This is a genomic window from Acinetobacter albensis (genome assembly GCF_900095025.1).
GTDB classification, from domain to species: Bacteria; Pseudomonadota; Gammaproteobacteria; order Pseudomonadales; family Moraxellaceae; genus Acinetobacter; species Acinetobacter albensis.
On record NZ_FMBK01000003.1, the window covers coordinates 57672 to 244839 of the forward strand.

General features: G+C 39.3%; 175 protein-coding genes, 3 tRNA genes and 3 pseudogenes (1 of these 181 running past the window's edge). 84 read left to right on the forward strand and 97 right to left on the reverse strand.

What is annotated here, in order from left to right:
• On the reverse strand, positions 1-1187 hold the 5' portion of the coding sequence (locus GA0116959_RS02775; RefSeq protein WP_092718179.1) for a hypothetical protein. It extends 145 nt beyond the left edge of the window; 1187 of the gene's 1332 nt are visible here — the first part of the coding sequence; it begins with the start codon at positions 1185-1187; its stop codon lies off the left edge, out of view.
• Positions 1188-1273: 86 nt separating this feature from the next.
• On the opposite strand from GA0116959_RS02775, the gene GA0116959_RS02780 reads away from it, so the two are divergent.
• The 3 genes from GA0116959_RS02780 (at position 1274) to GA0116959_RS02790 (ending at position 3953) form a co-directional block, all read left to right on the forward strand.
• On the forward strand, positions 1274-1501 hold the full coding sequence (locus GA0116959_RS02780) for a helix-turn-helix transcriptional regulator (RefSeq protein WP_005129700.1): 228 nt from the start codon (positions 1274-1276) through the stop codon (positions 1499-1501).
• A gap of 285 nt (positions 1502-1786) precedes the next feature.
• A complete protein-coding gene (locus GA0116959_RS02785; RefSeq protein ID WP_092718183.1) occupies positions 1787-2875 on the forward strand; it encodes a YagK/YfjJ domain-containing protein in 1089 nt (362 codons plus the stop codon).
• Positions 2876-2960: 85 nt separating this feature from the next.
• On the forward strand, positions 2961-3953 hold the full coding sequence (locus tag GA0116959_RS02790; protein ID WP_092718510.1) for a hypothetical protein: 993 nt from the start codon (positions 2961-2963) through the stop codon (positions 3951-3953).
• 141 nt (positions 3954-4094) lie between these two features.
• On the opposite strand, the gene GA0116959_RS02795 is transcribed toward GA0116959_RS02790, so the two are convergent.
• A complete protein-coding gene (locus tag GA0116959_RS02795; RefSeq protein WP_092718186.1) occupies positions 4095-4985 on the reverse strand; it encodes a hypothetical protein in 891 nt (296 codons plus the stop codon).
• 214 nt (positions 4986-5199) lie between these two features.
• On the opposite strand from GA0116959_RS02795, the gene GA0116959_RS02800 reads away from it, so the two are divergent.
• Positions 5200-5421 (forward strand): hypothetical protein, encoded by a 222-nt coding sequence (locus GA0116959_RS02800; protein ID WP_005232189.1) that lies wholly within the window; start codon positions 5200-5202, stop codon positions 5419-5421.
• Here the strand turns inward: GA0116959_RS02800 and GA0116959_RS02805 are convergent.
• The 4 genes and pseudogenes from GA0116959_RS02805 to GA0116959_RS02815 form a co-directional block, all read right to left on the reverse strand.
• On the reverse strand, positions 5414-6613 hold the full coding sequence (locus GA0116959_RS02805) for a tyrosine-type recombinase/integrase (RefSeq protein ID WP_092718189.1): 1200 nt from the start codon (positions 6611-6613) through the stop codon (positions 5414-5416). The two genes, GA0116959_RS02800 and GA0116959_RS02805, sit on opposite strands and share 8 nt — an antisense overlap.
• A gap of 219 nt (positions 6614-6832) precedes the next feature.
• A pseudogene (locus tag GA0116959_RS14490) lies at positions 6833-6904 on the reverse strand (hypothetical protein); the annotation flags it as partial.
• A gap of 124 nt (positions 6905-7028) precedes the next feature.
• Positions 7029-9095, reverse strand: a complete 2067-nt coding sequence (locus tag GA0116959_RS02810) for a putative bifunctional diguanylate cyclase/phosphodiesterase (protein WP_092718192.1) — start codon at positions 9093-9095, stop codon at positions 7029-7031.
• 451 nt (positions 9096-9546) lie between these two features.
• A complete protein-coding gene (locus GA0116959_RS02815; RefSeq protein WP_092718196.1) occupies positions 9547-11748 on the reverse strand; it encodes a carboxy terminal-processing peptidase in 2202 nt (733 codons plus the stop codon).
• A 201-nt stretch (positions 11749-11949) separates the two neighbouring features.
• Here GA0116959_RS02815 and nagZ point away from each other — a divergent pair, with 201 nt between their 5' ends.
• Positions 11950-12972, forward strand: coding sequence for a beta-N-acetylhexosaminidase (gene nagZ, locus GA0116959_RS02820; protein ID WP_092718199.1), 1023 nt, complete (start codon positions 11950-11952; stop codon positions 12970-12972).
• Positions 12973-13152: 180 nt separating this feature from the next.
• Positions 13153-14007, forward strand: a complete 855-nt coding sequence (locus GA0116959_RS02825; protein ID WP_092718202.1) for a class I SAM-dependent methyltransferase — start codon at positions 13153-13155, stop codon at positions 14005-14007.
• A gap of 31 nt (positions 14008-14038) precedes the next feature.
• Here GA0116959_RS02825 and GA0116959_RS02830 read toward each other — a convergent pair whose 3' ends face one another.
• The gene (locus tag GA0116959_RS02830; RefSeq protein WP_092718205.1) at positions 14039-15373 is read right to left on the reverse strand and encodes an alpha/beta fold hydrolase; all 1335 of its coding nucleotides are present in this window, start codon (positions 15371-15373) and stop codon (positions 14039-14041) included.
• A gap of 304 nt (positions 15374-15677) precedes the next feature.
• Between GA0116959_RS02830 and GA0116959_RS02835 the strand changes: the two genes are divergently transcribed.
• From GA0116959_RS02835 to pta, 4 genes are all read left to right on the forward strand, one after another.
• Complete coding sequence (locus GA0116959_RS02835; RefSeq protein ID WP_092718208.1) at positions 15678-16943, forward strand: glutamate-5-semialdehyde dehydrogenase; 1266 nt, start codon at positions 15678-15680, stop codon at positions 16941-16943.
• A gap of 119 nt (positions 16944-17062) precedes the next feature.
• The gene (locus tag GA0116959_RS02840; protein ID WP_053578732.1) at positions 17063-17467 is read left to right on the forward strand and encodes a hypothetical protein; all 405 of its coding nucleotides are present in this window, start codon (positions 17063-17065) and stop codon (positions 17465-17467) included.
• A gap of 303 nt (positions 17468-17770) precedes the next feature.
• Positions 17771-18991 (forward strand): acetate/propionate family kinase, encoded by a 1221-nt coding sequence (locus GA0116959_RS02845; RefSeq protein ID WP_092718211.1) that lies wholly within the window; start codon positions 17771-17773, stop codon positions 18989-18991.
• Between the two features lie 59 nt (positions 18992-19050).
• Positions 19051-21192 carry a phosphate acetyltransferase gene (gene pta / locus GA0116959_RS02850; protein WP_092718214.1) on the forward strand — a complete coding sequence of 714 codons (2142 nt, stop codon included), beginning with the start codon at positions 19051-19053 and terminating at the stop codon, positions 21190-21192.
• A 157-nt stretch (positions 21193-21349) separates the two neighbouring features.
• On the opposite strand, the gene GA0116959_RS02855 is transcribed toward pta, so the two are convergent.
• A complete protein-coding gene (locus tag GA0116959_RS02855; protein WP_092718216.1) occupies positions 21350-21967 on the reverse strand; it encodes a class I SAM-dependent methyltransferase in 618 nt (205 codons plus the stop codon).
• A gap of 670 nt (positions 21968-22637) precedes the next feature.
• On the opposite strand from GA0116959_RS02855, the gene GA0116959_RS02860 reads away from it, so the two are divergent.
• Positions 22638-24164: a fumarate hydratase gene (locus GA0116959_RS02860; protein ID WP_092718219.1), complete on the forward strand. Its 1527-nt coding sequence runs from the start codon at positions 22638-22640 to the stop codon at positions 24162-24164.
• A gap of 69 nt (positions 24165-24233) precedes the next feature.
• Here the strand turns inward: GA0116959_RS02860 and GA0116959_RS02865 are convergent, their stop codons facing one another.
• The 4 genes from GA0116959_RS02865 to tig form a co-directional block, all read right to left on the reverse strand.
• Positions 24234-24947, reverse strand: coding sequence for a DUF2846 domain-containing protein (locus GA0116959_RS02865; RefSeq protein WP_092718222.1), 714 nt, complete (start codon positions 24945-24947; stop codon positions 24234-24236).
• Positions 24948-25137: 190 nt separating this feature from the next.
• Positions 25138-26448, reverse strand: coding sequence for an ATP-dependent protease ATP-binding subunit ClpX (clpX, locus tag GA0116959_RS02870; protein ID WP_092718225.1), 1311 nt, complete (start codon positions 26446-26448; stop codon positions 25138-25140).
• Positions 26449-26475: 27 nt separating this feature from the next.
• A complete protein-coding gene (clpP, locus tag GA0116959_RS02875) occupies positions 26476-27081 on the reverse strand; it encodes an ATP-dependent Clp endopeptidase proteolytic subunit ClpP (protein WP_053578741.1) in 606 nt (201 codons plus the stop codon).
• A gap of 190 nt (positions 27082-27271) precedes the next feature.
• Positions 27272-28606 (reverse strand): trigger factor, encoded by a 1335-nt coding sequence (gene tig, locus GA0116959_RS02880; RefSeq protein WP_092718227.1) that lies wholly within the window; start codon positions 28604-28606, stop codon positions 27272-27274.
• A 283-nt stretch (positions 28607-28889) separates the two neighbouring features.
• Here tig and GA0116959_RS02885 point away from each other — a divergent pair, with 283 nt between their 5' ends.
• The 11 genes from GA0116959_RS02885 (at position 28890) to rdgB (ending at position 43968) form a co-directional block, all read left to right on the forward strand.
• The gene (locus GA0116959_RS02885; protein ID WP_092718230.1) at positions 28890-31031 is read left to right on the forward strand and encodes a TonB-dependent receptor domain-containing protein; all 2142 of its coding nucleotides are present in this window, start codon (positions 28890-28892) and stop codon (positions 31029-31031) included.
• A gap of 213 nt (positions 31032-31244) precedes the next feature.
• On the forward strand, positions 31245-33545 hold the full coding sequence (locus GA0116959_RS02890) for a TonB-dependent receptor (RefSeq protein ID WP_092718232.1): 2301 nt from the start codon (positions 31245-31247) through the stop codon (positions 33543-33545).
• A 106-nt stretch (positions 33546-33651) separates the two neighbouring features.
• Positions 33652-34335, forward strand: coding sequence for a Fe2+-dependent dioxygenase (locus GA0116959_RS02895; protein WP_092718235.1), 684 nt, complete (start codon positions 33652-33654; stop codon positions 34333-34335).
• Between the two features lie 370 nt (positions 34336-34705).
• Positions 34706-36931 carry a catecholate siderophore receptor Fiu gene (locus tag GA0116959_RS02900; protein ID WP_092718512.1) on the forward strand — a complete coding sequence of 742 codons (2226 nt, stop codon included), beginning with the start codon at positions 34706-34708 and terminating at the stop codon, positions 36929-36931.
• Positions 36932-37045: 114 nt separating this feature from the next.
• Positions 37046-37729: a Fe2+-dependent dioxygenase gene (locus GA0116959_RS02905; RefSeq protein WP_092718238.1), complete on the forward strand. Its 684-nt coding sequence runs from the start codon at positions 37046-37048 to the stop codon at positions 37727-37729.
• Complete coding sequence (locus GA0116959_RS02910; RefSeq protein ID WP_092718241.1) at positions 37726-38835, forward strand: alpha-hydroxy acid oxidase; 1110 nt, start codon at positions 37726-37728, stop codon at positions 38833-38835. The genes GA0116959_RS02905 and GA0116959_RS02910 overlap by 4 nt, the downstream gene beginning before the upstream one ends.
• A 268-nt stretch (positions 38836-39103) precedes the next feature.
• The gene (gene leuA, locus GA0116959_RS02915; RefSeq protein ID WP_053578748.1) at positions 39104-40801 is read left to right on the forward strand and encodes a 2-isopropylmalate synthase; all 1698 of its coding nucleotides are present in this window, start codon (positions 39104-39106) and stop codon (positions 40799-40801) included.
• Positions 40802-40897: 96 nt separating this feature from the next.
• Positions 40898-42058: a homoserine O-succinyltransferase MetX gene (metX, locus tag GA0116959_RS02920; RefSeq protein ID WP_092718244.1), complete on the forward strand. Its 1161-nt coding sequence runs from the start codon at positions 40898-40900 to the stop codon at positions 42056-42058.
• Positions 42058-42651, forward strand: coding sequence for a methionine biosynthesis protein MetW (metW, locus tag GA0116959_RS02925; protein WP_053578750.1), 594 nt, complete (start codon positions 42058-42060; stop codon positions 42649-42651). Before metX ends, metW begins: the two co-directional genes overlap by 1 nt.
• Positions 42648-43235, forward strand: coding sequence for a tetratricopeptide repeat protein (locus tag GA0116959_RS02930; protein ID WP_053578751.1), 588 nt, complete (start codon positions 42648-42650; stop codon positions 43233-43235). The genes metW and GA0116959_RS02930 overlap by 4 nt, the downstream gene beginning before the upstream one ends.
• A 106-nt stretch (positions 43236-43341) precedes the next feature.
• Positions 43342-43968, forward strand: a complete 627-nt coding sequence (gene rdgB / locus GA0116959_RS02935) for an RdgB/HAM1 family non-canonical purine NTP pyrophosphatase (RefSeq protein WP_092718245.1) — start codon at positions 43342-43344, stop codon at positions 43966-43968.
• A gap of 45 nt (positions 43969-44013) precedes the next feature.
• Here rdgB and GA0116959_RS02940 read toward each other — a convergent pair whose 3' ends face one another.
• Entirely contained in the window at positions 44014-44889 is an 876-nt protein-coding gene (locus GA0116959_RS02940; RefSeq protein WP_092718248.1) for an AEC family transporter, read from the reverse strand.
• 156 nt (positions 44890-45045) lie between these two features.
• Here GA0116959_RS02940 and tatA point away from each other — a divergent pair, with 156 nt between their 5' ends.
• The 4 genes from tatA to GA0116959_RS02960 all read left to right on the forward strand — a co-directional run bounded on the left by tatA (position 45046) and on the right by GA0116959_RS02960 (position 48985).
• Entirely contained in the window at positions 45046-45279 is a 234-nt protein-coding gene (tatA, locus tag GA0116959_RS02945) for a twin-arginine translocase TatA/TatE family subunit (RefSeq protein ID WP_092718251.1), read from the forward strand.
• 6 nt (positions 45280-45285) lie between these two features.
• Positions 45286-45783 (forward strand): Sec-independent protein translocase protein TatB, encoded by a 498-nt coding sequence (tatB, locus tag GA0116959_RS14475; RefSeq protein ID WP_092718254.1) that lies wholly within the window; start codon positions 45286-45288, stop codon positions 45781-45783.
• Between the two features lie 8 nt (positions 45784-45791).
• Positions 45792-46565: a twin-arginine translocase subunit TatC gene (gene tatC, locus GA0116959_RS02955; protein WP_171256857.1), complete on the forward strand. Its 774-nt coding sequence runs from the start codon at positions 45792-45794 to the stop codon at positions 46563-46565.
• A 170-nt stretch (positions 46566-46735) separates the two neighbouring features.
• Positions 46736-48985 carry a PhoX family protein gene (locus GA0116959_RS02960; RefSeq protein ID WP_092718260.1) on the forward strand — a complete coding sequence of 750 codons (2250 nt, stop codon included), beginning with the start codon at positions 46736-46738 and terminating at the stop codon, positions 48983-48985.
• A 38-nt stretch (positions 48986-49023) separates the two neighbouring features.
• On the opposite strand, the gene GA0116959_RS02965 is transcribed toward GA0116959_RS02960, so the two are convergent.
• Positions 49024-49806 carry an NRDE family protein gene (locus GA0116959_RS02965; RefSeq protein ID WP_092718263.1) on the reverse strand — a complete coding sequence of 261 codons (783 nt, stop codon included), beginning with the start codon at positions 49804-49806 and terminating at the stop codon, positions 49024-49026.
• A 93-nt stretch (positions 49807-49899) separates the two neighbouring features.
• On the opposite strand from GA0116959_RS02965, the gene lgt reads away from it, so the two are divergent.
• The 3 genes from lgt to GA0116959_RS02980 all read left to right on the forward strand — a co-directional run bounded on the left by lgt (position 49900) and on the right by GA0116959_RS02980 (position 51545).
• Positions 49900-50712: a prolipoprotein diacylglyceryl transferase gene (lgt, locus tag GA0116959_RS02970; RefSeq protein ID WP_092718266.1), complete on the forward strand. Its 813-nt coding sequence runs from the start codon at positions 49900-49902 to the stop codon at positions 50710-50712.
• 81 nt (positions 50713-50793) lie between these two features.
• Complete coding sequence (locus GA0116959_RS02975; RefSeq protein ID WP_092718514.1) at positions 50794-51180, forward strand: hypothetical protein; 387 nt, start codon at positions 50794-50796, stop codon at positions 51178-51180.
• Complete coding sequence (locus GA0116959_RS02980) at positions 51180-51545, forward strand: hypothetical protein (protein WP_092718517.1); 366 nt, start codon at positions 51180-51182, stop codon at positions 51543-51545. Before GA0116959_RS02975 ends, GA0116959_RS02980 begins: the two co-directional genes overlap by 1 nt.
• Before the next feature lie 99 nt (positions 51546-51644).
• Here GA0116959_RS02980 and rplT read toward each other — a convergent pair whose 3' ends face one another.
• Both rplT and rpmI read right to left on the reverse strand, forming a co-directional pair.
• On the reverse strand, positions 51645-52004 hold the full coding sequence (rplT, locus tag GA0116959_RS02985) for a 50S ribosomal protein L20 (protein ID WP_053578758.1): 360 nt from the start codon (positions 52002-52004) through the stop codon (positions 51645-51647).
• 11 nt (positions 52005-52015) lie between these two features.
• Positions 52016-52210, reverse strand: coding sequence for a 50S ribosomal protein L35 (gene rpmI, locus GA0116959_RS02990; RefSeq protein ID WP_004672526.1), 195 nt, complete (start codon positions 52208-52210; stop codon positions 52016-52018).
• Positions 52211-52752: 542 nt separating this feature from the next.
• Here rpmI and GA0116959_RS02995 point away from each other — a divergent pair.
• A complete protein-coding gene (locus tag GA0116959_RS02995; protein ID WP_092718268.1) occupies positions 52753-53487 on the forward strand; it encodes an energy transducer TonB in 735 nt (244 codons plus the stop codon).
• A gap of 242 nt (positions 53488-53729) precedes the next feature.
• Here GA0116959_RS02995 and GA0116959_RS03000 read toward each other — a convergent pair whose 3' ends face one another.
• The 3 genes from GA0116959_RS03000 to GA0116959_RS03010 form a co-directional block, all read right to left on the reverse strand.
• Complete coding sequence (locus GA0116959_RS03000; protein WP_053578760.1) at positions 53730-54152, reverse strand: YqaA family protein; 423 nt, start codon at positions 54150-54152, stop codon at positions 53730-53732.
• A gap of 2 nt (positions 54153-54154) precedes the next feature.
• The gene (locus tag GA0116959_RS03005) at positions 54155-54439 is read right to left on the reverse strand and encodes a hypothetical protein (RefSeq protein WP_053578761.1); all 285 of its coding nucleotides are present in this window, start codon (positions 54437-54439) and stop codon (positions 54155-54157) included.
• Positions 54440-54526: 87 nt separating this feature from the next.
• Entirely contained in the window at positions 54527-55150 is a 624-nt protein-coding gene (locus GA0116959_RS03010) for a glutathione S-transferase N-terminal domain-containing protein (protein ID WP_092718270.1), read from the reverse strand.
• Between the two features lie 330 nt (positions 55151-55480).
• On the opposite strand from GA0116959_RS03010, the gene GA0116959_RS03015 reads away from it, so the two are divergent.
• Both GA0116959_RS03015 and GA0116959_RS03020 read left to right on the forward strand, forming a co-directional pair.
• A complete protein-coding gene (locus GA0116959_RS03015) occupies positions 55481-55939 on the forward strand; it encodes an Hsp20 family protein (RefSeq protein ID WP_092718273.1) in 459 nt (152 codons plus the stop codon).
• Positions 55940-56131: 192 nt separating this feature from the next.
• The gene (locus tag GA0116959_RS03020) at positions 56132-56509 is read left to right on the forward strand and encodes an SPFH domain-containing protein (RefSeq protein WP_092718520.1); all 378 of its coding nucleotides are present in this window, start codon (positions 56132-56134) and stop codon (positions 56507-56509) included.
• A 60-nt stretch (positions 56510-56569) separates the two neighbouring features.
• Here GA0116959_RS03020 and infC read toward each other — a convergent pair whose 3' ends face one another.
• Positions 56570-57121, reverse strand: coding sequence for a translation initiation factor IF-3 (gene infC, locus GA0116959_RS03025; protein WP_081405741.1), 552 nt, complete (start codon positions 57119-57121; stop codon positions 56570-56572).
• 5 nt (positions 57122-57126) lie between these two features.
• Positions 57127-59049: a threonine--tRNA ligase gene (thrS, locus tag GA0116959_RS03030; protein ID WP_092718276.1), complete on the reverse strand. Its 1923-nt coding sequence runs from the start codon at positions 59047-59049 to the stop codon at positions 57127-57129.
• A gap of 552 nt (positions 59050-59601) precedes the next feature.
• On the opposite strand from thrS, the gene GA0116959_RS03035 reads away from it, so the two are divergent.
• Positions 59602-61242: an acyl-CoA synthetase gene (locus GA0116959_RS03035; RefSeq protein ID WP_092718278.1), complete on the forward strand. Its 1641-nt coding sequence runs from the start codon at positions 59602-59604 to the stop codon at positions 61240-61242.
• Positions 61243-61374: 132 nt separating this feature from the next.
• On the opposite strand, the gene yjgA is transcribed toward GA0116959_RS03035, so the two are convergent.
• The 30 genes from yjgA to GA0116959_RS03185 all read right to left on the reverse strand — a co-directional run bounded on the left by yjgA (position 61375) and on the right by GA0116959_RS03185 (position 89442).
• Entirely contained in the window at positions 61375-61911 is a 537-nt protein-coding gene (gene yjgA, locus GA0116959_RS03040; RefSeq protein WP_053578768.1) for a ribosome biogenesis factor YjgA, read from the reverse strand.
• A 2-nt stretch (positions 61912-61913) separates the two neighbouring features.
• On the reverse strand, positions 61914-62183 hold the full coding sequence (locus tag GA0116959_RS03045; protein ID WP_053578769.1) for an HPr family phosphocarrier protein: 270 nt from the start codon (positions 62181-62183) through the stop codon (positions 61914-61916).
• Entirely contained in the window at positions 62180-63031 is an 852-nt protein-coding gene (rapZ, locus tag GA0116959_RS03050; protein WP_053578770.1) for an RNase adapter RapZ, read from the reverse strand. The genes GA0116959_RS03045 and rapZ overlap by 4 nt, the downstream gene beginning before the upstream one ends.
• Before the next feature lie 25 nt (positions 63032-63056).
• Positions 63057-63902, reverse strand: coding sequence for a pantoate--beta-alanine ligase (panC, locus tag GA0116959_RS03055; RefSeq protein ID WP_092718281.1), 846 nt, complete (start codon positions 63900-63902; stop codon positions 63057-63059).
• 1 nt (position 63903) lies between these two features.
• Complete coding sequence (gene panB, locus GA0116959_RS03060) at positions 63904-64713, reverse strand: 3-methyl-2-oxobutanoate hydroxymethyltransferase (RefSeq protein WP_053578772.1); 810 nt, start codon at positions 64711-64713, stop codon at positions 63904-63906.
• 39 nt (positions 64714-64752) lie between these two features.
• Positions 64753-65238 carry a 2-amino-4-hydroxy-6-hydroxymethyldihydropteridine diphosphokinase gene (gene folK / locus GA0116959_RS03065; protein WP_092718284.1) on the reverse strand — a complete coding sequence of 162 codons (486 nt, stop codon included), beginning with the start codon at positions 65236-65238 and terminating at the stop codon, positions 64753-64755.
• Entirely contained in the window at positions 65235-66698 is a 1464-nt protein-coding gene (gene pcnB, locus GA0116959_RS03070; RefSeq protein WP_092718287.1) for a polynucleotide adenylyltransferase PcnB, read from the reverse strand. Before pcnB ends, folK begins: the two co-directional genes overlap by 4 nt.
• A gap of 161 nt (positions 66699-66859) precedes the next feature.
• On the reverse strand, positions 66860-67267 hold the full coding sequence (locus GA0116959_RS03075) for a ComEA family DNA-binding protein (RefSeq protein WP_053578775.1): 408 nt from the start codon (positions 67265-67267) through the stop codon (positions 66860-66862).
• 12 nt (positions 67268-67279) lie between these two features.
• Positions 67280-68044, reverse strand: a complete 765-nt coding sequence (gene mazG, locus GA0116959_RS03080; protein ID WP_092718290.1) for a nucleoside triphosphate pyrophosphohydrolase — start codon at positions 68042-68044, stop codon at positions 67280-67282.
• 38 nt (positions 68045-68082) lie between these two features.
• The gene (locus GA0116959_RS03085; protein WP_092718292.1) at positions 68083-68724 is read right to left on the reverse strand and encodes a 4'-phosphopantetheinyl transferase family protein; all 642 of its coding nucleotides are present in this window, start codon (positions 68722-68724) and stop codon (positions 68083-68085) included.
• 89 nt (positions 68725-68813) lie between these two features.
• Positions 68814-70223 (reverse strand): ribosome biogenesis GTPase Der, encoded by a 1410-nt coding sequence (gene der, locus GA0116959_RS03090; protein WP_092718295.1) that lies wholly within the window; start codon positions 70221-70223, stop codon positions 68814-68816.
• A gap of 168 nt (positions 70224-70391) precedes the next feature.
• Positions 70392-71540, reverse strand: coding sequence for an outer membrane protein assembly factor BamB (gene bamB, locus GA0116959_RS03095; protein ID WP_053578779.1), 1149 nt, complete (start codon positions 71538-71540; stop codon positions 70392-70394).
• On the reverse strand, positions 71540-72241 hold the full coding sequence (locus GA0116959_RS03100; protein ID WP_053578780.1) for a YfgM family protein: 702 nt from the start codon (positions 72239-72241) through the stop codon (positions 71540-71542). The genes bamB and GA0116959_RS03100 overlap by 1 nt, the downstream gene beginning before the upstream one ends.
• A 28-nt stretch (positions 72242-72269) precedes the next feature.
• Positions 72270-73565: a histidine--tRNA ligase gene (hisS, locus tag GA0116959_RS03105; protein ID WP_092718297.1), complete on the reverse strand. Its 1296-nt coding sequence runs from the start codon at positions 73563-73565 to the stop codon at positions 72270-72272.
• A gap of 7 nt (positions 73566-73572) precedes the next feature.
• Positions 73573-74688: a flavodoxin-dependent (E)-4-hydroxy-3-methylbut-2-enyl-diphosphate synthase gene (gene ispG / locus GA0116959_RS03110; RefSeq protein WP_053578782.1), complete on the reverse strand. Its 1116-nt coding sequence runs from the start codon at positions 74686-74688 to the stop codon at positions 73573-73575.
• Between the two features lie 24 nt (positions 74689-74712).
• Complete coding sequence (locus GA0116959_RS03115; RefSeq protein WP_092718299.1) at positions 74713-75498, reverse strand: helix-turn-helix domain-containing protein; 786 nt, start codon at positions 75496-75498, stop codon at positions 74713-74715.
• A complete protein-coding gene (pilW, locus tag GA0116959_RS03120; RefSeq protein WP_228137553.1) occupies positions 75489-76235 on the reverse strand; it encodes a type IV pilus biogenesis/stability protein PilW in 747 nt (248 codons plus the stop codon). Before pilW ends, GA0116959_RS03115 begins: the two co-directional genes overlap by 10 nt.
• A 76-nt stretch (positions 76236-76311) precedes the next feature.
• The gene (rlmN, locus tag GA0116959_RS03125; protein ID WP_053578785.1) at positions 76312-77547 is read right to left on the reverse strand and encodes a dual-specificity RNA methyltransferase RlmN; all 1236 of its coding nucleotides are present in this window, start codon (positions 77545-77547) and stop codon (positions 76312-76314) included.
• 122 nt (positions 77548-77669) lie between these two features.
• Positions 77670-78101 (reverse strand): nucleoside-diphosphate kinase, encoded by a 432-nt coding sequence (gene ndk / locus GA0116959_RS03130; RefSeq protein ID WP_053578786.1) that lies wholly within the window; start codon positions 78099-78101, stop codon positions 77670-77672.
• Between the two features lie 109 nt (positions 78102-78210).
• Positions 78211-78411: a Fe-S cluster assembly protein IscX gene (gene iscX, locus GA0116959_RS03135; protein WP_092718302.1), complete on the reverse strand. Its 201-nt coding sequence runs from the start codon at positions 78409-78411 to the stop codon at positions 78211-78213.
• Positions 78412-78500: 89 nt separating this feature from the next.
• A complete protein-coding gene (locus GA0116959_RS03140; protein ID WP_092718305.1) occupies positions 78501-79052 on the reverse strand; it encodes a phosphatase PAP2 family protein in 552 nt (183 codons plus the stop codon).
• Between the two features lie 30 nt (positions 79053-79082).
• On the reverse strand, positions 79083-80366 hold the full coding sequence (locus tag GA0116959_RS03145; RefSeq protein ID WP_092718307.1) for a glycosyltransferase family 4 protein: 1284 nt from the start codon (positions 80364-80366) through the stop codon (positions 79083-79085).
• A 190-nt stretch (positions 80367-80556) separates the two neighbouring features.
• On the reverse strand, positions 80557-80973 hold the full coding sequence (locus GA0116959_RS03150) for a hypothetical protein (protein ID WP_053578790.1): 417 nt from the start codon (positions 80971-80973) through the stop codon (positions 80557-80559).
• 13 nt (positions 80974-80986) lie between these two features.
• The gene (locus GA0116959_RS03155; RefSeq protein WP_092718310.1) at positions 80987-83290 is read right to left on the reverse strand and encodes a fimbria/pilus outer membrane usher protein; all 2304 of its coding nucleotides are present in this window, start codon (positions 83288-83290) and stop codon (positions 80987-80989) included.
• A 20-nt stretch (positions 83291-83310) separates the two neighbouring features.
• The gene (locus GA0116959_RS03160) at positions 83311-84015 is read right to left on the reverse strand and encodes a fimbrial biogenesis chaperone (protein WP_092718313.1); all 705 of its coding nucleotides are present in this window, start codon (positions 84013-84015) and stop codon (positions 83311-83313) included.
• A gap of 88 nt (positions 84016-84103) precedes the next feature.
• Positions 84104-84616 (reverse strand): hypothetical protein, encoded by a 513-nt coding sequence (locus GA0116959_RS03165; protein WP_092718315.1) that lies wholly within the window; start codon positions 84614-84616, stop codon positions 84104-84106.
• A 574-nt stretch (positions 84617-85190) separates the two neighbouring features.
• A complete protein-coding gene (locus GA0116959_RS03170) occupies positions 85191-86006 on the reverse strand; it encodes an XAC2610-related protein (RefSeq protein WP_092718318.1) in 816 nt (271 codons plus the stop codon).
• A 99-nt stretch (positions 86007-86105) separates the two neighbouring features.
• Positions 86106-87122 carry a ketol-acid reductoisomerase gene (gene ilvC, locus GA0116959_RS03175; RefSeq protein WP_053578795.1) on the reverse strand — a complete coding sequence of 339 codons (1017 nt, stop codon included), beginning with the start codon at positions 87120-87122 and terminating at the stop codon, positions 86106-86108.
• Between the two features lie 104 nt (positions 87123-87226).
• On the reverse strand, positions 87227-87718 hold the full coding sequence (gene ilvN / locus GA0116959_RS03180) for an acetolactate synthase small subunit (RefSeq protein WP_053578796.1): 492 nt from the start codon (positions 87716-87718) through the stop codon (positions 87227-87229).
• The gene (locus GA0116959_RS03185; RefSeq protein ID WP_053578797.1) at positions 87715-89442 is read right to left on the reverse strand and encodes an acetolactate synthase 3 large subunit; all 1728 of its coding nucleotides are present in this window, start codon (positions 89440-89442) and stop codon (positions 87715-87717) included. The genes ilvN and GA0116959_RS03185 overlap by 4 nt, the downstream gene beginning before the upstream one ends.
• Positions 89443-90208: 766 nt before the next feature.
• Here GA0116959_RS03185 and GA0116959_RS03190 point away from each other — a divergent pair.
• From GA0116959_RS03190 to GA0116959_RS03220, 8 genes and pseudogenes are all read left to right on the forward strand, one after another.
• Entirely contained in the window at positions 90209-90592 is a 384-nt protein-coding gene (locus GA0116959_RS03190) for a DUF4124 domain-containing protein (protein ID WP_092718321.1), read from the forward strand.
• A gap of 156 nt (positions 90593-90748) precedes the next feature.
• On the forward strand, positions 90749-93388 hold the full coding sequence (leuS, locus tag GA0116959_RS03195) for a leucine--tRNA ligase (RefSeq protein WP_092718522.1): 2640 nt from the start codon (positions 90749-90751) through the stop codon (positions 93386-93388).
• A gap of 265 nt (positions 93389-93653) precedes the next feature.
• Positions 93654-94193: an LPS-assembly lipoprotein LptE gene (locus tag GA0116959_RS03200; RefSeq protein ID WP_092718324.1), complete on the forward strand. Its 540-nt coding sequence runs from the start codon at positions 93654-93656 to the stop codon at positions 94191-94193.
• Positions 94194-94202: 9 nt separating this feature from the next.
• A complete protein-coding gene (gene holA, locus GA0116959_RS03205; RefSeq protein ID WP_092718326.1) occupies positions 94203-95192 on the forward strand; it encodes a DNA polymerase III subunit delta in 990 nt (329 codons plus the stop codon).
• A 191-nt stretch (positions 95193-95383) separates the two neighbouring features.
• Positions 95384-96379, forward strand: a pseudogene (locus GA0116959_RS03210) (efflux RND transporter periplasmic adaptor subunit); the annotation flags it as partial.
• An 84-nt stretch (positions 96380-96463) separates the two neighbouring features.
• Positions 96464-96730, forward strand: a pseudogene (locus GA0116959_RS14525) (permuted SH3 domain-containing protein); the annotation flags it as partial.
• Between the two features lie 2 nt (positions 96731-96732).
• Positions 96733-98712, forward strand: coding sequence for a MacB family efflux pump subunit (locus GA0116959_RS03215; RefSeq protein ID WP_092718329.1), 1980 nt, complete (start codon positions 96733-96735; stop codon positions 98710-98712).
• Between the two features lie 12 nt (positions 98713-98724).
• Positions 98725-100128, forward strand: a complete 1404-nt coding sequence (locus GA0116959_RS03220) for an efflux transporter outer membrane subunit (protein WP_092718331.1) — start codon at positions 98725-98727, stop codon at positions 100126-100128.
• A 102-nt stretch (positions 100129-100230) separates the two neighbouring features.
• Here the strand turns inward: GA0116959_RS03220 and GA0116959_RS03225 are convergent, their stop codons facing one another.
• On the reverse strand, positions 100231-100764 hold the full coding sequence (locus tag GA0116959_RS03225; RefSeq protein WP_092718334.1) for a CHAP domain-containing protein: 534 nt from the start codon (positions 100762-100764) through the stop codon (positions 100231-100233).
• A 465-nt stretch (positions 100765-101229) separates the two neighbouring features.
• On the opposite strand from GA0116959_RS03225, the gene thyA reads away from it, so the two are divergent.
• From thyA to msrA, 5 genes are all read left to right on the forward strand, one after another.
• A complete protein-coding gene (gene thyA / locus GA0116959_RS03230) occupies positions 101230-102072 on the forward strand; it encodes a thymidylate synthase (protein ID WP_092718337.1) in 843 nt (280 codons plus the stop codon).
• Between the two features lie 116 nt (positions 102073-102188).
• Positions 102189-102701: a dihydrofolate reductase gene (locus tag GA0116959_RS03235; protein ID WP_092718340.1), complete on the forward strand. Its 513-nt coding sequence runs from the start codon at positions 102189-102191 to the stop codon at positions 102699-102701.
• Positions 102702-102729: 28 nt separating this feature from the next.
• The gene (locus GA0116959_RS03240; protein WP_092718343.1) at positions 102730-103803 is read left to right on the forward strand and encodes an Lnb N-terminal periplasmic domain-containing protein; all 1074 of its coding nucleotides are present in this window, start codon (positions 102730-102732) and stop codon (positions 103801-103803) included.
• Positions 103804-103882: 79 nt separating this feature from the next.
• The gene (locus GA0116959_RS03245; protein WP_092718346.1) at positions 103883-104335 is read left to right on the forward strand and encodes an META domain-containing protein; all 453 of its coding nucleotides are present in this window, start codon (positions 103883-103885) and stop codon (positions 104333-104335) included.
• A gap of 97 nt (positions 104336-104432) precedes the next feature.
• Complete coding sequence (gene msrA, locus GA0116959_RS03250) at positions 104433-104957, forward strand: peptide-methionine (S)-S-oxide reductase MsrA (protein ID WP_092718349.1); 525 nt, start codon at positions 104433-104435, stop codon at positions 104955-104957.
• 121 nt (positions 104958-105078) lie between these two features.
• Here msrA and GA0116959_RS03255 read toward each other — a convergent pair whose 3' ends face one another.
• From GA0116959_RS03255 to GA0116959_RS03275, 5 genes are all read right to left on the reverse strand, one after another.
• Positions 105079-105483: an ExbD/TolR family protein gene (locus tag GA0116959_RS03255; RefSeq protein ID WP_092718352.1), complete on the reverse strand. Its 405-nt coding sequence runs from the start codon at positions 105481-105483 to the stop codon at positions 105079-105081.
• Positions 105483-106106, reverse strand: coding sequence for a MotA/TolQ/ExbB proton channel family protein (locus GA0116959_RS03260; protein ID WP_092718355.1), 624 nt, complete (start codon positions 106104-106106; stop codon positions 105483-105485). Before GA0116959_RS03260 ends, GA0116959_RS03255 begins: the two co-directional genes overlap by 1 nt.
• Positions 106107-106126: 20 nt before the next feature.
• Positions 106127-106900, reverse strand: coding sequence for a TonB family protein (locus GA0116959_RS03265; RefSeq protein WP_053580262.1), 774 nt, complete (start codon positions 106898-106900; stop codon positions 106127-106129).
• 210 nt (positions 106901-107110) lie between these two features.
• The gene (gene purU / locus GA0116959_RS03270; RefSeq protein ID WP_053578811.1) at positions 107111-107977 is read right to left on the reverse strand and encodes a formyltetrahydrofolate deformylase; all 867 of its coding nucleotides are present in this window, start codon (positions 107975-107977) and stop codon (positions 107111-107113) included.
• A 78-nt stretch (positions 107978-108055) separates the two neighbouring features.
• Positions 108056-108757 carry a TetR/AcrR family transcriptional regulator gene (locus GA0116959_RS03275; RefSeq protein ID WP_053578812.1) on the reverse strand — a complete coding sequence of 234 codons (702 nt, stop codon included), beginning with the start codon at positions 108755-108757 and terminating at the stop codon, positions 108056-108058.
• A 117-nt stretch (positions 108758-108874) separates the two neighbouring features.
• On the opposite strand from GA0116959_RS03275, the gene GA0116959_RS03280 reads away from it, so the two are divergent.
• The 4 genes from GA0116959_RS03280 to GA0116959_RS03295 all read left to right on the forward strand — a co-directional run bounded on the left by GA0116959_RS03280 (position 108875) and on the right by GA0116959_RS03295 (position 112747).
• Positions 108875-110323: a coniferyl aldehyde dehydrogenase gene (locus GA0116959_RS03280; RefSeq protein ID WP_092718358.1), complete on the forward strand. Its 1449-nt coding sequence runs from the start codon at positions 108875-108877 to the stop codon at positions 110321-110323.
• Between the two features lie 161 nt (positions 110324-110484).
• On the forward strand, positions 110485-110721 hold the full coding sequence (rpmB, locus tag GA0116959_RS03285) for a 50S ribosomal protein L28 (RefSeq protein ID WP_053578814.1): 237 nt from the start codon (positions 110485-110487) through the stop codon (positions 110719-110721).
• Between the two features lie 12 nt (positions 110722-110733).
• Positions 110734-110889 (forward strand): 50S ribosomal protein L33, encoded by a 156-nt coding sequence (gene rpmG / locus GA0116959_RS03290; RefSeq protein ID WP_001205031.1) that lies wholly within the window; start codon positions 110734-110736, stop codon positions 110887-110889.
• A gap of 139 nt (positions 110890-111028) precedes the next feature.
• Positions 111029-112747, forward strand: coding sequence for a cation:proton antiporter (locus GA0116959_RS03295; RefSeq protein WP_092718364.1), 1719 nt, complete (start codon positions 111029-111031; stop codon positions 112745-112747).
• 47 nt (positions 112748-112794) lie between these two features.
• Here the strand turns inward: GA0116959_RS03295 and GA0116959_RS03300 are convergent, their stop codons facing one another.
• The 12 genes from GA0116959_RS03300 to GA0116959_RS03355 form a co-directional block, all read right to left on the reverse strand.
• On the reverse strand, positions 112795-113073 hold the full coding sequence (locus tag GA0116959_RS03300) for a hypothetical protein (RefSeq protein WP_053578816.1): 279 nt from the start codon (positions 113071-113073) through the stop codon (positions 112795-112797).
• 103 nt (positions 113074-113176) lie between these two features.
• A complete protein-coding gene (locus tag GA0116959_RS03305) occupies positions 113177-113680 on the reverse strand; it encodes a DUF6586 family protein (protein WP_053578817.1) in 504 nt (167 codons plus the stop codon).
• 114 nt (positions 113681-113794) lie between these two features.
• Positions 113795-114136: an ASCH domain-containing protein gene (locus GA0116959_RS03310; RefSeq protein ID WP_092718367.1), complete on the reverse strand. Its 342-nt coding sequence runs from the start codon at positions 114134-114136 to the stop codon at positions 113795-113797.
• A gap of 44 nt (positions 114137-114180) precedes the next feature.
• On the reverse strand, positions 114181-114459 hold the full coding sequence (locus GA0116959_RS03315) for an RNA recognition motif domain-containing protein (RefSeq protein ID WP_053578819.1): 279 nt from the start codon (positions 114457-114459) through the stop codon (positions 114181-114183).
• 96 nt (positions 114460-114555) lie between these two features.
• On the reverse strand, positions 114556-116547 hold the full coding sequence (locus tag GA0116959_RS03320; RefSeq protein ID WP_092718370.1) for an ATP-dependent helicase: 1992 nt from the start codon (positions 116545-116547) through the stop codon (positions 114556-114558).
• 335 nt (positions 116548-116882) lie between these two features.
• A complete protein-coding gene (locus GA0116959_RS03325) occupies positions 116883-118040 on the reverse strand; it encodes a glycerate kinase family protein (protein WP_092718373.1) in 1158 nt (385 codons plus the stop codon).
• Between the two features lie 65 nt (positions 118041-118105).
• A complete protein-coding gene (locus tag GA0116959_RS03330) occupies positions 118106-118861 on the reverse strand; it encodes a hypothetical protein (protein WP_092718376.1) in 756 nt (251 codons plus the stop codon).
• Between the two features lie 6 nt (positions 118862-118867).
• Complete coding sequence (locus GA0116959_RS03335) at positions 118868-119668, reverse strand: NYN domain-containing protein (RefSeq protein ID WP_092718379.1); 801 nt, start codon at positions 119666-119668, stop codon at positions 118868-118870.
• 94 nt (positions 119669-119762) lie between these two features.
• Positions 119763-122402, reverse strand: a complete 2640-nt coding sequence (gene topA / locus GA0116959_RS03340) for a type I DNA topoisomerase (protein ID WP_053578824.1) — start codon at positions 122400-122402, stop codon at positions 119763-119765.
• Positions 122403-122441: 39 nt separating this feature from the next.
• A complete protein-coding gene (locus tag GA0116959_RS03345) occupies positions 122442-122891 on the reverse strand; it encodes an ammonium transporter (protein ID WP_053578825.1) in 450 nt (149 codons plus the stop codon).
• Positions 122892-122961: 70 nt separating this feature from the next.
• Positions 122962-123957 (reverse strand): hypothetical protein, encoded by a 996-nt coding sequence (locus GA0116959_RS03350; RefSeq protein ID WP_092718382.1) that lies wholly within the window; start codon positions 123955-123957, stop codon positions 122962-122964.
• Between the two features lie 99 nt (positions 123958-124056).
• Complete coding sequence (locus GA0116959_RS03355) at positions 124057-124302, reverse strand: SlyX family protein (RefSeq protein ID WP_053578827.1); 246 nt, start codon at positions 124300-124302, stop codon at positions 124057-124059.
• Positions 124303-124335: 33 nt separating this feature from the next.
• Here GA0116959_RS03355 and GA0116959_RS03360 point away from each other — a divergent pair, with 33 nt between their 5' ends.
• From GA0116959_RS03360 to GA0116959_RS03370, 3 genes are all read left to right on the forward strand, one after another.
• The gene (locus GA0116959_RS03360) at positions 124336-126243 is read left to right on the forward strand and encodes an ATP-binding cassette domain-containing protein (protein ID WP_053578828.1); all 1908 of its coding nucleotides are present in this window, start codon (positions 124336-124338) and stop codon (positions 126241-126243) included.
• Between the two features lie 111 nt (positions 126244-126354).
• Positions 126355-127293: an LpxL/LpxP family acyltransferase gene (locus GA0116959_RS03365; RefSeq protein WP_092718384.1), complete on the forward strand. Its 939-nt coding sequence runs from the start codon at positions 126355-126357 to the stop codon at positions 127291-127293.
• 33 nt (positions 127294-127326) lie between these two features.
• Positions 127327-128433, forward strand: coding sequence for a glycosyltransferase family 4 protein (locus tag GA0116959_RS03370; protein WP_092718386.1), 1107 nt, complete (start codon positions 127327-127329; stop codon positions 128431-128433).
• A 476-nt stretch (positions 128434-128909) separates the two neighbouring features.
• Here the strand turns inward: GA0116959_RS03370 and GA0116959_RS03375 are convergent, their stop codons facing one another.
• Complete coding sequence (locus GA0116959_RS03375; protein ID WP_092718389.1) at positions 128910-130037, reverse strand: endonuclease/exonuclease/phosphatase family protein; 1128 nt, start codon at positions 130035-130037, stop codon at positions 128910-128912.
• 186 nt (positions 130038-130223) lie between these two features.
• Between GA0116959_RS03375 and asd the strand changes: the two genes are divergently transcribed.
• The 5 genes from asd to truA all read left to right on the forward strand — a co-directional run bounded on the left by asd (position 130224) and on the right by truA (position 136150).
• Entirely contained in the window at positions 130224-131342 is a 1119-nt protein-coding gene (gene asd, locus GA0116959_RS03380) for an aspartate-semialdehyde dehydrogenase (RefSeq protein WP_092718391.1), read from the forward strand.
• Positions 131343-131484: 142 nt separating this feature from the next.
• Positions 131485-132951, forward strand: coding sequence for a type IV pilus assembly protein FimV (locus GA0116959_RS03385; RefSeq protein WP_092718394.1), 1467 nt, complete (start codon positions 131485-131487; stop codon positions 132949-132951).
• Between the two features lie 66 nt (positions 132952-133017).
• Positions 133018-134325, forward strand: a complete 1308-nt coding sequence (locus GA0116959_RS03390; RefSeq protein ID WP_092718397.1) for a hypothetical protein — start codon at positions 133018-133020, stop codon at positions 134323-134325.
• Between the two features lie 45 nt (positions 134326-134370).
• Positions 134371-135339: an asparaginase domain-containing protein gene (locus tag GA0116959_RS03395; RefSeq protein ID WP_092718399.1), complete on the forward strand. Its 969-nt coding sequence runs from the start codon at positions 134371-134373 to the stop codon at positions 135337-135339.
• Positions 135340-135352: 13 nt separating this feature from the next.
• Positions 135353-136150 (forward strand): tRNA pseudouridine(38-40) synthase TruA, encoded by a 798-nt coding sequence (gene truA, locus GA0116959_RS03400; RefSeq protein WP_092718402.1) that lies wholly within the window; start codon positions 135353-135355, stop codon positions 136148-136150.
• Positions 136151-136271: 121 nt separating this feature from the next.
• Here truA and GA0116959_RS03405 read toward each other — a convergent pair whose 3' ends face one another.
• A complete protein-coding gene (locus GA0116959_RS03405; protein WP_092718404.1) occupies positions 136272-137285 on the reverse strand; it encodes an AraC family transcriptional regulator in 1014 nt (337 codons plus the stop codon).
• Positions 137286-137514: 229 nt separating this feature from the next.
• Here GA0116959_RS03405 and infA point away from each other — a divergent pair, with 229 nt between their 5' ends.
• From infA to GA0116959_RS03420, 3 genes are all read left to right on the forward strand, one after another.
• Positions 137515-137736 (forward strand): translation initiation factor IF-1, encoded by a 222-nt coding sequence (gene infA / locus GA0116959_RS03410; protein ID WP_001284370.1) that lies wholly within the window; start codon positions 137515-137517, stop codon positions 137734-137736.
• Positions 137737-137877: 141 nt separating this feature from the next.
• On the forward strand, positions 137878-138261 hold the full coding sequence (locus tag GA0116959_RS03415; RefSeq protein WP_227552596.1) for a hypothetical protein: 384 nt from the start codon (positions 137878-137880) through the stop codon (positions 138259-138261).
• 142 nt (positions 138262-138403) lie between these two features.
• Positions 138404-138808 (forward strand): hypothetical protein, encoded by a 405-nt coding sequence (locus GA0116959_RS03420; protein WP_092718407.1) that lies wholly within the window; start codon positions 138404-138406, stop codon positions 138806-138808.
• Between the two features lie 72 nt (positions 138809-138880).
• Here GA0116959_RS03420 and leuB read toward each other — a convergent pair whose 3' ends face one another.
• From leuB to GA0116959_RS03445, 5 genes are all read right to left on the reverse strand, one after another.
• Positions 138881-139960 (reverse strand): 3-isopropylmalate dehydrogenase, encoded by a 1080-nt coding sequence (gene leuB, locus GA0116959_RS03425; RefSeq protein ID WP_053578840.1) that lies wholly within the window; start codon positions 139958-139960, stop codon positions 138881-138883.
• A gap of 43 nt (positions 139961-140003) precedes the next feature.
• Positions 140004-140567 (reverse strand): hypothetical protein, encoded by a 564-nt coding sequence (locus GA0116959_RS03430; RefSeq protein ID WP_053578841.1) that lies wholly within the window; start codon positions 140565-140567, stop codon positions 140004-140006.
• Positions 140568-140673: 106 nt separating this feature from the next.
• The gene (gene leuD, locus GA0116959_RS03435) at positions 140674-141324 is read right to left on the reverse strand and encodes a 3-isopropylmalate dehydratase small subunit (protein ID WP_092718410.1); all 651 of its coding nucleotides are present in this window, start codon (positions 141322-141324) and stop codon (positions 140674-140676) included.
• Positions 141325-141343: 19 nt separating this feature from the next.
• The gene (gene leuC / locus GA0116959_RS03440; protein WP_092718414.1) at positions 141344-142777 is read right to left on the reverse strand and encodes a 3-isopropylmalate dehydratase large subunit; all 1434 of its coding nucleotides are present in this window, start codon (positions 142775-142777) and stop codon (positions 141344-141346) included.
• A gap of 301 nt (positions 142778-143078) precedes the next feature.
• Positions 143079-143270: a hypothetical protein gene (locus GA0116959_RS03445; protein ID WP_053578844.1), complete on the reverse strand. Its 192-nt coding sequence runs from the start codon at positions 143268-143270 to the stop codon at positions 143079-143081.
• 169 nt (positions 143271-143439) lie between these two features.
• Here GA0116959_RS03445 and GA0116959_RS03450 point away from each other — a divergent pair, with 169 nt between their 5' ends.
• The gene (locus GA0116959_RS03450) at positions 143440-143691 is read left to right on the forward strand and encodes a DUF2061 domain-containing protein (RefSeq protein ID WP_092718419.1); all 252 of its coding nucleotides are present in this window, start codon (positions 143440-143442) and stop codon (positions 143689-143691) included.
• Positions 143692-143872: 181 nt separating this feature from the next.
• Positions 143873-144739, forward strand: a complete 867-nt coding sequence (locus GA0116959_RS03455) for a LysR family transcriptional regulator (RefSeq protein WP_053578846.1) — start codon at positions 143873-143875, stop codon at positions 144737-144739.
• Between the two features lie 55 nt (positions 144740-144794).
• Here GA0116959_RS03455 and GA0116959_RS03460 read toward each other — a convergent pair whose 3' ends face one another.
• The gene (locus tag GA0116959_RS03460; protein ID WP_053578847.1) at positions 144795-145040 is read right to left on the reverse strand and encodes a DUF2789 family protein; all 246 of its coding nucleotides are present in this window, start codon (positions 145038-145040) and stop codon (positions 144795-144797) included.
• 152 nt (positions 145041-145192) lie between these two features.
• On the reverse strand, positions 145193-145843 hold the full coding sequence (locus tag GA0116959_RS03465; RefSeq protein ID WP_092718422.1) for an HAD family hydrolase: 651 nt from the start codon (positions 145841-145843) through the stop codon (positions 145193-145195).
• A gap of 182 nt (positions 145844-146025) precedes the next feature.
• On the opposite strand from GA0116959_RS03465, the gene GA0116959_RS03470 reads away from it, so the two are divergent.
• Positions 146026-146502 (forward strand): RNA pyrophosphohydrolase, encoded by a 477-nt coding sequence (locus GA0116959_RS03470; protein ID WP_053578858.1) that lies wholly within the window; start codon positions 146026-146028, stop codon positions 146500-146502.
• Between the two features lie 89 nt (positions 146503-146591).
• The gene (gene ptsP / locus GA0116959_RS03475; protein ID WP_053578859.1) at positions 146592-148889 is read left to right on the forward strand and encodes a phosphoenolpyruvate--protein phosphotransferase; all 2298 of its coding nucleotides are present in this window, start codon (positions 146592-146594) and stop codon (positions 148887-148889) included.
• Here ptsP and GA0116959_RS03480 read toward each other — a convergent pair.
• Both GA0116959_RS03480 and GA0116959_RS03485 read right to left on the reverse strand, forming a co-directional pair.
• Positions 148886-149089 carry a DUF7230 family protein gene (locus GA0116959_RS03480; RefSeq protein WP_053578860.1) on the reverse strand — a complete coding sequence of 68 codons (204 nt, stop codon included), beginning with the start codon at positions 149087-149089 and terminating at the stop codon, positions 148886-148888. The genes ptsP and GA0116959_RS03480 overlap by 4 nt on opposite strands.
• 204 nt (positions 149090-149293) lie before the next feature.
• On the reverse strand, positions 149294-150943 hold the full coding sequence (locus GA0116959_RS03485) for an acyl-CoA dehydrogenase family protein (RefSeq protein WP_092718424.1): 1650 nt from the start codon (positions 150941-150943) through the stop codon (positions 149294-149296).
• Between the two features lie 80 nt (positions 150944-151023).
• On the opposite strand from GA0116959_RS03485, the gene GA0116959_RS03490 reads away from it, so the two are divergent.
• Both GA0116959_RS03490 and GA0116959_RS03495 read left to right on the forward strand, forming a co-directional pair.
• Positions 151024-151668, forward strand: coding sequence for a TetR/AcrR family transcriptional regulator (locus GA0116959_RS03490; RefSeq protein WP_092718427.1), 645 nt, complete (start codon positions 151024-151026; stop codon positions 151666-151668).
• A 276-nt stretch (positions 151669-151944) separates the two neighbouring features.
• Positions 151945-153465, forward strand: a complete 1521-nt coding sequence (locus GA0116959_RS03495) for a catalase (RefSeq protein WP_092718430.1) — start codon at positions 151945-151947, stop codon at positions 153463-153465.
• A gap of 240 nt (positions 153466-153705) precedes the next feature.
• On the opposite strand, the gene GA0116959_RS03500 is transcribed toward GA0116959_RS03495, so the two are convergent.
• Complete coding sequence (locus GA0116959_RS03500; RefSeq protein ID WP_053578864.1) at positions 153706-154761, reverse strand: MBL fold metallo-hydrolase; 1056 nt, start codon at positions 154759-154761, stop codon at positions 153706-153708.
• Positions 154762-154837: 76 nt separating this feature from the next.
• Positions 154838-155776 (reverse strand): cation diffusion facilitator family transporter, encoded by a 939-nt coding sequence (locus GA0116959_RS03505; protein WP_092718432.1) that lies wholly within the window; start codon positions 155774-155776, stop codon positions 154838-154840.
• A 523-nt stretch (positions 155777-156299) separates the two neighbouring features.
• On the opposite strand from GA0116959_RS03505, the gene hcaR reads away from it, so the two are divergent.
• Positions 156300-157199 carry a DNA-binding transcriptional regulator HcaR gene (gene hcaR / locus GA0116959_RS03510; RefSeq protein ID WP_092718435.1) on the forward strand — a complete coding sequence of 300 codons (900 nt, stop codon included), beginning with the start codon at positions 156300-156302 and terminating at the stop codon, positions 157197-157199.
• A gap of 1 nt (position 157200) precedes the next feature.
• Here hcaR and GA0116959_RS03515 read toward each other — a convergent pair whose 3' ends face one another.
• Both GA0116959_RS03515 and GA0116959_RS03520 read right to left on the reverse strand, forming a co-directional pair.
• Positions 157201-157869, reverse strand: a complete 669-nt coding sequence (locus GA0116959_RS03515) for an HAD-IA family hydrolase (protein WP_092718437.1) — start codon at positions 157867-157869, stop codon at positions 157201-157203.
• Positions 157870-158204: 335 nt separating this feature from the next.
• On the reverse strand, positions 158205-159143 hold the full coding sequence (locus tag GA0116959_RS03520; RefSeq protein ID WP_053578868.1) for an RluA family pseudouridine synthase: 939 nt from the start codon (positions 159141-159143) through the stop codon (positions 158205-158207).
• A 759-nt stretch (positions 159144-159902) separates the two neighbouring features.
• Here GA0116959_RS03520 and GA0116959_RS03530 point away from each other — a divergent pair.
• The 5 genes from GA0116959_RS03530 (at position 159903) to GA0116959_RS03550 (ending at position 165802) form a co-directional block, all read left to right on the forward strand.
• The gene (locus tag GA0116959_RS03530; RefSeq protein WP_092718440.1) at positions 159903-163295 is read left to right on the forward strand and encodes an Rne/Rng family ribonuclease; all 3393 of its coding nucleotides are present in this window, start codon (positions 159903-159905) and stop codon (positions 163293-163295) included.
• Between the two features lie 173 nt (positions 163296-163468).
• Positions 163469-165310 carry a long-chain-acyl-CoA synthetase gene (locus tag GA0116959_RS03535; protein ID WP_092718443.1) on the forward strand — a complete coding sequence of 614 codons (1842 nt, stop codon included), beginning with the start codon at positions 163469-163471 and terminating at the stop codon, positions 165308-165310.
• A 189-nt stretch (positions 165311-165499) separates the two neighbouring features.
• Positions 165500-165575 (forward strand) — tRNA-Lys (locus tag GA0116959_RS03540).
• 22 nt (positions 165576-165597) lie between these two features.
• A tRNA-Lys gene (locus GA0116959_RS03545) sits at positions 165598-165673 on the forward strand.
• A 53-nt stretch (positions 165674-165726) separates the two neighbouring features.
• Positions 165727-165802, forward strand: a tRNA-Lys gene (locus GA0116959_RS03550).
• 246 nt (positions 165803-166048) lie between these two features.
• Here the strand turns inward: GA0116959_RS03550 and GA0116959_RS03555 are convergent.
• On the reverse strand, positions 166049-166666 hold the full coding sequence (locus GA0116959_RS03555) for a hypothetical protein (protein ID WP_092718446.1): 618 nt from the start codon (positions 166664-166666) through the stop codon (positions 166049-166051).
• Between the two features lie 291 nt (positions 166667-166957).
• On the opposite strand from GA0116959_RS03555, the gene GA0116959_RS03560 reads away from it, so the two are divergent.
• Positions 166958-167218: a PspC domain-containing protein gene (locus GA0116959_RS03560; protein ID WP_053578872.1), complete on the forward strand. Its 261-nt coding sequence runs from the start codon at positions 166958-166960 to the stop codon at positions 167216-167218.
• Between the two features lie 78 nt (positions 167219-167296).
• Here the strand turns inward: GA0116959_RS03560 and GA0116959_RS03565 are convergent, their stop codons facing one another.
• Positions 167297-168406: an HPP family protein gene (locus GA0116959_RS03565; protein ID WP_092718448.1), complete on the reverse strand. Its 1110-nt coding sequence runs from the start codon at positions 168404-168406 to the stop codon at positions 167297-167299.
• 341 nt (positions 168407-168747) lie between these two features.
• On the opposite strand from GA0116959_RS03565, the gene glyQ reads away from it, so the two are divergent.
• The 6 genes from glyQ to GA0116959_RS03600 all read left to right on the forward strand — a co-directional run bounded on the left by glyQ (position 168748) and on the right by GA0116959_RS03600 (position 175420).
• On the forward strand, positions 168748-169731 hold the full coding sequence (gene glyQ, locus GA0116959_RS03570) for a glycine--tRNA ligase subunit alpha (RefSeq protein WP_004649954.1): 984 nt from the start codon (positions 168748-168750) through the stop codon (positions 169729-169731).
• On the forward strand, positions 169731-171800 hold the full coding sequence (glyS, locus tag GA0116959_RS03575; RefSeq protein ID WP_092718451.1) for a glycine--tRNA ligase subunit beta: 2070 nt from the start codon (positions 169731-169733) through the stop codon (positions 171798-171800). Before glyQ ends, glyS begins: the two co-directional genes overlap by 1 nt.
• Before the next feature lie 210 nt (positions 171801-172010).
• A complete protein-coding gene (locus GA0116959_RS03580; protein WP_092718453.1) occupies positions 172011-172844 on the forward strand; it encodes a hypothetical protein in 834 nt (277 codons plus the stop codon).
• A 612-nt stretch (positions 172845-173456) separates the two neighbouring features.
• On the forward strand, positions 173457-173846 hold the full coding sequence (locus tag GA0116959_RS03590; RefSeq protein WP_053578877.1) for a hypothetical protein: 390 nt from the start codon (positions 173457-173459) through the stop codon (positions 173844-173846).
• A 341-nt stretch (positions 173847-174187) separates the two neighbouring features.
• Positions 174188-174694: a hypothetical protein gene (locus tag GA0116959_RS03595; RefSeq protein ID WP_092718459.1), complete on the forward strand. Its 507-nt coding sequence runs from the start codon at positions 174188-174190 to the stop codon at positions 174692-174694.
• 219 nt (positions 174695-174913) lie between these two features.
• Positions 174914-175420 (forward strand): hypothetical protein, encoded by a 507-nt coding sequence (locus GA0116959_RS03600; RefSeq protein ID WP_092718461.1) that lies wholly within the window; start codon positions 174914-174916, stop codon positions 175418-175420.
• Between the two features lie 53 nt (positions 175421-175473).
• Here the strand turns inward: GA0116959_RS03600 and GA0116959_RS03605 are convergent, their stop codons facing one another.
• From GA0116959_RS03605 to GA0116959_RS03615, 3 genes are all read right to left on the reverse strand, one after another.
• On the reverse strand, positions 175474-176427 hold the full coding sequence (locus tag GA0116959_RS03605) for a 2-hydroxyacid dehydrogenase (protein WP_092718464.1): 954 nt from the start codon (positions 176425-176427) through the stop codon (positions 175474-175476).
• A gap of 101 nt (positions 176428-176528) precedes the next feature.
• Positions 176529-176726: a hypothetical protein gene (locus GA0116959_RS03610; protein ID WP_092718467.1), complete on the reverse strand. Its 198-nt coding sequence runs from the start codon at positions 176724-176726 to the stop codon at positions 176529-176531.
• 131 nt (positions 176727-176857) lie between these two features.
• Complete coding sequence (locus GA0116959_RS03615) at positions 176858-178147, reverse strand: hypothetical protein (protein WP_092718470.1); 1290 nt, start codon at positions 178145-178147, stop codon at positions 176858-176860.
• 122 nt (positions 178148-178269) lie between these two features.
• Here GA0116959_RS03615 and GA0116959_RS03620 point away from each other — a divergent pair, with 122 nt between their 5' ends.
• Together GA0116959_RS03620 and GA0116959_RS03625 are read left to right on the forward strand one after the other, a co-directional pair.
• A complete protein-coding gene (locus GA0116959_RS03620; RefSeq protein ID WP_092718475.1) occupies positions 178270-179052 on the forward strand; it encodes a class I SAM-dependent methyltransferase in 783 nt (260 codons plus the stop codon).
• Between the two features lie 10 nt (positions 179053-179062).
• Positions 179063-179647, forward strand: a complete 585-nt coding sequence (locus GA0116959_RS03625) for a hypothetical protein (protein WP_092718477.1) — start codon at positions 179063-179065, stop codon at positions 179645-179647.
• A 44-nt stretch (positions 179648-179691) separates the two neighbouring features.
• Here the strand turns inward: GA0116959_RS03625 and GA0116959_RS03630 are convergent, their stop codons facing one another.
• The 3 genes from GA0116959_RS03630 to GA0116959_RS03640 all read right to left on the reverse strand — a co-directional run bounded on the left by GA0116959_RS03630 (position 179692) and on the right by GA0116959_RS03640 (position 182081).
• Positions 179692-180102: a GFA family protein gene (locus tag GA0116959_RS03630; protein ID WP_092718480.1), complete on the reverse strand. Its 411-nt coding sequence runs from the start codon at positions 180100-180102 to the stop codon at positions 179692-179694.
• Positions 180103-180181: 79 nt separating this feature from the next.
• Positions 180182-181399, reverse strand: a complete 1218-nt coding sequence (locus GA0116959_RS03635) for a TIGR03862 family flavoprotein (RefSeq protein WP_092718483.1) — start codon at positions 181397-181399, stop codon at positions 180182-180184.
• A 7-nt stretch (positions 181400-181406) separates the two neighbouring features.
• Positions 181407-182081 carry a class I SAM-dependent methyltransferase gene (locus tag GA0116959_RS03640; protein WP_171256858.1) on the reverse strand — a complete coding sequence of 225 codons (675 nt, stop codon included), beginning with the start codon at positions 182079-182081 and terminating at the stop codon, positions 181407-181409.
• 84 nt (positions 182082-182165) lie between these two features.
• Here GA0116959_RS03640 and GA0116959_RS03645 point away from each other — a divergent pair, with 84 nt between their 5' ends.
• Positions 182166-182351: a DNA gyrase inhibitor YacG gene (locus GA0116959_RS03645; RefSeq protein WP_092718489.1), complete on the forward strand. Its 186-nt coding sequence runs from the start codon at positions 182166-182168 to the stop codon at positions 182349-182351.
• Positions 182352-182418: 67 nt separating this feature from the next.
• Here GA0116959_RS03645 and GA0116959_RS03650 read toward each other — a convergent pair whose 3' ends face one another.
• From GA0116959_RS03650 to GA0116959_RS03670, 5 genes are all read right to left on the reverse strand, one after another.
• Complete coding sequence (locus GA0116959_RS03650) at positions 182419-183063, reverse strand: MBL fold metallo-hydrolase (RefSeq protein ID WP_092718492.1); 645 nt, start codon at positions 183061-183063, stop codon at positions 182419-182421.
• A 21-nt stretch (positions 183064-183084) separates the two neighbouring features.
• Positions 183085-184098: a ferrochelatase gene (gene hemH, locus GA0116959_RS03655; RefSeq protein ID WP_092718496.1), complete on the reverse strand. Its 1014-nt coding sequence runs from the start codon at positions 184096-184098 to the stop codon at positions 183085-183087.
• A gap of 64 nt (positions 184099-184162) precedes the next feature.
• On the reverse strand, positions 184163-185191 hold the full coding sequence (locus GA0116959_RS03660; protein ID WP_092718499.1) for a DUF4062 domain-containing protein: 1029 nt from the start codon (positions 185189-185191) through the stop codon (positions 184163-184165).
• A gap of 129 nt (positions 185192-185320) precedes the next feature.
• A complete protein-coding gene (gene murI / locus GA0116959_RS03665; protein WP_092718502.1) occupies positions 185321-186193 on the reverse strand; it encodes a glutamate racemase in 873 nt (290 codons plus the stop codon).
• A 48-nt stretch (positions 186194-186241) separates the two neighbouring features.
• A complete protein-coding gene (locus GA0116959_RS03670; protein ID WP_092718505.1) occupies positions 186242-186868 on the reverse strand; it encodes a DUF1285 domain-containing protein in 627 nt (208 codons plus the stop codon).
• Between the two features lie 187 nt (positions 186869-187055).
• On the opposite strand from GA0116959_RS03670, the gene GA0116959_RS03675 reads away from it, so the two are divergent.
• The coding region (locus GA0116959_RS03675; protein WP_141684224.1) for an FAD-dependent oxidoreductase at positions 187056-187168 on the forward strand (113 nt) is incomplete at its 3' end.

Consider the following 187168-nt stretch of genomic DNA (forward strand, 5'->3'; position numbering starts at 1 on the left):
TATGAAAAAGATAATTTATTGATATCAGCAACATATATAACATCTATCACTTTTATAACATCTATCACTTTTATAACATCATTCTCTTTATACAGACTCAATTTATATTCATAGCAATTTTTTTGCACTTTCACATCAAGTAAATCATATAAAAATTGATGAAAGCCTTTAGGTAATGTAGTTGATCTATTAGTACGAAATTCGGCTTCTTTAAATGTTTTAAAGTAATGAAGAATCAAACTTTGAAAACTGACCGTTAATGATTTTTCTTTTGGATGTCGTGTTTTTACATCAGCAATTTTTTTTGATAAAAATTTGATCGTTTCACTAAGTTGTTCTAATTGAATCGGAATATCTTCCAAATCATCATGACTTAGTTGGCGTCCCAAGATACTTTGTACGTCAAGTAAAGAGAAATACATTGCATCATAAAAAGAAAGTTCTTTATCCAAAACAACCTGAAAATTTAATTTCATCTCTGGAATACCAATGAGAGTACCATCAATAGTCTCACCCTTCAGAACTCGTTGTGACAGTGAGTTTTTAGGTATCGCCCATACAGTATTTGGATCTCTTCTCAATGTATCTAAAGGCGTTAAAAAGTTAATTAATGCATGATAATCAATTAAAGATTTTTGCTGTAAAGGTGAGCGAAAAAAAGCTGTATGAAACTCCAAGCACAGTGGCACTAAAAATTTGAGCGGATCAAACTGCATTCTAAAGTTTAAAGCAGCTAAGTCATAAATATTTCTAAGTGGGTACACTCTTTTAAACAATTTCTTATATTTTCGATGCTTTCTAACAAAACTCAATGTTTGAAACGCTTTGTATTTAAATTCCTGAGTTAAAACAATTTGAAAAAAATTAAAGATTGGAGTTTTAAAATCAGATCCATATTGGGTAACTCCCCAAAAACCAGCCAATAATTCAAATTCAAAAAACTTCTCAGATTTGAGTTTCATAAAGTTTGCAGCAAACTTTAATTCAGGATGGTGATCCAAAATTGCACTATCTGACCTGAACACTTCTGAAAATTTTTTTAAGATCACTTGATTCAGCTTATTCATATCTTTTAATCGTTTTTGATAACGATGCATAAATACATAACGCTCAAATTCCTGATCGATAAATTGTTTGGTTCGGATTAAACAGGCTGTTTGAAAAAATTCTATTGAATGTTTTTTCATATTTCCCCGTTTGGAATTACATTCGCTGTTTTTTTTCCAAAAACACGCTGTTAATTTTGGCTTATTCAATCACGGAGTCAAACACCATGCAATCAAATATATATCCTAGACCAACTATCCTTCGGCTCAAAGAAGTAATTGGCTTTACGGGTGTAAGTCGTTCAGTCATATATGAAAAATTAAATGAGAAATCGAAAAGTTACGATCCGTGTTTTCCCAAACCCATCAAGCTCAGTTCCAATGCTGTGGGATGGTTTGAGCATGAACTTATTCAGTGGCTTGAACTTAAATCTGAGCAGCGTTTTACCTGCTAACTTTCCAAATCGACTTTCGCAGTCAAAAGTCGATATTACTGAAGAGTAGATGGAATGGATTATTGGAATCATGGTTTCTATTTTTTTCAATAATTTAGGATTTTATATTTAATTAATAAGTACTAATAATCAATATATCCTATTGATAAATATTACATTAATTAGATTCATTGTTCATCGTACAACTCTTCTAAAACCTATATCAAACTTATCACGACTCATACCAAGGCTACCAATGCCTTGGTAGGGATTCACTTACTTAAAATTTACCTAAAAGAGAATTATATGAACACAGATCTAAATGACTATCATGATGATTATTATGAAAAATATTCTATATGTGAAATAGATGAAGAGAATATTGTAATTATTGATGATGATGAAGCAATACACAAAAATACTGTCATTCAACTCATTAAAAAGATGTCAACGTATGGAAATAACGATGTATATAGATCTCATCCAAAAAGAAAACAATCTTATCTAATAGATCATTCGGCAATACATAATACGTTTAAAAGAATTGACCCAAGATTTATATATGATGTCACGTACACAAGTGCTGAGACAGATCTATTTCGTAAGATCTGCGTGGAATACCTGCCTTCACATATTGTAAATGATACTTCTACAAACTTTTGGCAACTTGCTCACAACGAACCAATAGCGATCAGTACAGCTCATTACAAGCTCAAAGCTCAAATTTTAAACGAGTTCTACCAACATCTCTTTGAGGCATTATCGACTGATGCAGACTATAAAAAAGCAGTGCAACTACGCAAAGAAAAAAGCCTAAATCAGAACAAGAAAGCCAAACGGCTTATCAATAAATTAATTAGTAAATTCAGTAAATTACTAGTACTCAGGATTGATTTTTCAATTGATCGAAAATTTAACATCACACTTGAACTAATGAAAACCTACATGAGCATTTTCTTAAAAAAACTCCATACACTAAATGACAATGTACCTGCCATTGTCGGCTATATTTGGAAATTAGAATACGGAATAAAAAAAGGCTATCACTATCATTTTATCTTTTTCATGGATGGCAATATCCATAAAAAAGAGACTTTTTTTATAGATCAACTCGCTAAATTATGGAATGACATTACTCTAAATAAGGGTACTTACCATAGTTGTAACCACAACAAGAGTTCTTACAGAAAACTCGCAATTGGCACACTTATTCATGATGACCAAGAAAAAATCAACGCACTGTATATGGTCGTGGATTACATAACCAAAGTTGACCAATTCATCATTGAGAAAACGCTTAAGAACCATCGTACTTTTGGCTATAGCACTCGCAAGCTTGAAAAAAGCAAAGCTGGAAGGCCTCGTAATATCAACGCAGGATCAATATCAGTCTAATTCAAAATTTTCAAATCCTGCTCTCTAAGGCAGAGAGCATCAACACCCTTATTTAAAAAAATGCGAAACCACTATGAACATGCTAATGCAACCTACGAATACTACAGAAAGCACCAATCTACCTTATTTTTGTATGGGTGAGTTGAACCTATCCATCATGCAAAAAGTTTCAGAAATCATAACCAATCCCAACTACCAGCCTTTCAAAAGAAAGACCAAAAAAAATGCTCAAACCGTTATCCAATACTATGTTAGTAATAGCCCACATACGGATCATGCTTTTTATTATTTGCAATCTATTCACCCCATCAGTACTCCGTTATTACAACATACTGCTTTCAACATCAGTCAGAGTGTCAAGGCTATAAATCAGGCATATACAAACTTGGGTTACGTTTCAGATGGACCTATTAATCCAATGCTATTACACAATGAACATTATGTTGAGCAGATAAAATCAGTTGTAGATGCATTCGTATATGAATTGAAAAATCATTCAACCAGTAAAAGTGCAATCGCTGATCGTGATAATCGTATTGCATTAATCAAAGAAATACGTACAGCCAATGTACCTGTAATGAAAAAGCTGTTTAAAACTCAGCAACGATTTAATCTTAATCACTTTATCTATACATTTAATATGGAGAAATGTGAGTTGCATGATAAAGCATTTTTGGAACGAGAACTTGCAAAACAAATTTCAAATATGATTGAACAATTTCATGAAAATCATCAATCTGAAATTTTAGCTTTATTTTTTTGCGTACAACGTAATTTATCAAACAATTATGTTTTAAACGTATATTGTGCGACAGATCTTGAATATGAAAAGCTTTCTATGAAAGATTGCATTCAATTACGAAATGGCAATTATATGATTGTTGCACCAACTTCCAATATTTCGTTAAGTACTGAGGAATTCAACTACCCAATGGATCTTCAAGGCGCAGACGGCATAAATGAAAAGACATGGAAAGCAATCTTCGGAGAAATACTTTTTAAATACAACTATTTTTATTACGAAACTGAATACGTATCACCCAAATTTATTTACAGAAAATGTGACTCCAACCACTGAATTATATAAAGCTTAATTGACCATTATTTGAATCTGCATATTAGACTTCTTGCGTTAGTCAAAATTTAAACAGCCTAAAGCTACATTTTATAAGGTTTTAGCCAGTTCAAAAATTAGGTAAACGATACTTTCGCAAGAGGTCTAATCTTTATTAAATAAAATTTCCTTTAATATTTCAGGCTGATTTCTTAACTCATGGATGATTGTTTCAGCAATGTATCCACCACTGTAAGGCATCTTATACCCAAACTTCTCCATCTCTTTAGAGGGATATTTTGCCTTCAATATCTGTTTAAGATTGTTAAGTTGCAGCTGTAATTTTTCTATTTTTTTCGCAATTGATGCTGGCTTTCTTCGCAGGCCATCAGACTGAGCTTTAGCGTACAACCGCTTACTCTCCTGCTCTAATTCACTGAGCATTTTTTGCTTAAGCACAAGTTCAGACTGAAGCCATTCAATATCGTAAACCTCAAAAGCTTTGACTAGATCATCAAGCACAAAATTAACTGCTTGATTCAAATTATCCCATTTGCCACGACGCACCATCTGCTCTCTTAAAGTGCGATATAAAATTTCCCGTCTTGGATATAAATGCTTGTCGTAACGAGCTTTGACTGCAATGATTGCCTTTGCACTTTTGGCAAGTGTACGGTTCTGAATAAACTCCACCCCACCAAGCATTTGCACATAAGCAATTAAAATATCTGAATATTGCCTTTGGAAAATTTTGGCAGGCAAGTTATTCACCTCAGGTCTTAATGTATTTATCTGCATTAAAAGCTGTGCAATCTGGAATGGCTTGAAAGGGATTGAAACCACATCCCCCATCATTTCTAAATGAAAAGCTGACTGCTCACTCAATGGAAAATCATTCTGCTGCATTCTTTTTATGATTTTTTCTTTTTGATCAATATATGATTGATTCTCCGTTTCTATTAATTCATTATTCAATTCACACTGATAGTAGTAACAAAAGTTTAACCATATATCCTGCTCAAGCTGCTCTAACCTTGATAATTTTTTATCAATCATAATTCATTAAAATACAGATAATTACATAGCATAATACTACTATATTTTTAAAAGCTAGTACCAATCTACTTTTACAATTTTTTAAATTTTATAGTTACCCCATCAATGAACTGATCTAATATTTTTAACATTATAGGTTGATCTCCAGCCAATATTTAAGGTTAAAAAATTAGTTCTTTTATCTAATTGCGATAATCACAAAAGGATCAAAGATATGGGCTACTTAACATCTAAAGAAATTCGCCACAAACTCAAAAATTGCTCTGCATCGACTTTATGGCGTTACCAACAACCTAATCAAAAAATGTTCGAGCAACCAATGCCTCAACCTATTAAGAAATGCGCTGGCTCTACTAGCCTTTGGGATGAAGAAACGTTTAACGAATGGCTAATCAAATATTTCAATAACAACCAAATGAGTAATCTGTCTATCTAGACAGATTACTTAATTTTTTCCACCATTTTTTATAAGCCTTCGACATCTCTTTTTGATAATCATAATAGTCATATGTCCCCTGTTCCCCAGGCATCACATGACCAACCATCAGTTCCGCAACATCCCTACTTGTAAACGCACTGAAATTTGTCCTTGCTGTACGCCGTAAATCATGCATAGACCAATGATCCATTTCAATTTTATAATTCTTCCTTGCAAATTGCATGAAGTTATAAGGGGTATCTGTTGGCCCACTACGCCCCATTGGCTCTTTGCCATTTTCATGTGGGAAAATGTATTCAGAATTATTCAAATCCATTGCAGACTGAAGCCACGGTTTGATCTCATCAATAATAGGTCGAACAATGTCCCCTTTACTTTCTCCTGTCTTATGATTTTCATACGGTACTGTCCATGTATTTTTACTAAAATCAAAATCTGATTTCCGTGCAAGCCTCAACTCACTATATCGATTACCATAAAACAAACATAACTTGAGAAATAAAACATTCCTTAATGATGTTCTAGACTCATCACAAATTTTAAAAATTAAAGACAACTCATCATCTTGTAATACTCGAACAGTTTTATTTTTCTTAATATTTAAGTCACGCTTTCCAGTGATATGTCTTATGGGATTTTGCTCAATTAATTTTCGATTAATCCCCCAATCCAAACACTGCTTTGTATTCGTAAGAATGCGATCAGTTATCGATGGCGACTGTTTAAATTGCTCTTCTAGTAAATCTAACCACATATGTAATGTGATTTGCTCAGCAGGTATGCTACCTAACTTTGGGAAAACATAAAGTTCAAATGATCTCAAATATTGATCTGCATTCTTTTTATTAGGAATACTATATTTCGCATGCCACTCACGAAATAGCGCTTCAAAAGTTATAGCCTCTGTGATCTTGTGAAGCTCTACTTTTTTATGAATACGCGGGTCATGTCCCTTTTCTAAAATTGCTTTCATTTTCTGCAATTCAATACGAGCTTCTTTAAGACTCATATTTGGATAGGTTCCCAAGTCTAAACGAGCTTGCTTAGCGTTATATCGAAAACGCATCTGGAAAGTGAGCTTTCCTTTTTGAGAAACACGAACGCTCAATCCATCTTGATCAGGCTCCGTATGTATTGCTGAACGTTCACGATCTAGATTCTTCTTAAGCCACGTATCTGTTAAAGGCATTTTACTCCACCTGTGTACATATTTTTTTCAAATAGAAAATCCTAGAAATTATGTACACACATATGTACACAAACATACTGACTAGACTTGAAATCTATTGAACGGGGTTGAAAGACATATCGGATAAAGAATAACAATATTTTTTTATTTTTACAGTACTTACAACGATTTCATTATTATAATTGAAATAGGTTGAATAGGCTTGAAATGGTATCAAATATTTGGGTGGGAAATAATGGCGAACGTCCGTCGCTGTGCGACCTGTGCCGCTAATTCGTCTTTGAAACTCATGAAAGATACCTACTGCAGAAGAGCAGTGTAAAAGATCAAAACTGATCAATATAAAAATTTGGCGATATTGTAGCAGATCATCAAACTTTTGAAATGAACTAAACTTGATCAATAAAGACCAATCTTAAGCCGACCCGTTATATTTCATCTCGTTTAAACGCTGTGCATCCATAGGCATGCCTAAAAGAAAGCCTTGCATTTGTTGGCAACCTAAACGCTTGAGAATTTCTGCCTGCAAAGGTGTCTCTACCCCTTCTGCTGTTACGACCAAACCTAATTTTATCGCCAGATGAATAATACTTTCTAAAATCATTTCATCTTTGGAAGCTACAGTAAGATTATTAATAAATGCACGGTCAATTTTAAGCTCATCGACAGGTAAATCTTTTAAATATAAGAAACTAGAATGGCCAGTACCAAAGTCATCAATCGCCAGTTGAATTCCCATCTGGCGGAGTTGCTCAAGACAGTGAATACTGGCAGCAATATCTTTCATTGCAGTAGATTCAGTAATTTCTATCGCCAAATGATGAGGATTAATGGAATATTTTTTAAATAAATTTTCTAATATTGAAAAGAGATGTTTATGTTCAAATTGAATGGCTGATAAATTAACCGCAACGGGAAAATAATTCAGATGACTCTGTTCCCAAATTTTAATTTGTTTACATGCTTGTTCAAGTGCCCAATATCCCAGCTCAATAATTAATCCAGTTTTCTCTGCCTCAGCGATAAATAGACTTGGAGTCAACTGCCCCAAATGTGGATGATTCCAACGAATCAGTGCTTCCACACCACACACTTGCTGAGTTTGAGTTGTAAATTTAGGCTGATAAAATAAAATAAATTGTTGTTCTTCTACAGCTTTATATAAATCATTTAAAAGTTTAATTTGGCTTTTGGTGTGTTGCTGATCGGCCGTATAGCTGAAAACTGAGTAATTATTTCTGCCCTGAGATTTGGAAATGGTCAGTGCGGCATCAGCATTACTCAGTAAATCTTGTAAATTATTCCCATGATCGGGATATATGGCTATTCCAATACTGCTTGAAACATGGATTATTTTATCGGCGATTGCAAAATTTTGCTGCACCAATTGTAAAACTTGCTCTGCTTTTTGAATCGCATTTTCAAGCTTTGATTGTTCCAAAACCATTAAAAATTCATCGTTTCCAATGCGAAATAACTGTTCATTTTGGTTCAGTTTTGATTTTAACCGCGAAGCAAATTGAACCAATAACTGATCACCGACCTCATGTCCAAATGCTACATTGACTGCCTTAAAACGATCTAAGTCTATATATAAAAATGCAGTTTTGCTTTGCTGCTGAACTTGCCCAGAAAATAAATACTCTAAATATTGCGATAAAAATAATCGATTGGGTAACTTGGTCAAATGATCTTGCAGGATCAAATCTGCTAAGTCAGGATGTGCTTTAAACAGCTGTTTATTACGTAACTTCAAGCGCTGTTCTAAAAGCATCAGATTTAACCCAGCCAGTAATATTAAAGCTAGAATGCTAAATACAACGAATAAGATGGTTTTATTTCCGATCGAATAAGAAGCAATGAGGGAATAATTTACAGCATCAAAAGAGATTGCTTGCATATTTGTATAATGTATACCCATGATGATCAAAACCATCAGCATTACGATAAAAATTCTGATGTACAAAAGCTTATTGATCATTTTTTTAGAATAACGTATCAACCAAAGCACGATGACAGAACCAATAATCGCAATTGAAAGTGCGAAAACCGTTAGTAATCCATTCACTTGAATTTGCTCTGGGACTAGCACTAAACTGCGTATTTCAAAGTAATGCATGGTAAAAATACTGCATCCTAAGAGTACAGCGCCTAGAATTAAATCGAAAATACTTAATTTCGGTCGATTGCTTAGCCCAATTGCAAGTATCGAAGCCATAAATGCCATAAGGTAAGAAAAAACTTTAAATTCATTGTTAACTGATTGATCTATACGAAAATGCTCGCTGAGCATACCAATAAAATGTAAGCACCAAATGACCGTTGCCAATATTAGCGCATTAATCACGAGGCTTATTTTTTTGTATTTACAGACTAAGCTATTGAATTTTAATGGTTCAAAAGATACTGCTAAACAGCAAATGAAAAAAACGACCACGATTAATCCGATTGCTAGGTCGAAATCATAATGCGTATGAAACATCTTAAACTTCCGTACAAATCATTTTTGTTTTCATTCATATTCCTCGTCGGGCTTTAATTAAAAACCTGAGCGATTATATTTAAAGAGTACGTATAAAAATAATTAATTAAAAACAAGAATCCGATACTATTGGATTTTGGTCAAGCAAAAATTACACTATTCAGATTTATTTATAATATCTTCATTTTGTTAAGTAAAATAGAGTTCATACTTTTTTCAATTAGCTCCAAATGGTTCATATTTTCTAAATTTAAACGACTTTTTTATTATTATAATTTGCCTGTTAAGCCAAGACTGATTCCCATTAAACTTAGTCTGTCTTTTTTCTGTTGTTTTGGCTCCCTTTTCACAAAAAAATAAAATTCCCTCATACGGGTCAGATTAAAAATAAAAAACCAGCCGAATAATTCGACTGGTTTTTTTAATACACTTTAAAACATTTAGCTCAGAACTACTTTCCTGAGGCTTTATTACCTGTTTGTAATGTCGCATAATCCAATAAAATATTGGCAGACTCTGTGACAAATGTTTCATCTTCAGGAAGTGCCGGACGTTGAGCGGCTTTCATTTTAGAACGCGCTTCAATCAAAGCATCAATAGAAGCTTGATAACTTTCCCAATTTGGATATGGTTTTTGACCAGTGACTGCACGGCGTTGATTCTCAGCCTGTAAAGTTTTCTGCTCTAGCTCCATCAACTCAGCTTTACGTTGATCAATATCCAAAACAACACGTTTTTGCTCTTCAGTTTTTTGGGTAATTGCTTTTCGTTGTTCCAAGTATTTAAATTGTGGATCTGCCACAACACGCTGCTGAGACATTTGACTCAGATTTTGCACATAAGGCTGAACCGAGCCCTCACGTTTAAAAGGTGCTGTTGGAATCGTATCCCATTTTAAGGCATTTTTTGCTTTACGTTCACCAAACTCTTCGTTGTAAATATCAATCAATTTAATGTCAGGAACTACACCTTTATTTTGGGTACTTCCACCAGTCACACGATAGAATTTACGTTGTGTCAATGTCGCTTGACCATGTGCCAAAGTATCCAATTGAACTTGAGCTGTTCCTTTACCCGTAGTCGTACTACCAATTACAATACCACGCTCATAATCCTGAATAGCCGCAGAATAAATTTCACTGGCAGAGGCAGAAGCCAAATTAATCATCACTGCAAGTGGACCTGCGTAGGTTTGGGCACCGCCATCTTCATCTTCAAACACACTAACGTTACCATTACCATCACGTATTTGTACCACTGGGCCTGACTTAATCACTTGACCCAACATACGTGCGACTTCTTCGAGTGAACCACCTGGGTTATTACGCAAATCAATAATGATCCCTTCGACATTTTTAGCTGCCAAAGCTTTTAAAGCATTGTTGGTGTCTTCAGAAACTGAACGATAGTCCGTTCCTGCACGACGCGCGCGGTAATTTAAATAGAACGATGGGATTTCAATCACACCAAAGGTATGATTTTTACCCTCACGTTTAATCTCAACTGTACGTGAACGAACCCCAGCATCTTCTTCTTGAATAATGTCACGTACCAAGCTCACAGTACGTGCCTGACTCATCGATGCACCTGGTCCAAGCAAACGTAAACTGACTTTCGTACCACGTTTACCACGAATCAAACCCACTACTTCGCTACTTGACCACCCCACAACGTCGACCATTTTGTCGCCATCTTGGGCTACACCAATGATACGATCACCCGATTTTATTTGACCTGATTTACTGGCAGGTCCACCTTCAACAATGGTTTCAACCTTGGTGTAGTCTTCATTACCACGTTCAGGTCGAATTGAAACGCCGATCCCTTCCAACTGTAAAGTGGTTTGACGGTTGAGCTCCATCGCATCGACAGGTGGGAAATAGTTACTGTGTGGATCATAGGTCAGCATCATGGCATTCAAAGTTTTGTCTAAGACATCATCACTTTTTACACGGCTGATTCGCTCAAGTTGTCGAGTATAACGCTTGGTCAAGGTTTGTACTGGTGTCAAATCTTCAGGACTGGTTAAATCTTGCCCATTGGCCAAAGTCGGATCATCTTTCAAGGCTTTTTGTTTGGCTGCTTCCTCTTCTTTACTAATGGTCAAGTTAATCAGTTGAGAGACCAACATTTTTTGCCAATGCTGACGCTGTGCTTCAGCAGATGCAAAATGAGGCGCCTTTTCACGATCAGTCTCAATATAGACATTGGCTTGTTTTAGATTTTGTGGCTTTTTCAGCTCAGCCAACATGTATTCATAAAATGCTTTTAAACGTTCGCGGTATTGAGCATGAATCAGATAAGGCCCTGACAAATCGCCTGCTTTTAATGCAGCACCAAAGTTTGCACCATATTTTTTCTTATATTGTTCAACTTCAGGCGCTAAAAACAACGAATGGTCTGCATCTAGACTGTCTAAGTAGAAATCTAAAATTCGATTAGAAGTCGCGGCATCTAAACGCATATTCAAATAATGTTGACGATCAACTAAAGTCGCCAATTGACGCGATACAAGCGCTTGCTCTTGGGTGGGTTGAATCACTTGAGAAACTGCAACAGTATTATTTGCCGCAATTGCATCATTCATGACATGCGAAAAGAAAAATCCTCCAGTCGCAATCGCAACTGCACAAGCTATAGTTTGAAGTTTCATAAATAATTCGTTTTTCCTTGGTGCGATCCCAAAATTACAATGTCATTTTTTCAATATGAATGCAGTATATTCAAAATCTTAAACAACTTAATATATTTGTGTGGTGTAGTTTTATCACATTCTATACTGTCAAAATGTAGCAAATCATTGCAAAATGCGCGTATTGTTTTTTCTTTATAAAATTCTAATACGGATACCAATATGATTGGCGCATTGATGCTAGACATCGCTGGCACAGAACTTACACAAGAAGATATTCAACTCTTACAAGCACCGCAAGTAGGTGGCATGATTTTATTTTCTCGAAATATAGAATCCCCTCCACAAGTTCGTGCCTTAACCGATCATATGCGTCGTATTCGACCTGATATTTTAATTGCCGTTGATCAGGAAGGAGGTCGCGTACAACGCTTAAAACAAGGCTTTAGCTTACTTCCTGCTATGGGGCGTTTAGGTGATTTATATAACACGCAACCTCAACAAGCCGTGGCCCTAGCAGAGCAATGCGGTTGGCTCATGGCAATTGAAGTACTTGCAGTAGGTATCGATTTCAGCTTTGCACCAGTTTTGGATTTAAATGATGTGAGCGATGTCATTGGCGATCGCAGTTTTGCTCAAAATATTCAAGATATTGTTCCCCTTGCCAGTGCCTTTATGCAAGGAATGAAACGCGCCGGCATGGCCAATACAGGAAAGCATTTTCCTGGACATGGTTCAGTTAAAGCCGATTCACATGTAGCCGCCCCTGTTGACTCACGTAGCTTTGAAGACATTTATGCTAAAGATATGCAAACTTTTATTCAACTCATGCCCCAACTCGACGCCTTAATGCCCGCACATGTCATTTATGATCAAATTGACCCGAATCCTGCGGGCTTTTCACCCTACTGGATTCAAACTATTCTGCGTCAAAAGCTTAAATTTGATGGTGTGCTTTTCTCAGATGACTTAACCATGCAAGCTGCTTGTGTTGTGGGCGGGGCAGATGCACGTATTCAAGCCGCACTTAAAGCCGGTTGTGATATGGGTTTAGTCTGTAATGACCGTTCAGCCGCATGTACAGCTTTAGAAGGTATAAATGACTTAGCGCTACCTAATCAAGAACGCTTAGAACGTATGCGAGGAAAAATTCCACAGCTTCAGCACAGCACAATACTTGAGTTAGGGGATGAATGGAAAAAAGTGCGTGATACTGTTGAAGAATTTAAACAATCCTTCCATTAATACGACGAAAGGAACACGACAAGGTGTTCCTTTTTCTTTATGATGATTAAAGTTGATGCCTCACTTACAAAGTCGATTTTATTTTTTATAAAAATTTGAATAAAGACCACTTAACAGGCAACACCTTCCTCAGCCATTATCGCTACAGATAAAATTAAAAAAACACAAGGTCAGGATGACATGACACAACCACTTTCAGAACACCGACATATTTCATTTACCGCCCATTACACTGGTTATATTTGGTATAGCATGGGGATATCACATCCAGTTTTCGCCACCTCGAAAGGAAAAATACTGACCAAACTGGTACATCCTTTAGAAAGCTGGGCAGAAAAATTTGTGGGTGGCAGCATGCGAACGACACTCAAACAACGTCATCGCATGATTGATGAACAACTTACTCGACTTATTGAGCAATATCCAGATTTACAAGTATTAGAAATAGCCAGTGGGCTTTCACCGCGAGGTTGGAATTTTCGCCAAAAATTTCCACATATTAATTATCGTGAACTTGATTTACCCGACATGGCCAAAGTAAAAACTCAGGCGCTCAAGCAAATCGACATGAATAGTCCTGAAGTTTTGTCAGTCGACTTATTCACCACTGACTTTGAACAAGTATTTCAGGTATTTGACCCTGCCCGCCCTTTGGTTGTGATTAGCGAAGGCTTAATTAACTATTTTAGCAAAGAAATGTTATTACAGTTGCTACAAGCAATTACAGGTTATGGTCAGAACTTTAAAGAATTACATTACCTGACCGACATTTATCCAGAACCCGTCAAAAATAAGCTAGCTAACTTTATTTGGGCCAGTAGTAAGCTACTGAAATGGATGTCTAAAAGTGCATTTAGTTTTCATTTTATTCAACCTCAACAGATTCAAGATTTTTTTCAGCAAGGCGGTTTTGAGCAAGTCAGCATTACGCAACCTGAGCAATATTTTCACAATCAAAATAGATCTGCATCTAGTGATGAACATTTAGGTGATTTGGTCTGGATGATTCATGCTCATAAAAAAAACAGCGTTTAATGACGCTGTTTTTAATTCTCAATTTTTTATTTTAAATAAATGTTTGATTTTGAACTAAGTTCAATTCTTTTTGGAGTTGAATATAACGTAGTAAACGTTCTGCAAGTTCAAAACTTCCATGTTTAAACAAGGCCCGAATTTGGGTAGACGATACTTCAAAAATTAAACACTCGATTTTAAATGGACCTTCTTCATCTTCTAAGTGCAGGGCCAAGTCACGTGGGTATTGTTCAGCTTTTGCAGTTAGACCTTCAGTAAAACTCAGTAAGACACCGAAAAAGTTTAAATCCACAATCTGAGTCGCTATTTGTAAATCTGAATGTCGATGGGTTAACTGCGTTTGCGGATTTTTTACCTGAATCCTTTCCTCTCCACGGCGTTCCATAGTCAGTAATTGTGCACGGGTCATGGGAATAATTCCTTCCACATCTTGGATCGACTCACCTTGTAAAAAGGTTGCAAACAAAGTCATGGTTTCTTTACGACGTTGTAACTGAGGCACGTGATCTGCATTCGCAATCATGGCAAATTGCATTTCGGGGCATTGCAAAGCAAAGTTGGCATTTTCATGTGGTAAAGTAAAACTGTCATATTGCCCGCAAGCGACCAGTACTTTACATTGCGGAATAGGCACATTGGTTAAGCGTAATAAACGATTGCAGTTAATTTCATAACGATCTTGTTCAGTCGCAGTAAATTCGGCCATCTGTTTAAAAAACAAACGTTTCGCTGTCGGTGACATACGGGTTTTATCAAACTTAGCATGATTGACCAAATACAAAATAACGGCTTGACCAAACTCATCCATGCGTTGTTCTTTCATCAAGTGCAATGACTCTTCAAGTAACATTCGCCAACTTTTGCGCGTTTTTTGCATGACGCCCATCAAAATCATACGTTCAACTAAATCGGGACGTTGTACTGCAAAACTTGAAGCAACCACAGAACCTAACGACATTCCCATAACGGATACTTTATCCAGACTTTCGATATCAAGCCATTCGCCTAGCATACGTGCCAAGTCAGGTAACTCTAAAGTCCCAGCAGAAATATCCGTATCGCGATTGGTAATTTGCTGATTAGCTCCCATAGACGGGAGGTCAATTAAAATCACAGGTCCCGCACTGAGTAACTGTTCCACACAATATTTATAAGAATTAAAATTTTGAAATGCACCACCCACAATTAAAATAGGTGTCTTGTGCATAGTTTCAGGCTGAGCAATCGCCATATATTCGACTTTCCAACCCTTAATCCACGTGGTACGTGCAGGTTGTTTAAAACTATTTCTATGATAAAGATCAAAAAAACTAAAATTCATATTTACGTCTTGTATTTCCGAGTCCATTTGGATCATGGAATTCATTTCCCTTCCTCCACTCTTGCCTTATTTTTATTCTGCAAGAAAATAAATATAGAATTTCTATAGCATATAGCAATTCTTCTTGGCTTTGATTATCAGACATCAATGTCTTTAATATTTTATTTTATACAGAGGATGATTTCAGGTGCAACATATTCTGTAACCACTCATCTAAATTTACAAACAAAAAGCTTTTCAAAATATTAACAATTTGAAAAATTTCAAAAAAATTTTCTATTCAGATGCTTCAATGTAGGGTTGCAGACTGTTACTATCAAAGATGTAATTTCTAAGTGATCAAACCGCTATGCAAGATTCCATTGAACAGTATATGCAAACGGTAGGACAACAAGCACGCCAAGCTTCTCGCGTGTTGGCAAGCGCGTCTACCCAAAGCAAAAACAATGCTTTGTCTGCCATTTATACGGCATTACAACACAGCGAAGCCGCTATTTTAGCTGCCAACCACATTGATATGACTCAAGGTCGTAACAATCATTTGGACAGCGCTTTACTCGATCGCTTAGAACTTACACCCACACGCTTTAAAAGCATGCTACACGGCCTTAAAGACGTCATGAACCTGACAGACCCGATTGGTGAAATCACGGACTTAGCTTATCGTCCTTCTGGTATCCAACTGGGAAAAATGCGCGTACCTTTAGGTGTAGTCGGCATGATTTATGAATCACGCCCGAATGTAACGCTTGAAGCTGCATCGCTTGCACTTAAATCTGGCAATGCCATTATTCTGCGAGGCGGTTCAGAAGCATTGCAATCCAACACTGCGATTGCCGAAGCGATTCAACATGGCTTAAAAGCATCAGGTTTGCCAGAAAACTCTGTTCAGGTCATCAATACCATCGACCGTGCTGCAGTCGGCCATTTGATTACTATGTCTGAATATGTGGATGTGATTGTTCCACGCGGTGGCAAAAGTCTGATTGAACGAATCAGCAATGAAGCGCGTATTCCTGTGATTAAGCACCTAGATGGCAACTGTCATGTTTTTGTGGAAGCGCAAGCCGATTTACAAAAAGCGTTACCGATTGCCTTAAATGCAAAAACACATCGTTATGGTGTCTGTAATGCGATGGAAACTTTACTGGTAGATGAAAAAGTCGCTGAAGATTTTCTACCGCGCATTGCTGAATTATATGCCGAAAAACAAGTTGAACTGCGCGGCTGCCGCGAAACACAGCGTCTTCTCGGTTCAGTCGTTCACCCAGCGAATGAAGAAGACTGGTATACCGAATATTTAGGCCCTATTTTGGCGATCAAAATAGTGAGCGGGATAGATGAAGCGATTGAGCACATTAATAAATATGGTTCACATCATACCGATGCCATCATTACTGAAAATTTTAGCCTTGCACGTCAATTTTTAGCACAAGTCGATTCAAGTTCGGTCATCATTAATGCATCGACACGTTTTGCCGACGGTTTTGAATATGGTTTAGGCGCTGAAATTGGTATTTCAACTGATAAAATTCATGCTCGTGGTCCAGTCGGTCTAGAGGGTTTAACCTCTCAAAAATGGGTGGTCTTCGGTGATGGCCAAATTCGCCAATAAATAAGATCTCTCATCATCATTTTAGTGTTCAGTTTCAATAGGAGGCTGAACACAGTCACTACAATATCCCCTTGCTGAATTTCGTAACATAATAAAAATAAAGAAACAGGGAAAATAGAATGTTTTATTACTTAATGATTTGCACTTTTTTATTGGCACTTGTGGTTTCATTTGTAGTCATGAAAATTTTTTCAAATTCGATCAATCAGATTTTGGCTCGTATTATTCATGACCCAATTCATAGTGCGTGGGCAAAATATACCAAATTTGCAGGTATGGTTGTCGGTACCTCTTCTGGCATTCGCATTTATGATATGGAAAAATATATCACGCCACTGACTTATACAGACAATGACAAAAAAATAGTGATTGAGTTGACGCAAGAGCGATGGGTACTGGAAATTTATCGAACCATTATTGAGACCTTACAAGGTTTGGCTTGGATGATGTTGGTGTTTTTTATGGTATCGCTGATAGCTTATGTGATTGTACGTTGGTCTGAAGTGAAATATCAAAAACACTAAGCACCGCTCAAAATCACATCTTTCTGTAGCAAAAATCATCTATATTCAGCAGAGTCACTCTTATAAATCGATTAATTATTGATGACTATTTCACAAAGAAATGAACTTCATAAATAGATAAATTTTAATGATTATCTTTTTATTGGTCGATAGTGCTTAAGTCTAATCTGCTAAAGTCTAGCTTGGACAAAAAAAAATCACATGTTAAAACGCTTATACAGATCCAGATTGCATTAAAATCGCATTGCATGAAGATCACTAACGGATGACTTACTTTAACAATTAGAATTCGGGTATTAAATCGTGTCTACATCAGTATTAGTAATTAACTGCGGATCTTCATCAATCAAATATGCATTGGTTTCCGAGCACCGTGAAAATCGTATTTTTGGTTTAGCAGAAAACTTAGGTTCTGCTGAAGCACGTATTAAAGGCATTACCACAGGTGGTGCAGCGCTAGAACTCTCCATCCCCGATGCCAATCATGAAAAAGCGCTAGAAACTATCTTAGAACGTTTGTCACATCATCACCCACAAGCAATCGGACATCGCGTTGTACATGGTGGAACACTCACCAAAGCTGAACGACTTACACCTGAAATTATTGAACGTATTCGTGCAGCAACGCCATTAGCGCCACTTCATAATCCAGCCCATTTGGTGGGCATAGATGCGACGATGCGATTATTCCCTGAATTACCTCAAGTGGCTGTCTTTGACACGGCTTTCCATCAAACTATGCCAGCCCATGCATATCGCTATGCCTTACCTAAATTTTTATATACCGAGCACAATGTACGTCGCTACGGCTTCCATGGAACCAGTCATGCGTATGTATCTGAACGTGGTTCAGCATTGGCAGGCAGCCTAAAACAAGGCGGATGGCTTACTGCCCATTTAGGCAATGGTAGTTCGACTTGCGCCATCTGGAATGGACAAAGTGTAGATACATCTATGGGCTTAACCCCATTGGAAGGTGTGGTTATGGGAACCCGGAGCGGAGATGTCGATCCTAGTATTCATAGCTTCTTAGCGAGCAATTTAGGCTGGGATCTTTATAAAATTGACAAAATGCTGAACAACCAAAGTGGTTTATTGGGACTATCAGACCTCTCCAATGATATGCGCACATTAATTGAAGCCTCTGAACAAGGCAATGAAGATGCTGCAATTGCGATTGAAGTATTCTGTTATCGATTAGCGAAATCTCTTGCAGCTTTAAGCTGTGGGTTACCACGAATTGATGGTTTATTCTTTACAGGTGGTATTGGTGAAAATTCCGCTTATATTCGCGAAAAAACGTTGTCTTATCTGCCTCATTTCGGCTTTCATTTAAGCCAAGAGCAAAACAATCAGCTTGAACGCGGCACAGAAGGCCGAATTGATACAGGCCTAGGACCACAAATTTGGGTCATTCCAACTGATGAAGAAGGTCGTATCGCCAAAGAAACGGTAAGTGTTGTAGAAAGTGAGGTGAAGCAAGCAGCCATAAAAAAGTCTGATTTTGAAAGTGCCATGGTTTAAACCCTTGCATTCATAAGTGCTGCAAATACCCGAATCCTTTTTATCTTTAGAATGAAATTATGAAAACAATTTTACTCGTACCTACAGGCGAAGGGGTTGGATTAACCTCAGCATGTTTAGGCTTAGTGTATGCTTTAGAATGCCAAGGCGTAAAAGCAGGCTTTTTCAAACCTTTTTCACAAGAACAGCATCAGGATTTAGATCGTTCAACAGCGTTATATCGGCATTTGTCGAATAGTAAAACAGTAGAACCGATTCCTTACACCACAGTCGTTCAGCAACTAAACTTAGGTGAAAGTGATGAGTTACTTGAAGAGGCCGTTCGTTTACAGCGTCAAATTGCTAAACATCATGATTTAATTATTGTTGAAGGTTTGGTTCCAAATAGTCGTGATGCCTTTGCCTCAGAATTAAATGCTTCACTCGCACAAGCATTAGATGCCAAAGTTATTGTCGTGAGCAATGCTGATATTCAGCAAGCGACCACTACAGCTGAAAAAGTTGAACGTCAATTACGCTATTTTGGTGGTGCGACCTCTACACGGATGGCAGGCGTATTATTTATGCGTACAAAGGGCCTACCTGAAGGTTCTGCCCAAATTCCGGTCACTCTTGATCCAAATTTACGTTTAGCGGGTGATACCGAGCGTTTTACAGCCAATATTCAAAAAACACATCCACATATCGGTTCTGACACATTACCCATCATTGGTCTGGTTCCATTTAGCAATATTTTAAGTGTGCCACGGGTTTCAGATTTGGCGAGTCATATTTCAGCAGAATGGATCAATAAAGGAGAAGCCATACAACGCCGTGTATTACACAGCAGCCTAATTGCATCTAATATTGAACATGAGCTAAACAAATTTGTCGCAGGTGAACTGATTATCAGTGCCTCTGATCGTATTGATGTATTACTGGCAAGTAGTTTAGCAAGCAGTAATGGAATTCCTTTAGCAGGTCTAGTTTTGACCGAACATCATGAGCCAAATGCCTCTGTTCTAGCCTTCTGTCAATCTGCCATTAAGCATGGTTTACCCATTTTACACACCTCACTCACCAGTTTTGAGACCGCTCAAAATCTTTCAAATTTAAGCAATGAAATTCCAATTGACGATACTGAGCGAGCAGAACAAGTCACTCGTTTTGTATCAAGTCATATCAATGAAGTTTGGGTCGGACAGCTTTTAAATGGTTCATATCAGCCTCGCCTATCTCCTTCGGCATTCCGTCATGAACTGGTTCAAAAGTCGATAGCCGCAAAAAAACGTATTGTCCTGCCTGAAGGAGATGAACCCCGTACTATTCAAGCCGCTGCGATTTGCCAATCACGTGGAATTGCACAGTGTATTTTGTTAGCAAAACCTGAGGCCGTTGTAGAAGTGGCAAAAGCACGTGGGGTTGAATTACCTCACGATTTAGAAATCATTGATCCTGATCTGATTCGCGAAAACTATGTAGCAAGCATGGTGGAGCTACGTAAAGGGAAAATCAATGAACTTCAGGCACGTGAACAGTTACAAGATACTGTGGTATTGGGTACGATGATGCTGGCCCTAAATCAAGTAGATGGTTTGGTTTCAGGTGCAGTGCATACTACAGCCAATACGGTTCGTCCTGCTTTTCAGCTGATTAAAACTGCGCCAGATTATTCACTCGTGTCTTCAGTATTTTTTATGTTGCTGCCTGATGAAGTTTACGTCTATGGTGACTGTGCTATCAATCCTGATCCAAATGCTGAAGAATTAGCTGAAATTGCCATCCAATCTGCCGATTCCGCGAAGGCTTTCGGGATTGATCCGCGTATTGCGATGATCTCATATTCAACAGGTACATCTGGTACAGGTGCAGATGTCGAAAAAGTCGCAAAAGCAACTGAAATTGCCAAACAACGTCGCCCCGACCTACTTATTGATGGCCCATTACAATACGATGCCGCTTCGGTTGAAAGTGTTGGACGTTCAAAAGCGCCAAACTCCCAAGTTGCTGGTCGTGCCAATGTGTTTATTTTCCCAGATTTAAATACTGGCAACACCACATATAAAGCCGTTCAACGTTCGGCAAATGTTGTGAGTGTAGGACCCATGTTGCAAGGTTTAAATAAGCCAGTGAATGACTTGTCTCGAGGTGCTTTGGTCGATGATATTGTGTTCACCATTGCGTTGACTGCAATTCAGGCAGAACAACAAATGGATAAATAAGTATTAGAATTTTCAAACCATCCAATTAAAAAAGTTGGGTGGTTTATCTTCGCGCTTTACTCTTCAACTTTCCGGATCGGATTTTTATCCAAATTCCTATTATTCTCAATCATCATTTAATTATTTCTTCTGTTTTTAGTTCATCTTTCTTAAAATATCAAATTAAAGTTTTCTGCGCTAACCACACCGTATGTCCTGTACATTCAACATCTTCAGCGACCATTTTTATTACTTTAAAGCCAGACTGTTTTAATAATGCTTGATATTCTTCAGGGGCAAGACTGGCATGATACAAAGCATCACCAAACAGATCACCTACCGCTTCACCATGGCTTGGCCCACTGCTAAACATTAAAACTGTACCTGATTCAGCAAACTTAGAAAACTGTGTAAACATTTGCCGCTGATCATCAGGTGTGAGATGAAAAAAACTATCCCAAGCCAAAATCGCATTAAATTTTTGATCTAACTCAACGGTTCGCATATCTGCTTGAAGCCAGTATTGTTCAGGAAAATTTTGCCTAGCCATTTCAATCATCACATCTGAACTGTCTACGCCCGTGACGGTATGATTATGCTCGATAAAATAGGCTGCAATTGGTCGAGCAGATCCACAGCCCAAATCTAATATCTTAGCGTTTTTAGGAATCAACGAAAGAAAGTGATCTAGCCATAATTTTTCATACAAAAAACTTCCACGCAATTCCGTCCATGCACGACCATGTTTTTTATAAATTTCAATAATATTTTGAGCAAATTTATTTTGTTCAGTCATGATGCCTTTCAATCTATTTTTCAAATAGTATAAACCGATTAATTTGAAGATTTGAAGATTTGAAGATTTGAAGATTTGAAGATTTGAAGATTTGAAGATTTGAAGATTTGAAGATTTGAAGATTTGAAGATTTGAAGATTTGAAGATTTGAAGATTTGAAGATTTGAAGATAAAGAGTCCAATATATTTGAATGATTTTAAACAAAAAAAGAAGATAAAGCTTAAGCCTGATCTTCTTTTTGGCCATAAAACCATGTTGCTGCAATATATAAAGAGAAACCAATAATTGAAGCTGTCGCAGTAATCATAGACTGAATACTCTTAAGATTTGATGGGGGTATTATGTAAAAGTTTTATGACATATTTATGACAAAATTGTCATATTTAATACAATTTAAGCCATCCAAATTAATATTTTAATTTTCAACAACTTAAAAAATAAAAAATAAATTTTTAATCTTTAAATTTTGACTAATTCATTCTGTTTTTATTGAAATATGACATTTTCCAAACTTTTTTAAAATCAATCATTGATAAACAATAAATTGAAACTTACTTACCCAATTCTTCCTTAAACTTTCACTTAAAAATCGGGCAAAACACCCACAAAACTTGCTTTTTATCTTATAATTTAGCCCGCTAGCTAACAGCCCGCTCAAGAGATATTTGTATGACAACTATTATCAAGCAAGATGACCTAATCATATCGGTAAAAGATGCGCTTCAGTTCATTTCTTATTATCATCCACAAGACTTCATCCAAGCGATGAGCCGTGCTTATGATCGTGAAGAGAACCAAGCTGCGAAAGACGCGATTGCACAAATTCTGATTAACTCCCGTATGTGTGCAGAAGGCCATCGTCCAATCTGCCAAGATACAGGCATTGTGAACGTATTTCTTGAAGTGGGCTTAGATGTTAAATTTGATTTAACCATGAGCCTAGATGATGCGATTAATGAAGGTGTACGTCAGGGTTATCTTGAAAACTCAAACATTCTTCGTGCATCAGTTTTAGCTGATCCTGCTTTTGGTCGTAAGAATACCAAAGACAATACCCCTGCTGTCATTCACTACAAACTCGTTCCGGGTAACAAAGTTGATATTACTGTGGCCGCAAAAGGTGGCGGTTCAGAAAATAAATCTAAACTGGCGATGTTAAATCCATCTGACTCAATTGTGGATTGGGTACTTAAAACTGTTCCGACGATGGGTGCAGGCTGGTGTCCACCAGGTATGTTGGGTATTGGTATTGGTGGTACTGCTGAAAAAGCCATGATGCTTGCAAAAGAGTCACTCATGGAAGAAATTAACATGGACGAACTGCTTCGTCGTGGGCCTGAAAATAAAATCGAAGAACTTCGTATGGAGATTTTTGAGAAAGTTAATGCCTTAGGTATTGGTGCACAAGGTCTTGGCGGTTTAACCACAGTTCTAGATATTAAAATTAAAGATTATCCGTGTCATGCTGCGGGTAAACCTGTCGGTATGATTCCGAACTGTGCTGCAACTCGTCATGCGCACTTCCAGTTAGATGGCTCAGGTATTGCACATATTCAAGCACCTAAACTCTCTGACTATCCTGCGGTGACTTGGGATTCATCCACTTCTAAACGTGTTGATTTAGACAACATCACTCAAGAAGAAATGAATGCTTGGCAACCAGGCGATACATTACTGCTTAACGGAACAATCTACACAGGTCGTGACGCTGCACATAAACGTATGTGTGAAATGCTCGACAAAGGTGAAGAATTACCCGTTGATTTGAAAGGTAAATTCATTTACTACGTTGGTCCAGTCGATCCTGTGGGCGATGAAGTGGTTGGTCCTGCTGGCCCAACAACGGCTACACGTATGGACAAATTTACCCGCCAAGTGCTTGAAGCAACTGGCTTATACGGCATGATCGGTAAAGCAGACCGTGGTCCAACAGCTATTGAAGCCATTAAAGACAATAAAGCGACTTATTTAATGGCCGTTGGCGGTGCAGCTTATCTTGTGTCTAAAGCGGTACGTCAAGCTGAAGTGGTTGCTTTTGCTGATTTAGGGATGGAAGCCATTTACAAGTTTGTGGTTGAAGATATGCCTGTATCTGTCGCCGTAGATGTGAACGGAACCTCTATTCATGCAACAGCACCGAAAATCTGGCAAGCGAAAATTGGTAAAATTCCAGTAGTAGATGCTGCTGCAGTTTAATTAATCTAAGCACAAAAAAAGCACTCTACATTTAGGGTGCTTTTTTATTTCTATTGCTTAAACCTTATTTTACCAAGTCAACGGATTCCACAGTTTGAATGGTTTAATTAATTGCACATCATCTGCAGGATCATATTTTTCTCGCTTAATTTTTTGCGCTTTTTTACGCACTTTCCCTGTATTTTGATCTTGAGCGACAAAGTTAAAGCTTTCTGATTTCAACTGGGTAAATGCAATTTCATTCAAACCTGTTTTTTCAGGAACCAGCATCAAAGGACCAGAAAGTTCTCGACGAGTATTTAAGTTTTCCTCATCATATTTAATAAAATAGGATTTTCCACCTTCAACAGTAAAGTCGAGATATTTAGGTTTTTGAAAATGCTGCACCCCTAAAGGACGACTACTGGATAAACGATACGTTCCAGCAGGTAGTTCAATCCAATAATAATGATTATTGAGTAAACTCGGAATACGCTCACTATTAATAAAAAGACTCGATGCCACTATCTCTTGACGATTCCATTTCGTATCAGGACGATACATATACACAATCGCAGCTTGAGTATTTTGTGCTTGAACTGATTGAAAATGCCGTCCTACGTTTTGATTGACCCACCCGCCAATGGTAAACATACCAAAGCGGTATTGTTCTATCATTCCTGGTGCATGTTCAGTATCGATAGGTTTTAAAGTAGATGTGACTTGAGCTTGTTCAATAGTCGTCTTACCATGACAACCCCATAAAATAACACTTGCACAGACCGCAATACAGACTCCACGCATGATTTTCCCTCACCGCGTATTTTTATTTTTGTACTAAATTGAGCACTTGATTTTGCAATATTAAATTGCGACATTTAAACCGCATATAGACGTCCACGTCTCGTGGTTCAGATTACCATCCAGTTTTATTTTTTCAAATAAAAAAACGTGGGAAAACACGAGTTTTCCCACGTTTCAGACGAATAGCGTGTTAAGCAGATTTAGAGTTTACAACCTTCAAATCTACTTTAGCAGCAACTTCCGTCTCTACTTTTGGCTGACGCTCAGTTTTAAGTTCTGGTTTTGCTTCGCCATTAATGACAGCGTCACTCACAATCACTGTACCGACATCTGTACGACTTGGTAAATCATACATCGTATCTAACAATGAATTTTCTAAAATTGAACGTAGACCACGTGCACCAGTGTTGTGTTCTAAGGCTTTTTTCGCCACTGCACGCAATGCAGAATCTTCAAAAACCAGATCTACATTTTCCATATCAAATAAATATTGATATTGACGTGTTAAAGCATTTTTGGGTTCTGTTAGAATTTGCATTAATGCGCCTTCATCTAACTCTTCCAAAGTAGCAATGACAGGCAAACGACCAATAAACTCTGGAATTAAACCAAATTTCACCAAATCATTCGCCTCAACCTGACGGAATAAATCAGACAATTTCTTGCCTTCATCTTTTTTCTTCACATCAGCTGTAAAGCCAATTCCGCCTTTTTCTTGACGTTGTTGCACAATTTTTTCAAGACCAGAAAATGCACCACCACAAATAAACAGGATATTTGAAGTGTCAATTTGGATGAACTCTTGTTGCGGATGTTTTCGACCACCTTGTGGTGGAATCGAAGCAACCGTTCCTTCGATCATTTTCAATAATGCTTGTTGAACGCCTTCACCTGATACATCACGGGTAATGGATGGATTTTCAGACTTACGGGTAATTTTGTCGATTTCATCGATATAGATGATCCCTTTTTGCGCTTTTTCTACATCATAATCTGCTTTTTGAAGAAGCTTTTGTACAATGTTTTCAACATCTTCACCCACATAACCTGCTTCGGTTAAGGTGGTTGCATCAGCCATTGCAAAAGGCACATCTAACAAACGTGCTAAAGTTTGTGCAAGTAAAGTTTTACCTGAACCTGTTGGTCCAACAAGCAAAATATTACTTTTTGCAAGCTCTACTGCGTCATCAGGTTTGTGACCTGTATTGGTCACTTTTAAACGCTTGTAATGATTATACACTGCAACTGAAAGCGTTTTTTTCGCAACATCTTGACCAATTACATATTGATCGAGCGCAGCACGAATTTCATGTGGCTTAGGTAAAGGCTTAGTTGCCCAATCATTCGATTCAACTTGTTGACTGGTTTGGACCAAATCTAAGCATACGTCCACACATTCATTACAGATGTACGCGTCCTCACCTGCAATCAGTTTCCCGACTTCAGACTGCGTTTTACCGCAAAATGAACAATGCTTTTGTCCTTGAGGATGTTCGGACATATTCACTCCAATATCAATATCTAAAAATTATGGACGTTTGCTTAACACTTCATCCACGAGACCATATTCTTTGGCAGCCTGTGCTGTCATAAAGTTGTCACGGTCAGTATCTCTGGCAACACGTTCATAGTCTTGACCACTATGCTCTGCCATTAAACGGTTTAAACGTTCTTTAATAAACAGAATTTCACGTGCATGAATCTCAATATCCGAAGCTTGACCACGGAAACCACCAAGAGGTTGGTGAATCATAACACGCGCATTTTCCAAGCAGTAACGTTTACCCTTTGCACCTGCATTGAGTAAAAATGCACCCATAGAGGCTGCTTGACCCATACAATATGTCACCACATCGGGTTTAATAAATTGCATTGTGTCATAAATCGCCATGCCCGCTGTTACCGAGCCACCTGGTGAATTAATATAAAGGTGTATATCTTTATCTGGGTTCTCTGCTTCTAAAAACAACATCTGAGCAACAATTAAGTTGGCCATGTTATCTTCCACTTCACCACTTAAAAAGATGACACGCTCACGTAAAAGACGTGAAAAAATGTCAAAAGAACGCTCGCCACGAGACGATTGTTCTACGACCATTGGTACTAAAGCGTTATCAATTGTTGGAACATACATATGCTATTTATTCCTAAGTTTTTGTTACTTAACTCATAGGCACAATATGAGGGATAATGATCGAAATTGCAAAATATTCCCCATTAAATAACAGATATTTTTATATCCACTTTGTGATGTCAGGTCAATTCAAATGCAAATTCACACATTAAAAAAGGCGCATGATGCGCCTTTTTTAAATCAGCAGAACTTAGCCTTGTTGACGAGCTTGTTGCTCTTTCAACAATTCTTCATAACTTACTGCAGTATCAGTTACTTTAGCAGAAGCTAAAATATGATCAACAATTTGGTCTTCTAAAACAACTGCTTCAATTTGAGCACGTTGTTGTTTGTCATTTTTGAAGTATTCAATCACTTCAGTTGGATCTTCATAAGAAGAAGCCATGTCATTGATGTACGCTTCTACACGTGTAGGATCAACTTCAATTTTTGAATCAGCTAAAACTTTGCTGACCAATACACCAAGTTTAACGGCTTTCTCAGCTTGTTCTTTGAACAAGTCATCTGGAAGCATGCTGCTGTCAAATGCTTGCGCACCTTGAGCACCAAATTGCTGAGTAAATTGTTGAATCATTTGTTGACGTTGACGATCAATTTCTTGAGCCAACATTGATTCAGGTACTTCAACTTCATTTGCAGCAACAAGAGCATCAAAAGTTGCAGATTTCACTTGGTTACGAAGACCATTTTTCACTTCGCGATCCATGTTTTTACGTACGTCAGCTTTTAACTTCTCAACGCCTTCTTCTTCAGTTAGACCAAAGATTTTTAGGAATTCAGCATCAATTTCTGGAAGCTTTTGTTTTTCAACAAGCTTAACCGTAATTTTGAACTGTGCAGCTTTACCCGCAAGGTTTTCAGCTTGATAGTCTTCAGGGAAAGTAACATCAATCACTTTCTCTTCGCCTTTCTTCATGCCTACGATGCCATCTTCAAAGCCAGGAATCATACGACCTGAACCTAACACAAGTTTAAAATCTTCAGCAGTTCCGCCTTCAAATTTCTCGCCGTCTACAGTTCCTTCAAAATCAAAAGTTACTTGCATGTCTTTTTTAGCCATGCCTTTTGTTTCAGCCCAAGCTGCACGTTGCTTTTGAAGGTTTTCAATCATTTGATCAACATCTTTATCGTTGACTTCAGATGATTTACGTTCCACTTCCAATGCATCAAATGCGCTAACTTCAACTTCTGGATAAACTTCTACCGTTGCTTCATAAACAAGAGCATCGTCTTTGTTTTCAACTTTGTCGATATTTGGCATGCCAACAGCATTAATTTTTTCTTGCTGAATAGCTTCAAACACTGTGTCACGAATAACATCGTTCACAACTTCTTGATAAATGCCTGCGCCATATTCACGACGTACCACATTTAAAGGCACTTTACCTGGACGGAAGCCGTTGATCTTCGCAGTTTTAGCAGTGCGTTTTAAACGGGCTTCAAATTGCTCGTTCACACGGCTCGTCGGTACAGATACATTTAAACGACGGGCAACGCCCGAAACCGCTTCAGAAGTTACTTGCATGGCTTCCTCGATATAGAAATAGTAATTGCAATTTTTAAAGTGCCACATTATATGACAACAATGAAAGATATACAAAGCTGGATGATTTAACCCCTATTTTTGCTTTGTTCCTCAATAAAGTCCACTTTTTATTTATATAAAAAATTTTCCTTCTTTTAATTGTTCTTTAGCACTTTTGTACATGTTTTATTGCAAATGATAAAGTTTATCATTAGTATTATGATGTTTTTTGTATTTTATTTGTTTTCAATTATTTATCTCGTCCACTACGGAATTCTATTTTATGAGTAAGTTCAACCTTCGCCCGCTTAGCCTCGCTATTCTAGGAATGACCTCGACTTCTATTTTTGCAAATACTGAAGCAGAGTCCTCTACGCATCAGCTTTCAACGATTGTGGTATCCGCTGCGGGGTTTGAACAAGACATTAAGAATGCTCCTGCAAGTATAAGTGTCGTGACAAAAGAAGATATTGAAAAGAAAAATGCAACCAGTATTGCTGATTTGCTTTCAGACGTTCCTGGCATTGATATTCGTTCTGGCGTTGGCAAAACATCTGGACTCAATATTAAAATGCGCGGTTTGGGTAATGACTATAGCTTAATTCTAATTGATGGGCGTCGCCAAACAACATCCTCTGATGTGACACCAAATGGGTTTGGTGAAACCTCAAATAATTTCCTCCCTCCTCTTGCTGCAATTGAACGTATTGAAGTGATCCGTGGTCCAATGGCAACACGCTATGGTTCTGAAGCAATGGGAGGTGTGATTAATATTATTACCAAAAAAATCAGCAATGAATGGAATGGGAATGTCACTCTTAGTGGAAATGTGATGGAAAGTAATGCAGAAGCTGATTCTTGGAAAACCAGTTTTTTATTAAATGGCCCACTAGTTCATGAACGCTTAGGACTACAGCTCAGAGGAAGTTATCTTGATCGTCAACGATCAGAGCGAGTTGTAAAGGACTCAACTTCACGTGACCCTCGACCAAATGCTGCTGAAAATTACGATATTGGTGGTAAATTACACTTTTCATTTAATGATGAAAACTCATTCTGGGCAGATGCCTTTCATTCTAATCAAACTTATAGCAATCAAAATGACCGTTTAGGTACACAAGATACACCTAGTCGTGCACGTGGTTATCAGGATGAGTTAGAATTCAATAGAGAGCAATATTCTTTGGGCCATGATGGTAATTATGACTTTGGAATTTGGAAAACATATGTAAGCCAAACCAAAACTGAAACCATTGGTCGCACCATTCCTAGCAATACTTTTCCAAATAATGCGGATGCAGGTCGCGATCGAAAATTAGAAAATACTGATTTTGTCGCAGATAGTCATTTAATTACCACACTAGATAATCATAAGCTCACTTTAGGTGCAGAATATAAAAAAGCAGAGAATGCAGATGATATTGCAGGAATTGGAGCAAAATTCGATAAAGATTCTTTCTCTTTTTACGCCGAAGATGAATGGAGTTTGTTAGATAACTTACATTTCACCTTTGGTGGCCGTTACGAAGATCATTCAGGTTTTGGTGGACATTTTAGCCCACGTGCTTATTTAGTCTGGAATACAACGGATGTATTGACGCTTAAAGGCGGTGTTAGCACGGGCTACAAAGCACCCTCAGCAAAATCATTACATAACGGTATCATTAATTTCAGCGGTCAAGGGACAACACCGTCTTTAGGTAATCCTAACTTGAAACCTGAGACATCCATTAATTATGAACTTGGATTGAATTATCAACATTCTGATAGTTTAGATTTTAATACAACTGCTTTTTTCAATATTGTAGAAGATAAAATCGTTTCTGAAGAATTTGTCTGTAATACCAATGATTGCTCAAATTTAGGCAATACAGTGACCTCTTATACTAAAAACTTTAATGCAGATGAAGCAGAAATTTATGGTCTAGAAACATCTCTTAGGTATCAAATTATTCCTGAATGGGATGTCAAAGCAGCTTATACTTTTACAGAGTCTGAAATTACGAAAGGTGCCAATAAAGGCTATGCGTTAGAGTCAACAGCTAAACATTTATTTAGTCTGACATCGACATGGCATATTAATGAAGCACTTGATATTTGGTTACAACACGAATATCAATCAGGACGTCCACGCTATTTAGAAACACCAACTGGCGGCGCACTTGATATCAAACAACAAACAGATAATAAATTTTCAGGATACAACTTGTTTAATTTAGGAACGAGTTATCAGCTCAATGACAAGGTTCGTATTAATGCCGCAGTAAATAACCTGTTAGATAAAGATTTTACTGAATATTTAGATTATTACGATTTAAATGGTGATTTACAACAAGCCTATAAATACCTATCGATTGGTTCTGGTATGTCAGGTACATATTTAGCAGGTCGTAATTATTGGCTTTCTCTATCTTACGACTTCTAAATCCAAAATCCCCATAAAAAACTCTGCTTATGCGGGGTTTTCCTATATAAGAATATAATCAATGACTTAATTACAAATAGTTACATTGTTTCATTCAATCCCCCATTTAAGTACTTATTCAGAATCGTCAATTTCAATTCAATTCAATAGGGATAAAAAACAAGAATCATTATTATTTTCATACATTTTCACAGTACACTTTTTGAGTTAGAAATGGCCTTCATTAAAACGCGCAAAAAAATCGTATCATCTGCAATTATGTCATCACTTTCTGTGATGGCGGGAAATGCTTTCGCACAACAAGAAGTCACGCAACTTGATACTATTCAAACTCAAGCCATCGCTGAACAAGGTTTAAAAGTAGACCAATCTGCCAATTCTAAATTTGTGGCTCCCCTTTTAGATACACCTAAATCAGTTTCAATTATTTCTAAACAATTAATTGCCGATACTCAAGTTACCACTTTAAGCGATGCATTACGCACAGTTCCAGGCATTACTTTGGGTGCGGGCGAAGGTGGTAATCCTAATGGTGATCGTCCATTTATTCGGGGTTATAACTCTGAAAGTTCTATGTATGTAGATGGCGTACGGAATGCCACTTCACAAAATCGTGAAATGTTTGCTGTAGAACAAGTGGAAGTGACCAAAGGTTCGGCATCAGCCATGGGTGGTGCAGGATCGACTGGTGGTAGCATCAACATGATTTCTAAAGTTGCTAAAAAAGGTGACGCCTTAGAAGGCTCAGTTGGTGCGGGTACAGACAATTATCAACGCATTACTTTAGATGGCAATAAAGATTTTGGAAATGGTATTGCAGCTCGTGTTGCAGTATTAGGTCACCAGAATGAAAAAGCTGGGCAAACTGATGGTGCTGAATATAAACGTGCTGGTATTGCACCCAGTATTACTTTTGGTTTGGACACAGCGACTCGTGCAACTTTAAGTTATTACTATTTAAAATCGGACGATACACCTGACTCAGGTGTGCCATATTGGAATTCAGCAGATAATACCGCTACAGGAAAACCTTTAAATGCCAAACAAGGTATTTACTACGGGTGGTTAGATCGTGATTTTCAAAAACAAGAAAATCAAAGCGGAACGATTAAACTAGAGCACGATATCACTGAAAATATTACGTTGCGTAATATGGCCGTATATAACAAGTCAGATAACAATTATCTTTGGACTCAACCAGATGATAGCCAAAAAAATATCGCAAATGGTGAAGTTTGGCGTCGTGTGAATACTAATCTAACAAGTACAGATAGTTTCACAGATCAACTTTCTTTAGCAGGTAAATTAAATACTGGTTCACTTAAGCACAGTTTCAATGTGGGTGCTGAATACAGCAAACAAGAATCTGATCGTGGCACGAATATTGTTACTGATCCAAATACATCGAGCATCGGCGGTAGTGGAGCAACAAATTCTTGTTCTTTAGCGAATTCAAATGGTTGGTGTACAGATGCATATAATCCTAACGCTAAAGACGCTTGGTTAGGGAATGTCAGCGCCAATCCAAACGTAACCAATATTTCATCTAAAACACAATCTATCTATGCATTAAATAATATTGAAATCACACCACAATGGTTATTAGATCTAGGCGTTCGTTGGGATAAGTTTGACACTGATATCACATATAATAAAGATTCAGGTTCAGGTGCAAATTTGATCAAAGCAGGTACAGTTTATGAATCAAGCAATGATTTCTTTAACTATCAAGCAGGTTTAACATTTAAACCTACTGAAAATAGTAGTATTTATGCGAGCTATGCGACTTCTGCAAATCCTGTAGGTGTCGATGCGGGTGATGGCTCAGAAGGTGTAAGTGTTCCGGGGCGAAATACAACGGACGCGCAATCTAGAGCTATTAATAATTTAAAACCTGAAGAAGTTAAAACGTATGAAATTGGCACAAAATGGGATGTGCTGAATGCTAAGTTGAATTTAACAGCAGCTATTTTCCGAACAGAAAAAGAAAATACACGCGCACTGGATACGGATGGTTTTACACGTAACATTGGTGAAACACGTGTTGATGGTATTGAACTTGGTGCTAATGGTAATCTTACAGATAAATGGGCGCTTTCACTCGGTTATACTTATTTAGACAGTGAAATTATTGATGCTGGATTTGTAAATACTGCTGCATCAGGTCAACCTGCCGTATATGCACCAAGCCCAACGAACGGAAACCAAGTTCAAAATGTGGCTAAAAACAGTGCAACGCTGTGGACTACGTATCAAGTACTTCCGCAACTCAATTTAGGCGTTGGTGCAATTGCAATGGACAAAGTCTATGGTGATGCGGCCAATACCAAATATGTATCAGGCTATGTCCGTTATGATGCCATGGCACGTTACAACGTGAATAAAAATGTGGATCTACAACTCAATGTCAACAATGTGTCTAACGAACGTTACTTTACTAAAGCGTATGCATCACATTATGCAACTGAAGCAGAAGGCCGTAGCGCAGTATTGTCATTAAACTTCAAATACTAAAACTTGCTTAAAAACGCCATCAATCCTTGATGGCGTTTAATTTTAAATAGCCTCATCATGAGGCTATTTTTATCAAGACAATCTTTATATCTTCAAAGGTGCTGCCGTGATCCATCATATTCCAAATGTCCTGAGTAAAGAGCAAGTTCAATATTTTCGTGAAGAAATGGCAAAAGTTGAATGGGTCAATGGAAAAGTTACAGCAGGCACGCTTTCAGCAACAGTCAAACAGAACCAACAACTCTCTGAAGACCATCCGGTTACGCATCATCTCAGCAATATTATTTTGGAGTCTTTGGGACAACATCCTTTATTTTTATCAGCAGCGCTTCCTTTAGATATTATTCCACCTCTTTTCAATCGTTATGAAAAAAGTGAAGCTTTTGGTTTTCATGTCGATAATTCTATTCGTCGTATTCGCGGCAGCAATGATCGTTTACGTACGGATTTATCTTGTACGCTGTTTTTAAGTGAACCAGAAGAATATGAGGGTGGTGATTTGGTGGTTGAAGACACCTATGGTTATCATGAAATTAAATTACCTGCTGGCGACATGATTCTATATCCCTCGACCAGCTTACATGAAGTAAGCCCTGTCATCTCAGGTTGTCGAATGGCCTCCTTTTTTTGGCTGCAAAGTATGATTCGTGATGATGCAGAACGACACATACTGTTTAACTTAGATCAGACCATTCAAACCTTGCGTACCCAATTGGGTGATCAACATACAGAAGTGATTCAGCTCACCAGTCTTTATCACAATTTAATGCGCAAATGGGCAGAACTCTAACTTACATTTTTCAATTTATTTAATATTTTTAAATTAACTTATTAGATATATTTTATATTTCAACTATATAAGGTGTTTTCACATTTTTATTTTTTGACTATTTGGTCTAACTGTTTCATAAAATTAGTTTATTTTTCATTTTATCCCATTGTTTTGTCAAATGAATACAGAACTTTCAAGTGTTATTTCCACTGTAAAATTAAGCTTACAATCAAAAATAACATTGTTAATGATAACTATTATCAATAGAATTCGCATCATTGTTACAGACCATAACAATATCTTCACTTTTACTGCTAGATTGTTGAATAAAAAATTGGCATCTCAGTAATGGAATTCTGACTTATTATAATCATTGGGATTAATGACCATGGCACAGATTAAAAGCCGTAAACATAACAGAACTGTTCAATTGGTTGCTTTAGCCGCTTCTTTACCGCTTATGGCTCATGCAACAACAGAAAATGTCACTCAACTTCCCACGATTTCAATAAAATCAGAATCCGAAAATAAATATAAAGCAGATGTAGTCAGCTCAGCAAAATATACCCAACCCCTCGTCAATACCACGCAAACCATTTCAGTCATTAAAAAAGAATTATTAAAAGAACAAGGCGCGACCTCATTGGTTGAAGCTTTGCGTAATACACCAGGAATTACCTTACAACTTGGTGAAAATGGCAATACTAGTGCGGGTGACGCCTTCCAAATGCGCGGTTTCTCTACTCAAACGTCGACCTATGTCGATGGTATTCGAGATTTAGGGGCTGTAACACGTGATGTATTTAACCTAGAACAAATTGAAGTGGTTAAGGGCCCTTCTGGTGCAGAAGCAGGCCGTGGATCAGCTTCGGGTTATATCAACTTGGTGAGTAAACTTCCACAAACTCAAAATTCAAATGAAGTTTCTGCAACCTATAATACCGCTGAACATGGCCGTCTTGCTGCCGACATTAACCAAGTGATTGCAAATGGTGTGGCTGTTCGTTTGAATGCCATGGGTCAAGAAGGTGGTGTTGAAGGGCGTGACTATATCGAAAACAACAGTTATGCCATTGCGCCTTCAATTGCCTTTGGCCTCGATTCAGCTACACGTTTGTATTTATATTCGCAACATGTACGTCAACGTAATATTCCAGATGGCGGTATTCCCACGATTGGGATGAAAGGTTTTTTTAATGCCAATTCAGCTTTCGCTTCAGCACCTCAAGTCAACCGTGAAAATTATTATGGAAATACCAATGACTACGAAGATGTCGATGCAGACATGTTTAGCGCTAAAATTGAAAGTGATCTGACAAAAAATTTAAAACTGACCAATCTTACTCGTTTGGGTAAAACCAGCATGAATCGTGTTTTAACCGGTATAAATACTGGTTCAAGCGGTTTCAGAACCAATAATTCCAATGATCCTAACAACTGGGAAGTCAATCGCTCTCGTCAAGGGGTTGACCAAGAAAATAAAATTTTAGCCAACCAAACTACACTAAACTGGAATGTCAAAACAGGGATCATTGAACATGATGTAGTTGCAGGCGTAGAGTTTTTAAAAGAAGAACAAGATACAAAAACTTTAGCGACACAAATGCCAGGCCAAACTGCGGTAACGTCTTGGGCAAATCTTTATCACCCAAATCGTAATGAGGCAGTTCCTGCTTTGATGTATAACGGTGGTTATACTCATGGTATATCAGAAACAGCCGCTGCTTATTTGTTTGATACGCTTAAATTTGGTGAACGTTTCCAACTGAATGGCGGTGTTCGTGTTGATTATTATGATACCGAATATGATGCCTTATCACTTCCATCGGGTAGCAGTGTTTTGGTTCCATCTCAATTCGGCGCCCATGACAGCTTAGTTAGCTGGAAATTAGGCGGTTTGTACAAACCAACGTCATTTAGCAGCGTTTATGCTTCCTATGCCAAATCACTGACTCCGCCAGGAAGTGCAAATTTTGCACTTTCAGAAACAGGTGCAAATAGTTCAGCTGCCGAACCTCAAGAAACACACCATTACGAAATAGGAACTAAGTGGGATTTACTGCAAGGTAAATTGGCCTTGAATGGTGCAGTCTACCGTACAGAAAATGAAAATCAGTTCACCATTGATCCTATTTCTCAACTCTCAGTACAAGAAGGTAAAAAACGTGTCGATGGGGTTGAACTGAGTGCTGTAGGACAAATCACTGACGCATGGAATATTTCAGCGGGTGTCGCGCACATGAAAGTGAAACAGTTAAATCAACGTACTGCAACAGCAACAACGGTAGCAGAACGTTGGTCACCAGAATGGACTGCAAGCTTATGGTCGACTTATGATATTTCTGGCTTTAAATTGGGCTTAGGCGCACGTTATGTAGATGAACAAAAACGTGTTGTAACAACAGATACCGCTCCTGCTCAGATGCCAGGCATTCCAGGTTATGTCGTCTTTGATGCAATGGCAGGCTACACCATCAATAAAAATGCTTCAGTCAACTTAAATGTATATAACTTGGCAGACAAAGACTATATCAGTACCTTAAACAATGGCGGTGGTCGTGTGGTCTTAGGCCAACCTCGTTCAGCTGCACTGACGTTTAATTATAAATTTTAAGCGACTTTAGCTTAATTAAACTGAAAAAAATGAGTATAAATGTAGTGTGTTATAACTGACACGCTACATTTTTATTTTTGAGTCAAAGCCATTCAAGAACAGTTGGTAAGCCTGATGATGTTACATATTCCACAAATTTTGACCAAACAGCAAGTGGCTGAGTTACGTCAACAATTAGATGCCAGTCATTCATGGATAGAAGGACATCAAAGTGCAGGCAGTCAGGCTCAAAAAATTAAAAAAAACCTACAACTTGATACTAATAGTCTTATTTATCAAGATATTGCTCCAGTAATATCACATACTTTACAACAACACTTTTTGGTACAATCAGCAGGCTTAGCCAAGCATATTCTCTCACCCTTGTTCAATTGTTACCAAGAAAATGGGAGTTATGGCAATCATGTTGACAATGCTGTGCAATATTCCAAAGCTTTGGGGCACAGTATTCGTACCGATGTTTCTATCACGCTATTTTTATCTGAACCTGATGAATATGAAGGTGGCGAATTAATCATTGAAGACCATTACGGTAGCCACGAAGTCAAGCTAGATGCAGGTGATGCAATCCTTTATCCTTCGACAAGTTTACACCGAGTTGAACCAGTGACTGCAGGAAAACGTATTGCCGCTGTGACTTGGCTACAAAGCATGGTGAAAGATGATGGGCAACGCAGCATGTTATTTAACCTCGATATGACTATTCTAAAATTACGTCAACAGCTCGGGGATAGCGAAGAAATGATTAGCTTGACCAGTCATTATCATAATTTATTACGTCAATGGGGCGATCTATGAGTGCTCAACCACTGCCTCCACTTACCCATATTCCCGCGTATTTACAAACCATTGCCGATTACGAACAGCAAGCACAAAAGCATCTCACTGAAAATACATGGCACTATTTACAAGGAGGTGCCATGGATGAAATCAGTGTGCGTAACAATCTTGATGAGTTTAAGAAGATTCAGTTAATTCCAAGGCATTTAAATGACTTCACCCAAGGCAATACGCACTGTGAAATTTTAGGACAATCCTTTCCCCACCCTATTTTTTTAGCTCCAATCGGTCATCAACAACTCTTTAATCCTGAAGCAGAAATAGCTTCAGCGTTGGCAGCTGAAGTACTAGGCAGTAATTTGGTGTTAAGTACATTTACCAATACCGATTTACGTCGTCTCAAAAAAGAAAATCCACTTAAATGGTTTCAACTGTATTGGCAGGGTGATCGTAAAAAATCTTTGGCTTTGGTTCAACTCGCAGAACAACACCACTTTAAAGCTCTCGTGATTACCATTGATTCACCACATACTGGGATTCGTGATCGTGAACGTCGAGTAAATTTTCAGTTACCCGCTGAAATGCAACACCCACATACACCGGCACACATTCCCCTGCCCAAAATTTCTGAAAATCAACATCCTGTATTCAATGGCTTAATGCAGATAGCCCCCCAATGGTCCGATATTGAATTTATCATCGCCAATACGAATTTACCCGTCATTTTAAAAGGGATATTACATCCCTTAGATGCAAAAAAAGCACTCGATATAGGCGTAAAAGGCTTCGTTATTTCCAATCATGGTGGGCGTGTTTTAGATACCAGTATTTCCCCACTTAGCGCATTGCAGTTGATTAAAAAGGTCGTACCTGTCGATTTTCCACTGCTTTATGATGGAGGAATTCGTCGTGGAACGGATGTATTTAAAGCCTTGGCTTGTGGTGCTTCTGCCGTACTCATTGGTCGTCCTTACATTTATGGATTAGCCACTGCAGGTGCTTTAGGCGTCGCGCATGTGCTCAAAATTTTAAAAGAAGAATTTGAAATAACCATGGCATTAATGGGAACAGCAAGCATCAAGGAGATCAACTCTGATTTTATTTATCAAAATAGAACAATTTAAAGAAAATAATTTTCTTAATTTAGCTTAATAGTGCAAATTAAGAAAAGTATTTTCAAAATATCTATCTTAGAATAAATACTAGATTAAACCTCTTACAAGCAGGTTCGAGTTTAAAATTATGAGCAACTATCACAGCCTATAATTTTATGCTTTTTTAAGCAAAATCCTTTGAAAATACTTGTAAACTGAACCAATAGACACAATCTATAAAGTATAAGTTGCCTTTACCCAAGATACGTGCAATCAAGACTACGCAAGGAATTACCTCATGATGTTAGCTGATCCAAGTAAAAAATATCGTCGCATGTACCAACGTGTAGATTTGCCAGATCGTCAATGGCCAAATAATGAAATCAATCAAGCGCCGATTTGGATGAGCACCGACCTACGTGACGGTAACCAAGCTATTTTTGAACCTATGGATATTGAACAAAAATTCAAAATGTTCCAAATGTTGGTCAAAATTGGTTTTAAACATATTGAAATTGGTTTCCCTTCTGCATCACAAGTTGATTTTGATTTCACACGTAAATTGATTGAAGAAAATCATATTCCAGACGATGTTTATATTGAAGTTTTGGTTCAGGCACGTGATCACTTAATTGAACGTACTTTTGAATCTTTAGTGGGTGCAAAACGTGCCATTGTGCATATCTATAATTCAAACTCACCGACCTTCCGTGAAAAAGTATTAAATGTAAATGTCGAAGGCGCAAAACAGTTAGCGGTCAATGCTGCGACAAAAGTAAAAGAATATGCTGCACAGTACCCTGCCACAGATTGGATTTTTCAATACAGCCCAGAGTGTTTTACCGCGACTGAATTAGAAGTGGCAAAAGATGTCTGCGATGCAGTCACTGAAATTTGGGAAGCATCTCCAGAGAATAAAGTTATATTAAACTTGCCTGCTACTGTTGAAGTTTCAGGCCCACATGTGTATGCCGATCAAATCGAATGGATGCACCGTAATCTTCAACGTCGTGATGGTGTCATTATTTCTGTCCATTGTCACAATGATCGTGGTTGTGGTATTGCCGCTTCTGAATTGGCAATGATGGCAGGGGCAGATCGTGTTGAGGGCTGCGTATTTGGTAACGGTGAACGTACTGGGAATGTGGATGTCGCTGCGATTGCATTAAACATGTATACCCAAGGTGTGGCACCTAACTTAGATTTCTCAAATATTAATGAAATTATTGCCACCATTGAAGAATGTACGGGCTTGCCTGTGCATCCGCGTCATCCATACGCAGGCGACTTGGTTTTCACCGCATTCTCTGGTTCGCATCAAGATGCGATTAAGAAAGGCTTTGAGTTTCAAAAGAATCAAGAATTATGGGATATGCCTTACTTACCCATTGATCCAAAAGACTTGGGTCGTGACTATGATGCCGTGATTCGGGTCAATTCACAGTCGGGTAAAGGCGGTATTGCCTACTTATTAGAATCGAATTATAACGTGGTATTGCCACGTCGTTTACAAATCGAATTCTCACAAGCGGTTCAACAAGTCACGGACGAACAAGCCAAAGAAGTGACTGCACAGGATATTTGGGCCTTATTTAAAGAACATTACGTGGCCACCAAAGATGCACATTATTCTGCGAAAAATTACAGATTGTCAGATGACAATGGTAATCAAGTGATTGAACTTGATGTTGAGGTAAATGGTGAAACTCAGCAATTAAGAGGCGAAGGTAACGGTCCAATTTCAGCTATTTTGAATGCACTTCAGTTGCCAATTGATGTGTTGAGTTATGAAGAACGTAGCATTGGTTCAGGTGCACATGCTAAAGCTTTAGCTTTAATTGAAATTCAAGTCAAAGGTACGGGTAAATCGGCATTCGGTGCAGGGATTCATGACAACATTGTGACGTCTTCTATCGAAGCAATCATTGCCTGTACCAACCGATTGATTGAACAAGGCGTGTTAAGTACCGAGCAAGTCGTAGCAGCAGCAGTTTAATCAACATGCTTAAGCAATAAAAAGACTTTAGAAAGGATACCCGCAAGTGGTATCCTTTTGTTTATACATTCTAAAGATTTAAGGCGAATTATTCCTGTGTCTTTTCCAGCTGACTCAGTGGGCTTAGTTATTCCACAAAAGTTTTCATTTGAAGAGCCGTTAGAGCTCGAATGTGGCCGCATTTTGCCACGTTTTGAAATTATGGTCGAAACCTACGGCACACTTAATGCAGATCAATCCAATGCAATTTTGATTTGTCATGCATTATCTGGCCACCATCATGCAGCAGGTTATCATCATGAAGATGATAAAAAACCAGGTTGGTGGGATGCCTGTATTGGCCCAGGTAAAGCAATTGATACCTCTAAATTTTTCGTGGTTGCCTTAAACAATATTGGGGGTTGTAGTGGTTCAACAGGCCCTATCTCGCCCAATCCTGAGAATGACAATCGTCCTTATGGGCCAGACTTTCCTTTGGTCACGGTACGGGATTGGGTGAAAACTCAAGCCATGCTGTCAGACCGCTTAGGGATTGATGTTTGGTATTCGGTCATTGGAGGCTCACTCGGGGGCATGCAAGCGATGCAGTGGTCGGTGGATTATCCAGACCGTTTAAAAAACTGTGTGATTATTGCCAGTGCACCGAAACTGTCTGCACAAAATATTGCTTTTAATGAAGTGGCACGTCAGTCCATTTTATCCGATCCTGATTTCCATAATGGCCGTTATTTAGAAAATGATAGCTATCCAAAACGTGGCCTCATTTTGGCACGGATGGTCGGTCATATCACCTATCTTTCTGAAGAGGCCATGAAACAAAAGTTTGGTCGTGACTTAAAGTCAGGCAAATTTATGTATGGTTTCGATGTTGAATTTCAGGTCGAAAGTTATTTGCGTTACCAAGGCGAGCAATTTAGTCGTAACTTTGATGCCAACACCTATCTGATTATGACCAAAGCCTTGGACTATTTTGATCCCGCGCGTGAATATGAGCTGTCTTTAACCAAAGCAATGGCAAATACTCAATGTCGTTTCTTGGTGGTGTCATTTACTACAGATTGGCGTTTTACCCCACAGCGTTCTCAAGAAATTGTCGATGCACTGATTACCAATCATAAACCTGTGAGTTATGTCGATATTGATGCAGAACAAGGTCATGACTCATTCCTGTTTCCCATTCCACTCTACGTTAAATCATTGCGTGCATTTTTAGGCGGTGTAGAACATCTTGCGTCGACCCCTCAGGAGACTGTGTAATGCGTATTGATCATCAACTTGCAGAAACATGGATTAAACCTGATTCGAGTGTCCTCGATTTAGGCTGTGGCGATGGTGAATTATTGGCCCACATGGGTAAAAAGCACAATATTCGAGCATACGGGTTAGAAATCGATCAAGAAAAGATTGCAATTGCGGTCAGTCGAGGGTTAAATATTATCCAACAAGACTTAAACTTGGGTTTAAGCCGCTTTGCAGATCAGTCTTTTGACTATGTGGTTATGGCACAAGCTTTGCAAGCTGTAGAAGCACCAGACGTATTATTGCGTGATATGGTGCGTGTTGGAAAACAGGCAATTATTACTTTTCCTAACTTTGCGTATTGGAAAACGCGCTCATTCTTGGCTTTAAAAGGAATGATGCCTGTATCTAATGCTTTACCGTATATGTGGTACAACACACCCAATATTCATTTATGTACTTTCCGTGATTTTGAAGCACTCTGTGCTGAAAACAATATTCGGATTATTAACCGACTCGCCGTGAATGGGGATCAGCAAGGTAGTTTACTCAGTAAACATGTCCCGAATCTATTTGGTGAAGTCGCAATTTATCGAGTGAGCGCACTATGAAAAAAATATTATTAAGCACGCTATTGGTGGGACTTTTTAGTATTCAAGCACATGCAGATTATGTTGCACCAGCCCCTTCTGTTTCGAGCCAAGCTGCGCAATATTCTGTGATGGATATTAACAGCCTAACCAAAGCAGCAAAGTCAGGTCAAGCAGGTGCGCAGTTTTATTTAGCCACCAAATATCAACATGGCAAAGATATTCAGCAGGATGAAAAACAAGCTTTTGCATGGTACAAAGCAGCGGCTGATCAGGGTCTTTCTGCGGCACAACTCAATGTCGGTCGTATGCTTGCAGATGGTGTAGGCACTCGAAAAGATGAAAGCTTAGCCCGTAAATATTTTGAAAAAGCAGCCAGTCATGGTGATAATCGTGCCAGTTTCAACCTTGCAATGATGGAAGAACAAAAGAAAAATTATATGGGTGCATATCAGTGGTATGAGCTGTCTGCCCGTGATGGCATGTTGGACAATAAAGTGATTTCTTTATCTGAAGGCAAAAAAACTGCTTTGGCTGCCAATTTGACCCAAGATCAAATTCGTACCGCGCGTGATCGTGCCGATAAATGGATTCAAGCGCAGTAATTCTGCCGCATTTTAAACGCACCTTCGGGTGCTTTTTTATTGCCTGATGTTAAATCGCTATTTCAGGTAAAATTAAGCAAATTTTAAAGATCGGAGCTTTTATAAAATGTCTGCACAAGATTGGTTATCTCAAGGTACTTTAGTCCTCGCCAGCAATAACAAAGGAAAAATCGCAGAATTTGAAAAATTATTTGCTGGACTTCATCTTCCTGTTGAAGTGATTCCACAAGGAAAACTGAATATTGAAGATGCGATTGAAGATGGTTTAAGTTTTGTTGAAAATGCGATTATTAAAGCACGCCACGCGTCTAAAATTTCAGGTAAGCCTGCAATTGCAGATGATTCCGGTATTTGTGTACCAATTCTGGGTGGTGCACCCGGTATTTATTCTGCACGCTTTGCAGGCGAGCATGGCAATGATGCGGCCAATAACGAGAAACTGCTACAAAAACTTAAACCATTCCGTAAAGATGGTGAAGCAATTGAAGGCATGTTTGTATGTGTATTGGCTTTGGTTCAGCATGCTGAGGACCCACTACCCCAAATTTTTCAAGGAATTTGGACAGGCGAAGTTTTAGAACAGGCACGTGGTGAAAATGGCTTTGGCTATGATCCCTTGTTTTGGTTACCTGAATTGAATATTTGTAGTGCTGAACTGTCTAAAGAAGAAAAAAATAAGATCAGTCACCGTGGTCAGGCCATGCAATTATTTAAAGCCAGTCTAAACACATAATTCATTTATTCGATTTCCTCTCCTTATAAAAAAGTGAGAGGAGTTTTAGACTAGATGCAGGATCACACCATATAGAGTCACCACGATACAACTCACAATTGTACCCGAAGCAATATATTGAGCTGATTTTCCTGTGCCTTGATAATGGGTTTCTAATGCCACAATATTAGCAGCAGGTGGCAAACAGAATAATAGGAACATTACACCGATATATTGTTCAATATTTTCAATCGGAATAAACCAATAAGTGAAACTACAAATCACACCACCGAAAGCAATTTTCATGAAAGAAACTTGACTACTTCGTCGTAAATCAGCCAAGCAAACCTGCGTTTGCTGCAACCACATTCCCAATACACACATGCCCGTAAAACTCATGCCCACTTTAGCCATGCTATAAATCACATCAATCCACTGATGCTGTTGCAGATGTTGTACACCCCATATTCGACAAATAAGCGCAATGAATAGAGCACAAACAGGCGGAGACAATATCACTTTTTTAATGACTTTAGATACAGGCTGAGGAGTTGAACTCACTGCGGTAATAGCCCATATATTGCCAAATACAGAACCGCCGATATATAACGCCACCATTGCTGCACTCACTTCTGGACCAAATAAAGCCAAAGCAAAAGGAAAGCCTAACCACGCTAAATTGACGTAACTCATGCAAAGTGCACGTAATTGATCTTTAAAAATAAATTGAAAAAGATAAAACATGAGCACAGCCACACTAAAGCTAAAGACCATTAAGCTCAAACTACCCGACTGATAAAATACCATGTTGTAAATAATCACAATCGGAATAAAAAGCTGTGCCAATAATTTCGACAATAATCCCTTTAGATGTGTAGAGAATGGCGTTAAAGCGAGTCCCCAACCACATAGAAAACCCAAAATCGGGAGTAACAAAGCCAAGGCATCCTCCTGAATGATTCATGAAAATATGCTAGCACCAAATGAATGATAAAAAGCAGCTTTCATTGAGTTTGTCTTTAAATTGAAATGTTTTAGTCACACCAATGTCATCGCAAGATGTTCAGATAGTGCTTAATTTAAAAAGAGGAATAAAGCATGGCGGGCTTATCAATTTGGCATGTGGCAATTTTTGCAATTGTCGTGATTTTATTGTTTGGCACATCAAAACTAAAAAACTTGGGCAAAGATGTCGGTGGTGCAGTCAAAGATTTTAAAAAATCGATTAAAGAAGATGACGTGGCTGCAAATGCATTAAATGAACCTAAAACGCTTGAACATCAAACGCATTCTTCAGAAAAACACTCCACGGCAAAAACTCACTCAGGCTAAAACGTTATGCTCAATATTGGTATGACTGAACTACTGGCTTTTGGCATTATTAGTTTATTGGTGCTGGGGCCAGACAAACTTCCTGAAGCTGCGCGTTTTGCTGGGAAATGGTACGCTAAAATCAAACGTATGGTGAGTAATGTTCAAAATGATATTGATCGTGAATTACGTTTATCTGAACTACGTGAACAAATGCAAAATGAAATGCAGCGCATCAAAGAATTAGAACAAAAGATGCAAGCGCAAATGCATGAACTACAACAACAATCACATCCTGCAATAGAAAAAAATCAACAAAACGCAGTACCCGATAATAAAAATGCTCCCATCTTCTATGTTTTTATTCCTTCCTCTCGTTTTGAGGGGGTGTATTTTAAAAAGCCTAAACCTTGTGTTAATACTGCTGCAAATACAGATTCTTTAAATAAATCACAGCCCAGTACAGCGCCGTTCAATACACAAGCTGCAATTTCGCCCTTAAATCATTTCAAGGTGGCAGTATGAGTCATCCCATCCACTCTCAGTTATCGACCACTGTTAAAGATGAACATCATTCTGATTTAGAACAAATGCCAATTACACGGCATTTGATGGTGTTGCGTCGGCATTTGTTTAAAAGTGTGGGTTTATTAATCGTGCTGTTTTTTTGCTTGCTGCCTTTTGCTAACCAGACTTATCAGCTTTTATCCGAACCTTTACGTGCCCAATTACCTGCAACATCCTCGATGATTGCGACAGATGTCACCGCCACATTTATGGCACCTTTTAAGTTAAATTTCTTCGTCGCCTTTGTATTGGCCATGCCTTGTATTCTGTATCAGCTTTGGAGCTTTGTAAAACCTGCACTTTATACCAAAGAAAAAACACTCGCCCTTCCGTTATTGGTCGGCAGTATTTTATTATTTTATGCAGGAATTGCCTTTGCCTATTTTATTGCATTGCCTTCAATTTTGCATTTTTTCATTAGTGTTTCACCCGAAACGGTCGCACCCATGACCGATATTAATAGTTACTTAAGTTTTTGCTTAAAACTATTTTTAGTTTTTGGCTTTACCTTTGAAATTCCTGTGGTGACTTTGATTTTAATATTAATTGGGGTGGTTTCTACCCAGCAACTCATTGAAAAACGTCGTTTTATTGTAGTTGGCTGTTTTTTTATCGCGATGTTTGTCACTCCGCCTGATGCGATTTCGATGATTATGCTGGCAATACCCATGTGGATGTTATTTGAACTGGGTTTACTCCTTGGAAAATTGCTTGAAAAACGCCGAGAAAATGCTTTTTAAATCACCCTTGTTTGTTTTAAAAGCAGCATTTTGCTGCTTTTTTTTATTCATAAAAATGAAATGTAAACTTCACTTAAACGTCATAGAAACTTCACCTAAATGTCATCACAACAATCTAAGTTATTGATTAATTTTTAAAATCAGTCTAGCCATAATAGCAAGGAAAAAAAATGTACAATGATGATATGACACCATGCCAAGATTTAATCGAAGATAACAATACTTCGAAAAACACCCATTTCCAAACGGTTTTAAACCAATATATGGATCGTCGCAGTTTTATCGCAAAAACGGGTAGCGGTGCAATCGCATTGGCATTTGCAGCTTCTGTCAGCGGATGTTCAGATGATGATAATGCAGAGGCAACACCACCAACAGGTACTCAACCACCAACACCTGAAAGTAATGATAAACATGCATGGAGTGATCTTGCACAGCGTCCAAGCAAGCTCTCTTTTAAAGCTGTAGAAAAAAATACTGAAAATTATTTCAGTGTTCCTGAAGGCTACGCAGTTAAAGTTTTGTACGCAGTGGGCGATCCAATTAACAAACATAATGCGATTAAAATCGACACTATTTCACAATCTGGTGCTTCATATAAATTCCGTTCTGGCGATTGCCACGACGGTATGAGTTTCTTTGGTATGCACGCTACCAATAAAAATTATGCGGCCAAAGAGTCAACGCAAGGTTTACTGGTTTTAAACCATGAGTATCTTGCTCAAAATGAGTTACATCTTCCTCATGCAATTACTCAAGGAATACGTTCTGAAGATCAAGTCATGCGTGAAATAAATGCGCATGGCGTATCTGTAATTGAGATCACAAAAGATGCTTCTTCACAAAATGTCAAAATCAATTTAGATTCACCTTTTAACCGTCGTATTACAGCCCAAACCGAAATGGAAATTCATGGTCCTGCACGTGGCGCTGACTTGTTAAAAACACGCTTTTCTCCTGATGGCACTTTAACACGTGGTACATTTGGTAACTGTGGTAATGGCTATACGCCATGGGGAACATACTTAACAGCAGAAGAAAACTGGAGTGGTTATTTTGCCCGTAAAGCCAATGACACGCGTGAAATTCAAAAAGAAGACGTTGCACTACAACGCTATGGTCGTGGTGGAACAAGTGCCCGATATAGTCAATATGGTTGGAATACTCCTGTAGCAGAACTTACTGGAAATCCTGACTTATACGACTGCTGGGATATTTCAATTAAAGGTGCCAATGCACTACAAGATTATCGTAATGTCATGAATACTTGTGGTTTTATTGTAGAAATTGATCCATTCAGCGCATCTGCTCGTCCAGTCAAACGTACAGCCCTCGGCCGTTTTGCTCATGAAGACTGTCGCTGTAGTAATCCTATTGTAGGTCAGCCATTGGCCTTTTATATGGGGGATGATGCCACTGGCGAATATATGTATAAATTTGTGACAGAAGCGGTCTGGGATCCAAAAGATATGAACGGCGGTTATACTGCTGGTGATAAATATATGGATAAAGGCACGCTCTATGTTGCTAAATTTAATGATGACGGTACTGGTGAATGGTTAGAATTAAGCTTCGACAAGCACGGCTTAAATGCATCAAATCCTACTTACGCTTTTAGTGATCAAGCCGATATCGTTGTTCATGCACGCTTAGCAGCAGATGCTCGAGGCGCCACCAAAATGGACCGTCCAGAATGGGTTGCGGTCAACCCAGAAAATGGTGAAGTCTATGTCACACTGACCAATAACACTAACCGTGGTCGCTCATACGAGACCGATGCTGCCAATCCTCGCAGTTACGTCGATGTAAAAAATGGTAGTGCAAGTAACTCAGGAAATATGAATGGGCATATTATTCGTTTCCATGAAAATGCAGACAAGACAACGGCAACAACCTTTACTTGGGATATTTTCTTGTTTGGCGCAGAAGCTGACGCTGCAGCAAATATTAACTTATCTGGCTTAGATGATCTGAATGACTTTTCTAGCCCAGATGGTATGTGGTTCGACCCGCGTGGTGTGCTTTGGATTCAAACTGATGACGGCCAATATACAGACGAAACTAACTGTATGATGCTTGCAGCACTTCCTGGTAAAGTCGGTGATGGTGGCAAAACAATGGCTGCCTCTACCAAATCTGGAGGACAGGAAACCATTGTCGGTGCTCAATTAAAAAATGATCGTGTCCGCCGTTTCTTAACTGGACCAAGTGGCTGTGAAATAACAGGTGTGACAATGACTCCTGATTACAAAGCAATTTTTGTAAACGTTCAGCATCCTGAAGGTACATGGCCTGCAAACCAAAGTTCTAAATACAGCTTAATGGGGTCTGCTCCAAGGTCAGCGACTGTCGTTATTACGCGTAAAGATGGTGGTGTGATTGCCGGTGAAGCATTAGAAAAAAAAGCAACAACAGCATAAAATAAAATCATAAAATGCCGACCTATGGTCGGCATTTTTTATTGAACCAAAGGAATCTTAAAGTGAATTATTTGACCTTGCGTTGTGCCTTGCTGTGATTTTTCTTGCCACAACCATGTATTATTTTTCAATCTTAAAAAATTTGAACAACGAGTTCCGTAAACAGGACTTTGAATAAAAGTAGACGATAATAAAGCTTCCATTTCAGTGCTAATCCCCGTTTGTGGAAGCCTCTCAGCAATCACTTTTCGTTCATCTTCCAAAATATCCCAAGCAGTGTATTCAAGATCAGCTTCTGCTGTGGTGCTTTGTTGCAACATTGGTAAAAATTCTTGCGTAAAACGCTTACGTAAATGTTTAGTTTTTTCCCATTGCTCCGTTATTAAACCATTAGACACCACATATACCCCTTGAGCCAAAACTTGTGGGGCCTCACCACGGTTGCTCATATACACAGCTTGATCTTGATCACCGACAAATAAATTAAAGCCTGCATAATCACATTGCTTTTTTTCCAATTCTTGAGCGAATCTAATCGGAGTCAAAGACGATTCTAAAAAGGTCTGGATCAAGTGCCCACGTGACGTTGGATATTTCTTTTGATCTTGACCATCACGAAAATTGGTTACTACAGCCCATCGACCAGATTCGGTCACCCCCATCCATGTACCACCTGACTGTAAATCTTGTCCCGCAATAATTGGACTATTTTCCCATGGGGTTAAACCACGGGTTGGACGTTGATAAAATTCATCTCGATTTGAAATTAGACAAAGAGGCATCTCGTCCAAGACATGCCAAGCTAAAGCCACGATACACATATTTTGTACTCATTATCTTTACACATTGAATGTACAACATTTTTCTTTATATTCAGCTAAAATCTGTGCAAAACAGAACGAGAATGAACAGGAATGCTGACCTATCCAAATATTGACCCTATTGCAGTTTCACTAGGCCCCTTACAAGTGCATTGGTATGGACTAATGTACTTACTGGCATTTTTATTTGCTTGGGGACTAGCGACCTACCGAACCAAACAACGTGATGGCTGGACACCGGACATGGTTTCCGACCTAATTTTCTATGGTGCCTTAGGTGTAGTCGTGGGTGGTCGTATGGGCTACGTTTTCTTTTATGGTTTTGAACAGTTTCTTGCCAACCCACTTTGGCTGTTTCAAGTCTGGACAGGCGGTATGAGTTTCCATGGTGGCTTCTTGGGTGTCATGATTGCAATGCTGTTCTGGTGCAAAAAATATAAAATGACATGGTTTCAAACCTTAGACTTCATCGCACCCTGCGTTCCGACAGGTTTAATGTTTGGCCGTATAGGCAATTTTATTGGGGGTGAACTCTATGGTCGCCAAGTCACTGATCCAAACTTTGCTTTGGGTATGATTTTTCCGACAGACCCATTGCAATTGGTTCGCCATCCGTCACAAATTTATCAAGCACTGGCTGAAGGTTTAATTTTATTTATCGTGTTGTGGTGGTTCAGTTCAAAACCACGTCCACGTATGGCCGTTTCAGCGCTGTTCCTGATTGGCTATGGAATTGCACGTTTTGTGGTAGAGTTTTTCCGCGAGCCAGACAATGGACAACTCTTTATCGGCTGGATGAGTAAGGGGCAATTCCTCACTGTACCGATGATTTTGATCGGTCTATGGATGATGTGGTATGCCTACCAAAAGAAAATTTACGATTGGGGACCACAGAAAAATAGTTAAAAGTGAGCGAGGCAAAAGCCTCGCTTTTTTATGGTTATTTTTGCTAAAGTGCATCAATTCCGTTTGATTAATCAAAAAATTATGCTTGAATTTTGGTTTGATTCTAAAGTTTCGATGTGGCGTAAACTGATCATTTTTGCTGCCATCGCCATTACAACTGCTGTGTTGTATTGGATGCAACCCTTGAAACCTGATGCCATCCTCATGTATTTGGGAACGGGAATTATTTTTCTGATATGCCGTTACTGCAAAGTTCATTTCGCTCTAAAAAAGCCCAACGGCTTGTTATATCGTCTACTGCATTGGATTCCAATCGCATTATTACTGGCCTTAATCTTTATGCATATGCAAGAAGGTGAAATTTTGGTTCCTGGTGCTCAAGGTATTGGCTTTATGGCTTTAGCAGTGTGCTTATTCTCACCTTTGTCTTTCTTAAATCGACAGCATAATTCAACCGAGCAAAAATGATTTTAGATTTTTGGTATTCAGCACGATGTACACGACAAATTAAGCTGATTGTTTGTATCACCACATGTGTGATGATTTATCTATGCGCTACAGTGGCACCACTTTCGCCTCTATTCACCATGATCAGTCTTGTCATTGGAATGGCGGTGCATGGATTAAGAGTATTAAGTTTAAAAATAACAGCAGATAACCCCTATCAACGTGGATTTTCTATTTTATTTTTGATTATGCCAATGATCGCACTTATGACATTAATCTCGAGCTTAAGCGCAGAACATAAAGTTATTCTGATACTTCAAGTATTGGGCTTTGCAGCACTTGGTTTATTTCTTTTGTCGACATTTCCACATCGAAAATTTAATTAATCTCAATATGTTTATTGAATCCTGATACTTTTCCTTTTTTATGAAAATTGATGATAAAAAAAGACCGCAAAAGCGGTCTTTTTTTATCATCGAAGATGATTAAGCAGCTAACGCATCTTTAGCTTTAGTCGCTAAAGCTGTGAATGCAACTGCATCATGCATAGCGATATCAGCAAGTACACGACGGTCGATAATCACTTGAGCTTTTTTCAAGCCAGCGATCATACGGCTGTATGACAAACCATTTAAACGCGCACCAGCATTGATACGTGCAATCCACAAAGCGCGGAATTGACGTTTCTTCTGACGACGGTCACGGTAAGCATATTGACCTGCTTTAATTACTGCTTGGAACGCTACGCGATAAACACGTGAGCGAGCGCCGTAGTAACCTTTAGCACGAGCAAGAATTTTTTTATGACGACGATGCGCCTGTACACCACGTTTTACACGAGCCATTTATAATCTCCTTAGATGTATGGGCACATACGACGAACTGAAGCAACGTCACTCACGTGAACCATTACACAGCCGCGTAACTGACGAATACGCTTAGCAGATTTTTTGGTCAAAATGTGGCGTTTGAACGCTTGTTTACGCTTGATACCGTTAGCAGTCGCTTTAAAGCGTTTAGCTGCACCACGGCGAGTTTTCATCTTAGGCATAACAACCTCTTTTGAACACCTGTTCGGAGCGTCTGCACCATTGCAAAAACGACCTGCAGGTAAGGGAGCGCGTATTCTAAAGTATATTTGTTTAAAACAAAAGCACCTCTTCGGAAAAACACAGCACACATTCTGGTTTATTTTGCTCCTGATCGTACTGGTAAGGGTATTTATCCACGATCATGTTACCTTCCCCTGCTTACATATTTGTTGGTATGCAAATACACGTGGATGTATAAGCCTTATTCATTGCACATAGAAATTAAAAACCAACCCAAACATTATTTCAAATGAGAGTTTAGGAGAGCGCAAATCAATATTCTTATAATTAGAGCAATCAGAGATGATATCAGCCTAACAGTGATCTGATTAAGATCACTGTTAGGCTGATATATCTGCGCAAGAGAGAGGACTCAAAAGCATGTTCAAGTACGCGTATTCATTTTTTAGACTTGCCAGTCTGCCTAATTCAGGAAATACTCTGCCTCGAATAATAATCTGCTTTTGCTCTTATCCATGATTTAACTAAAGAAATAGAATTTATGAAACAAATATTGTGTTTTTCTCTACTCATGAGCCTCCCCTTAAGTGCTGTTTATAGCGCTGAAGTTAAAAGCTCCAAACAACTTTCTGTTCAAAAAAGTGCAGCGTTGCCTGCTCATTTGACCACGCGTATTCAATGGACCAAATTTCCTCAACCCGAATATAAGAATGAAGATTTAAAAGACCAAAATCGGAGTGCCATTATTCGTATCTATGCTGATGAAACAGGTCAAATCAGCAAAGCCACTGTGCAAGAAAGTACCGGTTTAGGTGACTTAGACCAACGCTTACTGAAAGCCGTAAATAATGCGCATGTCAAACCTCATATTGAGAATAATATAGCGATTGCACAAATTGGCTATCAAGCATTTAATCTCAAACTGAGTCCAGATCATGAGCGTGAAATTTGCCAATATGGCTTTAATTCTAAAAATTGGCAAGCTCAGCAAAAAGCGAAAAAAACTTCTTTTTCCTATCGAACTCAACCCACTTTAGCGCTCAATTCTGAACAATTAAATGGGCATAATCGTACAATTAAATTTAGTTTTAAAGTCAATAAACAAGGGGATGTCAAAAAAGTTAGAATTAAAAAAGGCTCAGGCATTTTTGCCTTAGATCAAATGCTTGTTCAAGCCGTATCTAATGTACAGGTCGATGTTCAACGTCAATATTGGATTTATAAAAAATCAACACTTAAAGATGAAATCAAGTTTGATTTAGATCAATGTGACTAATCCATTTTGCGTAAAAATAATTATGGATACATAGGTGTGTTCTAATACCACACTTTTTTCCCTCATCATAAAAATGTCATTTCAAAAAGAGAAGGATTTTTCCTGCTCATTTTAGTCAACAGACTTGCATCATTCATCACTTTTGATTCTTTCAAGTGAAAGGATGATGCATCCATATTTTAAAATTTCACTCTGATCATTCAAGTCAAAACCATCGACCATTCTGGTTCGAACCACTTATTTTAGAACAAAGAAAAAGCCAAATACACGAATAAATAACGTGCGAATTTGGCAACACTGACTATGCATAAAAATCGCCAAAAATTTTCTTTGAGTAAACCTGCAATCAAAGTGATTGGATCACCAATAATCGGTAGCCAACTCAAGAATAATGACCAGTAGCCATATTTTTGATAAATTTTTTGAGCTTTCAGCATATTCTGCGCTGAAACAGGAAACCATGTTTTATCTTTAAATTGTTCTATTTTTAAACCCAAATACCAATTTATACATGAACCCAAAACATTACCGAGACTTGCCATCAAAATCACGATATAAACTGGATAATCATCTTGTAATAACACGCCTACCAAGACTGCTTCTGATTGCAATGGCAACAGAGTTGCAGCACCAAATGCTGCACAAAATAATAGCAATAAGCTCAGGATTAAAGCCCAAGTTTTTTCTTGGTCGATCTATATTCATAACTCGACCAAAAAATGGTTAAAACCAAAACAATATACCGACTTAAACTATAACGCTCGGTTAAAGGCTGAATCGCTTCACGTAAAATCTGTTGGTCATTCGTGTTCAAAGTAGCCGCAAAATTTTGAATATGGACTGCTTCTGCAACAAAAATCATTAAACATAAGGCAATACCAAAAATAACACTTAAGTAAATTCTGGCATTCGCTTCGATAATACGTGTCAAATTTAAAAAGAATTCTTTCATTGTGGTCTGTGCATCCAATAAAAAACCACCATTCAGGTGGTTTTTGTGATTATTATTTATTTTATCACAGTTCCAGATGATTCACTTTTAAGGAATCATTTGAATAGATAATGCTTTTTGAACAGCAGGTCTTGCGGTTAAGCGTTCAATATAGTCTTTTACATGTGGATAATCTTCTAATTCAATGTTCTGCCATTCGTAGCGTAATACCCAAGGCAAAATTGCCATATCTGCAATTGAATATTCACCAGCAACATATTTCTGCCCAATCAATTGTTTGTTTAGAACGCCATATAACCTTTTTGTTTCGTTGACATAGCGATCAATGGCATAAGGAATTTTTTCGGCTGCAAATTTCCCGAAATGATGATTTTGCCCTAGCATTGGTCCTAATCCACCCATTTGCCACATCAGCCATTGCTCAACTTCAACACGTTGCTGCTCATCGCTTGGGTAATACATCCCTGTTTTACGGCCTAAATATTGTAAAATTGCGCCCGATTCAAAGATTGAAATAGCCTCACCGCGTGGGCCTTCTTGATCAACAATGGCAGGAATTTTATTGTTTGGAGAAATCTTTAAAAAATCAGGTTGGAACTGATCATTTTCTAAAATATTAATTGGGAAAATTTGATAATCCAAGCCCATTTCTTCTAGTGCGATGGTAATTTTATGTCCATTGGGAGTGCCCCAATAATATAAATCAATCATTTTCTCTCTCTTTTACTGTTCTAGTCTTACTTTAAAATATGAAACAATACCCATCTTTATAGCATCTTTTAGCGCTTAAAAACTTAATCTTTGCTTAAACTTAATAAACACAATTAAGTTGCTTGATCTATTAATTTATCCCTTATTATCCGATTAAGATTTTCTCAATTTTTTTAATTAAAATGCTTGAAAATCTCAATTGCAGACTTATATTTATTCAAAGTAAAGCAATGATCGCGTGAAGCTATAGCTTTACAGAGTGTTGATGCTCAGCATGACAGCCTTGAAATCTTATTTATAAAACTTTGCTAAACTCAGGAGGTTCTATCAATGAGTAATGGAAGTCTTACTCCACTATTTCGTCGCAGTATCGGTTTTGACCGTCTTAATGATCTATTTGATTATGCGATGCAAAGTGATACCCCTAATTATCCACCTTATAATATTGAAAAGACGGGTGACCATCACTACCGCATTGTGGTTGCTACCGCAGGCTTTGCCGAAGAAGAACTGATGATTAATCTTGAAAATCAAGTACTCACCATTTTAGGTAAACCTGCGGAAGAAAGAACCGATAACGCGATTGATTTTTTACATAAAGGAATTGCCCGTCGTTCATTCAAACTCTCGCTACGCCTAGATGAACATATTGAAGTACAGCATGCCAACTATGAAAATGGTTTATTAAAAATAGACTTACAGCGCATTATTCCAGAAGAGAAATTGCCGAGACAAATTCCAATTGGGAAAAGAATTGAACGCTTAGAGTCCACTACTGTCGATGCATAAACCGTATAAAAGACCTGCCTATGTGCAGGTCTTCTTCTATTTCTTCTAGTTTTAATTTAACAATCACCTCAAAAAAATAAAATGATATTTAGAAGCTTATATGAAATATACTGCTCAAGCAGTACATAAAAAATCATAAACATTTGCAAAGAAAAAAATAGGCAAAATATGCATTATTCAAAACCTGCCAATATGGGTCCAGCCACGATTTTTATCGCTTTTATCTGTTTCATCATTCTGATTGGTCTATTTCTTTTTGGCTGGCCACATTATAAAGTATGGAAACAAGGTATGGATGGCCAAGCGGCATTAGCAGAAGCTGAGCAATCCAAAATGATTCAAGTTCAGGTCGCTAAAGCAGAACTGGAAAGTGCGAAATTGCGTGCCGAAGCCATAAAATTAGTCGGTCAAGCCGCGAAAGATTATCCTGAATACCGTAAACAGGAATTTATTGGTGCCTTTGGTGAGGCATTACGTGATGGTCGTATTCAGCAAATTATTTATGTACCGACCGAAGCCAATATTCCAATTGTGGAAGCAGGTAAAAACAGTAGTCCTCTACAACAATAAGTAAAAAAGGCAGGCATAAAAAAGCACTGCCCATGCAGTGCTTTTTTATTCAATGAGTGCTTATTTTTTACGTTTTGGTCCAATGAGCATACCCATTTGACGACCTTCCATTTTTGGTGCCTGTTCAACAGTACCAAATTCAATTACGTCTGCTTCAACTTTTTGTAATTGAGCCAAACCTAATTGTTGGTGAGCCATTTCACGACCACGGAAGCGTAAGGTAATTTTTACCTTGTTGCCTTCTTCAAGGAAACGAAGAATAGCACGCAACTTGATGTTGTAATCGCCAACATCTGTACCTGGACGCAACTTAATTTCTTTCACCTGAACTTGATGCTGTTTTTTCTTCGCATCTTTTTGCTTTTGCTTCAGATCAAACAAATGTTTATTAAAGTCCATGATTTTACAAACAGGTGGCTCTGCATTAGCAACGATCTCGACCAAATCAAGCTCTACTTCTTCTGCAGCACGCAACGCTTCAGCAAGTGAAACGATGCCTTTTTGTTCCCCATCTGCAGCAACGAGACGTACTTCTTTTGCACGAATCTCGTCATTTAATGCAGGACGATTGCTTTTAGCACCTTGTTGTTGGTTACGGTCAGGCTGTTTAATCTTTATTACTCCACAATATACCGGCCACGTTCGGCGACGGCTACTTTCACTAGGTCAACGAAGGCATCAATTGACATAGTACCTAAATTTTTTCCTGAGCGCGTACGAACATTCACTGTTCCTTCCTCAACTTCACGGTCTCCAAGAACCAATAAGTAAGGAATACGCTCTAAAGTACGTTCACGAATCTTAAAGCCGATTTTCTCATTTCTCAAGTCAGAAATGGTACGAATTCCATTTTCTTTAAGTTTCGCAACGACTAAATCACAAGCATCTGCTTGAGAATCAGTAATATTCATGACACACGCTTGCGTTGGTGCAAGCCATGGTGGCATAAAGCCCGCATAGTGTTCAATAAGTATACCAATAAATCGCTCGAAACTGCCAAGTATTGCACGATGCAACATTACAGGTTGATCACGATCATTGTCTTCAGTTACGTAAGACGCGTCTAAACGCTCAGGTAAATTGAAGTCACACTGAATTGTACCACATTGCCAAACACGGCCTAAACAGTCTTTCAATGAGAATTCAATTTTCGGACCGTAGAACGCACCTTCACCCGGTTGTAAGTCCCACTCTAATCCCGCAGTATCTAAAGCATCAGCCAGAGATTTTTCTGCCATGTCCCACAGTGCATCTTCACCGACGCGTTTCTCTGGGCGGGTAGACAACTTCATCTGCACTTCTTCGAAACCGAAGTCTTTATATACATCTAAAGTCAGTTTAATAAAGTCAGCCACTTCTTGGCCAATTTGCTCTTTGGTACAGAAAATATGTGCATCATCTTGAGTAAAGCCACGAACACGCATAATGCCGTGCAATGAACCCGATGGTTCGTTACGGTGACAAGAACCGAACTCAGCCAAACGAATTGGCAAATCACGGTATGATTTTAAACCTTGGTTGAACACTTGTACGTGACAAGGACAGTTCATCGGTTTAATGGCATAGTTACGGCTTTCTGAATGCGTCGTGAACATACCATCTGCATAGTTTGCAGCATGACCTGATTTTTCCCAAAGAGTGAAATCAACCACTTGTGGGGTACGAATTTCGAGGTAGCCATTATCTTGTTGTACTTTACGCATGTATTGTTCAAGCACTTGATAAATGGTCCAACCGTTCGGATGCCAGAACACCATACCTGGTGCTTCTTCTTGCATATGGAACAGGTCTAAGGCTTTACCAATTTTACGGTGATCGCGTTTTTCTGCTTCTTCAATACGTTTTACATAAGCCGCAAGCTGTTTCTTGTCTGCCCACGCTGTACCATAAATGCGTTGTAACTGTTCATTCTTCGCATCACCACGCCAGTAAGCACCTGACATTTTAGTGAGCTTGAATGATTTTAAGAATTTAGTGTTGGGAACGTGTGGACCACGACACATATCGACGTATTCTTGATGATAGTACAAGCCCATTTGGGTCTCGTCTGGCATATCATCAATTAAACGTAATTTATAATCTTCGCCACGTTGCGTGAATAATTCAATGACTTCAGCACGAGGTGTCATTTTTTTAATGACATCATAATCTTCATCGATCAGCTTTTTCATGCGTGCTTCGATGGCTCCGAAGTCATCTAAAGTAAATGGTTTTTCACTGAAGATATCGTAATAGAATCCTTCTTCAATCACTGGACCAATGACCATTTTTGCTTCTGGGAACAATTGCTTAACTGCATGACCCACCAAGTGTGCGCATGAGTGACGAATAATTTCGACACCTTCGTCATCTTTTGGCGTAATAATTTGCAAACTTGCATCAGTGGTAATCAAGTCAGATGCGTCGACTAAACGTCCATCCACTTTCCCTGCAACTGTATTTTTTGCAAGACCTGGGCCGATGCTCGTCGCAACTTCCATCACAGATACGGCGTGATCAAATTCTTTTTGATCGCCATTTGGCAAAGTGATAATTGGCATAAAAAATCCTTAAGGAGTGATGCCCAGTACCATAGGGCATATCACCGCGAGATTATGATCAAGGCGAGCCTCAAAAGATAAAAACGGTGGATAAATAAAATTTGCTGAGAATTTTACACTGTCATTCCCTTTTTATAAACCTTAGACAAAAGTTAATCGTAAATTAAATTGGTTTTTAATCTTAAAAATAAATACAAGGCGCTTTAATCTTTGAGTTTTTTATTAAAAATCCCCAAGAAAAAGATCACAATATTGCTCCAATTTAAACAATATCTTTGTACAACACTCTGCTTTTTATCGATCAGTTATAGATGTATGATTATTTTTTAACACTGCTCTTTTGGCTTGTACTTTTCAAATAAACTATTTTTAAAAAGCAAATTTTAAAACCGAACAGTTCAACAGACCGAAATACCACAAAACAATTTTATTATTATTCAATTATTTATAATTATTCAAAAAACACTCGACTAAAGCATAACTGCAAGACCGACAACAAAGGCATATCTTTTTTAGCAGGATATGAAAATAAATATGGAATGGAGTTTCAACATGATGAGTGCATACGATGAATTACCGCGCACCCCAGCCAATTTTGTGGCACTGTCACCTTTACGCTATTTAGATCGTGCCGCGTATATCTATCCTCATCAACATGCCATTATTCATGGTCAGCGCCGAATTAGTTGGCAACAAACGTATCAGCGTTGCCGCCAATTTGCTTCAAAACTCCAAAAACTTGGTATTGGCAAAAATGATACCGTGTCTGTACTCTTACCTAATGTCCCAGCGATGATTGAAGCACATTTTGCAGTGCCTATGGCCGGTGCTGTACTCAACACCTTAAATACGCGTTTAGATGCCAAAACGCTCGCCTTTATGCTTGAGCATGCTGAAACCAAAGTACTTTTGGTAGATCCAGAATTTGTAAGCCTTGCTACGGAAGCACTCGCTCTAGTTACACAGAATATTTATGTCATTGATGTGGCTGATGCGGAATATGAACATCCTTCAATCCCAATGGGTCAAATCGAATATGAAGAATGGCTAGTGGATGGTGATGTAAACTTTGAATGGCATTTACCACAAGATGAATGGGATGCAATCAGTCTCAGTTATACCTCTGGCACTACAGGCAATCCAAAAGGCGTGGTTTACCATCATCGTGGTGCTTATATCAATGCAGCTAGCAATATCATTGCCTGCGGCATGACCCCACGTGCCACTTACCTATGGACACTTCCCCTCTTCCATTGTAATGGCTGGTGCTTTGCTTGGACCATGGCGGCCAACGGTGGAACCAATGTCTGCCTAAGAAAAGTCGATGCTGAATTAATTTTCAAATTGATTGCTGAACATAAAGTCGATTATTTCTGCGGGGCTCCTATTGTACTCTCGATGCTCATTAATACACCTGAACAGAAAAAAACTGCTTTTGATCATCGTGTAGAAGTGATGGTGGCAGGTGCAGCACCTCCTGCTGCTATTATTGAGGGCATGCGTCATATCGGTATTAATGTAACTCATGTTTATGGTTTAACCGAAACCTATGGACCTTCTGCCTTATGCGCCTCACAAGCAGGTTGGAGCGACCTTTCGATTCAAGAACAAGCCAAACTCCATTCACGACAAGGTGTGCCATATCCATTACAAGATGGTATGAAAGTGCTTGATCCTGAAACCATGCAAGAAGTGCCACATGATGGTGAAACCATGGGGGAAATTATGTTCCGCGGCAATATTGTCATGAAAGGCTACTTAAAGAACCCTCAAGCAACCAAAGAAGCTTTTGCTGGTGGCTGGTTCCATACAGGCGATTTAGCTGTTTGCCAACCTGATGGCTATGCAAAAATTACCGATCGCTCAAAAGATGTCATTATTTCAGGAGGAGAGAACATTTCATCGCTTGAAGTGGAAGAAGTACTTTATCAACATCCTGCCGTACTCACTGCGGCAGTGGTGGCAAAACCTGACCCACGTTGGCAAGAAGTACCATGCGCTTTCATTGAACTCAAAGAAGGTAAAACTGCCACGCCTGAAGAATTGATTGAATTCTGCAAACAACATTTAGCACGTTTTAAAGTGCCAAAAGATGTAATGATTACTGAAATTCCTAAAACATCTACAGGGAAGTTGCAGAAATTTATCTTACGTGATTGGGCTAAAGAACGTGCAAACAGTGAAGTAATTTAAAAGCCTCAGCCTAAATTTTCTAGAATAGAATATAAAAGTGCGCATGTAAAAAACGGCTTAAAATAAGCCGTTTTTTACTGTTCAATTCATTCTATGAAAAGCTTTATAGCAAAACTGTGGTATTGAGATTCATCAGTTATCTGAAATTAATGCCACTTGCTGAATATAGTTAAATAATTTCAACTTAGAGGCAGCGACCTGCTCTTCAGGTAATTCCTTAGTAATATCACGTTGAATACGCAAAATATGCTGACGAATCGGATGATGTTCAGCCGCATTATGCGCTTTCATAAACTCTTTAATGGCAGGGTCACCTTGAGCAATCATACGATCGACCCAACGCTGTAATTGTGCGGTTTTTTTCGCACCCTGTTGCGGTGTCAAATAAGACAAAATTACGGCTTCATCTTCATTACGCAATAACTTACCAATCCGTAAAAATTGGCGACGACGCGCTTCATGTGAAGTTATGGTACGTACATCTAATAATGCATCAATCAAACGCTCTTCCACAGGAAGTTTTTGAATCTGTTTAAGACTCAATTCTGACAATTGCTCACCCAAAGCAGCCATACGCTGAACTGCTTTCTTTTGTTCGGTTTTGCTTGCACGCCCTTCTAAAGTTTCAAAGTCATCTTCAGTAAAACGCTGTTGCGGTCGACGTGCCACGATTAATCTGCCTCGTAAAATTTTGCTGCGAATAGTGCATGAATTTCAGATAAAGCTTGTTCTTCATCTGTACCATCTAGGACTAAACGTAAAGTTGTGCCTTTGCCTGCACCAAGCATCAGCAAAGACATAATATTTTTTGCATCCACTAATTTATCACCTTTCCCAATTTGAATCGATGAACGAAATTTGGTGGTCACTTCAATTAGCTTTCCAGATGCACGCGCATGTAAACCTAGTTTATTAATTACGTCAACAGTTGTGTCAATCATGACCAGTGCTTCATTTCTCTATGTAAGACCTGAATAGACCAATTTTCCTCAAGGGCTTTTTTGAGTCTATCCACCATATATACTGAACGATGCTGCCCTCCCGTACATCCAATCGACACCGTCATATAATGACGATGGCCTTCTGAAAAGGCAGGCAGCCACTTATCTAAAAAATAATAAATATCTTGAAACATCTCATTGGTCTGTTCACTTTGCAGCAAAAATTGTTGCACAGGTAAATCTAAACCTGAATATTTCCGCAATTCCAAATCCCAATGAGGATTGGGCAGATGGCGGACATCAAATACATAATCTGCATCCAATGGAATACCGTGTTTATAACCAAAAGATTGTAAAATTAAAATTAATTTATCGGACTGTCCAAGTTTAGACAATAAAGTATGTTTTAGATCATGCACACTTTTATCTGTAGTATCAATATGGACTGTGGAACGTAATTGTATCGGAAGCAATAAGGTTTTTTCTTCTTGAATACATTGATTTAAACTTTTGAAACGACCAGCCAAAGGATGTGGTCGACGTGATGCACTAAATCGAGAAATCAATTCCTGATCTTGTGTAGTCAAATAAATAATATCGACTGAACCATATTTTTGCAGTTGCTCAAAAACAAGATCAAATTCTTGTAAATCTGCTCGTGTGCTACGTACATCAACACCTAACGCGAGTTGTTCAAGATTATTCTCTCGATCAAGTTTTTCAACTATTTCAGGCAGTAATGCCAAAGGTAGATTATCAATACAGTAATAACCCAAATCCTCAAGCACCTGCAAAGCAGATGACTTTCCTGATCCAGATTGTCCTGTAACGATTAAAATACGCTTCATGGCAAGGCTGTCCTTAATAACTTATCTATACAGTATATTTGACTTGCAGGTTATCAATTAGACGGGTGGTGCCGAGTTTAGCAGCAACAAATAACACCACATCCTGATTAAATACTTCAATTTTGTCTAAATCTAATGTGCGCGCTTCCACATAATCCACAATAAAACCTGCTTGTGTCAATGTTTGCTTAATATTTTCTAACACTTCAGCTAAGTTAACAGCCTGCTTCAGTTGTTGTTCAGCCTCTTTTAAACTCTGAAATATGATCGGTGCAGTTTTACGCTGTTCTTCAGTTAAATAGCCGTTGCGCGAACTGAGTGCCAAGCCATCTGTCGCACGCGTAATCGGTACGCCAATTACTTCTAAAGGAATATTCAAATCACGGACAAACTGACGAATAACCGCTAATTGCTGATAATCTTTTTGTCCAAAAAATGCAAAATTGGGTTGTACCATATTGAACAGTTTAGTGACCACGACGGCAACACCATCAAAGTGACCAGGACGCTGTAAACCACACAAATCATTGGTAATATCAGACACGCTAATATTGGTTAGACGTGGTTTATGACCATACATTTGTTCAACACTTGGTGCAAAAACGATATCGCACCCCACTTCGGCCAGTAAATGGCTATCGTGTTCTAAAGTACGTGGATAATTTTCAAAATCTTCATTGGGGCCAAACTGAATGGGATTAACAAAAATACTCACCACCACCACATCGCATAAACGACGTGCTTCGCGTACCAAATTCAAATGACCTTCGTGTAAATTACCCATGGTCGGTACAAAACCAATAATTTTACGCGACGATCGAGCTGGGCTCAGTGAAGCGGTCAAGCCTTGTATGGTAGTTTCTGTTTTCATGTTACAGCTCGACTTGAAAAGTATGTTCTTTGGCAGGAAATGAAGCGTCTTGAACTGCAGCATGATACGCTTTAAACGCATCTAAAATAGCCGTTTCCCCTGACTGTTCTTTCATAAAATTACGGACAAATTTAGCCACACGACCAAACGTTAAACCGAGCATATCTTGTACAACCAATACTTGGCCATCTGTATCTACGCCTGCACCAATCCCAATGACAGGAATATGCGGGAATAATTCAGTAATTTCTTTACCCAATTGGGCTGGTACACATTCAAGTAACAATAATGCCGCACCTGCTTCCACTACAGCTTTACAGTCTGCAATTAATTGATCCGCAGCCTCACGGGTACGGGCTTGCAATTTATAACCACCAAAAACATGTACAGATTGTGGTGTTAGACCCAAATGAACACACACGGGTATTCCATTACGCGTGAATACCGTTACTGTTTCACTCAGCCATGCACCACCTTCAATTTTGACCATCTGTGCACCGGCTTGCATCACAGTTTTAGCACTCACTAAAGCATCATTAAGCGTGGCATAACTCATGAAAGGTAAATCAGTCATAATGAAGGCATGCTGATTACCACGACGTACGGCTGCTGTATGGTATGCCATATCTTCGACCGTAACAGGCAGGGTTGAATCACGACCTTGAATAGCCATCCCTAAAGAGTCACCAATTAAAATACTATCGATTTCTGCTATTTCCATCGCTTTTGCCATACTGGCATCGTAGCAAGTCAGACAGGAAAATTTTCGCCCATCTGTTTTAAATTGTTTTAAATTACTGAGACTAATCATCAAGATGTTCCTCTATCTTGTTCCAAGAACATGCCTAAATTAAATATTCGCCCACGATTCATCATCCAAAAGTGAAACGGTCGGATGTTGTATGACAGACAAATCTTTTAATTGTTGTGTTTTAACTTGCATATTTACATCTAAATCGAGCAAAGGAATAACCACAAAATCTCGTTCTAGTAATCCAACATGCGGAACGCTTAAACGTTCATTCTGAATATTTTCTTGGCCATACAGCAGCAAGTCCAAATCCAGCGTCCGCTCACCCCAACGTCGTAAACGAACTCGACCTGATTCTTGCTCAAAATACTGTAATTGATCCAACAATGCGAGCGCGGTTAAATCAGTTTCCAGTCGAACCACTGCATTTAAATAATGCGGTTGGTCTTGCGGCCCCATCGGTGGACTTTGATATAGTTTTGAAACCTGAACAGCACCCAGCATTGCTAGTTTTTGTACAGCTTCACGCAAAATCTGCCGTGAATCGCCTAAATTACTGCCTAAACCAATATACGTTATGATCATTGGGTGGGCCCAAAGACCACATGACTTAGATCACGCTTAACCCGTTTACGTTTTAAAATCGGATGGTCATAAGCAATTGCTGAACCATCAGATGCTGAAAATGCCTGTTGAACTGGTTTTTCAGGTCTGCTTCTACTTTTACGATCACGGCGATTGCGAGGTTCTGGCTCATTGACCAATGGTTCAATTTCAACTTGAGCCGCTCTAGTATCTACTGTTTCTTCTACCACCGCAGCTTTACGACGACTTTTTGCACGTTGACGGTTATATTGACTGATGGCACGTTCTTTTTCATCGGTGCTCATGAGCTGATACGTATCCCACCACATTCCCATCCCTTGGGTACTCGCATCACCAGATTTTTCGCGCAATAATAAAAAGTCAAAGCCAGCACGAAAACGCGCATGGTTTGCTAAGGCTTGAATTTGCTGCGGCTTAGGGCTGAGTAAACGGGTTTGCATTTCCCAAACTTCACGAATAAAAGTTTCAGCAAAGCGAGGAATAATCGTTCGTGTCGCCTGACGCTTTAATACATCTAAACCTGCTTGTGCACGCGCTTCAGCAGGAACAGTACCTTTACTCAAATAAAACTCACAACGTTCTAAAAAAGGTTTCCAGAGCAATACCGCATAGAAAAATGCTGGATTAATCGTTTTGCCAATTTGAATACGTTGATCAGTATTGATTGCAGCACGTTCAATAAATGTGCTGATCTGAGGCGGAATTTCTGCAAATAACTGACTCCAAATATCAAAATCAATTAACATTGGCAGTACACGATTTAAATGGCCCATCGTGAATAATTTTTGCGACTCATCATATAAACGATGAGGAGAAATATCACGTAATAACGGGGTCAATTTAGGCGTAAAAATTTCTAATATTTCAGGTGCAATACTAAAATTTAGTTTGGCTGCAAAGCGTAAAGTCCGTAACATTCGTACTGGATCTTCTTCAAAACGTAAAGTTGGATCGCCCAACAAACGTAACGTTTTATTTTTAATATCATCGATGGCATGACAGAAATCAAGCACAATACCCATGTGTGGTTGATAGTACATAGCATTGATCGAGAAATCACGACGAATAAAATCTTGTTCAATCGTGCCCCAATTATTATCGCGTAAAATCATACCAGAAGCTGAAGTGACCGCTTTTTTAGGCGGTGCACGAAAAGTGGCAACTTCTATCAATTCACGACCCGAATACACATGGGCCAATTCAAAACGTCGTCCAATAATACGACAACGCCTTCCAAAAACGTCTTTAATCTGAGCAGGTGTTGCATTGGTGACGGCATCAAAATCTTTAGGATTTAGGCCTAGCATTAGGTCACGAACACCACCACCAACAATGTAGGCTTCAAAGCCTGCCTTGGTTAAAGCCTCGATAACATCTAATATGGAAGAAGGTAATTGAGCGGTTGATAAACCACATTTTGACGCGCGCAAAGTTTGCAAAAGACGCTGTCTCCTACGTCTGAACGTAAAATATCTAAGATGACGCTAATCATATATCTAACACCATCAAAGGGCAATTTGATTATCTCATTGCTGGATATTTTGTTGTGGGCGATGAAATGTATTTATCCACAATTATAAGCTCAGATTATAACGTTAAATTACAATCCTAAGCGCTGTTTATTTTTGGCAAATAATGCAGGCCCAATACCTTTTACCTGCTGTACATCCTCAATGGTTTTAAATTTTCCATTTTTTTGTCGGTAAGCAATAATAGCTTCTGCTTTCTTTAAACCTACCCCAGATAAAGTTTGCAACTGCTCTGCATTGGCTTGATTTAAACTGACTTTATTGCCCGTTACAGCAACTAAACTTGGTTTTGCTAAATAATAATTTTGAGATGTTGCTGTATTTGGACCTTTTAAACGTGCATCTTGAGCATCTTGATCCGCCTTCCATTTCAAATACTCTTGATCAAATTTTTGAGCATACCCATTTGAACCCAACAGCAAGGAGATGAAAATCCCCATATATAAAAAATCACTGAGTATCTGTATTCTTTTTTGCATTGTAGATTAAACCTATTTTTTTAATTGTTGTTTTGCCTGTTCCCAAAGCTGATCCATTTCTTCTAATGTCATATTTTCCACAGTTTTGTGGTGTTGTAATGCCTGATCTTCAATGAAAGCAAAGCGTGTTTTAAATTTATGAATAGTGCTTAATAACGCCATTTCACTAGAAAGCCCCAGTTTACGTCCAACATTGATCAGTGAAAATAGACAATCTCCAAATTCATCAAAAATTTCGTCTGAATTTTGATTCTGCATGGCTTGTTGCAACTCGGACAACTCTTCATTCAGTTTGCCAAAAGCATCATTAACATTTGGAAAATCAAAACCAATTTTTGCCGCTTTTTTTTGGATTTCATGTGCTTGCTGAATGGCAGGCCCATGTTTTACCTCATCTAAGCGAGATTGTATTTTAGCTTGCTTTTCTTGTTGTTTGATCTGCTGCCAAAGTAGGGCAACATCATCTGAACTGAGCTGTAAAAATGCATCTGCCTGAAAAACATGTGGATGACGACGAATCATTTTTTGAGTAATCGCCTTCACGACATCATTAAAATCAAAGGCATTCTGCTCACTGTACATTTGCGACTGAAATACCACTTGCAGAAGTAAATCTCCTAGTTCATCGCGAATATCTTCAATATTGCCTTGCCGTACGGCTGCTTCGACTTCATAGGCTTCTTCAATTGCATATTGAGTTAAACTTTGTGGTGTTTGCTGCTGATCCCATGGACATTTTTCTCGTAACTCACGCATCACGGCCAATAATTGTTCCATAGTCTGACTCTCTCCGTTTTTTTGATGGTAAATCGCGATTATTTAAATATCTGAATTTTAGGAAAATTAAAACCTTTACAAGATGCTTCCGAACGCCAAGCCACTGTCAACATGACATCTCCTAAATTAAAATTTTGATAAGCAAAAGTTCCAATCATCGGATGACTACACATCCCGCCATTTTCAATAGGATGCACATTGGTTTGTAATTCATTTAGACTTAAACGCACACCCAATCCCGCAGCTTTCAATACAGATTCTTTAGTGGTCCAGACTTTAAACCAATATTCAGCATCTTGCTGCAACTCATTCCAGCACTGCAACTCTTTGGCATGAAAAGCATGTTTCGCCAACGCTTCGAATCGCACCTGACGATCTAAATCTTCTATATCCACTCCTAAATCAGGCATGTACCGACTACTGGCTAAAGCATAATTTTTTTGACTATGACTATGATTAAAATGAAATGCAGAAAAATGCGTTAAATACGGTTTGCCATATTCGGTGACAGAAAAAGCATCCTGCTGAATGTCAGTTTCTAATTGCTGCGCCAACAATTGGTTACGATGCTCATAGATTTTTTGTTTTTGCAGTTGAATTTTCGCCCTACGATCAAGCCCATGAGATAAACCGACAATCTTCTCTAGCGTAGCTACATCCACTCGTATAACTTTGCTCACCTACATCTCCGTCATGACCCATTCCATTACATCTTAAAACAAAAAAGCCCCAAGTAAACTTCGGGCTTTTATCATTAAGAGACGATCACTTAGCTTTTGAATTTCTTTTCAGCTTTTTTAAACTTCTGCACATAACGGCGTTTACGTGCTGCAATACGCTCATCCATTTGTGTTTTTCGACCTTCAAATGGATTTTCAGAGGTTTTAAATTCAATCCGAACTGGTGTCCCTTCAAGCTTATAGACTTTACGGAATACGTTCTCAAGATAACGACGATAATCGGCAGGGGTTTTATCTACCTTATTACCATGCACCACAATTGTTGGTGGATTTTGTCCACCCATGTGCGCATAACGCATTTTAATACGACGACCGCTAATCATAGGCGGTTGATGTGCTTCAGTCGCATCATTCAAAATCTGTGTGATTTTGGCAGGTGAAACTTTTAAATGCGAAGAATCATAAGCACGATGGATCGAAGGATATAAATCACCGACTCCAGTACCATGTAAGGCAGAAATCAAATGTACTTTTGCCCATGGAATAAAGTCAAAACGACGATCGACGTCAAGCTTACATTGCTTGCGGTCGTACTCGGTCATGTTATCCCATTTATTGATTGCAATCACCATCGCACGACCCGCTTCTAAAGCATAGCCGATTAAATGTAAATCTTGTTCTACCACGCCTTCACGTGCATCGAGCACGACAACAATAACATGTGCATCTTTAATGGCTTGTAAAGTTTTAACAATCGAGAATTTCTCAATCATTTCATCCACTTTACCTTTCCGACGCACACCTGCCGTATCAATTAAAGTATATTTTTTCTCATTGCGCTCATACGGAATATAAATCGAATCTCGCGTTGTTCCTGGCATGTCGTACACCACGACACGATCTTCACCCAACAAACGGTTGACCAAAGTCGATTTACCTACATTCGGTCGACCAATCACCGCCAAACGTAAGCCCGTATTTTTGTCATGTTCTTCTTGGCTTTCATCTTCAGGAATATCAGACAATACTTCTTCAAGCATTTGAGCCACACCACGACCATGACTTGCAGCCACGTGAAGAGGTTCGCCAAAGCCCAGTTGATAAAACTCAACCACAGCGGCTTCTGCATGGACGCCATCTACTTTATTGGCCACCAAATAAACTTTTTTGCCCAAAGTACGAATTTCGCGAGCAATTTGCTCATCAGATGCCAGTAAGCCTGCACGTGCATCGACGACAAAAACAATAATATCAGCTTCATTGATGGCTGTTTTCGACTGTTCTGCCATATAAGCATCAATGCCTGCTTCACTTTCGCCAATACCACCAGTATCCACGACAATGAAGGATTTATTTTGATAAACAGCATCACCATATTTACGGTCGCGAGTGAGTCCCGCAAAGTCAGCAACAAGTGCATCACGACTCTTGGTAATCTGATTAAACAACGTTGATTTTCCGACGTTCGGACGACCAATGAGCGCAATAACGGGTTTCATAGAATAACCTTTATTCAAAATCAGCCAGTGAGACTGGTCTGAACATCAGAAACAATGGAAGAATATAAAATATAAATAACTAAATAAAACACGGGGCATTGAAAATTTTCAAATACCCCGTGTTTAAAAAATACGGATTTGGACTAGTTTAACATAAGCCAATAAAAATTAACGGTTCTGCCAAACGCTTAATGCGCCCTTTCTCGTAGAAACATACAATTGTCCGTCAATCACACGCAAAGAACGCACTTCACCACTGGTTTTTGAACGCCCCACAAGCTGTCCAGACGTGGGATCAATTAAATGCAATACGCCATCTAAATCACCCACCACCAAGTCTTGTCCTAAAATAACAGGATTGCTTAACTGACGATTCAGCAAACTTTCGTTTTGCCATAACTGCTCACCTGTAGTGAGTGCATAAGCGGTAATCTTACCGTCGGCTTGAGTTACATAAACAATATTATTCGATACTTCTGGACGCTGGATACTGCTAGCATCTTCACTCCACACCACTTGCTGTGAAGCTAAATCGGTAACCGTTACTTGGCCTTGAAAACTGGTGGTCACCAAAAACTGACCCGCAACCACTGGATCACCATCAATATCATTTAGACGTTGAATATCTGAACGTCCTTCGCTGACTGAAACACGGCGCTGCATACGCGGAATACCGCTTAATACATCAAGCGCGTAAACATAAGCATTGGATGAAGCAATTAACACTGTACGTGAGTCAAGTGCAACCGGTGATGCCATACCTCGTAAACTAAATTGTACATTCGGCATGTTATAGGTCCAGACTTGCTGACCTGTGGCGAGATCATGTGCATAGACCGTACCATCGTTGCTAACACTAATCACACGACCTGATTGAATGAGTGAAGCCGATAGTAAAGCACCTGACAACTGCGCACTCCATTTTTGCTCACCTGTTGCTTGATCAAGCGCAAACAGTTGGCCTTTTTTATTCCCAACAATGACTATTCCTTCAGCAGCTTCTACGCCAGAACTTAGACCTTGTTTAGAAACTTTTGTTTCCCACAAACGCTGTTTACCTTTATAGGCAGTTACCTCACCTTTCGGATCAAGTGCGAAGATAACGCCATTATCTACATCTAAACGCAAACGTAACGGATCTTCTTCACTGGTTGAAGAAACACTTTGGGAAAATACAGGCACAAGGCTTTTTGCTTGAACTAATTTTGGTAATGGATTGGGTTTCACCTTTTCCACTTTCACTTTATTGGTTGAACAACCAACAAGTGCAAAAGTTAAAATAGTGAGTGCAAACGGTATTTTATATTTTCTATCCATCATGTTTTATCCACTTGTGTTTCTAAAATTGGGCGCTCAACTTCAGGATCATCAACTAAAACGCCAACACTTTCGAGTTTAATTTGTAAAATTTGACGCTCTTGCTTACGCTCAATCAATGTTTCCCAAGCGCTCATGTATGATTTTTTGGCATTTTCGATATCATTTTTTGCCACATATACGTCACCACGTGCTTCATCAGCCGTCGCTTTAAATGCAGGATCAGTCACTACTGCTAATGTTTTAATCGCATCATCATATTTTTTCTGGGCTAACTGCGTATATGCCAATCGTAAATTAACCACTTGAATCAGGCCAACATCGTCCACTTTAGCATGTTGAACTTTTTTCAAAGCACGTTCAGCATGGGCATAATCAGCTTTATCGTAAGCTAATTTTGCCATCAGTAATTGGGTTTGAATCGCCTGCACTGAGTCTGGAGACTCTTTTACAATTTTATCCGCTGTTGAAGCAAGCGCATTAAAGGCATTCTCATTTCCCTGCACACTTCTCGCTTCGTCCATTAACTGTTGAACTTTTGCAGTTTCCATTTGAGATTCAGCTAAATTTTTCTTCTGCCAGTATTCCCATCCAAAAAAGGCAATCAACGCAATTAAAATCCCACTGATCATGGCAGAACCATATTTCTTGGTGAAAGATTTCAAGTTATCAAATTGCTCGTCATCACTTAATGCATTCATGTGATTGCCCTTTCCTTATATTCTTAGCTTATTTTGAAGAAAATTTTTCAATGATAAATGGTACAAAGTCTGTCATCGGCACTTCAGTTTGTGCTGCTGTGGCCAACTCTTTAACCAAAACCTGTTGTGCCGCTGCCTCACGTTCGCCGAAAATCAGAGCATACAATGCACCTGATTGATCAGCTTTTTTCATTTGGCTCTTCATTGAACCTTGTGATCCAACTTTCAAGCGAATATTACTACTCATAGCCTCAAGCTGATCACGAACCTGTTCAGCAAAAATCATTGCTTTGCTTTGAGCAGCAGGATCTGACAATAAAAAGATGTCGCAATCACGCACAGGCGTAGAATCTTCTAATTGTTCAAGCAGCAACAAAAGACGTTCCATACCCATCGCAAAACCAACAGCTGGAACAGATTGATCTGCTTTACCTTTCAGTTGCCCCACAAGACCATCGTAACGACCGCCTGCACACACTGTTCCTTGTGAACCTAAATGTGTTGTGGTCCATTCAAATACTGTTTTGTTGTAATAATCTAGACCACGAACCAGTTTTTGATTAATGACAAACTTAATTCCTGCATCGTTCAAATACTGCTGTAATTGCGCGAAATGACTCATGGTATCTTCACCCATAAAATCATGCAATTTCGGTGCATTTTCTAGAATTTTTTGTGTACGCGCATCTTTAGAATCTAAAATACGTAAAGGATTAGTGTCTAAACGACGCTGCGAATCTTCATCCAAATCCGCTTTATGCAACATTAAAAATTCAACCAATGCCGCACGATATTCAGCACGTTCTTCAGATTCACCTAAAGTGTTGAGTTCTAGTTGAACTTTATCTGCCACACCCATACGTTTCCACAAACGTGCAGTCATCAGAATCAACTCTGCATCCATATCTGGCGTTGCTACACCAAAGGTTTCTACACCAAATTGATGAAACTGACGATAACGCCCTTTCTGCGGTTTTTCATAACGGAACATTGGGCCGATATACCACACACGAGGTGTTGCACCGCGAAGTAAGTTGTGTTCAAGCATGGCACGAACACAACCAGCTGTTCCTTCTGGGCGTAACGTCAAGGACTCAGGTGGATTACCTTTGTCCAAAAAGGTGTACATTTCTTTTTCAACGATATCTGTTGCGTCACCAATTGAACGTTTGAATAAGTTAGTTTGCTCAACGATGGGCAAGCGAATCTGTTGATAACCATAAGCGTCCATAATGGATGCCAAATGTTGCTCAAGACGTCTCCACGCTGCTGTTTGCGTTGGGAGGATGTCATTAAAACCTTTAATTGCGACGATTGAACTCATGACTTACTCAAAAACTTGTGCGAATAATTTCTTTTGACTTGGCTTCTTCAATCTCGATAACACGTTGACGAACCATATTTTCAATTTCATCAACCAATTGATTAGTATCAATTAAATGACTTTTTTCACCATTACGATACACCAGTGAACGTGGACTTGCACCCACTACACCAATATCCGCTTCTTTGGCTTCGCCTGGACCATTCACTTTACAGCCAATGACCGATACATCCATTGGGGTACGAATATCTTCTAAACGCTCTTCTAAAGCTTGCATCACTTTAATCACGTTGAATTCTTGACGTGAACAGCTTGGGCAAGCAATAAAATTAATCCCGTTAGAACGAAGACTAAGTGATTTTAAAATATCAAAACCAATCTTAATCTCTTCTTCGGGTTCAGCTGCCAATGAAATACGCATGGTGTCGCCAATGCCTTCCATCAACAGACCGCCCAAAGCAATTGCAGATTTAACAGAACCCGTCCGATAAATACCCGCTTCAGTGACACCCAAATGTAACGGATTATCAATCTGTGCGGACAATAAACGGTAAGCATCCATGGTTAAAAACACATTTGAAGCTTTCACCGATATTTTAAATTCTTGATAATTCAATCGATCCAAAATATCAATATGACGCATCGCTGATTCTAGCAATGCCGCGCCAGTGGGTTCGCCATATTTCTTTTGAATGTCTTTTTCGAGTGAACCTGCATTGACCCCGATACGCATCGAAATGTCATGATGTTTTGCTGCAGCAACCACTTCACGAATCTTCGCTTCAGAACCAATATTGCCGGGATTAATACGTAAACAATCTGCACCGGCATCGGCAACTGCTAAAGCAATCTTATAATCAAAATGAATATCGGCAACCAAAGGCACAGAAACACGTTTACGAATTTCACCAAATGCGATTGCAGCCTCCATCGATGGAACTGAAACACGCATGATATCCGCACCCACTTCGGCGCAACGCTCAATCTGAGCAACGGTTGCATCCACATCACAGGTTTCAGTATTGGTCATACTTTGGATGCTGATGGGCGCATCACCGCCTACATAGACTGAACCTACACGAATTTTTCGAGTCGGACGGCGCTTAATCGGATTTTCAATCATGATTATTGCTCTTCTCTGTAGCCATTAACGTGACAAACGGAAATCTGCTTTACCATTGACGGTATAAGGTGACAATCCAATTTCTTCATTATTTAAAGTCAGTGAAACAGCTGATGCATCATCAAGACGAATTTGGAAAGGTGTTTCACCATTTAGTGTTACGCTAGCGGCTTGACGACCCGTTGCCAAAACTTTACCCGTCGAATCGACAATATGAATAGACGTAGGACGCTTAAAATCAAGTTGCAATTGATCGCCGGATACAACCGTTGAATTATCTAAACTCAATACTTGAACATCTGACTCAGCAGGCGTAATTTCTGTTTCATTTGTTGTACTGGACGACCAGTTTTGTATTGCCATCACAGCAATCGCAATCGCCAACAATACTGCAAATCCAACCACTAAACGCTTGAACCACTTTTTATTGCGATCGCTATTCGAGCCTGGCAACTTCCCCATAATTTTAATTGGAGAATTATTTAAAGCATGGTTGGGTAGTAACCCAGTATCATTTTGATAGATCTCATCAAAGCGCTGAATGATACTGCTGGCATCGACTTTAAGATATTTCGCGTAAGTCCGATAATAACCTTTAATAAAAGTCGCTTCAGGCAATGACTTATAATCATCCTGCTCTAAAGCAGTCAAAGTTTTTACAGGAATGCTTAAATCACTGGCAGCGTCACTTAATTCACGCTGTTGTGCAATTCGCACTTGACGCAAGTACTCACCTGGACGCTGAATATTTCCTAATGCACTGGATACTGCACTTGAACTCGATTGCTGTGAATTCGGATTTACTTCCATACGGCCTCAGTACTGTACTGTAATTGCAGATAACGTTGGTATTCTGGACTCTCTGGGAATAATGCACGTAATTGATTCACAAGTACCTGCATACCCATTTTGTCACTATTTGCCCGTGCAATTCGGATACCAATCCAAAGAGCCCGCGCACCTTGATTTTTCTGACCTACCCCACGCGCAAACTGTTCATACAGCTGTGTCGCAGCAGCGGTCTGTTGTTTCAAATAAAAAATCTCTGACAACTCTAACATTGAAATATAAGAATCACGATTGGCTTGTAAAGCTTGTTTGAATGATTTTTCAGCATTCGCAACATCGCCTATTTTTAAATAAATCCGACCGACATTTTCCAAAGCTCGAAAGCGCTGATCATAACCTAATGTTGTACCTGCAACATTCAGTTGTTCAATCGCTTCATTATAGCGTTCAGTTTGATACAAATAAGTACCATAGTTGTTACGAGCTTGTGCATTTTTGGGGTCTGCAGAAATTGCACGCTTAAAATAAGCATCTGCTTTATCCATACTCACTTTACTGCCTTCTTGTTGCAGTAAAATCCCCATCATCATATTTGCGGCTGAATCTCTCGACTCAATTTCGAGTGCCTGATCTAAAGCCCGCTTTGCGGAATCTAAATCACCCGTTTTAATATATTCGGCTGCCAACTGAGTTCGAACCTGAATGGCTTTTTCAGGATCTTTTTTGCCTAATGTACTTTGAGTTTGACAAGCAGCCATCAAAATAGCAGATACACCAATACTGGTCAGAACAGCAACTTTGTTTATGGGCTTTCTCAACTGGCATCCCCTGTTATTATCCTTGAGAGCGCATGATCTCATTTTGCTGCGCCACTTTCTTTTTCCACTGTTCAGCACGACGTGTGCGATCAGCCACTTGTCCGACTAACTGGCCACACGCAGCATCGATATCATCACCACGTGTCTGACGAATCGTACACACAAATCCAGCATCAGACAAAGTTTTTTGGAAAGAAATAATTCGGTTACGGCTTGAACGGCCATAAGGTGCATGTGGAAAAGGATTAAACGGAATTAAATTAATCTTGCTAGGTAAGTTTTTTAATAATTTAATCATTTGCTGTGCGTGTTCAGGATGATCATTCACCCCATCTAACATGACATATTCAATAGTGACATGTTTACGTGAACTTTCATTACCATCTTTGGTGATATAACGCTGACAAGCAGCAATCAATTGTTCAAGTGGATATTTCTTATTGATAGGAACCAATTCATTCCGTAGTTCATCATTCGGTGCATGCAATGAAATAGCCAAAGCGACGTCAATATCTTTCACCAATTGATCAATTTTAGGCACCACGCCTGAAGTTGATAACGTTACACGACGTTTAGACATACCATATGCGAAATCATCGAGCATAATACGCATTGAACTGAGCACTGCGTCATAGTTCAATAAAGGCTCGCCCATGCCCATCATTACCACATTGGTCACTGAACGCTCACGCTCAGCCACAGGCACATCTTCCATATAGGAGTAGTTCGCAACCCACAATTGACCAATGATTTCGTCAGGAGTTAAATCACGTTGAAAGCCTTGTTTACCTGTTGAGCAAAATGAACAATCCAGCGCACAACCCACTTGTGAAGAAATACACAAGGTACGACGCAAACCACTTCGATGTTCTGCTGGAATCAGTACAGTTTCAACCAATGAACCGTCACCATCACCCACACGGAAAACCCACTTACGGGTACCATCTTTAGAATATTCACGATGCACCACTTCTGGCGCTTTCACTTCAGAAATTTTTTCTAATTTTTCACGTAGTTTTCCTGAAATATTGGTCATTTCAGCAAAATCAGTGACAAAGAACTGATGAATCCATTTCATAATTTGCCCAGCACGAAATTTCTTTTCACCTAAATCTTCAAAGAATTTTTCGAGTTGCGGACGTGACATGCCGAGTAAATTCACTTTTTCCACAGCATTCTGTAGTTTGGGTGCAGCAGGAGATTGTTGCTGTTCATCAACAGTTGCAGATGAAGCGGCCACTTCAGTACTCATGTGTATTACCTAGATCATGTCAAAAACGAAAGGAAGAAGCTCAATAAACAAGCAAATAAATAGGATAAGAATAAAAAAACCAGATAAGTATAATAACACTTATCTGGTTTGAATACTTCGAATTAACGAGTACGCGGAGCAATCTCAGTTTGAGCGAAGAAGTAGTTAACTTCACGATCAGCTGATGCTACAGAGTCAGAACCGTGAGCAGCATTTTCATCGATGCTTACAGCAAAATCTGCACGGATAGTACCAGGAGCAGCTTCTTTAGGATTCGTTGCACCAAGAATTTCACGGTGTGCAAGAACTGCATTTTCGCCTTCAAGAACTGAAACAACTACAGGGCCAGAAGTCATGAATGCAACAAGATCAGCAAAGAAACCACGTTCTTTGTGCTCAGCGTAGAAGCCTTCAGCTTCAGCTTGAGTCAAATGTTTCATTTTAGTAGCAACAATTTTAAGACCCGCTTTTTCAAAACGAGCAAAAATGTCACCGATGTTGTTTTTAGCAACTGCATCTGGTTTTACGATAGATAAAGCACGTTCGATAGCCATGATAGGCTCCTTATGTCAATTTGACGAGAAAATTTTGCCGCATTATACCGAGATAATCAGCAAGTATCAGCTTTTCATATGTAAAAAATGAGATTTTTCGATAGAGAACTTAACGAACTTCGTCAATCCATGCCATTTGAATCCCTTCTAAAAGACCTTCAGTCGATTTTGTAGGATCATCTTGAAATTCTGGTAAGGCACATACCCATGCATGTAAGTCAGTAAAGCGTATCCATTGTGGATCAACTTCCGGATGAGCTTCTGAAAGCTCAATTGCGATATCAATTGTGTCAGTCCAACGTAAACCCATAGGTATTCCCAAGTGCTAAATATATGCACGGTTATACTGAAGCAAATTGCTCAAATCTAAAAATCTTTTTTCAATTTTTAATCTCTATTTTATAATACTATATTTAAAAATGGTGCGGTCGCAATAATTGTGCTGGCCACCATCGCCCCAATCAGCGCCCCAATCAGTACATCGCTTGGATAATGCAAACCGAGAACCATACGTGAAAGTGCCACCAAAATAGTAAAAGGCAACATTAGAATCAGTAACATTGGTTGAATATAACCCACCACTGTACTCACCATGACAGCGTGTAAAGTATGTCCTGAAGGAAAACTAAAATGATCGAGTGGCTGTTCATGCAAACAAATGACCTGATGTACTTGATAAGGTCGAGGTCGTGTGGTTTTTTGTTTTAAAATTTTATAAATACCCGTCCCAACAAGACCACTCATCATGACATAACTAATTTGTACAATATAAAATAAGCCTTCTAAAACCCAAAGACTCAGCAACATCACCCCCCAAAATAAACCATCACCCAAACGACTGATGCCTTTAAAAAAATGAATGACTGCTTGTGATTTTGAAAAATGGTTGAGGTATAAACAGCCTTTTAAGTCGAGATCTAGTATTGTTATTTTTGCTTTTTTAAAACTCATCATGATACTCCTTAAGCTTTGGCTTAAAATTTAAGATGTCATGTGCATCTCCATAGCGACGCCATATAAAGCTTGTTCAAATTGATGTACAGGATATTGCCAACCCACGTGTTGCACATTTTTTCGCGCTTGAATACCCATTTGCTTTAATTGCCCATTATCGGGTAACTGATACATCGATTGAATCAAACCACTGATATTTCCCAATGGGCTGAGCCAGCCCGTTTCACCTTGCTTTACATGTAAATGCGCACAGGCATAATTATACGCAATGATCGGCAAACCACTTGCCATGGCCTCTAGTACCACATTGCCAAAAGTTTCAACCTGACTTGCAAAAACAAAAATGTTGGCACTGGCATAGGCTTGAGCCAACTTTAAACCCGTTAAAGTGCCTGTAAAAATAACGTCCTGTCCTTGAGCGATCATTTCTAAATGAATGCGTTCTGGGCCATCCCCCACAATCACCAATTTTATATTAGTTTTATTGATTCGCCGCATTGCGATATAGGCATTGATTAAAACATCTATTTCTTTTTCAGGAGATAATCGCCCCACATAGAGCAAAACTTTTGTATCCGAATTTACACCCCATTGCTGACGCAAATTTTGTGAATAATGATCCGGAGAAAATTGTTCAATATCGACACCACGCCCAACAATCACCAACGGACACGATACACCCAACTGTCTTAAAATAACTTCTGTGTCTTTACTCGGAATACAGGTCATTTGGGTATTGTTGTGAAACCAACGTAAATAACGCTGGATCGGTTTAACCATAAAAGCCAAATCAAAAGAACGGCTAAACTCCTGAAAGGGAGAGTGAAAACCACTTGAAACAGGAATTTTTTTTGAGTTGGCAGCCTGTAATACTGCTAACCCCAATGGTCCTTCCGTCACTATATGCACAACATCTGGACTAAATTTTTCTAGTGCTTGAGAGACTTTTAAAAATTGTGGCCAACCAAACTGCAAACTTGGATATTTAGGGATTGATTGTGCTTTAACCAAGCATTCTCTATTCGGTGAAAACTCATGACACTTATGCTTTTGTTCAGGTCGAATGAGTAAAATTTTATGACCTTGTTTTTGTAGACCTTTACAGAGTTGCAGCAAAGACAATGCAACGCCATTAATTTCAGGTGGCCAAGTTTCAGTCACAATGGCGATTTTTAATCTTGGGCGAACCAAATCTTTTAAATCTTGAAGATGATCAGCTGCATGTTCTTGCTTTTTTTGCTTAAAATAAAACTGAAAGCTTTCAGGAAAATCTTGTTGTTTGAGCAGGCTGGTCGCATACAAAGTTGTCATACAACACCTATATCGTTATTTTAAACTGAGTGTAGATGTTGTTTCTTTCAATTTGATGATTTTTATATGACATTTTCTTGACATATATTTTGAATATAAAACACGTTGTAATGCAAAAGCCTTTTTGAAGCTGCATTTAAGTTAAATCGGGTTTCCACCACGTAAATATTTCTTCACAACCATTATTCAATTAAAACATCAGGTTAATATACAAATTATCCTTATAGACACCTGCAGGTGTCATCGCCGTTGGACGTTCCATCAATTGCACCAACACTACAAATTTATTTTGATTGGTCGCAGGCTGTGAAATTGGCGAATTCCAGCGTGATGCAGTAGCACCACTAATATTCATTTGTGTTCTAAGTTTGTAGTTTTTTTCATTGGATAGATAACTACTGCCTGTCGAATTGGTTAAATTGCGTGAGTTAAATTGAATCGCATATCGACTGTCACAGGCAACTGAAAACGAGGTAGCGGCCTGACTTAAATACGATGAATTTAAATTTAATTGTGTCGCGGTTAAACGCTCAATTTGACATTGTTTGGCATATACCAACGATATCTGACCCAGACACAATAGGAATAACAAGATTTTCATTTTCATGGTCTTACTCCACTTATTTACAACTCAAATCGAGCGGTGCTAAGTTCTCTTGAGCTGGACTATCTGTCACTTTCAGCTCCGCTAAACAAGTCCGCGATTCTTTGGTTTTAATCTGTAACGGATAAGTGCCTGGAATAAGCCCATACAAAGTCACTGTACCGTCGGTAGACACAGGATAAACTTCATCCTCTTCCCCATTTTTAATATAAACCTCGGAGCCTGGTGCAAATAATTGCTGATTTACATCCAACAACCTTAAGGTCACTTGTTTCGCATGATAGATCGGAAAATTAAGAACATAACCACGTTGATTTAATGCGGTTAGCTTTTGGCTGGAATATGGAATTTTATCTTCAACAGGTAATTGATTTTCATCAAATGCAATATCATATTTAACGTAAGGAATAATATCGTGAACAAAGGCATAACCTTTTTTATTGGTTTTATCGACATAGGTTAAAGATCTTAAAATATCAATATCTTTATAATCACCTACATGAACCAATGAAAAGGCATTATCAACAATTTTGGTAAAACTCAGTTTATTGCCTAACCACACCACGGCACCACGATAATTTAATTGAGATTCATGATTTTCTTCACTCTGTACATGATAAAAATCAAGGTCGCCAACATTGGTTTTAACCACGCCATTCACGTTATACATGGTTTCATCACTACGACGATTGACACCCACCGAGTAATCAAACCCAACTTGATTAGAATCATATTTAACCAATTGTAAATTGGTATTTTGATCAGCAGACTGACTAAAATAAACTGCTTTATCATCGAAACTATAACTTAATGATAAGATGCCACCCGAATCTTTACGTTCACCAAAGGCATTAAAATAACTGAGACCAAATGATACTCTAGGCCCAAAATTTCGATTAAATCCAACATTCACAACTTTTTGGGTATTCTGCGAAAACTCTGGATTATCATAATATTTTTGTTCAGCATAGTTAATATTGATATTATGTAAATAAGGTACATCGGTCATACCAAAATATGCCAAGTTTTCAAATTTTGGATAATTAAATGCATTTTCTAAATCATCACCCAGAAATTTAAAATCTCTTTCCGTATATTTAGAACTGGCACCTATTGAAAAACGCCCAAAATCTTTACTCGCGGACAAACCATAAGAATAGTTAAATTGATTGTCCTTATCATGTGAAGCTAAAACAACACTATCGAGAATAAAAATATTTTTGATGGCTTGAGTCCACAACACACCCACATTTTGTATATCCTGACTATAAGAAATATTGGTACCGAGTGTGGTCGAATTTGAAATCCCTTTTCGATAATAGCCACTTGCAAAAAAATCACGATAATCACTACTATCCAAATTATAGTTATAGCGCAATTTCCCTAAGGCCACATTATATTCACTTAAGTCGGGACGTAATAAACGATTGGTCACCATAATCGGAAAACTTTGTACACTTCGATTTCCCAATACATCTTCTACTACTATTTGTGCATTTCCCGCCTGCTGAATTTGCGCTCCTGTCTGTAAGTTATAATCACCTGGACTCACCTTTTGACTATAAATATTCACCCCATTAATAAATAAGTCTACTGTGGATGGAATACGTGCACTCCCCTGTAGTGTCGGCATATTCCAGTACACAAAATTCGGCCGCTCCGTGAAATTGGTTCCCCAATTTAAACCAGCGAAACGCAAAGAATTGATTAATGGATTATAGGCAGTGGTGCTGTCACCTACCGTTAAGCGTGTCATTTTTGCTGGGAATTCAAACTCGACACTACTGCTTAATCTGACCACGCGCTCATCTGTAGGTGTATTTTGATAAAGCATTGAATTTTTTAGTATCCAATAGTTTTTAAAAATACCCAACTCAACCAAACTGCTATAAGAGTTGTTTGAATTACTGTTGGCATAGACAAAATCATAATTTATAAAACCACCCAAACTGGCTTTTTGAGGAATGACATTTGCCGTTAAACTATTTAAATTGGTTTGAAAAAAATGTGTAGGTATGGTGAGTTTAATTGCTTGTGATGACTGATCAAAAACAGATTGTATTTCACCATTACTGACTAAACAATAATTTGGACGTGCAGATAATTTTTTAAGCTGAGTAATATCAATTTGTCGTTCTGTTAATAAATTACATTCAATATAATAAAGCTGACCATCGGTTAACAAAGTGATATCAGTATTATGATCAAGCTCATTAATCCATAGATTAGCAATATTTTCTTCTAAAATATTTTCACTTGCATTCACTTGTAGTGCAAAAAAAATATTAATAAAGATTAATATTTTTATTCGTGTATTCATAATAATTACCCCACATCAATTTAATCCGATAATTTAAGCTCCACCATATCGTCGTTCTTGTCCGTAAATAACTGAACATAATATTTATTAGGATTGGTTATTTGACTACTACTTAAATCATAAGACAGACTTTTATTGGCCAATAAATAATTCATTGTTTCACTTTTAAAGACTTCTTTTTTATTGGCATCTACTATTTTTAAATTACTGATTTGAATATGTGAGTTGGCCTTATTGGTTGCAATTAATTTATTCTTATCAATATTAAATTTTATTTTAATATTTTCTTGTTTACCCACAAACAAAGGTAAATTAAAACTCATGAGAAAATTGACTGAAGATTCTTTTACCGCTTGTGGAATTTCATCAATCATGATTCTCCACGTACCTTCTTGCTGTCCATTTAATACCGATTCAATCGGTCGATTAAATCCAACACGTACAGTTTGTTTTCCGTTGGGTTGTAAAATAAAATTTTTGGGATTAATGATTAAACTATTATCTGGCTCAAGTACATTTTCTCCATTATCTTTTTGAGTCCATTTAAAGGCTTTAATTTCGAATATTCTTTTTTCAGCTTCATCTTTAGATTCTAATGTGACCGTGGTACTTTTTTGCTTGCCCTGATTTAAGATATACATTTGTACAGGATCAACTGAAACGCCAGCTTGTGTTCCTGACACATAACATATCGAAGAAATTAAAAAAGCGATTATTTTTTTCATGTCTTCACCTTCTTTTTTATAATTCTTAGCATTGCATTTAAAAAAAACCTAACCCGACACGATGATCAAGTTAGGTTTTATAACAGCATTAATAGAACACTTTGATACGATAAGTGTCAGTATATGTACCCGCGCGTTGGAATGCACTCACAGCAGAGTTATTCACTGAAACGGTATAAACATCATCCGCTAGACCGTTGTGATTTGAATTACCCCATGGGATAGCCCCACCGCCTGCTTTAGTTGTACCGATTGTAGTTGATACACGTACACTACTATCATCTTCATGTTTGACATAAGTACTCGCAGAAGTACCTGTGTTTGCTGTTTGAATATTCAAGGTATAATGCGTATTACTTCTAACGGTATAGTTTGAGGTTTTGGCACCCCCATCTTTACTTAAAGTAATTGCTGATCCCCCTAAAATTTCACATTTTTTAGGTATTTCTAATTTAATTGGAATATCTTTTTCACAACCTAAAGTTGTACAGTTGCCCCAATTATAACCACCACCTCTTGCTGCTTCATCCTCTGCATAAACGCCTGTTGAACAAACACCGAGTACTAAGACTGCTAACGCAGCTTGTGTCATATTATTCATGGTCTTCTCCATTTCTTTATAAAAAAGAATATGCATTTGTAAGAGTTTTAACGATTACCCTGTTAACTCTTTGTTCCGTGAGTAATCTTGTGTAACCGTTAAGCCATCTTAAGATGCTTGATCAAAAAAAACACAATAGCGATATTATTCACAATATATTTATTAACTATTTATATTTACTTACAAATACTCAAAGTTATTTATTTTTATCAAGTTTTTTTATATAAATTTGAACTCAATTTAGGAGTTTTCAAATATTAAAAAATATCTGAATCAAAACCCCAGATAACATAAAGCAAAACAATATATAGAAGTTTGATTTTATTGATTTTTTTAAAAAAAATATCACTTACACAAACGTCCATTAAAGTTACTTAACTTACAAAACTATGCAATTTAATTCATATTTAATAGAAATAATGTGACTTTGTTATCATTTTTATAATATTTTTCAATAAATTTATCATTTTTTGTTATTTTGTTGAAATTAATCAAATTATTCTTAATTTTGAAAAAATCCTTTTAAAATCAATAGAAAATAAAATTTTTTATCTAAAATCATATTCAACTTTAATTACTCAAGGCGATTTAACAAACCATCTGTTACCTGATAGATTTGCCCATTTCCAAAATCAATTTGTTTTTTTTCGCCATGCAAGCTTGGAAAGCCAACAATATTTTCAAGTTGAGGTGAACGTTGGAATTGACCTGTTTTAGGGTTATACATCCAATAAATAAACCGTTTATCTTCCACTTTATATGTATTTGAAATATCAGATAAAACTACATCATAGTAACCATCAAAATTGATATCCATATAGCCGATACTTTTAGGATAAGCATCAAAATTGGTCAGGCTTTGCACTACTTTATGATCTAATTTGTTAATCACATCAACTTGCTTTAAGCGATCAGTTACAGCTAAATTGATATTTTTTAAACCATAAAATTTAAAGACAAAGCGTAGTTTTTCAGCAGCTTTAAATGCGGGTTCAAATTGGATTGGCGTTTTCAATGAACTGTGCAAAGCACTGAATGTAGACGCCATATTTCCAGTATTGGCATCTAAATGCCCACTAAGCTGATATTGCTCAGATGAAGCGGAATCACCATTCACTTTGACAGATTTTAAATGAAGTTGATCTGCTTTTTGCGAACCTTTAAAAGCCACCACATTCTGATCTCTCAAATCATAAAGCGTGCCATGTGGATTCCAAATGCCTGCGTATAAATCAAGGAAATAACGACCTTCAACAGAACGTAACATGCGCTGCATAGAAACACGTACATTACTAAGCGGCTCAAATTTTGCACTATTTGTAGACTCTTGAGACCAAGCTACAGAAGAAAAAGAAAATACACTTATACTTATTAATAATTTTATATTCATTGTTCAATACATCCAATTATGCGGAATATAAAATAATGTATCATAAAAAAAGCCACTCATTTGAGCGGCTTTTTTCTTATCGTTTACCAAAGTAAAAACTTAGTTTTTCTCTTTATCTACGATTTTGTTTGCTTGAATCCAAGGCATCATAGAACGAAGTTTATTACCCGTTACTTCGATCCCATGTTCAGCATTTTGACGGCGACGCGCAGTCATAGATGGATAATTCAATGCACCTTCTTGAATGAACATTTTTGCATATTCACCCGATTGGATGCGCTTAAGTGCATTACGCATTGCTTCACGAGACTGTTCGTTAATAACTTCAGTACCCGTTACATACTCACCATATTCAGCATTGTTTGATACTGAATAATTCATGTCCGCAATACCGCCTTCGAACATTAAATCAACAATTAATTTAAGTTCATGTAAGCATTCGAAATATGCCATCTCTGGTGAATAACCTGCTTCAACCAAAGTTTCATAACCCATTTTAACCAATTCAACTGCACCACCACAAAGTACTGCTTGCTCACCAAAAAGGTCAGTTTCAGTTTCTTCACGGAATGAAGTTTCGATAATACCAGTACGACCACCACCTACGCCTGAAGCGTAAGAAAGCGCGACATTACGCGCATTACCAGACGCATCTTGGTGAATGGCGATTAAGTCAGGAACACCAGAACCACGTTGGAATTCTGAACGTACTGTATGTCCTGGTGCTTTAGGTGCAACCATAATCACATCTAAGTCAGCACGTGGCACAACTTGGTTATAAAGAACCGAGAAACCGTGTGCAAATGCTAAAGTCGCACCTTGCTTGATATTTGGTTCAATCACATCACGATAAAGTTGTGATTGAAACTCATCTGGTGTCAAAATCATCACAACGTCAGCTTGAGCAACTGCAGCAGGAACTTCAGCAACTTTAAGACCTGAATTTTCAGCTTTCTTCCAAGAAGTAGAGTTGGCACGTAAACCTACAGTTACGTCAACACCTGAGTCTTTAAGGTTAAGCGCATGTGCATGACCTTGTGAACCGTAACCAATAATGGCTACTTTTTTAGCTTGGATGATAGATAAGTCACAGTCTTTATCATAAAAAATTTGCATTGCTGTCTCCGCTTAAATGCTTTTGTGTTCTTTCAAACTTAATCAACTAAGACTAAGCTCCCCCTTTCCTTGATTTAAGAAGGGGATGAATTGGGAATATAAAATTAAACTGTTAAAACTTTTTCGCCACGTGCGATGCCTGAAACACCTGAACGCACCACTTCAAGAATGGTATTTTCAGCCAGAGCATCAATAAAACCATCCAGTTTTTCGGTGGTTCCTGCAATTTGAATTGTATAAGTTGTTGGTGAAACATCTACGATCTGAGCACGGAAAATATCTGCTGTGCGCTTAATTTCAGCACGTGATGAACCCAATGATTTGACTTTAATCAACATCAACTCACGTTCAATGTGCGCCCCTTCAGACAAATCCACCACTTTAACCACTTCAACCAATTTATTCAGTTGTTTGGTAATTTGCTCAATTTTATGATCATCACCATACGTGGTTAGCGTAAGACGTGACATGGTCGAATCTTCGGTAGGCGCAACATTTAAAGTTTCAATGTTATAACCACGCTGAGAAAACAAACCCACCAAACGTGAAAGCGCACCTGCCTCATTTTCTACAAGTACAGAGATAATATGTCTCATGCTGTACGCTCCCCTTTTCCTAACCACATATCCTGCATAGACTGACCTGCAATCAGCATTGGATAAACATGTTCTGTACGGTCAACCATCACATTAATGAACACGCACTTATCATTAATCGCCATCGCTTCTTCAAGCTTAGATTCCAGCTCATCTGCATGATCAATTTGAATACCCACATGCCCATAAGCTTCCATGAGTTTGGCAAAATCAGGCAATGAATCGATATAAGAACTTGAGTGACGTCCTTCATAGTTCATATCTTGCCACTGTTTTACCATACCCAAGGCTTGGTTATTCAAGCATAAAATTTTCACATTTAAGCCATATTGCTTACATGTTGATAATTCTTGGATACACATCTGAATAGACGCTTCACCTGTAATACATACTACTTGCTGATCTGGAAAGGCCAGCTTGGCTGCCATGGCATAAGGTAAACCAACACCCATCGTGCCTAGACCGCCCGAGTTAATCCATTGGCGTGGACGCTTATAGGTATAGTAATTAGCACCAAACATTTGATGCTGACCGACATCGGAAGTAATAATAGCTTCACTTTTTGTAATGCGATCTAATGCTTGAACCACTTGTTGTGGTTTCATTACACCATTAACGCCTGCTTCATAACGTAATCCATGAACCTTGCGCCATTCATTGATCTGTGACCACCATGCCGCAATTGCTTCCGGATTTGGTTTTGAAACATTCATTTGTTTCAACTGTACTAACATTTCTTGCAGTACAGGTTCAACTGCACCCACGATTGGAATGTGGGCCATAATCGTTTTTGAAATCGTCGCTGGGTCGATATCAATATGAATCACTTTGGCATTTGGACAAAATTTTGCAGGGTTGTTGGTGACACGGTCATCGAAGCGAGCCCCAATACACAAAATCACATCTGCATTGTGCATGGTCATATTGGCTTCATACGTACCATGCATGCCCAACATACCAATGAATTGCTCATCATCTCCAGGGAAAGCACCCAAACCCATTAAAGTATTGGTGACTGGATAATTTAACAGATGTGCAAGCTCAGTCAGTAGTTCAGAAGCATTACCTTGAACCACACCACCACCTGAATAGATGATAGGACGTTCAGCACTAATTAATTCTTCAATCGCTTTACGAATTTGACCCGAATGACCACGGTGCGGTGGCTGATATGAACGCATCTTTACTTTTTCAGGATATTCGTAAGCAAACTTGTCCACAGGATTCGTCACATCTTTTGGAATATCGACAACCACAGGACCTGGACGGCCTGAAGCTGCAATATAGAAGGCTTTTTTAATAATCCCAGGAATTTCACTCGCATGACGTACTTGAAAACTATGTTTTACAATCGGACGAGAAACACCGACCATATCAGTTTCTTGGAATGCATCTTCGCCAATTAAATGTGAAGCAACCTGACCAGACAAAATCACCATTGGGATTGAGTCCATATAGGCTGTTGCAATAGGCGTTACTGTATTGGTGGCACCAGGGCCAGATGTGACGAGAACAACGCCCGTCTTACCTGTAACACGTGAATATGCATCTGCCATATGACCAGCAGCTTGCTCATGACGTACAAGGTAATGATTGATTTTTTCTTGTTGAAAGAGCGCATCATAAATATGAAGTACTGCGCCGCCTGGATACCCAAAAACATGTTCAACGCCTTCGTCCGCTAATGCGCGAACAAGCATTTCACCACCAGATAAAAGTTCCAACGTGATTCACCCTAATATTTTTTCACTGTGTTATGGGAGACATAAACAGTGATTCATTCATTTAATTGTGCGCTCTGTTATAGCACACATATTTCATAGTTTTCGCAGCAATAGGAAAAAAATCTGGTCTGTTTGCTGTTTGAGCAAAATGAGACCTCAAACGTATTGGGATAAATACATTTGGTTGTTTACTCTGTTCACTTTCTCGGCTAGAGAGAGTGCCCATTGCATGACATGATATTTATTCGAAGGGTGATCAAATAAATACATATAAAACTACAGTGAGCATTTTTGTGGTTTCGACTGTTAAAGTCAAGTTGAAAGATTGGCTTTTTTTTGTTTATTTACAAGCTTGTGGTTTTTTAGATTAAATCCTTTGCTTTTAAAATGTTCATGAAGTTATATTTTGCTAGAAAAACCAAGCACTTCGCTAAGTCCAAGAAATTATTAATAAAAAAATATTATATATTGAATAAGTTATTCTCATCAATTTTTAGAATTGATTGAATAGTTTAAAATAGACATGGTTACAATTGATCAAGCATTAAACAACACCATTATAGAAGACGGTTTAAGTTTTTAATTCTATGATCATTAAAGATTAAGGCAAGAACATTATCGTTTGGATAAAAAACCTGTTGCTTGTGACTGCTTTTTATTCGCTTATTCTTTCTGCTCTTTAATCAAAAACAGATAAAATAACCCAACTTTATTCTGTCGATTTAAATACTATACGAGTAATGATTAAAATAAGGAACTACTCATCATGCCATCTTCTTTTCCTGTCATTAAAATCACGTTTATCCCACTCTGCTTAATATTGAGTTTGGGTTCTACCTCAAGTTTTGCCAAAGAATATTATAAGTGGGTTGATGCCAAAGGCTCTACCCACTACACCACCACACCTCCTCCAAAATCAGCTCAGAAAAAAGGTAAAGTGGAAACGTACGGCTGGAATTCGGCTTCAACACTGACGTCGCCCAATCGTTCAGAAAATTCAACTGCACATGAGGCTGCAAAAGAAGCGGAAAAAGCAGCTCAAGAAAGTAGACCTGTGGTCGAAATCCCGCAAATTCCAGAGAGTGCAATTCCTCCAGCACCCTCCATGCGTGAAGCAGATCGCATTCAAAACCCAACGAGTAATTATTGATAGAGCGGACAATCTATTTTCAAGCGTACTTCTGCTTTTGAGCTTTAAATAACTTTTATATTTTATGCGTTATGTCTCGCGCAAAATTCACTTTTAGGTGCATTTTGCGCTATGCTGTGCAACAAACTTTTTAACCCTTGTTCTTTATATACGTATATGACTATTTCTCACATTGACCCTGAATATCAAGCCAGTGCGATAGAACCTACAGTCCAACAGGATTGGGAATCTCGCAAAGCCTTTAAAGTTGCCGATACTGTTGAAGGAAAGCATCGATACATCCTCTCGATGTTCCCTTATCCGAGTGGCAAACTGCATATGGGTCATGTGCGTAATTATACGATTGGTGATGTGATCAGCCGTTTTTATCGTTTAAAAGGTGAAACTGTGCTGCAACCTATGGGTTGGGATGCTTTTGGTTTACCCGCTGAAAATGCTGCAATTGCACATCAAGTTGCACCAGCAAAGTGGACCTTTGAAAATATCGCGTATATGCGTGATCAGCTCAAAAAACTAGGATTATCTGTAGATTGGGATCGTGAATTTGCGACCTGCACACCTGAGTATTACCACTGGGAACAATGGCTATTTGTTCAGTTATATAAGAAAGGGCTTATTTACCGTAAACTTTCCACCGTAAACTGGGATCCAGTCGATCAGACTGTTCTTGCCAATGAACAAGTTGAAAATGGTCGGGGTTGGCGTTCGGGTGCATTGGTTGAAAAACGTGATATTCCCATGTATTACTTCCGCATTACCGATTATGCACAAGAATTATTAGACGATTTAGATTCGCTTAAAGATGGTTGGCCGCAACAAGTTTTAACCATGCAACGCAACTGGATTGGTCGTTCACAAGGGATGGATGTCACTTTCCCTTCTGCAAATACTGAAATTTATGCAGAAGGCTTAAGCGTTTATACCACACGTCCTGATACCTTAATGGGTGTGAGTTATGTGGCTGTTGCTGCTGAGCATCCCATTGCACTTAAAGCGGCTGCCCTTCAATCAGAAGCCGGTCATCCTGAACTTGCTGCATTCATTGAAGAATGTCGTATGGGTTCAGTGGCCGAAGCTGACCTCGCTGTTGCCGAGAAAAAAGGCATGGCCACAGGTTTGTTTGTAAAACATCCTGTATCGGGTGAAGAAGTTCCGGTTTGGATTGCCAACTATGTCTTAATGTCGTACGGTTCTGGTGCGGTGATGGGTGTACCTGCACACGATGAACGTGACTTCGAATTTGCCAATAAATTCGGTCTTCAAATCACTCAAGTGATTGACAATGCCAAAGCAGATGATGGCGAATATGATTCAACCACATGGCAAGATTGGTACGGCGCGAAAGAAGGTAAACTAATCCATTCAGGTGACTTGAATGGCTTAACCATTCAAGAAGCATATGATGCATTATTAGCTAAACTTGAGCCGCAACAACTGGCAAACCCGAAAGTTCAGTTCCGCTTACGTGACTGGGGTGTATCCCGCCAGCGCTATTGGGGTTGTCCAATTCCAATGATCAACTGTAATACCTGTGGTCAAGTCCCTGTCCCTGAAGAACAACTTCCTGTGATTCTTCCAACAGACGTAGTTCCAGATGGTTCAGGCAACCCTTTAAATAAAATGCCTGAATTCTATGAAACTCAATGTCCAAGCTGTGGTGGCGATGCACGTCGTGAAACAGACACCTTAGATACGTTCGTCGAATCGTCTTGGTATTATGCGCGTTACGCATCTCCAGACTTTACAGGCGGCATGGTTAAACCAGAAGCTGCACAATCTTGGTTACCTGTGAATCAATACATTGGTGGTGTAGAACATGCCATCCTTCATTTACTCTATGCACGTTTCTTCCATAAACTCATGCGTGATGAAGGTGTGGTTCAAGGCAATGAGCCTTTCACTAACCTCTTAACGCAAGGGATGGTTTTAGCAGATACGTTCTATCGCGAAGCTGAATCTGGTAAAAAAACGTGGTTTAACCCAGCGGATATTGAATTAGAAAAAGACGAAAAAGGTCGTATTCTTTCTGCAAAATATACGGGAGACGGTCAAGAAGTTGTGGTTGGCGGTCAAGAAAAAATGTCGAAGTCTAAAAATAACGGCATCGACCCGCAATCCATTATCGACCAGTACGGTGCAGACACCGCACGTGTGTTTATGATGTTTGCTGCTCCACCTGACCAATCCCTTGAATGGTCTGATGCGGGCGTTGAAGGTTCAAACCGTTTCTTAAAACGTGTATGGCGTTTAGCAACAGGCTTCTTAGAAAAAGACTATTCAGTAAATCCTCTTGATCTTGCTCAACTGTCTACAGAAGCACAAGACTTGCGTCGTAAGACGCATGAAACCATTCAAAAAGTGGGCGATGACATCGAGCGTCGTCATGCGTTTAATACTGCGATTGCTGCAATGATGGAATTGCTCAATGCAAACAATAAGTTTGAAGTAAAAAATGATCAAGACAGTGCTGTTGCACGTGAATCTATTACCACGCTTTTAACATTACTCGCACCTTTTGCGCCACATTTAAGCCAAGTTTTATTGGCTGAATTTGGAATTGAGTTAACCTCTGCCCTTTTCCCAAGCGTTGATGAGTCTGCCTTAACTCGAAACACGCAAACCATTGTGGTTCAAGTGAATGGTAAACTGCGTGGTAAACTTGAAGTTGCTGTTGATCTTTCTAAAGATGAAATATTAGCTTTGGCAAAAGCTTTGCCTGAAGTACAACAATTCTTAACTGGTGCAACCAAAAAAGAAATTGTAGTACCGAATAAACTGGTCAACTTAGTGGTTTGATCACTATAAAATCGCTTCTGGTTTTAATGTGAAGACTTTATTTCCAAGGATGCGAGTTGGACTCTTATCTGATGGAATAGATTTCTGAGCGGTTAATACCAGCAAGAATTTTAAGCAATACAACAAAAACCAAACAAAGCCCGTTGTCAATCAACGGGCTTTGACTCTAAAATCAAGCAGATTTTAAAAATGATGATTCACATGGATCATTCACTCTGATGATTCAATCTATATTTAAGATGAAGAATTTCACAAAGGAAAAAGCATGCATTTAGTTCAACGTGTGGCAGCGATTGTATTAACCTTGGGTTTAAGTGCCAGCTTGGTCGGCTGTGGTTTTCACTTAAAAGGAACAAATCCGACGACTGCTCCTGTCGCATATTCTAAAATGCGTTTAGTGCTTCCCAACAATACCGAAGAACTACAAGAAAAATTGGCGGTCTACTTAGGTGCAACGGGTATTCAACTGAGTGAAAACCCAGATGCCTATGTATTGCGTGTACTCGATTACACCCCACAACGTCATGAACTCAACGGTAAATTGGTTGAAACCTTACTCCGTCTGACCGTAACATTTCGTATAGAAGATGCACAAGGTCATCCTGTGACAGAGCCACGCACTATTACTGCTTCTCGCAGTTATCAATACAATGTGGAAACGGTTAACACAGATGATCAAGAACAAAAATATTTAAATCAGGTCATTATTGATGATTTGGCTCAGCAAATTGTCCGTCAAATCGCGTCAAATCGCTTACCTAAAGTCGTGACCAAATCTAGCTCATCCACCACTCAGCCTGAATAGACAGCGTTTATGAAACTTGACTACGCTCAAGCCCTCAAACGTGTAGATGAAGCGCGTGGGGCTTGGATTATGTACGGTCAAGAACCGTTACTAGAGCAAAATTTACTGGATGCTTTTCGTAAGACTTGGCACAAGCAAGAAATTGAGCGTCAACGTTACGATATCAGTAATACCATTGACTGGAAAAATGTATTTAATGCTTTAAATAGTTTATCGCTTTTTTCGAATCAACTTGCCATTGAAGTGCATGGCCAGATTAAGCCCGATGCCAACGGCATTAAACAACTTAAAAGCTATATTCAGCATAATGAACAAAACCTGTTACTGGTGGTCATGCCCAAACAGGACAGCAGTAGTTTAAAATCGAGCTTTTTCCAAGTCATTGATGCCAATGGCGTTACAGTGCCGTTAACCGCAAATTATCCGCAAGATCGGCAACGTATTTTAAAGATTGAAGCAGAAAAACTGGGCATTAAGCTGGCCAACGATGCATGGCAGTGGCTTGAACAGCATCATGAACATAATTTATTGGCGGCAAAAAATAGTTTAATGCGTGTGAGTGACACGTTTGCAGAAGTTGATCTAATTCAAATCGAGCATCTACATTCATGTTTACAAGATCAATCACGTTATACCACCTATGATTTAAACGATTCCCTGCTTGCTGGGAATCTTGCTCAAGCCATTAAAATTTTTCAATATTTAATGGCATCAGGTGAGCCAATGAGCCTGATTCTATGGAGCATTAGCAAAGAAATGCGCTTATTAATGCAACTGTTTGAACAACCACAAAATGCTTTACAACTCGGAATCTGGAAAAATAAAGTCAGTCAATATCAACAAGCATTACGACGTTTAAATCCAAACTGTTTTTTAACTTGGCCTGCACTTTTATTAAGAATCGATGCTTCAATTAAAGGTTTAGGTTTTGAGAATGCCGAGCATTTGGTTCTGCAAGCCATTAGCAGTATGTGTGGTCAACGTTTATTTGTTGAATAAAGTGGTTCCTCATAAAACTACTTTTTGCTGATTAATTTTGAATCATCCACTTGCCTTCAGAATAAATCCGACTCTCGAATCTTGCTCAACTGATCACCCTAATAATAATTCTCATTTGTTTTAAAAAGTTCACGCTTTATCCTTATTTAGCTTTTATAATTCGTTAAATTTTCTTGATTTACATGCCTATTATGCCAAAAATAAAATCATCCAAGATAGTCATTGCTGTGATCTGTATTCTTGCGCTTGCAGTAACGGCATGGTTTTTTTTAAAACCGAAACAACAACAACCGCAATATATTAGCACTGAAGTCGTTCGTGCAGATATTGAAGACTCAGTACTGGCAACTGGGGTACTTGAAGCCACCAAAATGGTCAGTGTAGGCGCGCAGGTTTCAGGTCAGGTTAAAAAAATGTATGTAGTATTAGGCGACCAAGTTAAACAAGGTCAACTGATTGCTCGAATTGACTCTATTCGTCAAGAAAATGACTTAAAAACCGCCGAAGCCAATATTAAAAATCAACAAGCGCAACTGGCTGTAAAACAGGCAAATCTCGCTAAAGTTCAAGCAGAATATCAACGTCAACAAGCGATGTTCGCGCAAGATGCAACTTCTCGAGCAGAATTAGAATCAGCTTTAGCCAGTTACAAAACAGCACAAGCTGAAATTTTAGCTATGAATGCACAGATTGAGCAATCTCGTCTCACTTTAGCCACCGCCAAAGAAGATTTAGGCTACACCCAAATTGTGGCACCCATGGATGGCACAATTGTCGCGATTGTGACTGAAGAAGGTCAAACTGTGAATGCAAATCAAAGTGCACCGACCATTGTGAAGTTGGCAAAACTGGATACCATGACCATTAAGGCTGAAATTTCAGAAGCTGATGTGATGAAAGTTGAACAAGGTCAGACGGTCTATTTCACCACCTTAGGAAATAGTGATAAAAAACATTATGCAAAATTACGTCAAGTAGAACCTGCACCCAATTCAATTAATACCGAAACCAGTAACTCTTCGACTTCATCGTCAAGTACGGCCGTTTATTATAATGCGCTTTTTGACGTGCCGAATGAAGATGGCAAATTACGTATTGATATGACTGCACAGGTTTATATTGTATTGAATGAGGCCAAAAATGTTCTCACCATTCCTGCCTCAGCCATTCAAAGCTCAAATCGCCCACAAGGCAAACGTAGCGAACGCAGTAGTCAAACAAATTCAGAAAAACAACAAACCTCAAACGACGATACCACCCATCAAAACCAGCGCCCAACACGCTTAGAATTATCGACTGAAGAAAAAGCTTTAATTGAACAAGGTAAAGCATCTAGAGCCATGGTTCGCGTGTTACAGCCAGATGGAACAGCAAAACCTCAACCGGTATTGATTGGTTTAAACAACCGCGCTACAGCTCAAGTCATCAAAGGTTTAAAACTCGGTGACAAAGTGGTCATTGCAGATGGTTCAGATACATCAAATGATTCTGCTAAACGTAGCAACCGTTCAGGCGGCGCTGGCCCGATGAGAATGTAATCATGACTCAAACTCAGCAAGCTTTGCTTAAGGTCACAAATTTGACCCGTGAATTTCCCGCAGGGGAAAACACCATTCAAATTTTAAAGGGCATTAATTTAGAAATTTACTCTGGAGAACTGGTTGCGATTGTAGGTCAATCAGGGTCAGGTAAATCGACTTTAATGAATATTCTGGGATGTTTAGACCAACCTACCGCGGGCAGTTACCAAGTTGAGGGCCGAGAAACACGTAAACTAGAGCCTGATGAACTGGCACAACTGCGCCGTGAATACTTTGGTTTTATTTTCCAGCGTTATCATTTATTGGGGGATTTGAGTGCTGCGGGAAATGTAGAAGTCCCTGCAATTTATGCGGGCGTAGATGCTGCTGCTCGTCAGCAACGCTCAACTCAGTTATTGACAGATTTAGGCTTGGCTGAAAAAACTCAAAATCGCCCCAGTCAACTTTCTGGCGGTCAGCAACAACGTGTTTCAATTGCCCGCGCCTTGATGAATGGTGGTGATGTCATTTTGGCCGATGAACCTACTGGCGCATTAGACAAAAATAGCGGTATTGAAGTAATGCGTATTTTACGTGAACTGAATGCCAAAGGTCACACCATCATTTTAGTCACGCACGATCATAATGTTGCCAAAAATGCCTCACGCATTATTGAAATCAGTGATGGTAATATTATTTCAGACCGTGCCAATATTCCTGAAACAGACGGCGAAATGCTTGAGAAACAGCAGCTTGATCGTACCCCACAAAAGAAAACACCCTCTTGGCGCTCTGCAGCAGACCGACTGGCTGAAGCCTTCCACATGGCTTTACTGGCCATGAATGCCCACCGCATGCGTACTTTCTTGACCATGCTTGGGATTATTATTGGTATTGCCTCAGTTGTTTCCGTTGTTGCGCTTGGCAATGGTTCTCAAAAACAGATTTTAGAAAATATTAGTAGCTTAGGCACCAATACCATTACTGTATATCAGGGGCGTGGTTTTGGTGATAATTCCAGATCCTCACAAAGTAAAACTCTGATTCCAGCCGATGCAGATGCACTTTCCGAGCAACCTTATGTAGATGGTGTCAGCCCTTCAGTTAACAACAGTATTACTGCTCGTTTTAAAGATATCGAAGCATCCACTACAGTGAATGGCGTCAGTGAAGACTTTTTCTATGTTAAAGGAATGACCTTTCAAGCGGGTCAGCCTTTTGACAAAGAAGCTGTCACTGAGCGCGCTCAAGATGTCGTCATTGACGACAACACCAAAAATACTTTTTTCCCCGATGGCACCAATCCTGTCGGGCAAGTCATTTTACTGGGTAGTGTACCCAGTCGCATTATTGGCATCATTGATGCACAAAAATCGATGATGGGGAATTCGGATAGCCTGAATGTTTATCTACCCTACTCGACTGTGATGAGCCGTATGCTGGGACAAGCCAATGTGCGCAGTATTATTGTTCGGGTCAAAGATGAATACCCGAGTGCTGCTGCTGAAAATGCGATTCTCAATTTACTGGTGCAGCGTCACGGTGCACAAGATGTATTTACACAGAACTCAGACAGTATTCGTGAAACCATTCAACAAACCACTCAGACCATGACCTTGCTGGTGTCTGCAATTGCCGTTATTTCTCTAATTGTTGGTGGTATTGGTGTAATGAATATCATGCTGGTTTCTGTGACGGAACGAACTCAAGAAATTGGGGTTCGCATGGCCGTCGGTGCACGCCAAAGTGATATTTTGCAACAATTCCTGATTGAAGCGGTACTGGTGTGTATCTTGGGTGGCATTTTAGGCGTACTTCTATCCTTGGGGATTGGGCAGTTAATCAGCCACTTTGCTGGCGGCACCTTCCAAATGGCTTACTCGACCACCTCTATTGTTGCCGCTTTTATTTGTTCAAGCATGATTGGAATTGTGTTTGGTTTTATTCCCGCCCGTAATGCAGCACAGCTTAACCCTGTCGATGCACTGTCCCGCGAATAAGGATACTCAAAAATGCACATTAATTTTACCAAACTTGCCGCTACCTTGATGTTAAGTGGAACACTAGTCGGTTGTGCGGCAGTGGTGAAAACTCCCTATCAGCAACCCAATGTCAATATTCCAGTCAGCTTTCAGAACAACAAAGCACTCAATCAACAGGTCCATGCCGATGTATATGCAGATCAATGGTGGACGCTGTTTGGGGACATGCAGCTCAATCAATTGGTCAATCAGGTTCTATCAACCAATACTGATTTGGCTGTTGCGGGTATTAATTTACAACAAGCTCGCTTACAAGCAGGCTTAGCTGCAAATCAGCAAGGGCCACGCGTGAGTTCCAGTGTCTCGACTGGACATAATATTGATTTAAATTCAGGTGATAATTCTTCACGCGGTTTGTCTTTAAATGGTGGGGTGAGTTATGAGGTCGACTTATTTGGGAAATTAGCCCGTCAAACTGAAGTCAGTCAATGGGAAGCACTTGCGACAGAACAAGATTTGCAAAGTACCGCACAAAGCTTAATTGCGACCACCGCAAATTTATACTGGCAACTAGGTTATCTCAATGAGCGTTATCAAATTGCTCAACAAAACTTGGCCAGTACCCAAAAAACTTATGAACTGGTCCGCAGTCAATATCGTGCTGGCGCAGTGTCAGGTTTAGATTTAACCGCGGCAGAACAGTCTGTTCAAAGCCAAAGAGCCAGCTTGAGTCAAATTGAGCAATTACGAGTAGAAAGCCGTACTGCTTTGGCTGTTCTCATGCAAATGCCTGTACAGCAACTCAGCATTCAAGAGCCCAGTCGATTATCCCAAATTGCTTTACCGGTTATTTCAGCAGGTTTACCCGCAGATTTGTTATCACGTCGTCCAGACTTACAAGCCTCTGAACTACGTTTACGCAAAGCTTTAGCCACTAAAGATGCCACCAAAGCCAGTTATTATCCCTCGATCAGTTTGACTGGAAATTTAGGTTCATCGAGTACCTCGCTAAGTCATTTATTGCAAAATCCTGCTTTAACTTTGGGTGCCAGCCTAAGCCTACCTTTTCTACAATATAACGATATGAAAAAAGATTTGGCAATCAGCGACTTAGATTATGAAAAATCGATTTTACAATATCGTCAAACTTTATATCAGGCCTTTGCCGATGTAGAAAATGCACTTTCTGCACGCAGTGAACTGAATAAACAAGTGGCGTTACAAGAACGAAATGTTCAACTGGCTGAAAAAACTGAGCGTTTAACTGAAGTTCGTTATCGTAATGGTGCCATTGCGCTTAAAAATGTATTGGATGCACAAGAAACCACACGTAACGCACGTCTATCTTTGGTTCAGACCAAACAAAGCCAATACAATGCTTATGTCACTTTGATGCAAGCTTTAGGCGGAAGTCCGATTAAAACTTTGCCTTAAAATATCGTTTTTATATTTTTAAAAGCCCATAAACAACAAAGCCTCTATCGTAGAGGCTTTATTGTTTAGACTATTTTAATCTTTAAAAAGGAACCAATAAAACTAAAAACCAAGACGATAATATTGATAGGTCAAACCATTTTCTTTATAAACGTCGTAACTTCTTTGCTTAAAATCAGAGACCCATTGCTTGCCAGAAAACCCTGCAATATGACCATAGGTATGTTTACTGGTTCGGTTAATAATATAGATATCACCTTCTTTAGGTTCATCAAATTTAGGACTGATTTGTCGATAACCAATTTTCATTAAAGTATTCCCCCAATCTGCAGCAGCAACAGGATGACTTTTAAATTGAGCTCCCGCAGACTCCAAGGCAATACGAATACTCTTGGCACATTTTTGAGTACTGGTTTGAGTGGTAATACTTTTTAATTTTTGAATAAATTTATCAATATCAATGCGCTGATTATTGGCAGAACTATAATTCTTATACTTTGATGGTTCGGGTTTATTCATCGTTTCAAAATCGGCATCAGCGCTATAGTTTTGCCCTGCTTTCTTTGAACGAATCATGATTTCTGTGGCTGCAGGTGCATAAACATCATGCAAAGCTACATGTTGATCATAAATCATTTAAACCTCTAAACTTGCTTTGAACATCAGAATCATCTTTGGCAATACATCTCTGTGCTGATTTATGCGCTCAGGATGTTAACCTCAGAGCATTTTTTTTTCATAAAAAAAATGTAAGATATTTTTGCTTTGTTAATACAGATCACTTAAGCCACTCTTTTTGTTTTATTTTTAAAATTGCAAAAAATGAAAAATAAAATTGATTCCATTTAATATCTATCCGATTTTATCTACCTTTATTTGATGACTTAAGAAAATTTTGAATAGATTGATTTGTTATCTCTCTTTCACATTTGTGATTTCTTCAGTATTCCTGCACCCCAATTAGTCCATACGACGCTTAAAAACCCCATCAGTTTAGTATAAACTGACCCGTTCACTTGACTCCATTTTTAGCAGAGCTGTTATTGATTACTCTTAATTAATTGGCAGACGCTTTGGGGAATTTAACTTTTTGGAATTTTTATGAAAGCGTATTTAGACCTTTTACAACACATTCTCGATAACGGTGGCGACAAAGGCGATCGTACTGGAACGGGCACACGCTCTGTGTTCGGTCATCAAATGCGCTTTGATCTTTCTCAAGGTTTTCCGTTATTAACCACAAAAAAAGTGCATTTTCGTTCTATTGTCATTGAACTGTTATGGTTCCTCAAAGGCGACACAAATGTTCAATATCTTAAAGATCACAAAGTGTCCATTTGGGATGAATGGTCTACCGCAGAGCAAACAGCACGTTTTGGTCGCCCTGAAGGTGAACTAGGACCCGTGTATGGACATCAGTGGCGTAATTTTGGTGCGACCCAAAAAGCAGACGGTTTATATGAGAAAAATGGTTTTGACCAGATTGAATGGCTGATCAACGAAATAAAAACCAATCCGAATTCACGTCGTTTAATCGTGTCAGGCTGGAATCCACATGAAGCCGGAAATGTTGCACTACCACCTTGCCATACCTTATTTCAATTCTTCGTACAGGACAACAAACTGTCTTGTCAGTTATACCAACGTAGCGCAGATGTGTTCTTGGGCGTGCCGTTCAATATTGCCAGCTATGCCCTTCTTACGCATATGATTGCACAAGTCTGCGATCTGGGTGTGGGTGACTTTGTCTGGACAGGTGGTGACACACACTTATATGTAAACCATTTTGAACAAGCCAAATTACAATTGAGCCGCGAACCTTTAACTCTTTGTCAATTGAAGTTAAACCCTGAAATTAAAAATATTTTTGACTTCAAATTTGAAGATATTGAAATTGTTGGTTATGAATCTCATGCAGGAATTAAAGCACCCGTGGCAATCTAATTTTGTTTGATTTAATCGTTTAAAAGATGATTTCAAACGATTGAAAAAAAATCCTTTTCGTTCCTTCTTTCAACTGAAGGAACTTCTAATTCGGAAAAATACATCAAGGTTGAATAATGACATTTCAAAATTTAGAGATTGTACATGTGGTTGCAATGGACAGCCGACGTTGTATTGGTAAGAATAACGATCTACCTTGGCATATTTCCGCAGATCTCAAACATTTTAAAGAAATTACGCAAGGTGGCGTGGTGATTATGGGGCGTAAGACCTTAGAATCTATGGGTCGTGTTTTGCCAAAGCGTGTGAATTGGGTGATTACTCGTGATCGCAATTGGAGCTTTGCAGGAACCAAAGTCGCTTGTTCTATTGAAGATGCTTTAACCCAAGCCATTTGTGATGTACAGACATCTGAAAAAACAAGCACCATTTTTATTATTGGCGGCGGCGAGATTTTCAAGCAAACCCTTGCTATTGCAGATCGTTTAGAGCTAACCCATGTTGAACTTGACGTACAAGGCGATGCACACTATCCCGAAATTCCACCAGAATTTAAAAAAGTAGCCTCTGAACAACATATTGACGACAAATCTGGGATTGCTTTTGAGTTCGCAACCTATCGAAAATAAAGAACATAATCACTTATAACAATTATCTATGCATAACATTGGAAAAAAAGAATTTTTTATAGCTTTGGGTGTGGCTGCACTGCATGGCATATTCAGTCTTTTTGTCATTTTATCGTCTATTTGGTTGTGTCTTGCTTTATGGTTTCAAGAGCCTCTAGGCTGGTTAATGACGCGCTTAGTGATTGGTTTTTGGATTATCTTTGCGCTGAGTATTTTGGGTATTTACGTAACACAGCATTTTTTTAGTCGCTATACCGATGTGCTGATCTATCTGTTGGGTTTTCTGTTTGGGTTATTCTGGTATTTTGGTTTAGAAGCCAAACAAGATCGTGACTGGAATCCTGAAGTGGCTCAAGTGCTCACTTTTGAGCAAAAAAACAATCAGGTGACGCTGCACAATGTACGTAATTTTAGTTGGCACGAAGATGGCAGTTATGATGAACGCTGGGAAACCCGTCATTTTGATTTAAACCAAATTACGGGGGTCAATATCATTACCTCTTACTGGATGGGGCCGCATATCGCACATACCTTGGTCAGTTTTGATTTTGCCAATAACAAACCATTAACTTTTTCGATTGAAATTCGGAAAGAAAAAAATGAAGAATTTTCAACGCTGGGTGGTTTTTTTAGAAAGTATGAACTCAGCCTTGTCGCAGCGGATGAAAAAGACTTAATTTACACCCGCAGCAACACACGAGGTGAACAGGTCTATATTTTTCCCGTGTATATGTCAAAACAAGAACGCAGCGCTTTATTTGAAGAATACTTACACAAGGCGAATGATTTAAAACACCAACCAAAGTGGTATAACACCCTGACCAGTAACTGCACCACCTTGGTTTTCGATATGGTTCAAGCCATCTCTCAACGTCAATTGCCGACGGATTACCGACTCTTGGCTTCGGGATACTTACCCAACTATCTTTATGATTTGAATGCTATTTCTCATGATCTAACCCTCCAAGAATGGTACACAAAAGCCCATGTAAATCCGCGTGTTAGCCAATACAACAACTTGTCCAGTGATGAATATTCAAAGCTGATTCGCCAAGGTGTTCCTGTACCGCAGCAATCAAAAAAAATCCCACCTAGAATTTAAAATATTGCTTTTAACTGGTGGAAAATCATTTTTTTTGCTTATATAACGCTATATTTAAATGAAAATTGAGTATTTCAACATGTTAAACAAATTATTTGCACTGGGCTTATTGGGTAGCACACTGATATTGACAGGTTGTGAATCCATTCCAACATCATCCTCTCATCTAGAAGCGTCTAATTTGATGCAACTCCAGAACCGAACATGGTTCATTACCCAGGTGGGTAACAGTGAGGCGAAGATTATGCCAAATATGCCGAGTCTACAATTTGATGCAGCAACCAAACGTGTTACGGGATCAGATGGCTGTAATCGTCTTATGGGAAGTTATGAAGCTGGTCGAGATACTTTGGTTTTAAGTCAGATAGCTTCTACAAAGATGGCTTGCTTTAATGGTCATCCTGCATCACAAACTTTTAAAGATGCGCTGCCTAAAGTCGCCAATTATCAAGTTTTTGGTAAAACTCTAAAATTGCTTGATCGTCATGGAAACCCGCTGATTCAAATGCAAAGCAATGTCTTAGCACAATAAAATTTTTAAATAGCTTCATTTTAACGATACACAACAAAACTTGTGGCTTACTGAATAATCGCTATATTAAAATAATAGATAAACAAAGGATACGACGATGCAACAAGCCTTATTCGGTGGTGGATGTTTTTGGTGTGTAGAAGCTATATTTTTACAACTTAAAGGTGTAGAAAACGTCGTTAGTGGATATGCTGGAGGTCATACCGAACAGCCCACTTATGATGATATTTGTCGTGGTGATACTCAACATGCAGAAGTCATTTTGATTGATTATGATGAAACTCAAATTAGCTTTATGCAGTTGCTTGATGTCTTTTTTACCACTCATGACCCGACCACACTTAACCGTCAGGGCAATGACGTCGGCACTCAATATCGTTCTGTCATTTATTATTTGAATGAACAGCAACAACAACAGGCACAAAACACAATTGAGGCGCTTCAGACAGAAGGACTCAATATTGTGACAGAACTCAGTCCTGCTCCAAAATTTTACCCTGCTGAAGACTATCATCAGAACTTCTTTGCCAAAAATCCATCCCAAGGCTACTGTAACTTTTCTATTCCCCCTAAACTAATGAAATTGCGCACTAAATTTCAGGACTTATTGAAAGTTGAATAAAAGTTTATTTTGGACAATATATTGTGCAGAATTAAATGGTTTGAATATTAACTTACTTCTCAAATTCAATATTTAAACATAAAAAAAGCGACCTATTTGGTCGCTTTTTTTCGCTCAGTTTTTAGTTATCACTGGCAAATGCAATATCGCTGAGCCCGGCTTCGCTCGCACGAGACATCACTTGTGCCACAGTGTCATAACGTGAATCTTTATCTGCTTTTAAAACGATAGTAGGCTGACGTTCTTCCTGACCCGCTTCCTTCAGTTTACTTTGCAACTCATCCAGTGTTAATACATTACCATCCCATGCAACATCACCACCTGCATTAATACTAATCGTCACACTTTTAGGCGGCAAATCAATAATATCGGCTGTAGTTTTTGGTAAAGTTAATGGAATTGATGGGTTTGCAACGGTGGCTGTCACCAAGAAGATGATCATCAATACCAACATAATATCGATGAGTGGAATGAGATTCATCTCATTCATACCTACATCGTTGTCTTCACCCAATTGAAAGCCCATTAAGCTTGACCTCCAACCAAATTCTCTGAAGTCGCTTTAGTGTTTACTTGAGCAGTTGAGCTGTCTTGTTGCAACATGGTATCAATCAGTAAGCTATGTGCTTGATCTTGTAATTCGTGCGCCAAACCACGGTTCACACGGGTACAAATATTATATGCCAGTACTGCAGGAATCGCGACTGCCAAACCTAAACCAGTCATAATTAAGGCCTCACCTACAGGTGTTGCGACTTGTGCCAAGCCAGCTTGACCACTTTTACCTACTGCAACCAAGGCATGAAAAATACCCCAAACTGTACCAAATAAACCCACAAATGGTGCAAGTGAAGCAATCGTACCCAAAACGGCTACACCTTTTTCAGCCTGCGATTTTTCGGCAGAAATTTGACGCAATAAAGCTTGTTCTGCAACAGCCTTACGTTGCTCAAAATTTAATGGGCTAAATTTTGCTTTTAGTTTGCCTAAAGCTTGAGAAAGTTGAGCATAAGCTTGCTGCTTCAGTTGGCGAGTCCCCATTAAACGTAAAATGAAGATCGTCCATGTCATAATCGACATTGCCAATAATATGAAATACAGTGTTTTACTCACTGCATCAGCATGTTGCCAATAAACTGAAAAGTTCATACTCGAACTCCTAATAAATGTTAGCCGCGTGGATTCAATGTCAATTCAAATGGTTGGTCAGCACTAATTGGATAGGCCACGCCATTTTCTTTGTACGGTTTGAATTTGGAACTACGCACAGAGCGTAAAATCTTTTCATCTAAAGCAGGAAGACCACTTGAACGTGAAATACGGGTAGAGGTTATGACCCCTTTTTCATTCGCTTCAATATGTATCACCACAGTGCGTGTTTGACCGTCTAAATCTTTATTGTTGTAAGACGGTTTTGGTGAACGGCTCCATTGTACCCCTGAACCACCAATCGAAACGCTTTTTGGCGATGGAGGTGCAGATGGCGTAACAGGAGCAGGTTCAGCTTTCGCCACGGCAACAGGTTTTGCCACTTTAGTTTCTGAAATCGTGGTCGTCACTGTCGATTTGACTGGGGCTTCTACTGGCTTAATCACTGGTTTGGGTGTTTCTGCTTTTTTAACTTGTTGAACCTTCTCAACCTTTTTTGGTGGTGGCGGAAGCTGCTTTTCAACAATTTTAACTTGTTTCACTTCTTTGGGCTTTGGCTCTTCTTTTTTGGGTTCAACTTTAGGCTTAGGCGGCAAAGGTTTTGGTGGTTCTTGAATTTTAACAAAACGAACCTTCAAAGGTTGTTTCTCAATCGGTTTTAATTCGGGGGTTTTCATGTTTCCAACCGCCCATAATACAGCCACATGTCCGACCACCACAGCCAAAAGTGCTGTGATTATTTTCTTCTTGATTGGATTGGGATTTGGCATATTTAGAGCTGGAGATGGACTCATTAAAATCATTTACCTAATTCAAGCGATTGTAAATCGAAACAGATTTAAACAATCAAACTCATCGGTTAGTACAATTAAAGCAACGCAATAATAAATGAGAAGTGTTTTCATTTGCAACTATTAATTGAAAACTTTTGATGCGTTTTTTTAATGCCACATAAAAAAGGCGTGCCATGAGCACACCTTTTAAATTGATTATTTAGGCAATTCTTATTGAAAAACAACTGTTTTGTTGCCGTCTACAATCACTCGATCTTCCAAATGCCATCTGACCGCGCGTGCCAAAACATTTCGCTCGACATCTTGTCCAAGTTCACGCAATTGATCAACAGTAAAATCATGATTCACACGCTCTACATCTTGTTCAATAATAGGACCTTGATCTAAATCTGCAGTGACATAATGTGCGGTTGCACCAATCAGCTTCACTCCTTTTTCATGCGCTTGTTTATAAGGGTTAGCACCCACAAAAGCAGGCAAGAAAGAGTGATGAATATTGATGATTTTCATTTCCCATTTAGAAACAAAGTTTTCGCTTAAGATTTGCATATAACGCGCAAGCACAAGTAAATCATTACCCTGCATAATCTCGTCAATTTTCGCGTAAGCTTCTTCTTTGTTGTCTTTATTGACAGGAACAACAATAAATGGGATACCAAAATTCTCTACCGATTCACGCAAATCTTCATGGTTTGAAACCACTGTGGTGATTTCACAAGGTAAACCACCACGCGAATGACGCCACAATAACTCAAGCAAAGCATGATCTACTTTTGAAACTAAAATGCCGACTTTTTTTACGTCACTGACCAATGCCAAACGCCACTGCATGTCATAACGTCCAGCCACATTGGCGGCAAAAGTCTGAGTCAGACTTTCTTTACGACTTTGCAGGCTATCCAACTCAAACTCAACACGCATAAAATAACGTCCACCCTGAGCTTCTGTTGCATATTGATCAAGTGCAGTAATATTGGCACCTTGATGATACAAAAAGCTGGATACAGCTTGCACGATTCCAGGTTTATCCTCGCAAGTAATCAGTAAACGTGCTGTGTTAGCAGTGGTCATATTCATGTTGGTTTATATCACTAATCAGTTAAATTGAAAATCAAGCCTAGCATTCTAACGCTTTTTGTAGGCTTTCTAAATAGCTTAGGGCGTATCGTGGTTTTTACTTGAAGATAAACTTTCAAAAAGTTCAGAAGATCCAAACGTTTCGAGCAAATGCTCATACGTTTGGCGACTCTCACCACGTAAATACGCCCCTTCAAGGAACACCATTTGACGCAAAGCTTGCCATACCCACTTTTCCTCCAAATGATTTGAATCGACAATATGACCAGACATGTATAAAAAATTAGTCCAGTTGGTCAACACAATCCACAAATTGATAATCAAAGCTTCAATTTCAGAAGTGGTCATTTGCATGAGGCCAGCATCGACAAAAGCTTGATAAATTCTTTTGCCTTGCTGCATCACCTGACCTGCGAAACGTGGATACATTTTTCGAAAATCTTCATTACTTTCAACCAAATGATAGACATCTCGATGTAAAAAACGATAGGCCCACAGTTGACTGCTTAACACCTGAAAATAATGAATCTTGTCGTTGGCATCAAGCACTCGATCATCGGGCAAAGCCAGCATATCCAAGGTTTGTTGTTGGTACTCTTCCATCAACTCTTTAATAATTTCGTTTTTATTGCGAAAGTGGTAATACAAATTACCCGGACTCATATTGAGTTCTGCAGCAATATGATTGGTGGTGACAGAACGTTCACCGCGCTCGTTAAACAATTGCAAACTGAGCTGTAAAATACGTTCTTTGGTCTTAACCGTTTTGGAGTGAGACATCCTAAAGTAACCATTCATTCAATAGGTTAGCGAACTAACGTATAAAGTAACTTGACTATTTAGAGCATTTACTCTAAAAATTAAATTAATCGCTTTTCTTTAATGGTACATTAAGTCATGAACAGTCAAACAAAAACAACTTCAATGACACCACATTCTTTTGACCTCCAACAGCTAGATGAGTTGTTGGCGCAACAAAAATACGCTTATCAAAACCATCCTTTGCCAAGTGCAAAGGAGCGTATTGACCGTTTAGCACGTCTCAAGCGTATCCTAGTTAAATATCAAGATCAATTTGCTGAAGCAATTAATCAAGACTATGGTAACCGTTCTATTGGTGAAACCAAAATCGGTGAACTACTCACCTGTCTTGAACATATTAAATATTATAGCAAGCATTTGACCCAGTGGATGAAACCCTCTAAGCGCCATGTTTCAATTATTCATCAACCTGCAAAAGCTTGGGTGCAGTATCAGCCTTTAGGCGTTGTCGGCATTATTGCACCTTGGAACTATCCACTGTTGTTATCTGTGGGTCCACTAATTTGCGCAATTGCCGCAGGTAATCACGCCATGATCAAAATATCTAGTGCTTCTAGCCATTTTGGTCAAGTACTGGAAAAAGCACTCTATGAAGCGTTCCCTGTAGAACTAGTGGCTGTGGTCAATGGCGGTGGCCCTATTTCCGATGCTTTTAGTCATTTAGCTTTCGATAAAATCATTTTCACGGGTTCGACTGAAATTGGTAAAACAGTAATGGCAGCAGCCGCACAAAACTTAGTACCAGTCATTTTAGAATTGGGGGGTAAATCACCAGCTCTAGTGCATTCTTCGAGTGATTTACACGATGTGGCACAACGTTTGGCCGCAGGTAAACTATGGAATTCTGGACAAACCTGTGTTGCACCAGATTATTTATTTCTACCTCGCGGTAAAACTGCCGAATTTATTCAACACTTTAAAGCATGTGTTGAAGAGATGTATCCGCATATCCAAAACAATCAAGATTACACCGCTATTATTAATGATAAACAATACAATCGCTTGCAAGGTTATCTTGAAGATGCACGTAAGCTAGGTGCAACTTTGGTGGAAATCAATCCAGTTCATGAAGATTTAACCCATGTGCGAAAAATGGCACCCACCATACTTACGGGTATTAGCCCAGATATGCGAATTATGAAAGAGGAAATCTTTGGCCCTCTGCTTCCGATTCTTGAATATGATCAAATTGATGAAGTGATTGCGTTTATTAATAGCCGTCCTCGTCCACTTGCTTTATACTACTTCGACTTTGATCAAGCGCGTGCCGATTATGTCGCACAGCGTACTCATTCAGGGCATTTTGGGCAAAATACGGTATTGACCCATGTCGCACAAGATGATTTACCTTTTGGTGGTGTCGGTGCGTCAGGTATGGGTAAATATCATGGTCCAGAAGGTTTCTTCAGTTTGTCGCATGAACGGTCAGTGATGTCTAATCCTAAGCTGTATAGCTTAAAATTCATTCTCCCACCGTTTAACAAACCGATTCACCGACTCATTTCGAAGACTCTTCTTCGATAAGTGATCAAGGCATGATCTATCGAATCAGATCGTGCCGTGTTTTTATTAAATTCGCTTGTCTTTTAAGCGTATTTTTGGTATAAAACGCCCCTTGAATGATTTCATCCGTTTACTTTTAATGACTAGCGCACAATTGGTGTCGTCTAGCAATGGAGTTCACCATGTCTAAGGTTTGCCAAGTTACCGGCAAGCGTCCAGTCGTTGGAAACAACGTCTCGCACGCCAATAACAAAACCAAACGCCGGTTCGAGCCGAACCTGCATCACCACCGTTTCTGGTTAGAAACCGAAAAACGTTTCGTACGTCTTCGTCTAACCACTAAAGGTATGCGTATTATCGACAAATTGGGTATTGAAAAGGTTGTTGCTGACCTTCGTGCTCAAGGTCAAAAGATCTAAGGAGTCTGAACCATGCGTGATAAAATTCGTCTAGTTTCTTCAGCGGGTACAGGTTATTTCTATACCACCACTAAGAACAAACGTACTATGCCGGAAAAAATGGAAATCAAAAAATTTGATCCAAAAATCCGTCAACACGTAATTTTCAAAGAAGCTAAAATTAAATAATTTTGACTTCTTTAAAAAAACGGCCTTTTGGGGTCGTTTTTTTTGCATTTTTTTTGCCCAACTTGATAAACTTTAGATCAGTTTTGGCATTGTGTGTGCTTTTAAATTTTTACCCTTAACTAGACTTAAGGAGTGTTTAGTGCCTCATGACGTAGATCTTATTATTTTATTGGCTGTTGGCTTTGGATTAGCGCTTGTTTTTGGCTATCTTGCGGCGCGCGCACGTCTTCCCCCTCTCATCGGCTATCTTATTGCCGGTATTATAATTAGTCCGAACACACCAGGTGTGGTGGGTGATATTCAACTTGCTAATCAGTTGGCTGAACTTGGGGTGATGTTCCTCATGTTTGGTGTCGGTATGCATTTTTCTTTAAGCGATTTGATGCAAGTGCGTCGTATTGCTTTACCGGGTGCAATTTTACAAATTGCAGTCGCCACTTTACTCGGAATTGGCGTTTCCATGATGTGGGGTTGGAGTTTCGGTTCTGCCTTGGTTTTTGGCTTGAGTCTCTCTTGTGCCAGTACCGTGGTTTTACTCAAGGCCTTGGGGGATCGGGGTTTACTTAATTCAGTAAACGGTAAAATTGCCGTAGGCTGGCTATTGGTTGAAGATTTGGTCATGGTGTTGGCTTTGGTTCTTTTACCTGCCACCGCCGTACTGCTGGGTGGAGTACCCATTGCAGGCTCGGATACTGATGCCAATATTTGGATGACTCTTGCACTTACTTTACTGAAAGTAGCAGGCTTTATTGCCTTTATGCTGATTATCGGGAAACGCTTAGTTCCGTTTATCATGCAAATCGTGGCACGCTTAGGCTCTCGCGAACTTTTTACCCTGACCGTCGTTGCCGCAGCAGTTTCGATTGCTTTTGGTGCCTATAAAGTTTTTGGCGTTTCCATGGCACTCGGTGCATTTTTTGCGGGTATGGTCGTTAAAGAATCTGATTTTAGCCATCGTGCAGAAGAAGAAACATTACCTTTGCGTGAGATTTTTTCAATCTTATTCTTTGTTTCCGTTGGAATGCTGTTTGATCCACGTATCTTATTCGACCAACCCATGCACGTTCTTGCCGTGGTTGGGATTATCATGGTCGGTAAAACCATTGCTGCAATGGCCTTGGTATTATTCTTCCGATATCCTATTAACACAGCATTAACCGTCGGTGCCAGTCTGGCACAGATTGGTGAATTTTCGTTTATTCTGGCCACGCTTGGTGTTTCGCTACAGCTTCTCTCTTTAGAAGGGCAAAACCTAATTTTGGCAGGCGCCCTCATTTCAATTACGCTTAACTCGTTTATCTTTTCGGCTATCGAACCTGTTCAAAACTGGATACGTGAACGTTCTCGTTTAGCACGTTTATTAGAGCGTAGTGGTGATCCACTGGCGATGCTCCCAGATGATGTGTCACAGGACTACCTTCGCGACCAAGTGGTTATAGTGGGACATGGAGAAGTAGGACGACGCATTACCCGAACCTTAATGGCACAAGATATTAAGGTGGTCATTGCTGAAGAAAACCGTGACATTGTAGAGAGTCTGCGTACAAAAGGCATTGCTGCGGTTTCTGGACATGCGAGAGAACCCAGTGTATTGATTCAAGCGCATATTCAACATGCTCGGTTACTGGTTTTATCACCAATGGATATTTTAGATATTCATAAAATTGTCGATATCGCCAAAACATTAAACCCTCAAATTCAGGTTTTAGTGTGTGCAGAAAGCAAAGAGGAAGCCGAAGTGATTCGTCGTGATGGGATTGGAGAGGTTTACTTTGCCAAAGAAGAAATGGCGAAAAATATGACCAATCATATTTTGAATCAAATTCAGATTGCCCATCATCAAGAGCCAACCCATTAAATTTTGACATCAAAAAACGCACTCATGAGTGCGTTTTTTATGCAGAATCAACTTAAGTATTGCGGTTGGTCATCGACAATTTCTGCCTGCCATTCATTGACTTGTTTTTCCATTAAAGCCAATAAAGCTGCCTGAACCATATGTTGTGCAATCACGGGCATCTGGTCACCCAAAAGTGACTTTACTTCATCATTAAAATGAATTTTCACCAAGGGCTCTTTTGTCGAACCTGCATTTCGCAATGCCAACTCACCACCTTCAAGTTGAACCAATTCTAAAATGGCTTCTTGATTCCCAAATAATTCTTTCAATTGTTCTATAGACATAGTTCCTCCATGTTCAACATGGTGGCAAAGGGCTCATCCACTTTGCATTGCGTAGACTATTTATATCGGGTCAATACTCAAAACTTCAAGAGCATCATAACGATTAAAACTCCACCATTTCATTGCGAAAACCATCTATTAACTGCGTTAAATCGCGGTGCCATTCACGTAAAATTTTGGTGTCCGGTAACCACGCTTGTGGAGTTTGCGTCACTTTGATGATTAAGTTAGATGAAGTTTCATTCTCAGGCTCAGGTGTACTCGGTTCAGGTGCATACTGACACATACGATAAGCACGTTTGAGCTCTGCAAGAAAACCCTGTTTTGCCAACTGTTGCATCACTGCGACTTCTGGCGAAACCTGGCCTTTGTCTGCCATATGTTCTTCAATAGACTTTAAAGTGGGCGCGAGGTCATTTAAGCGATAATAGCGTACGAGTTCTTGTAAAAACGCTAAAGCTGCACCGTGCAAATGAAAGACTGCCGCTTCACGATGTGCCTGAGCTTGTTGAATATGCTCGGTTTGCTCGGCTTGCTGACAGGAAAGACGGGCAAAGTACAACTTTTGATTGGTACGATCAGCATGAAAGCGAGCAACACGGGACATAGCGATATTCCTAAATTTTAGCGTTTTTTACGGCTTAAGATTAAACATTATTTTGATCATTTCACAATATAAATTCTACATGATCCATTTCAATTCAATTCAATTCAATTCAATTCAATAGATTTTGCGCTTCGCACTCGCTTCAACATGGTTTTTGATAGGGAGAATATTACTCAGCTGCCAAGCAAAATAACCTTCGGCACAATCACTTGCACATTCAGCTCCAACTTCATGAGGCTGCAAAATGTGAACTGAGTCAACATCAATCAAAGCCAACGCGCCCTCCTGTTCTTCAGCCTCAGGATGATTTAAAAAGTTTTTATTTTCGATAATCAATAAATCTTTTACAGGGAGTTGTTCAGGTTGCCATGAGCGAAGCTCTAAAGTTTTCATAGCCTCTGCAATACGCCTAGCATTCGGTGCCACAATGGAGGGTGCGGAAAACTTTCTTTTCATTGTCATTCAGCCATAAAAAAAGGAGCCTACGCTCCTCTTTATCATTATTTCACTTCAGGTTTAATTTCAGCTTTATCTTCTGGTTTATTTTCCGCCTGCTTTACGCGAATACCATGTCCATGCAAACGCAAGGTGTTTAAGCCTTTAATCGCTTTTACTGCTTCACGGCCATGCGGCATTTCGACAAAAGCAAAACCTTTCGATTTCCCTGTTGCTGTATCTAGTACCAACTTACATGATGACACTGTGCCAAAATCTTGAAATAATTTCAATAATTCAGCTTCTGTTACTGTACGTTCTAAACTACGAACTAAAATTTTCATTTCACAACCTTTAAATAGGCAAAATCATCAAAAAGCACTCGCCTACTCGACTTTTTGAACTTCGCAACAAAAACAAAATAACGCAATTGTGATAGTTTAATCGAGATCAATGCCAAAATCTAAATTAATCGACTGTCGTTCAATTAAAGCACTTTTTACTGTTTGCTGACGTTGTTTATAATGCGTTTCCGTTATGCACAATTGACGAGTTAAATCATTTAAGAAATAGCTTTCAATTTTACGACCTTGAGCATCGACCTGATCGCGCGCCCATAAGTTTAAGTTTTGTTTGGTTAAAATCAATTCATTTTGAGCTCGTGTTAACGCAACATACAGCACACGGCGCTCTTCTTCGACATCATCAAAATCACCCTGTGCCCGTGCATGTGGATATTGCCCAGCAGAAACATTGGCCACATAACACACTTTTTGTTCCGTACCTTTGGCTGAATGAATGGTAATGAGTGTGACCACATCATCTTGCTGTTGACGTTCTATTTCACTGATTGAGACTGGATCGAGTACATATTCTTCTAAGAACTCACTGAGCTGAGTATGCTTAGATGCCAATTGCTGCACCAGTTCAAAATCTCCCACACGTTTTGACCAATCTTTTTTGGCATAATTTTCTTCAAGTTGCTGTTTTAATGCGTCGATCCCCAAAGATACGCAAGCCTGTACTTGATCTTTTAGCACCAGCATTTGCTTCATAATGAGCAAAGTCTGATCTGGAATACGACCAAATTTGTCTAATTTTTCAAAAATCTCATCAATCTCAGATGCAAGTAGTAGCTGTTGCGCCAATTTACTGGCACCAACATCACCCACACCATTCCATAAGGTCAAAAAGCGCATCCAAGCAATATCATCCAATGGATTGGCAATAACGCGCAGTAAACTGAGCAAATCTTTGACATGCGCAGTTTCAAGTAATTTCATGCCACCAATAAAGCGATATGGGACATTGGCTTGAATAAATGCGGCTTCAATATGGCGTGCGGCAAAACTTGAACGTACCAACACCATGTGCTCGTACCATGCCGAACCTTGTAGTAAATGCCGCTCTTTTATATCGATGGCAATCCACTTGGCTTCATCAAATTCGTTTGGAAAAATATGCATGCGAGGTTTAACACCTTCCCCACGATACGCCTCTAAATGTTTATCATATTGAATCGCACTTTGATCAAGCAACCAGTTGGAAAGATCTAAAATTTCTTGAGTAGAACGGTAGTTTTTTTCCAGTTTAAAAATCTGTGCATCGGGTACACGTTGTTTAAAATGATGAATATTTTCAAAGTCTGCACCGCGAAAACCATAAATCGACTGTGCATCATCTCCCACACAAAATAGACTGGTTTTATCTTTTAACGGTTCAAGCAGTGCCCATTGCAAAGGATTGGTATCTTGCATCTCATCGACTAACATATGCTGACAGATAGAAGATACATAGTCGACCAAGCCTTCAGATTGTGCCAATGCTGAAGCAACCACTGCCAAAATATCATCATAATCAAGAAAGCTACGCGCCTGTTTGCGTGCTTCATATTCCTTCATGATGGCTGCAATTTGATCTTTATATTCTAAAAATTCTGGAATTTGTTTTTCTAAAGCCAAACTGAGTTTTTGTCGTGTATTGCGGGCAAATGAATAGACATCACAGAGTTCTTTAGGCTTAGGCAGTGCATTGGGGTGGTTTTTATCATCCTTACCACGGATCAGACGGAACATCATCAACTGATCATCACGGTCGATAATTGAGAATTGCTCTAAACCAAAAGCTTTGGGGATACGGCGCAAAAGATACATACAAAAGGTATGAAAAGTCGAGGCGCGTAGGCCCTTGGCCTGTTCACCCAGTGCTAACTCTACTCGCGCCACAATTTCACTGGCTGAACGTCGCGTAAAAGTTAAAATTTGAATTTGATTGGCAGGAACGCCCTGATCAATTAGATAGGCTGCACGTGCCACAATGGTTTTAGTTTTACCACAACCTGCACCTGCAAGGACCAAACTATGTTTTGTTTCAGTTGTGGCAGCTTGCTTTTGTTGAGGGTTTAATTCATCAATCAGGGTGGCTAAACTCATGGTGTCTCATCGTACTCAGTCAGTGGATAGTCTAACAGAGCTACTCACAGAAAACTTCATCCGCATAAATGACCATATATTTTTACACCTTACAGCAGTGATTATTTAAAGCGCTTACTCCTCTAAACTCATGCTTAAGATGGCATAATTATCCTCTGTTAGATCGAGGAGATAAGGAATAAGCTTCAATTCAACAATCAATATTCTCCTGACTCAACTATGCTTTTCATCCTTCCTGAAAGCCCCAATTTGTCTGGGTAATTTATACCTTCGAAATCAGGTTTTGAAGATCACCCATCATCTGTAGATTTTTTAAATTTATTGCTTCATTCGAACTACACTAAAGATTCATCCTCATTTCGCAAAATATTACTGAGGGTTTCCACGACTGCTTCTTCCAAATGCTTTGCCGCATTTTGCAACGCATTCACCAAAGTACAGTCTGGCGGATTAATACCTATAATCTGTGTAAACCCCACATCATAAAGTTCATCAATCCCGTCCCCGACTATGCCTGCAAAAGCAATCACAGGTTTATTGAGTTGCTTGGCAACTTGTGCCACACCAAATGGCGTCTTTCCATATTGGGTTTGATGATCAATTTTGCCTTCACCCGTCAAAACATAATCTGCTTGTGCTATTTTTTCAGCCAATTTGGTCTGCTCAATCAACAGTTCTATACCTGAACGAATGTGTGCGCCAGCAAAAATCATTAAGCCAAAGCCCAGTCCACCTGCTGCCCCAGCACCCGCAACATCTTTTACATTTTTATTCATTTGAGTCGACACTAAATCAGCAAAATAACCAAGATTGTCATCAAGCTGCTGCACCATTTCAGCGGTTGCACCTTTTTGCGGACCAAAGATAAAGGACGCACCATTTTCACCACAGAGTGGATTACTGACGTCACTGGCAATGATTATTTCCGTCTGTTGTAAACGTAGATCTAAACTTGATAAATCAATGCTTTTTATTTGCTTTAGATATGCAGCCCCCAGAGCAACCTGTTGATGATGGACATCTAAAAATCTCGCACCTAAAGCCTGTGCCATTCCTGCACCTGCATCATTGGTCACACTTCCACCCAAGCCTACAATAATTTTAGTCACACCCAAATCTAGTGCAGCTTTGATCATTTCGCCTGTACCGAAAGTGCTGGTGAACAAAGGATTACGCTGAGCCACATCAAGTAAATGAATACCATTGGCTTGTGCCATTTCAATTACGGCAGTTTTACCTTGATCAATTAAAGCAAAATAAGCTCGAATATGCTGCGAAGCTAAAGGCCCTGTCACCTTACATTGAACGGCTTGACCATTTGAAGCAGCAATAAAAGTATCCACAGTACCTTCACCCCCATCTGCCATGGGAACATGAATACAATGTGCATCAGGGAAAATTCTTGTGATTCCACGTTGCATAGCACTACAAGCTTGTTCAGCCGTCATACTTTCTTTAAAAGAGTCTGGTGCAAGAATAAAACGGAGCGGCATTAAAATATCTTTTATCCACAAATGAGGTTTAAATTGTGGATAAATTACACATTATCCACAAGCATTTATTTCCAACCTAGCTCAATGGCTGTCCTTTCATTAATCAAAGTTTGTGCTAAAGACTCTGGCATTTTACTTTTATCATTTGTCACAGGAATATGTCCTGCCATCAATTCAGCCTTGGCTTGAGGAAATAAAGGTTTCTGATTGGGATAGGCATAACCCACAGGATAAATGGGCTGACCTGTACTGAGATTATATTTATCACTCGCACCAAAAGCATGGAGTAGCTCATGTACCACTACAATTTTATTCTGATCAGACTGTTTTTTCGATGCAAATAAATTCACTGAGCCAATTCGCCCCTTTTGTAAGGCAGTAGAATGCTTCAGTTGTTTATTCAATGCAGGATCATAGTAATTGAGAAACAAGGTTACACTGGGCGATCCATCTGCACGTTTATGCTGTTTCCATGCATAAAAACGGAATTTTAAACTCCATAAAATAGTATCAAGCAAATTTGCATTTTCAGGAACTTTTGGAGGAATTTGTTTCAGTTCACGCCCCATTTGAAAATAAAAAGAGATGGGTTGGCTACGATATTGAGTCGACATTTGTTTCAAATACGCTTGCGCATCGGTCAACTCATGTGCTGATAATTGTTGAATATAATTTTGAGTCAGCGCTTGTCCATCCGCATTAATAGGATGTAACAGTACAAAAATAGGTTGGTTCCAATCTTGATTCTGGTCGCGCCACGTATTGACCGCAACAATCAATAAGATCATAACTAAGCACAGTATTCGAATTTTTTTCCACATTTGAGTTTAACTCTGTTTTTTCATTTTTTTTAAATACATCTGGCTCATCTCAACTTTTGTTTCAAAGAGATTAAGCGTTTTTATTAAACCTGATAATTTTGCCCTTCCATAATTTCGTGAATCAAAATCAGGTTTTACAGCACTAATATACTTACCTACCATACTAAGATTAGCCCACCCACTATCATCCGCATTATCTTTTACAGCTTTATAAATTAAGTTTAATGTCGTCCGATCAACTGATTCACTAATATCAGTATTCTCCTTTAAATTAAGATTTTTTTTATTTTCCAAAATCTTATCTGAAATTAATATTTTTTTTGGAGGATTATTTGTTAATTCCTCATCTTCTTGTTTAAGATCCATCTCTGTAATTAAATTTTCGATTGAAATGAATTTATCACAAGCTTGTTTAAATGGTTCTGGCGTTGTTTTTCGGCCAAAACCATACACTATTAAACCATTTTCACGAACTCGAGATGCCAAAGGTGTAAAATCACTATCGCTTGAAACAATACAAAACCCATCTAAAGCACCAGCATATAATAGATCCATCGCATCAATGATTAAGATCATATCGGTAGCATCTTTACCTTTAGTATAAGCAAATTGCTGTACTGGTGTGATGGCATGCGGCAGTAACACATCTCGCCAGCTTTTTAGGGTTTCACTACTCCAATCACCATAAACACGTTTAACACTGGCAATGCCATATTTGGCCACTTCTTCAAGTATAGAAGAAATGGCATGAATAGAAGAATTATCCGCATCAATTAAGACAGCAAATTTTTTGGTTTGAATATCCATTTACTTACCCGAATCATTATTTTTATTATGATCAAAAAATGATTGTGACATAAAAAATGCCGACTTTCGTCAGCATTTTTCAAAGTTTTAAAGCTTAAGCTTCAACCCATTTTCCATCTTGGTACACCAGTGACCATTTGGTTTGTTTACCTTCAGCATTTTCAGAACCAATATATTGCACTTGGTTTTTACGGCTAAATTTTACCAAGGTTGGATTACCTTCCGGATCTACATCAGGTGCTTTTAAAATAAATTGATATTTTGGATCAAGCTGCTCGGCTACAGTACGCAGTTCAGCAACTTTAGGCGCGCGAGTTTCACGGACTTTCGGGAATTTACTCGCTGCCAAGAATAAGCCAGCGGCTCCATCACGGAGTACAAAAAAATCATCATGCTTGGTTGAACGCAAATGTTCCATTTTAATCGGATCGACCCGTGGTGGCGCAGGTTGACCACTTTTCAGGACTTTACGTGTGTTATCACAGCTTGTGCAGGCAAAATAAGGACCAAAACGACCGGTTTTTAACTGCATTTCACCGTCACATTTGTCACATGGAATGCTTGGGCCATCATAGCCTTTAATTTTGAACTCGCCTTCTTCAAGCTCAAAACCTGAACAATCTGGATTATTGCCACAGACATGTAATTTTCGACCACCATCAATCACATAACTGTCCATTGCCGTTTCACAAATTGGACAACGTTTTTTCGACATCAAATCTGCGGTTTCAGCAGCATCATCATCAGACAGAGCAGCAAGCGATTCGACTGGCGTCAGATTTAAAGTTCCTTTACAGCGTTCTTTGGGTGGTAAGTTATAACCAGAACATCCCAAGAACACCCCAGTTGTACCTGTACGAATTTGCATCGCACGTTCACATTCTGGACAATGTACTGTTTCCACTTCTATAGGCAAATTACGGCGCATACCGTTTTCACCCTGTGCGGTGGTCAAGCGTTTTTTAAAATCACCGTAGAAATTATCGAGCAATTCTTTCCAGTTACGATCACCCATCGCAACTTTATCGAGCTGACCTTCAAGATCGGCTGTAAAAGCATAATTCATTAAATTGTTAAAATTTTCATCGAGGCGATCTGTTACGATTTCACCCATCTTCTCTGCAAAGAGACGACGGTTATCTAGCTTCACATAACCGCGATCTTGAATGGTAGAGATAATTGCAGCATACGTCGAAGGACGGCCAATGCCTTTTTTCTCTAATTCTTTCACCAAAGATGCTTCGGTAAAACGAGCAGGCGGTTTAGTGAAGTGTTGAGAAGGATCAATTTTTTCAAGTTTAAGTATTTCACCGACTTTGACCGCAGGAAGTAAAATATCATCATCTGCTTTGTTGGCAGCACGTACACGAGTAAAACCATCAAACACCAAGGTACGACCTTTGGCTTTAAGTTCTACCCCATTGGCATCAACCAAAATCGTCGAAGACAAATATTCTGCTGATGTCATTTGACATGCAACAAACTGACGCCAAATCAAATCATACAAACGCTGAGCATCACGATCCACCCCTACTAATTGATCACCTTTTAGCGCGACATTAGAGGGACGAATCGCTTCATGAGCTTCTTGTGCACCAGCTTTGTTGCCATAACGAGTAGGTTTGGCAGGTAAATATTTTTTCCCGAACTCAGATTCAATATGATCACGTACCATGCTGACCGCATCATCACTTAAAAAGGTCGAGTCAGTACGCATATAAGTAATAAAACCTGCTTCATACAACCGTTGTGCCATCGTCATGGTTTTCTTTACAGAAAAACCTAAACGCGTGCTGGCTGCTTGTTGCAAAGTCGAGGTGATATAAGGCGCACTTGGATTTACCTTGGTCGGTTTATCTTCACGCGCGGATACTTTATATTCAGCATCCTTTAAAATATCTAACAAAGCATCCGTTTGTGCTTTATTTTGTAACTTTAAGGTTTTACCACCTTGTTTAACGGCTTCTAGCCGAATGTCATACTTTGCTGATTTGGTATCTGCAAAAACTTGCCAATATTCTTCTGGAATAAACGCACGAATTTCACGCTCACGCTCTACCACCAATTTCACGGCAACCGACTGAACACGCCCTGCAGATAAACCACGGGCAATTTTTTCCCACAGCAAAGGTGAAATCATAAAACCGACAATACGGTCTAAGAAGCGACGTGCTTGTTGGGCATTCACCTTATCGATATCTAAGCGTGAAGGTTGTTTAAAGGCTTCTTGAATCGCATTTTTAGTAATTTCGTTAAAGACCACACGCTGATAACGTGAATCATCACCGCCTATCACTTCTTTTAAATGCCAAGCAATGGCTTCTCCTTCACGGTCCATATCCGTTGCGAGGTAGACTTCATCGACTTGCGATGCCAGTTTTTTCAGTTCAGCAACCACATGCTCCTTACCTGGAAGCACTTCATAATGCGCTTTCCAATCGTGTTCAGGGTCGACGCCCATTCGATTGACTAAAGCCATTTGTGATTTTTCAGCTTTCTGCGCCTCAGTTAATTTGGCACGAGAGACTGGTTTTTTTTCTGTACTTCTCGAAGCACCTGTAGGCAAATCACGAACATGACCCACTGATGATTTTACAATGTAATCTGGGCCCAAATATTTATTGATTGTTTTCGCTTTTGCAGGCGACTCCACAATCACTAAGGCACGCTTTTTCGCAGCACTTGATGATTTGGCTGTGGTGCTTTTAGATGTGGACTGAGGAGCATTCGCCATAGTTAACCATTATTCCTGTGTACTAAATATGTATATAAATTAAAGTTCAGCCAAAGACTGCAAATAGGTTTTAATCTCATCCAACTGTGTCGCTCGAAGGTCAGATTCTTCATCCCAATAGAGTCCTACACAGTTTGCCTGCATATCAATAGCATAAATGCCCTTTAAAGTAATCGGCAAATTGTTAAATTTATCATCGCCCTGCACTAGCTTTAGCTGCTGATTTTCAACACGTGCACGCATTAAGGCAAGCCGTCCCTCAGGAATGATCACACTATAATACGCCACCATACTGGCACGACTTTCAGTTGCCATTGGAATTTTGGTCCAATCAGGTGCTGCAACTAAACGGGGATGCAACCCAATCTTACGTGCTTTCTCTCGCATCAGTCCCAAGGCTTTTTCTCGCGGACTCACGCGTAGTCCAAAAATTGAACCCAAGACAAAGATCACGATCAGAACAGTAACCCAAATTCCAGTATTTTCCATAGTACAACCTTTTTATGCCTTTATTAGAGTTGCATAAGCTGAATATAAAACGCAAGTTAACACGATCAAATTAATTTAAGAACATTTCATGGCTATACGAGATTTCACTACCATTCCAATAAATATAACCTTTTTCAATCAACTCTTTAAGTAACAATCGAACATCGGATTTTGGAAAGATTTGTTCCAATAAATCCCGTAAAGCATAAATATCAGTCGGTTTATTTGATTTTAATTCACGCAGTTTACGTGCGACCACCACTTGAACGGGATCAATTTTAGAAAAATTTTTATATAAATCCTGTTGTACGTCCTGTAGATGCGTGGACGACTCTCCCTCTGCATGAAGCGACAGTTTTTTTGCAATTGAAGCATCTTTAGATTGATTATTTTCGCTGGCTATATTCTGCTGATTTTGACTTAACTGAAGTTCTATCCACTGTTTTAAGACTTTTTTACGAAAGTGAATCTGCTCACCGTCATGTTTCACAATTTTGAGATTGGTTAATAAGCCAACCAAATTTTGAGCATGCTCATTGTCTATCTGCAACGTATTCATAAGCGAATTTTTAAGCTGATGAAGAGCATTCGGTTTGCCTTTCATTTTATGCAAAGCATCACAATATTTTTTGACCAAGCATAAATCGGGCTTTTGTTGAATGCTGGCAATACTTGGCATTTTATTTTTTTGCTTTACAAGGGTTTCAGCTTGAACCTGTATGAGCTGACAATCAATCTGCGATGATTGCATCATTTCAACTAAAATTTCACTACTCGGCATCGCAGAAATCACTTCGACCACCGATTCTGGTTCTAACAAGGCAATAAGCTGACCGACTACAACGGCATATTCGAATTCTTTATGTTCAACTTCAGCCGTTTCCAAAATCACCACTTGCCCACTCGTGACCCAACTTGCAAACTCGGTCATTTCTTCAAGTGCGTACTCAAACTTTCCCGTGCAATTAAATAAATAGATCACAGCATAGTGTTGAATAATGTCTCGCAGCAGTTGTGCGTTTGGCATATTCTTTTCAAGATCAAGCAGAACGACTTTGTTGGTCATAATTTCACTAGCAATAAATAAAGGAAACTTTCAGCGCGCATTAGAACGAGCTTGACCGAAAAGGTCAAATCAATTCAACCAATGAAGGCTAAAATTTACTTAATAATGAGGGGGACGATCCGCCAAAGGGTCAAAAGTCGCAATTCCATCAGATAAATCTGCAGATTCGATTCGCTGATACAAAAACTGCATTTGTTTTTTTAAATCAGCAATTTCCACACTTTGACGACTGACTTGTTCATTCAGTTGTTCAACTAAATCATCTAAAAATGTAATTCGGACTTGCAAATCTTCTATGGGTGCGGAAAATGACGCCTGTTCATTAAGATTTTTTTGTTTAGTCATTTTAAGTCCTCATTTGGGATTTCAGGAAACAGTATGGCCTATATTACGTTAAGGGATGTCCAACTCGCATTTGGCGGACCGTCCCTGCTCGACGGCGCGACCTTTAATTTGGAACGCGGTGAACGAGTGTGTTTGATTGGCCGTAACGGTGAAGGTAAGTCTACTTTACTTAAACTCATTGAGGGAAGTTTACTGCCAGATCGTGGTGAAGTTTCTATTCAAAATGGCATCACCATTTCCATGCTGGCGCAAGATGTACCGATGGATTCGGGTAAAGTGGCCGATATTGTGGCCGATGGTGCGGGTGAAGCAGCGACTGTGCTTAAAGCCTATCATGAAGCCAGTGATGCCTGCGTGCTCGGTGATATGGAAGCCTGTGACCGCATGGGCAACCTGCAACACAAGCTCGATCAAGTCGATGGCTGGGCTTTAGAAAATAAGGTTAACTCTATTTTAAGCAAAATGGGACTTGATCCAGATGCTGATTTAGCCGATTTATCAGGTGGTCGTAAGCGTCGTGTATTGCTTGCACGTGCTTTACTGACTCAACCCGATGTTTTGTTACTCGACGAGCCCACCAACCATTTGGACGTAGAAAGTATCGAATGGTTAGAAAAATTCCTGCTCGATCAGAATAATCTGACACTTTTATTTATCTCGCATGACCGTTCATTTGTTGACAGCATTGCCACACGTATTGTTGAACTTGATCGTGGTAATTTACGCAGCTATGAAGGTAACTATTCACGCTATCTCGAATTAAAAGCGCAGCAAATGGAAGCCGAAGAAAAGCAAAATGCTTTATTTGATAAACGTTTAGCTGAAGAAGAGGTCTGGATTCGTCAAGGCATTAAAGCACGTCGTACTCGTAATGAAGGGCGTGTACGTGCATTAAAAGATTTACGTGAAGAGTCAAGAGCGCGCCGTTCACAGCAAGGCAAAGTGAGCATGGCGACTCAAGATGCCAATCGTTCAGGTAAATTGGTCTTTGATATTGAAAATCTGAGTGTTGCTTTTGGCGACCAAGAGCCGATTATCAAAGATTTTTCTGCATTGGTACTTCGTGGCGACCGTATTGGTTTAGTCGGTGACAATGGCGTGGGTAAAACCACATTAATTAAAGCCATTTTGGGTGAACTTGAACATGGCGGTACTGTGAAAACAGGTACGCAGCTTGAAGTCGCTTATTTTGACCAATTGCGTAATGCACTTGATCTGGAAAAATCGGTTAAAGACAACATTTCTGAAGGTTCAGACTTTGTTGATGTCAATGGTGGTCGCCGTCATATTTACAGCTATCTTCAAGACTTCTTATTCTCCCCTGAACGTGCACGCACACCGGTCAAAGCTTTATCGGGTGGTGAACGCAATCGTATTCTTCTTGCAAAATTATTGCTTAAACCATCGAATTTAATTGTCATGGATGAGCCAACCAATGACTTGGATATGGTGACTTTAGAGCTATTAGAAGAAATGCTCGGTGGCTACAAAGGTACTTTACTTTTAATCTCACATGACCGTGCGTTTATGGACAATGTGGTGACATCAACTTGGGTTTTTGATGGTAAAGGCCATATCGATGAATATATTGGGGGTTATCAGGATTATTTAGAACAACGTCCTGATCAAACTGCGGTTGATCAAAAGAGTGATGTAAAAAAAGCCTTGGCCAAAGCTGAAGCAGCCGCTGCCGCAGCGGCACCGAAAAAAGTCAAACTCAGCTATAAAGATCAGCGTGCTTTAGAGCAATTACCTGCTGAAATGGAAGCTTTAGAGAAAGAACAAGTAGATATCAATGCAAAACTTGCTGATGGTACTTTATTTGTTTCAGACAATGCTCAAGCCATGCAACTTTCCGCACGTTTGAGCGCAATCGATGAGGCGCTTTTAGAAAAACTTGAGCGCTGGGATGAATTAGAAAAGTTAACGCAAGGTCATTAATTGATCTGTTTAAACTGGGCATCTGTAGAAATATCTACAGATGCCTTTTTATTTTGAAAATAGGTTCATGTACACTGCATGAATGTCTGCCTAAGGTCACAGCATTTCAAAATGAGTAAAACGCCCAAATATCAGCCTGATGAATTTCAATGGTCTTTTTTGTTGCCACAATATTGGGGCATCTGGATTGGGATTGTCTTTTTGATGATATTGGCCATTTTACCTTGGGCACTGCAACATCGTCTGGCTTCGGCATTAGGTAATATTGCATTTAAATATTTGAAATCACGTCGCAAAACGGCTATTCGGAATCTAGAGTTATGCTTTCCAGAATGGACAAATGATCAAGTTCAGGCAAACACCCGACAGGTTTTCATCGATCAAATGATCGGCATTTTTGAAACTTTAAATGCTTGGTATTCTCCAGAATGGTTTAAGGGTCGTGTCAGTATTCAAGGATTAGAACATCTACAAAATGCGCAAGCAGGAGGCCAAGGCGTTTTACTGATCGGACTTCACTCGACCTTACTTGATGCAGGCGGTTACTTATGTGCACAGTATTTTGATCCTGATATTGTCTATCGTCCACAAAACAATCCATTATTAGACATGCTGATTTATCGTTGTCGCGCCAGCATTTATGCCCATCAAATTGACCATGATGATATGCGTGGGTTAGTACGACATTTAAAAAATGGACGCGCCATTTGGTATAGTCCAGACCAAGATTTCGGCTTAAAACAAGGAGTCATGGCACCATTTTTTGGTGTTCCTGCGGCGACCGTAACGGCACATCGGCGTTTACTCAAAATGTCTAAAGCAGTCGCCATTCCTTTGTATTTTTATCGTCATGGAGATATCAAAAATCCGCAATATTCAGTGTTACTTCAACCTGCGTTAGACAATATGCCCAGCGATAATGAATTACAGGATGCGATAAGAACCAATCAGTTTTTTGAACAACATTTGAGAATTGCCCCAACACAATATATGTGGTTTCACCGTCGCTTTAAAACTCGTCCTGAAGGATACGACAAGATTTATAAATAGATTACTTCCCACCCAGCTTGAAGAGAACTTTTCATGAAAATTATGCAACTTCTTCCTGAATTAAACAGTGGCGGCGTTGAACGTGGCACACTCGAAATTGCACGCGCATTGGTGGATGCAGGACATGAATCGTTGGTGGTTTCAAATGGAGGACGGATGGTATCTCAACTTGAAGCTGAGGGTTCACAACACTTCACTTTGGCCATTCATAAAAAATCTATAACGAGTCTTTGGCAAATTCGCCCCTTACGCAGACTCATTGAACAGCATCAACCCGATATTGTGCATGTCCGTTCACGCGTTCCAGCTTGGTTGACCCATTTTGCGCTCAAAGGAATACCTTCAGCTCAACGTCCACATTTGGTCTCTACGGTTCATGGTTTTTATTCGATTAATCGTTATAGCGCCATCATGACGCAAGCTGAAAAAGTCATCGCAGTCTCGGACAGTGTAGTGCAATATATCACCGATCATTACAAAAACTGCCCACCTGAAGATATCGTGCGAATTTATCGCGGTATTTCACCTCAGGAGTTTCCGCATGGCTATCAACCTTCTGCGCAGTGGCTTGGACAAACCTTTCAATCCTTTCCTGAACTGGAAAATAAGTTTTTAGTCTGTCTCCCTGGGCGGATTACGCGCTTAAAAGGACATGAAACACTGATTGAACTGATGCAGCAACTCCACACGCAATATCCGAACGTACATGCGGTGGTGGTCGGCGGTGCAGATGCAAAAAAACAGACATATTTAGATGAACTAGAAAATACTATTAAAGCAACAGGCTTACGAGAAAATATAACCTTTGTGGGACATCGTTCAGATATTCGAGAATGGTTGGCTTTGAGTGATGTGGTACTTTCTCTTTCGAATCAGGCAGAAACTTTTGGTCGAACGGCTTTAGAAGCACTCTCGGTAGGAACCCCAGTGATAGGTTGGAACCGTGGTGGTGTAGCTGAAATTTTATCACAGCTCTATCCACAAGGCTTAATTACCATCAATGACCAAGTTTCACTTTTAAATACGTTGCAACAACATATTGAGCAGCCCCAAAAAGTGCAGCCTGTTAGCATTTTCAGTTTAAAAGCAATGTGTAACCAAACCTTAGAGCTCTATCAATCTTTATTAAACAAAAAATAAATTCAATATGTTGTCGTATTTTTTTCGAATAATCATTAATGGAAAAGATTGATTAAAACAGTGCCAATAAATCGTCTTTATCTTACCTGTATGCCTTATGGCTATACATTCACAAGCACGAAACCAGCTATTTAAAACTCAAAATTACGATACTTAAGAATCAAAGTTTTTGTTTAAGTTGTTTTATTCCTATTATTTTTAAGAAATTCTAAAAAATTAAAACCCGAGTTCTGCTTCCTGCAAAACTCGGGTTAATAAGGTTGTGCTTTCAAATCTTATATTTATTGTGCAATTTGCTATCCATTGCTGCATCATATCCATGATGACTATCCACTTTCAGCATCGTCTTCCTTAAGGGGATTTTCCGTTCCCAACTCCTTGGCTGATGAGTTTAGGTTAAATGAATGAGCTCTAAATCACTATTCGCAAACGGCCTAAATCACTGTAAGTCATTTCGTACATTAATCCAGCGAAGCCTAAGAAATTTTTGTAGCTCCTTGATAATCTTGGATGATTGGGTCAGTTAATCTTTTTTCTTCTCTTTCTGCTTTTTCAATCCCTTCCTGAATGGCCTCTTGTGCTTCTTGTTCATCTGCATCCGTTTGTTTTAGAGGTTGTTGCACCTGTTCAAAAACACGTCCAGTTTGTAACACAACGTGCACTGGAAAATGATCGGATCCCATATGGGGTAACCGCTCCATCTTCACCAAAGCAAAATCTGTACTGTGAAAAACATGATCTAAAGACCAACGTAATAGCGGATAATCGGCATGGAACGTATTGACATAACGTCGTCCTACACGCGGATCTAACAGACCGCTAATGCGTTGAAAAAGACGCGTGGTTCGTGACCACGCCACATCATTTAAATCACCCATTACAATACAGCTTTCATCTAAATCTTTAATCTGATCACCGACAATCAGTAGTTCAGCATCACGCAAGGTCGAATCTTTGGCTTCAGTTGGACTAGGAGGTTTTGGATGCAAGCAATACAACTGTACAGGTTGTCCTGATCGTAAGATCACCGTAGTATGAATTGAGGGAATTTCATCACTTAAAATAAATTTCACTTCAGTATCTTTTAGCTCTAAACGACTATATAAATGCATACCGTATAGGTTATCTAGTGGTACAGGCACACGATAGGGATAATCCTGCTCAATCACAGACAATTCATTCTGCCAACGCTGATCTGTTTCCAAGGTAAGAACCAAATCTGGCTGATATTTTTGAATTTCCTGAATTAATAGATGGTATTTTTGATTAGGGGTCAGTACATTTGAAACCATTAATGAGATTTGCTGATCTGGGTTAAACTGACTTTTACGTACATGTTTTACCTGCTTTTTCCAAATAAACGTATAAGGCAAAACCATTTTGAGTTGATACGCAAGCGCAGCAATCAAGCCAATCAAAGTAAGTTCACGCCAAAGATCCCACGGCTGATCCCAGACCAGTAATAAAACGAAAGCAACAATACCCAAAACCAAAATTTGTAAGCGTGGAAAGTCAGCACCGCGAAACCACCATTCATCACGTGGAATGAGAGACCAAAAAGTCAACCAAATGACAATAACTGCAATTATTTCCACCCAGACCATAAAGCCCTACTCTCTTGTATCTTCTATTTTTTGTATTATGTAACAACATTATCAATTTTGTATGTAACATAAACAAGATATTCCGCTCAAGAATATTGATGTTTTCGTTGTGTAGGTCTTGCAGTTGTGGTCGCTTTTGATACACTCAAGCCCCCTTTTATTTTTTACGTACCGAGGCATAGTGGCATGAAAGTAGGTCTGGTCGGTTGGCGCGGGATGGTTGGTTCTGTCCTCATGCAACGTATGGTTGAAGAGAATGATTTTGCTCATTTTGAGCCATTCTATTTTTCTACCAGTAATGCTGGTGGTCAATCCCCTGCATTTGGTGGTAAGACTGCACCAGCACTTATGGATGCATCAGACATTAATAGTCTGAAGCAAATGGATGTCATTATTACCTGTCAAGGTGGTGACTACACTTCTGAAGTTTTTCCAAAGCTTAAAGCGGAAAACTGGAAAGGTTACTGGATTGATGCGGCATCGACCTTACGTATGGATGATGAAGCCATCATCGTACTTGATCCAGTCAACATGCATGTCATTAAAGATGGTTTAGTCAATGGAACTAAAACATTTGTCGGTGGCAACTGTACTGTTTCATTGATGTTGATGAGCATGGGTGCACTTTACCAAAACAACTTGGTTGAGTGGATGACTGCGATGACCTATCAAGCTGCATCAGGTGCAGGTGCGCAAAACATGCGCGAGCTGATCACAGGAATGGGTTATTTATATAATAATACCAAAGATTTGCTAGACGATCCGCGCTCCCCAATTTTAGACATTGACTCTAAAATTGCTGACTTGCAACGTGGAGAAGGTTTCCCTGCTGCCAACTTTGGGGTTCCTTTGGCGGGTTCACTGATTCCATACATCGACAAACAACTTGATAATGGTCAATCAAAAGAAGAATGGAAAGCGCAAGTTGAAACCAACAAAATTTTAGGTAATCAACAAATTGTCCCTATTGATGGTCACTGTGTTCGCATTGGTGCAATGCGTTGTCATTCTCAAGCCTTAACGTTGAAACTGAAAAAAGATGTGCCACTAGATGAAATTGAAGATATGATTCGTCAATCCAATCCATGGGCTAAAGTCGTACCAAATACGCGTGAAGCATCAATGACTGATCTTACGCCTGTTGCAGTCACAGGGACTTTAACTGTTCCAGTGGGTCGTTTGCGTAAACTCAATATGGGTAAAGAATACCTAGGCGCATTCACAGTGGGCGATCAATTACTTTGGGGTGCAGCAGAGCCATTACGCCGTATGCTTCGCATTTTAATTGAGTATCAAAATTCTTAATTTTTGAATTTAAGAAAATGAAAAGCCGGTCAAATTTGATCGGCTTTTTTGTGTATTCTTTATGTTAATATTTTACAATACCTGTATATCTCGCTAATCTACAACTTTCGCTATGCGATATAAAACCGAGCTAAAGATTAAAATGACCGCATATAACAAATTAAAGATCGCCATTTTAGCCATTATTGCTTCGCAGAATATTTATGCGATTACTATTGATCCGATTCAAATCCAGTCTGCACCAGGCGAATTACTGTATGCCGAAATGAATTTTCGCCAAGCTGATCCGACTGCACAAATTCAAGCCAGTTTAGCCACGCCCGATGATATTACAACCTTAGGCGTAGTGCATCAGCCGCCTGGACATCTTAATTTTTTTACCCGTCGAGATGGTGCAGGTAACGGTGTGATTACCATCACTTCTTCCCGTCCACTGACCGATGCCGAATTGAATATCATCATTAAGATTCAAGAAGGCAAGGCTACGCGCTTACAACATATCAAAACGCCTTTAGCAGGCAGTACGGCATCCAACAAAACACGCTCTTCAACCAATGAAAAAGCCTTAAACCCAATTAGCATTGTCAGTGAAAAAGAGATTGCGTTACAATTACCGGAAAGTACGCAATATCAGATAGAAAAACAAAAAATAGTATCTTCTCAACCATTTGAAGCACCATTAACGCTACAACAATCAGCGCCACCGCGTTTAAATACCACGGTTTCAGCACAGGCCAATGTGCCTCAGCCCCAAGCCCTTTCTACCAATCAAGTCATCGCAAATAAAGCAGCAACAGACAAAACAACAGCAGATAAAATCACAACAGATAAAAAGGACACACTGACAACGCAGAAGAATACGGTCAGTACTTCAGTGAAGTTACCTCAACCACACGCTTCGGCAGATCCCCTAGTGAGGAAATATGCGGAAATTTCAGCACAAGATGTTGCAGTTAAGCGTGTAATACCTTCCAAACAAAGTGTGGATAAAGCTTCAGAGCAAAGCACCGTCAAACCCAAAATACAAGCGTCAAAACCTACAGGTCAACCTGCTCATGCACCTCAAAACAATCAACATGTAGTACGATCAAATGAGTCTCTTTGGGCAATCGCGTCACGCGTAGCCACTGCGCAAAACCGTCCAATTAATGAAGTAATGAAACAAATTCAGGCCAATAATCAGCATGCCTTCATTCAAGGCGATATCAATCGCTTACGTCGTGGCGCTGCTTTAAATCTGAATAGCAATCTTGATGCAAAAGAAAAGTTCAAAGCCAGCACCAAAACTCAAGCGAAAATCCCCCAACATCAATCAGGCAAAGCCAAATATCGTTTAAATCACGCCGAAATGAGCTTGGTGGCAGAGAAAGAACAAGACTCTGCGAGTGGTTCTGCTAAAAAGAACACAGAAATGAACCAAACTTCGAATGAATTATCATTAAAAGTTATGACATCACGGGAAAAAACCGTTAAATTACAGAGCGACGTAACTCAACTAGAAATGGGTTTACGTCATAAGGATCACAGAATTCAATTATTAAATGCTCGTCTTGCCCAATTACAACAACAGTTGAAAGCACAGCAAGTCGAAAAAAAGCCAACACATTAACGTGTTATACAATATGATTTTTGGATGGGTTTTATTGATAAAACTCAATCTTGCAAGGGGTAAAACATGCTGATTTATGTGATTCCGTTTATCTTGTTATTAGTGATCGCAATTGTCTTAAAAAAGCGTGAAGCAAGTAAACAAGCAGAACAAACGTCTACAGCAAAAGCCAAGACGAAAGGAAAAAAAGTTAGTTCCACTAAAAAAACACCACAAAAAACTCAAATTGTGGCCGATCCGATTATTGAAAAGAAAAAAACCACACCCCTCTCTCAAGATCAGCGAAATAAAATTGAAAGTCTCATCGCTGAACGTAACTTTTTTTCTGCAGAAGCGCAAATTAATCAGGCATTAAATAAAGACAACTCACAGCATGAACTCTATTTATTGTTACTCGATCTTCACATTTCACAAAAAGATGAGTTTGCGATTAACCAACTGATTAATCATTTACGTTCATTGGAACTGGATGATTTTCTCACACAAGCGCAAGCAAAAAAAACGGCATATGATCAAGAAACAAAAGGGTCTCGAGATAGCATTAATTTTGAGCCGCAGTTCAAAACAGTAACTCCTGCTGAACCAAAGCGTACTGATGATTTTGATGCACTGATGAGTTCATCTAAACCCTCTGTAGCAGAAAATACCCCTTCTTTTGAGCAATTGCAGCAAGATGTACAGTCAACACAGACCGAATCTGTCAAAAACATCGAGCCTCTCGATTTTAATGATTTTTCGTTCACTCCGACTTTTGATTCTGTAAAAGCTGAAATGCCAGAAACGGTTGAAGAGATTAAGCCTGTAGACTTTAGCAACCTTTCTTTAGAACCCCAACCTGCTGTACCTCCACAACCAGAAATCGCTCCAGTAGAGGATATTCAACCTCTAGATTTTTCTTTTAGTGTCGAAAACCCCCTAGAGCAATCTTCTACAGCCGTTTTAGCTAAGCTTACGCCTGAATCTGAACAAAATGAAACCCCGGAATTCAATTTTAATTTTTCAAATACAGATACTTTAGTCACAACCGAAGCACCAAAAATTATTCACCATCATCAGCCAAATTTAGAATTTAATTTAAATACTCTTCCGACTGAAGCAACGCAATTAGATATAACATCTGAACAAAATTTAGATGAGCACTTTGATCTACCCACTGCCAATCTCGTTCAAATCAATCCTAATGATCCGCTGGCTCAATCTTTCCCAGAGCTTGTCACTAGCAATGAACTAAGTGTAAATTTAGAGTTAGCAGAACAATATATTTTGTTAGGGGCAGCTGAATCTGCTCGTGAATTATTAACGGAAAATGAGCCTGAATATACAACCACACAACGCTTACAAGCAGATGAACTACTTAAGCAGATAGCTTCTTAAGTTATTTCGTTTTATGATCAAGCAGTCTTTATAGGCTGCTTTTTTATGATGAAAAAAATTGCTTTAATTTATATGGGTGGGACGTTTGGTTGTTTTGGTGAACCACTCAGTCCGATGCCCGCAGAAAAATTTATTCCGTTACTACAACACGCTCTTCCGCAACATTTAAATATTGGGTGCTTTGTCGCTCCTGTGATTAAAGACAGTAGCGCCTGTACCGCAAATGATTGGCTACAACTCATTCAAATGATTCAAAGTTTACAACTTGAACATTATCAACACTTTGTTATTATTCATGGTACTGACACCTTAAGCTATGCGAGCGCGGTGCTGGCACGTTTTATGGGACAATCTGCACATATTGTACTCACAGGCAGCCAATATCCTTTACTTGATACTTCAGGGACACATCCTCGAGAATTTACTGATGCTACAGATAATCTCAATTTTGCTGTAAATGCAGTAACACAGACACCTATGGGTGTATATTTGGCTTTTCATCAAAAGCTGATTCACGCTCAAACTGCACTTAAACGACATAGTACTGAGCTAGATGCTTTTACAGGCTCAACTTTAAACCATCCTATTGCGCTTATTCAGCACAGCTCTGCAGTACAAGAACAAGATCTTGAGAAAGCTAAAAGTTTTAGTTGCTTAAGCTTAATGTGGCAACCCTTAGATCTCAATCAGCATATTAAAACCTTTAAAAACTTAAACGTGAATCCGCCTCATTTTTTAATTTTACAAGGCTTTGGTGTAGGAAATATTGCCAGTAATTCTGAAATGATTGAAGCTCTTCAACAACTACAACAGAATAATTGTCTCATCATTCTCACCACCCAAGTTCCTTTTGGAGCAATCAACCATCAATATGCAATTAGCCAATGGTTAAAAGACAGTCAAATTGTTCGTGGCGACGCGCTTGGACATGCAGATCTTTATGCAAAAGCACTAAAAATGTATTTACAATACGATAGTACCGAAGAACGGTATACGCATTGGTATGATGAATAAATTTGAGGTAAGTATGCAACGTTTTGCAGTGGGTATTGAGTTTTGTGGAATTCACTACAGAGGTTGGCAGACTCAACAATCTGGTGTACCAAGCGTGCAAGAAACCATGGAGAAGATCTTAAGTAAAATCGCAGATCACCCCATTAGCCTTCAAGGTGCAGGTCGTACCGATGCAGGTGTACATGCGACCAATATGGTGGCTCATTTTGATACTTCAGCCATTCGCCCATTACGTGGCTGGCTTATGGGCGCAAACAGCACTTTACCAAAAGACATTGCCATCCAATGGATTAAAGAGATGGATCATGACTTTCATGCGCGTTTTAAAGCACAATCTCGGCGTTATCGTTATGTGGTCTACAATTCGCCGAGTCGTCCTGCACTACTCTACAAACAAGTCACTCATGCCTACTATCCACTTGATGTCGATAAAATGATTGAAGCGGCCAAAAGGTTTGAAGGTACTCATAATTTTGAGAGTTTCCGTGCTGCATCGTGTCAATCCAACCAGCCTGTTCGACATGTCAGTCATTGTCGTTTAATTCGTCATGGCTGTTATTTAGTACTCGATATTCAAGCAGATGGTTTTTTACACCATATGGTGCGTAACATTATGGGATGCTTACTTGAAATTGGACAAGGAATGTATGAGGTTGACCATATTGAGCATATTTTTGCAGCAGAAGATCGTAAAGCTGCTGGGGTAACTGCGCCACCTGACGGTTTATACTTTATTCAAGCTCACTATCCTGAAGAGTTTGATTTGCCTAAAGCACCTTTGGGACCTCACTGGTTAAATATGCCTGACTAGCTCAGCTATTTCCTTTTTAAATCGAGAACTCCATCTTCAAATACGTTGTTCTGCTTTCTAGTTAAAATAAGTTAAGCCCTCCAAATAAAATGAGGTTATTAACTTAGATTAACTTAAAAAATTATTGTCGTTGTTTGCGTTTTCTATATTCGACCGGCGTTTCATTGGTCCATCGTTTAAATGCTCGGTAAAATGTACTTGGCTCGGAAAACCCTGTTAAATATACAATTCGTTCAACACTCTCACTGGTGTTAGCCAATAATTTTTTTGCTAAACGACAACGATAATCTGAAAGAATTTGTTGAAAACTGGTATTTGCCTCACTTAACTGTGTTCTTAAACGACGAGGAGTGATATTTAAATGCGTTGCTACAGTTTCTAAAGTTGTTTCGCCACTTTCAAGCGTTGAACCAATTGCACGACGAACCTCCCCCACCAAATCGTAGCGTGCAAGCTCTTGTAATTTTTCAATTGCCAATTGCTCATGTAACTGTAATAGCTCTGGTTCTGCTTGCCATAATTGATAATCTAAAATGGCAGGATCAAAATAAAGGCGAGTTTCTTTTTGTCCTAAACTGACAGGACATTCATAGACGCGAAAATATTCATCATCAAAAGCGCCTTGACTAAAGTTAAAATCGATATAAATCGGGTCGAAACGCCCTTCAGTAATAAATTTAAAAAAACGTAAAATACCAGACATCGCACATTCAGAAAAATGACGATTGACCAAATGATCTGCCCAGCGCCCTTGTTCACCATTGGTTAAATAACAACGGTCATCTTCAATCACCAATTTGGCATGAAAGGCATCACTGATGAGGCGTTGATAAGCCAAAGCACGTTTGAGCCCCTCACCAAAATTTTCACTCGAAATAAACAAGTGTTCAATCACCTGTCCACGATATAAAGGAAGATGTTCACCCAAATGTAAACCAATATCTGGGTCCTTACTGACCTCTTCTGCCGCGACCCAAAAAGCATATTGGGCGTTCAGTGGAGTACGATCGTTGGTTCCTACCTGACTTAAGGCAACCCCAGCTTTTGTTAAAATTTCTTCCGTTGGTAAACCAGCACGACGAATCGCTTGGTAACCCAATCGTAAAACTACCGATGCATCCGTTAACTGACCCACGCAATGACCTTCCTTGTATGTTCTTCATTTATACTTAAAAAGATTAATTTTAGATTAACTGCGATTGACCAAACTGACAACAGATCAATACACTTTTTTGTAGAATATTTTAAACCGCGTGTTCGCTTATTTAACTGACAGATGATCGGTAGACGGCCCATTCCACCTTGTTTTATACAAAAAAATTGACTATAATTTGCCCCTTTCCAATTTGATCATCAGGTAGGCTATGGCCAATAAAGAGGAACTCATCGAGTTCGAAGGCGTTGTCACCGAAACGCTTCCTAATACTATGTTCCGTGTACGTTTAGAAAACGGTCATGAAGTGATTGCACACATCTCTGGTAAAATGCGTAAACATTATATTCGTATTTTAACGGGCGATAGTGTCAAAGTAGAAATGACACCTTATGACTTGACTAAAGGTCGTATCACTTATCGTGCGCGCTAAGTTTTAGCGAAAGCAGAAGCCACTTTATAGTGGCTTTTTTATTACCTTAAGCTTTTATTATTCAATCAAATAAATTTGACAAAAGTTATTAAAGACACGACTATCAACTGAATTAAAATGATCTTGATAAGTTTAACAACAATGATAAAACTTAAGTATTTAGCCCTGCTTTCTAGCTTAGTCCTTACCTCATGCGCAACAGGAGGCCATCATCGCCTTAACACGTCTTTGCAACAATATGTTGGTCAAACCGCAGAACAAGTTCGCAACCAACTTAATCTGAGTCAAATGGGATTCAAAATCATTCAGAAACCTATTCAAACAAGAGAATCTCTTAGCTATATCATTGTGCGTGATATGAATATTCCCATGGGTACGCCCAACATTAGTCACAGTATTTCAATGGGCGCACCAATGCCTACCGCCTCAAATGGTGGATATAACATCGAGATGAAATGTCAGGTATCTTTTAATTTGAAAGAGGAGATTGTCGAATCCATTCATTTCACTGGTCGAGCTTGTTAAACAGAAAGAATCATGTGTGACAAGTTTTCAATGATTAAGTCCAATCTTATCCTAACTACACACTTTTACCGTGTATCAAATCACAACAGTATTTATCCCTGTAATTTGCTTAAACTGATTTTATTTGGTGTGAGGATAACTCATGAAGTTCGCACTAATTTTAGGATGCTGCATCTCTTTTAGTTTACTTACTACCGCATGTACAACTACTTCTCAGACAACTGCTATGCAGCGTGATCTTTATCTAGAGCAATTTATTGGACAAAGTAGTCAGTATATTCAAGCCAATTTAGATTTGACACGTTTAGGTTATCAACAAGTTCAATCTGCTAGTGTGACGCCAAACCGAATCACGTATACGGTTATTCGTCCTATTGCGATTCCACTCTCTATTCCCCAAAGTATTGCAGGATCACAACCCGGAGCTGTTCCAATACAAGTTAATTCCAATCCTGAACGCTACGATGTACATTTACAATGCATCATTGTTTTTACTTTAGAAAATCAAATTGCAAAATCGGTTCATTACACGGGTCGTACTTGCTAAAAATGATTTACTAAAAATCAGATCACAAAAAAACGCAGCTCAAATGGGCTGCGTTTTAAGCAAAGTTGAGGATTAGTTCAAGGCTGTAACCACAGCTTGACCCATTTCAACCGTACCGACTTTGTTCATTCCCTCAGACAAAATATCTGCTGTACGTAAGCCTTGGTCTAGAACCTGACCTACAGCATCTTCAATGGCTTGTGCTGCTGCTTCTTCACGGAAAGTATAACGAAGCATCATTGCAACGGAAAGAATAGTCGCCAAGGGGTTTGCAATGTTTTGACCCGCAATATCTGGTGCAGAACCATGACAAGGCTCATACATGCCTTTACCATTTTCATCAAGTGATGCTGATGGCAACATGCCAATCGAACCTGTCAACATCGCCGCTTCATCTGACAAAATATCACCAAACAAATTTGAGGTTACCATCACATCAAATTGTTTTGGTGCGCGAACCAATTGCATTGCAGCATTATCGACATACATATGCGATAAATGAATATTCGGATATTCTGCTTCTTTCATCGCAGTGACTGTTTGTTTCCAAAGTTCAGTGACTTCAAGTACATTGGCTTTATCTACAGAACAAACTTTGCCACCACGTAGTGTTGCCATTTCAAATGCAACTTTGGCAATACGTTTAATTTCAGATTCTGAGTAAACATCAGTGTTATACCCTTGTTTCTCACCATTTTCCAACTCACGGATACCACGAGGTTGACCAAAATAAATCCCTCCCGTCAATTCACGTACAATCAGAATATCTAACCCAGAGACGATTTCTGGTTTTAAGCTTGAAGCATCGGCAAGTTGTGGGTATAAAATTGCTGGACGAAGATTGGCAAAAAGATTAAGTTCGCTGCGGATTTTAAGTAAACCGCGCTCTGGACGAATCGAACGTTCAATGCTGTCCCATTTAGGCCCACCGACAGCACCGAGTAAAATTGCATCGGCTTTTTTTGCTTGCTCAGCCGTTACCGTTGGATAGGGTTCACCATGGGCGTCAATTGCAGCACCACCCAATAAACCTTGCTCCCAAGTCAAACCTAGATTGAATTTTTCATTAACGCGTGTGAGTACTTGTTCAGCAGCTTTAATAATTTCAGGCCCAATGCCATCACCCGCTAAAATCAAAATATGTTTTGACATGAGATTTTCCATAATAAAAATCAGTCTCTGGACTGATAAAGAATTAAATTTTTCGTTCTACAAACTCACCTAAGCCATTCAGGACATTATAGGGTTTGCAGAAACGCCGAATAGTTTTTTGTTCCTGTTGCAGCTCTACACACAAAGGATCCGGTGCAGAGACATCCAACAAATTCCCTGCATGTTTGATGCGATTACGGTACATTTTAAAAGTGTAGCTTTTTTGAGCACCGAAATTATGAAAGACATGCAAGGTTTCAGCACGATCTGGCGATACAGGATAAAAGCGAATCACCAGTTCATGCTGACCAGCAGGTACAGACAAAGATAAAGGATTGGGATCATTCAAAGATTTGGATTGTAGACGTACAATTCCTTGCTGAATGGCTTCAGAATTTAAACGATGATTGAGAGCATCAACAATTTGAGTTCTGTTGAAACGCTCAAATTCACACTGTTCTGTTCCCGCACAGAAAATCAAAGCATTTAATTTGCTTGATTCTGTTTCTCCGACATTTTTAACCCGCATTGTATCGATAGTTTGGCATGCACTTACTGATGCAACCATCAGGCCAAATACAGCCAATCGAGCGTAAATGTTTATCATTGTTCGAACCTAACCCCTGCCAGTTAAAACCAACTAAATATTTTTATGGATTTGATATTAACAAGAGTTAGGCTCTGATACTACTTAGAGCTAAAACTTCAACGCATTAACCGCGAATTTCTTGGAATACCCACGGGCGTGATTGCTTGGTTTTGGTTTCATAAGCACAAATATCTTCTGAGGCTTGTAAAGTTAAACCAATATCATCTAAACCATTGAGCAAACAATGTTTACGAAATGGATCAACCTCAAATTTAAAAGCGTCACCCTGAGTAGTTCGAACCTCTTGCGCTTCTAGATTAATGGTTAATTGATAACCTTCAGTCGCTGCACATTCTTTAAAAAGCTGATCAACAATGTCTTCCGCCAAAATGACGGGCAACATCCCATTTTTAAAACTGTTATTGAAAAAAATATCGGCATAACTGGGTGCAATCACAGTACGAAAACCATACTCTTCCAAAGCCCAAGGTGCATGTTCACGACTTGAACCACAACCAAAATTGGCTCGTGCCAACAATACAGACGCACCTGCGTAACGTGGTTGGTTCAAAATGAAATCAGGATTAATTGGACGCACTGAATTATCTTGCCCTGGATAACCTTCATCTAGATAACGTAATTCATCAAATAAATTTTCGCCAAAGCCTGTGCGTTTGATCGACTTTAGAAACTGTTTTGGAATAATTAAATCGGTATCGACATTGGCACGGTCTAAAGGTGCAACAATACCTTGTTCAATGGTATAAGCTTTCATATTTTGCTCCTAGTCCCAATTAGAATGAACGAACATCAACGAAATGACCTGCAATCGCTGCGGCAGCAGCCATGGCTGGACTGACTAAATGCGTACGCCCGCCATTGCCCTGACGACCTTCAAAGTTACGGTTCGACGTAGATGCGCAGTGTTCACCTGGCTGTAATTTATCTGCATTCATGGCTAAACACATAGAGCAACCCGGTTCACGCCACTCAAAACCTGCAGCCAAAAAGACTTGATCCAAGCCTTCCGCTTCCGCTTGCTGTTTGACTAAACCAGAACCTGGAACCACCATGGCTTGTTTAATGGAACTGGCCACTTTACGCCCTTGAATCACTTCAGCAGCAGCACGAATATCTTCAATCCTTGAATTGGTACATGAGCCGATAAAGACACGGTCTAATTGAATATCAGCCAAAGCTTGACCTGCATTTAAACCCATATATTGATAAGCACGTGTCCAATCATTACGCTGTACGTCATCTTTGGCTTGTTCTAAAGTAGGTACGGCTTGGGAAACAGGAATGACCATTTCAGGTGAAGTTCCCCAGGACACTTGTGGCTCAATCAGTTCACCCTGCAATACCACTACAGTGTCGAAATGTGCATCTTGATCAGAATGTAAAGTGTTCCAATATTCTACTGCAGCGTCCCATTGTTCACCTGTAGGTGCATAATTACGACCTCTCACGTATTCAATGGTTTTTTCATCGACCGCAACCATTCCAACTCGTGCACCCGCTTCAATCGCCATATTACAGACTGTCATACGTCCTTCAATCGACATATCACGAAACACTTGTCCACCGAATTCGATGGCATGCCCTGTACCACCTGCAGTTCCGATTTTACCAATAATGGCCAAAACCACGTCTTTGGAAGTCACGCCTTGACCTAAAACCCCGTCTACACGAACCAGCATGTTTTTCATTTTCTTTTGCACTAAACACTGAGTTGCCAATACATGTTCAACTTCAGATGTTCCAATGCCATGTGCCAAACAACCAAAAGCACCATGCGTAGCTGTATGTGAGTCACCACAAACCACCGTCATACCGGGTAGAGTTAAACCTTGCTCAGGCCCCACCACATGCGCAATCCCTTGACGAATATCATTAATTTTAAATTCAACGATATTAAAAGCATCACAGTTATCATCTAAGGTTTGTACTTGAATACGTGAAGTCTCATCTTCAATTCCTGCAATACCTTGATCACGCTCCGCTTTTGAGGTCGGTACGTTATGATCAGGCGTCGCAACATTGGCACTTAAACGCCAAGGTTTACGACCCGCAAGTTGCAGACCTTCAAAAGCTTGTGGTGAAGTAACTTCATGTAATAAATGACGGTCGATATAAAGTAAGGCTGAACCATCATCACGTTGTTTAACCAAATGGTCATCCCACAATTTGTCATATAAAGTCTTTGCTTTTTGGGTATTGCCTGCCATGTCGACGCGCTCCATAGAACTGGGTAATGCTTTTATTGAATTTGATTATAACGGTCTATTCACATAAATCTAATTTATCATTTTTATTAGTTTAAAAACTTTTTGGAATAGTTTTTAATCCGAGAATATCCATGAATTCTCAAACTGACCCAGTTATATTTCATAAAAAGTTTCTTCATTCAGACAACTATAAACCGATATGAATCAGCCTATATTTTCATCATGAAAATGCTTAAATTAAAAATAAAAATCTAAAAAAACAAAAGCAGATCAAAGTCTGCCTTTATCTAGATTTTGAACGTTAGATCGATCTATTTTCTTTCACGTGGATTAGATCTTCAATCGCTTTCAGCAACTCTGCTTTGGCTTTACCACAATCGGCGGCAGCTTGATTTTCATCATTCTCATCTTCAGCCAACTCATACACAGCAGTCCGTTTTTCCACTGCACCTTCAAACAGATCGAGAAGATATTTGATATGTTTAATGTCCATGCGCTTCATCCTTAAAAAATCTATTTTTATTCAAAGTTTTTAATTTGAATTTTGACACTGAAATCATTATTCATAAAACCAATCAATAATATAATATTATTCGTTTTTACAAATTAAATAAGACTCATTATTATTTAACTCTATTTTAGAAAAAGAAGGTAGATCTCTGATGGCTCATATTCAAAAATTTATTGATTACAACCAAAAAACGTTAAAAAAGACCCTAAGTTATTACTTCATGCATATTACGATTGCCATGTTGGTGGGTTATTTCGTCACAGGAAATATCTGGATGGCACTGACTTTAAGTTTACTTGAACCGACTGTTCAAGCCTTTGCATTTTTCTTTCACGAAAAAGTTTGGGAAGCCAAAGCATCAAACTCATCACAAAGCAAAACTGAACCGCTACAAAATATTTAAAAGATTCTCGAGATGTTCAAATTTTTCTAAAATATAAACATTTATGTCGAGCATCTTGATTGACTGGAAAATACAAGTTTACATCTGCATACATTTTTTTAATCGGTTTTTGCATGAATTGAACATTTATCTATAAAAATATTTTATAATTATGTGAATTTATCATAACCAGATTATCACTATGAATCTTGCTGCTTTTGAAGCTTTTATTAAAGTCATGGAAACAGGATCTATTTCCATGGCTGCCGATCTGTTGTTTATTACCCAACCAGCGGTCACCAAAAGAATTCACAGCTTAGAAGATTATTTTGGCGTCAAATTATTTGAATCTGCTGGACGCGGAGTTCAAGCGACTCATGCCGCACACTCCCTACTACCCAAAGTTAAAAACTGGCTTAATGAACTGGGTGATATTCACCACACTTTAAGCCATCAACAAGGTCAAGTTCAGGGTAAACTGAAAATTGGCACCAGTCATCATATTGGATTACATCATTTGCCTAGTCATTTACGTGATTATGTACAAACATTTCCAAATGTCACTTTAGATGTTCATTTTGTCGATTCAGAACAGGCCCATGAAAAAGTACTGGCGGGTGATTTGGAACTGGCATTTCTGACGCTACCGCCGCAAGGAGATGATCGGCTCAATTATGTGACCATCTGGAATGATCCATTGGTATTTGTCGCCGCGCCTTTTCACCCTTTGGCACAGCAACACAACTTGAGTCTGCAAGATTTAATTGAATATCCGAGCCTCTTGCCTGCCACTCAGACTTATACCAGTCAAATCACGCTTGCTGAATTTGAAAAACAGGGTTTAAAACCCAAAATCAGTATGAGTAATAATCCACTAGAATCTATCCGTATGCTGGTTTCAATCGGATTGGGTTGGTCGGTTTTACCTAAAACATTAGTTAATCAAGAATTACAACAACTTGATATTGCTGTAGATATGAATCGTGAATTAGGAATGGTTTGGCATCCAGGACGCACTCAGTCTAAAGCTGTTTTAGAATTAATTGAGATGATGAAACTTAAAAGCTAAATCACGACGAGAACAAAATAGCATCACTTTTGAATGCGACTTAAATTTAACGTGTTTAACGATGGGTGGATTCTTCATGTAAGGATTCATTCAGTTGATCAACCACAATCGCCCATTCACCATCCGATTTAATTTTTTCGGCTAAAAACTGACGCTGACTTTCAGTCCAATATTCAGCTTCAGTCATTTTGGTGTGTGCGGGTAACTGATGGGTTGCAATAAATAAGCTAATCGCGGGTTCAGAAGCATCTAAACCCAACTGTTCAAATAAATGCGTCATTCTTGGGCGTAACACACTCATTGTCTTCTCCATTCATGTCGTTCTTCTACTGAACATAACAGTTTTACACTAAAAATGAAGAATAAAACTGTAAGAATGTTATGTACATAATTAAAAGGCAGCATTTTAAGGGCTGTCTTTTTGTAGCTTATTTTAAGATAAGCATGTTCACCTTATAGGGACCAATCCTGAATAACCCAATGCTGTTGTGTTGCAAGTTCAGTCAAACGTTGATCTGGGCATACCGCAATCGCATGATCGGCATACTCTAATAAAAAACGATCATTGAATGAATCCGAATAGGCCCATGATTCTGTCACAGATCGACCCGCAAGCCACTGCTCCAAACGTGCTAATTTACCTTTTTGATAACAGGGAATATTAATCACCTTGCCCGTATATTTGCCATGAATCACTTCAGCCGTAGTCGCAATAATTTCAGTGATTCCAAATTCGCGAAAAATAGGCGCGGTAATAAAGTCTGAAGTGGCCGTTATACCGACCAAGGCATGCCCTTCTGCACGATGCTTTTCAATTGCATTGAAACCTTCAGGACGCATTTGAGGACGAATCACTTTTTTCATAAAGGATTCATGCAAATCGGTTAAATACTCAGCATCATGTTGCGTTAGAAACTCAAATACAAATTCGTTATACGCAATAGGATCAAGTTGACCTGCTTTATAGTCCTCATAAAACTTGTCGTTCATTTGACGATGTCGAATGGGATCGACCAAACCTTCGTTTACTAAAAACTCACCCCATGAATAGTCTGAATCGGTATTTAATAAGGTGTGATCAAGGTCAAATAAAGCCAATTTCATGAAAATACTCGTAAAAACTGAAATTTAAGAAAAAAATTGTAAATCTATCTCCGCTAGTCGATAGAAATTCGTTAAGATCATAGCAATTTTAACATTTTTACACTTTGCTTTTTTCGCGTTGGATACAGAAATATAAGTCCCCGAATGCAGAGTCACAAATTACACAATATTTAGGTAGCCAAATGATCGATTCAGAAGGTTTCCGACCAAATGTCGGGATCATTTTGGCAAACGACTTTGGACAGGTTTTATGGGCAAAACGCATTGGACACAATGCTTGGCAATTTCCACAAGGAGGTATCCAATATGGAGAAACCCCTGAACAGGCACTTTATCGTGAGCTGAGAGAAGAAGTTGGCTTATTGCCCGAACATGTTCAAATTGTAGCACAAACAAAAGGTTGGCTACGCTACCGTTTGCCTCAACGATATATACGCTCGGATTCAGACCCAGTGTGTATCGGACAAAAACAAAAGTGGTTTTTACTTAAACTGACTGCGCCAGTCAAACATATTCAGTTGAATCTGTCTGAGCCTCCAGAGTTTGACCAGTGGCAATGGGTCAGCTACTGGTATCCACTGGGTCAAGTCGTCAATTTTAAACGCGATGTCTACCGAAAAGCGATGGTGGAGCTATGTCACCAGTTGCCTGCGCTTTAGAGATAAAAAAGTTGCATAAATGTGCAGCTTTTTAAAAATTATGTTGTATAAATAAAATAGATTTAGACTTTTTTTTGGAGCAAATTTTTATGTCGAATATGCAACTGGATACCCTAAGACGGATTGTACAAGAAATCAATGCGTCGACCAGTTTGCATGAATCACTCGACATTATGGTCAATCGAGTGGCCAATGCCATGCATGTGGATGTCTGCTCTATTTATTTACTTGATGAACGTAACCAACGTTATTTACTCATGGCTTCTAAAGGTTTAAAACCTGAAGCAGTGGGCCATGTTTCATTGCATACTAGCGAAGGCTTAGTCGGTCTGGTTGGACAACGTGAAGAAATTGTCAACTTAGACAATGCACCTAAACATGAACGCTTTATGTATCTGCCTGAAACTGGAGAAGAGATTTACAACTCTTTTTTAGGCGTTCCTGTCATGTACCGTCGTAAAGTGATGGGTGTTTTAGTGGTTCAAAATAAAGAATCTCATGACTTTAGTGAAGCCGCAGAATCTTTTCTAGTTACCTTATGTGCTCAGCTTTCAGGGGTAATTGCCCATGCACATGCAGTCGGCAATATTGACGTTTTTCGTAAGCCCAATAATCTACCCACCTACAAAACCTTTCAAGGCGTTTCAGGTTCAGGCGGCATTGCCTTAGGTCGTGCCGTCATTCTGTATCCACCTGCTGATTTGGCGTCGGTACCAGACCGTGAAGCAGATGATATTAGTGAAGAATTAGCACTACTTGACCATGCGATTGCTTCGGTTCGGCTAGAAATTCAATCTCTTGATGATAAAATGCAAGACGCCTTAATGGCTGAAGAACGTGCTTTATTTAGTGTGTTCTTGCGTATGTTGGATGAAAATGCGCTGCCTGCTGAAATTAAAGCTGAAATTCGTGATGGTAACTGGGCGCAAGGTGCGGTACGCATTGTCATTGACACGCATATTGCTCTGTTTGCACAGATGGAAGATGATTATTTACGAGAACGCGTGTCCGATCTGAAAGATTTGGGACGGCGTATTTTAGCTTTTCTACAAGAAGCAGATGCCAGTCATCGTGAACTTACCGATGAAAGTATTTTGATTGGCGAAGAAATCTCTACCGCTGCACTGGTTGAATTGCCTGTCGATAAAATTGCGGCTATTGTGACCACCGAAGGCGCGATGAATTCACACATGGTGATTGTAGCCCGTGCATTAGGTATTCCGACCGTCGTAGGAGTAACTGAACTACCAGTAAATGCACTGGATGATGTCGAGATGATTGTCGATGCGCATCAAGGTCGGGTTTTTATTAATCCGCCACGTCGTTTGCGTACCCGCTATAAAGAAATCCAAAAAGAAGAAGAACAAATTGCCAAAGACTTAAAGCAATATGAAACTAAAGATGCTATTACCCCAGATGGGGTTTCAGTCAATCTTTATGTGAATACTGGTTTGATGATTGATGTGGTACGCGGCGTACAACGAGGTGCTAAAGGGGTAGGCTTATATCGCTCCGAAATTCCGTTTATGCTGCGTGACCGTTTCCCAGGTGAAGAAGAGCAACGCGCAATTTACCGTCAACAGCTCAGTCACTTTGCCAACAAACCTGTGGTGATGCGAACTTTAGATATCGGCGCAGACAAAGACCTGCCTTACTTTTCGATTGAAGAGGAAAACTCAGCACTGGGCTGGCGTGGGATCCGATTTACACTAGATCATCCTGAAATTTTTTCTTCACAAATTCGTGCCATGCTTAAAGCGAGTATTGGTTTAAATAACTTGCACATTTTATTACCGATGGTCACCAGTGTCAGTGAAGTTGAAGAAGCATTGTATTTACTTGAACGAGACTGGATTGCAGTCCAAGAAGAAGAGCAAGTTAAAATTACCAAGCCCAAGATCGGGATTATGGTCGAAGTGCCGAGTGTGCTTTTACAAATTGAAGAATTTGCTGAATTGGTGGATTTCTTTTCTGTCGGCTCTAATGACTTAACCCAATATTTATTGGCAGTGGACCGCAATAACCCCCGTGTTGCCAACGTGTATTCACATTTTCATCCTGCGGTACTGCGTGCCTTAACCCGTTTGGTACAACAATGCCACACGTACAATAAGCCTATCAGTATCTGCGGAGAAATGGCGGGAGATCCTTTGGCGGCAATCTTGTTAATGGCGATGGGCTTTAATACCCTTTCAATGAGTTCAAGCAATATTTTGCGTGTTCGCAAAGCCATTTGCCATGTGCCAATGTCAGATGCACAGGTGCAGCTTGCGCATGTATTGAAAATGGATAATCCTTTGGTGGTAAAAAGCTGGATGGAATATTATTTTAAAACCCATGGTTTAGCAGATATGGTGAAGTCTGCCACCCGAATCGTTGGTGCTTAAATTGCGACAAAAATTAAATTAAAAAGTATTAAAGCAAAAGGGCGATAATCATCAGAATATCGCCCTTGTTTATGTTTGCTATAGCCACGTTTTGCATTTTTCTTACGATCTACAAACACCTGACTTTGATTAGCTTCATGCATATGTTTCGCTACAAAATTGTTCAACACAATTTCTGGTTTTTTCTTTTGTTTCGCCATTTTACTCACCTTTTAGGTTCGGTTTTTTGTTGTCTTTTCCACCATCTTGATGGGAAAGCGATCATATACCTTTTCGCGCAATTTACAAGTAGGTTAATGGGGCAGCTGTTCAAAATTTAAAGTCTTTTTAAAATTCACTTTTTAAACTACCTTAAAAATACCTCTCCTTCTTTTTCTTCAGATCTGTATACACAATATTTTAACTTAAGCAGTAAAACTTCGTGCTAATAATCTGGTTACATCAATATCTTGAGGATTTAACATTCCAACCACTTGTCCATGAAAGGGATGATAACGAGACTGGATAAAAGCCTGCGCAACAAAGTCAGGGGCATATCTTTTGAGTAAAACAGCTTGTACTAAAATGACCAAACGACTGACTAAACGACGTGCCATAAATTGTAAATTTTCTGAATTTTGCTGAAATAACATACATAAGGCATCCTGTTCTTGTTGTAGTACAGCTTCTTGTGCCGTTATTTCAGCCAAAGAGGTAAATAAAATGGTGACTGAATCTGGATCATATTGCATGGCACGAAGTACATCTAAACACATGACATTGCCTGAACCTTCCCAAATGCTATTCACTGGAGCTTCTTTAAAAATACGCGCCATGATGCCGTTATTTACATAGCCATTTCCACCAAAAATTTCCATCATTTCGCCACTCAGTTCAACGGTGCGCTTGCAAATCCAAAACTTAGCAGCTGGAATCAAGATGCGTCTCCATGCTTGTGAGAGTTGATCTTCCATTTCGTAACAATGTGCCAAATGAAAACTCAACTGTGTGGCTGCTTCAGCTTCTAAAGCTAAATCGACTAACACGGCTTGCATCAAGGGTTGTTCGGCTAAAGGTTTTCCAAAGGCTTTTCGTTGACGGGTATAGGCAATGCATTGAACCAAGGCTTGACGTAACATTGCGCTACTACCGATGGAACATGTTAGGCGAGTGTAATTTGCCATTTCAATGATCGTGGGAATACCACGTCCTGCTTCACCGATCATCACGCCCCACGCATCCTGAAACTTAACTTCTGAACTGGAATTGCTGCAATTTCCGACTTTATCTTTTAAACGCTGAATCAAGATGCTGTTTTTAGTTCCATCTTCTAACCATCGTGGCACATAAAAGCAAGCCACACCATTCTGCTCAGTTTGTGCAACCACCAAGTGGGCATCTGACATGGGGGCTGAAAAAAACCACTTGTGTCCCGTTAACAAATAAGCATTACCACGCCCTGCTTGCGCAACAGGACGCGCAAGGGTCCGATTGGCCCGTACATCCGAACCGCCTTGCTTTTCAGTCATCCCCATACCCAGCCAAATCGACTTTTTTTGGGCAATGGGGAGATCACGTTCATCATATTCATTACAGAGCAGTTTTTGGCCCAGTTTTGCCCACAGTTCGGGTTCACGTTGTATCAACGGAATACTGCCCAAAGTCATGGCATTGGGGCACAAATTTCCAGCTTCAACTTGTCCACTCAAATAAAAACGTGCTGCCCAATCTACCCATTTACTGGCGGATTGAGTTGCTATAAATGGATGTGCATGCGTATTAAACTGGCGGTTCAAGGCCATCCATTGATGCCAAGCAGGATGAAACTCTAGTACATCTTTACGGTGACCGCGAGCATCGAAACAATGCAAAATTGGTGGATGTCGATTGGCTAAATCGGCATAGTGATAATATTCAGCAGATCCCACCGTTTTTCCCAAATCAGATAACTGCTGCTGATCACTGCTGTTATAACGCATTAAAATTTCTTGTAAGATCAAATCCGTGTTAAACAAATTGTAGTTTTGCTGTTCATCAAACTGATTTGAAATTTGGTGTGTGGTCCATGTCTGCATACTGATTCTCTGTCTTGTTATTTCTGTACTTTCACTTCAGTATAAAGAAAAATGAGAACTAGGATGTTCAGCTTTCAGCTATGAAAATTGCAGCAGCTCAAGTACGTCGAAAGCCACGTCAATCACGTGCCAAAGTAACCCAAGAGGCGCTGATAGACACTTTTGTTCAGCTTTTAGCACAACAATCTGCCGAAACGATTACGATTCGTGCAATCACTGAGGTAGCAGGTGTAGGACTGGGTACTTTTTATGAATATTTTGCTAAAAAACAAGATTTGATTGCCTTGACGATTCATCAACACGTTAAACAAAATGCAATCACACTTAAAACTTATGCACAAAGTCGAATTGAGTTATCCATAGATGAAGAACTTTCTCTTTATTTAAGCCATTTGATTCATTTTCAAATTACGAACATTCAACAGCAGTCTCGAATCTGGTCACAACTTTTTTGTCTTGAACGGCAAATCTCTACGCCTGAGGCCTATCAAAACCACTATAAACTTATGCTCGATCTTTGGAATGGTCTTTTAACGCCATTTATGGCAAATTTAAACATACGGCAACGTTTTGCTTTAAATCTACATCGGATTATTTATGGATTTATTTCTCAGACCCTATTGCTCCATCCAGATTTCAACGCATGGGATACATTAGAACAAGATATTTTAAGCTCAATCCAAGGCTTAATTGCTGAATTGGAGTGCTCCATTTCCACTCTTTAACACCTATTAAAATCTAGGATTTGATTTATCGGATATTCCATTGACCAAGAATAGAATATTCCATTTGTATCTATTTCATTCTGCGCTTAAAGTCTAAATAGATTCTGCTGTTTTTAAAGTCACATTCAGGCGATCTATTCAATTGTTCGACTGAATTTTAAATTGCTTTTTAATGGAATGAGCAACATATTAAAAATGTCATGTTAAAAAGATAAAGTAGGTTAAATCCGAAATTATTTCCTATTTTAAACTTACTGATAACAATGGAGAAAGACCATGAGCGAAGACTCTAAAAAATGCCCTGTATCCCACCTGACGACTGCCTTTGGTGCTCCGGTAACGGACAATCAAAATAGTTTAACGGCAGGTGCGCGTGGTCCATTACTTGCCCAAGATTTATGGCTCAATGAGAAATTGGCCAATTTTGTTCGTGAAGTTATTCCTGAGCGTCGTATGCATGCTAAAGGTTCAGGTGCCTTTGGTACATTTACGGTTACCCATGACATTAGCGCTTATACCCGAGCAAAAATTTTCTCGGAGATTGGTAAAAAAACCGAAATGTTTGCACGTTTTACCACAGTTGCAGGTGAACGTGGTGCAGCCGATGCTGAACGAGACATTCGCGGTTTTTCATTAAAATTTTATACTGAAGAAGGTAACTGGGATTTAGTCGGTAACAATACACCCGTATTTTTTATGCGTGATCCGCGTAAATTCCCTGATTTGAATAAAGCGGTTAAACGCGACCCAAAAACCAATTTACGCAGTGCGACCAATAACTGGGATTTTTGGACCTTATTACCTGAAGCACTGCATCAAGTGACTATTGTGATGTCAGATCGAGGTATTCCGAAAAGTTATCGTCATATGCACGGTTTTGGTAGCCATACCTATAGCCTCATCAATGCCCAAAATGAACGCTTTTGGGTTAAATTTCATTTCCGTACTCAGCAAGGCATTCAAAATTTGACCGATGCTGAAGCTGCTGAGGTGGTTGCAGCAGATCGTGAAAGTAATCAACGTGATTTATTTGATTCAATTGAAAAAGGTGATTTTCCAAAATGGAAACTGCAAGTTCAGATCATGCCTGAAACTGATGCAGAAAAAGTGCCTTATCATCCCTTTGATTTGACCAAAGTTTGGCCACATGCTGATTATCCATTAATTGATGTCGGTGAATTTGAGCTGAATAAAAATCCTGAAAATTTCTTTTTGGATGTAGAACAATCTGCTTTTGCACCCAGCAATTTAGTGCCAGGCATTAGTGCTTCACCAGACCGTATGTTACAAGCACGTTTATTTAACTATGCTGATGCGCAGCGTTACCGTTTAGGTGTGAACTATCAGCAAATTCCAGTCAATGCCGCACGCTGCCCTGTTCACTCCAATCACCGTGATGGTCAAGGTCGTGTCGATGCCAACTATGGCGGCTTACCGCACTATGAACCAAACAGTTTCAGCCAATGGCAAGAACAAGCTGAATTTAAAGAGCCACCGTTAAAAATTTCAGGTGATGCCGCTCATTGGGACTTCCGCGCTGATGACGCCGATTATTTCAGTCAACCTCGCGCCCTGTTTAATTTAATGAATTCTGAACAACAGCAGGCTTTATTTGACAATACTGCTGGCGCAATGGGTGACGCCCTAGATTTTATTAAATATCGCCACATTCGAAACTGTTATACCTGTGACCCGGCCTATGGTGAAGGTGTGGCAAAAGCATTGGGGATGAGTGTTGCTGATGCTCAAGCGGCACGCGAAAATGATCCAGGCCGAAATAATCCAGGTTGGCTTTAATTTTTAACTAGAGTTGTATAAAAACCACCGTCAGGTGGTTTTTATTTTAAGCGTATTTTATATCTACTCGATATCTTGAACTCAACGATTGAATGACACTTGCTTCGGATAATGATTTTTTTGCAAATTTGCTGCGATATCTCAAATTTGAATAATCAAATTTAAAATTTCTTATCACCACCCATGTCATTCATTTTTCAAGCGAATAAAACCGTCTGTTCAATATCCTCAAATAGACCATCACACCACCAAACGCCGACCTTCTCGAACACAATAAAAAGGCGCCATTAATTTCGAAGTATTTTTCATTGCAACTTTCAAATCTAACTCAGGTTGTTCACGGTTTTCATCGGTGAGTTGAAAGGTCCGATAATGAATGGCCAATGAGCATTTAGAATGCAGGTCCTGATGTGCCTGAAAAGCTTCATGCGGATTCATATGCATATAATGCATCAATTGACGTGGTTCATACGCACCGATGGGTAAAAGCGAAATACGCGGTGCACCCAAACGGCTTTGAATTTCTTTAAAATGCGGTGAATATCCAGTATCACCCGCAAAGAAGCAATGATCTTTACCTGCCAAAATAGAAAAACCACCCCAGAGTGCTCGGTTTTGATCACGTAAGCCTCGCCCTGAACCGTGTTGTGCGGGCGTATAAATAATTTTTAAATCGTGAAGTAACGAAGACTGCCACCAATCCATTTCTAAAACATGAAAACTTTTTGGTAAATACCACGAATTGCCTAAACCGGTATAAATGGGCATAGCAAATTTATCATGCAACCATTTTAAACTGGACAAGTCCATATGATCATAATGGTTATGACTAAGTAGAACTGCATGAATAGTCGGCAATTCCTCTAATGCAATACCTGCTGGAATGACACGCTTTGGACCTTTGCCTTGCTGTGGACTCACATATTCACACCAAACTGGATCGGTGAGTAAGTTATAAGGACCAATTTGTAAAAGCACTGTTGCATGCCCTACAAACCATACCTGCCAATCATCGATGCTCGCCTGTGGGCGATCCTGTGGAAGGCTTCGTTTGGTCGTATGGAGTTCAGCTTCTTCTTTTTCTACATCAATCTTCCAAGTAGTGGATTTACGTGTGATGAGCCATTTTAATAAATCTGCACGACCACGCCCTGCAGGACGAGGAAGCATGTTGATGAATCGCTCACCATTATGATGATTAGAATGCATAAACTGAAAAGAAGGCTGGCGCCAAGTATGTGACCAGCATTCTGTCGTAGGCAGTTGAAAGTGTAATTGTTCGGGATTTTGCTTCATGTACATTCAATTTCTTAGAGTGACGTAAATATTCAAAATCCGATATTTTGAATATTATGTTATGTATATCACGTTTTTATTCTAAACGACCTTTCATACGTTGTAACCAAACTTTTTTCGTTTGTGGCTTAACAAACAATGCCATAATTTCAGGATGAATCTGTTTAATTTTCGCTTCAATTCTATTGACACAAGCTTCGATATCATCGGAAGTTAAATGGTCTTCAAACTCTAAACTTAAAGAAGCAATCACTTGATCTGCGCCCATTTGTTCAGTTAAAACACCATTTGCAGAAAATACGGCATCATCTTCTTGAGCAATCAATAACAAATGATCACGCAATTGCGGATCAGCTGACTCACCCAACAATAGACCTTTGGTTTCTCGCGCCAATAAAATAGCAGAAATCGCCAACACAATTCCAATGAAGATTGAAGCGACGCCATCTAACTCTGGAATATTTAAGGCATGCGCCAGATAAATTCCGATTAGGGCAATAAAAAGTCCACATAGCGCTGCAGTATCTTCAAATAATACGGTGAAAGTCGTGGGGTCTTTACTCCGACGAAAAGCTTCGAAGTAACCGAGCTGCCCCTTGGTTTTACGAAAAGCTTTTAACGCCACCAACCATGATATGCCTTCACATAAAATCGCAATTCCCAAAACAATATAATTTAAATTTGGACTCAGCATTTCCTCAGGATAGCGCACATGCTGTATGCCTTGATAAATCGAAACCACAGCACCCAGTGCAAACACCATTAAAGAAACAATAAAGGCCCAAAAATAAAGTTCGCGTCCATAACCAAACGGATGCTGTGCATTTGGAGATTGTTGCGATTTTTTTATGCCGTACAGCAATAGAATTTCATTTAGAGTATCCACCACTGAATGAATCGCTTCACTCAGCATAGCGGAACTATTGGTGATATACGCTGCAACAAACTTGACCAAGGCAATCGCTAAATTGCCCGCCAGAGCAGCATACACCACAATTTTATTTGAATCCGACATTTAAACGCGCCTTAGATTTATTATCATCGAGTAGCATTATTGAAATAGTACTATTCAATTTTTATCTTTATTTGGACTCATCTTAACCAAACATTCGGTATCAATAGTTTATTTTTTGTTGTTCTCTTTAAAGCCTGCTGCATTCGATCATTCAGGGAAGCATTTTTCATTTAGAGCAAGTTAAATGGAGGATAAAGTATAGGTCACTCATTAGATGAGGATTTTTGTTTTAGTTTAATTTTAGATAAAAATATTGGGTTGATTGTGCGTTTCATTTATTCAAAATAATGAGAATTAATTTATACCGTTTATTAAATTTTATGATTTAGCACAATCTTTTTATTTTAGTTTATCGGTTTTATTGACTATAAATACCGCGTTTTAATATACAAAAATATTAATAAAAATAGAAATATCATTTATTTACTAAATGCAATCATCATCATGCGCTCATTGTTTATAGATTATACTCTTGCCAACTTATAGTAAGACATTTTTTGGATTACTTATTGGACTTAAGTATATGGAATTACGTCACCTACGATATTTTATTACGGTTGCTGAAGAACTCAATTTTAGTAAGGCCGCTTTAAAGCTGTTTACTGCACAACCTTCTTTAAGTCAGCAAATTAAAGACCTAGAAGAAGATGTAGGGGTCCAACTTTTTTATCGAACAAAACGAAAAGTTGAATTGACTGAAGAAGGTACAGTATTTTTAGAACAAGCACGCTTAACGCTCGCACAAGCCGATAAAGCCGTTGCTATGGCACGTCAAGTTTCACAAGCCAAACAACAAATGTTACGTATTGGTTTTGTACCTGTGGCGGAGGTAAAAATTTTTCCTTCGGTATTGCCCAATTTACGGGTTCAACATCCAGATTTTAAAATAGAACTCCTCAGCTTAAACAATACTGAGCAAATGAAGCGCTTAAAAAAAGGCGAATTGGATATATCGTTTACGCGGCACAATTTAAACAGTGATGAAATAAAAAGCTTATTTGTTTTACGTGAACCCATGGTGTTTATTTTGCCAGAAGACCATCCTTTGGCAAAATATGAAAAAATTCCTGTACAAGCACTTCATGGGGTCGATTTTATTATTCCTGCGGTGGAACAATCTCACACCATTCATCACCATATTCTTGATTTTGCCAAAACACAGGGTATTACTTTAAATATTGTCCAAAAAGCCGATAATATTTTATTCAATATCAATGCAGTGGGTATGGGTTTAGGTTGTACCATTTTACCTGCCTACACTGCTCCATTGATCACGTCAAATAGCGTTATTCGCCCATTAGAGGTTGAGTTGCCTTATGTCGACCTCTATGTCAGCTACCATAAAAGCAATACATCTGTCGCGGTACGAAAATTTATCGAATTACTCACTCAAATTTTTTATCTGGATATCAATCGTGATTGAGTTAACCTGCTTCTTTTAAGCGGATATGCTGCATTAGAAATCGATGTAAGTCAGCGACATCACTCACAATTGCGATTGGGTCAAATTGTGCTAATACGTCAACTGTATGAACGCCATAACTCACGCCAATGCTTGGCATCACAATATTTTGTGCCATTTCTAAATCATAAGACGTATCACCGACCATAATTGCATGCTCAGCCTTTACACCTGTAACTCTTAATATTTCAGCCAACATCAGTGGGTCAGGTTTAGATTTGGTTTCGCTGGCGGCACGTGTTACATCAAACATATCTAGACTTTGCGTTTGAGCCAAGACACGATCTAGCCCTCTTCGGCTTTTACCCGTCGCAACAGCCAACTTGATGTTATGATTTTTTAAATCTATAAGAAGCTCAGCGACCCCCTTAAACCAAACATCATCAGTAGAATTTTCCACATAATGGTCGCTATAACTTTGCAGAATTTCATGATGTAATTCAGGTACATCTGGAAATAAAACCTGAGCTACTTCAGGCAAACCTAGACCGATAATACTTTGTGCAGCCTCTGCGGTCAGCGGTTGATTAAATTGCTGCGCTGCAAATTTTAGGCTAGAAACAATTTGACTGACTGAATCGAATAAAGTGCCATCCCAGTCAAAAATAATCAGTTCTACAGGTTTGTTCATCTTCAGTTCCTCAGTTAAATTCAGCTTTTTCAATCCCACTCTAACGTCCTTTAAAGTAAAAGATGTCAACTGCAACTTTATTTGAAATTCAATCTCAATCTATTTCTTCTCCTTGAAGAAATAGATTGAGATTCATCATGACAAGGAAAGTTCAAAAATTTCAAATCACTATTTTCGTCCATTATTTATCAAATATTAACAGCTTAATATGACTCAAATTTTAAACATGCAACTTACAAAATAAGCATATTACTCAGTTGCTCATTTCTGTCCTACAGCCTAATAACGACATCCATGTCGTTTTCGACCTAACAGCCCATGTCAAATAGGGTGTCTTAATCCTTTGACTGCGCACGTAATTGCGCCACCACACTTTGCATATCTTCAGGCAAAGGCGCTTCAATGGTGTCATAACCTGGGATTTCTAAACGCAAGGCATGTAAACACAGACGTCGTGCCGCTGGGCCTCTATATTCAGTTTGATGGCCATATTTATCATCACCCACCAGAGGATGACCAATACTCAATCCATGTACACGAATTTGATGAGTCCGTCCTGAAAGCGGTGAGGCATAAACCAAAGTCGCATGTCGAAAACGCTCAGCAACATTCCACTGTGTTTGACTTGGCTTACCTTCTTTAGATACGCGTACACGACGCTCACCATTGGCCAATTCATAACGATGTAAAGGTGCATCAATCAGTTGTTTATCCAAACTGACCTGCCCTTTCACAATGGCTGCATAGGTTTTTTTAATTTTATGTTCACGCAATAAATCTTGTAGCGTTTTTAAGGTACTACGCTTTTTGCTGATCATCACCAAACCAGAAGTATCACGGTCAATTCGGTGAATCAATTCCAAATATTTTTTACCTGTTGCGGCACGTAAGCCCTCAATTAAGCCATAGGCCACACCACTTCCGCCATGTACAGCAATCCCTGAAGGTTTATTGACCACCATCAAACCTTCATCTTCATAGATGACACGACTCAGTAAACTTTGTGCGACTTTATCAGACACAGGTGCCGCAGTTTCATCTTTAGGCTCATAACGGATGGGTGCGACTCGAATTTGATCGCCAATCGCAAGTTTGGTTTCCGCTTTAATACGCTTTTTATTGACCCTAACTTGCCCTTCACGCATCAAACGATAAATCCGACTTTTCGGCACACCTTTCAGTCTGGAAAATAAAAAATTATCAATACGTTGACCCGATTGATGCTCGTCCACTTCAAACCAAGTGACACTTTGCCATTCTTGCGTAGAATTCATACAGTTACGATGACCCAAAAAATACTAAAATTGATTAAAAACTGATCACTTAGGCTATGCTTTACCCAATAAAGGTAAGCTTAACCCATAGGCAGATGATGCAAGGTTTGATATAGTCAGCGCATGGATACCACCGTTAGTGTGAAAAAATTTAAAAACTTCAATTTTTTGGAGTTCGATATTAAATTTCTCAATTCACATTAAATACGGAAAGGTCCCTAAAGAATATGCCGACGCCGAAGGCTTTATTATATCGGCAAAAAAGCAAACTGTTGCGTTTAATTGTATTTCGGTACATAAATCAGTTTGCCGCAAAAAATATGTCGCCAACCAAAAGTTGGTTTTAAACGTAAACTGATACACATCAGATAAGTCGCGTCCTAAAGTCGCATTCAGGCTACAACGTTGATGTATTGGATCTGCACATGAAGCACTGATACGATGATAATTCCGTATCAAGACACTCTATCTGTAAATGAAGAGATGATCTTTAAGCTAAGTGACAGTGAAAGTTACTCACATCCAATGCACCGTCTGTCCGCCAGTGAATCGTTTAGGTTACTTTAATCAACTCATGATTAAAGCCGTATTGCCATCATCAATATGGACATCAAAAACCGAAGCCCAACAAAAAAGGCCGGTAAAAAAGCTCAGACCACAATTGTAGTATTTTGAGATCTGGGTGTTGATCCTTAATGTATGGTGTTCGCTACGTGAATAGCGATGTTTTGTTGTGTATCGCTATTAGGTGTTACACCCATGAAACGTATGTTGATTAATGCAACACATGCCGAAGAGATTCGCGTTGCACTTGTCACTGGTCAGCGTCTTTACGATTTTGATTTAGAGAATCGTACCCGTGAACAAAAAAAATCCAATATCTATAAAGGTCACGTGACTCGCGTTGAACCTTCTTTAGAAGCTGTCTTTGTTGAGTACGGTGCAGGTCGTCAAGGCTTTCTCTCAATGCGTGAAATCGCAAACTCATATTACAAAGCAGACCCTCGCCAAACTTCAAACATTCGCGAATTAATCACTGAAGGTACTGAACTTTTAGTGCAAGTGGAAAAAGAAGAACGAGGCAATAAAGGTGCAGCGTTATCTACTTTTATTTCACTTGCAGGTCGCTATTTGGTCCTTATGCCAAACAACCCAAAAGGTGGCGGTATTAGTCGTCAAATTTCAGGTTCAGTTCGTGAAGAATTGAAAGAAATGTTGGCATCACTCAATATTCCACGCGGCATGAGCGTAATTGTACGTACTGCTGGTATTGGCCGTTCGCAAGAAGAATTACAACTCGATTTACAACATTTGATGGATCTTTGGGCACAAATCCAAACCACAGCAAGTTCTGGCCCATCGCCAATGTTAGTTCATCAAGAAGCAGGCGTGGTGACACGTGCTATTCGTGACTATTTACGTGATGATGTTGCAGAAATCTTAATTGACTCTGAACAAGCTTATAACGAGGCTTATAACTTCGTAAAAGCAGTGATGCCACGCCAATTAGAAAAACTAAAAACTTATACTTTAAATGAGCCATTATTTGCTCATTTTGCGATTGAAAGCCAAATTCAAACCGCTTATGAACGCGAAGTTAAACTGCCATCTGGTGGTTCAATCGTAATTGATCAAACTGAAGCCTTGGTGTCAATTGACATTAACTCAGCAAAATCGACACGTGGTCATGACGTTGAAGATACGGCTTTAAGTACTAATTTAGAAGCGGCAGAAGAAATCGCGCGCCAACTACGTTTACGCGATATTGGCGGTCTAGTGGTGATCGATTTTATCGACATGACCAAAGACCGCAACCAGCGTATGGTTGAAGCGAAACTTCGTGAAGCAACGCAAAGCGACCGTGCTCGTATTCAATTCGGCCAATTGTCTCGTTTTGGTTTAATGGAAATGAGCCGTCAACGCTTACGTCCATCGCTTGAAGAAGCAACAGGTTATGTGTGCCCACGTTGTCATGGCACAGGTATGGTGCGTGACTTACGCTCTCTTTCACTCTCAATTATGCGTAAAGTTGAAGAAATTGCGCTTCGTGAGCGTCATGGTGAGGTTCAAGTTGAAGTTCCAGTTGAAATTGCAGCATTTTTGTTGAATGAAAAACGTCATACTTTGGTTTATTTAGAACAAACCTCAAATGTACGTGTCACTGTGTTGCCTCATCCGCACTTAGAAACGCCACATTATGAAATCACTTATAATGCTGAAGGCTTTGCACCGACTAGCTATGAACGCACAGAAGCAACGCGTTCAAGTGAAAAAGAATTGGGTTATGAATCTTCTGAATGGCATTTAGAAGAAGAACAACACGTTCAAAATACTGCTCAAACAGTACAACAACCAGAGCGCAATAACAAAAAGCAGCCACAACATCAACAGGCAGCTCAAACACAACATCAAGCGATTGCGCCTGCTGTACCATCAACCAGTCCATGCGCTTGGCTTGAAAACCTGTTTGTACAAAAACAAGCAGCGACTGTAGATCAGTCACGTTCAGCCAATAATGCAGCCGCAGCAATTGAACAAATGGTTAATGGTGGTGCTGTTAGTCGCGGACAATTTGGCCAAGTTGCAGCGTCTGTGCCTGTTGCTCACACCCCTGTTTCAACGGCAAATAATAATGCTTATTTGGCTCCAAGTGCGCCTACTCCTCCGAAACCAGAACAACGTGAAGTGAACGATCGTTATTCTGATAAAGAAGAAAAATCGCAACGCCATAATAAAAAACGCGTAAACAAGCCAAAAGAGCAACGCGAACCAGTTCAACATGACAATCAACATAACCAAGTGCATGAAGAAATTGTTCAAGCTCCTCGTCATGAACAGCGTCAAGACCAACGCCATGAACCACGTCAGGACTCACGTGAAAATAAACGTCCAGTTCGACGTCAACAGGTAGAACAGCAAAATTCGGACACTCCAACCGAACAAAATGCAGTTCCGCGCCGTGACCGTAATAACCAGCAACGTCCGAATCGCCCAAATCGTCATCGCGATCAGAGCGTTCTGAATGAGCAAATCGCACCTGAAACTGTGGTAAGCGCATTACCAACAGCAACGGAGCAATCACCTAGAGTTGAAGTGATTGACGCACCTCGTCAGCAGGTTATGCCAACTGCATTGGTGGTCAATATTGATGAAACGAAAAGTGAAATTGTGGCACTTCACTCAGCAAAATCCATTGCTGAAACACCTGTTGTGCAATCTGCACCAGTTGAATCTAAAGAAGTAGTGACTCAAACACCAGTTGCAGCAGTAGCGGAAAAAGCAGCAATTGCTCCATCAAAACCAGAGTCAAAACAAGTAGGTTCTGCTGATCAGCGCGCGAGTAATGATCCACGTATGCGTCGTCGTCAGAAACGTGGCGCTCAAATAAAACAGGCCCAAGCACCAAAACTAAACCCATCTCAAGTTCCAACTTTGGGGCAGTACACTGTGGGTAGTTTAATTCGTCATGTCTATGGTGAAGATTGTTCCGTTTTAATTGAACAATTTGGTTTAATTCCAACGTTCAATCGTGCCTTGGTTAAATTTACTGAGCAATATGCAGCCACTCTTTCGCATCAGGAAACTGAAACGGATGTTGCAGCACAGCCCGTGACACGTGATGTTGCTATCACCAAAGCGACACCAGAAGCTGAACCTGCACCAGTGTTAGATTTAACACCACCAAGTACTGTTTCAGACAACCGTGTTGCCAATGATCCACGTGAGCGTCGTCGTTTGGCAAAATTGGCTGCAGAACAAGCTTTAGAGCAAGCTAAGCAATCGCATAGCGAACCTTCAGCTGAAAAAGCCGTGCCAGATGAAACCCCATCTAGTGAAAGCAAGGTTGAAGTTGAGCAAAAATCAGCAATAGACGAAACACCAGTTGTTGAGGTGATTGAAACACCTGAAACCGTAGCAGAGCCAACGCCTACTGTTCAGCCTGTAAAAGCAGCACCCAGTGCAAAAGTAGTCGCTGAAAAACCTGTACAAACGGAGTTGGCAGTCGATGCCGCTCAAGATGTACAAGCTTTGGCTGAACCAAAATCGGATGCAGACAAACCCGAAACAGAGGATGAAGCAGACAAACCTGTACGCCCTCGTCGTCCACGCGGCCGTCCACCGAAGAAAGCAACGCCTGCAAGCGAGTCTTAATTCGCTCTAATGCAGTAAAATAAAAAAACCTAGTCATTTCGGTGACTAGGTTTTTTTTGTTATTTTTGTCAAATTAGGTTGATTGCACTACGATTAAACGATTAGAAAGACAACTGTACATAGAAACGCAAACAATTAAATATATTGGATTATGACAAATAGATAGGATTCTTATGAACCACAACCCGCAAAGTGATCTAATTAAGCTTACTGATGTTGCCACAAAATTACCTAAACTGATCAATAAAGTTCCTCATTTATTGAGTGGCCTAAAACAAGCTTACTTACGTACACCAACGACAGCAACAGGTCTAGGTATCGCTTTTGAGAAAGCCGTTAAGCACAATCCACATGGAATGGCGTTATTATTTGAAGAACAAAAATTCAGTTATCAAGCACTCAATGAATGGGCCAATCAGATTGGACATTTTTATTTATCAATTGGTGCACGTAAAGGCGACGTGATTGCAGTCATGGTGGAAAACCGTCCTGAGCTTTTGGCTACAGTCATTGCTTTAGCCAAAATTGGGGTGACCACCGCTTTGGTCAATACCTCACAAACAGCTAAGGCATTGACCCACAGTATTAATCTGGTTAAACCTATTGCTGTAATTGCTGGCGAAGAATGCCGTGCTGCAATAGAAGAAGTACGCTCTGATTTAAACGTTGGAACAGACCGTTTCCACTGGTTTGCAGACCAGCCAACCCGTGTTGAGTCAGGTACAGCACCTAAAGGCTGGAGTAATTTAGCAGAGAAAATTGATCATTTTCCAAAATTTAATACGCCAACAACGCATACTGTCCAAGGCAAAGATGGTTTATTTTATATTTATACTTCAGGTACGACGGGCTTACCTAAGGCGGTCATTTTCACTCACAGTCGTTGGACTTTGGCCTACGGCACGTATGGTCATGTCTTAAATCTGAATAAAAATGATGTCATGTATGTGACTTTGCCGCTGTATCACGCCACTGGAATTGTGGTCTGTTGGTGTGGCGTGATTGCAGGTCATGCAACATTGGCTCTACGTCGAAAATTCTCGACCTCTTCATTTTGGAAAGATGTCCAAAAATTTGATGCTTCAGCCATCGGTTATGTCGGTGAATTGTGTCGTTACTTGATGGATGCACCCACTTCTGAAAATGAACAACGGCATCGTGTCAAAAAAATGATTGGTAATGGGATGCGTCCGAATATTTGGGATAAATATAAAGCACGCTTTGGAGTGGAAGAAATTCTCGAACTCTATGCCTCAAGTGAAGGCAATGTGGGTTTTAGCAATGTCTTTAATTTTGACAATACCGTCGGCTTCTCCCCGACACCGTATGCCATTGTAGAATTTGACAAAGAAAGCAATAGCCCAGTAAAAGATGCTAAAGGCTGGTGTAAAAAAGTTAAAAAAGGTGAAGTAGGCTTATTGATTGGAAAAATCACCCGTCGCTCTCCTTTTGATGGTTATACCGACTCTGAAAAAAACAAATCTGTCATCATGAAGGATGTATTTAAACATGGCGATTCATTTTTCAATACGGGTGATTTGGTACGTGATATTGGTTTCCGTCACGCTCAATTTGTTGATCGCTTAGGTGATACTTTCCGCTGGAAAGGTGAAAATGTTTCCACCACTGAAGTTGAAAATGCAGTCAGTGAATATGAAAAAATTGCTGAAGCAGTCGTATATGGGGTTGAAATTCCGAATACTAATGGTCGCGCCGGAATGGCTGCCATCACTTTGTCTGAAGGTACAACATTAACCGAGCAAGATTTGCAACAGATGGCGACTGAGTTTAAAAAATGCATCCCTGCCTATGCCGTTCCTGTTTTTTTACGTATTCAAAAGCAAGTTGAAACCACGGGAACATTCAAATACCAAAAAAATAAGTTAAAAGAACAATCTTTTGACCCAAATAAAAATGATGAGCGCTTGCTGGTTTTGCTTCCAAATGCCACAGGATATTGTGATCTGACGCCAGAAATATTTAGCAATATTGAAGCTTATCAATACCGCTTTTAATTCAAATATTGGTTTTTTGCAGTCGATTCGGCAAATTTGTTGTATTTATAATCAAACATCAACAAGTTTGCTATTTTTTACTTGCGCTCGATTGATATCTTGCTACAATACGCGACATCAAAACAAAGTGGTGTTGAGAAAATTTAATTTTCTTACACTGTACATTCAAGTACTTCTTGAATGTTGTTAGGGTCGTTAGCTCAGCTGGTAGAGCAGCGGACTTTTAATCCGTTGGTCCCGCGTTCGAATCGCGGACGACCCACCACTTATTTTGATCACCTAGAGATGGGTCGTTAGCTCAGCTGGTAGAGCAGCGGACTTTTAATCCGTTGGTCCCGCGTTCGAATCGCGGACGACCCACCATCTTCTAAAACTTCTGACCTGAAGTTTTCTAGCTTTTAAAGCAATCTTTAAATGGGTCGTTAGCTCAGCTGGTAGAGCAGCGGACTTTTAATCCGTTGGTCCCGCGTTCGAATCGCGGACGACCCACCATTTATCTCAAAGTTTTTCTCAGCTCAATTCTCGTTATATCTTCTCTCGTTTGAGATTTTTTTGCGTCAATACTCTATTTCAAATCATGTTTAATTTTTTTGATTCATCCAAGAAAGTGGCACTAAAGAATAATGTAGCTGTATAAATTCATATTTTATCGACTCAGCGTTGATTGAGTGAAAGTCTATTTTTAATATTTACTCAACTAAAACTGTATTTTATTGATCCACATTTTTTAAATTCCAGTTAATCCTTGAGCAATACATAGGCTTTTAAAGGTTTACGATAGCCCTGTTTAAAGTAATATTTATCCCCACCTGAGTTTTCTCGATTAATTTTGTCCAAATTCATAATCAAATGCTGTGGGTCTTGAATATCATAATAGAAATTTACCCCATCCTTGCGATGTACCACCAATTCCGTTTTCTCCACATTGATAGACCATGTATCACGGCGATAATTTGCATTGCGCGAATCTGTTTGAGTATTCTCAGCAAATACTTTACCAAACTGCACAATGCTTCGATGTACCGAACCGTCAGCACTGAGGTTTAAAATATATTCTGCCGTTCCCGCAGCACAAGGCACAAAATTATCATCACACGGAATATGGGCATGATAGCGGCCAATAAAAGGTTTTTCATAAGATTTAATGGGTGATTTCCGCGCATGTGTCATTGCAGGAAGAGTGGCTTGACCCGCAATCTCTATGAGCGTTTTGGCTTGTTCAGCTTCGAGCGACTGGGGAGATTTATTCGGATTTTGAGAAAAATTTTCTACCACTCCGCTAGAATCACAGGCCATCACTCCAACCAAAGCAATAAAGACTAAACCCCAGCGAAAATAACAGATTGACAAGTACAAATCATTCTTCCTTAAAGTCAGTTAAATCTTCCCTTAATCCGCTCAGAATACCACTACAGAGCTGATTACATTCGCAGTTTAATAGCTGCTTATACTTTTCCAATGTGTAATTTTAAAAAAAAATAAAACCCAATAATGCCTAGGCTGGCAGTTTATGTGCAGCGTGAAGAGAATTCACTATTGGTTACATAACTTAACCATTATCTCTATTTATTGGCTTTAAAAGATCATTTAAAGCACCATCTATTTATTATAAAGATATTTTATTCTTCAACTTTTAAGGAGATTTAGATGGCCAATGTTGGTTTATATCGCTCTCACCGACAAAATATGATTGCTGGGGTAATGGGTGGTATTGCTGAACGATTTGGTTGGAATGCAAATTTGTTACGCACTATTTTCGTGATTATTTCAATCATGAGTGCTGCATTTCCTGGCATTTTGGTTTATTTGGTTTTATGGCTAATTATGCCTAAAAAACCTTTTCAAATAGATGCGGCTGAAGGCTATCAAAATCCTATTCGTACTGTAAACCGAGACTCAAAAACTTAACCTTAATTCTTTTAGTCTATTCCTGTTTTATGCTACGACTTTTGCCCCAAAGAGTCGTAGCTTTTTTTTAGTTTCTATTTATGATTGCTGTTTTACTTGAATGAGTTGTTGATTTAAGACAGCGATCATATCTGCACGACTAATGATGCCCACCAAATGTTGTTTTTCAACGACTGGAATATAATTAAATGAGCGCTCAACAAAGTAAGGCACCAAATCTTGAATAGGCTGTAAAGGCTGCACAGTAACCACTTTCGGGTTCATAATATGGCGCACGCGGTGTTCCCATGTGGCTTTAGGATCTGCTGCCCGTTTAAACCATTCCACTACTTCATACAATGCCAAAGTGCCGACCAAAATTTCTTGTGCATTGACCACGGGTAAACTCATTAAATTTACATGTTTAAATTTATCCAAAGCTTCATGAATATCATCTTCTCCATGCAGCACAATCACATCTTTGGTCATAATATCTTGACAGACATAATGATTGATTGATCGTGAATTGGCAATTTCCTGTGCCTCTAAAATAATTTTTTGCAGGTCATATTCACTAATATCGAGTAACTCGGTTTGATGCTCTAACACATCCTGAATATCTTGCGGTTGAATGGTAACTTTTTGAGTGGGCGTTGGATCCTTTGAACGCTGATTGATTTGCGCAACGTTTGGATACTGTTTACCTAAGAGTCGATTAAATCCAATCGCGATGACCAGTAATAAAAGAGAGTTGAGTAAAACTGGATAAAAAATAAAATGATAACCCAACTGATGTACCACATCACCGCCCAATACAGCGGTAATAGCAACTGCTCCACTGGGTGGATGCAGCGAATCGGTCGTCATCATTAAAATAATAGACAGACCTACGGCAACACTAAAAGCTTCGGTTAAATTTGGAATATACAGTGCACAGGTCACGCCAATCATACCTGCAATGCTATTTCCGACCACCATATTCCATGGCTGTGCCAAGGGACTAGCAGGCACAGCAAATAACAATACTGAAGAAGCTCCCATGGGTGCGATATACCACGCATTAATATCACCGAGCACCCACCAGCTGATCAAGGATGAAAGTGCAAGTCCGAGCAGAGCGCCTATTCCACACAGTAATCGGTCTTTTAAGGGGAGGACTTTAAAATTAGGTTTTAGGGTATTCAGCCAGTCTGCTTTAGAGTGAAACACTGTTTGCCTTGAGGATTGTTTTAACGAATGAAACCATTATAAAGTGATCATCTTATAAGATGTATTTATTTTATATTTTTATATACATCTCGAAGCGCTTAGTTTTGAACCATGTTGGTGAATCCCTACTCGCAATCCATTGTTATTTTTGATTTAATCATTCTATTATGTTGAGAGAGTCTGATAATTTACTGAGCCGAAAATATCAATCTTTAAAATTTTCTATCATCAAATCTATACACTCAGATGAAAATCGAGCAAGTTAATCTATATCCTTTGCCACCCACCATCAAAGCCCTTATAATTGAGCACAATTTTTCTCTAATTTTAAGTGGATGACCATGAGTCGCGCCATATCGCATATTGATACATTTCAAGGCTTAATTCTTGCCTTACAAAACTACTGGGCTGAACAAGGTTGCGTTATTTTACAACCTTACGATATGGAAATGGGCGCAGGAACATTCCACACAGCGACTTTCCTTCGTGCTTTAGGGCCTGAAACATGGAACGCAGCCTACGTTCAACCGTCACGTCGTCCCAAAGATGGCCGTTATGGCGAAAACCCAAACCGCTTGCAGCACTACTACCAATTCCAAGTGGTATTAAAGCCAAATCCAGACAACATCCAACAGCTTTATTTAGATTCTTTAAAAGCCATTGGTATTGATACCCTCGTTCATGACATTCGTTTTGTCGAAGACAATTGGGAATCTCCAACACTCGGTGCTTGGGGCTTAGGTTGGGAAGTTTGGCTAAATGGTATGGAAGTGACTCAGTTCACTTACTTCCAACAAGTCGGCGGTGTGGAGTGCTACCCAGTCACAGGCGAAATCACCTATGGTCTTGAGCGTCTTGCGATGTACTTACAAGGTGTTGATTCGGTTTACGATTTAGTTTGGACTAAAGGTCAGTTCGGTACAGTCACCTATGGCGATGTGTTTCATCAAAACGAAGTAGAACAATCGACGTATAACTTCGAATACGCAAACGTTGAAAAAATGTTTGAATTGTTCGATTTCTACGAAGCTGAAGCAACACGCTTAATTGAAGCAGAACTTCCACTTCCCGCTTATGAACAAGTCATCAAAGCATCGCATAGCTTTAACTTGCTCGATGCACGTGGTGCAATTTCAGTCACTGAGCGTCAACGTTATATCTTACGTGTACGCACTTTGGCGCGTTCAATTGCACAAAGTTATGTGGCTGCTCGTGCGAAACTCGGTTTCCCAATGGCAGAGCCTGAACTTCGTGATGAAGTTTTGGCACAATTAAAAGCACAAGTTGAAGCAGAAGCGAAAGAAGCAAACAAGGAGAGCAAATAATGTCTAAACATACCGTTTTGTTCGAATTGGGCTGTGAAGAACTTCCACCAAAAAGCTTAAAAAAATTACGTGATGCTTTGCATACTGAAACAGTGAAAGGCTTAAAAGATGCAGGTCTTGCATTTGATTCTATCGAAGCTTATGCAGCACCTCGTCGCTTGGCATTGAAGATTGTCAATGTTAATGGTGCACAAGCAGATACACAAAAACGTTTTGACGGCCCTGCTAAACAAGCCGCTTTTGATGCTGAAGGCAATGCAACTAAGGCGCTTGAAGGCTTTATGCGTGGTCAAGGCATCACTGTAGAGCAAGTCACGACTTTCCAAGCAGGTAAAGTTGAAAAAGTCTGTTACTTAAAAGATGTGAAAGGTCAAAGCATTGATATTCTTTTACCTCAAATTTTACAAAATGCGCTGGACAATCTTCCAATTGCAAAACGTATGCGTTCTGCGGCTAGCCGTACTGAATTCGTGCGCCCTGTGAAATGGGTCGTATTACTGAAAGACAATGATGTGATTGAAGCAACCATTCAGGACATTCAAACAGGCAACGTAACCTTTGGTCACCGTTTCCATGCGCCTGAAGCGATTACTTTGGGTCATGCAGATGAATACTTAGCGAAGTTAAAAGCAGCTTATGTGGTTGCCAACTTTGAAGAGCGTCAAGCAATCATTGATGGTCAAGTCAAAGCGTTGGCTGATAAAGTGAATGCGATTGCGATTGTACCTTCTGACCTTCGTGACGAAGTAACCGCACTGGTTGAATGGCCTGTGGCACTTCGTGCAAGTTTTGAAGAACGCTTTTTGGCAGTTCCTCAAGAAGCTTTGATTACGACGATGCAAGACAACCAAAAGTACTTCTGTTTGGTCAATAGCGATAAAAAGCTTCAACCGTATTTCATTACTGTTTCAAACATTGAGTCTAAAGATCCAGCTCAAATCATTGAAGGCAATGAGAAAGTAGTTCGTCCACGTTTGTCTGATGCTGAATTCTTCTTCTTACAAGATCAAAAGCAACCGCTAGCGTCTCGTAAAGAAAAATTAGCCAACATGGTGTTCCAAGCACAATTGGGTACGCTTTGGGATAAATCGACACGTATTGCAAAACTCGCGGTAGCACTTGCACCCATTACAGGTGCAAATGCAACTGATGCTGAAAAAGCAGCACTGCTTGCAAAATGTGACTTAACCTCTGAACTTGTGGGTGAATTCCCTGAACTTCAAGGCATCGCGGGTGCGTATTACGCACGTCTTGAAGGTGAAAATGCTGAAGTCAGCAATGCTTTGGGTGAGCAATACTTGCCAAAATTTGCAGGTGATGTTTTACCAAAAACCAAAACAGGCACAACCATTGCCCTTGCAGATCGTTTAGATACATTGACCGGTATTTTTGGGATCGGTCAAGCACCAACAGGTTCGAAAGACCCGTTTGCATTGCGTCGTTCTGCCATTGGTATTTTGCGTTTAGTGACTGAAAACGAGCTTGATGTGTCAATTGAAGAACTCATCAAACTTGCGCTGAATGCATATGGTGATGTCTTAAAAGATCACGACAAGACTTTGACAGATGCTGTTGCATTCTTAGAAGGTCGTTACCGTGCCAAATACGAAGACCAAGGCGTTGCGGTTGATGTGATTCAAGCAGTTCAAGCCTTGTCTCCAAAATCTCCACTTGATTTTGACAAGCGTGTAACTGCGGTAAATCACTTCCGTGACTTGCCTGAAGCTGCTGCACTTGCTGCTGCCAACAAACGTGTGGCTAACATTTTGACAAAAGAAGCTGCGCCTACAGGTAATGTGATTGAAGCGAACTTGGTAGAAGATGCTGAAAAAGCATTATTCGCTGAACTGGCGAAAATCACGCCTGTGATTGAGCCATTATTTGCTGCCAAAGACTACACTGCTGCGTTGTCTGCTTTAGCTTCCCTTCGTGCGCCAGTCGATGCGTTCTTTGAAGGTGTGATGGTCATGGCAGATGATGTAGAATTGAAAGCCAACCGTTTACGTCTGCTGGTACAGCTCCGTGATTTATTTACGAAAGTGGCGGATATTTCTGTACTTCAACACTAAGTGCTGATTAATTCAAAAAACCCGCTCTAGAGCGGGTTTTTTATTATTTTTCCAACTAAGAAATATAAATAATTCTCAATACTATTTGCTTAAATAAAGGTCTATAAATCAAACTATTGTCATAATTATAAGATATTATTATTTGGCAAAATTTCTAAAAAAATACTGCATATTTTTAATATATAAACCATTTTCAGGTCAAATTTTTAAATGAATAAAACATTTCTAAGCTTAATCGCAAGCACTTTAATTTTAACTGGGTGTGCAGCAACAAAATCAATCCAATACCCAGCTACAGGCAGCAATACCACACTCTCTGTATCATCAGAACAAATCTCAGCAATGACTGAATCTGGCGGTGGTGATCATTTTATTGAGGGCAGTCAAATTACTGTTGGTGATGCAAGTAATGCCCTTTCCAATCCCGCCTCAAGTATGTTTGGATTTGTTGGCGTAGGCGTAGCTACAGCAATTGATAAAAAGATGAATGGATCTGCGATTTCTAAAAGCAATTTAAAACAAGCTATTAAGTTTGATGCTTTAGTAAATACAAAAATTATTTCTGCTTTAGAAAAAAATTCAAAGGATCCTTCACTTAAAATATTGGCATTAAATCAACCTTCTGATATCAAAATTGTACCATTTGCACGACTTTCTTTTAGAGAAAAACCTGACGTAACTGCTACTTTTGGTCTTAAAGCTGAATTTAAAAATGCTGCTGATCAGCATTCTTCTACGAAGCGTTTATATAATTACATCAGTCAAAAAAAAGCGCCCTTAGCTGAATGGGATGCGAATAATAATGCGCTTTTCTTTACCCAGACCAATGGCGCTTTTGATGCATTATCACAGGTTCTGGCTTTAGATATCCAACATCAATTAAATTTAGAGGCTGCCAGCGAAATAAAACAGAAACAATGCAAATCAACAATTGCATGGGCTAATCTTACTTTTATTGAAGCACCTGAGAATCTATGTATCGGTGTATTAAAAAACAATAAAGGCAAAGTTTTCCAAAATATGGTTTTGGTGATTGAACAATAATTTTTTCAATTTATAGCAATAATCACATTACTAGATCATAGCCATATCAAATATATGGCTATGATCATCTAACAAAATAACATTCTATTTTCATTGTCTTAAACATCAGTCATGCACAAGCAAATGCTGAAATAACGCGGACTGAAATTATAGTTAATGCTCCAGATACAGTTGTTGCCAACTACAATTGTGAAGGTCGTAATGTCACGATCCCTGCACCTCATATCCATATTACACTGAAAGGAAACTGTCCTGTTCAGGATGTAATTGGAACAGATACTACTGTGTATGTGGAAGCTGTCCATAAAATTAGAATTTATGATCCAAATGCCAAAGTCTATTAAAAACGAAGCTTACATCCGAGCCGCTTTATATAAGTCAAAATCTATGATCAAAGTAGCGCAGCCTATCAAATCCTTAAATTTTAAATTACTGCCTATAAATCTTTTACTATGTGAAAATCTGATCTTTATAAGCGATCTAATCTCTATACTTTAATTTTTATGCCCATTGATTTGGCTTATTAATTGTTTTATTGAACTAGAAAAACTATAGGTATTTTTCCACTAATTTCATATACTCAACTTACAACACTCAACAAGAAAGAATCTTATGAAACTTAAAATGCTTACTTTGACTGCTCTTGCGGGTATTGCCCTTACAGCGTGTACATCTGCGCCTAAAATTCCACAGCTTGCAACAGGGGTCTTGCAAGAAGTCCAAAATTTGGAAGTCTATCCTGAAACCACCAACAACAAAGCTAAACTCACCAAATTTACAGATAAATGTGTGATCGAATTTACAGGCAATTTGGCAACAGGAAAGTCAGTTGAACAATGGTCATTTAAAGGCTTAACCCTTATTTCGGGTGGTTCTGCAACATTTGCTCAGGATGGTTCAAGTACAGCAGCCAATTTTGACTTACATGCAGCAGAAGTACAAAAAAACTTTTTGATCCTCCGTAATCACTTCCATAAAGATGCTTTAGCACAATGTAACTGATGTATTTACGAATCACTGATTCATTTTTGATTGAGTGATTCAATTTTCCCCTGCCTTAATCTTCAGCTGAATCTGTTTTTATACTCATTAGGATTCTTCTCTAAAATATGAATTGTATATTTTTAAAAATAAGAAATTAATAAAAACCTTAATATTCAATATATTAAATAAATTAAAATGATTAGTTCTCTGCACATTTCTTGCCGAAGTGTTAATGCGCTGTTGCATAAACGTGTGAGTTTAATCTCAGGCTCATGATTTTTTCCTAAAACACATTATGATGATTTCCTCTGATCACTCGGTGCATAGTCGAGCTGAGTTCTATAGGATAAATTCAAAAAATGAAAATGCTTAAAATCACTCTAATTACCACGGCACTTTTAGCCACTAGCCCTCTATTTGCGAACACCTCGGTCAACGCAACAGCAGATATTAAAACTGAGCAACCTAGTATTTTGCATAATGTGACGCAAGGGGTAAAAAATACCGCGCATAAAGCTGGACACGGCATTCAAAACACAGCTTTAAAAGTGGATCACGGTGTAGAAAAAGGGGTGGACAAAACCCGAACTGTCACTAAAAATGCATGGGAAAACACCAAAGACTTTAGTGCTGAAAAGTCTCAGGCAGTCGAAAATAAAGCAAAAAAAGTTAAAGATGCAACCGTGAAGAAAGCAGATCAAACCAAAACATATGCCAGTGAAAAATGGCAAAAAGGTAAAGATGCAGTGAGCTCTCATTCAGGCGATGCGCATGTCAATGGTAAAACCAATGTTGAGTTAAATACGCCAGCAGCAAAAGCCAATGTGGGTATTTCTACAGAAGCTGGGATTGGACACTCTAAATAATTTTTAATTACGATGGGGTATAGGAAAAGTTCATTTTGATGTACTTGTTCTGTACCTCATTTTTTATATTTTTATATTATTTTTGGGTCTTTAAGCCAAACTCATCATGATTTACTGTATTGATCAGCTCAATTGCTGTCAGGCTGAATAGAAATTAAGTCGGTATTATTTGAAAATGATTATTTGAAAAAATCATTGTTTAACGGAAGAATCATCACCATGAAAATGATAAAAACGCTCATGATGAGCAGCACCATTTTAGCTTCAATGTCCCTCTTGGCTCAAACTCCACCTCCTCAAACAGCAACATCTACGCCTGTATCTACACATACAACAGATGTTCCTTATGGCGACAATCCCAATATTTTTAAAGTGTTAGGCCATAAAGCTCAACAAACTGCGCAAAGTACAGCCACAAAAGTTGATCAGGCTGCGCAAAAAGGAATTGAAAAAATAAGACCAAAAGTTGCCAATGTGTGGGAAGAAACCAAAGTATTGGGTACTGAAACAACTGCGGTTGCCAAAGAAAAATCGCAACACGCTGCGGCGACAATTAACCAAAAAGTAAATGATGCCAAAGTAGGAATTATGGGGAGTCCTGATCAGCAGCCTGCGCCAATTGTTTCACATCCTTTGAGCCAGTCTTCGACCGAGGTGACCTTTGCGCCAGAGTCAGCACCTGCGGTACAACTACCTTCTTTGCAAAATCGTAGTATGACCAATTAATTATTCATCTATAAATCGTGGTTTGATTATTCGCTTAAAAGCTCTAAAAGCAGTTAATTGACCTGACGAATCGGTTGACCTGCTTTAAAGGCAATCACATTTTCAAGCATTTGCTGAACCATACGTTGCCGTGCGTCTACACTACCCCATGCACTATGCGGAGTAATGATCAGGTTAGGAATATCATCGGCCAAGAGTACATTGCCTGTTTTAGGTGGTTCAATCGTCAGCACATCTGTTGCAGCCCCCGCAATTTCACCTTGGCGCAAAGCGTTGGCAAGTGCAGTTTCATTCACAATTCCGCCACGCGCGCAGTTAATTAGAAATGCACTTGGCTTCATAAGATTCAAAGCTTCAGTATTGATTAAATCGCGAGTATGTTCTGTTAAGGGACAATGTAAGGTTAAAAAATCAACTTGAGGCAAAAGCTCCCTAAAGGGTACACGTTGATCATCAGCAGGACGATTTGGCAGGGAACCTATCAAAATATTCATACCGAATGCTTGTGCTAGCTGAGCCACGGCTTTGCCTAATTCTCCATAGCCTATAATTCCCAGTGTTTTACCGCTGAGTTCAATAATGGGGAAATCCAGTAAACAAAATTGTGAAGCCTGATTCCATTGGCCTTGTTTTACTGCATGATCATATTTTAATACAGAAGTCGCCAAAGCTAACATGAGCATCAACGTATGTTGCGCAACCGCAGATGTTCCATAACCTTGACAGTTACATACCACAACACCCTGTTCTTTGGCTTGGACCAAATCAATATTGTTCGTGCCCGTCGCGCAAATCAAGATCAGTTTTAAATTGTGACATTGCTGAAGAGTTTGAGCATCGACCATAACTTTATTACTGATGATCACATTCGCATCTTGTACACGGTTTAAAACTTCAGATGACTGCGTACTCGGAAATAAAATAAGTTCAGTAAAAACTACTTTTAGTGCACTGATATCCAAATCATGTTGATCTAAAGATTCATAATCTAAAAATACCGCTTTCATTCAGCTTTTCCTGCGCTACCGTTAAAATGAGCGATTCATGATTTTGTTTTATGCAAACGAATTTTTTGCTTTGCTCTTTTAAACTTCAATATAAAAACCCACTACTTGGTGGGCTTAGTGATACATAATTGAATAGATTTTCGAACTTCAAAAAAGACATACAGACCAAGTGCCAGAACCACCCCTAATCCGCTTCCCATAATCAAATAAGTCGGATCAGGTTGATAGCGCATCATCGCAAATAATAGGGTTAAGAAACATAATGCTAAACATAAAAACAATACAAAATCACGACTCATCCTTCAGCGCCTTTTTCTTGTTTAATTTCTAAGAGCTACACTACTCACCTTATATTTTCTATCTTAGCCCGATTAAAATATAAAGCAAGTGGTTAAAAATTAGACCAAAGTCGAGGTATCTGAAAACCTTTTTAAGTATTTAAAGGCGGTTGAAGTTGTTCCGATTGAGTCACAAATTGCGTGGTTTCAGGGCTATCTTCAATAAAATCGTGATTGCCATATTCATTGGTGCTCAAGTTTAAATGCTTATAACTGAGCAAATAAAAATCACTGTATTTCTTTATGACAATCGGATGCATGCCCACAGTCAAAGCATCTTGTTCTTTAAATAATTTCATGACTTGACGATCGTTCATCGCGACTACATAGCGCTCATCATTCAAATTAATCTGAACCAAACCACTCCCTTTGGCAAAAATCGGAATGAGAAACTTATGATTTAAAGCGATGGCGCTGGCAGCATAGCTTTCAATTTTTTGGCTAATCACATTAAAAACTAAGCCGTGACCAAAATAATCCAAAAGTTGGCTGCGATTTTCTTGTGGCAAATTGACCTGTATGCCTAACTTTAACAGATCTTGCTGACTGACTTGCTTATTACTCAGTAAGGCTCTGAGTAAATGTTGTTTCAGTTTTGGATCAAAAAATTGATGATCTAACTGTAAATCATTGTTAATTAAAATCGAACCTAAGGCATTTTTATGTCTCGGTAATAAATTTTCGATGACTTTACGATAATAAAACTTACTGTTCTTTTTAACTTGACGGATTTTTTGATAAAAATAAGGCGCATCAAATTCATGTAGCAAGAAATCGTTTAAAAGTTCCGAACTGGCTAAAACAGCAATCGCATCATGCCCAGTAAAGGGTAAATTTAATGTCTGTATCTGCGGCAAAACCTGTTCTAGTTTCAAGTAATGTGCACGATCTTCCTCGCAATACGGATCGTAAACCACAATGTATTCGCACTCAGCAGAAACATCATGCGCTTGAATCTGCATAGTGGCATTTAGTTCAGCATGGAAAAACATGTTATAGCGTAAGTCTTCAACCTGATCTGGATTAATCGAGTACTGGGGGACCAGTGCCACTACCCGATCAAGCTGCAATAGAGCCGAATATTTGATCGCTGCGTACCCGCCCATAGAACCGCCATAGCCAATACGGGTTTTAAAGGGTGCAATGAAATCTTCAATCGATGCAAACATTGCAAGGATTGAACTTTCAGGAAACCAAGATTTCTGCTTAGGCATAATCCCAATGACATTAAACTCATGTTTAGCAAGTGATTTTTCGGCATTGATTGATAACCCTTTAGCACGGGTAATTAAATCGCCAAAAGAGAAAATCAACGCATCAGATGAGCCTTTTAAAAATATGGCACGAATTTGTTCGTCTTCAAAAATAATGTGTTTTTCCATTTCCACACCGAAGCAAATCGGCCCTTGTTTTGTGTATCAATAAAACAAATAGACAGCTTGCCTATTTACGAAAAACGATTATGTTATTTTATAGATGCTCAGCAGATTAAAAAGCGCAAAATATGACACAATCACTCCATCCTACTGCTCAAAAAGGCTTCAGTTCTGCTGCAGAACTTTATCAACAGAGCCGTCCGAGTTATCCACAAGAGCTGGTCGGCTGGCTAAAAAATCAGCTTCATCTCAATCCAACATCGCAGGTGATTGATCTTGGTGCGGGTACTGGCAAATTTTTAGCCTATCTCCAACAAGTAACGCCGCATATTACTGCGATTGAACCTATTGCAGAAATGTTAGCTCAATTAAAAATAAGCTATCCACACATCGAAACGCGACAAGCCTGTAGCAATGATTTACCCGTAACAGCAAACAGTATCGATGCAGTTGTTTGTGCTCAATCATTTCATTGGTTTGCCAATTTTGAAACATTACAACAAATTCATCAAGTCTTAAAACCTGAGGGGCATTTGGCACTAATCTGGAATCAACGCGATATACAAGTTGATTGGGTCAAAGCCCTTGCAGATCTGTTACAACCTTTGGAGAGTAACACACCACGTTATCATAGTGGTCAGTGGCAAGTGGTGTTTGAGCATCAATCGTTATTTCAATGGGTAAATGTGCACACATTTACCCAGCATCATGTCGGTACGGTAGAAAATGTGGTGTCTAAGCGATTGCTTTCCACCAGTTTTATTGCTGCCATGCCAGAACAACAACAGCAACATTTAAAACAGCAATTTGAACACATTGTTTTACAGTACACAGGACGGCATCCACAAGATGAAATTATTTTCCCTTATGTGACTTATGCCTATAATTTTAAAAAAATTGACCCGAAATGAAGGATTTATCATGATAAAACAGCAATTGAAATACTTACGTTTGCCATTTTTATTATGTTCAAGCTTACTATTGAGTGCCTGCGATAACAGTAAAAATAGCTCAACGGAAAATAGCAGTATTGAAGCTCAGGATAAAGTCATGCAGGAGTTAATTACTGAACCTGTAAAAGCATTTGAAAAGATGCCAGATGACCTGCACGATATTGCCCTTCTGACCGACTTCGATACTCGCTTTACACAAATGAGTGATGATATGGAAGATGAGCTGAGCAAAATGCAAAAGTCTGGCGAATTAACGGATGATTTTGTCCATAATCGTAAACGCGATAATGTTCAATCTGCTTTAACTATGCTGAAAGATTTGGATTTAAAAACTGAACAAGGCCGCTATATCCAAGGATTAATCGCTGAATATTGGCAAACTCAGGCCAAACTTTATCATGAGCAGACCACGAGCAAGGCAGATAAAATAAAACTTTCACAAGATCAAGTCAAAGGTCTGGGTGGTTTTTTACATGCACAAGAACAACTTGAATATTGGCAGTCACAATACCCAGCTCTAAGTAAACATGAAACGCTTGATTCTAATTCATAAAAAAGAGGATTTAACTTCTTTCTAGCTTCATCGTTTTATATAGTTTAAGGACGCTCATCATATTGAGGCAAAGCATCACCAATGGTCTCCCATTCAGCTTTGGAAGTACAAAAAATATGATGAGTCGGTGTGTGATTAAGCGGTGTATCCAATGTCCCAATTCTCAAACGATACACCTCTGGTGTTTCTGTTTTAATACTAATAATCGGTGAGCCACAATCAGCACAAAAACAACGTTGCGTGGTTTCTGTCGATTGGAACTTTTTCAATAAATGTTCACCGTCTACAATTTTAAAATCTGCTTTGCGAATCGGTGCATTGGTTGCATACGCAGTACCATTGGCCTTACGACATCGCTGACAGTGGCATTGAACAATTTCGCCAATTTCACCTTGTATTTCATAGCGAATACCGCCACACAAACAGCTTCCTGCATATTGGTTTTGTTTAGACATAACGGCTATCTTTTAAGAATAATCAGACGTCCAAACTAGCATAATTTTAAAAGCGCTTCAAAACGTGCTTTTTGACTGATTATATTGGCCGTTCAAAAATTTCATCATTCAAATAAGCATGTACACCTTCGCCGGCAGCTCGTCCAGTCGCGAAACAAGCGGTGAGTAAATAACCACCTGTAGGGGCATCCCAATCCAGCATTTCCCCACAACAAAATACAGTAGGGTTTGATTTAAGTTGTAACTGGGCAGATAAGACTTCTTGTTTAATACCGCCTGCACAGCTAATGGCTTCTTCAATCGGACGAAATCCATCTAAGCAAATCGCTAAATTTTTAATCTGCTTGGCTAAAGCCAAAGGTTCATGCCATAGATTTTTATCCACCAATTCACGCACCAAATGAGCCTTAGCACTATCTAAACCTGCTTTACGCCACACATTACTCAACGATTGTTTTTTACTGGGATTTAATTTTTTGCTCAACTGCTCAATACTTTGATCAGGTAATAAGTCTAGATATAACTGCATAGTTTGACCATTTTTAACCAGTCCACGCAGTGCACGACCTTGTTTATAAATCAAACCACTTTCTAAACCATAATGACTAATCACAATATCACCGGTGGTTTTAGCTTGATTATCCACCCACGCATCAACACGCTTTAATGGTTGTCCAAACATAGGCTGCATAAATTCAGACCAAGCTCTTTCCACCCCTGCATTACTGGCTTGAAAAGTTTCAATTTCATTTTGTGCCAACCATTGCTGCCATGCTCCGTCACTGCCCAGTTGTGACCAAGAAATAGCACCGCAGGCCATCACAACGGCATCAAAATATTGCTCAGTCATCTGATGATTGGATAGGTCTTTTACTTGTAATATTGAAGCCTTTAAGCTCAAACACTGATGTCGATAATGAAATTGAATCCCCTTTTCAAGCAATCTTTTCAGCCACGCACGTAATAATGGAGCAGCTTTCATTTCAAGCGGAAAGATTCGACCAGATGAACCAACATAAGACTCAATCCCTAACCCTTTCATCCAGTGCTGAATCCATTGTGCATCCCAACGTTTGACCCAAGGTTCAAGCCATGTTGCTTGATCATAACGCTCAATAAATTGTTCTATTGGCTCGGCATGTGAAATATTTAACCCTGTTTTCCCCGCCATTAAGAACTTACGTGCTGCTGACGGTTTTTGCTCATATACATGCACGTCATAATCATATTGACTTAACACTTCCGCGGCCATCAACCCCGCTGGTCCTGCACCAATAATAGCAACACGTTTTTTCATAACAGCCTTATTGACCTCTATTTAAATCAGTTTGTAAGGGTATTGATTCAACTACAACTTGACCTTGTAGCGGCATAAAATCATCAAATCGCGTTGAATAATCTGTTGGTTTAGTGATGATCAATTGCTGACACAGTTCACCACGTTCTAAATATTTAATTTCAAAATGCGTTCGAGCTGATGTACTGGTGATGACTTCTTTTACAAAAGGTAGTTTCCAAATATTCATTAACTGCTGTTCGGCTTCTGCAATATATTCAGCAATATTACTGGCCAATGTAATCGTGCCACCCACTTGTAAACGCGACAATAAAAACTCAAAAAATGGCATATTTAACCAACGTTGCGCTGAATTATGCGGTTCTGGATTCGGATATAGAATAAAAAACTGTTCAACTTGTGCAGGCACTAATGCATGCACGACCCAAGGCATCGCATCGGCATGAATGGGCTGTAAATTTTTTTGTCCTTCTAAGACATGCTGTTTTTGCATCGCCAAATATTTTTCGCGTGTACGTTCAATGGCAATTAATTGCTTTTCAGGCTCTTGCGTTGAAAACAATAAGGCATGTTTCCCCTTACCGGCCCCAATTTCCACACATACTGGCTCTGGGCGAATCATTTGAAAGTCACGAGGCGCATGCATACGCTGTGCTTGAAATTGACGAATTGGCATAATCAGATCAAACTAACAAAAATCGGCTCAAGTCTAGCAAGCCCCATTGTGTTTGCCTAATCGAATCATCATTTTTATCTGGAGCATAAGATGCCACGTACTTTTCCTTGCCCACGTTGTGGCAAACCTTCGACTTGGCAAGATAACGAATTTCGTCCATTTTGTTCAGAACGCTGTAAAATGATTGATTTAGGCGCTTGGGCAAATGATGAATATACCTTGCCGACCCAAGATGCACCGCAAGCTGATGGTGGCCGTGAAGAAGATCAATTCTAATTCATTGATTTTAAACAGCGATAAAAAAGGTCTGCATGAGCAGACCATTAATTTTTATATTTAAAAATTAGCCCGCTTTTCCAGCCACAAATGGATTATGCTTTTTTTCAAAACCGATGGTACTGATTGGACCATGTCCTGAAATAAATTGCGTTTCATCGGGCAAGCTAAAACATTCACGCTGAATCGAATCTAGCAGCTGTTGATGATTACCACGCGGAAAATCAGTCCGCCCTATAGAACCTTTAAACAACACATCTCCTGTCCAGAGCAGCCCATAGTTCTGATTATAAAACATGACATGACCTGGTGTATGACCAGGAGCAAAACGGACTTCAAACTTTTCTTTGCCTAGGGTTAAAGTTTCTCCACCTTCAAGCCACTGGTTCACTTCAACTTTTTCTGGAATCGGAAAACCATAACGAGCAGACACCTCTTGAATCATGTCTAACCAAAAAGCATCTTCTTTGTGCGGTCCAATCACAGGAATATTCCAGTCTTTACTCAAGCACCCCACAGCACCAGCATGGTCTAAATGTCCATGCGTTAACCATAAAGCTTTTACCTTTAGCCCTAAAGCCTCGACTTCGGCCTTTAAATTTTCAGCGTCACCTCCCGCATCGATTAAAATTGCTTCTTTCGTCTCTGCATCCCAAACAATTGAACAGTTTTGTTGAAATGCGGTGACAGGGACAATTTTGACTTGCAACATAAAGGCTAAACCTCAATAAAATTAATGGGCAAAAGTCTGCGTTAAGGCATCAAGATTAGCTTGAAGCAGTTGATTGAGCAAGATCAGATGATCTGCACGACTATTGAGTGCAGCAATATACTGATAATCCATTCCACCGGCAGCCTTAAATGTTTCCGCATTTTGAATGGCTAACTCTTCCAAGGTTTCTAGACAATCTGCAGAAAATGCTGGACTCATAATCTGGACCGATTTCACGCCTTGTTGTCCCCATTCTTCAAGGAGAACATCAGTGTAGGGTTTAACCCATTCTTGTTTTCCAAAACGCGATTGGAAACTGATTGCCCAGCGATCCTCACTCAAGCCTAAAGCATCTGCCACCCGTTGCGCTGTAATACGACAACGATCTGCATACGGATCACCCTTATCTGCATAAGGTTGTGGAATCCCATGAAATGACATCAATAACTTTTCAGCTTGTCCATATTGAGCCCAATGATCACGCACACTTTGAGCCAAAGCCTGTATATACAATGGATGCTGATAATAATCACGAATAATGGTCAAGCCGGGCAAATTACGTTGCCTCGGAATCCATTTTGCCAAAGCGTCATACAGCGGTGCAGTAGAAGTCGCAGAATATTGCGGAAATAAAGGCAGTAAAATAATCTGATCTTGAGTATGAGTACTCAATTCGTCAAGCAAACCTTGAATACCAGGATGACCATAACTCATCGCAGGCACCACATTTAATTCAAATTGAGGATAGGCGTGAACCAAATGTTCTCGAACTGCTTGAACCTGCGCCAACATAATTTCACGCATCGGTGAATCATCTCGCCATACCATTTGATAGGCATGTGCGACACGTTTTGGACGAAAAGGTAAAATAAATAAACGTAAGATCAATTGCCAAATGGGTTTCGGAATCTCAATAACCCGCTGATCAGATAAAAACTGCTTCAAGAAACGACGTACTGCAGCAACCGTAGGTTCGTCTGGCGTTCCTAAATTGGCCAAAATAATCGTGACTTTTGCCTGAGGTGCAGAAAACATCAAAACTTTTCCAACATAAATGAACTGCTTTACTTTAACAGTTTTCTATCAGTGCTCTAAAAAATTAATGCCATGATTTCTGTTCAGACGCTTGAGACTTGTTTAACAAATTGCTCTCAAGTAACTTTTGTCCTTTTGAGGTCAATTGCCACAACATCCGTTGGCGATCATCTCGTCCAGATTGAATAATCCAGTCATTTTGACGCATCTGCATTTTAATACTGTGCAAGGCGCGTATATTAATTTGTGACCGTGCAATCGCATGCGCACGTGGCATTTCTAGCCGTGCATCTTCTAGCCCTGTGTCATTTAAATAATCATTTATACACTTCGAAAAATACTCTTCTGGCGTCGGATGAACAAACATGCTGCCTAAAATGCCCAACAATTGTGCCCAAGTTAATTTCTTTTGAATTTTTAATTCTTTAAAATTACCATCTTGGTAAGCATGCATACGATATTCAAAAGCAAAAAACTCATGCATCGAGACTTTGGGTAATGATAAAAAGGGATCGACTTCTCTTTTACCAACTTCCGTTTCTAATTGCTCAATCTTAGTTTTGAGCTGATCAATTTCATCGTGCAACAACTGAGTATTCTGGGGACGAACCCAACCTGAAACAGGATAACGCTCTAACATTTGGGGCATATTTAAACGCACTGCCATTTCTAAATCACGCAGAGTGCGATAGGTAAAAACCTGATCTACATCGTGCTGTAATGATTTGCGAAATTCTGAGAATTTTTCACGCAACTCAGGTTTTTGATCATGTAACGAGCTGTCTCTTGCTGCTGGTTCATCATGCATAAAAACGATGATTGGCTTTTGTTTGGTCACTGCGTAAATATATTCTAAATGCATATAACCCACACCCGACACCGACTGCTCACCATATTGGCTACCCAAAAGCATGATCACATAATCACAATCATCAATTTGACGACGTGCAAGCGCAGTAGAAAGCGGTGTTCGTTGTTCCAATCCCCAAGAAAAAAAACCCATGCCCACTAAGGTCTGAGCCAAAATCATACGTTCTGGCTGCATCTCACGACCAGAAGTCGAAATAAAAATTTGATAACGCTTATCGAGCATTGGTCATCCTCTTCCAATTCCACGCTACAAAATTTGGGTCTTTAATGTTCCCAAAGATTGCAAGGTGATGATCCCAATATAAAAGTAATTTTTTTAGTATCTTTCAAAAGATGAGTCACGTTTTAAGGCTTATTCAACCGTAATGTTATGAATATTCCAGCTTAAATCGGATGGAATTAGATGTTGCAACACCACTTTTAAACGTTCTGCATTATTACCACTGACATAACATTCAATACGAGCGATTTCGTTTTGATCATTTTCAAATAATAACTCATTTTTAATCAAAATTTGTGCTGTTTGTCGCGCAACAGGTACTCCAGAGTCAATTAATGTCAATTTCTGACCAAAAATACTCTCAATTGCAGCTTTTAAAAAAGGATAATGTGTACAACCCAAAACCAAATAATCAGCCCCCTGATCCACCACAGGCTGTAAAATCTCTTTTAATGTGGCTAAACATGCTGTACTCATTTGAGCGCCGCTTTCGACAAAAGGCACCAAATCGAGAGAGGTCACAGCAATCACTTTGACCTGAGCAGGACCCGCAAAACCTTGCATCACCTCTTGAATCAATTTGCCTCGAAACGTGGCAGGTGTTGCCAGTACCGCCACAGTTTTAGACTGGGTATGCAAAACCGCAGGTTTGAGCGCGGGCACCAAACCAATAATGGGAAAATCTGCCCCATAATGCTCGCGCAAATAATCTAAACTAAAAGCAGATGCTGTATTACAAGCCACTACAGCAATTTTACAACCACGTCGATAAAGCCAATCAATCGCTTGAGCAGTCAATTCACGAATATTCTGATCATCTCGTGGTCCATAGGGAACATGCGCGGTATCGGCATAATAAAGAATACGTTCTTTGGGGAGATGTCGTGCAATCTCCTGTGCAACAGACAATCCTCCTATACCAGAATCAAAAATTCCAATGGGTGCATCAGCTTTTGCTTTAGGCATTGGATCGATTAAAGGATGAAGAGGATCAATAGCAGTCATAACTTCACTTTTTAGCAATTCAAAAAGGGAGAAAGCAAAGCTTAAACATCAGGTGCCTAATTGCAAGTTAAAATCGCCACTTTGTAGACTTAAAATGGTTTCACCCTGACCATTTTCAAGCAATTTTCCCATTTCAATTAAATGAAAAAAAGCAGAACGTTGAATTAATGCATTTATTCCAAAACGAACATGCACATAAGGACGTAATTCATCTTTCCCGTCCTTATTAGAATAGTTACGCATAAAGATCGGATGCTCTTGATCGACAATCACAATATCTTGAGTCGTCGTGGTCAGTTGCAGGTAGGTTTTGGCTTCAATTTGGATTTGATCGACCTGATTGACAAATAACGGTTCATCTTCCACCTCAATTTCAATTTGTTCAACCGGCGTTTTTAAATAGAATTTATTTTGTTCTTTCCACAAGACAGTAGAGAATAGATCAATCAGTGCTTGACGTTTGATCAATTGACCTTCGTGCCACCATTCTCCATTGGCTTTTACCTTTAAATCCATTGTGCCACAATGCTTTGGATGCCATTGCTCTAAAGGTGGTATTGACCTTTTGTGACCGCTCTGTCCATCTTTTAAGTATTGTGCAATAGTCATTAAATTTTTATCATCAACCACAGAGACATTTTCCGTCGAATGTGGTGAATTATTTGGATTAACCATAGTTGAAGACCCTACTGACGGGAAAATAATATGATTCAGCCAATTGGCTAGATCAAGGTTTAAAACTATACTAGCCCACAATATAAAAGACACGATAATAAAATTGTGTCTGGGCATTAAGAACACTCATGGCAGCACCGAGTGAAATACTACGGTTGCCACCTTCTAATTATATGAGGAGTCCTACATGGAACACATCGAACGCGAATCCATGGAGTTTGACGTTGTAATCGTAGGTGCCGGCCCTGCGGGTCTATCTGCTGCAATCAAAATCCGTCAGCTTGCCATTGAAAACAACCT

Bases quoted from the DNA above. Each gene is read 5' to 3' on its own strand.
- holA (WP_092718326.1), top strand. From the start codon at position 94,203: ATGAAACTTGACTACGCTCAAGCCCTCAAACGTGTAGATGAAGCGCGT.
- GA0116959_RS03600 (WP_092718461.1), top strand. From the start codon at position 174,914: ATGAAAATGATAAAAACGCTCATGATGAGCAGCACCATTTTAGCTTCA.
- ptsP (WP_053578859.1), top strand. From the start codon at position 146,592: ATGTCGAATATGCAACTGGATACCCTAAGACGGATTGTACAAGAAATC.
- thrS (WP_092718276.1), bottom strand. From the start codon at position 59,049: ATGCCAATTATCACTTTGCCAAATGGCGATCAAAAAGAATTTGATCAC.
- GA0116959_RS03485 (WP_092718424.1), bottom strand. From the start codon at position 150,943: ATGCAGACATGGACCACACACCAAATTTCAAATCAGTTTGATGAACAG.
- GA0116959_RS03630 (WP_092718480.1), bottom strand. From the start codon at position 180,102: ATGTCTAAACAAAACCAATATGCAGGAAGCTGTTTGTGTGGCGGTATT.
- GA0116959_RS03390 (WP_092718397.1), top strand. From the start codon at position 133,018: ATGCTGATTTATGTGATTCCGTTTATCTTGTTATTAGTGATCGCAATT.
- GA0116959_RS03445 (WP_053578844.1), bottom strand. From the start codon at position 143,270: ATGGACATTAAACATATCAAATATCTTCTCGATCTGTTTGAAGGTGCA.
- GA0116959_RS03280 (WP_092718358.1), top strand. From the start codon at position 108,875: ATGAACAGTCAAACAAAAACAACTTCAATGACACCACATTCTTTTGAC.
- GA0116959_RS02825 (WP_092718202.1), top strand. From the start codon at position 13,153: ATGACACAACCACTTTCAGAACACCGACATATTTCATTTACCGCCCAT.
- GA0116959_RS03370 (WP_092718386.1), top strand. From the start codon at position 127,327: ATGAAAATTATGCAACTTCTTCCTGAATTAAACAGTGGCGGCGTTGAA.
- GA0116959_RS03335 (WP_092718379.1), bottom strand. From the start codon at position 119,668: ATGGATATTCAAACCAAAAAATTTGCTGTCTTAATTGATGCGGATAAT.
- GA0116959_RS03140 (WP_092718305.1), bottom strand. From the start codon at position 79,052: ATGAGTTTTAAAAAAGCAAAAATAACAATACTAGATCTCGACTTAAAA.
- GA0116959_RS03035 (WP_092718278.1), top strand. From the start codon at position 59,602: ATGATGAGTGCATACGATGAATTACCGCGCACCCCAGCCAATTTTGTG.
- GA0116959_RS03235 (WP_092718340.1), top strand. From the start codon at position 102,189: ATGACATTTCAAAATTTAGAGATTGTACATGTGGTTGCAATGGACAGC.
- GA0116959_RS03595 (WP_092718459.1), top strand. From the start codon at position 174,188: ATGAAAATGCTTAAAATCACTCTAATTACCACGGCACTTTTAGCCACT.
- GA0116959_RS03465 (WP_092718422.1), bottom strand. From the start codon at position 145,843: ATGAAATTGGCTTTATTTGACCTTGATCACACCTTATTAAATACCGAT.
- GA0116959_RS02805 (WP_092718189.1), bottom strand. From the start codon at position 6,613: ATGCCTTTAACAGATACGTGGCTTAAGAAGAATCTAGATCGTGAACGT.
- GA0116959_RS03045 (WP_053578769.1), bottom strand. From the start codon at position 62,183: ATGATTGACACAACTGTTGACGTAATTAATAAACTAGGTTTACATGCG.
- GA0116959_RS02795 (WP_092718186.1), bottom strand. From the start codon at position 4,985: ATGATTGATAAAAAATTATCAAGGTTAGAGCAGCTTGAGCAGGATATA.
- GA0116959_RS03215 (WP_092718329.1), top strand. From the start codon at position 96,733: ATGACTCAAACTCAGCAAGCTTTGCTTAAGGTCACAAATTTGACCCGT.
- glyQ (WP_004649954.1), top strand. From the start codon at position 168,748: ATGAGTCGCGCCATATCGCATATTGATACATTTCAAGGCTTAATTCTT.
- GA0116959_RS03375 (WP_092718389.1), bottom strand. From the start codon at position 130,037: ATGGTCTGGGTGGAAATAATTGCAGTTATTGTCATTTGGTTGACTTTT.
- GA0116959_RS03240 (WP_092718343.1), top strand. From the start codon at position 102,730: ATGCATAACATTGGAAAAAAAGAATTTTTTATAGCTTTGGGTGTGGCT.
- GA0116959_RS03005 (WP_053578761.1), bottom strand. From the start codon at position 54,439: ATGAAAGAATTCTTTTTAAATTTGACACGTATTATCGAAGCGAATGCC.
- der (WP_092718295.1), bottom strand. From the start codon at position 70,223: ATGAAACCCGTTATTGCGCTCATTGGTCGTCCGAACGTCGGAAAATCA.
- GA0116959_RS03160 (WP_092718313.1), bottom strand. From the start codon at position 84,015: ATGAAAAAAATAATCGCTTTTTTAATTTCTTCGATATGTTATGTGTCA.
- GA0116959_RS03395 (WP_092718399.1), top strand. From the start codon at position 134,371: ATGATGAAAAAAATTGCTTTAATTTATATGGGTGGGACGTTTGGTTGT.
- GA0116959_RS03225 (WP_092718334.1), bottom strand. From the start codon at position 100,764: ATGATTTATGATCAACATGTAGCTTTGCATGATGTTTATGCACCTGCA.
- GA0116959_RS03075 (WP_053578775.1), bottom strand. From the start codon at position 67,267: ATGCAAAAAAGAATACAGATACTCAGTGATTTTTTATATATGGGGATT.
- GA0116959_RS03010 (WP_092718270.1), bottom strand. From the start codon at position 55,150: ATGATTGATTTATATTATTGGGGCACTCCCAATGGACATAAAATTACC.
- GA0116959_RS03650 (WP_092718492.1), bottom strand. From the start codon at position 183,063: ATGTTGCAAGTCAAAATTGTCCCTGTCACCGCATTTCAACAAAACTGT.
- GA0116959_RS03150 (WP_053578790.1), bottom strand. From the start codon at position 80,973: ATGAAAATGAAAATCTTGTTATTCCTATTGTGTCTGGGTCAGATATCG.
- GA0116959_RS03170 (WP_092718318.1), bottom strand. From the start codon at position 86,006: ATGAATATAAAATTATTAATAAGTATAAGTGTATTTTCTTTTTCTTCT.
- GA0116959_RS03645 (WP_092718489.1), top strand. From the start codon at position 182,166: ATGCCACGTACTTTTCCTTGCCCACGTTGTGGCAAACCTTCGACTTGG.
- GA0116959_RS02930 (WP_053578751.1), top strand. From the start codon at position 42,648: ATGAAAAAAATATTATTAAGCACGCTATTGGTGGGACTTTTTAGTATT.
- GA0116959_RS02890 (WP_092718232.1), top strand. From the start codon at position 31,245: ATGGCCTTCATTAAAACGCGCAAAAAAATCGTATCATCTGCAATTATG.
- thyA (WP_092718337.1), top strand. From the start codon at position 101,230: ATGAAAGCGTATTTAGACCTTTTACAACACATTCTCGATAACGGTGGC.
- GA0116959_RS03300 (WP_053578816.1), bottom strand. From the start codon at position 113,073: ATGTCTATAGAACAATTGAAAGAATTATTTGGGAATCAAGAAGCCATT.
- tatA (WP_092718251.1), top strand. From the start codon at position 45,046: ATGGCGGGCTTATCAATTTGGCATGTGGCAATTTTTGCAATTGTCGTG.
- GA0116959_RS03325 (WP_092718373.1), bottom strand. From the start codon at position 118,040: ATGCCGCTCCGTTTTATTCTTGCACCAGACTCTTTTAAAGAAAGTATG.
- leuD (WP_092718410.1), bottom strand. From the start codon at position 141,324: ATGAAAGCTTATACCATTGAACAAGGTATTGTTGCACCTTTAGACCGT.
- GA0116959_RS03190 (WP_092718321.1), top strand. From the start codon at position 90,209: ATGCCATCTTCTTTTCCTGTCATTAAAATCACGTTTATCCCACTCTGC.
- rplT (WP_053578758.1), bottom strand. From the start codon at position 52,004: ATGGCTCGTGTAAAACGTGGTGTACAGGCGCATCGTCGTCATAAAAAA.
- GA0116959_RS02785 (WP_092718183.1), top strand. From the start codon at position 1,787: ATGAACACAGATCTAAATGACTATCATGATGATTATTATGAAAAATAT.
- GA0116959_RS03420 (WP_092718407.1), top strand. From the start codon at position 138,404: ATGAAGTTCGCACTAATTTTAGGATGCTGCATCTCTTTTAGTTTACTT.
- topA (WP_053578824.1), bottom strand. From the start codon at position 122,402: ATGGCGAATGCTCCTCAGTCCACATCTAAAAGCACCACAGCCAAATCA.
- GA0116959_RS03620 (WP_092718475.1), top strand. From the start codon at position 178,270: ATGACACAATCACTCCATCCTACTGCTCAAAAAGGCTTCAGTTCTGCT.
- GA0116959_RS02960 (WP_092718260.1), top strand. From the start codon at position 46,736: ATGTACAATGATGATATGACACCATGCCAAGATTTAATCGAAGATAAC.
- GA0116959_RS02910 (WP_092718241.1), top strand. From the start codon at position 37,726: ATGAGTGCTCAACCACTGCCTCCACTTACCCATATTCCCGCGTATTTA.
- GA0116959_RS03265 (WP_053580262.1), bottom strand. From the start codon at position 106,900: ATGAGTCCATCTCCAGCTCTAAATATGCCAAATCCCAATCCAATCAAG.
- GA0116959_RS03245 (WP_092718346.1), top strand. From the start codon at position 103,883: ATGTTAAACAAATTATTTGCACTGGGCTTATTGGGTAGCACACTGATA.
- GA0116959_RS03155 (WP_092718310.1), bottom strand. From the start codon at position 83,290: ATGAATACACGAATAAAAATATTAATCTTTATTAATATTTTTTTTGCA.
- GA0116959_RS03315 (WP_053578819.1), bottom strand. From the start codon at position 114,459: ATGAAAATTTTAGTTCGTAGTTTAGAACGTACAGTAACAGAAGCTGAA.
- ispG (WP_053578782.1), bottom strand. From the start codon at position 74,688: ATGATTGAAAATCCGATTAAGCGCCGTCCGACTCGAAAAATTCGTGTA.
- GA0116959_RS03350 (WP_092718382.1), bottom strand. From the start codon at position 123,957: ATGACCAACAAAGTCGTTCTGCTTGATCTTGAAAAGAATATGCCAAAC.
- hisS (WP_092718297.1), bottom strand. From the start codon at position 73,565: ATGAGTTCAATCGTCGCAATTAAAGGTTTTAATGACATCCTCCCAACG.
- GA0116959_RS03520 (WP_053578868.1), bottom strand. From the start codon at position 159,143: ATGAATTCTACGCAAGAATGGCAAAGTGTCACTTGGTTTGAAGTGGAC.
- tig (WP_092718227.1), bottom strand. From the start codon at position 28,606: ATGCAAGTAACTTCTGAAGCGGTTTCGGGCGTTGCCCGTCGTTTAAAT.
- GA0116959_RS03330 (WP_092718376.1), bottom strand. From the start codon at position 118,861: ATGTGGAAAAAAATTCGAATACTGTGCTTAGTTATGATCTTATTGATT.
- GA0116959_RS02905 (WP_092718238.1), top strand. From the start codon at position 37,046: ATGATGTTACATATTCCACAAATTTTGACCAAACAGCAAGTGGCTGAG.
- GA0116959_RS02810 (WP_092718192.1), bottom strand. From the start codon at position 9,095: ATGTTTCATACGCATTATGATTTCGACCTAGCAATCGGATTAATCGTG.
- asd (WP_092718391.1), top strand. From the start codon at position 130,224: ATGAAAGTAGGTCTGGTCGGTTGGCGCGGGATGGTTGGTTCTGTCCTC.
- rpmB (WP_053578814.1), top strand. From the start codon at position 110,485: ATGTCTAAGGTTTGCCAAGTTACCGGCAAGCGTCCAGTCGTTGGAAAC.
- GA0116959_RS03345 (WP_053578825.1), bottom strand. From the start codon at position 122,891: ATGGAAAATACTGGAATTTGGGTTACTGTTCTGATCGTGATCTTTGTC.
- GA0116959_RS03610 (WP_092718467.1), bottom strand. From the start codon at position 176,726: ATGAGTCGTGATTTTGTATTGTTTTTATGTTTAGCATTATGTTTCTTA.
- clpX (WP_092718225.1), bottom strand. From the start codon at position 26,448: ATGTCCGAACATCCTCAAGGACAAAAGCATTGTTCATTTTGCGGTAAA.
- GA0116959_RS03365 (WP_092718384.1), top strand. From the start codon at position 126,355: ATGAGTAAAACGCCCAAATATCAGCCTGATGAATTTCAATGGTCTTTT.
- rdgB (WP_092718245.1), top strand. From the start codon at position 43,342: ATGTCTGCACAAGATTGGTTATCTCAAGGTACTTTAGTCCTCGCCAGC.
- rpmI (WP_004672526.1), bottom strand. From the start codon at position 52,210: ATGCCTAAGATGAAAACTCGCCGTGGTGCAGCTAAACGCTTTAAAGCG.
- GA0116959_RS02830 (WP_092718205.1), bottom strand. From the start codon at position 15,373: ATGAATTCCATGATCCAAATGGACTCGGAAATACAAGACGTAAATATG.
- GA0116959_RS03015 (WP_092718273.1), top strand. From the start codon at position 55,481: ATGAGTAATGGAAGTCTTACTCCACTATTTCGTCGCAGTATCGGTTTT.
- GA0116959_RS02815 (WP_092718196.1), bottom strand. From the start codon at position 11,748: ATGAAACTTCAAACTATAGCTTGTGCAGTTGCGATTGCGACTGGAGGA.
- GA0116959_RS02790 (WP_092718510.1), top strand. From the start codon at position 2,961: ATGCAACCTACGAATACTACAGAAAGCACCAATCTACCTTATTTTTGT.
- GA0116959_RS03515 (WP_092718437.1), bottom strand. From the start codon at position 157,869: ATGAACAAACCTGTAGAACTGATTATTTTTGACTGGGATGGCACTTTA.
- GA0116959_RS03385 (WP_092718394.1), top strand. From the start codon at position 131,485: ATGACCGCATATAACAAATTAAAGATCGCCATTTTAGCCATTATTGCT.
- leuS (WP_092718522.1), top strand. From the start codon at position 90,749: ATGACTATTTCTCACATTGACCCTGAATATCAAGCCAGTGCGATAGAA.
- GA0116959_RS03500 (WP_053578864.1), bottom strand. From the start codon at position 154,761: ATGAAGCAAAATCCCGAACAATTACACTTTCAACTGCCTACGACAGAA.
- GA0116959_RS03660 (WP_092718499.1), bottom strand. From the start codon at position 185,191: ATGCTCGATAAGCGTTATCAAATTTTTATTTCGACTTCTGGTCGTGAG.
- GA0116959_RS02965 (WP_092718263.1), bottom strand. From the start codon at position 49,806: ATGTGTATCGTGGCTTTAGCTTGGCATGTCTTGGACGAGATGCCTCTT.
- ilvN (WP_053578796.1), bottom strand. From the start codon at position 87,718: ATGAGACATATTATCTCTGTACTTGTAGAAAATGAGGCAGGTGCGCTT.
- murI (WP_092718502.1), bottom strand. From the start codon at position 186,193: ATGACTGCTATTGATCCTCTTCATCCTTTAATCGATCCAATGCCTAAA.
- GA0116959_RS03670 (WP_092718505.1), bottom strand. From the start codon at position 186,868: ATGGTTAATCCAAATAATTCACCACATTCGACGGAAAATGTCTCTGTG.
- GA0116959_RS03580 (WP_092718453.1), top strand. From the start codon at position 172,011: ATGAATAAAACATTTCTAAGCTTAATCGCAAGCACTTTAATTTTAACT.
- GA0116959_RS03505 (WP_092718432.1), bottom strand. From the start codon at position 155,776: ATGTCGGATTCAAATAAAATTGTGGTGTATGCTGCTCTGGCGGGCAAT.
- GA0116959_RS02975 (WP_092718514.1), top strand. From the start codon at position 50,794: ATGCTTGAATTTTGGTTTGATTCTAAAGTTTCGATGTGGCGTAAACTG.
- leuA (WP_053578748.1), top strand. From the start codon at position 39,104: ATGATGTTAGCTGATCCAAGTAAAAAATATCGTCGCATGTACCAACGT.
- rlmN (WP_053578785.1), bottom strand. From the start codon at position 77,547: ATGAGTACTGAAGTGGCCGCTTCATCTGCAACTGTTGATGAACAGCAA.
- iscX (WP_092718302.1), bottom strand. From the start codon at position 78,411: ATGGGTTTACGTTGGACTGACACAATTGATATCGCAATTGAGCTTTCA.
- GA0116959_RS03020 (WP_092718520.1), top strand. From the start codon at position 56,132: ATGGGTCCAGCCACGATTTTTATCGCTTTTATCTGTTTCATCATTCTG.
- metW (WP_053578750.1), top strand. From the start codon at position 42,058: ATGCGTATTGATCATCAACTTGCAGAAACATGGATTAAACCTGATTCG.
- GA0116959_RS02840 (WP_053578732.1), top strand. From the start codon at position 17,063: ATGTTTTATTACTTAATGATTTGCACTTTTTTATTGGCACTTGTGGTT.
- GA0116959_RS03635 (WP_092718483.1), bottom strand. From the start codon at position 181,399: ATGAAAAAACGTGTTGCTATTATTGGTGCAGGACCAGCGGGGTTGATG.
- GA0116959_RS03590 (WP_053578877.1), top strand. From the start codon at position 173,457: ATGAAACTTAAAATGCTTACTTTGACTGCTCTTGCGGGTATTGCCCTT.
- GA0116959_RS03460 (WP_053578847.1), bottom strand. From the start codon at position 145,040: ATGAGTGTGTTACGCCCAAGAATGACGCATTTATTTGAACAGTTGGGT.
- pta (WP_092718214.1), top strand. From the start codon at position 19,051: ATGAAAACAATTTTACTCGTACCTACAGGCGAAGGGGTTGGATTAACC.
- pilW (WP_228137553.1), bottom strand. From the start codon at position 76,235: ATGGCTGCTTGTCAAACTCAAAGTACATTAGGCAAAAAAGATCCTGAA.
- GA0116959_RS03470 (WP_053578858.1), top strand. From the start codon at position 146,026: ATGATCGATTCAGAAGGTTTCCGACCAAATGTCGGGATCATTTTGGCA.
- GA0116959_RS03275 (WP_053578812.1), bottom strand. From the start codon at position 108,757: ATGTCTCACTCCAAAACGGTTAAGACCAAAGAACGTATTTTACAGCTC.
- GA0116959_RS03260 (WP_092718355.1), bottom strand. From the start codon at position 106,106: ATGAACTTTTCAGTTTATTGGCAACATGCTGATGCAGTGAGTAAAACA.
- nagZ (WP_092718199.1), top strand. From the start codon at position 11,950: ATGATTGGCGCATTGATGCTAGACATCGCTGGCACAGAACTTACACAA.
- ndk (WP_053578786.1), bottom strand. From the start codon at position 78,101: ATGGCTATCGAACGTGCTTTATCTATCGTAAAACCAGATGCAGTTGCT.
- GA0116959_RS03530 (WP_092718440.1), top strand. From the start codon at position 159,903: ATGAAACGTATGTTGATTAATGCAACACATGCCGAAGAGATTCGCGTT.
- GA0116959_RS03145 (WP_092718307.1), bottom strand. From the start codon at position 80,366: ATGACAACTTTGTATGCGACCAGCCTGCTCAAACAACAAGATTTTCCT.
- msrA (WP_092718349.1), top strand. From the start codon at position 104,433: ATGCAACAAGCCTTATTCGGTGGTGGATGTTTTTGGTGTGTAGAAGCT.
- GA0116959_RS03320 (WP_092718370.1), bottom strand. From the start codon at position 116,547: ATGAGTTTAGCCACCCTGATTGATGAATTAAACCCTCAACAAAAGCAA.
- GA0116959_RS03165 (WP_092718315.1), bottom strand. From the start codon at position 84,616: ATGAATAATATGACACAAGCTGCGTTAGCAGTCTTAGTACTCGGTGTT.
- GA0116959_RS03100 (WP_053578780.1), bottom strand. From the start codon at position 72,241: ATGAATGCATTAAGTGATGACGAGCAATTTGATAACTTGAAATCTTTC.
- GA0116959_RS03360 (WP_053578828.1), top strand. From the start codon at position 124,336: ATGGCCTATATTACGTTAAGGGATGTCCAACTCGCATTTGGCGGACCG.
- GA0116959_RS02860 (WP_092718219.1), top strand. From the start codon at position 22,638: ATGACAACTATTATCAAGCAAGATGACCTAATCATATCGGTAAAAGAT.
- GA0116959_RS03560 (WP_053578872.1), top strand. From the start codon at position 166,958: ATGGCCAATGTTGGTTTATATCGCTCTCACCGACAAAATATGATTGCT.
- hcaR (WP_092718435.1), top strand. From the start codon at position 156,300: ATGGAATTACGTCACCTACGATATTTTATTACGGTTGCTGAAGAACTC.
- GA0116959_RS03480 (WP_053578860.1), bottom strand. From the start codon at position 149,089: ATGGCGAAACAAAAGAAAAAACCAGAAATTGTGTTGAACAATTTTGTA.
- GA0116959_RS03625 (WP_092718477.1), top strand. From the start codon at position 179,063: ATGATAAAACAGCAATTGAAATACTTACGTTTGCCATTTTTATTATGT.
- mazG (WP_092718290.1), bottom strand. From the start codon at position 68,044: ATGGAACAATTATTGGCCGTGATGCGTGAGTTACGAGAAAAATGTCCA.
- rpmG (WP_001205031.1), top strand. From the start codon at position 110,734: ATGCGTGATAAAATTCGTCTAGTTTCTTCAGCGGGTACAGGTTATTTC.
- folK (WP_092718284.1), bottom strand. From the start codon at position 65,238: ATGATCATAACGTATATTGGTTTAGGCAGTAATTTAGGCGATTCACGG.
- panC (WP_092718281.1), bottom strand. From the start codon at position 63,902: ATGAAAACAGAAACTACCATACAAGGCTTGACCGCTTCACTGAGCCCA.
- GA0116959_RS02855 (WP_092718216.1), bottom strand. From the start codon at position 21,967: ATGACTGAACAAAATAAATTTGCTCAAAATATTATTGAAATTTATAAA.
- glyS (WP_092718451.1), top strand. From the start codon at position 169,731: ATGTCTAAACATACCGTTTTGTTCGAATTGGGCTGTGAAGAACTTCCA.
- GA0116959_RS02780 (WP_005129700.1), top strand. From the start codon at position 1,274: ATGCAATCAAATATATATCCTAGACCAACTATCCTTCGGCTCAAAGAA.
- bamB (WP_053578779.1), bottom strand. From the start codon at position 71,540: ATGGATAGAAAATATAAAATACCGTTTGCACTCACTATTTTAACTTTT.
- GA0116959_RS03115 (WP_092718299.1), bottom strand. From the start codon at position 75,498: ATGGAAGTAAATCCGAATTCACAGCAATCGAGTTCAAGTGCAGTATCC.
- leuB (WP_053578840.1), bottom strand. From the start codon at position 139,960: ATGTCAAAACATATTTTGATTTTAGCGGGTGATGGCATTGGGCCTGAA.
- infA (WP_001284370.1), top strand. From the start codon at position 137,515: ATGGCCAATAAAGAGGAACTCATCGAGTTCGAAGGCGTTGTCACCGAA.
- GA0116959_RS02900 (WP_092718512.1), top strand. From the start codon at position 34,706: ATGGCACAGATTAAAAGCCGTAAACATAACAGAACTGTTCAATTGGTT.
- GA0116959_RS03220 (WP_092718331.1), top strand. From the start codon at position 98,725: ATGCACATTAATTTTACCAAACTTGCCGCTACCTTGATGTTAAGTGGA.
- rapZ (WP_053578770.1), bottom strand. From the start codon at position 63,031: ATGAAGCGTATTTTAATCGTTACAGGACAATCTGGATCAGGAAAGTCA.
- GA0116959_RS03305 (WP_053578817.1), bottom strand. From the start codon at position 113,680: ATGTCCCGTGTTGCTCGCTTTCATGCTGATCGTACCAATCAAAAGTTG.
- GA0116959_RS03455 (WP_053578846.1), top strand. From the start codon at position 143,873: ATGAATCTTGCTGCTTTTGAAGCTTTTATTAAAGTCATGGAAACAGGA.
- hemH (WP_092718496.1), bottom strand. From the start codon at position 184,098: ATGTTTTCTGCACCTCAGGCAAAAGTCACGATTATTTTGGCCAATTTA.
- GA0116959_RS02995 (WP_092718268.1), top strand. From the start codon at position 52,753: ATGAAACAAATATTGTGTTTTTCTCTACTCATGAGCCTCCCCTTAAGT.
- GA0116959_RS03615 (WP_092718470.1), bottom strand. From the start codon at position 178,147: ATGGAAAAACACATTATTTTTGAAGACGAACAAATTCGTGCCATATTT.
- GA0116959_RS03450 (WP_092718419.1), top strand. From the start codon at position 143,440: ATGGCTCATATTCAAAAATTTATTGATTACAACCAAAAAACGTTAAAA.
- leuC (WP_092718414.1), bottom strand. From the start codon at position 142,777: ATGGCAGGCAATACCCAAAAAGCAAAGACTTTATATGACAAATTGTGG.
- GA0116959_RS03605 (WP_092718464.1), bottom strand. From the start codon at position 176,427: ATGAAAGCGGTATTTTTAGATTATGAATCTTTAGATCAACATGATTTG.
- purU (WP_053578811.1), bottom strand. From the start codon at position 107,977: ATGAATATGACCACTGCTAACACAGCACGTTTACTGATTACTTGCGAG.
- GA0116959_RS02835 (WP_092718208.1), top strand. From the start codon at position 15,678: ATGCAAGATTCCATTGAACAGTATATGCAAACGGTAGGACAACAAGCA.
- ilvC (WP_053578795.1), bottom strand. From the start codon at position 87,122: ATGCAAATTTTTTATGATAAAGACTGTGACTTATCTATCATCCAAGCT.
- GA0116959_RS03415 (WP_227552596.1), top strand. From the start codon at position 137,878: ATGATAAAACTTAAGTATTTAGCCCTGCTTTCTAGCTTAGTCCTTACC.
- GA0116959_RS03430 (WP_053578841.1), bottom strand. From the start codon at position 140,567: ATGATAAACATTTACGCTCGATTGGCTGTATTTGGCCTGATGGTTGCA.
- GA0116959_RS03355 (WP_053578827.1), bottom strand. From the start codon at position 124,302: ATGACTAAACAAAAAAATCTTAATGAACAGGCGTCATTTTCCGCACCC.
- GA0116959_RS03535 (WP_092718443.1), top strand. From the start codon at position 163,469: ATGAACCACAACCCGCAAAGTGATCTAATTAAGCTTACTGATGTTGCC.
- GA0116959_RS03200 (WP_092718324.1), top strand. From the start codon at position 93,654: ATGCATTTAGTTCAACGTGTGGCAGCGATTGTATTAACCTTGGGTTTA.
- panB (WP_053578772.1), bottom strand. From the start codon at position 64,713: ATGATTAGTCTCAGTAATTTAAAACAATTTAAAACAGATGGGCGAAAA.
- clpP (WP_053578741.1), bottom strand. From the start codon at position 27,081: ATGTATGTTCCAACAATTGATAACGCTTTAGTACCAATGGTCGTAGAA.
- GA0116959_RS03310 (WP_092718367.1), bottom strand. From the start codon at position 114,136: ATGAAAAGAAAGTTTTCCGCACCCTCCATTGTGGCACCGAATGCTAGG.
- GA0116959_RS03490 (WP_092718427.1), top strand. From the start codon at position 151,024: ATGAAAATTGCAGCAGCTCAAGTACGTCGAAAGCCACGTCAATCACGT.
- GA0116959_RS02885 (WP_092718230.1), top strand. From the start codon at position 28,890: ATGAGTAAGTTCAACCTTCGCCCGCTTAGCCTCGCTATTCTAGGAATG.
- GA0116959_RS03495 (WP_092718430.1), top strand. From the start codon at position 151,945: ATGAGCGAAGACTCTAAAAAATGCCCTGTATCCCACCTGACGACTGCC.
- GA0116959_RS02800 (WP_005232189.1), top strand. From the start codon at position 5,200: ATGGGCTACTTAACATCTAAAGAAATTCGCCACAAACTCAAAAATTGC.
- GA0116959_RS02865 (WP_092718222.1), bottom strand. From the start codon at position 24,947: ATGCGTGGAGTCTGTATTGCGGTCTGTGCAAGTGTTATTTTATGGGGT.
- truA (WP_092718402.1), top strand. From the start codon at position 135,353: ATGCAACGTTTTGCAGTGGGTATTGAGTTTTGTGGAATTCACTACAGA.
- tatB (WP_092718254.1), top strand. From the start codon at position 45,286: ATGCTCAATATTGGTATGACTGAACTACTGGCTTTTGGCATTATTAGT.
- GA0116959_RS03255 (WP_092718352.1), bottom strand. From the start codon at position 105,483: ATGGGCTTTCAATTGGGTGAAGACAACGATGTAGGTATGAATGAGATG.
- lgt (WP_092718266.1), top strand. From the start codon at position 49,900: ATGCTGACCTATCCAAATATTGACCCTATTGCAGTTTCACTAGGCCCC.